Annotated in this window: 209 protein-coding genes, 3 tRNA genes, 4 pseudogenes and 1 riboswitch (1 of these 217 only partly in view); of the genes and pseudogenes, 90 read left to right on the top strand and 126 right to left on the bottom strand. The window is 70.0% G+C overall.

What is annotated here, in order from left to right; translation table 11 throughout:
* Positions 1–635: the 5' portion of a Bax inhibitor-1/YccA family protein gene (locus INP57_RS07555; RefSeq protein WP_200069294.1), read on the bottom strand. The gene continues 166 nt to the left of window position 1, outside the view; the window shows 635 of its 801 coding nt (coding positions 1–635); its start codon is at positions 633–635; the stop codon falls past the left edge of the window.
* 456 nt (positions 636–1,091) lie between these two features.
* On the opposite strand from INP57_RS07555, the gene INP57_RS07550 reads away from it, so the two are divergent.
* Together INP57_RS07550 and INP57_RS07545 are read left to right on the top strand one after the other, a co-directional pair.
* Positions 1,092–2,519, top strand: coding sequence for a collagen binding domain-containing protein (locus tag INP57_RS07550; protein WP_200069293.1), 1,428 nt, complete (start codon positions 1,092–1,094; stop codon positions 2,517–2,519).
* On the top strand, positions 2,516–3,166 hold the full coding sequence (locus INP57_RS07545; protein WP_200069292.1) for a class F sortase: 651 nt from the start codon (positions 2,516–2,518) through the stop codon (positions 3,164–3,166). The genes INP57_RS07550 and INP57_RS07545 overlap by 4 nt, the downstream gene beginning before the upstream one ends.
* Positions 3,167–3,220: 54 nt before the next feature.
* Here INP57_RS07545 and yidC read toward each other — a convergent pair whose 3' ends face one another.
* Together yidC and recQ are read right to left on the bottom strand one after the other, a co-directional pair.
* On the bottom strand, positions 3,221–4,273 hold the full coding sequence (gene yidC, locus INP57_RS07540) for a membrane protein insertase YidC (protein ID WP_374220918.1): 1,053 nt from the start codon (positions 4,271–4,273) through the stop codon (positions 3,221–3,223).
* 232 nt (positions 4,274–4,505) lie between these two features.
* Positions 4,506–6,368, bottom strand: a complete 1,863-nt coding sequence (recQ, locus tag INP57_RS07535) for a DNA helicase RecQ (protein ID WP_200069290.1) — start codon at positions 6,366–6,368, stop codon at positions 4,506–4,508.
* Positions 6,369–6,646: 278 nt separating this feature from the next.
* Here recQ and INP57_RS07530 point away from each other — a divergent pair, with 278 nt between their 5' ends.
* Positions 6,647–7,660 (top strand): sigma-70 family RNA polymerase sigma factor, encoded by a 1,014-nt coding sequence (locus tag INP57_RS07530; RefSeq protein WP_374220925.1) that lies wholly within the window; start codon positions 6,647–6,649, stop codon positions 7,658–7,660.
* A gap of 84 nt (positions 7,661–7,744) precedes the next feature.
* Here the strand turns inward: INP57_RS07530 and INP57_RS07525 are convergent, their stop codons facing one another.
* Together INP57_RS07525 and INP57_RS07520 are read right to left on the bottom strand one after the other, a co-directional pair.
* Positions 7,745–8,875 (bottom strand): glycosyltransferase, encoded by a 1,131-nt coding sequence (locus tag INP57_RS07525; RefSeq protein WP_200069288.1) that lies wholly within the window; start codon positions 8,873–8,875, stop codon positions 7,745–7,747.
* A 153-nt stretch (positions 8,876–9,028) separates the two neighbouring features.
* A complete protein-coding gene (locus INP57_RS07520) occupies positions 9,029–9,541 on the bottom strand; it encodes a DUF2165 domain-containing protein (protein ID WP_200069287.1) in 513 nt (170 codons plus the stop codon).
* Between the two features lie 102 nt (positions 9,542–9,643).
* Here INP57_RS07520 and INP57_RS07515 point away from each other — a divergent pair, with 102 nt between their 5' ends.
* On the top strand, positions 9,644–10,741 hold the full coding sequence (locus INP57_RS07515) for a glycosyltransferase (protein ID WP_200069286.1): 1,098 nt from the start codon (positions 9,644–9,646) through the stop codon (positions 10,739–10,741).
* A 9-nt stretch (positions 10,742–10,750) separates the two neighbouring features.
* Here the strand turns inward: INP57_RS07515 and INP57_RS07510 are convergent, their stop codons facing one another.
* Entirely contained in the window at positions 10,751–14,815 is a 4,065-nt protein-coding gene (locus INP57_RS07510; protein WP_200069285.1) for an nSTAND1 domain-containing NTPase, read from the bottom strand.
* A gap of 452 nt (positions 14,816–15,267) precedes the next feature.
* Here INP57_RS07510 and INP57_RS07505 point away from each other — a divergent pair, with 452 nt between their 5' ends.
* Positions 15,268–16,239: a hypothetical protein gene (locus tag INP57_RS07505; protein ID WP_200069284.1), complete on the top strand. Its 972-nt coding sequence runs from the start codon at positions 15,268–15,270 to the stop codon at positions 16,237–16,239.
* Positions 16,240–16,374: 135 nt separating this feature from the next.
* Here INP57_RS07505 and INP57_RS07500 read toward each other — a convergent pair.
* The 3 genes from INP57_RS07500 to INP57_RS07490 all read right to left on the bottom strand — a co-directional run bounded on the left by INP57_RS07500 (position 16,375) and on the right by INP57_RS07490 (position 19,394).
* A tRNA-Leu gene (locus INP57_RS07500) sits at positions 16,375–16,448 on the bottom strand.
* 139 nt (positions 16,449–16,587) lie between these two features.
* Positions 16,588–17,712, bottom strand: coding sequence for an ATP-grasp domain-containing protein (locus INP57_RS07495; protein WP_200069283.1), 1,125 nt, complete (start codon positions 17,710–17,712; stop codon positions 16,588–16,590).
* Between the two features lie 359 nt (positions 17,713–18,071).
* A complete protein-coding gene (locus INP57_RS07490; RefSeq protein ID WP_200069282.1) occupies positions 18,072–19,394 on the bottom strand; it encodes an NAD(P)/FAD-dependent oxidoreductase in 1,323 nt (440 codons plus the stop codon).
* Between the two features lie 780 nt (positions 19,395–20,174).
* Between INP57_RS07490 and INP57_RS07485 the strand changes: the two genes are divergently transcribed.
* From INP57_RS07485 to INP57_RS07470, 4 genes are all read left to right on the top strand, one after another.
* Complete coding sequence (locus INP57_RS07485; protein WP_200069281.1) at positions 20,175–20,501, top strand: hypothetical protein; 327 nt, start codon at positions 20,175–20,177, stop codon at positions 20,499–20,501.
* A 13-nt stretch (positions 20,502–20,514) separates the two neighbouring features.
* Positions 20,515–21,372: a WXG100 family type VII secretion target gene (locus tag INP57_RS07480; protein WP_200069280.1), complete on the top strand. Its 858-nt coding sequence runs from the start codon at positions 20,515–20,517 to the stop codon at positions 21,370–21,372.
* Positions 21,373–22,034: 662 nt separating this feature from the next.
* Positions 22,035–22,478: a YbaB/EbfC family nucleoid-associated protein gene (locus INP57_RS07475; RefSeq protein ID WP_200069279.1), complete on the top strand. Its 444-nt coding sequence runs from the start codon at positions 22,035–22,037 to the stop codon at positions 22,476–22,478.
* A 229-nt stretch (positions 22,479–22,707) separates the two neighbouring features.
* The gene (locus INP57_RS07470; RefSeq protein ID WP_233626981.1) at positions 22,708–23,250 is read left to right on the top strand and encodes a DinB family protein; all 543 of its coding nucleotides are present in this window, start codon (positions 22,708–22,710) and stop codon (positions 23,248–23,250) included.
* 184 nt (positions 23,251–23,434) lie between these two features.
* Here INP57_RS07470 and INP57_RS07465 read toward each other — a convergent pair whose 3' ends face one another.
* On the bottom strand, positions 23,435–24,130 hold the full coding sequence (locus INP57_RS07465; protein WP_374220924.1) for a uracil-DNA glycosylase: 696 nt from the start codon (positions 24,128–24,130) through the stop codon (positions 23,435–23,437).
* Positions 24,131–24,254: 124 nt separating this feature from the next.
* Between INP57_RS07465 and INP57_RS07460 the strand changes: the two genes are divergently transcribed.
* Positions 24,255–25,730: a S10 family peptidase gene (locus INP57_RS07460; RefSeq protein WP_200069278.1), complete on the top strand. Its 1,476-nt coding sequence runs from the start codon at positions 24,255–24,257 to the stop codon at positions 25,728–25,730.
* A gap of 149 nt (positions 25,731–25,879) precedes the next feature.
* On the top strand, positions 25,880–26,701 hold the full coding sequence (locus INP57_RS07455; protein ID WP_200069277.1) for an SAM-dependent methyltransferase: 822 nt from the start codon (positions 25,880–25,882) through the stop codon (positions 26,699–26,701).
* Positions 26,702–26,736: 35 nt separating this feature from the next.
* On the opposite strand, the gene INP57_RS07450 is transcribed toward INP57_RS07455, so the two are convergent.
* The 7 genes from INP57_RS07450 to INP57_RS07420 all read right to left on the bottom strand — a co-directional run bounded on the left by INP57_RS07450 (position 26,737) and on the right by INP57_RS07420 (position 35,556).
* Entirely contained in the window at positions 26,737–27,738 is a 1,002-nt protein-coding gene (locus INP57_RS07450; RefSeq protein WP_200069276.1) for an ABC transporter ATP-binding protein, read from the bottom strand.
* Positions 27,731–28,729: an ABC transporter ATP-binding protein gene (locus tag INP57_RS07445; protein ID WP_295146404.1), complete on the bottom strand. Its 999-nt coding sequence runs from the start codon at positions 28,727–28,729 to the stop codon at positions 27,731–27,733. Before INP57_RS07445 ends, INP57_RS07450 begins: the two co-directional genes overlap by 8 nt.
* A gap of 19 nt (positions 28,730–28,748) precedes the next feature.
* The gene (locus tag INP57_RS07440) at positions 28,749–29,687 is read right to left on the bottom strand and encodes an ABC transporter permease (protein WP_374220923.1); all 939 of its coding nucleotides are present in this window, start codon (positions 29,685–29,687) and stop codon (positions 28,749–28,751) included.
* 64 nt (positions 29,688–29,751) lie between these two features.
* Positions 29,752–30,678 (bottom strand): ABC transporter permease, encoded by a 927-nt coding sequence (locus INP57_RS07435; RefSeq protein WP_200069273.1) that lies wholly within the window; start codon positions 30,676–30,678, stop codon positions 29,752–29,754.
* 74 nt (positions 30,679–30,752) lie between these two features.
* Positions 30,753–32,369, bottom strand: coding sequence for a peptide ABC transporter substrate-binding protein (locus INP57_RS07430; protein ID WP_200069272.1), 1,617 nt, complete (start codon positions 32,367–32,369; stop codon positions 30,753–30,755).
* A 199-nt stretch (positions 32,370–32,568) separates the two neighbouring features.
* On the bottom strand, positions 32,569–33,522 hold the full coding sequence (locus INP57_RS07425) for a Ppx/GppA phosphatase family protein (protein ID WP_200069271.1): 954 nt from the start codon (positions 33,520–33,522) through the stop codon (positions 32,569–32,571).
* 219 nt (positions 33,523–33,741) lie between these two features.
* Complete coding sequence (locus tag INP57_RS07420) at positions 33,742–35,556, bottom strand: lytic transglycosylase domain-containing protein (protein ID WP_200069270.1); 1,815 nt, start codon at positions 35,554–35,556, stop codon at positions 33,742–33,744.
* 153 nt (positions 35,557–35,709) lie between these two features.
* On the opposite strand from INP57_RS07420, the gene INP57_RS07415 reads away from it, so the two are divergent.
* Positions 35,710–37,374, top strand: coding sequence for an isovaleryl-CoA dehydrogenase (locus INP57_RS07415; RefSeq protein ID WP_200069269.1), 1,665 nt, complete (start codon positions 35,710–35,712; stop codon positions 37,372–37,374).
* 4 nt (positions 37,375–37,378) lie between these two features.
* On the opposite strand, the gene INP57_RS07410 is transcribed toward INP57_RS07415, so the two are convergent.
* From INP57_RS07410 to eno, 3 genes are all read right to left on the bottom strand, one after another.
* Entirely contained in the window at positions 37,379–37,867 is a 489-nt protein-coding gene (locus INP57_RS07410; RefSeq protein ID WP_200069268.1) for a DUF501 domain-containing protein, read from the bottom strand.
* Positions 37,864–38,319, bottom strand: coding sequence for an FtsB family cell division protein (locus tag INP57_RS07405; RefSeq protein ID WP_307849950.1), 456 nt, complete (start codon positions 38,317–38,319; stop codon positions 37,864–37,866). Before INP57_RS07405 ends, INP57_RS07410 begins: the two co-directional genes overlap by 4 nt.
* Positions 38,320–38,471: 152 nt before the next feature.
* Positions 38,472–39,758 carry a phosphopyruvate hydratase gene (gene eno / locus INP57_RS07400; RefSeq protein ID WP_200069266.1) on the bottom strand — a complete coding sequence of 429 codons (1,287 nt, stop codon included), beginning with the start codon at positions 39,756–39,758 and terminating at the stop codon, positions 38,472–38,474.
* A 269-nt stretch (positions 39,759–40,027) separates the two neighbouring features.
* Between eno and INP57_RS07395 the strand changes: the two genes are divergently transcribed.
* A complete protein-coding gene (locus INP57_RS07395; RefSeq protein WP_200069265.1) occupies positions 40,028–40,405 on the top strand; it encodes a tetratricopeptide repeat protein in 378 nt (125 codons plus the stop codon).
* Positions 40,406–40,459: 54 nt separating this feature from the next.
* On the opposite strand, the gene INP57_RS07390 is transcribed toward INP57_RS07395, so the two are convergent.
* The 6 genes from INP57_RS07390 to mfd form a co-directional block, all read right to left on the bottom strand.
* The gene (locus INP57_RS07390) at positions 40,460–41,275 is read right to left on the bottom strand and encodes a lytic murein transglycosylase (protein WP_200069264.1); all 816 of its coding nucleotides are present in this window, start codon (positions 41,273–41,275) and stop codon (positions 40,460–40,462) included.
* A gap of 198 nt (positions 41,276–41,473) precedes the next feature.
* Positions 41,474–42,283 carry a lytic murein transglycosylase gene (locus INP57_RS07385; RefSeq protein WP_295149575.1) on the bottom strand — a complete coding sequence of 270 codons (810 nt, stop codon included), beginning with the start codon at positions 42,281–42,283 and terminating at the stop codon, positions 41,474–41,476.
* A 291-nt stretch (positions 42,284–42,574) separates the two neighbouring features.
* A complete protein-coding gene (locus INP57_RS07380) occupies positions 42,575–43,618 on the bottom strand; it encodes a nucleoside triphosphate pyrophosphohydrolase (protein ID WP_200069263.1) in 1,044 nt (347 codons plus the stop codon).
* 163 nt (positions 43,619–43,781) lie between these two features.
* Positions 43,782–44,708 carry a SurA N-terminal domain-containing protein gene (locus tag INP57_RS07375; RefSeq protein WP_307849949.1) on the bottom strand — a complete coding sequence of 309 codons (927 nt, stop codon included), beginning with the start codon at positions 44,706–44,708 and terminating at the stop codon, positions 43,782–43,784.
* Positions 44,709–44,787: 79 nt separating this feature from the next.
* Positions 44,788–46,329 carry an LCP family protein gene (locus INP57_RS07370; RefSeq protein ID WP_307849948.1) on the bottom strand — a complete coding sequence of 514 codons (1,542 nt, stop codon included), beginning with the start codon at positions 46,327–46,329 and terminating at the stop codon, positions 44,788–44,790.
* A gap of 298 nt (positions 46,330–46,627) precedes the next feature.
* Complete coding sequence (gene mfd, locus INP57_RS07365; protein WP_200069262.1) at positions 46,628–50,242, bottom strand: transcription-repair coupling factor; 3,615 nt, start codon at positions 50,240–50,242, stop codon at positions 46,628–46,630.
* 351 nt (positions 50,243–50,593) lie between these two features.
* Between mfd and INP57_RS07360 the strand changes: the two genes are divergently transcribed.
* Positions 50,594–51,775, top strand: a complete 1,182-nt coding sequence (locus tag INP57_RS07360; protein ID WP_200069261.1) for a PQQ-dependent sugar dehydrogenase — start codon at positions 50,594–50,596, stop codon at positions 51,773–51,775.
* Here INP57_RS07360 and INP57_RS07355 read toward each other — a convergent pair.
* From INP57_RS07355 to INP57_RS07345, 3 genes are all read right to left on the bottom strand, one after another.
* Positions 51,767–52,369, bottom strand: a complete 603-nt coding sequence (locus INP57_RS07355) for a Uma2 family endonuclease (RefSeq protein WP_200069260.1) — start codon at positions 52,367–52,369, stop codon at positions 51,767–51,769. The two genes, INP57_RS07360 and INP57_RS07355, sit on opposite strands and share 9 nt — an antisense overlap.
* 142 nt (positions 52,370–52,511) lie before the next feature.
* Complete coding sequence (locus INP57_RS07350; RefSeq protein WP_200069410.1) at positions 52,512–53,108, bottom strand: TetR/AcrR family transcriptional regulator; 597 nt, start codon at positions 53,106–53,108, stop codon at positions 52,512–52,514.
* A gap of 172 nt (positions 53,109–53,280) precedes the next feature.
* Positions 53,281–54,246 carry an acyl-CoA desaturase gene (locus INP57_RS07345; protein ID WP_200069259.1) on the bottom strand — a complete coding sequence of 322 codons (966 nt, stop codon included), beginning with the start codon at positions 54,244–54,246 and terminating at the stop codon, positions 53,281–53,283.
* A gap of 333 nt (positions 54,247–54,579) precedes the next feature.
* Here INP57_RS07345 and INP57_RS07340 point away from each other — a divergent pair.
* The 4 genes from INP57_RS07340 to INP57_RS07325 all read left to right on the top strand — a co-directional run bounded on the left by INP57_RS07340 (position 54,580) and on the right by INP57_RS07325 (position 59,547).
* Positions 54,580–54,650, top strand: a tRNA-Gln gene (locus INP57_RS07340).
* A 61-nt stretch (positions 54,651–54,711) separates the two neighbouring features.
* Entirely contained in the window at positions 54,712–56,550 is a 1,839-nt protein-coding gene (locus INP57_RS07335) for a GGDEF domain-containing protein (RefSeq protein WP_200069258.1), read from the top strand.
* A 425-nt stretch (positions 56,551–56,975) separates the two neighbouring features.
* On the top strand, positions 56,976–58,538 hold the full coding sequence (gene glmU / locus INP57_RS07330; RefSeq protein WP_200069257.1) for a bifunctional UDP-N-acetylglucosamine diphosphorylase/glucosamine-1-phosphate N-acetyltransferase GlmU: 1,563 nt from the start codon (positions 56,976–56,978) through the stop codon (positions 58,536–58,538).
* A 28-nt stretch (positions 58,539–58,566) separates the two neighbouring features.
* Complete coding sequence (locus INP57_RS07325; RefSeq protein ID WP_200069409.1) at positions 58,567–59,547, top strand: ribose-phosphate diphosphokinase; 981 nt, start codon at positions 58,567–58,569, stop codon at positions 59,545–59,547.
* An 82-nt stretch (positions 59,548–59,629) separates the two neighbouring features.
* Here the strand turns inward: INP57_RS07325 and INP57_RS07320 are convergent, their stop codons facing one another.
* Entirely contained in the window at positions 59,630–60,244 is a 615-nt protein-coding gene (locus INP57_RS07320) for a malonic semialdehyde reductase (RefSeq protein WP_200069256.1), read from the bottom strand.
* Positions 60,245–60,320: 76 nt separating this feature from the next.
* Positions 60,321–61,640, bottom strand: a complete 1,320-nt coding sequence (locus INP57_RS07315) for an Nramp family divalent metal transporter (protein ID WP_200069255.1) — start codon at positions 61,638–61,640, stop codon at positions 60,321–60,323.
* Positions 61,641–62,193: 553 nt separating this feature from the next.
* Here INP57_RS07315 and INP57_RS07310 point away from each other — a divergent pair.
* Positions 62,194–62,823 carry a 50S ribosomal protein L25/general stress protein Ctc gene (locus INP57_RS07310; protein WP_200069254.1) on the top strand — a complete coding sequence of 210 codons (630 nt, stop codon included), beginning with the start codon at positions 62,194–62,196 and terminating at the stop codon, positions 62,821–62,823.
* Between the two features lie 110 nt (positions 62,824–62,933).
* Positions 62,934–63,509, top strand: a complete 576-nt coding sequence (gene pth / locus INP57_RS07305) for an aminoacyl-tRNA hydrolase (RefSeq protein ID WP_200069253.1) — start codon at positions 62,934–62,936, stop codon at positions 63,507–63,509.
* Between the two features lie 15 nt (positions 63,510–63,524).
* Here the strand turns inward: pth and INP57_RS07300 are convergent, their stop codons facing one another.
* Positions 63,525–65,174 carry a fatty acyl-AMP ligase gene (locus INP57_RS07300; RefSeq protein ID WP_200069252.1) on the bottom strand — a complete coding sequence of 550 codons (1,650 nt, stop codon included), beginning with the start codon at positions 65,172–65,174 and terminating at the stop codon, positions 63,525–63,527.
* Between the two features lie 183 nt (positions 65,175–65,357).
* The gene (locus INP57_RS07295; RefSeq protein WP_200069251.1) at positions 65,358–65,924 is read right to left on the bottom strand and encodes a TetR/AcrR family transcriptional regulator; all 567 of its coding nucleotides are present in this window, start codon (positions 65,922–65,924) and stop codon (positions 65,358–65,360) included.
* Between the two features lie 87 nt (positions 65,925–66,011).
* On the opposite strand from INP57_RS07295, the gene INP57_RS07290 reads away from it, so the two are divergent.
* Entirely contained in the window at positions 66,012–66,473 is a 462-nt protein-coding gene (locus INP57_RS07290) for a nuclear transport factor 2 family protein (protein WP_200069250.1), read from the top strand.
* A gap of 212 nt (positions 66,474–66,685) precedes the next feature.
* Here INP57_RS07290 and INP57_RS07285 read toward each other — a convergent pair whose 3' ends face one another.
* The 9 genes and pseudogenes from INP57_RS07285 to INP57_RS07245 all read right to left on the bottom strand — a co-directional run bounded on the left by INP57_RS07285 (position 66,686) and on the right by INP57_RS07245 (position 77,120).
* On the bottom strand, positions 66,686–68,473 hold the full coding sequence (locus INP57_RS07285) for an ABC-F family ATP-binding cassette domain-containing protein (RefSeq protein ID WP_200069249.1): 1,788 nt from the start codon (positions 68,471–68,473) through the stop codon (positions 66,686–66,688).
* Positions 68,474–68,507: 34 nt separating this feature from the next.
* The gene (locus INP57_RS07280; protein ID WP_508620963.1) at positions 68,508–69,473 is read right to left on the bottom strand and encodes a 4-(cytidine 5'-diphospho)-2-C-methyl-D-erythritol kinase; all 966 of its coding nucleotides are present in this window, start codon (positions 69,471–69,473) and stop codon (positions 68,508–68,510) included.
* Between the two features lie 201 nt (positions 69,474–69,674).
* Complete coding sequence (locus tag INP57_RS07275; RefSeq protein ID WP_200069247.1) at positions 69,675–70,676, bottom strand: methionine ABC transporter ATP-binding protein; 1,002 nt, start codon at positions 70,674–70,676, stop codon at positions 69,675–69,677.
* 120 nt (positions 70,677–70,796) lie between these two features.
* Entirely contained in the window at positions 70,797–71,066 is a 270-nt protein-coding gene (locus tag INP57_RS07270) for a hypothetical protein (protein WP_200069246.1), read from the bottom strand.
* Between the two features lie 4 nt (positions 71,067–71,070).
* Positions 71,071–71,158, bottom strand: a riboswitch (SAM riboswitch).
* Positions 71,159–71,360: 202 nt separating this feature from the next.
* Complete coding sequence (gene rsmA, locus INP57_RS07265; RefSeq protein ID WP_307849947.1) at positions 71,361–72,236, bottom strand: 16S rRNA (adenine(1518)-N(6)/adenine(1519)-N(6))-dimethyltransferase RsmA; 876 nt, start codon at positions 72,234–72,236, stop codon at positions 71,361–71,363.
* A gap of 181 nt (positions 72,237–72,417) precedes the next feature.
* Positions 72,418–73,986 (bottom strand): resuscitation-promoting factor, encoded by a 1,569-nt coding sequence (locus INP57_RS07260; RefSeq protein WP_295141469.1) that lies wholly within the window; start codon positions 73,984–73,986, stop codon positions 72,418–72,420.
* Between the two features lie 676 nt (positions 73,987–74,662).
* Positions 74,663–74,914, bottom strand: a pseudogene (locus INP57_RS07255) (transglycosylase family protein); the annotation flags it as partial.
* A 268-nt stretch (positions 74,915–75,182) separates the two neighbouring features.
* A complete protein-coding gene (locus tag INP57_RS07250) occupies positions 75,183–76,022 on the bottom strand; it encodes a TatD family hydrolase (RefSeq protein WP_200069243.1) in 840 nt (279 codons plus the stop codon).
* Positions 76,023–76,097: 75 nt separating this feature from the next.
* Entirely contained in the window at positions 76,098–77,120 is a 1,023-nt protein-coding gene (locus INP57_RS07245) for a glycoside hydrolase family 183 protein (protein WP_200069242.1), read from the bottom strand.
* A gap of 136 nt (positions 77,121–77,256) precedes the next feature.
* On the opposite strand from INP57_RS07245, the gene INP57_RS07240 reads away from it, so the two are divergent.
* Both INP57_RS07240 and INP57_RS07235 read left to right on the top strand, forming a co-directional pair.
* Positions 77,257–78,144: a helix-turn-helix domain-containing protein gene (locus tag INP57_RS07240; RefSeq protein WP_307849946.1), complete on the top strand. Its 888-nt coding sequence runs from the start codon at positions 77,257–77,259 to the stop codon at positions 78,142–78,144.
* Entirely contained in the window at positions 78,107–78,292 is a 186-nt protein-coding gene (locus INP57_RS07235) for a DUF397 domain-containing protein (RefSeq protein WP_200069241.1), read from the top strand. Before INP57_RS07240 ends, INP57_RS07235 begins: the two co-directional genes overlap by 38 nt.
* Before the next feature lie 6 nt (positions 78,293–78,298).
* On the opposite strand, the gene rsmI is transcribed toward INP57_RS07235, so the two are convergent.
* Positions 78,299–79,144, bottom strand: a complete 846-nt coding sequence (gene rsmI / locus INP57_RS07230) for a 16S rRNA (cytidine(1402)-2'-O)-methyltransferase (RefSeq protein ID WP_200069240.1) — start codon at positions 79,142–79,144, stop codon at positions 78,299–78,301.
* Positions 79,145–79,173: 29 nt separating this feature from the next.
* Between rsmI and INP57_RS07225 the strand changes: the two genes are divergently transcribed.
* Positions 79,174–80,736 carry a dolichyl-phosphate-mannose--protein mannosyltransferase gene (locus INP57_RS07225; RefSeq protein ID WP_374220921.1) on the top strand — a complete coding sequence of 521 codons (1,563 nt, stop codon included), beginning with the start codon at positions 79,174–79,176 and terminating at the stop codon, positions 80,734–80,736.
* A gap of 100 nt (positions 80,737–80,836) precedes the next feature.
* Here INP57_RS07225 and lat read toward each other — a convergent pair whose 3' ends face one another.
* Positions 80,837–82,195 (bottom strand): L-lysine 6-transaminase, encoded by a 1,359-nt coding sequence (gene lat / locus INP57_RS07220; RefSeq protein ID WP_200069238.1) that lies wholly within the window; start codon positions 82,193–82,195, stop codon positions 80,837–80,839.
* Between the two features lie 169 nt (positions 82,196–82,364).
* Complete coding sequence (locus tag INP57_RS07215; protein WP_200069237.1) at positions 82,365–82,859, bottom strand: MarR family winged helix-turn-helix transcriptional regulator; 495 nt, start codon at positions 82,857–82,859, stop codon at positions 82,365–82,367.
* 45 nt (positions 82,860–82,904) lie between these two features.
* Here INP57_RS07215 and INP57_RS07210 point away from each other — a divergent pair, with 45 nt between their 5' ends.
* The 3 genes from INP57_RS07210 (at position 82,905) to INP57_RS07200 (ending at position 85,441) form a co-directional block, all read left to right on the top strand.
* Positions 82,905–84,494: an FUSC family protein gene (locus INP57_RS07210; protein ID WP_200069236.1), complete on the top strand. Its 1,590-nt coding sequence runs from the start codon at positions 82,905–82,907 to the stop codon at positions 84,492–84,494.
* A gap of 104 nt (positions 84,495–84,598) precedes the next feature.
* Complete coding sequence (locus INP57_RS07205) at positions 84,599–84,979, top strand: DUF2267 domain-containing protein (RefSeq protein WP_200069235.1); 381 nt, start codon at positions 84,599–84,601, stop codon at positions 84,977–84,979.
* A gap of 60 nt (positions 84,980–85,039) precedes the next feature.
* Positions 85,040–85,441, top strand: a complete 402-nt coding sequence (locus INP57_RS07200; RefSeq protein WP_200069234.1) for a DUF2267 domain-containing protein — start codon at positions 85,040–85,042, stop codon at positions 85,439–85,441.
* A gap of 98 nt (positions 85,442–85,539) precedes the next feature.
* Here the strand turns inward: INP57_RS07200 and INP57_RS07195 are convergent, their stop codons facing one another.
* From INP57_RS07195 to INP57_RS07180, 4 genes are all read right to left on the bottom strand, one after another.
* A complete protein-coding gene (locus tag INP57_RS07195; protein ID WP_200069233.1) occupies positions 85,540–86,337 on the bottom strand; it encodes an enoyl-CoA hydratase/isomerase family protein in 798 nt (265 codons plus the stop codon).
* Positions 86,338–86,360: 23 nt separating this feature from the next.
* On the bottom strand, positions 86,361–88,001 hold the full coding sequence (locus tag INP57_RS07190; protein ID WP_200069232.1) for a class I adenylate-forming enzyme family protein: 1,641 nt from the start codon (positions 87,999–88,001) through the stop codon (positions 86,361–86,363).
* 67 nt (positions 88,002–88,068) lie between these two features.
* The gene (locus tag INP57_RS07185; RefSeq protein ID WP_200069231.1) at positions 88,069–88,809 is read right to left on the bottom strand and encodes an SDR family NAD(P)-dependent oxidoreductase; all 741 of its coding nucleotides are present in this window, start codon (positions 88,807–88,809) and stop codon (positions 88,069–88,071) included.
* Positions 88,810–88,827: 18 nt separating this feature from the next.
* Positions 88,828–89,976, bottom strand: coding sequence for an acyl-CoA dehydrogenase family protein (locus tag INP57_RS07180; RefSeq protein ID WP_200069230.1), 1,149 nt, complete (start codon positions 89,974–89,976; stop codon positions 88,828–88,830).
* Between the two features lie 214 nt (positions 89,977–90,190).
* On the opposite strand from INP57_RS07180, the gene INP57_RS07175 reads away from it, so the two are divergent.
* Positions 90,191–90,865, top strand: coding sequence for a TetR/AcrR family transcriptional regulator (locus INP57_RS07175; RefSeq protein WP_200069229.1), 675 nt, complete (start codon positions 90,191–90,193; stop codon positions 90,863–90,865).
* 80 nt (positions 90,866–90,945) lie between these two features.
* Positions 90,946–91,905, top strand: a complete 960-nt coding sequence (locus INP57_RS07170) for an NADPH:quinone oxidoreductase family protein (RefSeq protein WP_200069228.1) — start codon at positions 90,946–90,948, stop codon at positions 91,903–91,905.
* A 5-nt stretch (positions 91,906–91,910) separates the two neighbouring features.
* On the opposite strand, the gene INP57_RS07165 is transcribed toward INP57_RS07170, so the two are convergent.
* The gene (locus tag INP57_RS07165; protein ID WP_233626979.1) at positions 91,911–92,861 is read right to left on the bottom strand and encodes a LysR family transcriptional regulator; all 951 of its coding nucleotides are present in this window, start codon (positions 92,859–92,861) and stop codon (positions 91,911–91,913) included.
* Positions 92,862–92,996: 135 nt separating this feature from the next.
* Between INP57_RS07165 and INP57_RS07160 the strand changes: the two genes are divergently transcribed.
* The 5 genes from INP57_RS07160 (at position 92,997) to INP57_RS07140 (ending at position 101,067) form a co-directional block, all read left to right on the top strand.
* Positions 92,997–94,061 carry a PrpF domain-containing protein gene (locus INP57_RS07160; protein WP_200069227.1) on the top strand — a complete coding sequence of 355 codons (1,065 nt, stop codon included), beginning with the start codon at positions 92,997–92,999 and terminating at the stop codon, positions 94,059–94,061.
* Positions 94,062–94,075: 14 nt separating this feature from the next.
* Positions 94,076–95,545 carry an FAD-dependent tricarballylate dehydrogenase TcuA gene (gene tcuA / locus INP57_RS07155; RefSeq protein ID WP_200069226.1) on the top strand — a complete coding sequence of 490 codons (1,470 nt, stop codon included), beginning with the start codon at positions 94,076–94,078 and terminating at the stop codon, positions 95,543–95,545.
* 66 nt (positions 95,546–95,611) lie between these two features.
* On the top strand, positions 95,612–96,859 hold the full coding sequence (locus tag INP57_RS07150) for an SLC13 family permease (protein WP_200069225.1): 1,248 nt from the start codon (positions 95,612–95,614) through the stop codon (positions 96,857–96,859).
* Positions 96,860–97,166: 307 nt separating this feature from the next.
* Positions 97,167–100,391 carry an isoleucine--tRNA ligase gene (gene ileS, locus INP57_RS07145; RefSeq protein ID WP_200069224.1) on the top strand — a complete coding sequence of 1,075 codons (3,225 nt, stop codon included), beginning with the start codon at positions 97,167–97,169 and terminating at the stop codon, positions 100,389–100,391.
* A 70-nt stretch (positions 100,392–100,461) separates the two neighbouring features.
* Positions 100,462–101,067, top strand: coding sequence for a TetR/AcrR family transcriptional regulator (locus INP57_RS07140; protein WP_200069223.1), 606 nt, complete (start codon positions 100,462–100,464; stop codon positions 101,065–101,067).
* A 177-nt stretch (positions 101,068–101,244) separates the two neighbouring features.
* Here INP57_RS07140 and INP57_RS07135 read toward each other — a convergent pair whose 3' ends face one another.
* The 6 genes from INP57_RS07135 to INP57_RS07110 form a co-directional block, all read right to left on the bottom strand.
* A complete protein-coding gene (locus tag INP57_RS07135; RefSeq protein WP_200069222.1) occupies positions 101,245–102,414 on the bottom strand; it encodes a lipid-transfer protein in 1,170 nt (389 codons plus the stop codon).
* The gene (locus INP57_RS07130; protein ID WP_200069221.1) at positions 102,411–102,851 is read right to left on the bottom strand and encodes a hotdog family protein; all 441 of its coding nucleotides are present in this window, start codon (positions 102,849–102,851) and stop codon (positions 102,411–102,413) included. The genes INP57_RS07135 and INP57_RS07130 overlap by 4 nt, the downstream gene beginning before the upstream one ends.
* Complete coding sequence (locus tag INP57_RS07125) at positions 102,848–103,843, bottom strand: bifunctional MaoC family dehydratase N-terminal/OB-fold nucleic acid binding domain-containing protein (protein ID WP_200069220.1); 996 nt, start codon at positions 103,841–103,843, stop codon at positions 102,848–102,850. The genes INP57_RS07130 and INP57_RS07125 overlap by 4 nt, the downstream gene beginning before the upstream one ends.
* A gap of 16 nt (positions 103,844–103,859) precedes the next feature.
* Positions 103,860–105,032 carry an acyl-CoA dehydrogenase family protein gene (locus INP57_RS07120; RefSeq protein ID WP_200069219.1) on the bottom strand — a complete coding sequence of 391 codons (1,173 nt, stop codon included), beginning with the start codon at positions 105,030–105,032 and terminating at the stop codon, positions 103,860–103,862.
* Positions 105,032–106,111: an acyl-CoA dehydrogenase family protein gene (locus INP57_RS07115; protein WP_200069218.1), complete on the bottom strand. Its 1,080-nt coding sequence runs from the start codon at positions 106,109–106,111 to the stop codon at positions 105,032–105,034. The genes INP57_RS07120 and INP57_RS07115 overlap by 1 nt, the downstream gene beginning before the upstream one ends.
* Before the next feature lie 83 nt (positions 106,112–106,194).
* Positions 106,195–108,339, bottom strand: a complete 2,145-nt coding sequence (locus INP57_RS07110) for an acyl-CoA dehydrogenase family protein (RefSeq protein ID WP_200069217.1) — start codon at positions 108,337–108,339, stop codon at positions 106,195–106,197.
* 105 nt (positions 108,340–108,444) lie between these two features.
* Between INP57_RS07110 and INP57_RS07105 the strand changes: the two genes are divergently transcribed.
* Positions 108,445–109,134 carry a class I SAM-dependent methyltransferase gene (locus INP57_RS07105; protein ID WP_307849944.1) on the top strand — a complete coding sequence of 230 codons (690 nt, stop codon included), beginning with the start codon at positions 108,445–108,447 and terminating at the stop codon, positions 109,132–109,134.
* Between the two features lie 16 nt (positions 109,135–109,150).
* Here the strand turns inward: INP57_RS07105 and INP57_RS07100 are convergent, their stop codons facing one another.
* The 5 genes from INP57_RS07100 to INP57_RS07080 form a co-directional block, all read right to left on the bottom strand.
* A complete protein-coding gene (locus INP57_RS07100; protein WP_200069216.1) occupies positions 109,151–109,498 on the bottom strand; it encodes a hypothetical protein in 348 nt (115 codons plus the stop codon).
* A gap of 495 nt (positions 109,499–109,993) precedes the next feature.
* Positions 109,994–110,461 carry a uroporphyrinogen decarboxylase/cobalamine-independent methonine synthase family protein gene (locus INP57_RS07095; RefSeq protein WP_200069215.1) on the bottom strand — a complete coding sequence of 156 codons (468 nt, stop codon included), beginning with the start codon at positions 110,459–110,461 and terminating at the stop codon, positions 109,994–109,996.
* A 315-nt stretch (positions 110,462–110,776) separates the two neighbouring features.
* Positions 110,777–111,853, bottom strand: coding sequence for a prenyltransferase (locus INP57_RS07090; protein WP_200069214.1), 1,077 nt, complete (start codon positions 111,851–111,853; stop codon positions 110,777–110,779).
* Positions 111,846–112,574, bottom strand: coding sequence for a class I SAM-dependent methyltransferase (locus INP57_RS07085; protein ID WP_307849943.1), 729 nt, complete (start codon positions 112,572–112,574; stop codon positions 111,846–111,848). Before INP57_RS07085 ends, INP57_RS07090 begins: the two co-directional genes overlap by 8 nt.
* A 2-nt stretch (positions 112,575–112,576) precedes the next feature.
* A complete protein-coding gene (locus INP57_RS07080; protein ID WP_200069212.1) occupies positions 112,577–113,827 on the bottom strand; it encodes a glycosyltransferase family 4 protein in 1,251 nt (416 codons plus the stop codon).
* Positions 113,828–114,207: 380 nt separating this feature from the next.
* On the opposite strand from INP57_RS07080, the gene kstR reads away from it, so the two are divergent.
* The gene (gene kstR, locus INP57_RS07075; protein WP_200069211.1) at positions 114,208–114,837 is read left to right on the top strand and encodes a cholesterol catabolism transcriptional regulator KstR; all 630 of its coding nucleotides are present in this window, start codon (positions 114,208–114,210) and stop codon (positions 114,835–114,837) included.
* A 38-nt stretch (positions 114,838–114,875) separates the two neighbouring features.
* Here the strand turns inward: kstR and INP57_RS07070 are convergent, their stop codons facing one another.
* Positions 114,876–115,907, bottom strand: coding sequence for an MBL fold metallo-hydrolase (locus INP57_RS07070; RefSeq protein WP_233626978.1), 1,032 nt, complete (start codon positions 115,905–115,907; stop codon positions 114,876–114,878).
* Between the two features lie 233 nt (positions 115,908–116,140).
* Positions 116,141–117,301 (bottom strand): acetyl-CoA C-acetyltransferase, encoded by a 1,161-nt coding sequence (locus INP57_RS07065; RefSeq protein WP_200069210.1) that lies wholly within the window; start codon positions 117,299–117,301, stop codon positions 116,141–116,143.
* 186 nt (positions 117,302–117,487) lie between these two features.
* On the opposite strand from INP57_RS07065, the gene INP57_RS07060 reads away from it, so the two are divergent.
* Positions 117,488–118,279, top strand: coding sequence for an SDR family oxidoreductase (locus INP57_RS07060; protein WP_200069209.1), 792 nt, complete (start codon positions 117,488–117,490; stop codon positions 118,277–118,279).
* Positions 118,280–118,460: 181 nt separating this feature from the next.
* Here INP57_RS07060 and INP57_RS07055 read toward each other — a convergent pair whose 3' ends face one another.
* Together INP57_RS07055 and INP57_RS07050 are read right to left on the bottom strand one after the other, a co-directional pair.
* Positions 118,461–119,372, bottom strand: coding sequence for an SDR family oxidoreductase (locus INP57_RS07055; protein ID WP_200069208.1), 912 nt, complete (start codon positions 119,370–119,372; stop codon positions 118,461–118,463).
* Positions 119,373–119,472: 100 nt separating this feature from the next.
* Positions 119,473–120,252 (bottom strand): SDR family oxidoreductase, encoded by a 780-nt coding sequence (locus INP57_RS07050; RefSeq protein ID WP_200069207.1) that lies wholly within the window; start codon positions 120,250–120,252, stop codon positions 119,473–119,475.
* A 92-nt stretch (positions 120,253–120,344) separates the two neighbouring features.
* On the opposite strand from INP57_RS07050, the gene INP57_RS07045 reads away from it, so the two are divergent.
* From INP57_RS07045 to INP57_RS07030, 4 genes are read left to right on the top strand one after another with little or no spacing between them, the layout of a single operon-like run.
* A complete protein-coding gene (locus tag INP57_RS07045) occupies positions 120,345–121,103 on the top strand; it encodes an enoyl-CoA hydratase family protein (protein ID WP_200069206.1) in 759 nt (252 codons plus the stop codon).
* 11 nt (positions 121,104–121,114) lie between these two features.
* Positions 121,115–121,975, top strand: coding sequence for a CoA transferase subunit A (locus tag INP57_RS07040; protein ID WP_200069205.1), 861 nt, complete (start codon positions 121,115–121,117; stop codon positions 121,973–121,975).
* Positions 121,972–122,709, top strand: coding sequence for a CoA-transferase subunit beta (locus INP57_RS07035; RefSeq protein ID WP_200069204.1), 738 nt, complete (start codon positions 121,972–121,974; stop codon positions 122,707–122,709). Before INP57_RS07040 ends, INP57_RS07035 begins: the two co-directional genes overlap by 4 nt.
* Positions 122,706–123,779, top strand: coding sequence for an NAD(P)H-dependent flavin oxidoreductase (locus tag INP57_RS07030; RefSeq protein WP_200069203.1), 1,074 nt, complete (start codon positions 122,706–122,708; stop codon positions 123,777–123,779). Before INP57_RS07035 ends, INP57_RS07030 begins: the two co-directional genes overlap by 4 nt.
* Positions 123,780–123,819: 40 nt before the next feature.
* Here INP57_RS07030 and INP57_RS07025 read toward each other — a convergent pair whose 3' ends face one another.
* From INP57_RS07025 to INP57_RS07015, 3 genes are all read right to left on the bottom strand, one after another.
* Entirely contained in the window at positions 123,820–124,461 is a 642-nt protein-coding gene (locus INP57_RS07025; protein ID WP_200069202.1) for a TetR/AcrR family transcriptional regulator, read from the bottom strand.
* Positions 124,462–124,617: 156 nt separating this feature from the next.
* Positions 124,618–125,397 carry an SDR family oxidoreductase gene (locus INP57_RS07020; protein WP_200069201.1) on the bottom strand — a complete coding sequence of 260 codons (780 nt, stop codon included), beginning with the start codon at positions 125,395–125,397 and terminating at the stop codon, positions 124,618–124,620.
* Positions 125,394–126,569 carry an acyl-CoA dehydrogenase family protein gene (locus tag INP57_RS07015; protein WP_200069200.1) on the bottom strand — a complete coding sequence of 392 codons (1,176 nt, stop codon included), beginning with the start codon at positions 126,567–126,569 and terminating at the stop codon, positions 125,394–125,396. Before INP57_RS07015 ends, INP57_RS07020 begins: the two co-directional genes overlap by 4 nt.
* Positions 126,570–126,723: 154 nt before the next feature.
* Between INP57_RS07015 and INP57_RS07010 the strand changes: the two genes are divergently transcribed.
* The 4 genes from INP57_RS07010 to INP57_RS06995 all read left to right on the top strand — a co-directional run bounded on the left by INP57_RS07010 (position 126,724) and on the right by INP57_RS06995 (position 130,951).
* Entirely contained in the window at positions 126,724–127,569 is an 846-nt protein-coding gene (locus tag INP57_RS07010; RefSeq protein WP_200069199.1) for an enoyl-CoA hydratase, read from the top strand.
* A gap of 16 nt (positions 127,570–127,585) precedes the next feature.
* The gene (locus INP57_RS07005; protein WP_200069198.1) at positions 127,586–128,737 is read left to right on the top strand and encodes an acyl-CoA dehydrogenase family protein; all 1,152 of its coding nucleotides are present in this window, start codon (positions 127,586–127,588) and stop codon (positions 128,735–128,737) included.
* Positions 128,734–129,729, top strand: a complete 996-nt coding sequence (locus tag INP57_RS07000; protein WP_200069197.1) for an acyl-CoA dehydrogenase family protein — start codon at positions 128,734–128,736, stop codon at positions 129,727–129,729. The genes INP57_RS07005 and INP57_RS07000 overlap by 4 nt, the downstream gene beginning before the upstream one ends.
* 103 nt (positions 129,730–129,832) lie before the next feature.
* Positions 129,833–130,951 carry an acyl-CoA dehydrogenase family protein gene (locus INP57_RS06995; RefSeq protein ID WP_200069196.1) on the top strand — a complete coding sequence of 373 codons (1,119 nt, stop codon included), beginning with the start codon at positions 129,833–129,835 and terminating at the stop codon, positions 130,949–130,951.
* 6 nt (positions 130,952–130,957) lie between these two features.
* Here the strand turns inward: INP57_RS06995 and INP57_RS06990 are convergent, their stop codons facing one another.
* The 6 genes from INP57_RS06990 to INP57_RS06965 all read right to left on the bottom strand — a co-directional run bounded on the left by INP57_RS06990 (position 130,958) and on the right by INP57_RS06965 (position 134,102).
* Positions 130,958–131,614, bottom strand: coding sequence for a hypothetical protein (locus tag INP57_RS06990; RefSeq protein WP_200069195.1), 657 nt, complete (start codon positions 131,612–131,614; stop codon positions 130,958–130,960).
* A gap of 226 nt (positions 131,615–131,840) precedes the next feature.
* Positions 131,841–132,332 carry a mycothiol transferase gene (locus tag INP57_RS06985; protein ID WP_200069403.1) on the bottom strand — a complete coding sequence of 164 codons (492 nt, stop codon included), beginning with the start codon at positions 132,330–132,332 and terminating at the stop codon, positions 131,841–131,843.
* Positions 132,333–132,334: 2 nt separating this feature from the next.
* A complete protein-coding gene (locus INP57_RS06980; RefSeq protein WP_200069194.1) occupies positions 132,335–132,745 on the bottom strand; it encodes a Scr1 family TA system antitoxin-like transcriptional regulator in 411 nt (136 codons plus the stop codon).
* Between the two features lie 23 nt (positions 132,746–132,768).
* Positions 132,769–132,966 (bottom strand): DUF397 domain-containing protein, encoded by a 198-nt coding sequence (locus tag INP57_RS06975; protein ID WP_200069193.1) that lies wholly within the window; start codon positions 132,964–132,966, stop codon positions 132,769–132,771.
* A 96-nt stretch (positions 132,967–133,062) separates the two neighbouring features.
* The gene (locus INP57_RS06970) at positions 133,063–133,260 is read right to left on the bottom strand and encodes a DUF397 domain-containing protein (protein WP_200069192.1); all 198 of its coding nucleotides are present in this window, start codon (positions 133,258–133,260) and stop codon (positions 133,063–133,065) included.
* Between the two features lie 17 nt (positions 133,261–133,277).
* Positions 133,278–134,102: a helix-turn-helix domain-containing protein gene (locus INP57_RS06965; RefSeq protein WP_200069191.1), complete on the bottom strand. Its 825-nt coding sequence runs from the start codon at positions 134,100–134,102 to the stop codon at positions 133,278–133,280.
* A gap of 366 nt (positions 134,103–134,468) precedes the next feature.
* On the opposite strand from INP57_RS06965, the gene INP57_RS06960 reads away from it, so the two are divergent.
* Together INP57_RS06960 and INP57_RS06955 are read left to right on the top strand one after the other, a co-directional pair.
* Positions 134,469–134,699 (top strand): hypothetical protein, encoded by a 231-nt coding sequence (locus tag INP57_RS06960; protein ID WP_200069190.1) that lies wholly within the window; start codon positions 134,469–134,471, stop codon positions 134,697–134,699.
* A gap of 484 nt (positions 134,700–135,183) precedes the next feature.
* Positions 135,184–135,546 carry a hypothetical protein gene (locus INP57_RS06955; RefSeq protein ID WP_200069189.1) on the top strand — a complete coding sequence of 121 codons (363 nt, stop codon included), beginning with the start codon at positions 135,184–135,186 and terminating at the stop codon, positions 135,544–135,546.
* 133 nt (positions 135,547–135,679) lie between these two features.
* Here INP57_RS06955 and INP57_RS06950 read toward each other — a convergent pair whose 3' ends face one another.
* The 14 genes from INP57_RS06950 to INP57_RS06885 all read right to left on the bottom strand — a co-directional run bounded on the left by INP57_RS06950 (position 135,680) and on the right by INP57_RS06885 (position 150,359).
* Positions 135,680–136,849, bottom strand: coding sequence for an MCE family protein (locus INP57_RS06950; protein ID WP_200069188.1), 1,170 nt, complete (start codon positions 136,847–136,849; stop codon positions 135,680–135,682).
* The gene (locus INP57_RS06945) at positions 136,849–138,009 is read right to left on the bottom strand and encodes an MCE family protein (protein WP_200069187.1); all 1,161 of its coding nucleotides are present in this window, start codon (positions 138,007–138,009) and stop codon (positions 136,849–136,851) included. Before INP57_RS06945 ends, INP57_RS06950 begins: the two co-directional genes overlap by 1 nt.
* Positions 138,009–139,220, bottom strand: a complete 1,212-nt coding sequence (locus INP57_RS06940; protein ID WP_200069186.1) for an MCE family protein — start codon at positions 139,218–139,220, stop codon at positions 138,009–138,011. Before INP57_RS06940 ends, INP57_RS06945 begins: the two co-directional genes overlap by 1 nt.
* Complete coding sequence (locus tag INP57_RS06935) at positions 139,217–140,245, bottom strand: MCE family protein (RefSeq protein WP_200069185.1); 1,029 nt, start codon at positions 140,243–140,245, stop codon at positions 139,217–139,219. The genes INP57_RS06940 and INP57_RS06935 overlap by 4 nt, the downstream gene beginning before the upstream one ends.
* Positions 140,242–141,276, bottom strand: coding sequence for an MCE family protein (locus INP57_RS06930; RefSeq protein WP_200069184.1), 1,035 nt, complete (start codon positions 141,274–141,276; stop codon positions 140,242–140,244). The genes INP57_RS06935 and INP57_RS06930 overlap by 4 nt, the downstream gene beginning before the upstream one ends.
* Complete coding sequence (locus INP57_RS06925) at positions 141,273–142,637, bottom strand: MCE family protein (protein WP_200069183.1); 1,365 nt, start codon at positions 142,635–142,637, stop codon at positions 141,273–141,275. The genes INP57_RS06930 and INP57_RS06925 overlap by 4 nt, the downstream gene beginning before the upstream one ends.
* A 21-nt stretch (positions 142,638–142,658) precedes the next feature.
* A complete protein-coding gene (locus INP57_RS06920; RefSeq protein WP_200069182.1) occupies positions 142,659–143,528 on the bottom strand; it encodes an ABC transporter permease in 870 nt (289 codons plus the stop codon).
* A gap of 3 nt (positions 143,529–143,531) precedes the next feature.
* On the bottom strand, positions 143,532–144,326 hold the full coding sequence (locus INP57_RS06915) for an MlaE family ABC transporter permease (protein ID WP_200069181.1): 795 nt from the start codon (positions 144,324–144,326) through the stop codon (positions 143,532–143,534).
* Entirely contained in the window at positions 144,323–145,342 is a 1,020-nt protein-coding gene (locus INP57_RS06910; RefSeq protein ID WP_200069180.1) for an ABC transporter ATP-binding protein, read from the bottom strand. Before INP57_RS06910 ends, INP57_RS06915 begins: the two co-directional genes overlap by 4 nt.
* Positions 145,343–145,658: 316 nt before the next feature.
* Complete coding sequence (locus tag INP57_RS06905) at positions 145,659–146,408, bottom strand: glucose 1-dehydrogenase (RefSeq protein WP_200069179.1); 750 nt, start codon at positions 146,406–146,408, stop codon at positions 145,659–145,661.
* Between the two features lie 8 nt (positions 146,409–146,416).
* Positions 146,417–147,925, bottom strand: a complete 1,509-nt coding sequence (locus INP57_RS06900; protein WP_200069178.1) for an aldehyde dehydrogenase family protein — start codon at positions 147,923–147,925, stop codon at positions 146,417–146,419.
* 95 nt (positions 147,926–148,020) lie between these two features.
* Entirely contained in the window at positions 148,021–148,917 is an 897-nt protein-coding gene (locus INP57_RS06895) for a 3-oxoacyl-ACP reductase (protein WP_307849942.1), read from the bottom strand.
* A 61-nt stretch (positions 148,918–148,978) separates the two neighbouring features.
* Positions 148,979–150,067: a Zn-dependent alcohol dehydrogenase gene (locus tag INP57_RS06890; RefSeq protein ID WP_295144348.1), complete on the bottom strand. Its 1,089-nt coding sequence runs from the start codon at positions 150,065–150,067 to the stop codon at positions 148,979–148,981.
* Between the two features lie 82 nt (positions 150,068–150,149).
* Complete coding sequence (locus tag INP57_RS06885; protein WP_200069175.1) at positions 150,150–150,359, bottom strand: ferredoxin; 210 nt, start codon at positions 150,357–150,359, stop codon at positions 150,150–150,152.
* Between the two features lie 329 nt (positions 150,360–150,688).
* Between INP57_RS06885 and INP57_RS06880 the strand changes: the two genes are divergently transcribed.
* The 3 genes from INP57_RS06880 to INP57_RS06870 all read left to right on the top strand — a co-directional run bounded on the left by INP57_RS06880 (position 150,689) and on the right by INP57_RS06870 (position 154,768).
* Entirely contained in the window at positions 150,689–151,867 is a 1,179-nt protein-coding gene (locus tag INP57_RS06880) for an acyl-CoA dehydrogenase family protein (RefSeq protein ID WP_200069174.1), read from the top strand.
* A gap of 80 nt (positions 151,868–151,947) precedes the next feature.
* Positions 151,948–153,069, top strand: a complete 1,122-nt coding sequence (locus tag INP57_RS06875; protein ID WP_200069173.1) for an acyl-CoA dehydrogenase family protein — start codon at positions 151,948–151,950, stop codon at positions 153,067–153,069.
* A 79-nt stretch (positions 153,070–153,148) separates the two neighbouring features.
* Positions 153,149–154,768, top strand: a complete 1,620-nt coding sequence (locus tag INP57_RS06870; RefSeq protein ID WP_200069172.1) for a long-chain-fatty-acid--CoA ligase — start codon at positions 153,149–153,151, stop codon at positions 154,766–154,768.
* Between the two features lie 39 nt (positions 154,769–154,807).
* Here the strand turns inward: INP57_RS06870 and INP57_RS06865 are convergent, their stop codons facing one another.
* The 3 genes from INP57_RS06865 to INP57_RS06855 form a co-directional block, all read right to left on the bottom strand.
* Entirely contained in the window at positions 154,808–156,010 is a 1,203-nt protein-coding gene (locus INP57_RS06865) for a methyltransferase domain-containing protein (RefSeq protein WP_307849941.1), read from the bottom strand.
* Positions 156,011–156,340: 330 nt separating this feature from the next.
* Positions 156,341–157,444, bottom strand: coding sequence for an NAD(P)H-dependent flavin oxidoreductase (locus INP57_RS06860; protein ID WP_200069171.1), 1,104 nt, complete (start codon positions 157,442–157,444; stop codon positions 156,341–156,343).
* Positions 157,444–159,096: an acyl-CoA synthetase gene (locus INP57_RS06855; protein ID WP_200069170.1), complete on the bottom strand. Its 1,653-nt coding sequence runs from the start codon at positions 159,094–159,096 to the stop codon at positions 157,444–157,446. Before INP57_RS06855 ends, INP57_RS06860 begins: the two co-directional genes overlap by 1 nt.
* Before the next feature lie 70 nt (positions 159,097–159,166).
* Here INP57_RS06855 and INP57_RS06850 point away from each other — a divergent pair, with 70 nt between their 5' ends.
* Positions 159,167–159,982 carry a crotonase/enoyl-CoA hydratase family protein gene (locus INP57_RS06850; RefSeq protein WP_200069169.1) on the top strand — a complete coding sequence of 272 codons (816 nt, stop codon included), beginning with the start codon at positions 159,167–159,169 and terminating at the stop codon, positions 159,980–159,982.
* A gap of 243 nt (positions 159,983–160,225) precedes the next feature.
* Here the strand turns inward: INP57_RS06850 and INP57_RS06845 are convergent, their stop codons facing one another.
* The 3 genes from INP57_RS06845 to INP57_RS06835 form a co-directional block, all read right to left on the bottom strand.
* Entirely contained in the window at positions 160,226–161,158 is a 933-nt protein-coding gene (locus INP57_RS06845; RefSeq protein WP_307849939.1) for a hypothetical protein, read from the bottom strand.
* Positions 161,159–161,338: 180 nt separating this feature from the next.
* Positions 161,339–162,889 carry an acyl-CoA synthetase gene (locus INP57_RS06840; protein WP_307849938.1) on the bottom strand — a complete coding sequence of 517 codons (1,551 nt, stop codon included), beginning with the start codon at positions 162,887–162,889 and terminating at the stop codon, positions 161,339–161,341.
* Positions 162,890–162,941: 52 nt separating this feature from the next.
* Positions 162,942–163,997 carry an LLM class F420-dependent oxidoreductase gene (locus INP57_RS06835; protein ID WP_200069167.1) on the bottom strand — a complete coding sequence of 352 codons (1,056 nt, stop codon included), beginning with the start codon at positions 163,995–163,997 and terminating at the stop codon, positions 162,942–162,944.
* A gap of 107 nt (positions 163,998–164,104) precedes the next feature.
* Here INP57_RS06835 and INP57_RS06830 point away from each other — a divergent pair, with 107 nt between their 5' ends.
* The 5 genes from INP57_RS06830 to INP57_RS06810 all read left to right on the top strand — a co-directional run bounded on the left by INP57_RS06830 (position 164,105) and on the right by INP57_RS06810 (position 169,185).
* Positions 164,105–165,076: a Zn-ribbon domain-containing OB-fold protein gene (locus INP57_RS06830; RefSeq protein ID WP_374220920.1), complete on the top strand. Its 972-nt coding sequence runs from the start codon at positions 164,105–164,107 to the stop codon at positions 165,074–165,076.
* Between the two features lie 308 nt (positions 165,077–165,384).
* Positions 165,385–166,449, top strand: a complete 1,065-nt coding sequence (locus INP57_RS06825) for a thiolase family protein (RefSeq protein ID WP_200069165.1) — start codon at positions 165,385–165,387, stop codon at positions 166,447–166,449.
* Positions 166,446–167,615 (top strand): thiolase family protein, encoded by a 1,170-nt coding sequence (locus INP57_RS06820; protein ID WP_200069164.1) that lies wholly within the window; start codon positions 166,446–166,448, stop codon positions 167,613–167,615. Before INP57_RS06825 ends, INP57_RS06820 begins: the two co-directional genes overlap by 4 nt.
* The gene (locus tag INP57_RS06815) at positions 167,615–168,484 is read left to right on the top strand and encodes a TIGR03619 family F420-dependent LLM class oxidoreductase (RefSeq protein WP_200069163.1); all 870 of its coding nucleotides are present in this window, start codon (positions 167,615–167,617) and stop codon (positions 168,482–168,484) included. The genes INP57_RS06820 and INP57_RS06815 overlap by 1 nt, the downstream gene beginning before the upstream one ends.
* A gap of 260 nt (positions 168,485–168,744) precedes the next feature.
* A complete protein-coding gene (locus tag INP57_RS06810; RefSeq protein ID WP_200069162.1) occupies positions 168,745–169,185 on the top strand; it encodes a nuclear transport factor 2 family protein in 441 nt (146 codons plus the stop codon).
* A 66-nt stretch (positions 169,186–169,251) separates the two neighbouring features.
* Here the strand turns inward: INP57_RS06810 and INP57_RS06805 are convergent, their stop codons facing one another.
* Positions 169,252–170,478: a cytochrome P450 gene (locus INP57_RS06805; RefSeq protein WP_200069161.1), complete on the bottom strand. Its 1,227-nt coding sequence runs from the start codon at positions 170,476–170,478 to the stop codon at positions 169,252–169,254.
* 233 nt (positions 170,479–170,711) lie between these two features.
* On the opposite strand from INP57_RS06805, the gene INP57_RS06800 reads away from it, so the two are divergent.
* Both INP57_RS06800 and INP57_RS06795 read left to right on the top strand, forming a co-directional pair.
* A complete protein-coding gene (locus INP57_RS06800) occupies positions 170,712–171,872 on the top strand; it encodes a steroid 3-ketoacyl-CoA thiolase (protein WP_200069160.1) in 1,161 nt (386 codons plus the stop codon).
* Between the two features lie 3 nt (positions 171,873–171,875).
* Positions 171,876–173,465 (top strand): FadD3 family acyl-CoA ligase, encoded by a 1,590-nt coding sequence (locus INP57_RS06795; protein WP_307849937.1) that lies wholly within the window; start codon positions 171,876–171,878, stop codon positions 173,463–173,465.
* Positions 173,466–173,532: 67 nt separating this feature from the next.
* Here INP57_RS06795 and INP57_RS06790 read toward each other — a convergent pair whose 3' ends face one another.
* Positions 173,533–173,730, bottom strand: coding sequence for a hypothetical protein (locus INP57_RS06790; RefSeq protein WP_200069159.1), 198 nt, complete (start codon positions 173,728–173,730; stop codon positions 173,533–173,535).
* A 75-nt stretch (positions 173,731–173,805) separates the two neighbouring features.
* On the opposite strand from INP57_RS06790, the gene INP57_RS06785 reads away from it, so the two are divergent.
* The 6 genes from INP57_RS06785 to INP57_RS06760 all read left to right on the top strand — a co-directional run bounded on the left by INP57_RS06785 (position 173,806) and on the right by INP57_RS06760 (position 177,116).
* Positions 173,806–174,396: a DUF5753 domain-containing protein gene (locus INP57_RS06785; RefSeq protein ID WP_200069158.1), complete on the top strand. Its 591-nt coding sequence runs from the start codon at positions 173,806–173,808 to the stop codon at positions 174,394–174,396.
* The gene (locus INP57_RS06780) at positions 174,389–174,565 is read left to right on the top strand and encodes a DUF397 domain-containing protein (protein WP_200069157.1); all 177 of its coding nucleotides are present in this window, start codon (positions 174,389–174,391) and stop codon (positions 174,563–174,565) included. Before INP57_RS06785 ends, INP57_RS06780 begins: the two co-directional genes overlap by 8 nt.
* Positions 174,566–174,758: 193 nt before the next feature.
* Positions 174,759–174,911, top strand: coding sequence for a hypothetical protein (locus tag INP57_RS06775; protein WP_200069156.1), 153 nt, complete (start codon positions 174,759–174,761; stop codon positions 174,909–174,911).
* Positions 174,911–175,543, top strand: coding sequence for a scabin-related ADP-ribosyltransferase (locus INP57_RS06770; RefSeq protein WP_233626977.1), 633 nt, complete (start codon positions 174,911–174,913; stop codon positions 175,541–175,543). Before INP57_RS06775 ends, INP57_RS06770 begins: the two co-directional genes overlap by 1 nt.
* Positions 175,540–176,214, top strand: coding sequence for a hypothetical protein (locus INP57_RS06765; RefSeq protein WP_233626976.1), 675 nt, complete (start codon positions 175,540–175,542; stop codon positions 176,212–176,214). Before INP57_RS06770 ends, INP57_RS06765 begins: the two co-directional genes overlap by 4 nt.
* A gap of 164 nt (positions 176,215–176,378) precedes the next feature.
* A complete protein-coding gene (locus INP57_RS06760; protein WP_200069154.1) occupies positions 176,379–177,116 on the top strand; it encodes a class I SAM-dependent methyltransferase in 738 nt (245 codons plus the stop codon).
* A 123-nt stretch (positions 177,117–177,239) separates the two neighbouring features.
* Here the strand turns inward: INP57_RS06760 and hsaB are convergent, their stop codons facing one another.
* The 7 genes from hsaB to INP57_RS06725 form a co-directional block, all read right to left on the bottom strand.
* Positions 177,240–177,791, bottom strand: coding sequence for a 3-hydroxy-9,10-secoandrosta-1,3,5(10)-triene-9,17-dione monooxygenase reductase subunit (gene hsaB, locus INP57_RS06755; protein ID WP_374220917.1), 552 nt, complete (start codon positions 177,789–177,791; stop codon positions 177,240–177,242).
* A gap of 5 nt (positions 177,792–177,796) precedes the next feature.
* Positions 177,797–178,699: an iron-dependent extradiol dioxygenase HsaC gene (hsaC, locus tag INP57_RS06750; protein WP_200069152.1), complete on the bottom strand. Its 903-nt coding sequence runs from the start codon at positions 178,697–178,699 to the stop codon at positions 177,797–177,799.
* Between the two features lie 10 nt (positions 178,700–178,709).
* The gene (gene hsaD / locus INP57_RS06745) at positions 178,710–179,558 is read right to left on the bottom strand and encodes a 4,5:9,10-diseco-3-hydroxy-5,9,17-trioxoandrosta-1(10),2-diene-4-oate hydrolase (protein ID WP_200069398.1); all 849 of its coding nucleotides are present in this window, start codon (positions 179,556–179,558) and stop codon (positions 178,710–178,712) included.
* A 258-nt stretch (positions 179,559–179,816) separates the two neighbouring features.
* Positions 179,817–180,995, bottom strand: a complete 1,179-nt coding sequence (hsaA, locus tag INP57_RS06740; protein ID WP_200069151.1) for a 3-hydroxy-9,10-secoandrosta-1,3,5(10)-triene-9,17-dione monooxygenase oxygenase subunit — start codon at positions 180,993–180,995, stop codon at positions 179,817–179,819.
* A gap of 257 nt (positions 180,996–181,252) precedes the next feature.
* On the bottom strand, positions 181,253–182,290 hold the full coding sequence (gene dmpG / locus INP57_RS06735; protein WP_200069150.1) for a 4-hydroxy-2-oxovalerate aldolase: 1,038 nt from the start codon (positions 182,288–182,290) through the stop codon (positions 181,253–181,255).
* Positions 182,287–183,198, bottom strand: a complete 912-nt coding sequence (locus INP57_RS06730; RefSeq protein ID WP_200069149.1) for an acetaldehyde dehydrogenase (acetylating) — start codon at positions 183,196–183,198, stop codon at positions 182,287–182,289. Before INP57_RS06730 ends, dmpG begins: the two co-directional genes overlap by 4 nt.
* Positions 183,199–183,269: 71 nt before the next feature.
* Positions 183,270–184,064, bottom strand: coding sequence for a 2-keto-4-pentenoate hydratase (locus INP57_RS06725; protein ID WP_200069148.1), 795 nt, complete (start codon positions 184,062–184,064; stop codon positions 183,270–183,272).
* 184 nt (positions 184,065–184,248) lie between these two features.
* On the opposite strand from INP57_RS06725, the gene kstD reads away from it, so the two are divergent.
* From kstD to INP57_RS06695, 6 genes are all read left to right on the top strand, one after another.
* Positions 184,249–185,946: a 3-oxosteroid 1-dehydrogenase gene (kstD, locus tag INP57_RS06720; protein ID WP_200069147.1), complete on the top strand. Its 1,698-nt coding sequence runs from the start codon at positions 184,249–184,251 to the stop codon at positions 185,944–185,946.
* 56 nt (positions 185,947–186,002) lie between these two features.
* Positions 186,003–187,166, top strand: coding sequence for a 3-ketosteroid-9-alpha-monooxygenase, oxygenase component (locus tag INP57_RS06715; protein ID WP_200069146.1), 1,164 nt, complete (start codon positions 186,003–186,005; stop codon positions 187,164–187,166).
* Complete coding sequence (locus tag INP57_RS06710; RefSeq protein WP_295144635.1) at positions 187,163–187,498, top strand: hypothetical protein; 336 nt, start codon at positions 187,163–187,165, stop codon at positions 187,496–187,498. Before INP57_RS06715 ends, INP57_RS06710 begins: the two co-directional genes overlap by 4 nt.
* 118 nt (positions 187,499–187,616) lie before the next feature.
* Positions 187,617–188,654, top strand: coding sequence for a ferredoxin--NADP reductase (locus INP57_RS06705; protein WP_200069145.1), 1,038 nt, complete (start codon positions 187,617–187,619; stop codon positions 188,652–188,654).
* Between the two features lie 90 nt (positions 188,655–188,744).
* A complete protein-coding gene (gene chsH3, locus INP57_RS06700) occupies positions 188,745–189,599 on the top strand; it encodes an enoyl-CoA hydratase ChsH3 (protein ID WP_200069144.1) in 855 nt (284 codons plus the stop codon).
* Between the two features lie 157 nt (positions 189,600–189,756).
* Positions 189,757–190,959: a homogentisate 1,2-dioxygenase gene (locus INP57_RS06695; RefSeq protein WP_200069143.1), complete on the top strand. Its 1,203-nt coding sequence runs from the start codon at positions 189,757–189,759 to the stop codon at positions 190,957–190,959.
* Between the two features lie 118 nt (positions 190,960–191,077).
* Here the strand turns inward: INP57_RS06695 and INP57_RS06690 are convergent, their stop codons facing one another.
* Positions 191,078–192,052 carry an amidohydrolase family protein gene (locus INP57_RS06690; protein WP_200069142.1) on the bottom strand — a complete coding sequence of 325 codons (975 nt, stop codon included), beginning with the start codon at positions 192,050–192,052 and terminating at the stop codon, positions 191,078–191,080.
* 985 nt (positions 192,053–193,037) lie between these two features.
* Here INP57_RS06690 and INP57_RS06685 point away from each other — a divergent pair.
* Both INP57_RS06685 and INP57_RS06680 read left to right on the top strand, forming a co-directional pair.
* Positions 193,038–193,427, top strand: a complete 390-nt coding sequence (locus tag INP57_RS06685; RefSeq protein ID WP_233626975.1) for a helix-turn-helix domain containing protein — start codon at positions 193,038–193,040, stop codon at positions 193,425–193,427.
* On the top strand, positions 193,424–194,221 hold the full coding sequence (locus tag INP57_RS06680) for a DUF2637 domain-containing protein (RefSeq protein ID WP_200069140.1): 798 nt from the start codon (positions 193,424–193,426) through the stop codon (positions 194,219–194,221). Before INP57_RS06685 ends, INP57_RS06680 begins: the two co-directional genes overlap by 4 nt.
* Before the next feature lie 225 nt (positions 194,222–194,446).
* Here INP57_RS06680 and INP57_RS06675 read toward each other — a convergent pair whose 3' ends face one another.
* From INP57_RS06675 to INP57_RS06660, 4 genes are read right to left on the bottom strand one after another with little or no spacing between them, the layout of a single operon-like run.
* Positions 194,447–195,736, bottom strand: coding sequence for an alkaline phosphatase family protein (locus INP57_RS06675; RefSeq protein WP_307849956.1), 1,290 nt, complete (start codon positions 195,734–195,736; stop codon positions 194,447–194,449).
* A gap of 59 nt (positions 195,737–195,795) precedes the next feature.
* Positions 195,796–196,347 (bottom strand): adenylyltransferase/cytidyltransferase family protein, encoded by a 552-nt coding sequence (locus tag INP57_RS06670; RefSeq protein ID WP_200069138.1) that lies wholly within the window; start codon positions 196,345–196,347, stop codon positions 195,796–195,798.
* Complete coding sequence (selD, locus tag INP57_RS06665) at positions 196,335–197,465, bottom strand: selenide, water dikinase SelD (RefSeq protein ID WP_200069137.1); 1,131 nt, start codon at positions 197,463–197,465, stop codon at positions 196,335–196,337. Before selD ends, INP57_RS06670 begins: the two co-directional genes overlap by 13 nt.
* Positions 197,462–198,706: an acyl-CoA dehydrogenase family protein gene (locus tag INP57_RS06660; RefSeq protein WP_200069136.1), complete on the bottom strand. Its 1,245-nt coding sequence runs from the start codon at positions 198,704–198,706 to the stop codon at positions 197,462–197,464. Before INP57_RS06660 ends, selD begins: the two co-directional genes overlap by 4 nt.
* 133 nt (positions 198,707–198,839) lie before the next feature.
* Here INP57_RS06660 and INP57_RS06655 point away from each other — a divergent pair, with 133 nt between their 5' ends.
* Entirely contained in the window at positions 198,840–199,439 is a 600-nt protein-coding gene (locus INP57_RS06655) for a TetR/AcrR family transcriptional regulator (RefSeq protein WP_200069135.1), read from the top strand.
* Positions 199,440–200,174: 735 nt separating this feature from the next.
* Here INP57_RS06655 and INP57_RS06650 read toward each other — a convergent pair.
* Positions 200,175–200,660 carry an Lrp/AsnC family transcriptional regulator gene (locus INP57_RS06650; protein ID WP_200069134.1) on the bottom strand — a complete coding sequence of 162 codons (486 nt, stop codon included), beginning with the start codon at positions 200,658–200,660 and terminating at the stop codon, positions 200,175–200,177.
* 151 nt (positions 200,661–200,811) lie between these two features.
* Here INP57_RS06650 and INP57_RS06645 point away from each other — a divergent pair, with 151 nt between their 5' ends.
* Entirely contained in the window at positions 200,812–203,151 is a 2,340-nt protein-coding gene (locus INP57_RS06645; RefSeq protein ID WP_200069133.1) for a transketolase-like TK C-terminal-containing protein, read from the top strand.
* 752 nt (positions 203,152–203,903) lie between these two features.
* Here INP57_RS06645 and INP57_RS06640 read toward each other — a convergent pair.
* A complete protein-coding gene (locus INP57_RS06640) occupies positions 203,904–204,383 on the bottom strand; it encodes a hypothetical protein (RefSeq protein ID WP_233626969.1) in 480 nt (159 codons plus the stop codon).
* Between the two features lie 1,326 nt (positions 204,384–205,709).
* Between INP57_RS06640 and INP57_RS06635 the strand changes: the two genes are divergently transcribed.
* The 5 genes and pseudogenes from INP57_RS06635 to INP57_RS29395 all read left to right on the top strand — a co-directional run.
* Positions 205,710–206,492: a TRM11 family methyltransferase gene (locus tag INP57_RS06635; RefSeq protein WP_200069132.1), complete on the top strand. Its 783-nt coding sequence runs from the start codon at positions 205,710–205,712 to the stop codon at positions 206,490–206,492.
* Positions 206,489–207,541: a DNA-methyltransferase gene (locus tag INP57_RS06630; RefSeq protein ID WP_200069131.1), complete on the top strand. Its 1,053-nt coding sequence runs from the start codon at positions 206,489–206,491 to the stop codon at positions 207,539–207,541. The genes INP57_RS06635 and INP57_RS06630 overlap by 4 nt, the downstream gene beginning before the upstream one ends.
* Before the next feature lie 474 nt (positions 207,542–208,015).
* On the top strand, positions 208,016–208,396 hold the full coding sequence (locus tag INP57_RS06625) for a hypothetical protein (RefSeq protein WP_200069130.1): 381 nt from the start codon (positions 208,016–208,018) through the stop codon (positions 208,394–208,396).
* Between the two features lie 77 nt (positions 208,397–208,473).
* Positions 208,474–209,040: a recombinase family protein gene (locus INP57_RS06620; protein WP_200069129.1), complete on the top strand. Its 567-nt coding sequence runs from the start codon at positions 208,474–208,476 to the stop codon at positions 209,038–209,040.
* A pseudogene (locus INP57_RS29395) lies at positions 208,979–210,175 on the top strand (recombinase family protein); the annotation flags it as partial. The gene INP57_RS06620 and the pseudogene INP57_RS29395, both read left to right, overlap by 62 nt.
* Before the next feature lie 685 nt (positions 210,176–210,860).
* Here INP57_RS29395 and INP57_RS06610 read toward each other — a convergent pair.
* From INP57_RS06610 to INP57_RS06590, 5 genes are all read right to left on the bottom strand, one after another.
* Positions 210,861–210,933: transfer RNA gene (locus INP57_RS06610), tRNA-Ala, on the bottom strand.
* A 76-nt stretch (positions 210,934–211,009) separates the two neighbouring features.
* Positions 211,010–211,795 carry a divisome protein SepX/GlpR gene (sepX, locus tag INP57_RS06605; RefSeq protein WP_200069128.1) on the bottom strand — a complete coding sequence of 262 codons (786 nt, stop codon included), beginning with the start codon at positions 211,793–211,795 and terminating at the stop codon, positions 211,010–211,012.
* Positions 211,796–212,047: 252 nt separating this feature from the next.
* Positions 212,048–212,707 (bottom strand): GNAT family N-acetyltransferase, encoded by a 660-nt coding sequence (locus tag INP57_RS06600; protein ID WP_200069127.1) that lies wholly within the window; start codon positions 212,705–212,707, stop codon positions 212,048–212,050.
* 12 nt (positions 212,708–212,719) lie between these two features.
* Complete coding sequence (gene glp / locus INP57_RS06595) at positions 212,720–213,943, bottom strand: molybdotransferase-like divisome protein Glp (protein ID WP_200069126.1); 1,224 nt, start codon at positions 213,941–213,943, stop codon at positions 212,720–212,722.
* Positions 213,944–213,984: 41 nt separating this feature from the next.
* A complete protein-coding gene (locus INP57_RS06590) occupies positions 213,985–214,893 on the bottom strand; it encodes a UTP--glucose-1-phosphate uridylyltransferase (protein WP_200069125.1) in 909 nt (302 codons plus the stop codon).
* A gap of 37 nt (positions 214,894–214,930) precedes the next feature.
* On the opposite strand from INP57_RS06590, the gene INP57_RS06585 reads away from it, so the two are divergent.
* Together INP57_RS06585 and INP57_RS30490 are read left to right on the top strand one after the other, a co-directional pair.
* The gene (locus INP57_RS06585; RefSeq protein ID WP_307849936.1) at positions 214,931–215,554 is read left to right on the top strand and encodes a 5-formyltetrahydrofolate cyclo-ligase; all 624 of its coding nucleotides are present in this window, start codon (positions 214,931–214,933) and stop codon (positions 215,552–215,554) included.
* Between the two features lie 71 nt (positions 215,555–215,625).
* Positions 215,626–215,790, top strand: a pseudogene (locus tag INP57_RS30490) (FmdB family zinc ribbon protein); the annotation flags it as partial.
* A 14-nt stretch (positions 215,791–215,804) separates the two neighbouring features.
* Here the strand turns inward: INP57_RS30490 and INP57_RS30485 are convergent.
* The gene (locus tag INP57_RS30485; RefSeq protein WP_374220927.1) at positions 215,805–215,996 is read right to left on the bottom strand and encodes a hypothetical protein; all 192 of its coding nucleotides are present in this window, start codon (positions 215,994–215,996) and stop codon (positions 215,805–215,807) included.
* Between the two features lie 266 nt (positions 215,997–216,262).
* On the opposite strand from INP57_RS30485, the gene cpaB reads away from it, so the two are divergent.
* Both cpaB and mscL read left to right on the top strand, forming a co-directional pair.
* The gene (gene cpaB / locus INP57_RS06575; RefSeq protein ID WP_233626966.1) at positions 216,263–217,033 is read left to right on the top strand and encodes a Flp pilus assembly protein CpaB; all 771 of its coding nucleotides are present in this window, start codon (positions 216,263–216,265) and stop codon (positions 217,031–217,033) included.
* Positions 217,034–217,123: 90 nt separating this feature from the next.
* Entirely contained in the window at positions 217,124–217,633 is a 510-nt protein-coding gene (gene mscL / locus INP57_RS06570) for a large conductance mechanosensitive channel protein MscL (RefSeq protein ID WP_200069122.1), read from the top strand.
* Positions 217,634–217,754: 121 nt separating this feature from the next.
* Here mscL and INP57_RS06565 read toward each other — a convergent pair whose 3' ends face one another.
* Positions 217,755–217,922, bottom strand: a complete 168-nt coding sequence (locus INP57_RS06565; RefSeq protein ID WP_233627172.1) for a hypothetical protein — start codon at positions 217,920–217,922, stop codon at positions 217,755–217,757.
* Between the two features lie 192 nt (positions 217,923–218,114).
* Between INP57_RS06565 and INP57_RS06560 the strand changes: the two genes are divergently transcribed.
* Positions 218,115–218,411, top strand: coding sequence for an antitoxin (locus INP57_RS06560; protein ID WP_200069120.1), 297 nt, complete (start codon positions 218,115–218,117; stop codon positions 218,409–218,411).
* A gap of 86 nt (positions 218,412–218,497) precedes the next feature.
* Here the strand turns inward: INP57_RS06560 and INP57_RS06555 are convergent, their stop codons facing one another.
* From INP57_RS06555 to mrf, 9 genes and pseudogenes are all read right to left on the bottom strand, one after another.
* Entirely contained in the window at positions 218,498–218,998 is a 501-nt protein-coding gene (locus INP57_RS06555; protein ID WP_200069395.1) for a MogA/MoaB family molybdenum cofactor biosynthesis protein, read from the bottom strand.
* 189 nt (positions 218,999–219,187) lie between these two features.
* Positions 219,188–220,849 carry a S1C family serine protease gene (locus INP57_RS06550; protein WP_233626965.1) on the bottom strand — a complete coding sequence of 554 codons (1,662 nt, stop codon included), beginning with the start codon at positions 220,847–220,849 and terminating at the stop codon, positions 219,188–219,190.
* 167 nt (positions 220,850–221,016) lie between these two features.
* Positions 221,017–222,093, bottom strand: a complete 1,077-nt coding sequence (galT, locus tag INP57_RS06545) for a galactose-1-phosphate uridylyltransferase (protein WP_200069119.1) — start codon at positions 222,091–222,093, stop codon at positions 221,017–221,019.
* Positions 222,094–222,308: 215 nt separating this feature from the next.
* Positions 222,309–223,103 (bottom strand): annotated as a pseudogene (locus INP57_RS06540) (DeoR/GlpR family DNA-binding transcription regulator); the annotation flags it as partial.
* 189 nt (positions 223,104–223,292) lie between these two features.
* Positions 223,293–224,699, bottom strand: a complete 1,407-nt coding sequence (locus tag INP57_RS06535; RefSeq protein WP_200069118.1) for a sensor histidine kinase — start codon at positions 224,697–224,699, stop codon at positions 223,293–223,295.
* Positions 224,696–225,391, bottom strand: coding sequence for a response regulator transcription factor (locus INP57_RS06530; RefSeq protein ID WP_200069117.1), 696 nt, complete (start codon positions 225,389–225,391; stop codon positions 224,696–224,698). The genes INP57_RS06535 and INP57_RS06530 overlap by 4 nt, the downstream gene beginning before the upstream one ends.
* A gap of 143 nt (positions 225,392–225,534) precedes the next feature.
* Positions 225,535–225,687, bottom strand: coding sequence for a 50S ribosomal protein L32 (gene rpmF / locus INP57_RS06525; protein ID WP_200069116.1), 153 nt, complete (start codon positions 225,685–225,687; stop codon positions 225,535–225,537).
* A gap of 10 nt (positions 225,688–225,697) precedes the next feature.
* Positions 225,698–225,949 carry a type B 50S ribosomal protein L31 gene (locus INP57_RS06520; protein ID WP_200069115.1) on the bottom strand — a complete coding sequence of 84 codons (252 nt, stop codon included), beginning with the start codon at positions 225,947–225,949 and terminating at the stop codon, positions 225,698–225,700.
* Positions 225,950–225,983: 34 nt separating this feature from the next.
* The gene (gene mrf / locus INP57_RS06515; RefSeq protein ID WP_233626964.1) at positions 225,984–227,246 is read right to left on the bottom strand and encodes a ribosome hibernation factor-recruiting GTPase MRF; all 1,263 of its coding nucleotides are present in this window, start codon (positions 227,244–227,246) and stop codon (positions 225,984–225,986) included.
* Between the two features lie 75 nt (positions 227,247–227,321).
* Here mrf and rpmB point away from each other — a divergent pair, with 75 nt between their 5' ends.
* The 6 genes from rpmB to INP57_RS06485 all read left to right on the top strand — a co-directional run bounded on the left by rpmB (position 227,322) and on the right by INP57_RS06485 (position 230,600).
* Complete coding sequence (gene rpmB, locus INP57_RS06510; protein ID WP_200069114.1) at positions 227,322–227,558, top strand: 50S ribosomal protein L28; 237 nt, start codon at positions 227,322–227,324, stop codon at positions 227,556–227,558.
* Positions 227,558–227,722 (top strand): 50S ribosomal protein L33, encoded by a 165-nt coding sequence (gene rpmG / locus INP57_RS06505; protein WP_200069113.1) that lies wholly within the window; start codon positions 227,558–227,560, stop codon positions 227,720–227,722. The genes rpmB and rpmG overlap by 1 nt, the downstream gene beginning before the upstream one ends.
* A gap of 12 nt (positions 227,723–227,734) precedes the next feature.
* Positions 227,735–228,040, top strand: a complete 306-nt coding sequence (gene rpsN / locus INP57_RS06500) for a 30S ribosomal protein S14 (RefSeq protein ID WP_200069112.1) — start codon at positions 227,735–227,737, stop codon at positions 228,038–228,040.
* 2 nt (positions 228,041–228,042) lie between these two features.
* Complete coding sequence (gene rpsR / locus INP57_RS06495; RefSeq protein WP_200069111.1) at positions 228,043–228,282, top strand: 30S ribosomal protein S18; 240 nt, start codon at positions 228,043–228,045, stop codon at positions 228,280–228,282.
* A gap of 86 nt (positions 228,283–228,368) precedes the next feature.
* A complete protein-coding gene (gene bluB, locus INP57_RS06490) occupies positions 228,369–229,034 on the top strand; it encodes a 5,6-dimethylbenzimidazole synthase (protein WP_200069110.1) in 666 nt (221 codons plus the stop codon).
* A gap of 84 nt (positions 229,035–229,118) precedes the next feature.
* The gene (locus INP57_RS06485; RefSeq protein ID WP_200069109.1) at positions 229,119–230,600 is read left to right on the top strand and encodes a GGDEF domain-containing protein; all 1,482 of its coding nucleotides are present in this window, start codon (positions 229,119–229,121) and stop codon (positions 230,598–230,600) included.
* Positions 230,601–230,686 lie beyond the last annotated feature (86 nt).

Raw genomic sequence — 230,686 nt, 5'->3', positions numbered from 1 at the left:
CCGATGCACAGCAGGCTGAACCCGATGGCCATCGGGCTGCCGTCGCGCAGGCCGAGCCCGCCGGGCACGAAGAACCCGACGACCAGGTTGACCAGCATCGCGACCGCGGCACCGGCGACCAGGCCGATGATCCACTTGGTGAGCTTCGGCGTCACCCGGATCGCGCCGGTCTTGTAGACCACCAGCATCGCGGCGAACACGCCCATGGTGCCCGCGATCGCCTGCATGATCATGCCGGGGCCGCCGACGCCGGTCCGGCTCAGCAGTTCGCCGAAGACGTAGCTGATGCCGCCGAGGAACACGCCCTCGACCGCGGCGTAAGTGACGACCAGCCAGGGGCGCACCTTCTTGGTGAAGATGATGACCAGCGACACCACCAGGCCCACGATCGCAGCGGGCAGCGCCAGCATGGCCATCCCGCTGACGTAAGTCGCAGCACCGGTGATCAGCGTGATGGCGAGCGTGATGGCCGTCTTGGTGACCACGTCGTCGATGGTCATCGGACGCGCGGTCTGCGGCGGAGCAGCCGGCGCGCGGCCGGGCGCTGCGGTGCCGCCCCGGCCGTAGTCGAAGTTCGCGTACCCGCCGCTGTGTCCCGGCAGGTTCTTGAACGCTGGGTTGCTCGTTGTGCGCAACTCGTCCTCCTGGCGTGCTTTGCGCCGTCACCGTGCTAACGACCGAACCCGCCGGTTGGTTCCCGACTAGGTAAAGCCGACATTACCTGCCTGGCGGTGATCAGTGCCCGCCCCGTCGGAAACTACTCCGCATCGCAATGTCCGGGAATAACGGTCACGTTCCGGCGGCAACCTTTCCACCGGGCTGCGGCCGGTACTGCTGGAACTCCTCGGAAGGCCGCTGCGCTGGGCCGGAAGAGTGCCGATCTCGGCCGAGCCCGCCGCCGATGTCGCTTTCGGTGACCGCGCCGATTACCCGGATGTCCGCTTGTAACCACATTCCGTGACCGGAAGTATCCGCTGCGGGCGTCCGCGTGCCACGTCGGGGGGTTTGCGCCGGTCAGCGGCTCACGAAAGTGAGCCGCTGATCGCGAGGACGTCGGCGCCCCGCTCTCCCAGACCGAGACTGGAGCATGGATGCGCACGTTCAAGAAATTGCTCACAGCGGTGGCCGGATCCGCTGTGCTCGCCGGCGGCGTGCTGCTGGCGACGCCCGGCGCCGCCGTCGCCGCACCGGAAGAAGGGATCGGCCACGAAACCAAACCAGGACAGCCCTACGCAGGCGTGCAACGGGACCGCGACTGGCTCGGCTCGTACATCGTCGGCGACAAGCAGGTGTGGTGCGTCCAGTTCGCGCTGAAGGCGCCGGACACCGGTGAGCAGTACCAGCCCGGCGACGAACTGCTGACCAAGTGGGGCACCCCGCTGCCCGACGACGTCGCGGCGAACATCTCCTACCTGCTGCTGCGCTACGGCAGCACGCAGAACCCGGACGAGGCGGCGGCGCTCGCGCACCTGCTGCACTCGTGGACCTCGCCGCCGCGCACCCCGGACGACCTCGACCCGGGCAAACCGTTCGAGCAGATCGCCTACGACGTCGACTTCCAGTTCGGCAAGCTGCCGCAGAGCACCAAGGACGCGGTCGAACGGCTGCGCGCCGACGCGGAACGCAACCGCGGGCCGTGGCAGGCGTCGCTGGCCGCGCCGGAGCAGGAACAGGTCATCGGGCAGCAGGCCGACTGGACGTTCACGGTCGAGCACCCGGACGGCCGCGGCGTCACCGGCGTCCCGGTCCGGATCAACGCCACCGACGCCGAGGTCGAAGGGCTCGACGAGAACGGGACCATCACCACTCCGGAAAGCGGTGAGCCGCTGCAGCTGAAGGTGACCCCCACCGGCCCGAACCCGAAGGTCTCCGGTGAGCTGGCCACCCCGGCCGAGCGGCCGCACGTGCAGGAGGCGGTGCAGAACCCGGACGGCGTGCAGCGGGTGGTCTCCACCGGCGGCGAGAAACAGCTCGCCGTGGACGACACCGTCCCCGCGGTGACCGCGCCAGGGACGGTCTCCGTCGGCAAGGTCGACGAGCAGAGCAAAGCAGGCATCGCCGGGGTCGCGCTGCGCGTGAGCCTGCCCGACGACCAGCCCGCACTGCGCCAGGACGGCACCCCGCTGACCGGGCAGGACGGACAGCCTGCCGTGATCACCACCGGTCCGGAGGGCACCGCGGAGATCCCCGACCTGCGCACGCCGCAGGAGATCAAGATCACCGAGGTGGCTCCGGCGGAGGGCTACGAGGAAGCGTTCGACCCGCAGCAACCGCCCTCGGTCACCGGCACCTTGGAACCCGGCGCGACGCTGGCGCTGAACCTGAGCAACAAGGCGAACACCCCGACCGTGCCGATCCGCATCCCCGCGGGCGACCCAGGTGCGGGCGGAGTCGTGGAGTTGCCGGGTGACGGGACGCCCGCCGGGCTGCTCGGTCTCGGCGCACTTGCGCTGACCAGCGCGGCCGTGACCGGTGGCGTCGCGTACCGCAAGCGGCTCGTCTCGGCGGGCAGGCGTTGACCGCCCCCAAGCGGCGGCGGTGGCTGATCGCGCTGGTCGTGGCCGGTGCGCTCGCGATCGCCGGGGCCTTCGGGGTGGTCGCCGGGACGCTGGGCGGTGGGCGCGAGGTCGCCGCCTCGGCGCCGCGGGGCACCACCGGAGCGCAACCGGCGCCAGGACCCGTGCAGGCCGCTGACCTGCCGCCGCAGCCGGTGCAGATCCCCGCCGGGCAGCCACCGGGCACCGTCAAACTGCCGCAGGGCGGCACGGCGGAACTGGTGCGCAAGGAAGTCGACCGCTCCGGCACCCTCCCGGTGCCGGACGGGGTGGACGAGGCCACCTGGTGGGGCGCCGGGCTGGACGCCCCGGACGGGGCGACGGTGCTGGCCGGGCACGTGAACTGGAAGGGCTCGGTAGGCCCGTTCGAGGAGCTGTGGGAGTCCGCGGCGGACCAGCCGGTCACCGTGGTCGACGACGGCGGCCGCGAATACCGCTACCGGGTCTCCGAAGTCGTCACGGTCTCCAAGGAAGAACTGCCCGCCCGGGCGGCCGAGCTGTTCGGCCAGGGCGGGCCGCACCGGCTGGTGCTGGTCACCTGCGGCGGCCGGTACGTGGGCGGCGGGCTCGGCTACGACGAGAACCGCATCGTGGTCGCCACACCGGCCTGACGAACGCGAAAAAGCGGGATCCCCACCCGGGGATCCCGCTTTTTTGCTGCTGCGCTAACGGCGCTTCTTGCTCTTCTTGGCGGAAGCGGCCTGCTTGCCGGGGCGCTTCTTCTGCTGCGGGCGCCGGTTGCCCGGACTTGATTGCTGCGCGGGTTTCGCACCGGGCGCGGGTTTGCTGCCGGTCACCGCGGTGGCGCCGTCCTCGGACGACGGGGCCTGGCCGTTCTCGGACTGCTCGGCGGTCTCGGTCGCCTCGCCGTCGCCGGAGTCGTTGTTCTTGGTCTGCGAAGGCTTCTGCCCCGGCTTCGGACGCGGCGCGTCCTTCTTCGCGGCGAGTTCCTTCTCCTTCTCCCGCTCCTGCTCGCGGTCGATCTTGTTGCTGATGAAGTGCTGCTGGCCCAGCGTCCAGATGTTGTTCGCCATGAAGTACAGCACCACGGCGATCGGCAGCACCCAGCCGGAGAACAAGGTGCCGACCGGCGCCACGTACATCATGAACTTCCCCATCATCGCGGTCTGGGGATTCGTCATGGAGGCGTCGGTCTGGCGCTTCTGCGACATCCGCATCGTGAAGAACGTCGCGATCGAGGCGATCACCATCAGCGGAATGCCGACCGCCATCATGTTCGCCCGCGTGGTGTCGAACTGGGCGAGCTCCGCGGCGGGCTGGGTGAGCCAGTTGCCGAGCTTCGCGCCGAAGATGTCGGCCTTGGTGAACGACACCACTTCGGCGCGGTTGAAGATGTAGTTGCTCTGCGCCTGCGGGGTGAACCCGCGCAGCACGTGGAACAGGCTCAGGAACACCGGGATCTGCAGCAGCGCGGGCAGGCAGCCGCCGACCGGGTTCACCCCGTGCTCGGACTGCAGCTTCTGCATCTCCTGCGCCATGCGCTGGCGATCGTTCTTGTACTTCTCCCGCAGCTTCTGGATCTGCGGGGAGAACTTCGCCATCTTCCGGCCGGCGCGCATCTGGCTGATCGCGGGCTTGAGCAGCAACACGCGCAAGCTGAACACCAGGAAGAACACCGCCAACGCCCAGGCGAAGCCGTTGTCCGGCCCCAGCACGGTGCCGAAAACCTTGTGCCAGAACCACAAGATGGCCGACACCGGATAGAGGATAAAGTCGAACACTCAACCACTCCTGGTCATCGCCCGGTTCGCCCCGGGCAGCTTGCACGGGCGCTCCGCACACCGCCCTCAGCTCTACCAGGGTGCCATGTCCGGCCATCCGAACGAGTAAGGGGCGTGAACTCGGCACGGAGAGTAACCCGGCGGCGACCGCGCTCGAAGGCGGTGCGCTCCGGACTCCGAGTGGCCGACGCACTTCGTGGCGGGCCGCTCACTCCTCGGCCAGCGCCGTGAGAACCGCTTCGCCGTACTTGCTCAGCTTGTTCTGGCCGATGCCGCTGATCGTGCCCAGCTCGTCCAAGCTCGCGGGTGCCCGCGCGGCGATCTGGCGCAGCGTTGCGTCGTGGAAGATGACGTAGGCGGGCACGCCCTGCTCCTTGGCGGTGGCCGCGCGCCACGCGCGCAGGCGCTCGAAGACCGGGGCGGCCTCGGCGGGGAGTTCGACCGCCTCGGCACGGCCCGACTTGGCCGGTTTCGCGGCCTTGGCGGGCTTTTCCGGCTCCCGGCGCAGCCGCACGGAACGTTCGCGGCGCAGCACTTCACCGCTGGTCTCGGTCAGCACCAGAGTCCCGTAATCGCCCTCCACCGCCAGCAGTCCCTGCGCGAGCAGCTGGCGCACCACGCCGCGCCAATCGTCGTCGCGCAGGTCGGTGCCGACGCCGAAGACGGTGAGCTCGTCGTGGCCGTGCTGCTGGATCTTCGCGTTCGACTTGCCGAGCAGGACGTCGATCACGTGGCCCGCGCCGAACTTCTGCCGCCGCTCGTGCAGCAACCGGTACACCGCCGAGAGCAGCTTCTGCGCGGCGACCGTGCCGTCCCAGGACTCCGGCGGATGCAGGCAGGTGTCGCAGTTCCCGCACGGCTGCCCGGGCTGGCCGAAGTAGGCCAGCAGCTGCACCCGGCGGCACTCCACCGTCTCGCACAGCGCGAGCATCGCGTCCAGGTGCGTGGCCTGCCTGCGGCGATGCGCCTCGTCGCCCTCGGAGTTGTTGATCATCTTGCGCTGCTGCACCACGTCCTGCAGCCCGTAGGCCAGCCACGCCGTCGACGGCGCGCCGTCCCGCCCGGCGCGGCCGGTCTCCTGGTAGTAACCCTCCACCGACTTCGGCAGGTCGAGGTGCGCGACGAAGCGCACGTCGGGCTTGTCGATGCCCATGCCGAACGCGATCGTGGCCACCACCACGAGCCCGTCCTCGCGCAGGAACCGGGACTGGTGCGCCGCACGGGTGCTCGCGTCCAGGCCCGCGTGGTACGGCACCGCCGGAATCCCGTGCTGCGAGAGGAACTCCGCCGTCTTCTCCACCGACGAGCGGGACAGGCAGTAGACGATGCCCGCGTCGCCGGCGTGCTCGGTGCGCAGCAGCTCCAGCAACTGCTTCTTCGGGTCGTTCTTGGGCACGATCCGGTACTGGATGTTCGGGCGGTCGAAGCTGGCCACGAACCGGCCCGCCTGCTCCAGCTGCAGCCTGGTCGCGATCTCGCCGCGGGTCGCCTGAGTGGCCGTGGCGGTCAGCGCGATGCGCGGTACGTCCGGCCAGCGCTCGTGCAGCATCGACAGCGCCAGGTAGTCCGGCCGGAAGTCGTGGCCCCACTGCGCGACGCAGTGCGCCTCGTCGATCGCGAACAGCGACACCTTGCCGTCGTCCAGCAGCGAGACGGTCGAATCCAGGCGCAGCCGTTCCGGCGCGAGGTAGAGCAGGTCCAGCTCCCCGTTGCGGAACGCGGCCTCCACCGCGCGCCGCTGGTCCGGGTCCTGGGTCGAATTGAGGAAACCGGCGCGGACCCCGAGCTCGGTGAGCGCGTCGACCTGGTCCTGCATCAGCGCGATCAGCGGCGAGACGACCACCCCGGTCCCGGCTCGCACCAGCGCAGGAACCTGGTAGCACAGCGACTTCCCGCCCCCGGTCGGCATCAGCACCAGCGCGTCCCCACCGGCGCCGACGTGCTCGACGATCTGCTGCTGCTGCCCGCGGAACGAGTCGTAGCCGAAGACGCGGCGCAGCACTCCGAGCGCGGCGGAGTCGGAGTCGCCGTACTCGGCAGGGTCGCTGAGGCTGCTCTGCGCGGAAGTCACCCGGGGATTCTACGAAGCCGGGAACCACCCGAAGCCGGACATCATGCATCGGCGAGTCGGCTTGCTTACCGGCTGGGCTCGCCCCTGCCCGGGCACGCCCCGGCGGTGCGAATCACGGCCGTTCGGCTCTGCACCCGCAACGGCCGAAGCCGGATTTTGGGAGCGCCGACGTTTCGTCGCCGGGGAGGGATTGTCGGTGCGGCGACTTACCGTGGCGACACACGCGGGAAGGCGGCCGGCCACGAGCCGGCCCTGGCAGGAGGCGGACCGCCATGACCATGACCAACAGCCTCGTGGACGACGAATTCCTGCAGCAGGCGAACCCGTTCCGGCGGGAGCTGCTGGCGCACTGCTACCGGATGCTCGGCTCGGTGCACGACGCCGAAGACCTGGTGCAGGAGACCTACCTGCGGGCCTGGCGGGCCTACGACCGGTTCGAAGGCCGCAGCTCGCTGCGCACCTGGCTGCACCGGATCGCGACCACGGTGTGCCTGACCGCGCTGGAGAACCGGGGCAAGCGGCCGCTGCCGACCGGGCTCGGCGCGCCCGACTCGGCGCCGCAGGACGCGCTGGACGAACAGCGCGAAGTGCCGTGGTTGGAGCCGGTGCCGGACGCGATGCTGCCCGAGCGCGCAGACCCCGCCGCGATCGTGGCCGAGCGGGAGAGCACCCGGCTGGCGTTCGTCGCGGCGCTGCAACACCTGCAACCGAAGCAGCGGGCGGTGCTGCTGCTCCGGGAGGTGCTGAAGTGGCGGGCCGCGGAGGTCGCCGACCTGCTCGGCACGACGACGGCGGCGGTCAACAGCAGCCTGCAACGCGCCCGGGCGCAGCTCGAACAGGCAGTGCCCGCGCAGGACGACGTGATCGAACCGCTCGAACCGCGCCAGCGGGCGATGCTGCAGGAGTGGGTCGCGGCGTTCGAGGCGAAGGACGTCTCGGCGATCGTCGCGCTGTTCACCTCCGACGCGGTGTGGGAGATGCCGCCGTTCACCGGCTGGTACACGGGTCCGGCCACGATCGGCGAACTGATCGCGCAGCGCTGCCCCGCGGGCCCCGGGGACATGCGCCTGGTGGGCACCGCCGCGAACGGGCAGCCCGCGTTCGGGGTCTACATGCGTGGTCCGCACGGGGAGTTCGAGCCGTTCCAGCTCCAGGTCCTCACGCTGGCGGGCGGCCGGGTGCGGCACGTGGTCGCGTTCGGCGATCCGGGGCTGTTCGAGACGTTCGGGCTGCCCGCCGCGCTGCTCGCGGAGTCGCCCGCGGACAAGCGCGAAGTCACACCCGCGCGATGAGTTTCCGGCACGTGCGCGGTCCGAACGGGTGCGGCCGCACATCTGCTGGGGGTGATGTGCGGCCGTCCCGCACCGGGCGGACCCTCACCGGGCGAACTCGGGGAGCCACTCGGCAACGGATTCCGGGGACGGCATCGCGGCGATCTCGGCGGCGAGTTCGCGCGCGACGCGCCGGTGCTGCGCGCCGCCCAGCAGGGCTTCCGCGGCGTCCTGCACGTTCGCGGTGGTGACGTCGGCTCCCAGCAGTTCCGTGCCGGCACCGAGTTCCGCCACGGCAGCGGCGTTGCGGAACTGGTCCGCGCCCCGCGGCAGGAGCAGCTGCGGCAACCCCGCTGCCGCGGCGGCGAGCATGGTGCCGCTGCCGCCGTGGTGCACGATCAGGTCGACCCGGCCGAGCAACTCGGCCTGCGGCAGCCAGCTGTGCACCGAGACGTTGGCGGGCAGCTCGCCCAGCGCCGCCGGTTCGACCGTCGGCCCGGCGCTGACCAGCACGTCGGCGTCCAGCTCGGCGAGCCCGCCGATCGCTCGGCCGAGCACTTCCGCATCGCCGAACGCGGTGCCGAGGGTCAGGTAGATCAGCGGTCGCGTCCCGCCGAGCGGCGGCAGCTCGCCGGGCTCGGCGAACGGCACCGGGCGCAGCGGAATCCGCTGGACGGCCAATTCGGATTCCTGCAACGATTTCGGGGCGACGTCCAGGAACGGGTTGCCGAGCGCGCGCAACTCGCCTGCGGGCAGTTCCACGTCGAATTCCGCGGCGACCGCGCGCAACGTCGGTCCGAAATCGCCGAAATCGTCCGGTGCGACCAGTCCGAATCCGTGGCAGACGCCCGGAATACCGGCGCGCGCCGCGGCGATTCCGGCACCGTGGTTGCCCGCTTCGTGCACCACCAGGTCCGGTTCGGTCGCCGCCAGCACCGGCTGGAGATCGACAGCGAACCGCCGGGGCAACTCGCCCGCGAAGACCTGCGTCATGAGCTTCTTCCACGCCTCGCTGCCCGGTTCCGGACGGCGCTCGCCCGCGCCCGCCGCGGCGTACCCCTCCGGGATGGACATGCCCACCGCAGCAGTGCCCAATCCGAGCTCGCGCAGCGCGGGCAGGAATTGCGCACCGGTTGTGAAAACGACTTCGTGGCCCTGCGCGAGCGCGGCGCGGGCCAACGGGACCATCGGATAGGTGTGGCCGTAGCTGGCCAGGCTGGAGAAGAGGACTCGCACGCGGCCGAATGCTACGGGCGGTTTCACGAGCGGCGCCAGCCGCTTGCGGGATCCCGCGGACTCGGCCGGAACACCGGCAAAACACTTCCCAGTCGGCTCGGGGCTGGTGGCGCTCGCGGATTTCCCCACCAATCAGCGAACGCCCCAACACCTTCACCGCTCGGCGGACTCCCGCATCGGAAGGTGCACCAGAACGAGCCCGATCCCGGCGATGACCAGGTTCTGCAACGCCGGCTGCAAACCGTTCCACTTGTCCGACTGCCACATCTGGAACCACTCGCCGCCGATGGTGATGAATCCGCCGCCGAACAGCAGCAGTTCCAGCAGCCAACCGAGGCTGGCCAGCCTCCGCGCGGTCTCGATGCCCTGCGAACCGGGGCGCACCCAGAAGACGAACGCGGCCACGAGCACGACCGCGGTCAGCACCTCCCACACGATCACCGCGAGGTAGCCGGCCTGGGCCAGCCCCGGCGTGGTGATCGCCCGCCACATCGTGCCGTTGGTTTGGAACGTGGTGTCCATCGCGAACACGTGCTGCACGAATTCCGCGTTGGTCCCGTAGTCGGTGATGTTGCCGAACGCGATCAGCCCGATCTGCACCGCGGTGATCGCCACCAAAGCGGTGATCACCGCGCGCAAGCTGCCCAAAGATCTCAGAAGACGCATGGCGCGGACCTTACGCAACGCCGCAGGACCGCAACGGCGTTCGCGCCGAAACGGTTCGATCACGGCGAACTGGCAGGATGCGGCCGCGGGAAGGAGGTGGCGATGCGGGTGTGCCTGGTGTCGCACCGGTTGGGCGGGTTCGACGGGGTCAGCGTGGAGGCCGCCAAGTGGGTGAGCGGGTTCCGCTCGCTCGGCGCGACGGTGACCCGTGCGGCGGGCCATTTCGCCGCCGACGAACCCGGTGACGTGCTGGTCCGGGGAATGTGGGCGGACCGGCCCGGTGGTGCACCGCCCGCCGTCGACCACGGCACGATCCGCGAGCTGTGCCGCGGGCACGACCTGCTGGTGCTGGACAACGCCGGTTCGCTGTGGAGCGCGCCGGACGCTTCCGCGGCCTGGCAGCGGCACGCCCTGGAAGCAGGCATCCCGACCGTGCTGCGCCACCACGATCCGGCATGGCAAGGGCCCGCGCTGCGCCGGGTCGAAGGGGACACCGTGCCGCTGCACCACCCCGCCCACCTGCACGTGCTGATCAACGAGCACACCGCGCGGGAGTTCGCCGGGCGCTGGCCCGAGCTGGCCCGCGCGGACGCGCTGCGCGTGTTGCACAACCGGGTGCACGTCGACGCGCTGAGCAGCGGAGATCGCGCCGGGACCCGCGACCGGTTCGGCGTCCGGCCTGCGGAGACGCTGATCGCGCACCCGGCGCGGGTGGAGAGCGCGAACAAGAACATCCCCGGCGCGGTACGGCTCGCGTTGGATCTGGAGGAGGAACTGGGCGCTCCGGTGCGCTACTGGCTCACCGACGACGAGCCCGCAGGCGGCGAAGTCGCCGAAGCGCTCGCCCGCGCACCCGGGCTGGTGCGCGGGCGCGTGGCCGAACAGGCCGATCTCTACGCCGCCGCGGACCTGGTCGTGCTGCCATCGACCTGGGAAGGCTGGGGCCTGCCCGTCGTCGAGGCCGCCGCGGCCGGTCGGCTCGTGGCCGCCGGGCCGTACCCGGTGCTGCGCGAGATCCGCGCCGCGGGCTTGATCGTGCCCGGCCCGGACGAGGTGCGGCGCATCGCCGAGCTGCTGACCGGCGGTGCCGAAGTGCGGGCCGCGAACCGGGCCGTGGTCCGCCGCCGGTTCGACGCGCAGGAACTCCCGCGGGAACTCACCGCCATCGCGACCCGGGCCCGCGAGCTGTCCCGCGGCTGACGGCCGCGGTCAGGACGAGCACACGTCCCGGTAAGCGACCTGCGGGATGGTCCGCTCCCACTGCGGCTTCGGCAGCACCCCGCTGGTCGACTCGCAGATGCGCCGGATCGCGTGTTCCACGTCGAGGTCCCACAGCCGCACGGTGTTGTCCTCGCTGGTGGAGACCAGCACCCGCCCGTCCGGGCTGAACCGCACCGCGTTCACCGCGGCCCCGTGCTCGGACAGGCTCTGCCCGATCGCCCGCGGCTCGTCCGGGTCCGACACGTCCCACAGCCGCACGGAGCGGTCCACGCTGCCGGTCGCCAACGTGCGCCCGTCCGGGCTGAACGCCACCGAGATCACCGACTGCGAGTGCCCGGCCAGCGGCCCGCCCACGGGTTTCGGTGCCGCCGGGTCGGTGATGTCCCAGAGCCGCGCGACCTTGTCGTTGCCCGCGCTGACCATCGTCTTGCCGTCCGGGCTGAACGCCACGGCTTTCACCGCCGAGCCGTGCGCGGTCAGCGGCGGCCCGAGCAGGTGTGCGCGCGCCGGGTCGTGCACGTCCCACAGCCGCAGCGTGCCGTCGTCGCCCGCGGTCGCCAAGGTGCGCCCATCCGGGCTGTAGGCGATCAGGTTCAGGAAACCGGTGTGCCCGGACAGCGGCGTGCCGAGCCGCTTCGGGTGCAGCGGATCCCGCACGTCCCACAGCTGCACGGTGGTGTCGGTGTCGCCTGCGGCGAGGACGGTGCCGTCCGGGCTGAACGCGACGTCGCCGACGTAGCGGGTGTCCACGGCCAGCGGCGCGCCCAACGGTTTCGGACGCGCCGGATCGCTGAAGTCCCACAACCGGACCTGGCCGTCACCGCCGCCGGTGGCCAGCGTCCGGCCGTCCGGGCTGAACGCCAGGTGCACCGAGCCGGACTGACCGTCGTGCACCTCCAGCGGCGGCCGCAGCTTCCGCGGGTGCAGCGGGTCGGTGGTGTCCCACAGCTGCAGCGTGCGGTCTTCGGCCGCGTTGACCATGGTCCGGCCGTCCGGGCTGAACTCCGCCGAGTTGACCGCCGCGGAGTGCCCGGACAGGACGCGTTCGGGCAGCGACCACAACCGGACGACGCCGTCGTCGCTGCCGGTGGCCAGCGTGCGCCCGTCCGGGCTGAACCCGACCGCGTAGACGGTGCTGCTGCCTGCGGCGAGGTTCTGCCCGAGCTGGGCGGGGTTGCGCGGATCGCTGATGTTCCACAGCCGGGCCGTGCTGTCCTCGCTGCTGGAGGCGAGCTTGTTGCCGTCCGGGCTGAACTTCACCGACCACACCGGGGCCGCGTGCCCGGTCAGCACCGGCCCGAGCGATCCCGCCCCGGCCGGGTCCCGGGTGTCCCAGAGCCGGATCGTCTTGTCCACGCTGCCGGAGGCCAGCTTGCTGCCGTCCGGGCTGAACGCCACCGAGTGCAACCCTCCGGTGTGCCCGCGCAGCACCGGGCCGACCGGAGACGCGCGGGCCGGGTCCGCGACGTTCCACAGCCGCACCGTCGAGTCGTCGCCACCAGTGGCCAGCGTGCGCCCGTCCGGGCTGAAGTCCAGCGTCCGGACCCGCGCGGTGTGCCCGCGCAGCGGCTCACCGAGCTCGGCCGGGCGCGCCGGGTCGGAGACGTTCCACAGCCGCGCCGTCGAGTTCTCGTTCGCGGTCGCCAACGTGCGCCCGTCCGGGCTGAACGTGAGCAGGTAGACCGTGCCGTCGCCGCCGGTGATGGGCGGGCCCAGCGGACGCGGGTGCGCCGGGTCGGCAACGTCGTAGAGCCGCACCAGGCCGTCGTCGGCCGCGGCGGCCAGCGTCCGGCCGTCGGGGCTGAACACCGCCGAGGTCGCCCAGCTGCCGAACCCGGTCAGCGGCGGCCCGAGCGGTTTCGGCGCACCTCGATCGGACACGTCCCACAACCGCACAGTGCGGTCGTAGCCGGCGGTGACCAAGGTTTTCCCGTCCGGGCTGAACGTGGTCAGGTACACCGCGCCGTGGTGGCCGGTCATCGGGGTGGCCAGCGGGGTGCTCTGGGTGGACAGCAGCCTGGTGTGCACGTCGGGATCGTCCGGGCGCATCCGCTTGGCCAGCAGGTTCAGCCGGGCCGCCGCGGACGGATCGGTGGCCTGCACCTGGTCGGCCTGCGCGAGCACCTGGCGGAACCGGGCGTCGTAGCGTTGCTGCACCGCCAGCATCCCGGCGACGGCGGCGATCACCGCGAACAGGCACACCGCGGCGACACCCGTGCGGCGGGACCAGCCGGCCCGGCGGCGGTGCCGCAGCGAGGCTTCGAGGAACTCGCGGCCTGCCGTGCTCAGCTCCGCGCCCGGCTCCTGCTGCGCCCAGCTCCGCGCGGTCTTCAGCCGCGCGCCGCGGTAGAGCAGCGAGGGGTCCTGGTTCTCCGCGTACCAGGCTTCGGCGTCCCGTTCCAGCCGTTGCCGCGCGAGGTTGCCCGCGCGGTCCTGGTCGATCCACCCGCGTAACCGCGGCCAGGCGTACAGCAGCGCCTCGTGGCTGATCTCGACGGCTTCGGACTCCAACGTCACCAGCCGCGCCGAAGCCAGCACGTCCAGCGCGCGCCGCGCGGCCTCGCGGTGCTCGGCGCGGTCGATAATCTCCTGGCGGGTGGCGCGCCGGCGGGTGTCCTGGGTGTCGTCGCCGACGTGCACCAGCCGCAGCAGCACTTGCCGAGCGGCGGTCTGCCCGCTTTCGTCCAGCTCGGCCCAGGCGCGTTCGGCGCTGCCCGCCACCGCGGTCTGGATGCCGCCCGCCGCGCGGTAGCCGGCGATCGTGAGCCGGCCGCTCTGCCTGCGCTGCCAGGTCACCAGCAGCGCGTGCGAAAGCAGCGGCAGCGCACCCGCGTCGTAGGCCCGCTGCCCCGGCTTGCCGTAGGAACGGCCGATGCCCGCCCCCAGGTCCCGCAGCAGCACGTCCACCAGGCCGGACTCGATCTGCAGCCCGGTGGCCTTGGCCGGACCGGTGATCGCTTTGCGCAACTCGGCCAGCGTCATCGCGCTGAGCACCATCTGCCGGTTCTGCAGCGCCTCGGCCAGCTCCGGGAAGTCCAGGCACCGCCCGTAGAAGTCCGCGCGCAGTCCGAGCACCACCAGGCCCGGCGCGTTCCCGGTGGTGCACATGGCGTGCAGGGCCTGCACGAACAACGCTCGGGTGGCGTCGTCCGGGCACATCGTGAAGGTTTCCTCGAACTGGTCCACGACCAGCACGAGCCGCGCCTCGTCGCCCTGCTGGGCGCGCAGGTGTCCGGACACGGCGTCGCGGACCGCCTCGGCGAAGCGGAACTCCTCGTCGGCGCCCGCCGGCACCTGCTCGACTTCGCCGAGCAGCGCACCCAGCTCCGGAACCAGGCTGATCAGCACTTTCAGCGGATCGTCGCCCGGTGTCACGGTGCGCACCGGCCAGGACGCCGAGCCCTGCTCCGGCAGCGCGCCCGCGGCGATCGCCGGGATCAGCCCGGCGCGCAGCAACGACGACTTCCCCGCCCCGGAGGCGCCGACGAGCATGGTGATGCCGCCTTCCTCGGCGGCCATCCCGAGCCGGTCGACCAGCGTTCCGGTGCTGCGCTCGCGGCCGAAGAACCACGCGGAGTCGGCCTCCTGGAAGGCGGCCAGCCCGCGGTACGGGCACAGCCCGGAGTCTTCCGCGGGCGGCTCGGCGGAGCTCGGTGCCTCGTCCGCGGGCGGCTGGTCCGCGGACGGCTCGGACGAGGTGGGGGTGGCCAGCGCCTCTTCCCAGAGCCGCCGCCACGCCTGCACGTCGTAGAGGCCCTCCACCGGCGGCTGCGCCCGCTGCTTGCGGGCTTCGCCGATCAGGATCTCCAGCACGACCGACAATGCGGCGAACCGGGCGGGCACGTTGCGGCCGCGGCGCCAGTCGCTGATCCGCTGCGCCATCGCGCGGATCGGGCGGCCCCGCTCGTCCAGCTTGCGGGTGCGTTCGACGGCTTTGGCGACCCGCTTCAACGGCGGATCACCGGCGGTTACGTAAAGCAGCGCGAACCGTTCCGCGAACAGCGCTCGCGATCCCGCACCCGATGCCGAAGAACCCGTCCGCCGGTCCGTCATCTCCGTCCTCCTCCGGTCCGGATCCGGACCGGAAAATCCGATGCGCCATGTTGCGCAGGCATTTCCGCGTTCACCGGTGCCGGGCAGACCCAACCGGGCGCCGATGACTGCCATGCTTTCGCACACGGGCTGCGCCGGGAGGAGCCAGGCGCACATTCCTCCGCGGTGACTCCGGGCAGCAGCCGGCTGGCGGGCGGTGTGCCGCTGACGTGACTGGGGGTTTCGTCAGCGGCACGCCACACCACGTGGCCTCGCCGGGCGCCCGGCGCCGGTCCGCCCCGAGCGGGCACGCGCGCCGACTTCCGGCGATCACGAGACTACGCGGATCGCACCCGCACCGTGGCGTTGGTCGGAAACGGATCGGTTCCGCGCGGCCGAGCCCCGCGATCGGCATCTAATCACCAGGCTTACGGTGGATCACACCGCGTGATCGATCCGCCAAACTTGATCGAATGTCAGACCTGCTCGACGCCTGGGACAAGATCGCGTCGGTCGTTTCGGCGTTCATCGGCATCGCGTCGTTGCTGTTGTCCATCCGGCAGTTCCGCAGGGTCAAAGCCACAGTCCATACCCGCCTCCCGCTGCACGACGAGAGTCGGGACATCGCCGCCCACGAGGAACCGGCCGCGCGCCCGCGGGAGCAGGCCCTGATTCCGCTGAGTGCGACATTGCTGCTGGCCACGCTGCTGCTGATCTATTCAGATGCCGCCGGTTCGCACGGCTGGCGACTCGTCGGCCTGGTGCTGATGGGCGCCATCGTCGTGCTGGGCATGGTCGCCGAGGCGCTCACCGACCACCGGCAAGTCCCGGCCCGGCCGGAGTCGGTGCCGAAGACGCCGAAGCGCTCGATCTTGCGCGCCGCGACGGTGCTGCCGCTGGTCCTCGTCGGCTACCTGTTCGTGAACATCCCGGCCGACGGCTTCGGCCTGCTGGTCACCCGCATCCTGCCCGTGCCGGCCACCGGGCTGTTCGCCGCCGTCATCCTCACCCGCAGCGCGGGGCGACGGGCCGCGTCCGCACGCCGCACGATGCGCCCGCTCGGTGCGTTCCTGCTCGGGTTGATCATCGGGGCCATCGCGCTGCTGGTCCAGCGCGGCCCGGCGGCCGGCTGGTCGACCAGTGAGAACGTCGACGGCGCCTACGCCGAAGGCACCATCACCCGCACCACGGACGGCGAGCTGGAAGTGTCCGGGGACGTCTTCGACAACGTCGCGAACTACCTCGGCACCCGGCTCTACGTCGATGCCCGGCAACCCGGCGGTTCGGTCACGCACCGGTCCTTCCACAACGGCGGGGGCGAAGGAAGCGCGGAGCCGATCGACGGGACACGGGCATCGGCGTCGCGAGATACACCGTGCCCGGAGACACCGAGTCGATCGACGTGCTCATCTGCTCCACCAAAACCGACGAGGACGAGGAAGTGATCTTCGACGTCCAGTGCGCCGCCACCCCTACCCGGATCTGGCCCCGCTGAGCGGAATCCGGCGTCCGGCGCCTTGGTGATCCCCGCTGCGCAGCGGGAACGATGCGAATTCCGCGCGCCTGCGGGACAGGGAGGGTGCCCCCGGTCGGGGTCGAACCGACACTCGGACGAGTTTAAGTCGTCTGCCTCTGCCAATTGGGCTACGGGGGCTCGGCCGCGCGCTGCCGTCAGGTGAACGGCGGGGCCGCCGGGTGGGACGCATCGAGCGTGCCCGCGGTTCCGGCTGATCGAAAACCGCCGTGCAGAGCAACCGGTGGCTGCACGATCAACGAGCGACGGGCGGGTGGGCTCACCGGCTCCACCCCGGTAACGGTGCCGCGGCGGAGAGGTGCTCGAACCGCTCGGCGACCCACGAGTGCACCGCCGCGGAGACCGACCCGTCCTGCGCCCGGTGCTCGAACCAGCGCCAGTCGCAGTTGACGTTGACCTCCAGGAACACGTGCTCACCGCGCACCGCGAGCAAGTCGACCGCGGCCACGTCCAGCCGCCAGTAGCGGCACAGCGCCAGCAGCTTGGTGATCAGATCGCTGGGCAGCTCGACCCGCTCCACCACCACGGAATCCGGATCGACCCACAGCTGCGCGGGATCGAGCTTGTCCACCCGGTAGGCGATCACCCGCTCGCCGACGACGAACGCGCGGATCTCGTGGTCCGCCTCGAGGTACTGCTGGACCAGCACCGGCGCGGGTTCGCGCCCCTCGGTGGAGCGGCGGATGTCCAGCGGTCGCGGGAAAAGCCCGCGCAACGCACCGGGTTCCGGCTCCAGCAGGTGATGCCCGGCGGTTTTGACGATGCAGTTGTCCCCGCCGGGCCGGTTGCGGCCGGGCAGCGTCGTCACGGTCGTCCGCGGCACCCGCAAGCCGAACGCCGCCGCGTCCCGCAGCTGCGTCAGCCGGTCCAGGTGCGAGCTGGAGCGCACCGGGTTGATCTGCTCCCAGTCGGTGCGCCCGGACAACCAGCCGGACACCGCGCGCCACTGCTCGCGGACGTAGGCGCCGTGCACGGTGGTCGGGTCGACCGGCAGCGCGGTGATGTCGAAGTGCCTGCGCCACACCAGGATCGGGCGCAGCAGCCAGCGCTCGAACTCGATCAGCGGGTTGTCGGTGTAGACGGTGAGCGCGACCTCCAGGCACCGGTCCGCGTCGATCCGCACCATCCGGATGTCCCGTTCGGCCAGCGCCAGCGACAGCTCGTTCATCTCCATGTCCGCCGCGCGCGCCAGCACCAGCACGCACGGGGTGGGGTCGCCGTCGCCCTCGTCGACGAGGTCGGCGCGGTGCATCCGCTCCTGGAAGTCGAGGCTCGCGTCGTCGGAGCGGAAGAAGTAGTCCTGGCCCTGCAGCAGCAACGGGCCCGGCCGGAAGTCGTGCGCGGGCGGAAAGGGGCGCGCGAGATCGTCCGCCCCCTCGCTCATCAACCCCAGCCTCCTGCGATACCGCGAATCAGCGAGTGCGCCCGGCGCCCGCGCGGCGGGCATCCGGACTCAGTCGTCCTTCTTGCGGAACACCTCGGACGCGGCGCGGTATTCGGCCGCGAAGTCGGCCAGCGGACCGTCCTGGACCTCTCCGCTGCGCAGCAGAGCGGCAAGCTCCTGGAGCGTCAAAGGTTTCAACCCCTTCCGGGACCGCGGCATCCTTTCAGGTGACGATGCCCGTACAGTTTTCGGTTCCCCGCTACTCAATGTCAAGAGTAGCGGGTCACCTGATCGCCTGCGCGGAGCAGTCCCATCACGAGAGCGCCAATGCCGCTACCCAGCGAACACTCGCCGGTAACTTAGCTCGCCGCGGCGCGCTCGAAATCGGCCTTCGGGTCCTGGATCTGGCCCATCGACACGGCCTCCCTGCGGAACAGGAACGCCAGCGTCCAGTCCACGATGATCCGCAGCTTGCGGTTGAACGTGGGCATCCGGCTCACGTGGTACGTGCGGTGCATGAACCACGCGACGAACCCCTTGGCCTTGAAGCCGTAGACGTCGGCCACACCCTTGTACAGCCCCAGCCCGGCGACCGAACCGGCGTACTTGTGGTGGTACTCCTTCGTCCGCTTGCCGCGCAGGCTGGCCAGCAGGTTCTTGCCGAGCTGATCGGCCTGGCGCACCGCGTGCTGCGCGGACGGCGCGCAGGTCGCGGACGGGTCGTCGTCGGTCTTGGACAGGTCCGGCACCGCCGAGCAGTCACCGGCGACCCACACGTCCGGCAGTCCTTCCGCCTGCAGGTGCGCGGTCGCCTTGACCCGGCCCCGTTCGTCCAGCGGCAGGTCGGAGTCCTTCAGCACCGGGTTCGCCTTCACACCCGCGTTCCACACCAGCGTGTCGGTGTCGAACTCGGTGCCGTCGGACAGCACCGCGTGCCCGTTCTCGACGGTCTTCAGGAAGGTGTTCAGGTAGACCTGGATGCCGCGCTCTTCCAGCGCCTTGACGACGTAGACGCCCATCTTCTCGCTGACCTCGGGCATCACCCGGCCTGCGGCTTCGACGAGGATCCACCGCATGTCGTCGCGCGAGATGTTCTCGTAGTAGCGCGTCGCGTACCGGGCCATGTCCTCCAGCTCGGCGAGCGCTTCCGCGCCCGCGAAGCCGCCGCCGACGAACGTGAACGTCAGCAGCCGGGAACGCATCTCCTCGTCGGAGGTGTTGGCCGCGGCGTCCATCTTCGCCAGCACGTGGTTGCGCAGGTAGATGGCTTCGCCGACGGTTTTCAGGCTGATGCCCTGCTCGGCCAGGCCGGGGATGGGCAACAGCCGGGGCACCGAGCCGAGCGCGACGACCAGCTGGTCGTAGTGCAGCGTTTCGGCACCGGTCTGCGGGTTCTCGATCGTCACGGCCTTGTCGGCGTGGTTGATCTCGGTGACGCCTGCGGTGATCACGTGGCACCGCTTCAGGACTCGTCGCAGTGGCGCTACCACGTGGCGAGGCTCGACCGAGCCCGCGGCCGCTTCCGGCAGGAAGGGCTGGTAGGTCATGTGCGGCTGAGGGTCGACCACGGTGACGGAAGCTTCCCGGCGCCCGAGCTTCGACTGAAGCTGCAGCGCCGTGTACATGCCGACATAGCCGCCGCCGAGGATGAGAATCCGGGTGGGTTCGGATTTACCAGCCATGCCGCTATGGTCGCACCACTGAAGCGCGACATGGCTCGCACACCCCCTTAATGTGACGCCAGTCGCGCGTGGCGGTGATCACGCATCACGGATCGTGCGCGCGCGCATGCGCTCGGTGCTCATCGAAAGGCGAGCCGCAACGCTGCTCGAGGGGTGTCGGTGCGGCCACCCTACCGACTTTTGCGGCTGCCGTGCCAACTCACCGCAGCATCTTCGGCCGAACCGCCGCTATGACGACTTTCCGCCGCTGCTCGACACGATTCAGCAACGCTGCGGAACAGGAACTCGATGCGCACTCGGACAATCGCGACGGGGTTACCGCCCGGCGATCACCGGCGGTCCGTGTGCCGGACGAGCCCGGCGCCCGGGACATTTCAAACGGATTCCGCGAACCGCCGAGGAGATTTGCTGTTCGTCACATCCCCAACTCCGGCAATGCGCGAATCTCGATGCGTCGATCAGCGAAGATTTCCACCGACCGCCTCCCGGCATCCCCTCGCGGATATCCCGCGCAGCACGATCCTACTGATCTTGCAATCGCGACTGGCCTGTTCGCGGCCGACACGCACCGTCGCCGACGAGCCGGAAAGCGTTTACACCGCCGCGTCGCCGCTGCTGTTTCGCTTGCTCACGCCGCTACCTGAAGCCGATCGAGACCAGCTCGGGAGGTAACCGAAGAGCCGAACTCGTGGAAGGCCGGACGTCCGGTGCAAGGCCGCCCTAGACTGCAACATCACTCGCACGGGTGATTGTTACGCGGCTGACGGACAAGGGGGATCCATGGAAGGTCAGCAGATCGACGTCGACTTGGGAGCGCTTACCGAGTTCGACCGCGCCTCGCAGCGGCATGCCGCGGACTTCGACAAGATCGTGCAGAAGCTCGAGCAAGCCAGCGTCGGCCGCGAGAGCTTCGGTTTGATGCCGGGCAGCGGTGAGATCTTCGACGGCTACGAACAGCGAGTTCAGTCCAGTTTGGAGAGCCTGGGCGCCTGCGCCGACGCGATGCGCGACCTCGGCGGTCTAGTCGCCGGCTGCCGCGAGGTGTACGAGCAGATCGACACCATGCTCGTCGCCGAGTTCGCCCAGCTCATCGACGAGCTGGACTAGGGGGCCGGCTGCGATGACCGCTCCAGGCAAGATCGAGGTCAATAACCAGCTGGAGAGCCTGCTCAACGGACTTCCCGGCGAGGTCCGATCAATCGTGCGGCCCTTGGCGGATCCGTTCATCGAGGTCATCGAGATGGTCTCCGGAGATCCGGACGATCTGGTGCGGGCGGCCGAAGTTTGGCGCGACGCCGCCTCGCGCACCCGCGAGATCACCTCGCAGCAGCGGTCGGACGGCGCGCAGACCCGGCAGCACTGGAAGGGTGCGGCGTCCGACGCCTTCGGCGCCAAGCTCGAACAGATCGGCACGACCCTCGACGAAGTCGCCAAGAACCTCGACGACACCTCCGAGCTGCTCGTGCAGGCCGCCCAAGGGTGCGCCGAAGCCGCGAACCTGATCCTGGACATCCTCGTCGACCTGCTCATGTTCCTGATCGCGGACCTGCTGATCAGCCTGGCTCTGGCCGTGATCAGCGCAGGGGCGTCGATGGCAGCGGGGGCAGCCGCGGCAGCTGCCAACGCGGCGCGCGCGTTCTCCCGGGTCATGAAGATCGTCGAAAAGCTGGCAAAGCTGATGGACCGGCTGCATGACCTGATGAAGCAGCTCAAGCGGGGCCTGGACACCTACAAGCGGGGCTTCGAGGAACTCAAGGACCTGAAGAAGTCGACCAGTCTGTTCAGCCGCGAAGGTCTCCTGGCGCGCGGTGGGAAATCCGCCTACACGGCGCCGGCCCGGATACCGCTCGGGCAGGCGATCGGCGAGCCGGTTCCGGGCGGCGCGGCCGGGCTCGGAGCGAACATCGGCAAGGACGTCTACAAGTACGCTCAATCCAGTTCCGGCGAGATCAATCCGCAACCGAACCAAGGTCAGTGACCATGCCGCTGTTGAACGCATTTAAGATCCACGGTGACGCCGCTCAGCGAGCGCTGCAGAACCAGGAAACGCTGCTGGCATTGAGCCCGGCGACGGTGGCTTACGGAGTAACCCGCGGGTCTCGCGGCGCGGAACCGGATGCCGACCGGGTGCACGACAAGCTCGGCGAGGTCGCGGGCCGGGCGGGTGCAGCCGTCAAGCGCGCGGAGGGGAGAAGCCGCCCGCGGCGCGGAGTGGTCCGAGCACTGCTCGCTCCGTTCGCACTCTTCGGCGCCGGCCCCGCGGGTCCGAGGGACTTCCCCGAATCGTGGTTCGGCGGGCGCACCTGCGAAGGACGGGGTGGATCCGCCGCTCGCGCCGTTCAACAGAGCACCAAAGAGGTCCGGGAATCATACCTGGCCGTTTCCGACCGACGTCTCCTGCTGCTGGGGCAACGGGAGTCAGGCGGTCCGATGAGCGTGTTGTGGACGGCGTCTCGGGATGCGGTCGCGATGGCTCGCCGCCGTCCTCGGCTCTTGGCGCGAGCACGGTTGGAAATCCGTTTCACGGATGGTTCGTGGGTCGTCTTGAGCGCATGGCCGCCGAACATCGGGAGCTGGCACGCCAAGCAAATCGTCGACGCTCTCGCTCGGTGATTCGAGAAGAACGGGGGAAGATCATCGATGTCCGAGATCTCCGAGCGCATGGAACAGCTGATGCGCAACGTGCAAGAACAGGCCGCGAAGGCCGACGAGCTGCAATCCGCCGTGGAGAACGTGCGCGGCACGGCGACCAGCGCGGATCGCTCGGTAACTGTCACCGCGGCATCCTCGGGTGCAGTGCTGGACCTCCAGTTGGACGCACAAGCGGCTCGCCAGTCGCACGTGGTGCTCCAGAAGACGATCTTGTCGACGATTCGGGAAGCGACCCGCAACGCCGCCGAGCAGCTCGACGAGGTCGCCGAACCGCTGCTGGGTGACCAGTTCGGGCAGTTCCAGCACCTGATGAAGGCCGGAACCGGACACGTGGCGACTCCGGGGGAAGACGCCAAGACTGGCCCACCACCTCGGTTTCAGGCGGACGACACCGGGGATGACGACTTCCAGGACCGGACCTACCTGCGGTAACCGGTCGCGGTCGGTCTCATCGGGTTGTGCAAGCCGACCGACAGCGCAAGCGGCATTCGACATCCTCGCGCAAGCTCGACCGCCACCACCTCCAGCACCGTCCCGGCGCTAGGGGTCCGGCGTCACCTCAGCCCCGCCGGCTCCTTCGCCTGCCGCAGCACGCTTCGCAGCATGCAGTTCCGATGTTGTGTCGGCTCGGCTGTCTGCCGCTCTAGCTAAGTTCACGAACATGGAGGCAACCAACCAACCCGATCCCCCGGCCCTTCTCGGCGAGATGGGCGATCCTCCCGCCACGACGCGGAACACTCATCACCTGCTCATCGGCTACCTCGACTGGTATCGCGACCGGCTCCTTCGCAAGATTTCCGGGCTGTCAGAAGCACAAATGAGAACCCCTGTGGAACCGCTGGGGTGGTCGCCACTGCAACTCATCAAGCATCTCGGCATGGTCGAACGGCGCTGGCTCAGGTGGGGGTTCGCAGCCGAAGACGTGCCCCCCTACCTTCCCGGCGGCGACGAGTCGGGGTGGGCGGCAACGTCGGAGTCCACGACTGCGGTCCTGACCGCGTACCGCGACGAAGTCGAACGCTCGCGGACACTGGTCTCTGAGGCGACTCTCGACGATCGGGCCGACATCGGCGGCCGGTTCCACGATCCAGAGCAAGCCCCATCTCTGGGGAGAATCTTGTTCCACCTTCTCCAGGAGTACGCGCGTCACGTAGGGCAACTGGACGTGGCGCGAGAACTCATCGACGGCACGACCGGTGAGTAAGTCAGGAACGCGGCTGACCGTCAAAGGACGGCGAGCTTACGCATAGCCCGCTGGACGTTCGAGGCAAGAACCTACGAACGACGCCGTTGCCATCCCGCGCTCGGTCTCCTTGTCGGCGACGGATGGCACACGACTTGGTAAACGTTCGGCGTTCATAACGGCAAGCGTTATGCCCGAGCGAAGGTCACTTCACGCCTGCCAGGCCCTTCGCCTGCTCCAGGACCTCCCGCAGCATCGCCGGAGTGAGCTTGCCGGTGAAGGTGTTCTGCTGGCTGACGTGGTAGCAGCCGAGCAGGTGCAGGTCCGCTCCGCCGTCGGTGGCGGGTAGTTCGGCGTGCGCGGCGTGGCCGAACTTCGGCTGCGGCGAGGGCACCTGCCACACCGCGTCGCGCAGTACCGGCAGCAGGGCCTGCCAGCCGAAACCGCCCAGCACCACGACGACTCGCAGCGTGTTCCGCAGCAGCACGAACTCGTGGGAAAGCCAGCTGCGGCACGTGTCGCGCTCACCGGTGGTGGGCTTGTTCGCGGGCGGCGCGCAGTGCACCGGCGACGTGATTCTGGTGCCGTACAACGTCAAACCGTCGCCGAGGCCGTAGGCGTGCGGCTGCGATGCGAGGCCGACGTCGTACATCGCCTGGTAGAGCACATCGCCGGAACGGTCACCGGTGAACATCCGGCCGGTGCGGTTCGCGCCGTGCGCGGCGGGGGCGAGACCGACGATCGAGATCGCCGCGTCCGGCGGTCCGAAACCCGGAACCGGACGGCCCCAGTAGGTCTCGTCGCGGAACGCCGCCCGCTTCTCCCGCGCGACCCGTTCGCGCCACTCGACCAGCCGCGGGCAGGCCGTGCAGCGGGCGACCCGCTCGTCCAGCTCGCCGATCGCGGTGGTGCCTGCGGCCGCGGTGGCGGGGTCTTCGACGGGATGCTCGATCAGTTCGGAGATCACCAGCCCACGGTGGCAGAAACACCGCGGAGCTGCGGTACGCGGCACGTAGGGTGCGGATATGGCAGCCAGCGAAACGAAACCCGGCGACTCCGAACAGGCCCCCGCGAACACCCCGGCCGAGCCGGTCGACGACCTCGTCAGCACGCACCACACGATCACCGCCAACGGCGCGGAGCTGCCCTACACGGCCACCACCGGCCGCATCGTGCTGCGCGAAGAGGTCTACACCGACGGCAAGTTCGAAGGGCACAAGCCGAAGGCCGAGGTCTTCCTGACCTCCTACGTCGCCGACAGCGCCGAACCGCGCCCGGTGACGTTCGCGTTCAACGGCGGGCCCGGATCGGCCAGCGTGTGGCTGCACCTCGGGGTGCTCGGACCGCGCCGGGTGCTCTCCGGCGATGCGGGCTCGCCCGCAGCCCCGCCGTACGGGCTGGCCGACAACGAGCAGACGCTGCTGGCGCACAGCGACCTGGTGTTCATCGACCCGGTCTCCACCGGTTTCTCCCGCGCCGTCGAAGGCGGCGACCCCGGCGGTTTCCACGGCTACAAGGCCGACATCGAATCCGTCGGCGAGATCATCCGGTTGTGGACCTCGCGCAACGGGCGGTGGATGTCGCCGAAGTACCTCGCCGGTGAGTCCTACGGCACGCTGCGCGCCGCGGCGCTCGCCGAGCACCTGCAGGACCGGCACGGGCTGTACCTCAACGGGCTGCTGCTGATCTCGTCGGTGCTGGACATGGGCACTATCCGGTTCACAGAAGGCAACGATCTGCCGTACTGGCTGTACCTGCCGACCTACGCCGCCATCGCGCACCACCACGGCAAGCACGGCGACCGCCCGCTTCGCGAAGTGCTGGACGAAGCGGAGAAGTTCGCCTCCGGCGACTACGCGTGGGCGCTGGCGCGGGGCGCGCGGCTGTCCGCGGCCGAACGCGCGGACATCGTGCGGCGCACCGCGGAACTCACCGGCCTGTCCGAGGACTACGTGGACCGCGTCGACCTGCGCATCGAGCACCTGCGGTTCTTCACCGAGCTGCTGCGCGACCAGCGCCGCACGGTCGGCCGAATGGACGGGCGCTTCCTCGGGTGGGAAGCCGACGCGGCGGGCGAACGGTTCACCGACGACCCGAGCGTGTCCGGCATCATCGGTGCCTACTCGGCGGCGATCAACCACTACGTGCGCGAAGAGCTGGAGTACGTCAACGACCTGCCGTACGAGCTGCTCACCAGCCGCGTGCAGCCGTGGTCGTACAAGGAGTTCGAGGGCGCCGCAGTATCGGTCGTGGACAGGCTGGGTTCGGCGATGCGCGCCAACCCGCACCTGCGGGTGCACGTCGGTGCCGGCTACACCGATGGCGCCACGCCGTACTTCGCGGCCGAGCACGTGCTCGCGCGGCTGCCGATTCCGGAAGAGCTGCGGGAGAACATCGAGGTCCGCTACTACGACGCGGGCCACATGATGTACGTGCACGAGCCGTCGCGGGTGCAGCAATCCGCCGACCTCGCCGAATTCGTCCGCAACGACCGTCCCTAGTGGACGCGGGACCGCAGTTCGACCAGGGGTGAACGGGCCGTTCGGCCAACCGGAGTGGAACCGGCGGTCCGTTCACCAGCGCACGGCGGGCGGGCGGCGGGCGCGAATACCCATGGTCATCGACCGCCCGTTGTTGCACCATCAACAGCATGGTCGAGAGTGATCGAGAGCGGTTCACCACGCTGCCGGAGGTGCCGGACACCGACCGGCCCAACTCCGCGCGGATGTACGACTACTACCTGGGCGGTTCGGCGCACTTCGCGGTCGATCGGGATGCCGCCGACGACGCGCTGCGCGTGCTGCCGCAGTCGGCGACCTACGCGCAGGCGAACCGGGCCTTCCTGGGGCGGGCGGTGCGGTTCCTGCTCGCGCAGGGCATCGACCAGTTCCTCGACCTCGGTTCGGGCATCCCCACCGTCGGCAACGTGCACGAGATCGCGCACTGGTCGAACCCGCGCGCTCGCGTCGCCTACGTCGACCACGAACCGGTCGCGGTGGCGCACGCCAGGCGGATGCTCGAAGGCAAGCCGAACGTGACGATCACGCAGGCCGACGTGCGCGACGTGGACAGCGTGCTGGCCGCGCCCGGCGTCGCGGACATGCTGGACTTCGGCCGCCCGCTGGCGGTGCTGGCGATCGCCATCCTGCCGTTCGTGCCGGACGACGCCGAGGCCAGGCAGCTGGTGGCCCGCTACCGGGCCGCGAGCCCAGCGGGCAGCTGGCTGGCGATCTCGCACATCTCGCAGGTCTCGGCCACCGACGAGCAGGTGCGGGTCGCGCACGAGGTGATGGCCCGGACCCCGACCCCGGTGGCGTGGCGCAACCGCGTGGACATCGAGTCGCTGTTCGACGGGTACCGGCTGGCCGATCCGGGCCTGACGTTGTCGCCGCTGTGGCGGCCGGACCGGACGATCGACGAGGACGAGGCGGCGCTGGCCAACGCCTACGGCGGCGTCGGCTACCTGGTCTGACCGTGGGCGGGCCGCGCGGCCCGCCCACGCCCGGCTCACGCGAGCACCTGCGGCCGCTCCTCCGCGAAGTGGCAGGCCGCGGGGTGCTCGCCCAGCCGGACCTTCAGTTCCGGCGCCTGTTCGGCGCAGATGTCCTGCGCCTTCCAGCACCGGGTGCGGAACCGGCAGCCCGACGGCGGATCGGCCGGGCTCGGCACGTCCCCGCTGAGCCGGATGACCTCCCGCTTGCCCCGCAGCTGCGGATCCGGGACCGGCACCGACGAAAGCAGCGCCTGGGTGTACGGGTGCTGCGGGTGCTCGTAGATCTGCTCCTCGGTGCCGACCTCGACCATCTGCCCCAGGTACATCACCCCGACCCGGTCCGACAGGTGCCGCACCACGCCCAGGTCGTGCGCGATGAAGATGTAGGACAGCCCGAACTCCTGCTGCAGCTCGCCGAGCAGGTTCATCACCTGCGCCTGGATCGAGACGTCCAGCGCGGAGACCGGCTCGTCGCACACGATCACCTTCGGCCGCAGGGCCAGCGCCCGCGCGATGCCGATGCGCTGGCGCTGACCGCCGGAGAACTGGTGCGGGTAGCGGTTGATGTGCTCGGGGTTGAGCCCCACCACGTCCAGCAGCTCCTGCACCTTGCGGTTGCGCTCGCCTTTCGGCGCGACCTCCGGGTGGATCTCGAACGGTTCGCCGACGATGTCGCCGACGGTGCGCCGCGGGTTCAGCGAGGTGTACGGGTCCTGCAGCACGATCTGCATGTCCCGGCGCAGTTTGCGCAGTTGCGCCCCGCTCATCCCGAACATGTCCCGGCCTTCGAAGGTGGCCGTGCCGCTGGTCGGCTTCTCCAGCCGCATCAGCACCTGGGCGAGGGTGGACTTGCCGCAGCCGGACTCGCCGACGATGCCCAGCGTCTCGCCCTTGTACAGGTCGAACGACACCCCGTCGACGGCCCGCACGTGGCCGACGGTGCGTTGGAACACCACTCCCCGGTTGATCGGGAAGTGCTTGACCAGGTCGCGGACCTGCAGGATCGGCTCAGTCACTCTTGATCAACTCCTCCGCGAAGTGGCAAGCGCTGGTGCGGCCGAGCCCCAGGTCGTGGTGCTCGGGCAACTCCTGACGGCACAGGTCCTCGGCCCGCGTGCAGCGGGGGTGGAACGGGCAGCCCGCCGGGATGTCCATCAGGTTCGGCGGCAAGCCGCGGATCGTCTCCAGGTCCTGGCCTTTGAGGTCCAGCCGCGGGATGGACCGCATCAGGCCCTCGGTGTAGGGGTGGCCCGGCTGCCGGTAGAGGCCGAGGGCGTCCGAGGACTCCACGATCCGGCCCGCGTACATCACCACGATCCGGTCGGCGACCTCGGCGACCACGCCGAGGTCGTGGGTGATCAGGATCAGCCCCATGCCGCGCTCCCTGCGCAGCTCGTCGAGCAGGTCCATGATCTGCGCCTGCACCGTCACGTCCAGCGCCGTCGTCGGCTCGTCCGCGATGAGCAGGTCCGGGTCCAGCGCCAGCGACATCGCGATCATCGCCCGCTGCCGCATGCCGCCGGAGAACTGGTGCGGGAACTCCTTCACGCGCTGCGCGGCGTTCGGGATCTTGACCATGTCCAGCAACTCCACCGCGCGGGCGGTGGCGTCCTTGCGGGACATGCCGCGGCGCGTGCGCAGCTGCTCGGAGATCTGAAAACCCACGGTGTAAACGGGATTCAACGCGGAAAGCGCGTCTTGGAAGATCATCGCCATCGAGTCGCCGCGCAGTTGACGCCGCCGATCTTCGCTGGCGGTGAGCATCTCCTCACCGGCGTAGCGGATCGCCCCGCCGGTGACGAACCCGGGCGGGGTGTCCAGGATGCCCATCACGGTCTGCGCCGTGACGCTCTTGCCGGAGCCGGATTCGCCCAGCACCGCCAGGGTCTCCCCCGGATCGACGTGGTAGCTCACGCCGTTGAGCACCTTCGCCACGCCGTCGCGGGTGCGGAACTCCACGTGCAGGTCCTCGACGTCGAGCAGCCGCCCGCCCGCCTTTTCGTCCACTTCGGACACAGCGGTCCTCCTACTTCTGCTTCGGGTCGAGGGCGTCGCGGACCGCATCGCCGAGCATCACGAACGCCAGCACGGTCATCACCAGGAATCCTGCCGGGAACAGCAGCAGGTGCGGCGATGCCTGGATGAATTCGCGCGAGTCGGAGATCATCACGCCCCAGGACACGACCGGGAACTTCAGCCCGAGCCCCAGGTAGGACAGCGTGGCCTCGGCTCCGATGAACCCGCCCAGCGCGATCGTGGCGTACACCAGCACCGGCGCCAGGCAGTTCGGCAGCATGTGCCGCAGGATGACCCGCGACGGCTTCGCTCCGAGCGCCCGCGCGGCCTTGACGTAGTCCTGCTGCTTGGCCGAGATCGCCGCCGACCGCATGATGCGCATCGCGATCGGCCAGGACAGCACCGCGATCGAGATGACCACCTGCATGATCACCCGGGTACCGCTGGGAATCTCGTCCGGCGAGTTGAAGGTGGTCAGGATGACGATCGCGCCGAGCACGAACGGCAGTCCAAGGAAGATCTCCGAGAGCCGGGACAGCAGGTTGTCCACCCAGCCGCCGTAGTACCCGGACAGGATTCCGACCACCGAGCCGATCAGCACCGTGCCCAAGGTCGCCAGCAGACCGACCGTGATCGAGGCCCGGGCTCCGTGCACGGCGCGGGCGAAGATGTCCCGGCCCTGCAGGTCGTAGCCGAACCAGGCTTCCGCGGACGGTCCCTCGCGGGATTTCAGCAGGTCCGAGTGGTTCGGATCGACCGAGGTGAATAGTTGCGGGAAGGCCACCATGGCCAGCAGCACCAGGATGATCGCCGAGGCGATCAGGAACATCGGCCGCCGCAGCAGGTCGTGCCAGGCATCGCCCCACAGCCCGCGTGGCTTCTCCTGCTTCGCCGCGGCGTGCGATGCCTGCGCCGCGAGCAGACCTGCGCTGTTCTGCCCGGTGGCCACGGCGTGCTTGGTCGCGGCCGAATCCTGGGTGTCCTCGGGAGTGGTGGGAGAGGAGGCAGTCGGTTCAGTCATATCGAATCCTCGGGTCCAGGACCGCGTAGAGAACATCCACGAGGAGGTTCATCAGCAGGTACACCAGCACCAGCAGGGTGACGATCCCGGTGACCGTCATGCCTTCCTTGGTCAGGATGGCCTTGTAGACCAGCCCGCCGATGCCGCGGATGTTGAACACGCCCTCGGTGACGATGGCACCGCCCATCAGCGCGCCCAGGTCGGTGCCCAGGAACGTGATGACCGGAATCAGCGAGTTGCGCAGCAGGTGCACTCCCACGACCCGGTTCGGCTTGAGCCCCTTCGCCGTGGCGGTGCGCACGTAGTCGGCGCGCTTGTTCTCCATCATGCTCGTGCGGGTCAGCCTGGCCACGTAGGCCATCGACAGGCTGCCCAGCACGAAACCGGGCACCAGCAGCTCGCCGATGCTCGGATCGCTGCCGACCGAGGTCTTGATCAGACCGAGCTCGGTGCCCAGCCAGACCTTGAGCAGGAAACCGGTCACGAACACCGGCAGCGAGATCAGGAACAGCGTGGAGATCAGCACCAGGCTGTCCAGGAATCCCTTGCCGCGCAGGCCGGTGAGGATGCCTGCCAGCACGCCGATCACGGCCTCGATCAGCAGCGCCACGATGGCGAGCCGCACCGTGGTCGGGTAGGCGTTGGCGATCAGGTCGCTGATCTGCACACCGGCGTAGGTCTCGCCGAAGTTCCCGGTGAACAGCTGTCCCAGGTACTTGAAGTACTGCACGATCAGCGGATCGTCGAGGTTGTACCTGGCCGTCATCTCGGCGACGTACGACGGCGGGCAGGCCCGCTCACCGCACTTGCCCGCGAACGGGTCGCCCGGCACCGCCCACACCAACGCATAGATGATGAACGTGGTGCCGATGAACACCGGGATCAACTGCAACAGGCGTCGCAGCACATAACGTCCCACCGGTCCTCCTGATTCACACCGAGCGCGGCCCGGGTCCGCGCAGTTGCGCAGCGGCCCGGGTGCGGTGCGCTGCTTCATGGCTGCTGGGGTTTGAGCGTCACCGACGTGAGGTCGAGCTTGCGGAACGGCGTCGCCTTCGCGTCGGCCAGCCGGTCGGACAGGCCCGCCTGCACCGGCTGGCTCCACAGCGGGATCACCGGCATGTCCTGGGCCAGGATCCGCTCGGCGGCCGCGTAGCGCCGCTCCGCTTCGGGAATGGTCGGTGCCGCGTTCGCCCGGTCCAGTGCGGCGTCGAACTCCGGGTTGGAGTACTCGTAATCGTTCGAGGACGCGCCGGTGCGGTAGAGCTGCGTCAGGAAGGACTCGATGCTCGGGTAGTCGGCGATCCAGCCGGTGCGGAACATCCCGGAGAACTCCCGGGCGCTCGCCTGCCTGCGAAACTCGCTGAACGTCGGGGTCGGGGTGAACCGCACGTCGATCCCGAGGGTCTGGCGGATGCTGGAGGCCACCGCCTCGGACCATTCGGAGTGCCCGCCGTCGCCGTTGCTGATGATCTGCAGCGTGCCCTGGAATCCACCGGCCTTGGCCAGCAGCTCCTTCGCCTTCTGCGGGTCGTAGGTGCAGTATTCGCCGCACTGGTTCGGCACGTAGCCCTGGACCGACGGGGCGACCCAGCCGTCCGCGGGCGTTCGGCTACCGGCGAAGATCTGCCGGGTGATCGTCTCGCGGTCGATGGCCATCGAGATCGCTTTGCGCAGATCCGGGTTCTGGAACCGCTGGTCGTAGAGCGGGAAGGCGATGTTCTGCGTGAGCAGACCCGGCTTCTCCTGCGCCCCGTCGCCGAGGTCGGTGCGCCAGATGTCCCCGGCCAGCGCCGAGACCGGCACCTGCCGGACGAAGTCGAGGTTGCCCGAGACCAGATCCTCGTAGGCGGTGTCCAGCTCGTCGTAGACCTTGAACTGCACCTTTCCGATCTTGGCCTTGTCCTCGCCCTGGAACCCGTCGTAGCGCGAGACGGTCAGGCTCTCGTTCGGCACCCGCGACTCGAACTTGAACGGCCCGTTGCCGATCGGGTGCTGCTCGAACCCCTCGGGATCGGCGAAGAACCGTTCCGGCAGCGGGTAGAACGCGCCGTATCCCAGCATGGTCGGGAAGATCGTCAGCGGTGCTTTGAGCTCCACGGTGAACGTGGTCGGGTCGACGACCTTGAGCCCGGACAGCTGGTCGGTCGGCGGCGTCGCGCCCTCCTCCTCCGGGTTGAGCTCGTCGTAGCCCTTGATCTGCTCGAAGAAACTTCCGCCCTGCTGGCCGTTCGGGCCATAGGCGGTGTAGTTCCACGCCTTGACGAAGCTCTCGGCGGTGACCGGGCTCCCGTCGTGGAAGGTCCAGCCCGGTTTGATCTTGATGGTGTAGAACCGGTGGTCCGGCGAGGGCTGGATGGACTCGGCCATCTCGTTGTGCACCGAGGAGTCGTCCGGCGAGTACTTCACCAGCCCGGCGAACAGCGCGTCCATCACGTTGCTGCCGTTGGTCTCGGTCGTGTTGCCCGGGACCAGCGGGTTCTCCGGCTCGCCCCATTCGACGGTCACCGTGTCCCTGGGCGCCCCGCTGTCCCCGCCGCCGCAGGCCGTGGCGAGCATGGCCACCGCCAGCGGGACCGCCAAGCAGGCGGCCAGACGTCGCTTGCGCATGTTGCGTCCTCCCACTTCCACGCGCCCCCTCAGCGGAATTCCGGGGCACCAAGCACAGTGGTGATGAGCACCACCGCGACAGCGTAAACATAATTGAGGGCGGGCCACCCCCAGAACGCTGTCACGAATTCGAAACTTTCTGGTTCGATGCAGAAACCGGCCACCCACCACCCGGATAGTCCGGCCCACATCGTGGGAACTAGCTGATGGAAAGCGCTATGCCGTCCAGGATGTCGTGCTCGGACACCGAGATCGCCTCGATGCCGGCGCGTTCCCTCAGCTCGTCGGCGAGAACCTGCACGACGAGCGCGCCGCCGCCGATCACATCGACCCGTCCGGGATGCATTGAACCGATCGCGGCTCGTTCTTCGTGAGTCATCGTCAACAGCTCCGACGTCGTTTCTCGAAGCTGTTTCTGGGATAAACGGGAAAGGTGAATTGCGGCCGGATCGTAATCCGGCAGGTTCTGCGCGACCGCGGACAACGTGGTGACGGTGCCCGCGACGCCGACCCAGGTCCGCGCGCCGGAGGCGTCCACCGCGGCGAAAGCGTCGTCGAGCACGCCACGGGCGACCTGCTCGGCATCCCGGACCTCCTGCTCGGACGGCGGGTCGTCGTGCAGGCAGCGCTCGGTCAGCCGCACGCACCCGATGTCGGCGGAGTAGGCGGCCGTGATCTCGGCGCATGCACCGTCCCAGCGGCCGACGACGACCTCCGTGGAACCACCGCCGACGTCGGTGACCACGAACGGACCGGCCGCCGGGTCGAAGTCGCCCACCGCGCCGATGAACGACAGGCGGGCCTCCTCCGCACCGGTGATCACCTCGGCGTCCACGCCGAGCGTTTCCCGCACCATGGCGAAGAAGTCCTCGCGGTTGGCCGCGTCGCGGGTCGCCGAGGTCGCCACCATGCGGACCGCTTCGGCACCGTTCTCGCGCGCCGCCGCCGCGTAGTCGACCAGCGCGTCGCGGGTGCGCCGCAACGCCTCGTCGGCGAGTCTGCCGGTGGCGTCCACGCCCTGCCCGAGCCGCACCACCCGCATCTCGCGGTGCACGTCGCGCAGCTCCGGCGAACCATCCGGCCGGGCGGTCACGTCGGCCACCAGGAGCCGGATCGAGTTGGTCCCGCAGTCGATCGCCGCCACCCGTGACATCGCTGGTCTCCTCGTGCTCGTATGCATCGCCAACACTCGGCGCGTTCCTCGGTCGGCAACGCTATCGGCCGGGTGGAAAAGGCGAATGTGGACACACCGTCGGCGTGTCGGCGTGGACATCGACAGGGCCCGCGGGTAGAGCCGCTGCGGCCCCGCGCGCTGGGCGAACGTCGTGATGACGCCGTTGGAGGCTCTCCTCGGCTCCGCCTGATCGAGTGATCATGGGGCGAAGTCGGCGGGCACCTCGCACGGGTCGAGCGGACCCGAGCCGCCCGACTGCACGTAGACGATGTCGCCGGGCGATGCTTCGCCCGCGTCGGTCGTGCCCGCGGGCAACGCGCGGCCCGTCGCGGAGAGCTGCTCGGCCGGGACGAACCGGCCTTCGCGCAGCGTGGCCGCATCGCACTCGCGATCGGCGGGGTCAGCTGACGTGGACGGTGCGCTCGCCTCGGAACCACCGGTCGGTTCGGAGGTTTCGGGCCGCTGCGGGCCGGCGGTCGAACTCGGTGCGACCGGTCCGTCCGTGGTGGGCGTGGCCGACGGAGTCGGGGGCTGCGAACCCTGCGAAGACGGGAGCTGCGCAGACGGGCGCTGCGGGACCGTCGAGGTCTCCGATGGCGCAGCCGGATCCGAAGACGGGCCAACCGAACTCGGCGGCACGGGACCCGTCGAGCTCGGGGCGGGCGGGACGTCCGTCGCGGACGGCTCACCGCTCGGCGCCGGCGTCGCCGGTTCGCTCGGACCACTCGGCGTCGCCGGTTCGCTCGGGACCGACGGGTCGCTCGGCGTCTCCGGATCGCCGGTGAGAGCAGGCATCGACGGCTCGCTCGGGAACCCCGGCAACGGTTGCTCGCTCGAAATGCCCGGTGCTGCGGGCTCTTCCGGCCAACCCGGCACCGACGAGCCGGTGCCCGGTACCGGCTCACCCGATGGCTCGGGCGCCGGTGGCGTGTTCGCGGACGGCGGCACCGCGGGATTCGACGCGTGCGGGGCGCTCGGCTGCACCGGTTCACCAGCCGCAGAACCCGGCCGCGGCCCAGGAATCGGTTCACCGGAAAGCCCGCCGGGCGAGCCGGGCGGCGGAGTCACCGCCGACCAACCGGGCCGCGCCGGCGCCACCGGCTCACTCGCGGATTGCGGCAGCGCCACCGCGTGCGGCCGCTCGTTCGGCAGCCGGCTGCCCGCCAGCACGTCCTGGTCCCCGACGTCGGGCAACGGCTCCAGCGGCGACGGGGTCACGCCGCTGTCGTAGGCATCGGCCCACCGCAGCACGGTGCGCACGTATTCGTCGGAGTGGTTGTAGCGGAACACCGCCTCGGCCAGCTGCCGCGGATCGCGCAGATCGGCATCGCCATCGCAGAGGTAAGCACCGGCGCTGGCCACCGCGTCGTGCACGTTGTGCGGGCTGAGCACGCCGTCGTCGTTGCCGTCCATCGCGTGCTTGTTCCAGGTCGACGGGATCAGCTGCATGGACCCGACCGCGCGGTCCCACACCGGATCACCGTCCAGGCTGCCTTGGTCGGTGTCCGGGATCGCGGCCACACCGGGACCGCCGCTGAGCCGTGGCCCGAGGATGGCGGGCACCGTGGTGCCGTTGACGTCGATCCGCCCGTCCCGCGCGTGGCCGGACTCGATCCGGCCGATGGCGGCGAGCACCGACCAGCGCACTCCGCAGGCCGGGTAGCTCTGCCCGAGCCGGTCGGCCGCGCCGACGTAGGCCGCGAGCATCGGTTCCGGGATGTCGAGCGAACCGCGCGGCAGGTCCGCGGCCGGACCGGGCAACTTGCGCGGTTCGCCCGCGAGGTCGAGCAGGTTCTCGCTGGGTTCGAGGTTGCGCGGCAGATGCCCGGTGGCTCCGTAGCGGCTACCGCCGGGCGCCCCGTCGGCGCGACCGTCGCGCAGGGTCGGTGGCGGCATCGACAGCAGGGCGCTGGACGCCGCCACCATCAGGACGGTCGGAGTGAGGAACGTGGCGGCGCGCCACCTGCGCCGGTTGCGGCGACGAGCGGTTTGCCGGGTGGTGCGAGCTGCCACGGCGCCTCCAGCCCCAAAGTGTTCTCGCCTGCGGCGAACTCCACCGTGGCACGTACTCGCTGGTCACGAAGTTCGTCGACACCATCGAGTGAAACGGTGCAGCCGACGTCGAGGGCTACTGCGCGGTAGCCGCTTTGGCCTACCCTGCTGCGCATGACGCTCACCGGCGAGCCGCACGTGCACGGCAGGACGGAACCCTGGTCGACCCACGACGTGACCAACCAGCCTCCGCTGCTGGACGGCTTCGACCCGTTGTCCTGCGATCCCGCGCTGCGCGAAGCCGTCAGCCGCTACGCGCCGACCGCACTGCCCGACCTGCGCGAACTAGCGCTCGAGTCGGGTTCGGCCGAAGCGCGCGAGCACGGCAGGCTCGCCAATGACAATCCGCCCGAGCTGCGCACCCACGACCGCTACGGCAACCGCGTCGACGAGGTCGAGTTCCACCCCTCCTGGCACTGGCTGATGAACCGCGCGGTCCGGCACGGCCTGCACGCCGCGCCGTGGCGGCCGGACGCGGAACCCGGTGCGCACGCGCGCCGCGCCGCCGGTTTCTACCTGTGGTCGCAGGCCGAGGCGGGACACGGTTGCCCGATCTCGATGACCTTCGCCGCCGTGCCCGCGCTGCGGCACTCCCCCGAGCTGGCCCGCCAGTACGAGCCGGGGCTGTCCTCGCCCGACTACGACTTCGGCCTGCGTCCCGCCGCCGCGAAGACCGGGCTGCTGGCCGGGATGTCGATGACCGAGAAGCAGGGCGGTTCGGACGTGCGGGCGAACACCAGCACCGCCGAGCCGCTGGCCGACGGGACCTACCGGATCACCGGGCACAAGTGGTTCACCTCGGCGCCGATGAACGACCTGTTCCTCACGCTGGCGCAGACACCGGACGGGTTGAGCTGCTTCCTCGTGCCGCGAGTGCTGCCGGACGGCAGCCGCAACGAGATCCGGCTGCAGCGGCTCAAGGACAAGCTCGGCAACAAGTCCAACGCTTCCGCGGAGTTGGAGTACACCGGCGCGCTCGGGCACCTGGTCGGCGAAGCGGGCCGCGGAGTGCGCTGCATCATCGAGATGGTGTCGATGACCAGGTTGGACTGCGTGCTCGGTGCGGCGGCGAACATGCGGGTCGCACTGTCCGAGGCGGCGCACCACGTGCAGCACCGCAGCGCGTTCGGCGAACGGCTGGCCGATGCGCCGCTGATGCGGACCGTGCTGGCGGATCTCGCGTTGGAGACCGAGGCGGCGACCGCGTTGGCGATGCGGCTCGCGGCGGCCGTGGACGGGCAGGGCAGCGACACCGAGCGGGGATTGCTGCGGCTCGCGCTGCCTGCGGCGAAGTTCCACGTGTGCAAGCGGGCCGCCACGGCGGTGGCCGAAGCGCTCGAATGCCTCGGCGGCAACGGCTACGTCGAGGAGTCCGGGCTGCCGCGGCTGTACCGGGAGGCGCCGCTGATGTCGATCTGGGAAGGCTCCGGCAACGTGACCTCGCTCGACGTGCTGCGTGCGCTGCACAAGCAGCCCGCGTCGGCGGAAGCGCTGCTGGGCGAGCTGGACGCCGCGGCAGGCGCGGACCGCCGCTACGACGACAGCGTCCGGCAGCTGCGCGAGGAGATCGCAGCGCCCCGCCCGGAACGGGCGCGCAAGCTGGCCGAACTGCTGGCGTTGACCTTGCAGGCTTCGCTGCTGATCCGGCACGCGCCGACCGCGGTCTCGGAGGCTTTCGTGGCGACCCGGCTGGTACCGGACACCGGCCGGTCGTTCGGCACGATCCCGGACGGGCTCGCCGCCACCGCGCTGCTCGAGCGGGTCACGCCGGGACGCTGAACGATCAGGAAGGCGCGTTCTCCGGCCAGCGGCGAGTGATCTCGTCCAGCACCTCGTCGCCGAACGGATTCACCCCCGGGCCCTTCGCGAGCGCGTGCGCGAGGTGCACGTGCAGGCACTTCACGCGGTCCGGCATACCGCCCGCGGTGACCTGAGTGCCCAGCGGTTCGATCGCGTCCCGCTCGGCCAGGTAGGACTCGTGCGCGCGGCGGTAGGCGGCCGCCAGCTCCGGATCCTCGGCGAGCCGGTCCTGCATCTGCCGCATCCGGCCCTCCGCCTCCAGCGTGGAGCACAGCGCGCTCAGCCGGGGCGAGGTCAAGTAGTACAACGTCGGGAACGGCGTGCCGTCCTCGAGCCGCGGATTCGTCCGCACCACGCTCGGCTCGCCCGCCGCGTCCCGCGCCGCCACCGCCCGCAGCCCGCGCGGCGGCCTGCCGAGCTGGTCGGCGATGCTTTCCCGATCGTGCTCGGTGACCGTCGAAATGTCGTTCACTGCCCGTTCCCCGTCAGCGACTTCCACAGGTTCTCGTACCACGGCCCGTCATCCGCGGGCGTCGGCGCCGGCGGCGGCTGGGCCTGCTGGTGCGGGAGTTCCACGATGTACGGCGTCTCCCCGGGGCGCACGTAGCCGAGCCTGGCGCGCGCCTCGGTCTCGACGTGCTGCGGATCGGAAAGCTGCGCCTTGCGCTCCTGCAATTCCTGGACCTGCTGGGAGAGTTCGACCCGCTTGTCGTCCTGCGCGGCCAGCTCGCCGCGCTGGCTCAAGTAGGTGCGCAGCGGCACGGACACGCTCAGCGCCATCGTGCACAGCAGCAGCGCCAACAACGCCGCCCGGCGCGTCGACGAGAGCTTGAACGCGCCACCGGTCGGCGACTTGCGCTGCGATTTGGACCGCGGCGCCGCCGCGCGCGGCCGGGAACCGCTCTTGGTTCCCGACCGCTTCACCGGCTCCCGCGAACGACCGGTACGGCGCGCCGCGGGGGTCTCGCCCCCGCGGCGGCGTTGCTGTCGATCAGAGGACCGCCCGCTCGGCATCGCCCGCACCCGTCGTCGTCGAAGTCACCCCGGCCGTGTTCAGACCGCTGGTGACCAGGATGTCACGCCTCCGGATTGAGCCGCGGGAACGCCAGCTCACCCGCGTAGCGCGCCGCGTCGCCGAGCGCTTCCTCGATGCGCAGCAGCTGGTTGTACTTGGCGATCCGCTCGCTGCGCGCCGGGGCACCGGTCTTGATCTGGCCGCAGCCGGTGGCCACCGCGAGGTCGGCGATCGTGGTGTCCTCGGTCTCGCCGGAGCGGTGGCTCATCATGCTCTTGTAGCCGCAGGAGTTGGCCAGGTTCACCGCGTCCAGCGTTTCCGAGAGCGTGCCGATCTGGTTGACCTTGACCAGCAGCGCGTTGCCCGCGCGGCGGTTGATGCCCTCCTCCAGCCGCTCCGGGTTGGTCACGAACAGGTCGTCGCCGACCAGCTGCACGCGGTGGCCGATCTCCTTGGTCAGCTGCACCCAGCCGTCCCAGTCGTCCTCGGACAGCGGGTCCTCAATGGACACCAGCGGGTAGGAGTCGAGCAGCTCGTTGTAGTAACCGGCCATCTGCTCGGGACTGCGCTTGGCCTTCTCGAAGGTGTAGACGCCGTCCGAGTAGAACTCGGTGGCGGCCACGTCCAGCGCCAGCACGATGTCGGTGCCCAGCTTGTAGCCGGCCTTCTCGACAGCGGTGGCGATCAGGTCCAGCGCCTCGCGGTTGTTCGGCAGGTCGGGGGCGAAGCCGCCCTCGTCGCCGAGGCCGGTGGGCAGGCCCTTGGACTTCAGCACCGACTTCAGCGCGTGGTAGGTCTCCGCGCCCCAGCGCAGCGCGTCCGAGAAGGAGTCGGCACCGACCGGGGCGATCATGAACTCCTGCACGTCCACACCGGTGTCGGCGTGCGCACCGCCGTTGAGGATGTTCATCATCGGCACCGGCAGCACGTGCGCGTTCGGCCCGCCGACGTAGCGGAACAGCTCCAGCCCGGCCGAGTCCGCGGCGGACTTCGCCACCGCCAGCGAGACGCCGAGGATCGCGTTCGCGCCCAGCCGGGACTTGCCGGGCGTGCCGTCGAGGTCCACCAGCTTCTGGTCGACCACGCGCTGCTCGGTGGCGTCCAGCCCGGCCAGTTCCGGGCCGATCTCGTCCAGCACGCCCTCGACGGCCTTCTCCACGCCCTTGCCGCCGTAGCGCTCGGCGTCGCCGTCGCGCAGCTCGACCGCCTCGTGCTCACCGGTGGAAGCGCCCGAGGGGACCGCGGCGCGGCCCAGCGTGCCGTCCTCCAGTGCCACCTCGACCTCGACGGTGGGGTTCCCGCGCGAGTCCAGGATCTCGCGGGCGCCGACCTGCTCGATGATCGCCACGTGTGCTCCTAACCAGGGTTTGAGGTATGGGCGGCCCCGGCTCGCCGCACCGCTGGACGCGCGCGGCGGGCCGAACCCCCGAGGACCGCCCCTGAGCCTATCGGGGCCCGGTGCGGCGACGTCGCCGACTTGAGCGGGAGCACATCGTCGCCCGATCAGGATCGATCACGTTGCACGGCGCGTGATCGAACGGCGGCCGCGGACGTGCCGATTACCATCCGCTCGGCAGTCGAGGAACAGCGGGGTCGGCACGTAGTGTTGTCCGCGTCATGAGGGACGAAGAGACCGTGGAAGCGTTCCGCCGGGCGGAGAACCTGGTCTCCCAGCGACGGCCGTGGGAGGCCCTCCGCGCGCTGCAACCCGTGCTCGCCATCGCCGAGGACAAGCCCAGTGTGCAACTGGTTCTCGGCCGGGCGTACCTGTTCTCGGCCCAGTTCCGCCGGGCGGAGCTGGCGTTCCTGCGGGTGCTGGAGCTCGACCCGTCCGACCATTACGCGCGGCTGGTGCTGGGACGCACCCTGCAGCGGCAGGGACGGTTGCTGGAGGCCCGCAGCCAAGTGCAGATGGCCGCGACGATGAATCCCGATCCCGCTTACCAGGAAGCGCTGGGCGAGATCAACGCCCGGCTGGCCATGCAGAACGACTGAGCCGCTGCGACGTTGCGTCGCGGCCGTTCCGGTCGCGGGTCGGTCGCGTGCGGTTCAGTCGCGGCGGTTCGCCGCACCGGCGTAGGTCTCGGCGATCGCGAAGACCTTCTGCCCGTACTCCACCGAGTTGTTGTACGACATCACCGATCCCCACCAGCCCTGGCCGGTGGTGAGATCGCGGCCGCTGGAGCAGAGGTACCGGGCGGCGGCCATCGAGGCGTCGTCCAGGTTCTGCGGATCGCCGACCCCGTCGCCGCTGCCGTCGGTGGCCCACTTGCGCCAGGTCGACGGGATGAACTGCATCGGGCCGACCGCGCGGTCGTGCATCGCGTCGCCGTCCAGCACACCGCCGTCGGTGTCTCCGATCGCGCGCACGCCGGGAGTCCCGTCCAGCGGGACACCGATGATCGGCTTCGACGGGCGGGCGTCGTCGCCGAGCAGCCGGTTGCCGTACCGGCCGTGGTTCGACTCGATCCGGGCGATCCCGGCGATCGTGGACCACGAGATCCGGCACTCGGGCTGGTACTCGCGCATCGCGAGATCGGCGTTGACGTAGGACAGCAGCGCCCTGGAAGGCACGTCGACCACCGAGGCGATCCCGTCGGCCCACTCGCGCACCGGATCGCCGCCTTCCGGTGCAGGTTGTTGCACCGGCTCCTGCACCGGCGGCGCGGCGGAACCCGGCAGCACCGGGGCGGGTTCGACGGTCTGCTCCGGTGGCGGCCCGGCTTCCGGGGCGGCGGCCGGACGGCCGAGCACCGCGGTCAGGCCGACGCCGACCCCGGCGGACGCCACCAAGGTGAGCGCGACGGCGAGTCGTCCGAGGACGGCGAACACGGCGCGCAGCCGCGAAGGAGTGGGGTCGGTCACGCGAACAGGTTACTTGGCGGTATCAAGCAGAACCAGGGAGCGTTTAGGGAGCGGTTCGCACAGCGGGGTCGTTCAGCGGAACATCAGGCGCCTGCTCGCTGCGGAATCTCAGCGGAGAAGTCGCCGCACGGCTCGGTTTCCCGCCGCACCGGAGCGTTCGCCGATCGACCGGCCACCCGTGCGAACCCGTAGCTGCGCTCAGTTCTCCGTCGCCAGGGTGCGGCTGATCCTGCCGTACTGATCGGCGTGGTCGATCACGTCCTGGCCGTAGTCGTGGCTCTCGTTGTAGTCCAGCAGAGCCCTCCAGAACCCGTCCGGATTGCGCAGATCGCCGCCGACCGTGCACAGGTATCCGGCCGCGGCCAACGCCGCATCATCGATGTCGTTCGGGTCGGCGACCCCGTCGCCGTCGGCATCCGCCGCCCAGCGGTTCCAGGTGATCGGGATGAACTGGAGCGGGCCGATCGCCCGGTCGAACACCAAGTCTCCGTCCATGGCACCGCGGTCGGTGTCCTCGATCCGCTTGACCCCGTTGCTGCCGTCCAGCGGCAGACCGCGGATCGCCACGCTGGGCCGTCCGGTCTCGTCCAGCTTGGCGCCGCCGTAGCGGCCGTGGCTGGATTCGATGGCGCCGATCCCGGCCAGGGTGGACCAGCCGATGCCGCAACCGGGGTGCTCCTGCTCGGCCGCGCGCGCCGCGTAGCCGTACGCCTGCAGCGCGGCGAGGGGAATGTTCAGCTCGTCGGACATCGACTCCGCCCAGCCGGTGAGTTGCTGCTGCGGCCGGTCCTGCACGGACATCGGAGGATTGCCGGAGTGCGCCAGCTGCACCCGCGGCGGTTCCACTCCCGGGTCCGGTGGCGCCACGGCAGGCGGCGGGTCGGCGGCGACCCTGGGCTCGTTCTCCGCGCGGTCTTCCTCGGGCGGAGCGCACGAGACGAGCACGGCGAGCACCGGTACCACTCCGGTGAACAACCACGGTCTGCGCGCACCCTGTTGCTGCGACACCAAATGCCTCCCTCTCCCACCTCAGTGTGCACGTGCCCGTCGTGCGCCCGGAGACGAACCGGACAAGTCACGCGCTCCCGGAGCACTTGTCGTCGGCAACGCGAGTTCTGTGACGGTGCCGGTCGGATTCGCCGGGCAGCGCGAGCGGACCGGGACCTCCGGGGGTTCGTGGCCGACCGCCGTTCCGCGTGGCGTTCCCACTTTCGCGGATGCGGACCTGCTCGCCGCGAGCGGGTCCGCGAGCGGCGAACCGGATTCGCACCGGCGGCGGGAATCCACTCCGGTGCCCGCTCATTCCCCGCTCGCCGCCCAGTACCGCCGCCAGTCCGCGCCGTTGCAGGTGGCCGGGTCCTGACCGGCCGCACGTGCCGCGGCTTCGGCCGCGCGGACGCGCGAGGCGAACGCCAGCGCGCTGGCGCGCAGCTCGTCCTCCGGATCCGCGCCTTCCAGGCGAGCACGCGCCACCAGCCCGAACAACCTGTCGCCCACCGACGTGCCGGTGGGCAGCAGGTCTTCCGGCAGGTCCGCGCGCCCGGCGCGCTGCGCGAGCTTGGCCGCCAGCGCCGCGGCCGGCTGCCCGGTCGCCACTCCGTCCACGATGGACTCGCGCTGCTTCTCGCGTTGCTTGAGCTCGTCCCAGCGCAGGTGCTGCGACTCCGCGTCGTGCACGGTGTCGTCCTCGGCGAACACGTGCGGATGCCGGGAGACCATCTTGCTCACCAGCTCGGCGGCCACCTCGTCCACCCCGAACGGGTCCGCGGCGTGCTCGGCCGCCACCCGCGAGTGGAACAGCACCTGCAACAGCACGTCGCCCAGCTCCTCGCGCAACGACGCCCGGTCCCGCTGCTGGATCGCGTCCAGCAGCTCGTAGGTCTCCTCCACCAGGTAGCGCCGCAGCGAGTCGTGGTCCTGCTCCGCGTCCCACGGGCAACCACCCGGAGAACGCAACCGGTCCATGACGGTGACGGCGTCCAGCAACTCCACGCCGACCGGTGCCGCGGCGCCGATCAGCGACGCACCGGCCGCGCGCAATTCCCGCGCCTGCGCGGAAAGCAGGTCGGGCACGATCAGCACGACGGGCTCCCGGCGGGCCTGCGCGAGCAGCGCCTCGGCCGCCGGTGCCGCCGGGAGCTGCAACGCCGAACGGGTCGCCGCGGACAGCCCTTCGGCGGCATAAACCGCCGAGGCCCGGCGCACCGCGGGCATCGCCGCAGCCGGGAGCACGTCGCCGAGCCGGTCGTCGACGAGCACGACCGCCGAGCCGGTCGCGGTCCCATCCGACGTGCTGCTCGGTCCCTCGGAATGTTCGCCGGTCACCGGGTGCGCGGAAGACATGCGGCGATTGTCGCAAGCACGGGTTCGTGCCTTGCCGGAGCGCTTGATCCATGCCGTCGAGATTGCCCGCGGCGGCGGCCGGACCCCCGCCCGACACACCGGCGCGTCACCTCGTCCGGGTGATCTCGAAACCGGCGAATCCCGAGGGCGCGGCCTCGCACCATCAGGCCCGCCGCGGCTGGAAGGCGATACCGATCGTCTCCCCCGCGCTCGGCGCGGCCGAAAGCGCGATCTCGTCCCACACGCCGTATCGCGGGCTGAGCTGCACACCGATCCGCTGCGCGGTGACCCGCAGCAGTTGCGCGCCCACCGCCTGCATCTTCGCCTCGTCCGCACCGGCCCCGCTCGGCGCCGCCCGCTCCTCGGTGCTGCGCTGCTTGATCCGCACCACGGTCCACTGCCCGGACTGCGGCTGGAGCTCGAACGCCATCGTCGTACCCGGCAGCGCGCCGAACAGCGGCGTCGCGGCCACCAACTCCGGCACCTCGGCCGAACGCAGGTGCTCACCGGTGGCCGCGCCAACGCCCGCTTGCCGGTCGGCGGCCACCACTGCCGCGGATTCCTGCTCGCCGCGGGACATCCGGCGCGCCTTGTCCTCGGCCTCGCGCCGATTGGTGGCGGAGGTGACGTCGTAGGTCACCCCGAGCCGATCGATGTACTTGCGGCCGAGCTCGCCGGTCAGCAGCCGCGAACGCATCGCGTCCCGGAAGTCGGCCGGGGTGTAGATCTGGCCCGCGCTGGCCTTCTCCGGACCACCCGCCGCGTTGATCAGCTCGGTGAGCTGCCGCTCGTCCACCCGCAATCCCTCGTCGCGGGTCGCCTGCTCCACCAGGCGCCTGCGGACCAGGTCGGTGGCCAGCCGCCGCCCGAACTCGCCGAGCTGGCCCTGCTGGTCCATCTGCTGCTTGGCCGCGGGTTCCTTGTCCAGCACGGTGCGGAAGCGGCCCTGCACCTCGTTGACCGGTATCCGCGAGTCGCCGACGAAGGCCGCGGCACCGACGGACGCGGGTCCGTTTCCGCAGCCCGCGAGCAGGATCGCGGCCAGCACCAAGGAACCGAGCAGGCGGGAGCGGGTGATCGCGGAACGCACGGCGGCCACCTTCTCACGAGATCATCCCGGGGTGAAGGCGCACCACCTGGCACGACCCTCGATCGTCCGCTGTGGACGGTCAATGCACGCAGGGCACGCCGTCGGCGGTGATCGGTTTTTCCGGATCGGGAGACTGCGCCGGACGCGGCGCGGCCCGCTGCAACCCGTCGAGCCGCAGGCTCGGCGCACCGGCGAAGTTCTGCGCACCCGGCCCGTCGTAGTCGCTGCCCAGGTACACCTGCACCGAACCGGCGGAAACGGACCCGCTCTCGGCCACCGGCAGCCCCCCGAGCGCCGCCGCGACCTGCTCGCCCGAAGCGCTCTCACCGGGCGCGACCCGCACCACCGACGAGCTCATCGACTTCGCGTTGGCCGTCTCGCCCGAGACGAACCCTTGTCCCGCAAGGTTTTCCTGCACCGAGGCCGCGAGACCGGTGACGCCCGTCGTGTTGTAGACGTGCGCGGTGATCTCCGGCCGCGCGGTGCTCTCCGACGGTTGCGCGGCCTCGGACCGCTCGGCCTCGGATCGGTCGGCCTGCTGCCGGACGAGTCGTTCCTGCGGAGGCAGCAGCAGGTCCGCGACGAACTGCCGCACCTCGGACTCGTCGATGGTCACGTCCTCCTTCCCGGATTCACCGACGAGTTCCACCGGGATGGTCTGGAAATCGATGTCGCCACCGGCGATGCCGCGCATCTGCTGGGCGAAGCTGAGCACGTCCCAGCCCTTGTCCAGCACCACGGACTGCCGCACCGCCGAGACCAGCTCGGACAGCTTCGCCGGATTCGCCAGCGTCCCCGCGGACAGCACCTCCTGCGCCAGCCCGGACATGAACACCTGCTGCCTGCGCACCCGATCCAGGTCGTTGCGCGGAAGTCCGTACCGCTGCCGCACGAACGCGAGCGCGTCACCGCCGGAGACCCGCTGCGGACCCGCGTCGAAGTCCGCACCGGAATCGGGCTCATCGACCGGTTCCAGCAGGCACACCGGAACCCCGCCGACGGCCTTGGTGATGTCGTAGAAGCCGAGCAGGTTCACCTCGGCGTAGTGGTCGATGCTCACCCCGGAGAGGTCTTCCAGGGTCTTGATCAGGAACTTCTGGCCTTCGGCCTTGGACTGCAGTTCGAGCTGCTTCGGGTCGGTGACCCCGCTGGACTGGAGCCGGTGCTCGGCGGCGCCCTTGGCCCGGGCCATCGCGGAGTTGAGCTTGTTCTTCCCGAACCCGTTGCCCATCCGGACCATCGTGTCGCGCGGGAACGACACGGCGCTGGCGCGCCCGCCACCGTTCGGGATCCGGGTCAGGATCATCGTGTCGGTGAGGTCGCCGCCCCCGTCATCGGTGGTCCGCAGCGTTTTCAGGACTTCGTCCGGCAGCGGGTTGCCGTCGGCGTCGGTGCGGCTGTCGTTGCCGATCAGCAGGATGTCGGTGGCGCCGTCCGGCTCGCTGAAGCCGCCGATCACATCGCTACCCGCCAGCCCGCCGTTGAGGCCGCGCAACGTCGCCCACGCGTAGCCGGTGGTGGCCAGCACCGCGACCGACAGCAGCGCGACCATCGTCCGCGCGAACACCCGGGCAGGTCTGCGCCGCCTCGGCGGCTCGGCCCAGGTGTCGCTGCGTGGCACTGGGCGGCGCACCGTGGTGGCTTCCCCGGGCCGCGAAGGTCCCGGGCGCGGGCTGGGACCCGGACGGGATCCGGGGTGCTGCGGTCCTCGCGAGCGACCTTCCACCGCTGGTCCTTTCGTCCACCGCACGGCGCGCGTCGGTCAGGATGTTCCTGCACATTGACAGACGCCGGACGGCGCACGAGGTTGCCTCGCGGCGATTTTCCCGTTCTCCGCGGGAAAAAATACGGCAGAGTGAACGCGGTCGTCGCAACGAGCTCGGCGGAACGGTCGATCGCCGAGCAGCGCGAACGGCGGATCAGCCCACCGCGGCGGGCTTTCCGGCCAGCGACGCGAGCAGCTGCGTGCACCACTCCAGCAGCGCAACGTCGCGCAACGGCGGTGCGCCGATCCGCCCGCCCGCGGCACCCTCGGTCGGACGCGGCACCGACACCGTGCGCACCGCCGCCTTGTACACCGCCTTCGGGTACAGCCGCTTGAGCCGCATCTGCTGCGAGTCCGCCAGCTCCATCGGCGCCACCCGCAGCGACGAGCCCTGCAAGGTCACCTCGGTGACCCCGTACTCGCGGCAGACCTGGCGGAACCGCGCGACCTTCAGCAACCGTTCCACCGGCTCCGGCAGCTGCCCGTAGCGGTCGCCGAGCTCGGCGCGCACCGCGTCCAGCGACTCCTGGTCCACGGCCGCGGCGATCTTGCGGTACGCCTCCAGCCGCAACCGCTCCCCCGGCACGTAGTCGTGCGGGATGTGCGCGTCCACCGGCAGGTCCACCCGGACCTCGGACAGCTCCTCGTCGGCCGAACCGGGTTCCGCGCCCGCGTGCTGCTTGAACGCCTCCACGGCCTCCCCGACCAGCCGCACGTACAGGTCGAACCCGACGCCCGCGATGTGCCCGGACTGCTCGGCGCCGAGGATGTTGCCCGCGCCGCGGATCTCCAGGTCCTTCATCGCCACCGCCATGCCCGCGCCCAGCTCGGAGTTCTGCGCGATCGTGGCGAGCCGGTCGTGCGCGGTGTCGGTGAGCGGCTTCTCGCCCGGGTACAGGAAGTACGCGTACCCGCGCTCGCGCGCCCGCCCGACGCGCCCGCGCAGCTGGTGCAGCTGGGACAGCCCGAGCATGTCCGAGCGCTCCACGATCAGCGTGTTCGCGTTCGAGATGTCCAGCCCGGTCTCGACGATCGTGGTGCACACCAGCACGTCGTGCTCGCGCTCCCAGAACCCCTGGATGATCTTCTCCAGCCGGTCCTCGTTCATCTGCCCGTGCGCGGTGACGATCCGCGCCTCCGGCACGAGCTCGCGCAGGTGCCGGGCCGCCTTCTCGATCGTCGACACCCGGTTGTGCACGAAGAACACCTGGCCGTCGCGCAGCAGCTCGCGGCGGATCGCGGCGGCGACCTGCTTCTCGTCGTAGGCGCCGACGTAGGTCAGCACCGGGTGCCGCTCCTCCGGCGGGGTCAGGATCGTGGACATCTCGCGGATCCCGGCCATGCTCATCTCCAGCGTCCGCGGGATCGGCGTCGCCGACATCGTCAGCACGTCCACGTGCGTGCGCAGCGCCTTGATGTGCTCCTTGTGCTCGACGCCGAAGCGCTGCTCCTCGTCCACGATCACCAGGCCGAGGTCCTTGTAGCGCACGCCGGTCTGCAGCAGCCGGTGCGTGCCGATCACGATGTCCACCGAGCCGTCCGCGAGGCCCGCGGTGGTCTGCTCCGACTCCCGCGCATCGGTGAACCTGGACATCCCCTTGATGGTCACCGGGAAGGAGCGCATCCGGTCGGTGAAGGTGTTCAGGTGCTGCTGGGCCAGCAGCGTCGTCGGCACCAGCACCGCGACCTGCTTGCCGTCCTGCACCGCCTTGAACGCCGCGCGCACCGCGATCTCGGTCTTGCCGTAGCCGACGTCGCCGCAGACCACCCGGTCCATCGGCACCGCGCGCTCCATGTCGGACTTGGCCTCGTCGATCGCGGCGAGCTGGTCGCCGGTCTCGGTGTAGGGGAAGGCGTCCTCCAGCTCGCGCTGCCACGGGGAGTCCGCGCCGAAGGCGTGCCCGGTCGAGGACTGGCGGGCGGCGTAGAGCTGCACCAGCTCCGCGGCGATCTCCTTGACCGCCTTGCGCGCCTTGGCCTTGGTGTTCTTCCAGTCCGAGCCGCCGAGCTTGTTCAGCGTCGGCAGCTCACCGCCCACGTAGCGGGAGACCTCGTCGAGCTGGTCGGTGGGCACGAACAGCTTGTCGCCCGGCTGGCCGCGCTTGCTGGAGGCGTACTCCAGCACCAGGTACTCGCGGGTCGCACCGCCGACAGTTCGCTGCACCATCTCGACGTACTTGCCGATGCCGTGCTGCTCGTGCACCACGAAATCGCCCTGCTTGAGCGCCAGCGGATCCACGGCGTTGCGCCGCTTGGACGGCATCCGCCGCATGTCCTTGGTCGAGGTGCCGCCGCGGCCGCCGGTCAGGTCGGCTTCGGTGAGCACCACCAGGCCCGCGTCCGGAGCCGCGAAACCGTCCTCCAGGCCGCCGCGGACCACGGTGATCACACCGGGCTGCGGCGCCTCGACCAGGCCCTCCTTGGCGGGCTGCACCGGCAGTTCGGCCTCGCGGAACTGCTGCACCGCCCGCTGCGCCGTGCCCTGCCCGGGGACGACCAGCACGGCCGCGCCTCCGGAAGCGGTGTGCGCGCGCAGGTCCGCGTACGCGCGCTCGACCTCGCCGCGGTACGCCTCGACCTGCTTCAGCGGCAGCTGCAGCGCGCCTTGCTCGCCGTCGCCGGACAGCTGCGTCAACGTCCACCACGGCAGTCCGAGCTCGCGGGTGTGCTCGGCGACGTCGCTCAACCCGCGGTAGGCCGAGGCCCCCAGGTCGATCGGGGCGCGGCCGCCGTCGGCGGCGACCATCCAGGACGCCTCCAGGAACTCCTGGCCGGTGCGCACCAAATCCGCCGCCCGCGCCCGCACCTTCTCCGGATCGGCCAGCACGACGTGCGTACCCGCAGGGACGAGGTCGGTCAGCAGCCGCATCTCCCCTTCGCACAGCGCGGGGATCAGCGCCTCCATGCCCTCCACCGCGGCGCCGCCGGCGATCTTGCCGAGCATCTCGGACAGGTGCCCGTCGGCGGAGTGCTGCTCGGCGAGCTTCCCGGCGCGCTCGGCGACCTGGTCGGTGATCAGCAGTTCCCGGCAGGCGGGCGCGTACAGGTCGGTGTCGGTGGCTTCCGGCAGCGAACGCTGGTCGGCGACGGAGAACGGGCGGATCTCGGTGACCTCGTCGCCCCAGAACTCCACGCGCAGCGGGTGTTCCTCGGTGGGCGGGAAAACGTCGACGATGCCGCCGCGCACGGCGAACTCACCGCGCTTCTCCACCATGTCGACCCGGGTGTAGGCCAGGCCGGTCAGCCGCTGCACGAGTTCCTCGAAGTCGTGCTCCTGCTCCAGTTCGAGCCGCACCGGGGGCAGCTCGCCGAGGCCGGGCGCGATCGGCTGGATCAGGCTGCGCACCGTCGAGACCAGCACCCGCACCGGGCCTTCGGCGTGCTCCTCGGGATGCGCGAGCCTGCGCAGGACCGCCAGCCTGCGGCCCACGGTGTCCGCACGCGGGGAGAGCCGCTCGTGCGGCAGCGTCTCCCACGACGGGAAAACCGCGACACCGTCGGCGCCGATCAGGTCACCGACCGCTGTCGCGGTCTCCTCGGCTTCCCGGCCGGTCGCGGTGACCAGCAGCACCGGCGCCGAAGCCCCTTCGGCCAGCGCGGCGGCCGTGAGCGGGCGGGCCGCCACGGGACCTTCCAGCACCACGTGCGGACTGCCCGCGGACTCGATCAGCCGCTGGAAAGCGGCATCGTCCAGCAGCGGGCCGAGCAGCCCGCGCAGCGCGGCTGCCGGCGCCGCTTCCGTAGCCGTGGCAGGACCAGCCTGGGTCATGGAGCATCCCTCGCACCGAGAATCACCGGAAACGCGCACAGACCCGTCCCCGGGAACGACTTTGCCTCCGGCCCATCGGCGTACCCGGTTGCTGGCCGAGTCGTGCGGCCGCACCCGGCGTGGATCGGCGATCCGGGGGCGGCACCACCAGGGCCGGTAGCTCCGGGAACCGTGCTGATCTCGCGCGGGAATCGGGCACGTCCCGGCAGGTCCGGGCGGCGGGAGTCACCGTCCAGCCTACGACTCCGCACCGACACTTCCGGGCCGCCCCGGATCGATGGCTTGCGTTCGCTGGACCGGCGGCTGCTGCTTGCTGGACCGGCGGCTATGCCTTGCTGACATACTGTGACCATGCGCACAGTCCGGTTCGCCGTTTTCGCCGTGACCCTGCTGCTCGCTGCGTGCAGCGCTCCGGACGGCACGCCATCGGAGGCCGCCGCGAGGGCGCCGGAACCGGCCGCGCTCGGCGTCGAAGTGGTCGCGGGCGGGCTGACGCACCCTTGGGACATCGGCTTCCTGCCGGATGGCACCGCACTGATCCCGCAGCGCTCCGGCAAGCTCGGACTGCTCACCGGCAACCGCCCGGGAGCGCAGGTCCGGCCGGTGCGGGCCGACTTCTCCGACGTGTTCGCGCGCGGCGAGGGCGGGCTGATGGGCCTGCTGGTGCATCCGGATTTCGCCAGCACGCGGCAGTTCCTGACGTGCCAGACGTACCAGGAGAACGGGCGGCCGGTGGACGTCCGGCTGATCAACTGGCGGCTCTCCGAAGACGGCAGCAGCGCGCAGCGGGTCGGGCCGCCGCTGCTCACCGGGCTGCCGGTGAACCAGGGCGGCAGGCACTCCGGTTGCCGCCCCGCGCTGGCCGAGGACGGTTCGCTGCTGGTGACCACCGGTGATGCCGCGGACCCCGGAGCCGCGCAGGACCGCAGCGGCCTGGGCGGGAAGGTGCTGCGAATGGACTTGCGCACCGGAGAACCGCTGCCGGACAACCCGTTCGCGAACTCGCCGGACCCGGCCGAGCGGCTGATCTACACCTACGGGCACCGGAACGCGCAAGGCATCGCGCCGCGCCCTGGTGGTCAGGTGGTCGTCGCCGAGCACGGTCCGGATCGCGACGACGAGCTCAACGTGCTGGTCCCGGGCCGAAACTACGGCTGGGACCCGTCGCGCGGCGGCAGCTCGGACTCCTACGACGAGTCGGTGCCGATGACCGACCTGCGGCGGTTCCCGGACGCGGTACCCGCGGTGTGGTCGTCCGACGACGCGACCGAGGCGGTATCCGGAGCCACGTTCCTCACCGGCCCGCAGTGGGGCGAGCTCGACGGGATGCTCGCAGTGCCCGCGCTCAAGGGCTCGAAGCTGCTGCTGTACCGGCTGGAACCCAACGGCGCAGTGCAGGAAGTCCTGATCCCATCGGAGCTCGACGGCACGCACGGCCGTCTCCGCGCCGCACGCCAAGGCCCTGACGGTGCCCTCTATGTCACGACGTCCAACGGCGAGAACGACCAGGTGCTGCGCATCTCGTCAACGTGACCAGGCACCGAAGATCTGCTCGTACAGCACGTCGACGTCGAGATCGACGTCCACCGGAGCGGCCTTGACCGTGGCGGGCCGACCGGACTCCACCACTGCGGACTCGGCGTACTCTCCCTTGTCGAGCTGAAAACAGAAGATCGCGGGCGGCGCCCCGGGCATCGGCTCGACCCGCCAGTAGAACGGAACTCCGGCCTGCGCGTACGCCTCGGGCTTGACCATGCGGTCGTCCTTGCGCGTCCGCGGCGAGACGACTTCCACCGCGAGCAGCACTTCGGACGCCGCCACCTTGATCGTGCCGTCGCTCTGCGCGGGAACAACGCTGATGTCCGGAACGAACCCCATGCCCTCGACGACGCTGATTCCCAACGCGCTCACCGCCACGAGGTCCGAACGTTCCTCGCGGCGCAACGCCTGCCGCAGGAGCAGCCGGAGTTCGTCACTGATCGCCTGATGGGCGTAGCTGGGCGCAGGAGTCACCTTGAAATGTCCGCCAATCAGCTCCACCCGGTTGCCGCCCGGGTCCTCGTCGAGCGACTCCCAATCGGCCAGCGCGTAAGGCGGACCGCCGGTGTACGCGAGTGCACTACTCATAGTGTTCAGATCATCGCACACCGTGATCACCTCAGTTTCAGCGGACCTCTCGTCCCATTATTGCCCAGTCGTAAAGCGAAGTTCCGGAAGTGAACGGACCGTGCGCCCGGTCGGTCCAGCGGACCGTTCACTCGGGGAGGATTCACCGCCAGTTGCCCAGCTTGGGCTTGTGCTCCAGGTGGGACAGCCCGTTCCAGGCCATGTTGACCAGGTGCGCGGCGACCTCTTCCTTCTTCGGCTTGCGCACCTCCAGCCACCACTGGCCGGTCAGCGCGACCATGCCCACCAGCGCCTGGCTGTAGAGCGGCGCCAGCTTCGCGTCGTAGCCCTTCGCGCTGAACTGCAGCCCGAGGATGTGCTCGACCTGGCTGGCGATGTCGTTGAGCAGCGACGAGAAGGTGCCCGTCGTGCTGGCCACCGGCGAGTCGCGCACCAGGATGCGGAACCCGTCGGTGGAGTTGTCGATGTACTCCAGCAACGCCGTGGCCGCCTGTTCCAGCAGCGCACGGGGGTGACCGGCGGACAGCGCGGAGACGACCAGGTCCAGCAGGTTGCGCATCTCGCGGTCCACCACGACCGCGTAGACGCCTTCCTTGCCGCCGAAGTGCTCGTAGACGACCGGCTTGGAGACCCCGGCCCGGTGCGCGATCTCCTCGATGGAGGCCGCCTCGAACCCCTTCTCCGCGAACAGGGCCCGCGCCACGTCGAGCAGTTGCTGGCGCCGTTCCTCACCGGTCATCCGGACCCGGGCCGTGCGCGCCGAACGGCGTCTGGTCTCCGAGTCCGGGGAGTTCCGCTTCCGCCGTCCCGCCACGCGGCAACCCTAGCCGCCGCTGCCGGGCACGATGCGGACCTCCCCGGACGCGTGCCGAGTTCGCGCCGCCCGCTGCGTTCCGGTCGTGCCGCCCGGTTCAGCCCTTGTGCTCGGTGACCGCGATCCGGGCCAGCCGCTTCTCGTTCGGCCAGCGCACCTTCCACGCCCAGCCCAGCTTCTCGAACGCCCAGATCGTCCGCGCCGAGATGTCCAACTGCCCGCGCAGCACCCCGTGCCGGGCGCAGGTCGGATCGGCGTGGTGCGAGTTGTGCCAGGACTCACCGAACGACACGATCGCCAGCGGCCAGAAGTTCGCCGCCTTGTCCCGGCTCTTGAACGGCCGCTCGCCGATCATGTGGCAGATCGAGTTCACCGACCACGTGATGTGGTGCAGCAGCGCGACCCGCACCAGACCGGCCCAGAAGAACGCGGTCAGCGCGCCCCACCAGGACCAGGTCAGCAGCCCGCCGAGCACCGCGGGCAGCACCAGGCTCAGCGCCGTCCACAGCACGAACAGGCTGTTGAGCCGCACCAGCGCGGAGTCCTTGCGCAGGTCCGGGGCGAACCGGTCCTCGTTGGTGAACGCGCGCTCGAACAACCAGCCCATGTGCGCGTACCAGAAGCCCTTGGCCAGCGCCGCGGGCGAGCTGCCGAACCGCCACGGCGAATGCGGATCGCCGTCCCGGTCCGAGTAGGCGTGGTGCCTGCGGTGGTCGGCGACCCAGGTGATCACCGGGCCCTGCAGCGAGGTCATGCCCGCGATCGCCAGCGCAGCGCGCAGCCCGCGCTTGGCCTTGAACGAGCCGTGCGTGAAGTGCCGGTGGAAGCCGACGGTCACCCCGACCCCGCTGATCACGTAGAAGACCGCGGCGAGCCCCACGTCGACCCAGCCCAGTCCCCAGCCCCAGGCGAACGGCACGGCAGCGATCACGGCCAGCGTCGGCACGGTGACGAACAGGTACACGAAGAACTGTGCGACTCTCGGCCGATCGCCCGCGGTCAGCGGTTTCGGTCCGGTGTCGGCGCTGGGCGCCTCGGGCGCAACGCTCGTTGCTGCTGTCATGCTCACTACCTCAACTGGTCAGGTGGTGGGAAGGACGGTCTGCCTGCGCCGGGTGCGCGGCCGTCGACCCCGAATCCTACGGGACCGTAACCTACGGCAGCGTAAGTTCGTGGATGCACGATCGTCACCCCCCGGCGATGATATTGCGGCGTGTCGCACCAGCTCGGGCGTGTCCGGAATTGATCTGCCGGGCAGGCGCGCTGGACGAACGTGCCACCATGTCGACTGGGCTGACACGGCCTGCAGGCGTGCCGGTAAGCTCTGCCGCCGAACCGGTCCGTGCGCAGGCCGGCCGAAGCGGCGGGCTCGCGAGCGGGACCGCCCACCGACCGATCCGCCGTGGTGTAAAGGCAGCACCTCAGATTTTGGTTCTGATGGTCCAGGTTCGAGTCCTGGCGGCGGAGCAGCGGTCGCAGGCGGTGCGGCCGGGCCGGTAAGGCGGTTGCCGGTCCTGCCGGGTGCGCGATGCCCGGCGCAGCCGTGACGATCGCCGACCTCCCGGCCCCGGCCGGGCTGATTCCCAGCAGGGGGTGTGCGCCGCTGCACGAGGACGCGACGGACGTGCGCGACGACGCGACAACCGCGCTGAGCGAAGTCAGCGACGCGTGGTTGGTGGGTCGCGCGCGCGAACTGAGCGCCGTCGGGCAGAACAGCGACGCACTCGGCCAGCGCGGCACCATCCGCGAAGCCGACGGCCTGCTCGCCGAGGCGCAGCGCCGCGGCGAACCGCGCATCGTCGCCCAGCTGCTCCGGCACTGCGCCGCGATGCGGCTGTCCACCCCCGGCCTCGCGCACGGCGCGGACCCGCTGCTGGACGAACTGCTCACGCACAGCCGCAGGCACGGCCTGCTGGTGCTGGAGGCGGACGCGCGGGCGCTGCGCGGCAGGCGGCAGCTGCTGGCCAGCGGTGAGGACAACGCGATCAGCGAGGTCGCGTGGGGCCTGGCGATGCTGGAGGACGAACTCGTACCGGACACCGCGCTGGGGCGGCGGTCCTGGGACCGGCTGCTGGCGACCGCGCTGATCGACCTCGGTTACGTGCTCACCCAGCTCGGCGTCTACGAGATGGCCGAGGTCGTCATGGGCCGCGCGCACCACCGCATCCGGGAGAGCGGCGGGCCGCACGAGATCGCGGTGCACATGATGAACCGCTGCCGGATGCTGCTGGGCTGGGGACTGCGGCTGGAGCGCATCGGCGAGGACGACGAGGCCGGTGAGCGGTTCGCCACCGCCTCCGCGCTGGCCTACGCGGTGGAAGGCCCGTGGCAGGAGTCGTTGTTCCCGCGGCTGCCGGACCGCACCGCGTGGGACCAGATCCCGCTGCTCGGCGCCGCGCACGCGCTCGCGCAGCCCGGTCCGGAGCACATCGAGCGGTTGCAGCGGTTGCGCTCGCTGGACCGCGCGATCCACCCGCGGGAGAAGATCATCGTGGCGATCGCGCTGTCCCGCTGCCTGATGTCGGCCGATCGGCGCGCGGAGGCCGTGTCGGTGCTCGCCCCGTCCAGGGCGGCGGGGCAGGACTCCCGCTCGCACGTCACGACCGACACCTCCGACCCGACGCTGCGGATCTCGCTGGCCAGGGAGTACGCCCGGCTGGTCGAGATCGACGAGCCGATCAGCGACGCGCTGGGCGAGTACGTGCTCGAGCTGGAGACCGAGCTGTGGACGATGCGGGAGGCGCGGTACTCGACGCTTTCCAGCCGGTTGGAGAACGCGCGGCTGAACCTGCGCCACGACGCGATCACGCAGCAGGCGCTGCAGGACCCGCTGACCGGGTTGTCCAACCGCCGGGCGCTGGACGACCGGCTGGACTCGCTGCTGGGCAGCGCGGAGGCGCAGCCGCTGTCGATCGCGCTGGTCGACCTGGACGGGTTCAAGGAGGTCAACGACCGCTGCTCGCACGCCGAAGGCGACGACGTGCTGCGCGTCGTCGCGACCACGTTGCGGGACACGCTGCGGGTGGACGACTTCGTGTCCCGCTACGGCGGCGACGAGTTCGTAGTGCTGCTGCCCGTCGTGGCGCTCACGGACGCGGAATCCGCGTTGCAGCGCACGGTCGAGGCGATCGCCCGGTTGCCGAAGGCCCTTTCGCGCGGGGTGACGTTGTCGATCGGCGTGGTCGCGATGCGCGCGCAGGAGTCCGGCGCCCAGGTGCTGGCCCGCGCGGACGCGGCGATGTACCAGGCCAAGCGCGGCGGCGGGAACCAGGTCGCGACGTTCGCGGCGGCCGAGGAGGCGCAGTACCCGGCGGGGCCGAGCGGCCCGCGCGAGCAGGAGACCTGGATCCCTCCGCAACCGCACTGAGCGCGGGTGCGTCCCAGCCGCCACACGGCGGCTTCGTCGGAAATCACCCCGATCGCGCTATTGCGTCCGCGGCTCGCACGCTCGGTGATCAACCTGATGCCTTCTCCGCACATTTACCGCTATTCCGGCGCCGCCATCCGCCTGCGGTGGCCGCGCGCCGCAGCAGCTACGCGTCCGATCACGAATACCCAGTTGAGACGGGCCATGGCGACGGGGCCGGACCTTGCGGGGGAGGTATCATCGGCTTCCGCCGGAACGAGCGGACGGGGCACCCGGCCCGACCCGGAGTCGATCCGGTTACCCTTCACCCGCTTGGACGCCATCAGCAGTCGGCCAGCGGCGCCATAGCGCACCGTGGCCGCACCGAACAGGGCGACTCCGGCGTATCGGCGTCGAACCCGCTTGAGACCCGAGGGAGTGCGTTGATGCCCCAGGGCGCGAACGCCCGGCCCGCCCCCGACAGCACGTCCGGCGCGGCTGCTTCCGGCTCCCCCGGTGGCTGGTCCCCGGACGACGCCCGGGTGCACGCGATCGTGCTGGCCGCGGGCGAAGGCACCCGGATGCGTTCGGCCACGCCGAAGGTCCTGCACCGGCTCGCCGGCCGCCCGCTGGTGGAACACGCGGTGCGCGCCGCGGCGGGCACCGATCCCGAGGACCTCGTCGTCGTGATCGGGCACGGCAAGGACGCGGTCGGCGAGCACCTCGCCGACGTCGCGGGCGAGCTGGACCGCGACGTCCGCACCGCCGTGCAGGACCAACAGCTCGGGACCGGTCACGCGGTGGCCTGCGGGCTCGACGCGCTCGCGGACCGCACGTCCGGCACGGTCCTGGTCAGCTACGGCGACGTGCCGCTGCTGGACGCGACGACGCTGAGCGCGTTGCTGCGCGAGCACCACGACAACGGCAACGCGGCCACCGTGCTCTCCGCGGTCGTCGCGGACCCCACCGGCTACGGGCGCCTCGTGCGCGACGGGTCCGGGCAGGTCACCGGGATCGTCGAGCAGAAGGACGCGACCGCCGAGCAGGCGGCCATCGACGAGATCAACTCCGGGGTCTACGCCTTCGACGCCGCGGTGCTGTCCGAAGCGCTGGCCCGGCTCTCCACCGACAACGCGCAAGGCGAGCTGTACCTGACCGATGTGCTCTCCATCGCCCGCGGCGACGGGAAGTCCGTGGGCGCGCTGGTGTGCGCGGACACGTGGCTGGTCGAGGGCGTGAACGACCGGGTGCAGCTGGCGCGGCTCGGCGCGGAGTTCAACCGCAGGCTCGTGCTGGACTGGATGCGCGCGGGTGTCACGGTCACCGACCCGGCCTCGGTGTGGCTGGACTGCGACGTGACCTTGGACCGGGACGTGCTGCTCGAACCGGGCGTGCAGCTGCGCGCGGGCACCAGCGTCGGCGAAGGCGCGGTGATCGGGCCGGACACCACGCTCACCGGCTGCGCGGTGCGGCCCGGCGCGTCCGTGGTGCGGTCGCACGGCGAGGGAGCCGAGGTCGGCCCCGGCGCCTCCGCGGGCCCGTTCGCCTACCTGCGCCCCGGCACCCGGCTCGGCGCCGACGGCAAGATAGGCACCTTCGTGGAGACCAAGAACGCCGAGATCGGCGCGGGCAGCAAGGTGCCGCACCTGACCTACGTCGGCGACGCCGAGGTCGGCGAGAACAGCAACATCGGCGCGGCCACCGTGTTCGTCAACTACGACGGAGTGGCCAAGCACCGCACCGTGATCGGATCGCACGCCCGCACCGGCGCGGACAACATGTTCGTCGCCCCGGTCGAGGTGGGCGACGGCGCCTACACCGCCGCCGGTTCGGTCATCACCCAGAACGTCCCCCCGGGCGCCATGGCGGTCGCCCGCGGGAGGCAGCGCAACATCGAAGGCTGGGTGGCTCGCCGCCGCCCGGACACCGCCGCCGACCAGGCCGCTCAGCGGGCGCTGGAGCGGTCGGGATCTGACCTGACCACCAATCCGATCAGTGACTCCCGATGATGGGCGTCAACGGGGAGGGACGATGACCGTGAGTGCCATGTCTGCGACCCCGAAGAAGAGCTTGAAGCTCTTCTCCGGGAGCAGTCACCCGGAACTTGCCGAGGAGGTGGCCAAGCAGCTCGACGTGACGGTCACGCCCCAGGCGGCCTACAAGTTCGCCAACGGCGAGATCTTCGTCCGCTACGACGAGTCGGTCCGCGGCTGCGACGCCTTCGTAATCCAGTCGCACTGCACGCCGCTGAACGACGCCATCATGGAACAGCTGATCATGGTGGACGCGCTCAAGCGGGCCAGCGCGAAGCGGATCACCGTGGTCATGCCGTTCTACGGCTACGCACGGCAGGACAAGAAGCACAAGGGCCGCGAGCCGATCTCGGCGCGGCTGATGGCGGACCTGTTCAAGACCGCCGGTGCGGACCGGATCATGACGGTGGACCTGCACACCGACCAGATCCAGGGCTACTTCGACGGGCCGGTGGACCACCTGCTGGCGCAGACGGTGCTGTCGGACTACGTGCGCGAGACCTACTCCGAAGAGAAGATCACCGTGGTCTCGCCGGACTCCGGCCGGGTGCGCGTGGCCGAGAAGTGGGCGGACAACCTCGGCGGGACTCCGCTGGCGTTCATCCACAAGACCCGGGACCCCACGAAGCCGAACCAGGTGGTCGCCAACCGCGTCGTCGGTGACGTCGAGGGCAGGCTGTGCGTGCTGGTCGACGACATGATCGACACCGGCGGCACGATCACCAAGGCCACCGAGCAGCTGCTGGAGGCGGGCGCCAAGGCCGTGATCATCGCGGCGACGCACGGCGTGCTGTCCGGCCCGGCGGTGGAGCGGCTGTCCTCCTGCGGAGCGAAGGAGGTCGTGCTGACCAACACGCTGCCGATCCCGGAGGACCACCACTTCCCCACGCTGCGGGTGCTGTCCATCGCCCCGCTGGTGGCCGAAGCGATCCACCAGGTCTTCGAGGACGGCTCGGTGACGAGCCTGTTCAACGGCCACGCTTGAGCGTCCCCAGAACGCCGAAAAGCCCGGTCCCCCCGCTTCGGGGGCCGGGCTTTTCGGTGTCGTGCCGGGTGTTTCCGGGCCGTCAGATCGTGGTGACGACCTCGTCGTAGTCGAGCCGGGGCAGGCGGTCGAACCAGGGGTTCTCGCCGGGCTTGCCGATGTTGACCACGACGAGGACCTTCTCGCGGCCGTCCGGGAAGAACTCGGCGTTGATGCCCGCGGCGTCGAAACCGGTCATCGGGCCCGCGGCCAGCCCCGCGGCGCGCACGCCGAGGATGAAGTAGCCGACTTGCAGGGTGCCGTTGAGCTTGGCGTGCTCGGCGCGGAACCCGTCGTCGCCCGCCCACATGTCCTTGGCGTCCGGCTTGTGCGGGAAGACCTTGGGCAGGTTCTCGTGGAAGTCGGTGTCCGCGGACAGGACCGCGACCAGCGGCGCCGACTCGGTCTTGGCCCGGTTGCCTTCGGACAGGTGCGGCAGCAGCCGCTGCTTGCCCTCGTCCGAGCGCACCAGCGCGATCCGCAGCGGCTGCTGGTTCATCGAGGTCGGGCCCCACTTGACCAGGTCGTAGATCGCGCGGATCTGCTCGTCGTCGACCGGTTCGGAGCTGAAGGAGTTCGCGGTGCGGGCGGCGCGGAACAGCAGGTCCTGCGCGTCCTCGGAGAGCTGGAAGGCTGCGGCGCGGTCGGTCGAGGTCATGATCACTTCCTGTCCGGGCGGTGTTTGCCCGCCAGAACATCCGGCGCACCGGCCGGAATTCCAGCCGCGACGGAGATCACATCACCGCGCCGACGAGTTCGTTGACCGCCACCCCGACGAACAGCACCAGGCACAGCCCCAGCAGCACGTTCGAGACCCAGCGGGAGCGGTGCTCGGGCGGCATCATCGAGCGCGAGTTCAGCAGCACCAGCAGCGTGCCCGCCAAGAACGGCATGAACAACGCACCCAGCACGCCGTAGACCAGGGTGAGCTGGAACGGCTTGCCGAACAGCAGCAGGATCATCGGCGGGAACGTCAGCCACAGCAGGTAGAGCCGGTACGGAGTGCTGTGCATCCCCGCCTTGTGGTCGTAGGTCTCGGCGGTCTCGGCCGGGGCTTCCTTGGGCAGCCGCCAGGTCCGCCACCAGTCGGCGAACAGCAGGCTCACCCCGTTCCACACCCCGATCACCGAGCTGAACGCGACCGCGAAGAACCCGACCAGGAACGGGATCCGCGCCCATTGGCCGTAGTCCGCGGCGAGCACGTCGCTGAGGTTGAGCAGCCCCTTGTCGCTGTCGGTGAGGTCCTGGCCGAGCAGGATCTCCGCGCCGACGACCAGCATCGCGACCACGAAGATCCCGGTGGTGACGTAGCCGACCGCGTTGTCGGTGCGCATGATCGGCAGCCACTTCGGCCCGCGCCAGCCCTTCGCGAAGGTCCAGTAGCCGTAGGCGGCCATGGTGATCGTGCCGCCGACGCCGCCCATCAGGCCCAGCACGTAGGCGACCGAGCCGTCCGGCAGCGTCGGCACCAGCCCCTTGCCGAGTTCGAGCAGGTTCGGCCCGACCAGGATCGCGGTGCCCACGACGGTCACGAACATGACGCCGACCAGCACCGTCATGAGCTTTTCCAGCACCGCGTAGCGGCCGAACCACACCAGTCCCAGCCCCAGCAGGCCGCAGACGATCGCCCATCCGCTGACCGGCAGCACCGGGAACAGCGCGTTCAGCGGCAGCGCCGATGCCGACATCGCGGTGGCGCCGTAGACGAAGCCCCACACCACGATGTAGGCGCCGAAGTAGCCGGTGGCCCAGGAGCCGAGCGTGCGCCAGCCGGAGAGCATGGTGCGTTCGGAAGCGAGGTGCCAGCGGCCGACGGCCTCGCCCAGCGCGAGCTTGAACACCGTGCCGAGCACGACCGCCCAGAACAGGGCGTAGCCGTAGCGCGCACCGGCGATCATCGTCGCGACCAGGTCGCCCGCGCCGACTCCGGTGGCGGCGGCCATGATGCCGGGGCCGACTTGCCGGAGCCGGTCGGCCCAGCCGGTGGCCGGTTCGGCCCCGGCTTGCGCGCTCCCGTGGTCCTCGGTGGAACCGGAGCTGGTGTCAGCGGACATGAGCGTCAAACTAACGCCGGGCGGTGCCGCGGTCATCCGCAAGCGACCAAACCGTGACGGTCGCTGAATCGAGGGACGAACGAACACCCACCGCACGCGGACGAGCGGGCGGGCGCGAACTCGGCTGACCCGATCGGGAAGCAGCTGCGCGAACCCGGCGGCACGTCGCCCGCCGCGACCCGCCGGTGAACACGGCACGGGTCGAGTGCACCCGGTTCTCGCAGGCACAGCGGATCATCCGGTTAGACCGGCCGAGGCCGGATCGGTACCCCAGCAAGCAGCTGCCGCGCGGCGGCTCCTAAACTGTTCGGGTTGCCTCGGCGAGGCCGGGTACGCGACCCGGCGTGATCGACGCGGCGGCACGGTGTTCGCCCCTGTGGCCGCGAGAGACGCCGGTGCCGCCCACATCGCGGCCGTTGTCCGGCCGCGAGCGGCACCGACCCCCGCAGGGCCGGTGTTCGCGAGCACGGCGTCGGCCACGTCATCGGTCGCACCCGCCGCCGCAGGCCGCCGACATTTCGATTCCGCCCGACTTCACGAGGAGTGCAGCACCGTGTCCGAGGTACGTCTTTCCGTCGAGCCGCGCACCGAGTTCGGCAAGGGTGCCGCCCGCCGCACCCGCCGCGCGGGCAAGATCCCCGCGGTGCTCTACGGGCACGGCTCCGACCCCAAGCACCTGTCGCTGCCCGCCATCGACTTCGCCCGCGCCGTGCGCGAGAACGGGCAGAACGCGGTGCTGACGCTGGAGGTCGCCGGGTCGGCCAGCGAGCTCGCGCTGACCAAGACCGTGACCGCGCACCCGATCAAGAACTACATCGAGCACGTGGACCTGCTGCTGGTCCGGCGCGGCGAGAAGGTCACCGTGAACGTGCCGGTCGTGCTCTCCGGCGACCCGGCCCCTGGTGTCCTGGTCACCCAGGACGCCAACGAGGTCGAGGTCGAGGCCGAGGCGCTGCACATCCCCGAGCAGATCGAGCTGTCGGTGCAGGACGCCGAGGACGGCACCCAGGTGCACGCCTCCGACCTGCAGCTGCCGCGCGGCGTGACGCTGCAGGCCGACCCGGAGACGCTGATCGTCAGCGTCTCCGAGGCGCCGACCGCCGCCGACATGGAGTCCGAGCTGGACACCGAGGGCGCGGGCGTCGTCGAGGAAGCCTCCGACGAGGAGACCGCGAGCGAGTGAGCTCCGACCCGCCGGTGACCGGGACGCGGCGAGCACCGCGCCCCGGTCCCGGCCGGGCCATCGCATTCATCCGCCGCCGCTTCGGCGGTGCGTCCGAGGGAAACGATCAGGTGAGCACTCCCGAACCGCCCGCGCTGATCGTCGGGCTCGGCAATCCCGGCCCGCGCTACGCGGGCAACCGGCACAACGCCGGTTTCCTGGTCGCCGACGAGCTCGCCGACCGGATCGGCGGGAAGTTCAAGGCGCACAAGGCGAACGCCGAGGTGGTGGAGGGCAGGCTCGGGCAGCGCCGGGTGGTGCTGGCCAAGCCGCGGACGTTGATGAACCTCTCCGGCGGCCCGGTCGCCGGGCTGGTGAAGTTCTTCAAGCTCCCGCCCGAGTCGCTGATCGTGATCCACGACGAGCTGGACCTGCCGCACGGCGCCGTGCGGCTCAAGCGCGGCGGCGGGGAGAACGGGCACAACGGGCTCCGTTCGATCACCAAGTCGTTGGGCACGAAGGAGTACCTGCGGGTGCGCTTCGGCGTGGACCGGCCGCCGGGGCGGATGGATCCGGCGGACTACGTGCTCAAGGACTTCTCCGGGGCCCAGCGCAAGGAATTGGCGTACTTCGTCGACCTGTGCGCGGACGCCACCGAGGCGCTCGCCGCGCACGGCTTGGAACCGGCGCAGAACCAGTTCCACTGAGCGGCCGCGTCGTCCTCAACAGGCGGGCACGAGCTCGGCTGTGGCGGCGCGGCGGAGCTTGCCGGACGGGGTTTTCGGCAGCGAGCCCGGTGCGAGCACGACCACGGCGGCCGGTCGCACCCCGACTGCGTCCACGACCCGCGCGGCGACCGCCTTGCGCAGGTCCTTTTCCGCTTCGCCGGTTCCGGCGGACTTCGATTCCAGCACCACGGCGAACCGTTCCCGCCGATCGCCCGCGTCCAGCCGGACGGCCGCGGCGTTGCCCGCGCGCACTCCGTCCACTTCGCACGCCGCGCGTTCCACGTCCACCGGGAAGATGTTCCGGCCGCCCATGATGATCACGTCCTTGCGCCGTCCGCAGATCACCACCTGCCCGCCGACCAGGTAGCCCTCGTCGCCGGTGTGCAGCCAGCCGGCGATGTCCTGCGCGGGCAGCGGGCCGTTCGAGGTGAGGTACCCGGGCGTCACCGCGGCGCCGCGGATGCGCAGCTCGCCGACCGCCCGCTCCCCCAGCGCCTCGCCCGTGTCGTCGACCGCCTTCACTTCCAGTCCCGGCAACGGTTCCCCGAGCAGCGCGAACGAGCGGCTGCGGCCGGTGCCCGCGGGCTCCGCGCGCCGCTCGCGCTCCAGCGCATCGGCGTCCACCTCGTCGACTTCCACGCCGCGGTCCAGCGGCGCGAAGGACACCGCCAGCGTCGATTCCGCCATCCCGTAGGCGCACACCATGCACGTCCCGGACAGACCGAACCGGGCGCCCGCGCCGGTGAACGCGCGCACCGCCTCCGGGTCCACGGGTTCGGCTCCGTTGAGCGCGAACCGGAGGCTGGAGAGGTCGAATTCGCCGTCCTCGGCCCGCGCCATCCGGCGTCCGGTCACGGCGTAGGCGAAGTTCGGCGCGGCCGTGACGGTGCCGCCGTAGCGGCTGATCAGCTCCGGCCACAGCAGCGGGCGAGCCAGGAAGTCCGCGGGAGTGACCTTGACCGCCTCCATGCCGATCGACATCGGCACCGTCAGGCAGCCGACCATGCCCATGTCGTGGAACAGCGGCAGCCAGGAGACCGCCACGTCGCGTTCGGCGTCCAGCCGGGCGGTGGCCACCATCGCGGCCGCGTTGGCGTCCAGGTTGCCGTGCGTGATCCGCACGGCTTTCGGTTCAGCGGTGGAACCGCTGGTGAGCTGCAGCAGCGCGGTGGCGTCTTCACCGACCGGCACGGGCTCGTCCAGCCGCCGGTCGTAGGCGGCCCATTGGGTGAGGTCACGATGCTCGACGCCGTTCTCGTCCAGCACCCCGGCCAACTGCTCGAACGGCGGGCCGAGCAGCACCAGCCGCGCGTCGATCATGGCCAGCACCCGCAGCGTGTCCTGCGCCCACTCGGCCAGGTCGGTACGAGGGGTCGGTTGGTGCAGCATGGTCACGCTGCAACCGGCCAACCACCCGCCCTGCACCGCCGGGGCGATCAGCCCGGGGTCGGCGGCCAGCACGGCCACCGCCGAGCCGGGGGCGAGTTCGGCGCTGAGGGCGGCGGCGACCCGCGTGGCCTCGTCGTGCACCTGGTTCCAGGTGCGCCGCCGCGGGCGGTCCGGCTCGCCGGTGACCAGCCCCCGCGCGCCCGGTCCGGCGTTCTCCCGCGCCGCGGCCACGATCCCGTCCACGAACCGGCTCATGTGACGAAGCCTACGTCGAACGGGCGAACACCGGAACAGCTCGGTTCCGGCCACCGAAGCCACATCGGGACGTCCGAGACAGCACGGCCGCAAACCACTCCTGGAGAAATCGCCCGGCTCGCGAGGCCGCAGCACGATCCCTAGTTGTTGCGGGCAAAGAGGTTGTTGACGGCGTGGCTGTAATCAAGGGGTTCCGAGCAACGTCGCGACGGCTGCGTGTGCGTGGCGGGCTGGGGCGGGGTCGCCACTGATGCCGGCCGTCACGATGGCTCCTTCAGCGAGCAGGAAAACCGGTTCAACCACCGACAGCCCGGTGGCATGGACCCACACCGCGACCTGGTCGTGGAATGCCCGCTTGTGCGACCGGACTTCGGCTCGCACCGCCTCGGATGCGGGGCCCAGTTCGCCGTAGGCATTGATCCAGGCGCATCCGCGGAAGCCGGGTTCTGCGAACCACTCGGCAAGCCAGTCGAAGATCGCGAGTACGCGCTCGTAGGGATCTACGACCGCCTCCACGCGGGCGGCCAGGCTTGCTCTCCATCGCTGATCGCGACGCCTGAGCACCGCCACCACGAGGTCTTCCTTCGCCGCGAAGGATCGGTAGATCCGCTTCAGAGGCAGACCGGATGCAGCACGGACCTCATCCATGCCGACCGCCTGGATCCCTTGCTCGTAGAACAGCCGTTCTGCTGCGTCGAGCAGGGCATCGCGGTCCAAACGGCTCTGCTCCTCAGTGATCGGGGCTGGCATCCGAAGCTCCTTGGCGTTGAGAACGTACGTTCCCTATCGTAGACTCCGCCGATAGAGAACGATCGTTCTCAACGAGAGGAGACTGCAATGCCGGAAGATCGTCCGCCGTACCCGCCGTTCACGCAGGAGGCGGCCCTGCAGAAGGTCCAGGCAGCTGAAGATGCATGGAACACCCGTGACCCGCACCAGGTGGCCATGGCCTACACGCCGGACTCGACGTGGCGGAACCGTGACATCTTCGTCCGCGGCCGCGAGGAGATCATCGCGTTCCTGACCCGGAAGTGGGAGCGCGAACTGGACTACGCGCTGCGTAAGAGCCTCTGGGGCTTCCGCGAAAATCGAATCGCTGTCCGCTTCCAGTACGAGTGTCACGACGCAGAAGGCCAGCGATGGCGCAGCTACGGCAACGAACTGTGGGAGTTCGACGAGCACGGACTCATGCGGCGCCGCGAGGCGAGCATCAACGACGTCGCTATCACTGAAGCCGATCGGCGCATCCACGGCCCCCGGCCCACGGGCGAGTACGGCGTCGACATCCCACTCCGGTAGTGCCGATACCACGTCCCTTAGTCGGTGGGCTCAGGCAACACGACCGTCTGAGCCCACCGAACTCGTGTCGTCTATAGGAAACGCTGTGCTCCACGCCAATGCGCCCCTGTCCATCGAGGGACGACGCCGCCCCGCCCGCACAGCGGAGCAGGTGAGAGGCCGCCAGCATCTCGCCTCCGAGACGGCGTCACCAACGTCCAGCCCTCACGCACCTAGTCGAGCTGATCGGCCAGTTCGAGCCAGCGGGCTTCCACGTCGTCCTTCTCCTGCTGCAGCGCCTGCAGATCGGCGCCCAGCGATTGCAGCTTGTCCGGCTCGGTAGCGGCCTCGGCCAGCCGCGCGTGCAGCTCCTGCTCCCGCTTGCCCAGCTTGTCCAGCTGCCGTTCCAGCTTCGCCAGGTCCTTGCGCGCGGCCCGCTCCTCGGCGCCGGAGAGCTTGTCCGGCTTCGCCTCGACCACGTCCGCGGCCTGCTTGCCGACGTCGCCACCACCCGCGGCCAGCAGCGAATGCCGCCGCTGCAGGTACTCCTCGATGCCGCCGGGCAGGTGGGTGAGCCTGCCGTCGCCGAACAGCGCCAGCACCGTGTCGCACACCCGCTCCACCAGGTAGCGGTCGTGCGAGACCACGACGAGCGTGCCCGGCCAGCCGTCCAGCAGGTCTTCGAGCTGCTGCAGGGTGTCGATGTCGAGGTCGTTGGTGGGCTCGTCGAGCACCAGCACGTTCGGTTCGGACATCAGCAGCCGCGCCAGCTGCAACCGCCGCCGCTCACCGCCGGAGAGGTCGCCGACCGGGGTCCACTGCCTGCCCTTGCCGAACCCGAACCGTTCGCCGAGCTGGGAGGCGGTGAGCTCGTACTTGCCCAGCTGCACCCGTTCGGCGACGTCCTCGATCGCCTCCAGCACCCGCCAGTTGCCCGGCAGGTCGTGCAGCTCCTGGGTCAGGTGCGCCAGCCGCACCGTCTTGCCCTCGATGCGCCTGCCCGCGTCCGGCTCCCGCTCACCTGCGATCAGCCGCAGCAACGTGGTCTTGCCGGAGCCGTTGACGCCGACCAGCCCGATCCGGTCACCCGGCCCGATCCGCCAGGTCACGTCGTCGAGCAGGGTGCGATCGGCGATCCGCAGGTCCACGTCCTCCAGCTCGATCACGGTCTTGCCGAGCCGGCGTTTGGCGAAGGTGACCAGCTCAACGGTGTCGCGCGGCGGCGGGACATCCGCGATGAGCGCTTCGGCTGCCTCCACCCGGAACCGCGGTTTCGAGGTGCGGGCCTTCGCGCCGCGCTGCAGCCAGGCGAGTTCCTTGCGCGCCAGGTTCTGCCGCTTCTCCTCGGCCTGCTGGGCCAGCCGCGCGCGTTCCGCGCGGGCGTAGACCCAGTCCGCGTAGCCGCCTTCGTACTGCTCGACCCTGCCCTGGGTGACCTCCCAGGTGCGGTTGCACACGGTGTCCAGGAACCAGCGGTCGTGCGTGACGATCACCAGTGCGCAGCGGCGTTCCATCAGGTGGTCGGCCAGCCAGCGCACGCCCTCCACGTCGAGGTGGTTGGTGGGCTCGTCGAGCACCAGCACGTCCAGGTCGCGCACCAGCGCGGCCGCCAGCGCGACGCGGCGGCGCTCACCACCGGAGAAGTCGGCGACCGGGGTGTCCAGCCCGAGCCGGGTCATGCCGAGCCCGGTCAGCACCGAACGCACCCGGGCGTCGGCGGCCCACTCGTGCTCGGCGGTGAAGCCGTGCGGATCCAGCACCGCGTGGCGCACCGTCGAGCCCGGCGGCAGTTCGGTGCGCTGGGTGACCACCGCCAGCCGCAGGTCGCGCTGGTGGCTGACCCGGCCGGAGTCCGGTTCCTCGCTGCCGGAGACCACTTCCAGCAGCGTCGTCTTGCCGCCGCCGTTGAGGCCGACGACGCCGATCCGCTCCCCGGCGCCGATGCCGATCGAGACGCCGTCCAGCAGCGGGCGCTCTCCGTAGCTCTTGCGCACCGATTCGAGGTTGATCAGATTGGCCATCGGGGTTGCGGTACTCCAGGAAAACGAGGGGTGATCAGGCGTGCACCTGCGGCGGCGTGGGCCGGTCGGCCCGGTCGTCGCCGATGATCCGGGCTCCCGGCACCGGCCCCTGCGCGACCCGGACGGTGCGGCACACGCCCGCGCCGGACAGTTCCGCGGCGACCCGGACCGCGGAGTCGTTGTCGGTGCACAGGAACGCGCAGGTCGGTCCGGAGCCGGACACGATCCCGGCCAGCGCGCCCGCCTCCACGCCGGCGCGCAGCGTGCGGCGCAGGTTCGGGCGCAGCGAGACCGCCGCGGACTGCAGGTCGTTGCCCAGCAGCAGGGCCAGCTGGTTCGGATCGCCGGAGGCCAGCGCCTCCAGCAGCGGCTCGACCTCGCCGACCCGGTTCGGCCCGGTGTCGGCGCGCAACCGGTCCAGCTCGCCGTACACACCGGGGGTTTCCAGGCCGCGGCGGTCCAGCGCGATCACCCAGTGGAAGGTGTGCCTGGCGAGAACCGGCACGAGCCGCTCGCCGCGGCCGGTGCCCAGCGCGGTGCCGCCCTGCAACGCGAACGGCACATCGCTGCCGATCTTGGCGGCGATGTCGCTGAGCTCGTCGCGCCCGATCTCCAGGCGCCACAGCGTGTTCAGCGCCAGCAGCGCGGCCGCGGCGTCGGCGCTGCCGCCCGCCATTCCGCCGGCCACCGGGATGCCCTTGCGGATCGAGACCTGCACGCCCGGCTCTTCCGGGTCGCGGCCGGAGTGCTCGGCCAGCAGCCGCACCGCCGTCCACGCCAGGTTGCTCTGCCCGGTCGGCACCGAGTCGGCGCCGTCGCCGCGGACGTCGATGCCCGGCTCGTCGGCGCTGTGCACGGTGACCTCGTCGGTCAGCGACAAGGCCTGGAAGACGGTGACCAGCTCGTGGTAACCGTCCGGGCGAGCGTCGCCGACCGCCAGGTGCAGGTTCACCTTGGCCGGAACACGCACGGTGATGGGGGTGGGTACCACGGAGAGCACTCCTAGAGCGTACGTGTCCGCGCGATCCGGGTGCCGCCCCAGCACCGACTTCGCAGCACGCGGCCGCCGGTCGAGCCCGGTGCACGGGCTCGGCCGGCGGCCGGTCGGTTCTTGTGCCGCTGCTGCGCGCTTCGGAGGATTCCGAGTGCAGCGGCACCGCAAGGGACGCCGTCTGCTATTTCCGCGATCCCAGTTCGGGGATCAGGCGGCCACGCCTTCGACGCTGACCGGAGTGCGGCGCACCTGCGCGTCCCGGTCGACCATCCACTTCAGCGCGGCCTCGGAGCGCTCACCGGTGAGCCCGATGCGGAACTTCGCCACCGGCGTGTCCCCGAGCCGCGTCATGCCGCCGCCCAGCACGGCCAGGTCCACGCCGAACCGCCCGGCCGCTTCCGGCAGCAGCGCGCCGACGGCGGCGAAACCGACCAGCACCACCTCGGCGACCACGTCGTGCCTGCGGCCGGATCCGGCGTCCGGCAGCAAGCTGGTGCCGAGGCGGCTGCCCGGCTCGGAGACCAGGTCGAGCACCTTGCCCTGCTCGACGACCCGGCCGCCGTCGAGGACCACCGCCTCGTCGGCGATGCGCCGCACCACGGCGGTGTCCGCAGTGGTCAACAGCACCGTGGCACCCAGCTCGGAGCGCGCGCGGTCGAGCACCGTCAGCACCGCCTCCGCGGTCGACGAGTCCAACCCGGCGGTCGGCTCGTCGGCCACCAGGACCGAGGGCTTGGCCGCGAGCGCGCGGGCGACCGCGACCCGCCGCCGCTGGCCGTCGGTCAGCTGTTCCGGGTGCAGCGGCGCCTTGTCGGTCATGCCGACCAGGTCGAGCAGTTCGGCGACGCGGGCGCGGCGTTGCGGCCCGGGCATCTCGGCGGCTTCCAGCGGCAGCGCCACGTTGCCCGCGGCGGTGCGCTGGCGCAGCAGCGAGTCGCCGTCCGGGACCACGCCGATGTGTCTGCGGGCGGCGCGCAGCGCGGCGCCGTCCAGCGCGGAGAGGTTCGTCCCGTCGATCTTCACGGCACCGCGGTCCGGCTTGTCCAGCAACCCGACGCAGCGGGCGAGGGCGGACTTGCCCGCATCGCTGGGACCGACCACGCCGCACACCGACCCGGCGGGGACCTCCAGGGACACGTCGTCGAGCGCGACGGCGCCTGCGCGGGATTCGCCGCGGAAGGATTTGCTCAGGTTCTCGACAGTGATCATGTTCGGCTCCACATCAGCTCACTCCGGGAGCGCAGGCTGCTGCGCATCGACCGGCCGGAAGGAAACGCTGGTTCGCTGGCCCGAACCGGCCCGGCGGACCGGATTCGGTGGCTCGGGCAGCTAGCCGCGACAGGCCGTGGTCGTGCGCCGTCCTTGATCGATGATGCGGCGCTGGGTGAGCGCGAGCCCGTGCGGCGCGGAGCGCGCGCGGGCGCGGCCGCCGCGGGCGGTTCGCCGGAGCTTGTCGTGCTGCGCGCCCGTGCTGCCGGGCAGCGCGATCTTGAGCTGGGCGATCTCGAGCTGGGCGCTCCCGAGCTGGGCGGACCCGGACTGAGCGAACGCGGACTGGGCGAACCCGGGCCGGGCGCCGGTCAGCGGAGTTTCAAACACGTCGACTCCATCGGCCCTGGCGTTAGCACCTGCCCACGGGGTGGTTGCTGCGGCGTCGTCGAGCCAGGTCTCTCGGCCGCTCGGGATGGATTTCCCGGATAGTAGAACCCAGTCGTGTCCGCGAACGCAAGGCGACACTGGTCACTATGTGGAATCGTTCGGCAGATCACACCACCTGGCCGAGTCGCTGACCTTGATCAACAGATCCAGCCCGGACACACTGGGTAGTCAGACTGCGCGCTCGCCACTCGCCTGGAGTGATCGGCGGAAGCGCCCTGCCGCGTCGCCGGGAACTCAGCGCACGGATTCGGCGCCCGCTGCGGCCACCCGGGCGAAATCTTCGACCGTGAGCTGCTCGCCGCGAGCCGTCGGATCGACCCCGGCCGCGCGCAACAACTCCTCGGCACGCGCCGCCGAACCGGCCCATCCGGACAGCGCCGCCCGCAACGTCTTGCGCCGCTGCGCGAACGCGGCGTCCAGCACGCGGAACACCTCGGCGCGGTCCGCGCTCGACGGCGGATCGGTGCGGGAGAACGAAACCAGGCCCGAATCCACGTTCGGCACCGGCCAGAACACGGTCCGCGGCACCGGGCCCGCGCGGCGCACCTCGGCGAACCACGCCGCTTTCGCGCTCGGGAGCCCGTAAGTGCGGCCGCCGGGTTTCGCCGCGAGCCGGTCGGCGACCTCGGACTGCACCATCACCAGGCCCTTGCGCAGCGACGGCAGCTCCGCCAGCAGGTGCAGCACCACCGGCACGGCGACGTTGTACGGCAGGTTCGCCACCAGCGCGGTCGGCGGGTCTGCTGCGAAGTCGTCGGCGTGCACCCGCAACGCGTCGGCGCTGAGCACTCGGAGGCGGTCCGCGAGGCCCGGGGCGAACTCGGCCGCCGTGCGCGGCAGCCGCTCCGCGAGCGCGGGATCGACCTCCACCGCGACGACCCCGCGCGCCGCCGACAGCAGCGCCAGCGTGAGCGAGCCCAATCCGGGGCCGATCTCCAGGACCACGTCGTCGGCCGTGAGCCCGGCGGCGCCGACGATGCGGCGCACGGTGTTCGGGTCGTGCACGAAGTTCTGGCCGAGCTTCTTGGTGGGGCGGATCCCCAGGTCCTCCGCCAGCCGGCGAACATCGGCGGGCCCCAGCAACCGCGCCCTGTCCGCGTCACTTTCCACGCACCAGAACCTACCCGCGCCCGCACCCGGCCCTGCGCGCGGCCCGCCGCACTACCCGCCGACTCCGAGCGAACGGACCGTTCTTCCGATCGGGAGTGGTTAGTGCCGGGAGAACGAAGTGAGCGGACCGCTCGGCCGGGCATGCCGGGCGAACGGTCCGCTCACTTGGTGATCGTGCGGGTCAGCTCAGACCGAGCTTGGAGGAGCAGCCCGGCCAAGCGCCGTAGCCGCCGCCGCGCGAGTCGCGAACCTTGGTCGCGACCTGGATCTGCTGCTCCCGGCTGGCCTGGTGCGGATAGGCCGCGAACTGGTCGCCGCCGAAGGCGCTCCAGGTCTGCTTGTCGAACTGCAGGCCGCCGTAGTAGCCGTTGCCGCTGTTGATGGCCCAGTTCCCGCCGGCCTCGCACTGCACCAGCTTGTCCCAGATGGCGCTGTTCGGCGGTTCCTTGCCACCGACGCGCTTGACCGTCGGCGTGGCTTCCTTCGTGATCTTCTCGCCGACCGCCTCGCGCCCGGTCTCCTCACCGTTCTTGGTGGTGATGCGGGTGAAGACGATCTTCTCGCCGGGCGTGCCCTGCTTCTCGACCTTCTCCTCGCCCTGGAACATCGAGTCGTCGACGATCTCCTGCACGGGCGGCTGCACCGGCTGCGTCAGGTTGACCACCTTGCTGCCGGTGCGGTTGATCTGCACCTGCGCGCCGTCGGTGATCTTCTGGTCGCCGCCGGGGGTGATGTGGTCCTCCGGCCCGAGCTGGAGCTTCTGCTCCTTGACCAGGTCGTCGACGGTGACCGCGGTGGTGGTCAGCTGGCGCGGCGCCTCGCCGCCGTCGGTGACGGTGATGTCCTTGGCGGTGTTGACCGTGAGGTCCATGCCCTGCTCGGGCACTTCCATGTTCCGGTCGGCCGAGACGAACGCGCCGTCGGCGGGCACGCCGAGCTGGCGCAGCGCCTGGTCGACGGTCACCGACCGCACCCACTCCTCGCGGGGCTGGCCGTCCACGGTCATCTTCACCAGCCGGCCGCGGTCCAGCGTGATCGTGTCGTTGTGCCCGACCTGGGCCTGCGGGGACGGGCTCAGCGCGTCGTGCGGGCCGACGTTGATGCCCTCTTCCTGCAGGACTTCACCCACGGTGGAGTCGTAGGTGTTGACCTGGCGCTCCTGGCCGTCCACCTCGACGGTCACGGACTTGTCCATGGCCGCGGCGGCACCGCCGGAGCCGGCCAGGGTGACGATCACCGCGGCGACCGCGCCCTTGAGGAAGCGCTGCTTCCAGTCGGTGACGGCTTCGACGAACTCCGGTGCCGGGTTGCCCTCGGCGTCGGTCTCCGGCACGTCGTCCGGCAGCACCAGCGGCGGCAGCACGACGGTTTCGGCGTTGACCAGCCGGATCAGCTCGTCCACGTCGATGTCGGCGGTGGCGAGCATCTCGTCGGCCTGCGGCCCGAGCGCCTCGAAGACGTCGTCCGGGGTGATGTCCAGTGTTCCCGGCGGGAAGCTGGGGTGGTCGGCGGCGGGGTAGTTCCCGCCGCTGATGGGGGCGAAGCCGTGGTCGGCGGTGATCTCCAGATCGCTCTCGCGATCGAGTTCGACCGGCCGGTCCAGCACGCCGACCGCGGTGGGCTGCTCCTTGCTCACCGGGGTGAACCAGTCCGTAACCGGTTCAAGCGAATCGGCCCAGTAGCCGTGGTCCCGGCCGGTATTGCCGCGGGAATTGCTGGCATGGGCACCGGGAATGCCGCGTCCGTTCACAGGGTCGCTACCTCTCGAAAGCGGAAGCTCTCCGCAGCGTCGATGATCCCGTGGAGTTCGCCGGCCATGCTTGGTGAACTCCTTCATCCGCCGCTGCGCGACTTCGTGCTTCGTCTCCGTATCCGACTCCCGTAGCCAAGCGCCGTCATAGCCGTTGCCACGTGCGGAACCGGTCCTGTCCCGGTCCGCCCGCTCGGCACCGACTTCCCCGACGAAACCCGGCGGCGACTAGCGGGTGTTCCCCATGACTTCGTTGTCATCGGTTACGAGGCCGAGACTCTAGCGTGATGCGACCAGTGCGCCAAGAGCCCGATCGAGCACTGTGACTTGGGTTACGCCGTTTTGCCGGGCAACCCAGCACCCTGGGTGATCATCTAGTTGTTCGGCCCGGAGGATTTTCCCATCCCCGCAAGGAGTTCCCGCACCCCGCCCGTAAGTCCAATAAGGACGGACGTCGCTGCTGGTGAGGAGATCGAAAGGGCCGTCGGAGCCGGTGCGCGCGGGCGCTCGGCGACGGCCTCCAGGCCAAGCGGCGGGAGAGCGGACACATCTCCCGCCGCCGGCGTTCTGCGGCCCCGCGGATGCGTTGGGTGATCGCGATGGGTGTTCGCTCACACGCTCGGGGGCACTTTTGGGATCAAGATTCTGCTGCTGAGATGCGGCGAAGCCGCACCGCTCAGCGCGGCAGGCCGAGCTGGCGGGCGCAGGCGGGCCAAGCGCCGTATCCACCGCGGGCGTCGCGCAGCGAGGTGGCGACGGAGATCTGCTCTTCGCGGGAGGCGCGGTGCGGGTAGGCGGCGAAGTCCCTGCCGCCGTGCGAAACCCAGGTGCCGCGGTTGAACTGCAAACCGCCGTAGTAGCCGTTGCCGCTGTTGATGGCCCAGTTCCCACCGGATTCACATTGGGCCAGCCGGTCCCAGACGGAGCCGGCGCGAGTGTCCGGCGCGGGCTGGGCCTGGGCGGTGGGGGCGCCGCAGAGCATGATCGCTGCGGCGATGCCGATCCGGGATAGACCGCTGGTGCGCATACGAGTCCTGACTGCCGTTCCTCCGGGCAGCGGGCCCGCAGTCCACTGTGGTCGATCGTCGCGGGCGGGCCCCTCCCGGCTTCCACAGTGGACGCTAGGAGTCCGGGCGGCGGTCGCAACTCCAGCGCGGCGCAGCGTGCAATACCACAGAACGCGGAGTAAGCGCTGGTCAGGCGGCGATCACCGGATCGAGAGCGAAGACCCGCTCGGCGGTGGCAGTCGTAGCCACGATCAGTTCCGCCAGATCGACTCCGCGTAGCTCGGCAAGATCCCGAAGGGTGTAATTGACGCAGTAAGGCTCGTTCGGCCGCCCGCGGAACGGGTGCGGGGTGAGGAACGGCGCGTCGGTCTCCACCAGCAGCTGCTCGACCGGCACCAGGGCGGCGGCCTCGCGCAGGTCCTTCGCGTTGCGGAACGTCGCGGTGCCCGCGAACGAGAGCACGAACCCGCGGTCGACGCAGGCGCGGGCGAACTCGGCGTCGCCGGAGAAGCAGTGGAAGATCACCGTCTCCGGGGCGCCTTCCTCGGTGAGGATGCGCAGGATGTCCTGGTGCGCTTCCCGGTCGTGGATCATCAGCGGCTTCCCGCAGCGCTTGGCCAGGTCGATGTGCCAGCGGAAGGCTTCCTGCTGCGGCTGCGGCGGGGAGAAGTCCCAGTAGTAGTCCAGGCCGGTCTCGCCGACCGCGACGACGCGGTCGCGGGTGACCAGGTCCTCCAGCACCCGCTGGTCGGCTTCGGTGAAGTCCTTCGCGCGGGTGGGGTGCAGCGCGGCCGCGGCGAACACCCGGCTGTCCCAAGTGGACGCTTCGGCGGCCCAGCGGGCGGCGTCGATGTCGTCGGCGACGGTCACGACCCGGCCGATGCCCGCGGACTCGGCGCGGTCCAGCACCGCTCGCACGTCCTCGGCGCTCGTCGCGCCGCAGGCGTCCAGGTGGGTGTGCGCGTCGACCGCGGGGGCGGGCAACGCCTCCGGAACCGGCGGCCGCTGGCTTCTGTCCTTCTTGCTCACCGTCACTCCCGCGATCTGCTGCTCACCGCTGTGGCCTGCCGGTTTCCACCCTATCCGGGCAGGTGAGCCCGGGGTTCAGGCGAGGTCGGCGCGGAACAGGTCGACGTTGTAGGGGCGCCACTGCGTCATCGTGCAGTAGATCGCGGGTCGGTCCGCGGCCCACGGGTGCTGGAAACCGCCGTAGAGCGCCGGATACTCGGAGCCCGTGGTCAGCACCTCGCCTTTCGACCAGGGGCCGGTGAGTTCTTCGGCGGTGCGCAGCACGATCGCTGCGCGGTGTTCGTCCAGGTGCACCGCGAACCAGCGGCCGAAGTGGGAGTTGTACTGCACGGACAGTTCGGCGACCGGAGCGCTGAGCACGGGCGCCGCGGCGAACGGGTCGGTGCCCCAGCCGCTACCGGTCCAGTACTCGTAGCCGGCCGGGTCGAGCAGGTCGCCTTCGGGCGCGCGGGCGAGGTGGCCGGAGCCGAAGCGGCCGCTGGGCGTGCCCAGCAGGTGCACGTACCCGTCGAGCACGCCCGCGAAGGCGATCAGCTGGAACGGGTGGCCGCCCTGGTCGCGGCGGCGGAATCGGCGCAGCGCGCGTTGCCCGCGATTCGGCCAGATCGCCGCGTCCGACTTGGTCCAGGTGCGGCCGCCGTCGTCAGAGTAGGCCAGTGCGCCGTAGTTGGTGTGCCACACGCCGGGCACTCCCCAGCGCCGCACGGACATGTAGTGCAGGTAGTTGCGTCCGCCGGCGCAGATCCCCGCGGTCGGGATGATCGTGTTCTCGCGCGCCTTCGGATCGCGGGGCAGGAATTGCCCGGCCGCGCCGTCTTCGCGCTGCACGACCCAGTCGAATTCGAGCCCGGTGTCGAGATCTTCGCTGGTCGAGCGGGCCAGCACGTTGCACCGCCAGTCCGCGTGCTTCGGCCCCGCGCCGTTGCCGCCCCACTCCGCGCCGTAGGTGTCGCCGAACGCGATCAGCACGCCGCCGCGCCCGTCGTCCCACATGATCCCAAGATCGGTCGCGGTGAACCCGAACCTGCTGCTCGTGGCGTTGCAGGAATCTTCACCGGTGATCCGGCCGATCCGCGTCACGCCCTGCACCCGCGCCATCTCCCCACGGTAGTGCACCCTTTCGGCTTAACCGCAAGGGAAAACCGGTTCGCCGATGATCGGAGTCGCTACCGTGCGCATCCCAAGTGATCACGCACCGGAATCGCCGGACGGTGGTGATCACGGATCGAGTCGGGTGAATCCGGAGGAGAACATGAAGCGTTCGGAGCGGCTGCGCCAGCTCGGAGTCGGCGCGCAGCTCAAGGAGATGCGGCACAACAGCGGTATGAGCACCCGGAAGGTCGCGGCCGCGCTGGGAATCTCGCCCGCGTCGGTCAATCGCAACGAGATCGGGCAGCGGGTGCCAGGGCAGAACGAGATCACGGCGCTGTGCGCGCTGTACGGCGTGACCGGTGATCTCAAGAAAGCGCTGCTGGATCATGCGGCGGAGTCCGTGGACACGGCGGCCTGGGTGGAGCGCGGCCGGATCACCGACGAACTGGCGAGTCTCGTCGTGCTGGAGAGCAAGGCAACCGAGATCACTTGCGTCGCAACCTCGTTGGTACCTGGTCTCGCCCAGACCGCGGAATACTCCCGTTTGATCATCGACGGTTCGCCGGTCGAGCCGGACGACATCGAACGCAGGGTCAAGACCCGGCTCGGCCGCCAGGCGGTCTTGTCCCGGCCGGACGGACCGCGCATCAAGATGGTTCTGGAAGAAGGCGTCCTGCATCGAACGCTGGGCGACTCGCGCGTCTGGCGTGACCAGCTGTTTCAGTTGATCAGGTTGCAAGGTCAGGCGAACGTGAGCATCCGGGTGCTTGCCTCCGGGGTTGCCGCGCGGCCCGCGAACAACGCGTTCTCGATGTACCAGCTGGGCGACGGTGCACCTTATGTCTTCGTGGAAACGGAGGGAGCAGGCGTGTTCGTGACAGATCCTTCTGAGGTCACGCCCTTTGTGACAACCTCTCAGGTGCTCGATCGGGCAGCGCTGAGCGAAGACGCGTCCGGCGAGCTCATCAGGAACGTCGCCGAAGGGTTCCATCTTGAGTCAGCTCATCTGGCGCACCAGCAACCGCTCTAATCAGGTCGAATGCGTTGAGGTCGCGCTCTCCGACGAAGTGGTCGCCGTCCGCGACTCGAAGGATCGCGGTGGCGGCCACTTCGCCGTCTCCGGCGGCAAGTGGCAGAACTTCCTGCGCGGCTTGAAGAACGGCCGCTACGACGGCTGAGCCCGTTCAGCGCCGCGCGGCCAGCACCGCGTTGTAGAGGTCGTTCTTGCGCAGGCCGGAGAGTTCGGCGACCTCGGCGACGGCGTCTTTGAGGCGCATCCCGTCGGCGGCGCGTTCCTCTACCTGCGGGACCAGCTCGTCGGGGGCTTGGGAGGCCGGGGCGGCGCCCGCGAGCACCACGGTGATCTCGCCGCGGACGCCCTCGGCGGCCCACGACGCCAGTTCGCCGAGATCGGCCCGCTTCACCTCTTCGTAGGTCTTGGTCAGCTCCCGGCACACCGCCGCCGCGCGGTCGGCGCCGAGCACCGACGCCGCGTCGGCGAGCGTGTCGGCGAGGCGGTGCGGGGCCTCGAAGAACACGCAGGTGCGCTGCTCGGCGACCAGGCGGCCGAAGAAGCGCCGCCGCTCCCCCGGCTTGCGCGGTGGGAATCCCTCGAAGCAGAACCGATCGGACGGCAGCCCGGACACCGCCAGCGCGGTCGTCACGGCGGACGGGCCGGGCAGGCACGTCACCGGCAGCCCCTCGGCGGCGCACGCGGACACCAGCCGATAGCCCGGATCGGACACGCTCGGCATCCCGGCGTCGGTGACCAGCAGCACGTTCTTGCCGTCCCGCAACGCATCGAGCAGCTGCGGAGCGCGCGCTGCTTCCACCGCCTCGTAATAGCTGATGACCTTCCCGGCCGGGTGCACGCCGAGCGAACTCGCCAGCGCACGCACGCGGCGGGTGTCCTCGGCCGCCACCACTCCCGCCGAGGACAGCGCCTCCACCAGCCGCGCCGAGGCGTCCCGCGCATCACCGAGCGGAGTCGCGGCGAGCACCAACGTGCCCGATCCGGATTCGAGGTCCATGAGCACAACCCTACGATTCAGGTGTGAGCGTGCTCGTGCCGAACTCCGCCAAAGCCGACGACCTCGTCGGCCCCGGACAAACGCCGCCGGCGGCCGCACCCGGGACGTCCGACACCGCGCATCCGCTCACCGCGAAGCTGCCCACCGACCGGCTGCGCGGGTGGATCGTCACGCTGGTGATCACGCTGGTGGCCGCGGTCGTGCGGATCTGGGACCTCGGGCACGCCACCGACAAGGGCACGCCGGTCTTCGACGAGAAGTACTACGCGATCCAGGCGTGGCAGATGCTGCGCAACGGCGGGTACGAGGACAACCCCGGCTACGAGGTCGTCGCGCATCCGCCGGTCGGCAAGCAGCTGATCGCGATCGGCGAGTGGATCTTCGGCTACGGGCCGTTCAGCTGGCGGATCGCCGCGGCCCTCTCGGGTGTCGTGATGGTGCTGCTCGTCGTGCGGATCGGGCGGCGGCTCACCCGGTCCACGCTGCTCGGCGCGATCGCCGGGATCCTGCTGATCTGCGACGGGGTCAGCCACGTGCAGTCGCGCATCGGGATGCTGGACATCTTCCAGGCGCTGTTCGTGCTCGCCGCGTTCGCCTGCCTGCTCGCCGACCGCGACCAGATGCGGCAGCGGCTCGCGGTCGTGGTCCGCGAGGGCCGCATCGCCGAGAGCGTCTGGGGACCGCGGATCGGGTTCCGCTGGTGGCGGTTCGCGGCCGGGGTGTCGCTGGGGCTGACCTGCGGGGTGAAGTGGAACGGGATCTACTACATCGCGGCGTTCGGGCTGCTCAGCGTGCTGTGGGACGCGCTTTCCCGGCGCACCGCCGGAGTTCGCCGCCCGTGGGCGGGGGCGCTGCTGCGGGACACGGTGCCCGCGCTGGGTTCGCTGCTGGTGCTGCCGATCGCGATCTACTTCGCGGTGTGGTTCAACTGGTTCGCCAGCGAAACCGCCACCGACCGGCACGCTTCGCTGGTCGCCGACGACGTCGGGTTCGGCTGGGTGCCGGAGCCGTTCCGGTCGCTGCTGTACTACCAGGCCAACGTGCTGGACTTCCACACCCACCTGACCACCGGCAACAGCCCGCACCCGTGGGAGTCGAAGCCGTGGGCGTGGCCGATGGGCATGCGGCCGATGCTCTACTACTACGAGTCCGGACTGCCCGGCTGCGGCGAATCGGACTGCGTGCAGGCCACGATGCTGCTGGGCACTCCGGCGATGTGGTGGCTGGCGCTGCCGGTCGCGGCGTGGACGGTGTGGCGCGCGGTGACCCGGCTGGACTGGCGCTACACCGCGGTGCTGGTCGGCTACTGCGCCGGGTTCCTGCCGTGGTTCGTCAACCTCGACCGGCAGATGTACTACTTCTACGCCACGCCGATGGCGCCGTTCCTGGTGCTCGGGATCGTGCTGGTGCTCGGCGAGATCCTCGGTGCGGCGCAGGAGCACACCGAGCGCCGCAAGACGGGACTGCTGGTGGTGGCGCTCTACGTCGGGCTCGTGGTGGCGAACTTCGTGTGGTTGTGGCCGGTGCTCAACGGCGCCTCGATCACGCAGGAGCACTGGCAGGCCGAGATGTGGCTGCCGTCCTGGCGGTGACCCGGTTTCCCTTGGGTGCTCCGCCCAAGTTCGTCCGGAGTGAACGGACCGTTCGTCCCAATAGACTGGGCGAACAGTCCGTTCACTCCTGGTGAAAGCGTCAGGGCAAGCTGGTGAGGGTGGCGCGGAGCGCGGCTACGGCGGCGGTGAGTTCGGACGGGTCCGCCGACAGCGGCGGGCGGAACCGCAGGGAATCCGGGCCGGACGGCAGGAAAAGCGTGCGGTGATCGGTTCGGGCCGCGGCGATCGCCCTGTTCCGGAGCTCGGGGTCGCGGAAGGTCACCGCGCACATCAGCCCGCGCCCGCGCGGGGCGGTGAGCAGGCTCGGGAACTCGGCGGCCAGCTCGCGCAGCTCGGTCAGCAGCAGCGCACCGATTTCGCGGCTGCGCTCGAACAGCCCGTCCCGCTCGATGATCTCCAGGATGCGCGTGGCACGCACCATGTCCACCAGCGAACCGCCCCAGGTGGAGCTGATCCGGCTGGCTTCCCGGAAGGCGTTGTCGGCGACCTCCAGCACCCGGCGCCCGCCGAGCACCCCGCACACCTGCATCCGCTTGCCGAACGCGACCAGGTCCGGCTCGAGCCCGAGCGCCTCGTGCGCCCACGCCCCGCCGGTCAACGCGCCGGTCTGCACCTCGTCGGCGACGGTGAGCACGTCGTGTTCGCGGCACAGCTCCTGCATCGCCCGCAGGAACCGGGGCCGCAGGTGCCGGTCGCCGCCTTCGCCCTGGATCGGCTCGTAGACGAAGCACGCGACCTCCGCCCCGTACCGGCGCAGCGCGGATTCCGCGGCGTCCAGCGCGACCTTCTCCTCGGGCAGCAGTTCCGGGCTGTCCCAGCGCGGACCGGGATCGACGGCGGGGCTGGGAATCCGCGGCCAGTCGAACATCGGGTAGTCGCGGATCTTGGCCGGGTCGGTGTTGGTCAGCGACAGCGTGTACCCGCTGCGGCCGTGGAAGGCGCGCTCCAGGTGCAGCACCCGGCTGCCGCGCACGGCGAGTCCGGTGCGGGCGTTGCGCTTGGTCTTCCAGTCGAAGGCCACCTTCAGCGCGTTCTCCACCGCCAGCGTTCCGCCGTCGATGAGGAACAGCAGCGGCAGCTCCGGCACGCCCGCCACGCGGCGGAACGTCTCGGCGAACCGCGCCTGCTCGACGGTGGCGAAGTCCGGGTTGGACGGCTTGATCCGGGCCGCGCGCAGCAGCTCGGCCTCGAACTCCGCCGCGCGCAGGCCGGGGTGGCCGTGCCCGAGCGGGGCGGAGCTGAAGAACATCGTCATGTCCAGGTACTCGGTGCCGTCGCGCAGGTCGCGCAGCCGGCAGCCGTCGCCCGAGTCGAGGTCCACCACGATGTCCAGCAGGTCGCCGGTCACCTGCGCCCGCAGCGCGGGCACGGCTCCGGTCGCAGCGGTCGTCGGGGTGGTCGGGGTGGGAGTGAGAACGGCTTCCTGCTGGGTCGTCATGTCAGCCTCCTCGTTCTGCAGCCGCGGTAGCGGTCGCATCAACTACGGAAAACTATGACAACTAACGTGCTATCGACGCAATATTCCCCGTAACATCAGCTTATCGCCGAAAGATTTTCTTCTGCTGAGCAATGGGAGCGCCGCTCGCAGCATCACGGGAGGCCCCCGCTCAAGGCCCTTCGACGGCGTGCAGCAGCTCCGCCAAGTTGCCCGCCAGGGCCTTCTGCTGCCGAGTGGTCAAGCCCGTCAGCAGCGACCGCTCCGCGGCGATCGCACGCGGGAAGATCCCGTCGATCACCTCCTGCCCGTGCTCGGTCAGCTGCACCCGCGCGCTGCGCCGATCCCGGGCATCGGTGGAGCGCTGCACGAGGCCGCGGTCCGCGAGCTGCTGGAGGCGTTTCGTGGTCGCCGCACCGGACGAGACGGTGAGCTCGTTCAGCCGCCCCGGCGTGACCGGCCCACCGCTGCGCCGCAGCGCGCACAGCAGGTCGAACTCGGCGCGGTTGAGCCCGTCCTCGGCGATCGTGCTGTCGAGCTTGCGCCGCAGCACCGCGGCCGCGCGCAGCACCCGGCCGATCACTTCGATGCTGGCGGTGTCGACATCGGGGTGGATCCCGCTCCATTGCTCCCGGGCCGCGTCGATGAGATCCGGTGTTCGGTTCATCTCACCATCGTTTCACTAGTGAACTTTTTTGGCTAGCTTGGCAGGGTGCCGACAACCGTGCTGACCCGCAACGTCTCCGACGCCTTCCGGCTGCGCCCCGGCGGCCCGCTGGCCTGGCCCGCCGGACGCGCGTTGCTGTCGATGGCGGTCCCGCTCGGCGTGCTGCTGGCCATCGGGCGGCTGGACCTGCTGCCCGGCGCGGTGTTCGGCGCGCTCACCAGCGTGCACTGCCGCAACGAGGCGCATCCGCGGCAAGCCCGCACGTTGGGCGTGGTGGCGATCGGCATGGTGGCGGCGGTGACCACCGGCGACCTGATCGCGGTGTTCGCGGGCGGGCAGCCGTGGCACGAGCCGATCGCGATGCTGGCCACCGCCTTGGCCGGAGCGATCGGCACGGTCGCGGCCACCGCGGTCAAGATCGGACCGCCCGGTGGATTGATCTTCACGTTCGCCGTCGGCGCCTGTTCGCACCTGCCGCTGCAGGCCGCCGGGCTCGGTGCCCACTTCCTGACGATCGTCGCGTCCACGGCGTTCGCGTGGACGGTGACCGTGCTGGGCACGGCGGCGAGCGGGCTGAATCCGCAGCGGCGCGCGGTGGCCGCGGCGCTGGACGCGACGGCGGACGCGCTCGCCGACCGCGCCGACCTCGCGCTGCGGCACCGCGCCGCGGTCGCGGTGGAGACCGCCTGGAACGGCGTCGCACTCGTCGGCAGGCGGCAGCGCGACACCGGGCCGCACCGCGACCTCGTGCGCGCGGTCGAAAACTGCGAGGCGCTGCTGAGCCCGGACGCCCCCGCGGTGCAGGTGCACGAGGTCAGAACCGCCGCGCGCGAAGTCCGCGCCGGTCGTCCCTTCGCCGAGCCGCACGGACGGGAGTCCGCGCCGGCGGTCCCGCCGACGCCGGTGTCGCGCTGGTGGATCATCCGGGACGTGCTGCGGGCTGCGCTGCTGCCGCACCGGGTGAAGTCGTGGTTGATGCCGTACGCGGCCCGGGTCGTCCTGGCCGCCCTGCTGGCCGGTGTCGCGGCCGGTCTGCTCGGCATCGAGCAGACCTACTGGGCGGCGGTGTCCGCGGTCTCGATCCTGCAGGCGACCAGCACCGCTGGTTCGGTTCCGCGGATGCTGCAACGGGTCTGCGGCACGGTCCTCGGAGTGCTGGTCGCGGTGGCCGTGCTGCACGCCGGGCCGCCGGCATGGGTGCTGGTGGTGCTGCTGGCCGTGCTGCAGTGGGGTGCGGAGATGACGGTCACCGTCAACTACGCGTTCGGCCTGCTGTTCGCGACACCGGTGGCGCTGCTGGTCAGCGCGCTGGGAACCGCCTCCGACCCGGGCGTGCTCGGCTGGAACCGGTTCTGGGCGACGCTGCTGGGCGCCGCGATCGCGGTGGCCGTGGCCTGGGCGCTGCCGAACCGCGCGTGGTTGTCGCGGGTGCAGGCCGCGCTGACGCGGGTGCGCAGGTTGAGCGAGTCCCGGCCGCTGCAGCCTGCGCGGCTGCGCTCGGCGCTGGTCGAACTGCACGAGGCCCACGACGTCGCCGCCGGTGAGGTGCGCCCGTCCGAGCTGCCGACCGAGGAGCTGCTGGAGCTCTCGCACCGGGCCTACGCACTGCTCGACGCCACGCCCGCCCGCCGGTAGCCGGGCGAGTTTGCGCCCGCCGGGCTCCGGGCACACCGGGCCCGGAACCGCCCGACCGGATCGCGACCCGGAAGTCGCGGGCCGATCCAGGAAGCGGAGGCGACATGAACTACGACGAGTTCCTCGCAACGGTGCGCCGGCGGACCGCGCTGCCGGACAACGCCGAAGCCGAGCAGACCACCCGCATCGTGCTGTCCACGCTCGGCCAGCGGCTGGCCGGGCAGGAACCGCGCGACCTGGCCGACCAGCTTCCCGAACAGCTCAAGGACCCGCTGCTGGAACGCACCGGCTCGGCCGAGAACCGGGACGACTTCGACGACTTCCTGGAACGGATCGCCGATCAGGAAGGCCCGAACTCGAACCCGGATCTCGCGCGGGAGCACGCGCACGCGGTGGTGGGCACGATGGCGCAGTTCGTGAGCCGCGGTGAACTCGAAGACCTGCGCTCGCAGCTGCCGTCTTCGTACGCGCCGCTGTTCGGCTGAACGGCGCCCGGCGAGCAGTACCCCGGCAGGCAGTATCCCGGCAGGCAGGAAGGAATGGCGATGACCGAAAGCGTGCAGAGCAGTCCGCAGTGGCAATCGTTCGTCGGCGAGGTCCGCCGCGCCTCCGGCGTCGAGTCGACGGCCGAGGCCGAGACGCTGGTGCGCGCCACGCTGCGCACCCTCGGCGAGAGCATCACCGCCGGTGAGCTGGACGAACTCGTGGAACCGCTGCCGAAGGAGGCCCGCGACGCGGTGCACGACCGCAGCGGCCAGGCCCGCCAGGTGGACAAGAACGGGTTCCTGGACCGGGTCAGCGCGGACATCTACACCACCGACCTCGACACCACCGAGCAGCAGGTCCGAGCAGTGCTCTCGACGGTGCGCTCCTGGACGGAGCCGGGGGAAGTCGACGACACGGTGGCCCAGCTACCGAGCAGCATCGCCGCGCTGTTCCGCGGCTGAGCCCGAGGCCCGGGCCGAGCTGCGAGGACGGCCCGACCGCGTGCCGCCGATCCGATCCGGCGGCACGCGCTGCTGTGCGCAGCCGGTGATCTCGCGGATCAGCGGGCGGACGGGAAATCGGGCTGCCGCTTCTCGGCCAGCGCGGCGGCGCCCTCGGGCACGTCCGGCCCCATGAAGCAGAGCATTTCGTAGGCAGCGGACTGGTCGAAGATCGGCCCGGCCGTCTTGAGCCAGTTGCTCAACGCCCGCTTGGTCCACCGGATCGCCGGTTGCGATCCGGTGGCCAGCCCGTCCGCGACCCGCAGCGACTCCTCGAGCACCTGCTCGCGGGGCAGCGCGCGGCTGACCATGCCGATCCGCTCGGCTTCCGCACCGCTGAGCATTTCGCCGGTGAGCAGGTAGTACCGGGCCTTGGCCATGCCGCACAGCAGCGGCCACAGGATCGCGGCGTGGTCCCCGGCGGCGACGCCTAGCTTCACGTGGCCGTCGCCGAGCTTGGCGTCCTCGGCGCAGATCGAGATGTCGGCCAGCAGCGCCACGACCGTTCCGGCGCCGACCGCGACGCCGTTGATCGCCGAGACGACCGGCTTCTCGCAGTTGATGATGTTGTAGACCATGTCGCTCATCTCGGAGAGCATCCGCGAGACGCGGTCGTGGTCCCCGGCCATCCGCTGCACCATGTCCAGGTCGCCACCGGCGGAGAACGCCTTGCCCGCGCCGGTCACCACCGCCACCCGCGTTTCCGGGTCGGCCGAGACATCGGCCCACACCCGGGCGAGTTCGTTGTGCATCTCCTCGTCGGTGGCGTTGTACTTCTGCGGCTGATCCAGCGTGATCAGCAGAACTCCGTTGTCGCGGCGCTCGAAGCGGAGTTGCCGGTAAGCGGAGAAATCCATGGCGGTCCTTCCCTGGGTGCGGATCAAGCGGGCGTGCCGAGGCGGGTGAACAAGCCGCGGGAGAATTCGTCGGCGGCCTGCTCGCGGGCCTTGTAGTGGATCTTCTTGCCGGTGGCGGTCACCGGCAGCGAATCGACGAGCCGGTAGGCGCGGGGGCGCTTGTAATCGGCCAGCATCGGATGCTCGCGGCAATGCCGCTCGCACTCTTCGGCCGTGAGGGAGCCGTCGGCGGGGACCACGTAGGCGACGACGAGGCGGCCCCAGTGCTCGTGCGGGATGCCGACGACCATCGAGTCCTCGACCGCGGCGTGCTCGTTGAGCACCTCCTCCACCTGCACCGGGTGCACGTTCTCGCCGCCGGAGACGATCATGTCGTCCTTGCGGCCGACGATCGTGACGAACTCGTCGGCGTCCCAGGTGGCCAGATCGCCGATGTAGAGCCAGCCGCGGTGGAACTTGCCCGCCTCCTGCTCCGGCGCGTTCGCGTAGGCGTAGCCGCACTTCGGGGAGCGGACGATGACCTCGCCGACCTCGGTTCCGTCGCGGGCGACGGTCTCGTGCGGTTCGGCGAGCCGGTCGCCGAGCACCCGGACCACGGCCATGTCGTCGTCGGTGCAGGCCCGGCCAGCGCTGCCCGCGTGCTCCGGCAGGTCGGCGGGCCGCAGGAAGCTGTTCCAGAACGCTTCCGTGGTGCCGTAGCCGTTGAAGATCCGCGGGCACAGGACCTGCTGGTAGCGCAGCGCGGCTTCCGCCTCCAGCGGCGCTCCCATCGTGACGATGCCGCGCAGGCTGGAGAGCTCGCGCGGGCGCGCGGACTGCTCCGCGGCCAGCATCGCCAGGTTCGTCGGCGCCCCGATGAGGAAGGTGATGCCGTGCCGCTGCACCTGGTCCAGGCACTCCGCCGCGTCGAACGTGCGCATCGGAACTACCTGCGCACCCAGGTAGAACGCCGGGTTCGGGCCGCCGGCGTAGAGCCCGCCGCGGTGGAACCACGGCGTCATGTTCAGCGTGCGGTCCTCCGGCGAGAGCAGGAAGTGCATGATCACGTCGTGCGCGCTGAAGATCTCGATCATGCTGTTCAGCGGCACGCCCTTGGGCATCCCGGTGGTGCCGGAGGTGTAGAGCCGGGTGGTCTCGTCGTAGACCGTGCGGGAGGGCGCAGGCGGCTCGGCCCGGTCGCTGATCAGCGCCTCGAACGGTGTCGCGCCGGGTGTTCGCCCGCCTGCGGCCACCACGAGATCGGGCCGGTGCTCGGCGTGCTCGAGCGCGGCGGCGACGGTTTCGGCGAGCGCGGCATCGTGCACGAACACGCGCGGGCGGCTGTCGTCGAGGATGAACGCGACCTCGCCCGCCGAAAGCCGGAAGTTGATCGGCGCGCCGACCGCGCCCGCCGCCTGCGTGGCCAGGTAGAGCTGCGCGAACTCCGGGCCGTTGTGGAGCTGGTAGACCACCACGTCACCGGGTTCGACACCGGCCGCTGCCAAGCCGGATGCCAGCCGGTCGACCCGATCACCGAGTTCGGCGTAGGTGAATTCGGCGCCTGTCGACGGGCAGTGCAAGGCGATCCGGTTCGCGTACCGGTGGGTGTTGCGCCGGAATCCGTTGAGGTAGGTGAAATCGCGCTCGATGAACTCGCGGTACGCCGCGGGGTCGTAAGTGGTCATGCTGATTCCCTCCGCATCGAGGTGCACGGCTGCTGACTCGGCCGTTCCGGTGGCGCCGCGGCCCGGATCAGCTCATCGTGAGGCCGCCGCTGACGCTGATGGTCTGCCCGGTGAGGTATCCGGCCTCGTCCGAGGCGAAGAACGCCACGGTGTTGGCGAGATCGGCCGGATCCGCCAGCCGCCGGAACGGGATGGCCTTGATCAGCGATTCGCGCAGCTTGGGGTCGTCCCCGCCGATCGAGGCGAACAGCTCGGTGTCGGCAGGGCCGGGGCACACGCAGTTCACGTTGATCTTGTTGCGGGCCATTTCGCGGGCGAGGGTCTTGGTGAACGACACGACACCGCCCTTGGCCGCCGAGTACACCGCCTCCCCGGAGGAGCCGACCCTGGCCGCGTCCGATCCGAGGTTCACGATCGACCCGGACTGCTGCTCGATCATCATCGGCAGCGCCGCCTTGGTGGTGTGCAAGGTGCCGAACAGGTTGATCCCGACGATCTTGTGCCAGTCGGCGGCGTCGGTGTCGACGAACGGTTCGGCCTTGTCCCAGCCCGCGTTGTTGACCAGCACGTCCAACCGGCCGAACCGTTCCCGGACCTGCGCGAGCATCGCCTCGACCGAGTCCGCGTCGGCGACGTCGGTGCGCAGCCCCACCCCGCCGACGGCTTCCGCGGTGGCGTTGGCGGACTCCCCGTCGATGTCCGAGACCACGACGGTGGCGCCTTCGGCGGCCAGCTTCTCGGCGATGGCCCGGCCGATGCCGCGGCCCGCGCCGGTCACCGCGGCGATCTTGTGCTCCAGTCGTCCCATTTCGTCTCCCAACCCGGCTCAGGGAGCCAGCTGCCGCCCGAGCCGCTCCCGGGCGATGATCAACTTCATGACCTGCGCGGTGCCGTCGCCGATCTGCAGGCCGAGCACGTCGCGCAACCGCTGCTCCAGCGGCAACTCGGTCCGGTAGCCGTACTGGCCGTGCAGCAGCAGGCAGTTCTGGATGGCCTCGAACGAATCCTTCGGCGCGAGCCACTTGCACATCGCGGCCTCCGCGGTGTGCGGCATCCCCCGGTCCCGCAGCGAAAGCGTCCGGTAGCACAGCAGCCGCGCCGCGGTGAGCCGCGTGTCCGCCTCGGCCAGCGGGAACGAGACCCCTTGGAACTTGCTCAACGGCTGGTCGAACGCTTCGCGCTCGCTGACGTAGCGCCAGGTCTCGGTGACGCTGGCCTGCGCGGCTCCGACGCACTGCAGGCCGATCAGCGCGCGGCTGAAGTCGAAACCCCGGAGCACCTCGGAGAATCCCTTGCCCTCCGCACCGAGGAGGTGCTCCGCAGGAACCCGCACGCCGTCGAAGTGCACCGCGCCGCGGCCGACCGCCCGCGTGCCCATGTCCGAATAGGACTCGCGGGTCACCCCGGGCAGGTCCAGCGGCACCAGGAACGCGCTGATGCCCTTGCCGCGCACCTGCTGCTCGCCGGCGCGGGCGAACACGACCGCGGCGGCCGCGTCGCCGCCGAACGACAGCGACTTGGTGCCGGTGAGCAGGTAGTCGTCGCCGTCGCGCCGTGCGGTCAGCCGCGGCATCCCGGCGTCCGAACCGGCGTGCGGCTCGGTCAGGCCGATGCCGACGATGTGCTCTCCGCGGCAGATGCCCGGCACCCAGCGGGCGGCGACCTCGGAAGCGACGTCGCTCGCGAGGATCTGGCCGACCAGCGAGCCCACCACCTGCAGGTAGGCCACCGAGAAGTCACCGCGGGCGATCTCTTCGGTGAGGATTCCGGAGGTGACCCGGTCCAGGCCGCGCCCGCCGATCTCGACGGGCAGTTCCGGCGCGATGAAGCCGCGATCGCCCATCTCCCGGCGCACCTGCGGCTCGACGGATCCGCGCTGTTCCCGCTCCCGGTAGTGCGGCGCGAGCCGTTCGGCGGCGAACCGGCCGGCTTCGTCGCGCAGGCGCAGCTGGTCTTCGGTCAGCGTGACGTCCATCGGCTACTCGATGTCCTCGCGGGTGGTCATGGCCCTCCTCGGTGAGCGGATCTTCAGCTAAGGTGAATGCATGTTCAGAGGAACTGAAGATTGATTCATCCGGCCTGCGGTGTCAAGGACGCCGGCGCGACCGGTGCCGGACACCCGCCCGGCCGGTGCGCACCAGCGCCCGGGAAGATGAACTCGGCGTTCACCGATGTGCAGGGAGAACCGCGTGCCCACGCCCACCAGGTCGGAACCGCAAGATCCGAACGAGGCCGCCCGCGCCGCGCGCTCCGAGTGGCGCCACCGGCAGCTGCTGGACGCGGCGGCCCGGCTGATGGAGCGCGACGGCTTCCACGGGGTGTCCATGCAGGCGCTCGCCGCGGAGGCCGAAGTCAGCGTCGGCCTCATCTACCGCTACTTCGGCGGCAAGGACGACCTGCTGCTGGCGGTGATCGTCGACGTGCTGGACGCCTTCGCGGCACAGGTGCCGCCTGCCGTGCGGGCGGGGACCGATCCGGTGGAGCGGATCGCCGGTGCCTTCCGCGCCTACTGCGAGGTGATCAACGCGCATCGGCACGCCGCGGTGCTGACCTACCGGGAGAGCAAGTCGCTCGGCACCGAGGGCCGCGCGAAGATCAAGCGGCTGGAGATCGAGACGAGCGAGCCGCTGCGGGAAGCGCTGCGCGCGGGCGTCGCCGGTGGCCTGCTCACCGACGTGGACGTGGAACTGGTCTCGCAGGACTTCCTGCTGCTGGCCCACGGTTGGGCGTTGAAGCGCTGGTACCTCGGGCAAACGATGGATTTCGAGGAGTACGTCGTCAAGCAGACCGCGTTGCTGCTGGGCGCGATCGTGCGCACGCAGCACCGGGATGACTACCCGCACCTGCTGCGACCGGCGGGCTGACGAACCGCGAACCGGTTTACGGCTGATCGCGCGGATGATCGGCTGCGGACGGCGAACGCCGACGTGCAGGGAGGAACGACATGCGAGCGGTGCAGATCACCGAGCTGACCGGCCCCGATTCGGTGCGGGTCGCCGACGCCGAAGACCCGGCGCCAGGTCCGGGCCAGGTGCTGATCGAGGTGCGCGCGGCCGGGGTGACCTTCCCGGACGTGCTGATGACCCGCGGCGAGTACCAGATCAAACCGGACCCGCCGTTCGTGCCGGGCTCGGAAGTCGCAGGTGTGGTGCGCGAAGCGGCCGAGGGCTTCGAGCAGGGCCAGCGGGTCGCCGCCTTCCCCGGCATCGGCGGTTTCGCGGAGCTGGCCGCGGTCGACGCCGAGCGCGTGTTCCCGCTGCCGGAGCAGGTGCCGTTCGACGCCGCGGCCGGGATGCCGATGAACTACCTGACGGTGCACTTCGCGCTCGCCCGCCGCGGCCGGTTGCGCGCCGGTGAGACCGTGCTGGTGCACGGGGCTTCCGGTGGCGTGGGCACGGCCGCGGTGCAGCTGGCGAGCGTGCTGGGCGCGCGGGTGATCGCCGTGGTCTCCCAGGAGTCCAAAGTGGAGGCTGCGCGTTCCGCGGGCGCGCAGCACGTGGTGCTCGCCGAAGGATTCCGCGACGCGGTGGCGGAACTGGTCGGCAAGCGCGGCGTGGACCTGGTGGTCGACCCGGTGGGCGGCGACCGGTTCACCGACTCGCTGCGCACCCTGCGCGACGAGGGACGGCTGCTGGTCATCGGCTTCACCGCGGGCGAGATCCCCACGGTGAAGGTGAACCGCCTGCTGCTGAACAACCTCGACGTCGTGGGCGTCGGCTGGGGCGCGTTCTGCGGTTCCCGACCGGAATATCCGCGGCAGCAGTGGCAGGAGCTGTTGCCGCACGTGGAATCCGGCGGGTTGCGCACGCTGGTCGGTTCCACCCACCCGTTCCAGGACGCCGCGCACGCGCTTCGGGAACTCGATCAGCGCCGAGCGGCCGGGAAAGTGCTGCTGCGGCCCTGACCGACTCAACGCGCGCGGACGGTTCCCAGCTGCGCCAGGTGCAGGTTGGTGGCGGCGAACTTCGGCGCCACCGCGCGCAACGTCTCGATCATGACCTCGGTGGCGGGCGTCGGAGTCCGGTTCACCGGCCGGGCCAGCAGGATCCGCCGGGCCGGCGCCGGTCGTCCCCGGGATTCGAACGCGATCAGCCGCACGTCGTGGCGGCGGTTGGTCAGCGCGAGCCGCGGCGCGATGGCGATGCCGAGTCCGGCGGCCACCATCGCCTGCGCTTCGTGGTAGTCGTGCGACTCGTAGGAGATGTCCGGTTCGAAGCCCGCCAGCCGGCAGCTGCGGTGCAGCACCTCGGCGACCGGGTTCTCCGTCCGCGTGATCCACTTCTGGTCGGCCAGCTCGGCCAGGTCCACGCCGGAGCGCTCCAGCAGCTCCGAGTTCGCGGGCACCACCAGCACCATCGGATCGTCCAGCAGGTGCGTGACCCGCAGCGCCTCGTCCTCGACGCGGTTCCACTCGTAGTCCCACAGGATCGCCAGCTCCACCTCTCCCGCGTGCAGGAACTCCTGCAGTCCGGCCAGCAGCGACGAGCGCACGGTGACCCGCACGCCCGGGTGCTTGCGGGAGAAGCGGGTCAGCGCCAGCGGCAGCAGCGAGGAGCTGGCGGTGGGGAACGAACCCATCCGCAGCGAACCTTCGGTCAACCGCGCGAACGAATCCAGGTCGGCCTGCGCGCCGCGCAGTTCGCTGCGGATGCGGCGCCCGCGCGCGGCCATCGCCTCGCCCGCGCCGGTGAGCCGCACCCCGCGCGGCAACCGTTCCACCAGCGGCTGGCCGGACTCCGCCTCCAGCCGCGAGAGCTGCTGCGAGGCGGCCGACGGGGTGATCGCGAGCGCGTCCGCGGCCGCGCTGATCGAGCCGCGATCGGCCGCTTCGGTCAGCAGCAACATGCGGCGCACGTCCATGATCTCTCCTCCTGACTTTAGTGTCGCTTAAGTCAGGGTAAGCGACGGGACATTGTGGTAACAGCTCGCCGTTGTCAAAGTCGTCGGCACTCGAGCGCGGCGATCGGCGCCGCTGCGGCAGGAAGGGGAGCCACCGTGCGGGTACCGGCGAGCCTGGTGCGGGGCGGCACCAGCAAGTGCTGGCTGTTCGACGCCACCGCGTTGCGCAACCGGATGGAGCTGGACCGGCCGAATCTGGACCGGCTGCTGGTCGACGCCTACGACGCCGGCGATCCGGCGCACGTGGACGGTGTCGGCGGTGCCACCCCGACCACCTCGAAGGCCGCGTTCGTGCGGCCCGGCGCGGGCGTCGACGTCGAATACCTCTTCGGGCAGGTCGGGATCGGTGTCGCCGGCGTCGAATGGGGCAGCAACTGCGGAAATTGCGCCACCGCGATCGCGTTGTGGGCGCTCGCCCGCGGTCTCGTCGCGCCCACCGGGGACACGACCCGGGTGGTGCTGCGCAACGTCAACACCGGTGCCGTGCTGGAGGCCGATGTGGACACCGGCGGCGGCCGGGTGCACGAGTTCGGCACCGAGACCGTGCCGGGCACCCGGGCGGGCGGCGTCGGCGTCGGGCTGGCCTTCGTCGATCCAGCGGGCGGGACCACGGGCAGCACGCTGCCCACCGGTCGCGCGGTGGACGACCTGTCCGTCGACGGAACGCCGGTGCGGGTGAGCATGATCGACGCGGGTGCGCCGATGGTGCTCGTGGACGCGGTTTCGCTCGGGCTGACCGGGCAGGAGCCGATCACGCGCGAGCGCACCGAGCAGTTGCGCCGGATCCGCCGGGCCGCCGGGGAACGGATGGGCCTGCCCGGCGGTGACGCGATCCCCAAGGTCGGCGTCGTCGGCGGGCCGGAGCACGGCGCCGACGTCTCGGTGCGCATGTTGTCGATGAACTCTCCGCACCCCGCGATCGGCCTGACCTCGGCGGTCGGGGTGGCCGTGGCGAACTCGCTGGACGGGACGGTCGTCGCCGCGCGCTCGGACGCTCCAGGGGCCGCACGGCTGCGCATCGGCACGCCCGCCGGTGCCGTGGCGGTCGACTGCGCCGATTTCCACGACGGACCGCCGCGCCGAGTCACCGTCCGGCGCGCGGCCCGAATCCTCTGCGACGCCGAGATCCGGGTGCCGGAGACGACCGCAACCCGCCACTGACCCTGGGAGCAACGATGCAGACCGAGAAGTTCGACGTCGTCGTGGTCGGCGGCGGCAACGCCGGCTTCAGCGCCGCGCACGCCGCGGCCGAACGCGGCAGGCGGGTCCTGCTGCTGGAGAAGGGAACACCCGCAGAGGCCGGCGGGAACAGCTACTACACCGCGGGCGCGTTCCGCATCGCGCACCACGGCCTCGACGAGCTCGCCGATCTGCTCGACGGCGACGACCGGCACACCGCGTCCGTCCTGAACCCCTACACCGCGCGGGATTTCACCGCCGACATGGCGAAGGTGACCGGCGGGCACAACGATCCGGCGCTGACCGGGGTCCTGGTCGGCGACAGCCAGGACGCGCTGCGCTGGCTGCACGGCAAGGGATTGCGCTTCCGGCTGATGTACGAGCGGCAGGCGTACCCGGACGAGCAGGGGCGGCAGGTGTTCTGGGGCGGCCTGGCGGTCGGCTCCACCGGCGGCGGGACCGGGCTGATCGAGCAGCACACCGCAGCCGCCGAGCGGGCCGGGGTCGAGATCCGCTACGGCGTTCGCGCGCAGCGACTCGTGCTGCGCGCCGGGGCGATCGAAGGTCTCAAGTGGACGGATGCGACGGGCGGATCCGGCGTGCTGCAAGCGGATTCCGTGGTGCTCGCGGCCGGTGGCTTCGAGGCCGACGCCGGACTCCGCGCGCGGCACCTCGGCGAGAGCTGGCGCAGGGCCAAGGTCCGCGGCACCCCGCACAACACCGGTGACATGCTGACCGCGGCGATCGAGGCCGGCGCGGCTACCCACGGCGACTGGAACAGCTGCCACAGCGTCGCGTGGGACGCCTGGTACCCGGACAACGAAGGCAACCGCGCGGTCACCAACCAGCTCACCCGCGGCGGCTATCCGCTCGGCATCGTGGTCAACTCGCGCGGCGAGCGGTTCCTCGACGAAGGCGCCGACTTCCGCAACCTCACCTACGCCAAGTACGGCGCCGAAATCCTGGCGCAGCCCGGCGGCGTCGCGTTCCAGCTGTTCGACGCGAGCACCCGGCCGCGGCTGCGCGCCGAGGAGTACGACCTGCCCGGCGCTTCCGTCGTCGTGGCGGACACGCTGGAAGAACTGGCCGCGGGCACGGGCGTGGATCCGGCCTCGCTGAACCGCACCGTGACCGAGTTCAACGCCTCGATCGACCGCAGCGCGGCGCTGGACATCGCGGCGCTGGACGGGCGCGCCGCCCGCGTGCGCCCGCCGAAGTCGAACTGGGCGATCCCGCTGGAAACCCCGCCGTACTACGGGTTCCCGGTGACCTGCGGGATCACCTTCACCTTCGGCGGATTGCGCGCGGACACCAGCGGGCGGGTGCTCGACGACGAAGGTGCGCAGCTGCCGGGCCTGCTCGTCTGCGGGGAAATGCTCGGTGGCCTGTTCAGCGGCAACTACCCCGGCGGAACCGGACTGACCTCGGGCGCGGTGTTCGGGCGCCGCGCAGGCGCACTGGCCTGAGCACCACCGGCGCACCAGCCCGCGCTCCGTCGGTTCCGCACAACAGAGATTCGAGCTAGGACAACGATGTCTGAGAGCCTTCCGCTTCTAGCGCTCGCGGTCATGTTCGTGGTCGCGACGTTGTTCCCCATCAACATCGGCATTCTCGCGTTCGTCGGCGCGTTCTTCGTCGGCACCGCGTCGCTGCACCTGTCCGAGGACGAAATCCTCGAAAGCTTCCCGGCTTCGCTGTTCGTCACGATCCTCGGCGTCACCTACCTGTTCGCGGTGGCGCAGCGCAACGGCACCGTCGACCTGCTCGTGCGGGGCGGGGTGAAGCTCGTGCGCGGCAAGGTGGCGCTGATCCCGTGGGTGCTGTTCGCGGTGTGCGGGCTGCTCTCGGCGCTCGGCACCTTCCCCACCGCGGCGATCGCGCTGCTGGCGCCCGTGGGGTTGAAGTTCGCGCAACGCCACGGCATGAGCCAGCTGCTCATCGGCGCCGTGCTGGTGGCGGGCGCGCACGCGGGGTCGTTCTCCCCGATCGCGGTCTCCGGCGCGATCGTGCTCGGCATGATCGAGCAGACGCCGCTGCAACTCGCGCCGCACGCGCTGTTCCTGGCCAGCCTCGCGTTCAACGTGCTGATCGCAGCGGTGAGCTTCGTGGTGCTGCGCGGGCACCGGCGCGCCGATCCCGCGGCCGCGGTGGAGCAGGAAGCGGACGACGACGCGTCCGCGGGGGTCGACTGGCGGCAGGTGCTGACGCTGGCGATGTTGGTCGTGCTGGTCGGCGTGGCGCTGGTGTTCCGGCTGGAGATCGGGTTCCTCGCGCTGGGCGCCGGTGCGCTGCTGGCGCTGGTCGATCTCAACCGGCAGTCCAAGGCGATCGAGGGAGTCAGCTGGTCCACGATCGTGCTGATCGGCGGCATGATCACCTACGTGGGGATCCTGGAGGAGGCGGGCACCATCGACGCGATCTCGCACGGTGCCTCGCAGCTGGGCAGCCCGCTGCTGGTCGCGTTGCTGCTGTGCGTCGTCGTCGCGGTGGTCTCCGCGTTCGCGTCCTCGACCGCGATCCTCACGGCGATCATCCCGATCGCCGTTCCGCTGCTGCTCTCCAGCGATCTCAGCGCCGCCGGCCTGGTGGCCGCGCTGGCCGTGTCCGCGACGATCGTCGACACCTCCCCGTTCTCCAGCAACGGCGCGCTCGTGCTGAGCAACGCCCGCGGCTCGGACCGGACGATGATCTACCGGCAGCTGCTCGGCTACACCGGCGCCGTCGTCGCGGTCGGCCCGCTGTTCGCCTGGGGGCTGCTGGTGCTGCCGGGGGCGTTGTGACCTGCGGCGGGTGCGCTGTGAGACCGGGATGCGCGGTTGGCTATAGTCGGAGGCAGCAGGCGTTGATCCGGCCATCACCGGGGAGCCTCCGGAAGAACGGGCGTCGCGGCGGCCCCGGCAGCAGCCGGAGCAGCAGCGGCCCTCAGTAGAACCGGACGGGAGCCGCCCGTCACAGCCGGCACGAAGGAGAGGTGCCCGCGCCGCGGGCACAAGCGGGGTGGTACCGCGGGTCGTTCGCGACTTCGTCCCCGCGTGGGCAGCGATCAGCTGCCCGTGCGAGCGAAGCGAACCAGCCCGAGGAGCCCCGATGGCGCAGCCCCGATCCGGTGCAGCCCCCCACTCCGGCGCAGCCCAGCCCGGTGCAGCCCAGCCCGGTGCAGCCCAGCCCGGTGCGGCACAGCCCGGCGCGTCCCCGTTCGACGCGCTGCCCGCCAAGATCGACCTGCCGGAGATGGAGCACCGGATCTCCCGCTGGTGGCAGGACGAGCGGATCTTCGGCCGCGCCCTGGAGCAGACCGCCGACGGTGAGCCGTGGGTGTTCTACGAAGGGCCGCCGACCGCGAACGGTCACCCGGGCACGCACCACGTCGAGGCCCGCGTCTTCAAGGACCTCTTCCCCCGGTTCAAGACGATGAAGGGCCACTCGGTGCCGCGCCGCGCGGGCTGGGACTGCCACGGGCTGCCGGTGGAGCTGGCGGTGGAGAAGGAACTCGGGCTGTCCGGGAAACCGGACATCGAGAAGTACGGCGTGGCCGAGTTCAACGCCCGCTGCCGCGAATCGGTGCAGCGCTACGTCGGCGAGTTCGAGGCCGTGACCGAGCGGATGGGCTACTGGATCGACCTGGAGCACCCGTACCGCACGATGTCGCCGGAATACGTGGACAGCGTGTGGTGGGCGTTGCAGCGGATCTTCCGCAACGGGCACCTGTTCCAGGACTACCGGGTAGCGCCGTACTGCCCGCGCTGCGGGACGACGCTGTCCGATCACGAGCTCGCGCAGGGCTACGAGACCGTCACCGACCCGTCGATCTACGTCCGGTTCCCGCTGCGCGACGAACTCGCCGGGTACGCCGGCGCCGAACTGCTGGTGTGGACGACGACCCCGTGGACGCTGGTGTCGAACACCGCGGTCGCCGTGCACCCCGAGGCGACCTACGCGGTGGTGCGTTCCGAGCAGGGCACGTTCGTGGTGGCCGAGTCGCTGATCGAGGCGGTGTTCGGGGAGCAGGCGCCGGAGAAGCTGGCCACGATGCCCGGCAGCGAGCTGGTCGGGCTGCACTACCGGCGCCCGTTCGAGCTGGTGGACATCCCCGGCGCGCACTTCGTGGTGCCCGCCGATTACGTGACCATGGACGACGGCACCGGGCTGGTGCACCAGGCTCCGGCGTTCGGCGCGGACGACCTCGCGGTGTGCAAGGCGAACGGGTTGCCGGTGGTGAACCCGATCGAGCCGGACGGGCACTTCGCCGGCTCGATCGAGCTGGTCGGCGGGAAGTTCTTCAAGGACGCCGATCCGCTGCTGACCGAGGACCTCAAGCAGCGCGGGCTGCTGTTCCACGCGATGCAGTACGAGCACTCCTACCCGCACTGCTGGCGCTGCCACACGCCGCTGATGTACTACGCGCAGCTGGCCTGGTACATCCGCACGACCGCGATGCGCGACGCGCTCAAGCGGGAGAACGACGCGACGAACTGGTACCCGGAGCACGTCAAGCACGGCCGCTACGGGGACTGGCTGGACAACAACGTCGACTGGGCGCTGTCGCGCACCCGCTACTGGGGCACGCCGCTGCCGATCTGGCGCTGCGCCGCGGAGCACGTCACGGTGCCCGGTTCCCGCGCCGAACTGGGCGAACTGGCCGGTTCGGACCTGTCCGAGCTGGACCCGCACCGGCCGTACATCGACGAGATCACCTTCCCGTGCCCGGACTGCGGCGGTACTGCCGAGCGGGTGCCGGAGGTGATCGACGCCTGGTTCGACTCCGGCTCGATGCCGTTCGCGCAGCTCGGCTACCCGCACGTGCCGGGCAGCGTGGAGCGGTTCGAGCGCAGCTACCCGGCGGACTACATCTGCGAGGCGATCGACCAGACCCGCGGCTGGTTCTACACGCTGATGGCGATCGGCACGCTGGTCTTCGACCGCTCGTCGTACCGCAACGTGGTCTGCCTCGGGCACATCCTGGCCGAGGACGGCCGGAAGATGAGCAAGCACCTCGGCAACATCCTCGAACCGCTGCCGCTGATGGACCGGCACGGCGCGGACACCGTGCGGTGGTTCATGGCCTGCTCCGGGTCGCCGTGGTCGCCGCGGCGGATCGGGCACGGACCGCTGGAGGAGATCACCCGCAAGATCCTCATGACGTACTGGAACGTCGCGTCGTTCTTCACCCTCTACGCCAGTCACGCGGAATGGTCGCCGAGCAGCGCTTCGCCGCCGCCGGAGCGCCCGATCATGGACCGGTGGGCGCTGGCCGAGGTGCACGCGCTGGCGCAGGAAACCGACCGGCGGCTGGAGGAGTACGACACCGCGGGTGCCGGCCGGTTGCTGATGGACTTCATCGACGACCTGTCCAACTGGTACGTGCGCCGCTCCCGCCAGCGGTTCTGGGCCGCGGATCAGAACGCGCTGGTCACGCTCTACGAATGCCTGGACGTGGTGACGCGGCTGCTGGCTCCGGTGGTGCCGTTCATCACCGAGGAGGTCTGGCAGCGCGTCGTGCGGCTCGGCGATCCGGACGCGCCGGAGTCGGTGCACTTGGCGGCGTGGCCGCAGCCCGGTCCGACCGACCCGGTGCTGTCCGAGCAGATGCACTCCGCCCGCGCGCTGGTGGAAGCGGGCCGGGCCGCGCGCAAGGCCAGTGACGTGCGGATCCGGCAACCGCTCGAGCGCGCGCTGATCGGGCTGCCGGAGGGCACCGAGCTGCCGCCGGAGCTGCTGGACGACGTGGCCGCCGAGCTCAACATCAAGAGCCTGCAGCCGCTGTCCTCGGCCGGGGACGTCGTGGACGTCTCGGTGAAGCCGAACTTCCGCGCGCTGGGCAAGCGCTTCGGCAAGCAGACCCAGCAGGTGGCGAACGCGATCAACGCGGCCGACCCGCGGGAGATCGCCGACGGCGTCCGCAACGCCGGGCAGGCCGCGATCACCTTCGACGGCGAGCCGCTGGTGCTGTCCCCGGACGAGGTCGCGTTGACCGAGGTGCCGCGCACCGGCTGGACCGTGGAGTCCCAGCGGGGCACGACGATCGCGCTGGACACCGAGATCAGCGAGGAGCTGGCCGCCGAGGGCGTGGCCCGCGACGCCGTCCGCGTGGTGCAGCAGGCGCGGCGGGACGCCGGGTTGGACGTCTCCGACCGGATCGCGCTGACGATCTCCGGGCCCGCGGAGACGCTCGCGTCGGTGCGGGCGTTCCGGGACTCGCTGGCGACCGAAACGCTCGCGGACTCGGTGCAGTTCACCGACGCGGAACTGGACGGATTCGCAGGCACTGTCGGCGCGGGCGAGAAGATCGAGGTCGCGGTCGCGAAGGTCTGAGCCGATGGCGGGCGGGCCGTTCCCGCGCTGCACGAACGGTCCGCCCAGCGGCGAAACGGAGGGTCCACGCATGGCAGGGGATCGAGCGCCTTCCTCGGGAACCAAGCGGCGGCTGATCGCCGGGGCGCAGCGCTGCATCACCGCGCGGGGTTTCGGTGCGACGACCGCGCGCGACATCGCCGCCGAGACCGGCGCGAACCTGGCCGCGGTCAACTACCACTTCGGTTCCAAGGACGCGCTGCTGACCATCGCCATGCTGGACGCGATCGGCGCCTGGACGTCGCAGCTGGACCAGGCCGTGCTGGAGGTGGATTCGGACGCACCGCTGCAACGGCTCGAGCGGTTCCTGCGCGGAATCCACCGGACGCTCACCGAGCAGCGCGAGATGGTGGTCGCGAGCGTGCAGGCGTTCGCCCAGGCCGAGTACTCCGAAGAGATCCGCGGTGCGCTCATCGACGTTTACGAGCAGGCGCGGGCCAACCTGCCCAAGCTGATCTTCGGCGACTCCGGCGAAGTGACCGCGCAGCAGCGCGGTGTCGGCTCGGCGGTGCTGGCGATGATCAACGGTTTCGTCCTGCAATGGCTCATCGACCCGGACACCGCCCCGGACCCGGCCGACCTCGCCGCCGGGATCGCCGCGCTCGCTCCGAGCCCGCCCACCGCGGGAACCGATTGACCGGCTTCGGAACCGAGTGAACGGACTGTTCGCCCAATCTATTGGGACGAAAGTTCCGTTCACTCCGCACGCTGGGCCGATATCGGGCGGGCGTGTCGGCAGCCCGCCCGAGGGAGTGAAGGGGCCCATCGCCCCGATCCGTTCGGGCGAAGCGGTCCCGCGCTCGTTGCCAGGGAGTCAGGCCGCGGACAGGACCAGTGCGCTGGTGGGTACTCCGGTCCCGGCGGTGACCAGGGCGTTGTGCACCTCGGGCAGCTGGTTGGCCGCGGTGCCGCGGATCTGCCGGACACCTTCGGCGATGCCGTTCATGCCGTGGATGTACGCCTCGCCGAGCTGCCCGCCGTGCGGGTTGACCGGCAGCGCGCCGTCCAGGCCGATGCCGCCGTCGGCGATGAAGTGCCGCGCCTGCCCGCGCCCGCAGAACCCGAGTTCTTCCAGCTGCACCAGCACGAACGGCGTGAAGTGGTCGTAGAGCACGGCGACCTGCATGTCCTCCGGCCCGGCCCCGGCCTGCCGCCACAGCTGCCGCGCGACCAGCCCCATCTCCGGCAGGCCGGTGAGGTCGTCGCGGTAGTAGCTGGTCATCGTGAACTGGTCGGTGCTGCTGCCCTGCGCGGCGGCGCGGACCAGCGCCGGAGGATTCGGCAGGTCCTTGGCGCGTTCGGCGGAGACGACCACCAGCGCGACGCCGCCGTCGCTTTCCTGGCAGCAGTCCAGCAGGTGCAGCGGCTCGGTGACCCACCGCGAGCCCTGGTGCTCGGCCAGGGTGATCGGGCGCTGGTAGAACCAGGCGTTCGGGTTCGTCGCGGCGTGCTGCCGGTCCACGACCGCGACGCGGCCGAAATCCTCGCTCGTGGCGCCGAATTCGTGCATGTAGCGGCGGGCGAACATGGCCACCTGCCCGCCCGGCGTGCCCAGGCCGACCGGGTAGCTCCACCCGGCGTCGATGCCGGTCGAGGTCGGCGCGGCGGCCAGCCCGGACTGCACCTGCCCGAACCGCTGCCCGGAGCGCTCGTTGAACGCCCGGTAGCACACGACGACCTCGGCCATGCCGGTCGCGACGGCCATGGCGGCCTGCTGCACCGTCGCGCAAGCCGCTCCGCCGCCGTAGTGCACCCGGCTGAAGAAGCTCAGCTCCGGCACCCCGAGTTCCCGCGCGACGGCGACCTCGGTGTTGTTGTCCATCGTGAACGTCACCATGCCGTCCACATCGGACGGTTCGAGGCCCGCGTCGGCCAGCGCTGCGCGGGTGGCCTCGGCGGCGAGCTGGAGCTCGGTGCGGCCGGAGTCCTTGGAGAACTCCGTCGCGCCGATCCCCGCGATGGCGGTCTGTTCCGAAATGCTCACGCCGACACCTCCGGCAGGGCCACCCGCACCGTTCCGCGCACGTGCTCACCGGTTCCGTTGCGCCCGAGCACTTCCACCGAGAACCGCGTCTCGCCGTCCTCGACGACGCGATCGAGGACCTGCCCGAACAACGTCAACGTGTCGTAGGCGTAGCAAGGCACCCCGAGCTTCACCGACACACCGCGCACCAGCGCCTCCGGTCCCGCCCAGTCGGTCACGTACCGCTGCGCGATTCCGGTGGTGGTGAGGATGTTGACGAAGATGTCCTGCGATCCCTTGGCATGGGCCAGGTCGCGGTCGTGGTGCACGTCCTGGAAGTCCCTGGTGGCCAGTGCGGTGCTGACCACGAACGTGGGCGTGACCTCGATGCTCTCCTCCGGCAGGGCCGCACCCACCTGCACCTCTGCGGCCGTCCGGGTCCTGGGCAACGTGCTCATGCCGCACCCCCGTCCTGCCGCGGCCGCCAGAACGGCATGGTGACCTCCTCGGTCAAGCGCTGGAATCCGACTTCGACGCGCAGCCCCACCGCCACCTCGCCGGGATCGATGCCGTGCAGCTCGCCCAGCATCCGCACCCCCTCGTCCAGTTCGACGAGCGCGATCACGATCGGCAGTTCTTTGCCGGGGATCGGCGGGTGGTGGTGAACCACGTAGCTGTAGACCTCGCCGTGCCCGCAGGCGACGAAGTGCTTGCGGGCGGTGGAGCCGCATTCCGGGCACATCGGGCCGGGCGGGTGCCGCAGCAGCCCGCACTGGCCGCAGCGCTGGATGCGCAGTTCGCCTTCGGCGGCGCCTTCCCAGAAGTACGCGGTGTCGCGGTTGATGGGCGGCAGGATCTGCGCGCCCGGCGCGGGCTGCGACTGCGGCTTCGGCGGTTCCTGTTCCTGTTCCTGCTGCGGTGGGCGGAATTTCAGCACCCGGAACAGCATCTCGGCCACCGGCTCCGAGCCGACGTACCAGACGTTGCGGGTCGTGACGAACCAGCCTTCGCCCAGTCCGGTGCGTTTCGGGCCGACGACCGATTCGAGCCGCGCGGTCACCGCGACCTGCTCACCGTGGCGCAGGTAGCGGTGGTAGGTCTGCTCGCAGTTCGTCGCGACCACGGAGGTGTAGCCGAGCTCGTCGAGCGCGCCCATCATGGCGTAGAGCGGATCGTCGGTGTCCCGGACCGGCCGCAGTCCCGGCATCGTCCACACCTGCGCCATCGCGGGCGGCGCGACGAGTCCACCGTGGACGGACGCGGCGGCCTGCTCCGCCGAGGTGTACACCGGGTTCCCGTCGCCCAGCGCCTCCACCCAGTTGTTGATCATCGGCAGGTTCACCGGGTCGCGCGCGGCCCGGCTGCTGGACTCCCCGGCTTGCTTGATCCGGTCCGCGATCGCCGGAATGGCGTCCTCGCCCAGCGCTTCTCGCGGTGTGTCGACGGTCATCGCGTGCTCCCTCCGGTCAACGCGGCGATCGGGGCAGCCCGAGCCCGGCCGTGGCGATCAGTTCCCGCTGGACCTCGTTGACGCCGCCGCCGAAGGTGAGCACCAGGTTCCGCTTGGCCTGCACGTCCAGCCAGCGCAGCAGGTCCGCGGTCGCGGGCTCGGCGGCGTCGCCGTGGCGGGCGACGACCTCTTCGAGCGAGCGGCCGAGGACCTGGATGCGCTCGGAGGTGAACACCTTCGTCGCCGAGGCGTCCGCCACCTGCACCGGACCTGCCGCCGACGAGGCCGCGACCTGCCAGTTCAGCAACTCGTTGACCCGCGTGCAGGCGTGCGCGCGGGCGAGCGCGCGACGCACGTCCGGCAGGTCCAGCAGCGGAGTCCCGTCCGGGTCGCTGCGCCGGCCGGCCCAATCCCGCACCCGGGCGCACATCCCGTCGATCCGCCCGGCCGGGCCGAGCATGACCCGCTCGTGGTTGAGCTGCGTGGTGATCAGCTTCCAGCCGCGGTCCTGCTCGCCCACCAGCATCGACGCGGGCACCCGCACGTCGCTGAAGTACGTCGCGTTCACGTGGTGCGCCCCGTCGCAGGTGATGATCGGCGTCCACGAGTAGCCGGGGTCCGAGGTGTCCACGATGAGGATGGAGATGCCCTTGTGCTTCGGCGCCTCCGGATCCGTGCGGCAGGCCAGCCAGATGTAGTCGGCGTCGTGCGCGCCGGTGGTGAAGATCTTCTGGCCGTTGACCAGGTAACCGTCCCCGTCGCGCACTGCCGAGGTGCGCAGCGCCGCGAGGTCGGTGCCCGCTTCGGGTTCGGTGTAGCCGATCGCGAAGTGCACTTCACCGGCGAGGATCTTCGGCAGGAACAGGTCCTTCTGCTGCTGCGTGCCGTAGGCCAGCAGCGTCGGCCCGACCGTTTGCAGCGTGACCGACGGGAGCTGGATGTCGGCGCGCGCCGCCTCGCTGGCGAAGATGTGCTGGGCCACGTCGCCGAACCCGTGCCCGCCGTACTCGACGGGCCAGCCGACGCCGAGCCAGCCGTCCCGGCCCATCCGCCGCACGACCTCGCGGTACACCGCGTTGTGCCGGTCGGCGGCCATCTCCGCGCGCTCTTCCGGCGACATCAAGCCCGCGAAGTACTCGCGCAGCTGCGCGCGCAGCGCCTCCTGCTGTTCGGTGCATTCGATGAACATCAGCACTCCATCGCGAGCTGGTCGGCGAGCGCGTCGACGCGGTGGCCGGCGCCGCCCACCAGCCGCGCCAAGTCTTTGACCAGCGAATAATGCCGGTGCAACGGGTAGGTCGAATCCACCCCGACGCCGCCGTGCAGGTGTTGGGCCACGTGCATGGCCGCCGGTGCCTCCTCGGCGAGCCACAGGGCCGCGACGGCCAGGTCGTCGTCGGCATCGCGGCCTTCGGCCAGTCGCCAGCACGCGGACAGCGCCGCCAGGTGCAGCGTGCGCGCGGTGACGTAGATGTCGGCGGTTTGCCCCGCCACGGCTTGGAAAGTGGCCAGCGGGCGGCCGAACTGGGTGCGGGTGCGCACGTGCTCGGTGGTCAGGTCGAGCGCGCCGCCCACCGCGCCGTCGCCGAGCGCGCACATGCCCGCTAGTGCGCAGCGGTACAGGTCCGCCACGGCCCCGGGATCTTCGCCGAGCCGTTCGGCCCGCACTTGCTCGAACCGCAACGTCGAGGCTCGCCCGCCGGACATCGGGCCGGTTTCCCGCGAAAGCCCGGCCGCATCCGGCCGCACGACGGCGATCGCTGTGCCGCCACCGTCCACTGTGACCGGAACGAGGATTTCCCGCGCCGAATCGGCGTGCAGCACGTCCGTCTTCGTACCGGACACCACGAGTGAGTCCTTTTCCTGCCGTGCCAACGTTTTCGGCGCGCGCGGCAGCGGGGCGGAGGGCTCGTTCACGGCGGCGGTGAGGATCTGCCCGGAGTCCGCTTCGCGCAGCAGGCGATCCTGCTGCTGTTCCGTGCCGTGCCGTGCGATCGGCAGCACGCCGAGAGCCAGCGTGGCCAGCGCGGGGACTTGCGCCGCATACCGGCCCACTTCGGTGAGCAGCACGCCGGTGGCCATCGGACCGAGGCCCGCGCCGCCGAGCCGTTCCGGCACCGCCAGCGAGAGCAGGCCCGCCGCCGCCATCGCCTTCCACAGCGAACCGGCTTCAGCATCGGCGGGCTGCTCGCGGTCCCGCTCCCGGCTCAGCACCTCGGTCGCCAGGTCCCGCACGGATTGCTGCGTGTCGTCGAGCGCGAACTCCACACCGGCTCCTCGCCTCGTCCAGCCATCCCAAATGAAACTTGTTCTAGTTCTAGCGGTCGAGCGGGATGTTCCGCAAGCACGGCTCAGGCCCGCGGGAGACCGAGGATTCGTTCGGCGGCCACCGTGCGCAGGACCTGGGTGGTGCCGCCCGCGATGCTCAGGCACCGGGTGAGCAGGAATTCGTGCGCGGATTCCGCGGCGGCGCCGTCGGTCGCGGCACCGTCGGTCCCGAGGAGTTCGAGCGCGGTCTCGGCGGCTTCCTGCCGGTGCCGGACACCGACGAGCTTCTCCACACTGGACTGAACACCCGGATCCTGGCCGTTGAGGCTGCGCAACGTCCCCCGCAGCCGCAACAGCGACACCGAGAGCCCTTCGGCCACCCGCGCCCCGACCCGCTCCTGCGCGGTTTCCGCCAGCGCGAGCAGCCGCTCGACCTCCTGCCCAAGCGACGAGCCGCCGCTCATCGCGACGCGCTCGTTGGACAGCGTCGTGCGCGCCAGCCGCCAGCCGCCGCCCGGCGCGCCCACGACCAGCTCGCCCGGCACGAACACCCCGTCCAGGAAGACCTCGTTGAACCGCTCTTCGCCGGTGATCTCCCGCAGCGGACGCACTTCGAGGCCCGCGGCGGCCATGTCGACCAGGAAGTAGGTGATCCCCTTGTGCTTCGGCGCGTCCGGATCCGTGCGGGCCAGGCAGATCGCCCAGTGCGCCTGCTGCGCCATCGACGTCCAGACCTTCTGGCCGTGCAGCCGCCACCCGCCGGAGACCCGCTCGGCGCGGGTGCGCAGCGCGGCCAGGTCGGAACCGGCGCCCGGCTCGCTGAACAGCTGGCACCAGGTGATCTCGCCGCGCATCGTCGGCCGGACGAACCGCTCCTGCTGCTCGGCGGTGCCGTGTTCGAGCAGGGTCGGCACCGCCCATGCGCCGATGACGAGGTCGGGCCGGTGCACTCCGGCCCGGTGCAGCTCCTCGTCGATGAGCAGTTGCAGCGGCGGCTCAGCACCGAGGCCGTACGGCTCGGGCCAGTGCGGGGCGAGGTAGCCGGACTCGCTGAGCCGCTCCCGCTGCCGATCCGGCGGCAACGCGGCCAATTCCGCGGCGATTCCGCGAACTTCGGGCCGCATGGCCTGCACGTCGTCCGGGATGTCGCCGCTGATGCTCAGGTTCCGCCTGGCCCCGTCCAGCGCCAGCTCGGCCGTGCGCTCGCGCCACGCGGCGCCGCCACCGAGCCATTGCCGCAGCGCAACGGCTCTGCGCAAGTACAGGTGCGCGTCGTGTTCCCAGGTGAATCCGATGCCGCCGAGCACCTGCACGCAGTCCTTCGCGGTGTCCACCGCCGCGTCCAGCGCCACCGCACCGGCCGCCGCCGCGGCAAGCGGATGCTCGTCCGGGCTCTCGTCGAGCGTGCGCGCGGCGTCCCAGGCGAGCGCGGCGGCCTGCTCGGCGCGGCACAGCATCTCCGCGCAGAGGTGCTTGATCGCCTGGAAGGTGCCGATGACCTGCCCGAACTGCTCCCTGGTCCGAGCGTGCTCCACGGCTGTGCGCAGGCACCACCCGGCGATTCCCGAGGCTTCGGCCGCGGACAGCGCCACCAGCGCGTCGCGCACCTGGGCCGTATCGAGCCCGTGAACCACGGCATCCGGCGCGACCTCGAGGTCTTCGCACCCGACGTCGCCCAGCGACCGCGACAGGTCGAGCGCACGCCGCTCGTCCACGCGCACCGCACCGGATTCGACGAGGAACCACACCTCGCCGGAGTCCGGCGTCCGAGCCACCAGCAGCAGATGCGATACCTCCGGCGCGGACAGCACGGGACCGGCCGTGCCGGAAACGACCCAGCCGCCGCCCTGCCGCACAGCCGTCAGCTGCCCCGAATCCGCCGCCACTGCAACGGAAATCTCGCCTTCGGCCAATTGCCGCAACAATTCGGCCGGAACGTCCGCGCGGCCGAGCAGCACGCTCGCCGCGCAGGTGCTCAGCACCGGCCCGGGTACCAGCGCCTCGGCCGCCGCTTCCAGCGCTGCCGCGAGATCGGCGACTCCCGCACCGGCGCCGCCGACCGCCTCGGGCAACGCGATCGAGAACACGCCGATCTCGGCGAGCCCCTTCCACCCGGGGCCCGGCGCCGGACACCCGCCCTCCCTGATCCCGGCGGTGTCGAGCTCCTGCGACCAAGCCCGGACCGACTCCCGCACGTCCTGCTGCACCTCGGTGATCGCGATCGCCATAGCGCCTCCTATCCGAGGAACAGCAGCGTAATAGAACAAGTTCTACCTAGACCAGAGCATTCCTGCGTAGGCTCGTCGGCGACAGCGACCGTGGAGAGGAAAACCGTGAGCAGCACCGCACCGACCCCGGGCGACCGATCGAACGCGGAGCCGGCGATGCCGCCGGACCTGCTGGCCGTCGCCGAGCAGGCAACCGGCTTCATGCCCGCGGACGAGGGGCTGGCGCTGCACCGGGCGGCCACCGAGTTCCTGGGCACCGGGCTCGCGGCGGAAATCGGTTCGTACTGCGGGAAATCGACGGTCTACCTCGGCGCGGCGGCCCGCGCCACCGGCGGTCGCGTCGTCACGGTCGATCACCACCGGGGGTCCGAGGAGCACCAGCCCGGCTGGGAGTACCACGATCCGAACCTGGTGGACCCGCAGGTCGGGCGGCTGGACACCTTGGGCGAGTTCCGATCCACCATCGCCCGCGCCGGGCTGGAGGACGAAGTCGTCGCGATCGTCGGCAGCTCCCCCGTCACCGCCGCCTTCTGGCGCAGCCCGCTGAACCTGGTGTTCATCGACGGCGGGCACACCGACGCCGCCGCGAACGCCGACTACGAGGGCTGGGCGCCGTGGATCAACCCCGGCGGCGCGCTGGTGATCCACGACGTGTTCCCCGACCCGGACGACGGCGGCCAAGCGCCGTACCGCATCTACCGCCGCGCCCTGGACGGCGGGAACTACCGCGAACACAGCGCGACCGGCTCGCTGCGGGTGCTGGAACGGGTCGGCGGGAGACTCGGCGAGCTCTGAAGCGAACGCGGCGCCGCTACCCGGAGCAGTTCAAGGTGAGTCCGGTCCCCCAGCACTTCGGGCACGTGCGGGGGCGGGAATCGAATTGCGGCGCCGCGGCGCCATCGGTGTAGCGCGCTTGGAGCGCCTCGACTTCGCGTTGTCCTGTGCAATGTTCGCACTTGGCGCGCGGCCAGACGGCGCTCGGCAGCGCTTCGGCCCGGCGGATCACGATCGATCGCAGTTCGTGCAGGCGCTCGTCATCGGCGTCCGGGCTCGCGTGCCGCTGCCCGTCCGGGGCGATCTCGGCCAATCTGGCTTCGAACACGCGCAGCGCCTGTTCCAGGTCCTTGCTGTGCGGATTCGGGGTGTCGGTGTCGCTCACGTGCTACTCCCTTCGCCTGGCCAGACATTCCGGACGTGGACTCCCGCCCGTGAAAACGCGCTGCGGCAGGCCACGTCGACATGCTCTGACGGACCGCGCTGCGCTGCGGCGCGGAACGGCTGGATTCAGTTTCAGGACCCCGACCATGCGAAGGGCAATCCTGACAACGGAAGCGGCGGAGAAATAGGGCGAGACACACATCGCCGAAAACGATTCGATAACTTCTGCGAATCAATGCCGACAGTACGGTGAGTTGCTTGTAGTTACCAAACACGAGCCGAGCCGTCGATTTCGAAAAGCTCGCACGTTCATTTGTGGCAGTGCTCTCACAAAGTAACGCTCAATACGACTTGTAAATCGCCGAGCCGGACTCGCACGATCCCGGCGACGAGCTACCGCCCGCGAGATCCGTACGTTGATCAACCTGGGCAGGCCGCCCAGGAGAGCACCGCCGCGATCCCCACAGCCGCTCACTGGCCAACGCGGCACCTTCGGTCAGCTGTAGTACTCGTTGCGCTGCCCGACCGCCGCGCTCGCGGGCGCGACCACCGGGAGGAACGCCTCCACCGCGTCGCTGCCCTGCAGCGCGCTGCGCAGGTTCTCGATATCACGGCGCACCTGCGTGGGGTCGTACTCGATCGGACCGGTGCACACCGGCGTCTGCGCACGGGCCGTGGCCACGAGGCTGTTCGTGTTGCCGTACCAAAGCCCGTTCTCGATGGCGTCCGCGTAGTAGCCGGGGAAATCGCGCTGGTCCTGACCGTTCAGCGCCTCGGTGCGCTCGGCGGGCCGATGTTCGAAACCGGACAAGCGGCTCGTCACGTACCAGGACCACTCGGGCTTTCCCATCTCGCCGTCGTTGACCACGTCGAGACCGGCGGCGCGCTGCTGCTCGACGACGCCCGCCACGCTCCGCGGCAGGAGATCGGCGAAGGACTCCGGCTGGTGCGGCCGGTCGACCATGGTCTCTTCCACAGGGCTCCGGCGTGGGTGGTCAGCAGCCGATTCGTGCTGTGCTCCACGAACTTCCTCCATACCTCGACTCGCCCGTGGCACGAGACGGCCGCGAAACCACAGCACGGATCAGCTCGTGCACCTGTTGTCACTAGACAACCGATCACACGATGTCAAAGGAACCGGGTCGGCGGACAGCTTCACGAACTCGCCGGGATCACGACCCCGTCAAGCGCGCACCGTCCTGTTGCGACTCGGACGCAGCCGCGCCGGAGTGGGCGACGGAACTGGACGACCCGGTGCAACGGCCGCACGAAGTCGCGGCTACTCGCCGACCGGGACCGGTGCCGAGCAGCCGCAGCCGTCGTCGACCGGTAAGCCCGCGCGCGGCACGCCGGTGCGGAAGATGTCGCCGCCGGGTGTGGCCCCGGACAGCGCGTCGGCGGCGAGGATCACCGCCGCGCCCGTCCACGTGGTGCGCTCATCGGGCCAGCGCTTGCCGTCGGCGTGCACGTACCCGGTCCAGTAAGAACCGTCTTGCTCGCGCAGGTGCTGCATGGAAGCGAGCACCTCGACCGCGTGCTCGCGCCAGCCGAGCAGGTCCAGGCTCAGCACCAGCTCGCACGTCTCCGCGCCGGTGACCCACGGGTGGTCGTCCACGCACAGCACGCCGAGCCCGTCGACCACGAAATCCGGCCACCGCCGGACGATCCGGTCCCGCCCGGCGTCGTCGCGCAGCGGGCCCGCCAGCACCGGGTAGTACCAGTCCATGGCGTAGCGGTCCTTCTCCGCGAACGCCTCCGGGTGGTGCCGCAGCGCGTGCGCGAGCCGGTCCAGCGCCACCTCCCAGTCCGGTTGCGCGCACCCGAAGTGCACGGCCAGCTCGAGGGCGCACACCAGGCTGTGATGAATGCTGGAGGAACCCGCCAGCAGCGCCTCACCAATCGCGGAACCGCCCGCGCCGCGCGCCCAGTCGATCTCGCCGCGGTCGCGTTGCAAGCCGAGCACGAAATCGATCGCCCGGCGCACCACCGGCCACATGCGCTCGGCGAACCGCTCGTCGCGGGTGATCCGGAAGTGGTGCCACACCCCCACCGCCGGGTACGCGCAGAAGTTCGTGTCGGCGGCGGCGTCCTCGACCACACCGGCCCGCACCCGCAGCGGCCAGGAACCGTCCCGGCGCTGCGTGCGGCGCAGCCAGTCGTAGGCGCGTTCGGCCTCGGACAGCAGACCCGCCGCGGACAGCGCCATCGCCGACTCGACGTGGTCCCACGGGTCCACGTGCCCGCCGTGGAACCACGGCACCGCACCGGAGCGCTCCTGCACCGCGGCGATGGACCGGGCGGTCGCCAGCGCATCCGCCGCCGAGAGCACCCCGTCGACCGCGGGCGGCTCAGACACCGCCGAGGTCCGATTCGTGCCGGGGTTTGTACAGGTAGACCGCGAGGCTCTTGCCGAGGAACGGGTCCAGCGCCTGCTCGGCCGCCCGCGTCACCCACGGCTTGCTCATCAGGTCCCACACCAGCAGCTTGTGGTAGAGCTTCGGCAGCGGGTGATCTTCGCGATCCACCCCGACCGCGCACTTCAACCACCAGAACGGCGCGTGCAGCGCGTGCGCGTAGTGGTGGTGCACCGGTTTCAGACCGGCGATCCGCAGCCGCTCGACCAGCTGCTCGCGCCGGTAGATCCGCACGTGGCCGCCTTCGGCCTGGTGGTAGTCGTCGGACAGCGCCCAGCACACCCGCTCCGGGAACCAGCGCGGCACGGTCACCACGACCCGGCCGCCGGGCTTGACCACCCGCACCAGTTCGCTCATCACCCGCCAGTCCTGCGGGATGTGCTCCAGGATCTCGGAGGCGATCACGTGGTCGAAGTGGTCGTCCGGGAACTGCAGGGCGAGCGCGTCGCCGGTGACGGTGGTCGCGGTCGCGCCCTCGGGCGCTTCACCGCCCGCTTCCATCGCCCCGAACATCGTCTTGACCTCGGTCAGCGCCTCGGCGTCCTGGTCGAACGCCACCACGTCCGCACCGCGCCGGTAGCACTCGAAAGCGTGCCTGCCCGCACCGCACCCGAGGTCGAGCACCCGCTGCCCCGCACGCACCCCGAGCAGTTCGAAATTCACCGTCAGCACTGGTCAGCCGCCATTTCCGTTCCCGCTTCAACCGCTTCTGCGTAACACTCCGCGGTGGCCGCGGCCACCGAAGCCCAGCTATACCGGCTCAGCACCCGGCGCCTGCCGGAGGCCCCCAGCCGCCGCCTGCGCGCCGGATCGTCGAACTGCGCGCCGAGCGCCCCTGCCAGCGCTTCCGCGTCGCCGGGCGGTACCAGGTCGGCGCACTCCCCGTCCGGTCCGACCACCTCCGGGATCGCGCCCGCGCGGCTGACCACCAGCGGTGTCGCGCAGGCCATGGATTCCACGGTGGGCAGCGAAAAGCCCTCGTACAGCGACGGAACGCACGCGATCTCCGCCGAACCGAGCAGCGCGGCGAGCTCCTCGTCGCTGATGCCGCTGACCGTGCGCACCGCGTCCTGGATGCCGAGTTCGTCGATCAGCCGATCGGTCGGGCCGCCCGGCGTCGGGTCGGCCACCAGCACCAGCTCCACTTCCCGCTCGGTGCGCAGCTTCGCCACCGCTTCCAGCAGCGTGCCGATGCCCTTCAGCGGGGTGTCCGCGCTGGCCATCGCCACGATCCGGCCCGGAACCCGCGGCGTCTGCGGCGGCTCGAACACCTCGTGATCGACGCCGAGCGGCACCACCCGCAGCCGGTCCGGGCGCACGCGGAAGTCCTCGACGATGTCGCGGGCCGAGGATTCGGAGACGGTCAGCAGCTCGGGAATGCGCTGCACGACCCGGCGCTGCATCCGCAGGAAGCCGTACCACCGGCGGACGCCGAGCTTGCGCCAGCCCTTGGTGGCGGCCAGCTCCAGCCGCCGATCGTGCGTGATCGGGTGGTGCACCGTCGCCACCAGCGGCAATCCCGCCTTGCGCAGGGCGAGCAGGCCGTAGCCGAGGGACTGGTTGTCGTGCACCACGTCGAACTCCGACGCCCGCTCGCGCAGCAGCTTCGCCGCGCGCAGCGTGAACGTCAGCGGCTCCGGGAAGCCCGCCGACCACATGGTCGCGAGTTCGAGCACGTCGGTGGAGTCCCGGAACTCGCGCCAGTGCGGGGTGCGGAACGGGTCCGGATCCCGGTACAGGTCCAGGCTGGGCACCTTGGTGAGCTCGACGCCCGGATCCAGCTCCGGGTACGGCGGGCCGGAGAAGACCTCGACGCGGTGCCCGAGCCCGGCCAGTTCCCGGCTCAGGTTCCGGACGTAGACGCCCTGCCCGCCGACGTGCGGCTTGCTCCGATAGGACAAAAGAGCTATTCGCACGAGCTCACCTCCTGAGTCACAGTCCCGGTGCTCGCTTTGCGTAGCTGGTCGCTTGGCGGAACCTCAGGCGCCTGTTCGCTGCGGGATCTCCTCCTGAAGTAGCGCCCTACTAGGCGTCGGAGCTGTCCTCGCGAGCAGACACCTGAGAACCCGCGGCGGTGCCGGTTGCATAGGTGGTGCAAGCGGCTTCGCCGCTTCGAGACATGCAACGACCACACCGAACAAGGGTTCCGAGACAGGTGTTGCAGCCGCCGCGGCACGCAACGGGTAGAGTGGAACATGTTCTCTTTTGAACATGAGGTCAGCGCAGACCCGCCGAGCCAGGCAGTACTTGAACAGTCGGGCGCACACCGACTCCGACGCACGAGAGGACCGACCTCATGGGTACGACGCCGCGACGCGGCTCCGCTGCGGCGCAACCGGTCAGTCTGCTGGCCGACCAGGGCGGGTCCGCGGCGCAGAACGCGCGCCGCAAACGCATCATCGACGCCACGATCGCCCTGGCAGGAAAGGGCGGGTACGAGGCGGTGCAGATGCGCGCCGTGGCCGAACGCGCCGACGTGGCGCTGGGCACGCTCTACCGCTACTTCCCGTCCAAGATCCACCTGCTGGTGACCGGCCTGGCGCGCGAGTTCGAGCGTTCCCAGGAACGGCTGGACCGCGCCAAGATCCCCGGTGAGACCCCGTACGACCGGGTGCTGTACGTACTCGGCCGCACGACCCGCACCATGCAGCGCAACCCGCAGCTGACCGAGGCGATGACCCGGGCGTTCATGTTCGCCGACACCTCGGCGGCGAACGAGGTGGACGCCGTCGGCTCGCTGACCGAGACGCTGTTCAGCGGCGCCATGGTCACCGGCGAGGACGAGCCGACCGAAGAGCAGCGCGCGATCGCCCGGGTGATCGCGGACGTCTGGCTGTCCAACCTGGTCGCCTGGGTGACCAGGCGCGCTTCGGCGACCGACGTGTCGAACCGGCTGGAGCTGACCGTTCGGCTGCTGCTGCGCTGAGCCGGGCGCGGGTTCGGGAGCTTTCCTGCGCGCCGCCATCAGATCGCCCGGTACCTCGCCACCCCGTCCACGACCCGGTGCAGCCGGTCGCGCGCGACGAGTACGTCCAGGTGCGCCGCGGTTTCACCCACGGCCAGGACCTGGTTGAACGGGTCGAGGTCGGTGAAGGACCGCTCGCGCCGGGTCCACCCGAGTTCACCCGCGACTTCGCGGGCCGTCGCCGCCCCGGTGCGGACGGCCCGCTCGGTCCGGTCGAGCCGGTCCTCGTGGTGCGCGAGCAGTTCGTCCACCCGGGAGTGCGCGCTGCCGGTCACCGGCCCGTGCGCGGGCAGCAGCCGCAGGTCCGGGAGTTCGCGCACGCGCCGCAGCGAGTCGAGGTAGTCACCCAGCGGCAGCTCCGTCCGCGCGGCTTCGAGCCCGATGGACGGCGTGATGTGCGGCAGCACGTGGTCCCCGGCGAACAGCAGCGAGTTCCGCTCGTCGACGAACACGACGTGCCCGCGGGTGTGGCCGGGAGTGTCGACGACTCGCAGGGTGCGGTCGGTGAGTTCGATCTCGGCACCGCCCTCGAGCCATTCGTCGGGGTGCTCGAAACCTTCCTCGGGCCGCTCGGTCTCCGGGCCCTGCGCGGAGCGGATGAGTTCGGCGAGCTCGCTCGCGCCGCCCCGGTCCAGCTGGGACAGCTGCTGATCGTGCGTGCCCGCCAGCAGAACCTCCAGGGACGGCCGCTCTCCGGCGCCCACCGCCACGGGGGTGCCGAACGTGCTGCGCAGCTCGATGCCCAGGGTGTAGTGGTCCCGGTGCAGGTGCGTGATCAGGTAGCGGCGCACGTCACCGAGGCCGCAGCCCAGCTCGCCCAGCGCGGTTTCGAGCGCGGCGCGGGCTTGCGGGATGGCCCAGCCGGAGTCCACCAGCACGAGCCCGTCGCCGTCCCGGATCGCGTACACGTTGACCGCGCGCAGCCCGTCGCCCGGCATCGGCAGCGGGATGCGGTGCACCCCCGGCGCCACCTCGAACGCGCCGGCGCGCAGCCAGTCGTGCCGCCCGTGCGCCACGTCGACGCTTGCCAAGTGCACCTCCCGAGTCGTGACAGTCGCCCTGACAAGGTAAACGTGAAATGCCCTCAGGTGGTCACGTGCGTGCTAGAACACAATCCGCCCGCGATCATCGCGAGCCGCTCCGGGCGGTGATCCCGCAGCGAGGCGGCCGCCACCCGCGCGAACGCGAGTAGCGGCGCCGGCCGCGTGCGGTGCCCGAAACCCGGCCCGGCCAGAGCACCTGCGCAAACCGCTCCCCGAACAACTTAGAGCCGCTCGAGGATGGTGACGTTGGCGGTGCCGCCGCCCTCGCACATCGTCTGCAGCCCGTACCGGCCGCCGCTGCGCTCCAGTTCGGAAAGCAGCGTCGCCATCAGCTTCGTGCCGGTCGCGCCGAGCGGGTGGCCGAGCGCGATGGCGCCGCCGTTGGGGTTGACCTTGGCCGGGTCGATGCCGATCTCCTGCTGCCAGGCCAGCACGACGCTGGCGAACGCCTCGTTGATCTCCACCACGTCGATGTCCGCGGCCGAAAGCCCGGACTTCTCCAGCGCGTGCCGGGTGGCCGCGATGGGTGCGCTGAGCATGAACACGGGATCGTCGCCGCGAACGCTGAGGTGGTGCACCCGCGCCCGCGGCGTCAGGCCGTGCTCGGCGACCGCCCGCTCCGACGCGATCAGCAGCGCCGATGCCCCGTCGGAGATCTGGCTGGACACGCCCGCCGTGAGCCGTCCGCCCGGACGCAGCTCCTTGAGCCCGGCGAGCTTTTCCGGGCTGGTGTCGCGCCGCGGCCCTTCATCGCTGGTGACGCCCTCGATCGGCGCGAGCTCCGCGTCGAAGTGCCCCGCGTCGGCCGCTTCGACCGCCCGCCGGTGGCTGGTCAGGGCGAACTCCTCCATGTCGGCGCGGGAGATGCCCCACTTCTCCGCGATGAGCTCGGCGCCCTGGAACTGGGTGACCTCCTCGTCGCCGTAGCGGCGTTGCCAGCCGGTGGAACCGGAACCGGGACCGTAGGCGATCGGGAAGTCCAGGCCGTCGGCCGCGCGCAGCGCGCTGCCGATCGGGATGCCGCTCATGTTCGCCACACCGCCCGCGATGACCAGGTCGTCCGTGCCGCTGAGCACCGCCTGCGCACCGAAGTGCACCGCCTGCTGCGAGGACCCGCACTGCCGGTCGATGGTGACGCCGGGGACGTGCTCGGGATAACCGGCCGCGAGCCAGCCGGTGCGGCCGATGTTGCCCGCCTGCGCGCCCACGGCGTCCACGCAACCCCAGAGCACGTCGTCCACCCGTCCCGGGTCGATGCCGGTACGTTCGACGACGGCCCGGATCACGTGCGCGGACAGGTCCGCGGGATGCACGCCGCTGAGCCCGCCGCCGCGCTTGCCGACCGGTGTCCGCAGGGCCTCCACGATGTACGCCTCGGTCATGCTCGATCCCTCCCGGGTTGCGCTGAACGAGCGATCACTGAGCAAGCGCCCGCTTGGTAAATGTAACATGTTATTGTTGGGCTCAACCAGTTTCCGCCGGTCACCGGAACTCGCTACGGCCGCGGAGCGCAACCCTTCGGCCGTTCGGGGCCGGGCCCCGGTACCTGTACGGCCGAGCGGAGGAACATGGGCACCATCGCGATCACCGGTTCGGCATCGGGCATCGGTGCGGCGACCCGCGAACGGCTCGAACAGCAGGGCCACCGGGTGCTCGGCGTCGACATGCACGGAGCCGAGGTCGCGTGCGACCTCGGGACGGGCGAAGGGCGCGCGGAGGCCGTGAACCGGATCACCGCGGAGTGCGATGGCCGCCTCGACGGCCTGGTGACCTGCGCGGGCATTCCCGGCGTTCCGACGCGGCAGGGGTCAGCGCTGGTGTCGGTGAACTACTTCGGCACCGTCGCCCTGCTGCGCGGGCTGCGTCCGGCGCTGGCCGCCGCCGAGCGACCGGCCGCGGTGTGCCTGAGCTCGAATTCCGCGACGTGCCAACCGAATTGGCCGGTACCGGTCGCCGAAGCCTGCTTCGCCGACGAAGAGGAGCGGGCGCGGGAACTGGCCGACGAGCACGGAGCCGTCGGCGCATACCCGGCGACGAAGGCCGCGATCGCCTGGTACGTGCGCAGCCACGCGCCCGCGGCGGAGTGGACCGGCGCCGGGATCCGCCTCAACGCCGTCGCGCCCGGGCACATCGAGACGGGCATGACCGCCGAGGTGCGGCGCGATCCGGCGCTGGGTGAAGCGCTCGAAGCCTTCCCCACTCCGCGCGGAGCTCCCGGCCGTCCGGCGGAGGTGGCCGCGCTGATCGACTTCTTGCTCGGCGCGGAAGGCGCGCTGCTGTGCGGCTCGGTCGTCTACGCCGACGGCGGCACCGACGCCGCACTGCGCCCGAAGGACTGGCCTGCGGTCTGGTCGCTGTAGCCCGGCCTCACGAACGCCCACCCGTTGCGGACGGCTGTCCCCTCCATCCGTCTCCGCGGTCCCGGCCCCGTCGCCCGACACGCCCGTGCGTCCCCCGCACCGCGGAACCCCGCCCGGAGTGAACGGAACTTTCGTCCGAATAGATTGGGCGAAGAGGCCGTTCACTCGGAAAGTTCGGAGATCAGGTGGTGCCGTAGACGGGTTCCGGGCGCGGATCCCGGTCGAGCAGGTCGCGGACGACGGGACCGAGTTCGGTAGGGGACCAGCGGCGGCCCGCGTCGTGCTCGGCGCCGTGGCGCCAGCCGGTGGCGACGCGGACCGCGCCGCCCTCCACCTCGAAGACCCGCCCGGTGACGTCGGCGGATTCCGCGCTGCCCAGCCAAGCCACCAGCGGTGAGACGTTCTCCGGCGCCATCGCGTCGAAACTCCCGTCGGTCGGCTGCGACATGGCTTCGGTGAACACGTCCTCGGTCATGCGGGTGCGCGCGGACGGCGCGATCGCGTTGACGGTGACGCCGTAGCGGCCGAGTTCGGCGGCGGTGTTCACGGTGAGCGCGGCGATCCCGGCTTTCGCCGCGGCGTAGTTGCTCTGGCCGATGCTGCCCTGCAGACCGGCACCGGAGCAGGTGTTGATGATCCGCGCGTCGACGGCCTCCCCGGCCTTCGCCAGGTCCCGCCAGTGCGCCGCGGCGTGCCGAATGGTCGCAGCGTGGCCTTTGAGGTGCACCCGCAGCACGTCGTCCCACTCCTGCTCGGAGAGGTTCACGAACATCCGGTCCCGCACGACGCCGGCGTTGTTGACCAGCACGTCGAGCCTGCCGAAGCTGTCCACGGCCCGCGCCACGAGCTGCCGGGCCTGATCCCAGTCGGCCACGTCCGCCCCGTCGACGACCGCTTTCCCGCCGAGCGAACGGATTTCCGCGGCGACTTCGGCAGCGGGCTGCTCGTCACCGCCGGTGCCGTCGAGCTGCACGCCGACGTCGTTGACCACCACCGAAGCTCCGTGGCGAGCGAACTCCAGCGCGTGCGCGCGGCCCAAACCCCGGGCCGCGCCGGTCACGACGACGACCCTGCCTTCGCAGATGCCGGGCACTGTGGACTCCCTTCGGAATGATTTGCCTAGCGGATCCTCGGCGGCTTCCCCGCTCCGGAAGCAGCCCCCGCTGAACCGGCCCGCTACTTCCTGCGCCCGATCAGTCCCGGGAGAATTCCCGGGCGAGCTGCTTGAGGTGCGGGTGCGGTTCGCCGCCGCCGTCCACGGCCAGCACCGCGCCGGTGAGGTATTCGGCCAGCGGCGAGGCCAGGAACGCGCAGGCGTTGCCGACCTCGACCGGCTCGGCGGGCCTGCCCATCGGGATGGTCTCGGCGAAGCCGGACTGCTCGGCCTCCGCGCCGAAGTGCTCCCGGAAGTTGTCGGTGCGGGCCACCCCGACGGACACCGCGTTGACCCGCACGCTCGGCGCGAACTCCAGCGCGAGCGTGCGGGTGAGGCTTTCCACCCCGGCCTTGGCCGCGGCGTAAGCGGCGATGGTGGGCGCGGCGCGCTGCGCGGCGACGCTGCTGATCATGGTCATCGAGCCGCCGCTGTCCCGCATCACCGGCCAGGCCCGCTGGCACACCAGCAGCGGTGCCAGCAGGTTCAGCTCGACGATCTTGGAGTGGAACCGGGGCGACGCGGTCGCGGTGTCCGCAGGTGGCGCCCCACCGGCGTTGTTCACCACCGAGTCGAGCCTGCCGTCGCGGCGCACGACCTCGTCGATCAACCCGTCCACCTGCTCGGGATCGCGCACGTCCGCCTGCACGAACTCGGCGCGGACGCCGTCGTGCTCGGGCAACCGCTCGGGTTCGCCGCGCGAGCAGACGTGCACCCGCGCGCCCGCCCGCAGCAGGACTTCGGAGATTCCGGCGCCGATGCCGCGCGTTCCGCCGGTCACCAGCACCACTCGGCCGGAAAGGTCGATCTCGACGCCCACGAGTTCCTCCGGGGTTCGCCCCTGGCGGGGCCTTCGCCTCGGTTGCTAACGTACCAACCCAACCTAACAAGTGCTAGGTTTGGTAGGTGCGGATGAGCACGAGAATCCGGCGCCACGACAACGGGATCGTGGTGCTGACCATGGACAACCCACCGGTGAACGCGCTGCCCGCGCACGGCTGGCAGGAACTCGCGGAGTCGCTGCGGCAGGCCGGTGCGGACGAGCGGACCCGCGTCGTGGTGCTGCAGGCCGAAGGCCGCGGCTTCAACGCGGGCGTGGACATCAAGGAACTCACCGCGGATCCCGGGCACAGCAAGCTCGTCGCCGTGAACCACGGCTGCTACGAGGCGTTCAAGAGCGTCTACGAGTGCCCGGTCCCGGTGATCAGCGCGGTGCACGGGTTCTGCCTCGGCGGCGGGATCGGCCTGGTGGGCAACTCGGACATCATCATCGCCTCCGCGGACGCGACGTTCGGACTGCCCGAAGTGGACCGCGGTGCGCTCGGCGCGGCCACGCACCTGCAACGGCTCGTGCCGCAGCACTACGCGCGGGCGATGTTCTACACCGGCCGCACCGCAACCGCGCACGACTTGGCGCGGTTCGGCTCGGTGTGGGAGGTCGTCGAACCGGAGCGGCTGCACGACGCCGCGCTGGAGCTGGCCGGCTCGATCGCGGACAAGGAACCGCTGGTCGTGCGCCGGGCCAAGGAAGCGCTCAACGGCATCGACCCGGTCGACGTGAACCGCAGCTATCGGTTCGAGCAGGGCTTCACCTTCGAACTCAACCTCAGCGGTGTCTCCGACCGGGCGCGGGAGGCGTTCGTCGACGGCGAGCGCCCGGCGGACGGGTGAAAGGCGGGCAGGTGCGGGACAAGCAGGTCAACGTCGACGAGATCGTCGGATCGTTGCGGGACGGCATGACCATCGGCATCGGCGGCTGGGGATCGCGGCGCAAACCGATGGCGCTGGTGCGCGCCATTCTGCGCTCGCAGCTTCGCGATCTGACGCTGGTGTCCTACGGCGGTCCGGACGTGGGATTGCTGGCGGCGGCGGGCAAGTTGCGCAAGGTCGTCTACGGGTTCGTCTCGCTGGATTCGATCCCGCTGGACCCGCACTTCCGGGCGGCGCGCCAGCGCGGGGAGCTCGAAGTCGCCGAGTACGACGAGGGGATGATCCTCGCCGGGCTGCGCGCGGCGGCGGCGCGGGTGCCGTTCCACCCGACGCGGGCCGGGATCGGCTCCGACGTGCCCGCGTTGAACCCGGGGCTGCGGACCGTGCTCTCTCCCTACGACGACGGCGAAGAGCTGATGGCGATGCCCGCGCTGCGGCTGGATGCCGCGCTGGTGCATCTCAACCGAGCCGACCGGCACGGCAACGCGCAATACCTCGGGCCGGACCCCTACTTCGACGATCTGATGTGCGCGGCGGCCGATCGCGGCTACGTCACCTGCGAGCAGGTGGTGCCCACCGAGGAGCTGCTGCAGAAGGCCCCGGTGCAGTCGTTGCTGCTGAACCGGACGCACACCGACGCCGTGGCCGAGACGCCGAACGGCGCGCACTTCACCAGCTGCGTCCCCGACTACGAGCGGGACGAGGCTTTCCAGCGGCGGTACGCGGCCAGCGCCTCCGACGAGGAGAGCTGGCGGGCGTTCCGCGACGAGTTCCTCAGCGGCGACGAGCAGGCCTACCAGGCCGCCGTCCGGGCACCGGAGGTGGCGCAGTGAACGCAGAAGTGACCCGCGCGGAGATCTGCGCCGTCGCCTGCGCCGACACCTGGCGCGACGCGGGCGAAGTGCTGGCATCGCCGATCGGGCTGATCCCCTCGCTCGGCGCCCGGCTCGCCCGGATGACCACCGCGCCGGACCTGCTGCTTACCGACGGCGAGGCGCTGCTGACCGCCGAACCACCGCCGCTCGGCAGGGAAGGCGGCGTCGTCGAGGGCTGGATGCCCTACCGGCAGGTGCTCGACCTGCTCGCCGGCGGCCGCAGGCGGGTGATGATGGGCGCCACCCAGATCGACCGCTACGGCAACCAGAACATCTCCCGGATCGGTCCATGGGACCGGCCGAAGGTGCAGCTGATCGGGGTGCGCGGCGCGCCGGGCAACTCGGTCAACCACACCACGAACTACTGGGTTCCCAAGCACGGCAAGCGGATCTTCGTGGGGTCGGTGGACCTGGTCTCCGGTGTCGGGCACGACCGGGACGGCGGGCCCTTCCACGACGTGCAGGTGGTCGTCACCGATCTCGGCGTGCTCGACTTCGCCGGGCCGGATTCCGCGATGCGGCTGCGTTCGGTGCATCCCGGGGTCACGGTCGAGCAGGTGCAGGACAGCACCGGGTTCGAGCTGGACACCGGCTCGGTGGAGCAGACCCGGATGCCGTCCGATGTGGAATTGGAGCTGATCCGCACGGTCCTCGACCCGGACGGTCTGCGGCACCAGGAGGTTCCGGCGTGAGCGGGCTCGGCACGGCGCTGACCCGGCTCGTCGGCGTGCGGCATCCCGTGGTGCAGACCGGAATGGGCTGGGTGGCCGGTCCGCGGCTCGTGTCGGCCACCGCCGAAGCGGGCGGGCTCGGCGTGCTCGCCTCCGCGACGATGACCATGGATCAGTTGCGCTCGGCGGTCCGGGAAGTGCGCGAGCGCACCGAGGAACCGTTCGGCGTGAACCTGCGGGCCGACGCGGGCGACGCGGAGGAGCGCGTGGACCTGCTGATCCGGGAAGGCGTGCGAGTCGCCTCGTTCGCCCTGGCGCCGGACAAGCGGCTGATCGGCAAGCTCAAGGACGCGGGCATCGTCGTGATCCCCTCGGTCGGTGCCAAGCGGCACGCGGAGAAGGTCGCCTCGTGGGGCGCCGACGCCGTGCTCGTGCAGGGCGGCGAAGGCGGCGGGCACACCGGCTCGGTCGCCACCACGCTGCTGTTGCCGCAGGTCGTCGACGCCGTGGACATTCCGGTGATCGCCGCGGGCGGGTTCTTCGACGGCCGCGGGCTGGCCGCCGCGCTGTGCTACGGCGCCGCGGGCATCGGGATGGGCACGCGGTTCCTGCTGACCAGCGACAGCGCCGTGCCGGACGAGGTGAAGCAGCGGTACCTGGCGGCAGCGTCCGGGGACACCCTGGTCACTTCGCGGGTCGACGGGCTGCCGCACCGGATGCTGCGCACCGGGCTCACCGACGCGGCCGAGTCCGCGAGCCGGTTGCGCCGCCTGCCGGGCGCGCTGCGGCAAGCGGCCGCGTTCAAGGCGATGAGCGGCATGTCCTGGAAGCAGCTGATCAGCGACGGAATCGCGATGCGCCGCAACAGCGAACTGCCGTGGAGCGCGGTGCTGCTGGCCGCGAACACGCCGATGCTGATCAAGGCCGGTCTGGTGGACGGTCACGCCGACGCGGGCGTGCTGCCCGCCGGGCAATCCGTGGGAATGATCGGCGAACTGCCCAGCTGCGCCGAACTCATCGAGCGGATCGTGGACGAGGCCGTGCGCGCACTCGAATCCGCTTCCCGCGGCCCGCGGGAATCCGCTTCGTGACCACCGATCGCGCGCCGCGGGCGAACGCGGCCGGGCAGGCTCACCCCTGCCCGGTCATGATCCCTTCGCACAGGATCGTGATGTGCTGCTCGGCGATCACGTCGGCGTTCAACCGGCCGCGCGGGTTGTACCAGTGCACCGTGGTCCAAACGGTGTCCCGGATGAACCGGTAGGCGATCTTCACGTTGAGGTCGCTGCGGAAGATCCCGGCCTGCTGGCCCTGCTGCAGCACCTTCATCCAGGTGCGCTCGAAGTCGTTCGCGGCGCGGCGCAGGTAGCTGAAGCGCTCGAACTGCTGGAGGTACTTCGCCTCGTTCTGGTAGATCGTGACCGCCGAGCGGTACTCGTTCATCGCGCGGAACGACTGCCGGACCAGCTCGGTGATGGTGCCGCGCGGGTCGGTCTTCTCGTGCAGCACCTCGTCGTAGAGCCGCTGCTGGAAGTCCAGGAACTCGCGCAGGATCTCGTCGACCATCGATTCCTTGGAATCGAAGTGGTAGTAGAGGCTGCCGGAGAGGATGCCCGCGGCGTCGGCGATCTCGCGCACGGTGGTGACCACGAAACCGCGCTCGGCGAACAGGTCGGCGGCGATCGCCAGCAGCTCCGCGCGCCGCTGCGAACCGCCCGCCTCAGCCGCCGCCGGGCGCTGCGCGCGACCGGTCGAGCGCTTGGTCTCCGCCATGTCCTCATCCTCTCACTGGCCGTTGCCGACCCCGCGCACCCGCTCGTTCCGCCGGCAGTGCCCGTGTTCTCGGAGTGCTCTGGTTTTCGGAGCGAACGGCCCGTTGGCCCAATCTATTGGGACGAGCGGTCCGTTCGCTCCGGGGGCGCGCGGGTGTCACGGATGCTGGTTGCTGGCGGAGATGACCTCGCCGGTGAGGTAGGACGAGTAGTCACCGGCCAGGTAGACGATCACGTTGGCGATCTCCCAAGGTTCGGCGGAGCGGCCGAACGCCTCTTTGGACTCCAGCTCGGTCAGCAGCTCGTCGGAGGTCACCTTCGCCAGGTTCTCGTGCATCACCAGGCTCGGCGCCACCGCGTTCACCCGCACCCCGAACTCCGCGGCGTCCACCGCCGCGCACCTGGTCAGCGCCATCACGCCCGCTTTCGCCGCGGCGTAGTGTGCCTGCCCGGCCTGCGCGCGCCAGCCGACCACCGAGGCGTTGTTGACGACCACGCCCCCGCCGCCCTGATCTCGGAAGCGCTGGATCGCGGCCCGCGTGCACCGGAACGTGCCGTTCAGCGTCACGTCCAGCACGCGGCTCCACTGCTGGTCGGTCATGTCCTGAATCGGCGCCGTCCCGCCAAGCCCGGCGTTGTTGACCAGCACGTCGAGCCGCCCGAACGCCTCGGCCGCGGCGTCCAGCAGGTGCTCGACCTGCTCGACGTCGGTGACGTCGCAGGGCACCGCGATGACTTCGGCACCGAACAGTTCGGCCAGCTCGGCGCGGGTGGCCTCCAGCCGCCGCTGGTGCGAGTCGCTGATCACGACGCGTGCGCCTTCCCGGATCATCCGGCGCGCGGCCGCGGAGCCGATGCCGGTCCCGGCGGCCGCGGTCACCACCGCGGTCCTGCCCGCCAGCAGGCCGTGCGGTTCCGGTTCGGTCGGTGTTCTCAAGGCCGGGCCTCCTTCGGCAACCCGAGCACCCGCTCGGCGATGATGTTGCGCTGGATCTCGTCGGAACCGCCGTAGATCGTGTCGGCGCGGGTGAACAGGAACAGCCGCTGCCGCTCGTCGAGCTCGCCGTCCGGCGCGACCAGGCCGCACGCACCGGCGACCTCGACGGCCAGCTCACCGAGCCCGCGGTGGAAGTTCGCCCAGTACAGCTTCGCGATGGACGCCTCCGGTCCCGCGGTCCCCTCGGCGACCCCGGTCAGCGTGCGCAGCGCGTTGAACCGCATGATCTCCAGGCCGATCCAGGCCCGGCTGATCTTGTCCCGCAGCACCGGGTCGTCCAGCGCACCGCCGGAACGGGCGAGCTCGGTGATGCTTTCCAGCTCGCGGCGGAACACCACCTGCTGGTCGACGGTGCCGATGCCGCGTTCGAAACCGAGCGTGCCCATCGCGACCCGCCAGCCGTCGCCGGGCTCGCCGACGACGTTGGCCGCGTCGGTGCGCGCGCCGTCGAAGAACACCTCGTTGAACTCGGAAGTGCCGGTGAGCTGCACGATCGGCCGCACCTCGATGCCCGCGGAATCCATCGGCACCAGCAGGTAGGACAGCCCGCGGTGCCTGCGCTCGGCGGGATCGGTGCGCGCGAGCAGGAAGCACCAGTCGGCCACGTGCGCGTGCGAGGTCCAGATCTTCTGGCCGTGCACCACCCAGTCCGAGCCGTCGCGGTGCGCCGCGGTGGACAGGTTCGCCAGGTCGGACCCTGCGCCGGGCTCGGAGTAGCCCTGGCACCACAGCTCCCGCACGCCCACGATCGGCGGCAGGAACCGCCGCTGCTGCTGCTCGGTGCCGAACGCGATGATCGTGGGACCGATCAGCTCCTCGCCGATGTGCCCGACCCGAACCGGCGCGCCCGCCTTGGCGTACTCCTCGTGGAAGATCACCTGCTGGGCGATGGACGCGCCGCGGCCGCCGAACTCCTCCGGCCAGCCCAGGCAGGTCCAGCCCGCCGCGGCCAGGTGCCGATCCCAGGCGAGCCGCACGTCGAACGCTTCGTGCTCGCGCCCCGGTCCGCCGAGCCCCCGCGCCCGGGCGAACTCGCCGGTGAGGTTGTCGCCGAGCCATTCCCGCACTTCCCGGCGGAACGCCGCTTCCTGCGCGCTGTCGGTGAGATCCATCCGAAGCACCTCCGGCCGATCGCGGTCTGAGCCCGCTGGAAAGCGGTTCTGAGCCCGCTGGACACCCCCGCTGGAAAACGAAGCCTACCAAGCACTTGCTAGTTTCGCTAACCTCGGAGCACGACGGCGCGACTCCCGGAAGAGGAGGGTGACGATGGCCGAAGAGGAACCGGTCGTGCGCTACGAGCGCAACGGTCCGACCGCGGTCGTGACGATGAACCGGCCGAACTACCGCAACGCGCAGAACTCCGCGATGACCTATGCACTGGACGACGCCTTCTACCGCGCCTGCGCCGATGACGAGGTCCAGGTCATCGTGCTGGCCGGAGCGGGTGAGCACTTCTCCGCCGGGCACGACATCGGCTCACCGGGCCGCGATGTCGACGTGGACTACGAGCGCCGCGCGGGCCTGTGGTGGGGCCACACCGACAAGGCGGGCGGCGAGTCCAGGTTCGCCCGCGAGCAGGAGGTCTACCTGGGAATGTGCCGCCGGTGGCGGGACATGCCGAAACCCGTCGTCGCGAGCGTGCACGGCGCGTGCGTGGCCGGTGGCCTGATGCTGGCGTGGGTGTGCGACGTGATCGTGGCCGCCGAGGACGCGTTCTTCGCCGATCCCGTGGTGCGGATGGGCATTCCGGGCGTGGAGTACTTCGTGCACCCGTGGGTGCTCGGGCCGCGAATCGCGAAGGAGTTCCTGTTCACCGGCAAGCGGATGAGCGCGCAGCGGGCCTACGAGGTGGGGATGGTCAACCGGGTCGTCCCGCGCGAGCAGTTGACCGATACCTCGCTGGAACTGGCCGGCGAGATCGCCGCGATGCCGCGGTTCGGGCTGGCGCTGGCGAAGAAGGCCGTCAACCAGGCCGAAGACCTCATGGGGCGGCACAGCGGGCTCGATTCCGCGTTCGGGCTGCACCACCTGGCGCACGCGCACAACGCCGAGGTCGAGCAGGACTCGCTCAGCGGCATGGACGCCAAGAGCATGAAGCGCGCCGCCGAGTGAGCGCGGGGAGGCTGCCGTGGATCTGACGTTCTCCGCCGAAGACCTCGCCTTCCGCGACGAGGTGCGCACCTGGCTGCGGGCGAACGTGCCCGCCGAACCGCTGCCGTCGCTGGAGACCGAAACCGGTTTCGCCGCGCACCGGCAGTGGGAGAAGACCCTGCACGCGGCCGGTTTCTCGGTCGTGTCCTGGCCCGTCGAGTTCGGCGGCCGGGACGTCTCGCTGGTGCAGTGGTTGCTGTTCGAGGAGGAGTACTACGCCGCGGGCGCGCCCGGCCGGGTCGGGCAGAACGGGATCTTCCTGCTCGCGCCGACGCTGTTCGAGCACGGCACGGCCGAGCAGCGGGAACGCTTCCTGCCGCGGATGGCTTCCGGCGAGGACGTCTGGGCGCAGGCTTGGTCGGAGCCGGAAGCGGGCAGCGACCTGGCCGGAATCCGCAGCCGAGCGCGCCGGGTGCCGGGCGGCTGGCGGTTGTCCGGGCAGAAGACGTGGAGTTCGCGGGCCGCGTTCGCGGACCGGGCGTTCGGGCTGTTCCGCAGCGATCCCGATGCCGAGCGGCACCGCGGGCTGACGTACTTCCTGTTCCCGCTCGACGCCGCGGGCGTGACGGTGCGGCCGATCGGGCGGATCGACGGCAAGCCGGCGTTCGCGGAGATCTTCCTCAACGACGTCTTCGTGCCGGACTCCGACGTGCTGGGCGAGGTCGGCGAAGGCTGGCGGGTCGCGATGAGCACCACCGGCAGCGAGCGCGGGTTGTCGCTGCGCAGCCCGGGCAGGTTCCTCGCCGCGGCGCAGCGGCTCGTCGAGTCGTGGAACGGTGCCGCGCAGCTGCAGGACCGGGTGGTCGACGCTTGGATCGGCGCGAGCGCCTACCGGCTGGCGACCTTCGAGACCGTCACGAAGGTCCTCGCGGGCAGCCCGGTCGGGCCGGAGTCCAGCATGAACAAGGTCTTCTGGTCCGAATTGGACATCGCGCTGCACGAGGCGGCGATGGACCTGCTGGGGCCGGACGCCGAACTCACCGCCGGATCGCCCGCCGCACCGGAGGGCGGCGCCTGGCCGGACGGCTACCTGTTCGCGCTGGCCGGGCCGATCTACGCGGGCACCAACGAGATCCAGCGCAACGTCATCGCCGAGCGCGTGCTCGGCCTGCCCAGGGAGCCGCGTTGAGGTTCACCCGCACCACCGAACAGCAGGACATGGCCGAGGCGTTGCGCGCGTTGTTCGACGCAGGCGACGGCGCGGCGATCGCGCGCAGCTGGGCCGCGGGCGACGCGGCTCCGTGGCGCCGGATTTGGGCGCAGCTCGGCGAGATGGGGTTGTGCGGGGTCGCCGTTCCGGAGCGGTTCGGCGGTCTCGGCCTCGGGCCGGTCGAGTTGGTGACCTGCCTGGAAGAGCTCGGGCGCGCCGGACTTCCCGGGCCGTGCGTCGAGTCGATCGCCGTCGTGCCTGCGCTGCTCGCGGACACCGCCGCGGCCGAGCGGTGGCTGCCCGGGATCGCTTCCGGCAACGCGGTCGGCACCGCGACGTTCACCGAGCACGTGCCGCGGGCGCTGGACGCCGACGCCGCCGACGCGGTGTTCCAGTGCGACGGGGAGCGCGCCACGGTCGCGGAACGGCCGGATGCGGTGGCGCAGCACTCCATCGACCCGGCCCGTCGCTTGTGGACGATCGAATCCGCTGGTGAGCCGGTTCCGGGCGCGCAGGTCGCCGAGGCGTTCGACCTCGGCGCGCTCGGCTGCGCGGCGCAGCTGCTCGGCATCGGGCAGCGGCTGCTCGACATGTCCACCCGGTACGTGCAGGAACGCCACCAGTTCGGCCGGCCGGTCGGGCGGTTCCAGGCGGTCAAGCACCACTTGGCGAACGTGGCGGTGCGGCTCGAATTCGCCCGGCCGCTGGTGCACGGAGCTTGCCTCGCCGAGCCCCGGCACCGTTCCCGGGACATTTCGGCAGCGAAGATCGCCGCCTCGGACGCCGCGTACTTCGCGGGCCGCATCGCGCTGCAGGTGCACGGCGCCATCGGCTACACCGCCGAGCACGATCTGCACCTGTGGTCGACCAAGGCCACGGCGCTGCACGCGGCGTGGGGCACCACGACCTGGCACCGGCGACGGGTCGCCGCTGCGTTGGCCGCGGGTGAAACCGCGCCGGTCGGGGCGTAGGTGCGGCGTCGGCCGCTTGCTAACGGCCACCCGGCACCGCCGCGAGCCCAGGCGACCACCTGCGCAAACCACCTCCCAAATCCCGAGTTCGAAGAGGAATCCGATGCGTTTCGCGTTCACCGAGGAGCAGGAAGACCTGCGGCGGGCAGTCCGCGCGCTGGTGGACCGCGGCGGCGGGCCGCACATCCCGGATCCGGAGGCGTCGATCGCCGAGCACGACACGGAGTTGTGGCGGCGGCTGGCCGGTGAGATCGGCGCGGCCGGGCTCAGCGTGCCCGAGGAGTTCGGCGGGATCGGTTGCGGCCTGGTGGAAAGCGGCATCGTCGCCGAAGAACTCGGCAGGCGGCTCGTCGCCGGTCCGTTCCTGGGCAGCGCGGTGATCAGCGCGGAACTGCTGCTGGCCACCGACGACGCGGACGCGCGCTCCCGGCTGCTGCCCGGGATCGCCTCGGGTGAGCGGGTGGTCGCGCTCGCGTGGGCCGAGCCGCAGAGCTGGTGGAGCACTTCGACGTGCGCCACGAAAGCGCGCCGTGACGGCAAAAACTGGCACCTGACCGGTGAGAAGAGCTTCGTGCTGGACGGGGCGCAGGCGGATGCCGTCCTGGTCGTAGCGGCGACGGAGAACGGGCTGTCACTGTTCGAAGTGGACGCCGCGGAGCCGGCCGCTTCCGCCCCGATGGACCTGACCCGGCCGATGGCCGAGCTGCACCTGCACGAAACGTCCGCTCGGCTGATCGGAGCCGAGGGCCAGGCCGCACCGGCGCTCACCCGCTGCCTGGACGTCGCCGCCGCCGCGCTCGCCGCCGAGAACGTCGGTGCCGCCACGCGATGGCTGGAGGAGACGGTCGCCTACGTTCAGGTGCGCGAGCAGTTCGGCCGCGCGATCGGCTCGTTCCAGGCCGTCAAACACCGGCTCGCGGACCTGTTCGTGGCGGTCGAATCGGCCCGGTCGCTGTCCCAAGCTGCCGGTTGGGCCGTGGCCACCCGCGACGACCGCGCCGCGGAATTCGCGGCGATGGCGAAGTCCTTCTGCTGCGAGACCTACGCCGACGTGGCCGCCGAAGGAATCCAGCTGCACGGCGGCATCGGCATCACCTGGGAGCACGAGGCCCACCTGCACCTCAAACGTGCGCACTCCGCGACCCACCTGTTCGGCACGCCGCGACGGCACCGGGAGCGGCTGGAGGATCTGCTCGGGTTGGCCGGTTCCGCCGCGGGCTGAACCGGCTCAGCTGCCGGTGCTCTCCCAGACTCTCGCGAATGCGGTGACGGTGTTCTTGGCCGGATCGAACGAAACCTCGTCGATGTAGGCGATCCGGTTGCCGGCGGTGCGCACGCAGAACCGGCTGGAGTCGGTGAGCGTCAACTTCGCGGCACCCTGCTTGCCGATCCGGTCCGCGCACTGCTGGCGGTTCGGGTCGTCAGGACCGTTCCACGCAGCGATGGTGGGTGGGGTGTTGGAGGTTCCCGGGCCGAGTCCGTGCAATTCGGGCTCCCCCGCCTCGCCGTGGGGATCGATGCCGCTGGCCCACACGCTGCGTTGGGACCCGTCGGACTGGATGTTCGGCGGTTTCAGGTCGAGGTTCACGTTGCGGAGATCGACCCTGCCTTCGGAACGGACCGCGGCGATTCCCGAGTTGGCGGTGCCCGAGCTCGGCTGCCCGGCGGCCGGGACACCGTCCTCGCCACGACCGAACCGATCGACCGCGGCCAGGACGATGACGACGGCCAAGGCGCAGGCCAGGATGATGCCGATCCACTTCACCGGGCCGCTCGGCCTGCCGAAGTAGATGTCGCGCGCCGAGCCGGTTTGCACCGTCGGTCCCCTGGACTCGGCGGAGATCGAGTTGTGCGTTTTGGCTCGGTCCTCATCCGATTCCCGCATGCGCCGAGTATGCCGCCCGAGAAGCCCTCCACGGCGCACAAGACGGAGTGATCAACCGAACGCAGCAGCCGGTGAGTGATCGGATGACGCCGCCGCAGCGCCGACCGGATCGGGCTTAACGGGCCGATCAGCTCATCAACGGTCGCAGTGACCGGCCTTGATCGCTTGCGAAACCTGCGCCAACGTCGCTGTCACCAATACGGCAGCCGCACCTTGTGATCTTGGGTCACTCGCCGACTTCGCCGTCAGCGAGTTCACGCAGGAGGTCGAGGTGGCCGACGTGTCGGCCGGTTTCTTGGTTGACGTGAGCCATGATCCACCGGATGGTTCGTTGGCCGTCCGCCGCCAGGTCATCCGGTCCTTTGTCGACAACCGCGTCGGCGGAATGGGTCCACTCCGCCTGATAGGCGGCGATGACCGTCTGGGGTGTGTCGGTGTCGGAGAGGTTCCACGAGGGGTCCGGGCTGCCTTTCCACAGGGAGGGCAGGTCGGCGCCCGCAGCGGTGATCGAGATCCAGTACCGTTCCACGGCGGTGAGGTGCTTGATCACACCGAGCGCGGTCGTGTGGGGTGAAGTGGCGAGCGGTGCCGCGGCGGCGAGTGTGTGAGTGAGCCCGGCGACTTTGCCGACCGCAGTCTGCCGTAGGAATTGAAGAAAATCTAGCTGGAGCCGCAGTTCGCCGGTCGCGAGTTCGTCTGGCCAGCGTCGATCGGGCATGGTCAAGCAGAGCCCCCTGCTTGCACAGCGCCAGCAGCCGGTCGATCTGCGCCAACATCGTGGGCCGGGCACGCGAAGTAGCGCAGGGCCGATTCCGCGATCAGCAGCTCCACATGTTTCGCCGAGTCGTACAGCGCGTGCTGCCGTTCGAGGCGTACTTGGACGGCGGCATCGGTGTCCTGTGGTACTTGCTGGAGTTCAGCAGACGTACTGAACACGTGACGAGCGTAGTGCGCCGTCTGCACGAGGCCGGGCACGACTACAAGCTCGAAGGCGCGGATCGCGTCGGCTTGCTCTTCGGCCTCGCGACTTTGATCTTGCCGTTGCTGATGCCCGGTCCGCAGTTGCCGCTTCCAGCTCGCCACTTCGAGGTCGCCGGGCTTCTGCGAACCGATGCGGTACGGCTCCCCCACTGCACCTCCTGCGAACGAAACTCTCAGTATTCGTATCTACCGGACTTGATCGCGCTGATGAAGTCGCTCCATCGTGGTGACGTGATGCGGAGGGCGCCGCCGTCGCGGTCCTTGGTGTCCCGCACTCCCGCGATGCCCGGAGCGCCGCCGACTTCGACGCAGGTTTGGGTCGCGCTTGTGCGGCTGCTGGTACGCCACCCGGTGATCTTGCTTGATGTCATGCTCTCTCCCCTTCCAACTTCTGCGCGTAGCTGCCCAGCAGCTCGACGGAGTCGCCAGTGCTGAGCGCTGACGTGAGGCTGGAACTGCCGGTTCACCTAGCTGTCGAACCGGTCGGCCTTCACTGACCGGATGAGGTCGCCGAACCTGGCTGCGTCTAACACCAGGGCTTGTCCACCAGGTTCCTTGCTGTCCCGGATGCCGCAGACTCCCGGGATGTTCGTCGCAACTTCGACGCACTGGCCTTGTGCTGAGCTGCGGCTGGATTTGCGCCATTGGGCGTGTGTGAGGTCCATGCTCGTTCGCTTTCGGATCAACGTGTGTACTGCGCGAGCAAGTGCGCCGTGTCGTGCTCCGACAGCGCGCGTTCTTGCAGCCCGTCGAACAGCGTAGCGAGCGATTGCACCGCCTCGTGGTCGTCCACCAGGTGGCCGCCGACGTTGTACTCCTGGTGTCCGGTTTCCGGCCAGGTATCCGCAGGGAAGTTCAACAGCACGAAACCACCGGCCATGGCCTGGTGAATCCCCGAATCCATTGGCATGACGCGGATCGACACGTGCGGCAGGTTCGCGGCGTTGATCAAGTGGGCCAACTGGTCGTCCGCGAGGTCGCGCTCTGCTGCGCACCGTTGAATAGCCGATTCGGATACCACCGCCACGAGATTCAGAGGGTCGTCCTTCGCTGTGAGCCGATCCTGGCGACGCATCCGGGCCGCGACCCGTTTGTCCACTTCGGCATCCGATGCGGACGGATCGCCCATGGCCACCCGACGCGCGTACGCCTCGGTTTGCAGCAGGCCGGGGATCAGCTCGGCTTCCCAGTTGCGGACCCGTGTCGCCTCGGACTCCAAGGTCACGTAGTTCGCGAGCCACTTGGGCAGGCGGTGGGTCTGCCACCAGCCTGGTTTCTGAGCCTCCGACCGGGTCGTGAGCAGAACTTCGCGTTCATCTTCCGGAACGCCGTAGACCGAGCACATCACGATCAGGTCCGGTCGGGACGGCGTATTGCGGCCGCTCTCCAAGTGGCGCACCCGGTCAGGGGTGCAGCCGAGTTCGGCCGCGATGTCGGCGCGCGTGACCCCGGCACTCTCGCGCCACCTTTCCAGGCTCTTGCCCAGCATCAACCGTCGCAGCGTCATGTGATCAGCCTAAGACGCAGTACGCGGACACCTCGAATCACCTGATCGTGATCATCTATGACAGTACCCGTACTTGGTTAAGTATGTGACAGTACGTGTACTGGATAATCCGGTTTCTGAGTGCGGAACCGCGGCGATACGGGCCGCGACAAGAGGAGGTCTGCGTGGTGGAAGCAGCGGTCAAAGTGTGGGCGGCGTCGTGTGGGCCGGTGGATTCGTTCTGGCACGCGGTGCGGCGGACGGATGGGGGCGTTTTGCCGGCGGTGTGCGGGGTTTTCGTGTACGGGCCGCTGCATCTGCGGCGTGGCGAGTGTCCGGACGGGGAGTTCGACCGCGATGCGTGCCGGAAGTGCCTGGATGCCTGCGATGTCTGAGGAGTCCGCGCGGCATTTCTGGCGTCCGAGCGGTGATGTGGTGCGACACGCCTTCCGCGGGCGCCGCTGGTGCGGGCAGACCGAGGCGACCGCGGTGTGCGGAACCGAAGTAGAGCTGGCCGCCGAGGTGCCCGAACTGGACTGGGTCCGGGCTCCCACCTGCGAAGCCTGCAACGCGGTGCTGCGCAGCGAACTCCCGAAGATCACCGGATTCTTCGGCTGATCCCTGAACTTCCTCGGGCCCGAGCGGCTCTCCCGCCCCTCCGCCGCCGGGCCCCGAGGACGGCCTCCTGCCCGCCGCGACGCCCAGCCCCGACACGGCGCCGCGCGACGGAGGCCCGCGGGGGCACGCCACTCCTCCCCGGCGCGCCCCCGCACCCTTCCTTCCCGAGCGAACGGACCGTTCGTCCGAATGGATTGGACGAACAGGCTGTTCACTCAGAACGGGACGTGCGCGAACCCGGGCGGGGTTTCCGAGTGAAGGGCTCCTTCGACCGATCTCTCGGGGCGAAGAGGTCCGTCCCTCCCACCGAATCTGATTCGCGCGGGAAATCCCGCACGGCACCCCCGGAATTTTCCCGGATGTTCCCGGAGGTGGGCTGTGACCTGGGGAAACGGCCGTGCTTCGGCGGTGCGGGTGGTCGCGGTGAGGTTCTACGGTCGCGACCGCATTTTCCTGGATGTATCGAGTTCAAGGAGGCGTGATCATGAAGATGTCCGCTGCGAAGCGCGGGATCATCGGCGGCCTGCTGGCCGTCACCGGTGTCGTCGGAGCCACCGGTATGGCGGCCGCGAGCCCGGGGTCGCCGAGCCAGGTGCTGATCGACAACCAGGGCGACTACACCCTGACCTACAAGCTCATCGACGACAACGGCGAAGTCCGGCGCGCTGAGGTGGCGGCCGGTCAGCAGGACCAATTCGAGCCCGTCACCGGCGAAACCATCGAGTTCTGGATCGGCGACGAGCGCCTCCGCGAGTACGGCCCGCTGGACAACGCGACCTCGGTCAAGTGCAATACGGCCGGCTCCGCCGCGGCTCCCGAGGCCGCCTGCCGCGACCTCAACAACTGAGCCGATCTCGGCGCGTTCGGCCGGGCAGCCACCCATGCTGCCCGGCCGTTCCGCATCGGCTTCACCCCGAGTGAGCGGGCCGTTCTGGCCGAACGGTTCCGTTCTGAACCGGCGCAGGTTCCCGGCAAGCCGGTCAGTTGAGCGGGAACGGTAGTGGCGGCTGGCCCTGTTGGGGAGGTGCTACCGCGTCGGGGATCGGGGCGCGCGGCACGTTGGCGGAGCCGCGGACGTTCGTGGGGCTGCCCGGAGGTTCCTGGCACTCGATGTCGCGGTTGGTCGGGGCCGGTGTGGTGTCGCTGCCGGGACGGCGCTGGGTTCCCTCGTAGCCCTTCTCGCACGCGAGCGGGTTGAAGAAGTTCAGCACCACGCCCAGATGTCCCCGCCCATCGCCGTCCTGCGCGCTGTGGCTGGCCGCCGACATGATCGGCAGCGCGACGAGCATGTTCTCCAGCGCGGGCGTGCGAACCTCCAGCAGCTGCATGGTGGTCAGCAGGTTCGCCGTGCTCTTCTCGAAACCGGAACGGCTGGTGCGCAGCAACTCGTCCACCTCCTGCGCGGCAGGCGGCGCTGCGTTGATCAGCCGCCGCAGGTCCGGGTCGGAGCTCTTGAGCTGCCCGGAGATGTCCCGCAAACCCTTGCTGAAACCGGTGATCCGGTCCGCTTCCTGCTGCTGGGTCCGCAGCACCACATCGGAGTTGTCCAGCAGCCCTGTCGTCTGCGGCAGGTTCCGATCGGCCGCTTTGACCAGCGAACTGGTGCTGTCCAGCATCTGCTGCAAGTGCGGGCCGGTGCCTTGGAAAGCCTTCCCCGTCTCGTCCACGACGGTGCGCAACGAGTCGAGCGGCACGCTGGTCACCAGGTTGTCCAGGTTCACCAGCAGGGACTCCGGCGGTGGCGGCAACTCGGTGCGCTCGACCGGGATCACCGAACCCTCCGCCAGCATCGGCCCGCGGTTGTCGTCCGGGCGCAGGTCGATGTACTGCTCGCCCACCGCCGAGCGGTTCGCCACCGCGGCCCGCGCGTCCGCGGGAATCGGCGGTGTTCCGTTCTCGATGTGCAGGTCGGCGGCCATTCCGCGGTCGGTGAGCCGCAGCGCGGTGACACGGCCGACCGCCACGCCGCGGTACGTCACCTCGGAATTGACGAAAACCCCGCCGGAATCGGGCATGTTCACGGTGACGGCGTAACCGTTGCCGCCGAACAACCGGTCCACGCCCGCGTACCGGGCACCGGTGAAACCGATCCCGATGACCGCGATGGCCAGGAACAACCCCAGCCGGATCTTGGTGCCTCGGCTGAACATCACTTCCCCCCGAGCAGGTGGTCGAGCAATCCGCCGGACTGACCGGGCGGCGGAGCCTGTCCCGGCCGAGCCGAGTCCGGAGGCAGGCCGGGAACCGGGGACCGGCCGGGCCCCTGCGGTGCCTGCGGCGCCGCGTCGTTGAGCCCGGGCAGCGGCAGCAGCGGCCCGGAACTGTTGGAGAGATTCCCGAGCACGCTGGTCAAGTCGAGATCCAGGTCCACGTCCACGTTCACGAAATCGCCCTTGAGCGGGTGCATCGCCTCCTCCGGGAACGGGTAGGTGGCCAGGTAGCCGATCGCCTTCGGCAATCCCTCGCCGGCCTTGGCGAGCTCGCGCAGCGTCGGCTCCAACGCGCGCAGATCCGCGACGAGATCTTCCTGGCTGGCATCGATGGTGTGCGTCGCAACCCCGGAGAACCGGTCCAGCGACTGGAGCATCGCCACCAGCTGGTCGCGTTGCTGCTCGATCGTGCGCAATCCCGGCGACAGCCCGTCCAGCCCGGCGACCAGGTCACCGGTCTGCGCGCGCAGGTCGGCCGAGAGCCGGTTGAGCCCGTCCAGGGCGCGGGTGATGTCCTGCTTCTGCCCGTCCAACCGGGTGACCGCTTCGTCCACTCTGGACAGCATGGAGCGGATTCTGGGCTCGTTGCCGGACATCGCGGTGTTCAGCTCGTCGACGATGCCGCGCAGTTCGCCGACTCCGCCGCCGTTGAGCAGCAGCGACAGCGCGCCCAGCACCTCCTCCACCTGCGGGTTGCGGTTCGTGCGCTCCAGCGGGATCACCGCGCCGTCGCGCAGCGAACCGCGCGCCGGTTCGTTCGCCGACGGAGCGAGTTCGACGAACTTCTCGCCCAGCAGGCTGGATTGGCGCAGCCGCGCCTCGGCATTGCCGGGAAGCCGCATGTCGCCGTTGACCGCCAGGGTGGCGACCGCGGTCGTGTTGTCCGGGGCCAGCCCGATCTTCTCGACCTTGCCGACGGTCACGTCGTTGACCTTCACCCCGGCCTGCGGCACCAGATCCAGCACGTCGGCGAAGTGCACGCGCACCCGGTACGGCTCATCGCCCAGATCGGCACCGCCGGGCAGCGGGGCCTCGTACAGCGAGGTCCCGCAGCCGGACAGCAGCAGCGTCACCAGCGCGCAGACCAGCAGGCGTCGCATCACGGCCCCCCGTTCGGCGGCGCGGCCGGGGCGCCCCCGGTGGGCGTGTTCGCGGCCAGCGGCAACGGCAGCGGCGGCAGTTGGCCCTGGCCGAGGTGGTGCACCGTCTCGCCCACCGACGGCAGCTTGAGCGTGCCGTCCAGCACCGGCGCCAACTCACCGCACGCCTTGCGCAGATCCTCCGGGACCTGCTGCGGCGTGGAGTGCTCCAGCAGCTTGCAGACCATCAGCACCGGCGGATTGGTCAGCTCGTTGATGTTCGCCCGCACCGCGACGGAACCGGACGCGGCGTCGTAGGCGTTGATGAAGTTGCTGGCCCCGGTCGGCGCGATGTCCAGCACCTCACCGAGCGCTTCGCGCTGATCCACCAGCGCCTGGGTGACCCCGGCCAGGTTGTGCACGTTCGCCGAAGCGGATTCCCGGTTGTCCCGGACGAAGCCCTCCAGGTCGCCGAGCGCGGTGGCCAGCGAACTCAGCGAAGCCGCGGTCTGCTGCCGCTCGTCGGCGAGGAAACCGGAAACATCGGCGATCCGGCCGTAGAACTCCTGCACCTGCGCGTCGCTGGAAGCCAGCGTCGCGGTGAACTCGTTCAAGTTGTCCACCGTGGCGAACAGGTCGCCCTGCGAATGCTCCAGCGTGCCGGACAGTTCGCCGAGCCGCTGGATCGTGCCGTTCAGCTTCTCCCCGTTGCCGTCGAGGTTGGCTGAGGCCGTGTCCAGCAGGTTCGACAGGTCCCCGCGCTTGTTCGCGCCATTCGGCCCGAGCGCCTGGGACAGCGCGTTCGCGCTGCGGTAGAGGTCGTCGAGGTCCGCGGGCGTCATGGTGCGGTCCTTCGGCACCACCGCACCGGAAGCCATCGTCGGCCCGTCGGTGTAGGCCGGGGTCAGCTGCACGTAGCGGTCGCTGACCAGGCTCGGCGCGACCATCACGGCCTTCGCCCCGGCCGGGACGGCCACGCCCTCGTCGACGGTCATGTCGACCCGCACTTGACCGCCTGCCGGGACGACCGAATCCACCTGGCCCACTTCGACGCCCAGCACGCGCACCGACGAGTGCTCGTAGAGCCCCACCGCCCGGTCGAAGTAGGCGGTGATGCGCAGGTCCGGGTTCCGGAACGCCCACCACAGCCCGCCGCTGATCAGCAGCGCGAGCACGCAGCCGAACGCGATCAGCGCCGTGGCCGCGGGATGCCGCGCGGTCGCGGTGTTCATCGTCCGCCCCCCGATCCTTGCTGTTGCGCGAGATCGCAGCCCTCGGGATTGACCTGCAGCGGACCGGCGCTGACCGAAGGCGGCAGCAGCCCGCAGAGGTAGCCGTCGAACCAGCGCCCGTTGCCGACGGTGTTGTTGAAGCCGGTCACGTACGGCTTGAGCGAGGCGATCGTGTTCGCGAGGTTGTCCTGGTTGCGCTGCAACATCGAGGTGACGTTCTCGAGCTCGCGCAGCGCGGGGTTCAGGTCCGCCTGGTTGTCCGCGATCATGCCGCGGATCTGGGTGGAGACCGCCTGCGTGCCGCGCAGCAGCGAACTGATCGACTCCTTGCGGTGCTGCAGTTCCGCGAGCAGCAGGTTGCCGTCCTCGACGAGCTTGCGGACCTGCTCGTTGCGGTCCGCGGCGACCTTGCTGACCCCGGCGGTGTTGTGCAGCAGCTCGGAAAGCTGCTGGTCGCGGGAAGCGATCGTGCGCGACAGCGCGGAGAGCCCGTCGACCGCGCCGCCCAAGTGCTGCGGGGTGTCGCGCAAGGTCTCGGAAAGCACCTGGAAGCTGCGGCCGAGCTGGTCGGTGTCGATCCGCTCGGTGGTGCGGGTCAGCTCGTCCAGCGCGTCCGGGATGTCGAACGGCACCTCGGTCCGCGAGGCCGGGATCGTCTCGTCCGGGTCCTGCTCGGCGCTGCCCTGCGGCTGCAACGCGAGGTTCTTCGCCCCCAGCAGCGTTTTGATCTGCAACGACACCCGGCTGCGGTCGCCGACCCGCGCGTCGTCGACGGTGAAGTGCACCAGCACTCGATCACGTTCCAGCCGCACGTCGCTGACCTCGCCGACCTTCACGCCCGCGAGCTGGACCTCGTCGCCCGCGGTGAGCCCGGCCGACTCGGTGAACCGCGCCGAGTAGGTGGTGCCCCCGCCGATCAGCGGGAGGTCCTTGGCGAAGAACGCCACCAGGCAGGCGGTGATCAGCAGCCCGAGGGCGACGATCCCGACGGTCGCCTGGTCGCGGTCCCGCAGTGGTGTGCTCATGACTGGCACCTCGTCGCCGTCTCGGTCAGGGGCAGCGGCAGCACCTGCGCGGTGACGTCCAGACCGGCGATGCCGACCGTCCCGTTCATCTGGCACAGGTAGAAGTTGAACCAGCTTCCGTAGCTGACCGTGCGGGTCAGCGAATCCAGCCGGTTCGGCAGCGTTTGCAGGTCGTGCTCCAGGCCGGGCAGTCCGGCGTTGAGGCCCTTCGAGAGGTCCTTGAGCGCGGAGACGTCCTGCTTCAGCGGCGGCCGCGCCTGCTCGAGCAGGCCGGCCGTGGTGTTGGTGAGCTCGTCCAGCGCGCCGACCGCCTCACCGATCGGTTCGCGCTGCTCGGCGAACCCGCTGACCAGCCGTTGCAGCGAGGTGATCAGTTCGGACAGCTGCGGGCCGCGGGAGTTGACCTGCCCGAGCACCGCGTTCAGGTTGTCGATGACCTGCCCGATCACCTGGTCCTTCTGCGCCATCGTGGCGGTCAGCGATGCGGTGTGCTGCAGGATGCTGTCGATCGTGCCGCCCTGGCCCTGCAACACCTGGATCAGCTCGCCGGAGAGCTTGTTGACGTCCTGCGGCTGCAGCGCCTGGAACAGCGGGCGGAACCCGTTGAACAGCGCCGTGAGGTTCAGCGCGGGCCGGGTCTGGCTCACCGGCAGCGTGCCGCCCGCCGGCAGCACCGGCTTGCCCGGCGACATCGCCGCGTCCAGCGCGAGGTAACGCTGTCCGGCGAGGTTGCGGTACTTGACGGTGGCGACCGTGCTCGTCGGCAGCTTGCGCGCGGAGTCGACCTCGAAGCGCACGAGTGCGCGGGTGCCGTCGACGACCTCCAGCGAGGACACCTGCCCGACGCGGACTCCGGCCATGCGGACCTCGTCGCCCTCGCCGATTCCGGACGCGTCGGCGAACTTCGCGCCGTAGGAGGAAGTTCCGCCGACGTTGGAGGCGGCCACGGTCATCGCCAGCAGCGCCGTGAGCACGACCGTGACGACGGTGAACGCGATCAGCTTCAGCAGCGGCCCGGTCAGTCCCCTCATCGCAGCTGCACCTCCGTTCCGCGGTAGACGGGGCCGACGAGCAAGCTGCTCCACTCCGGCACCTCGCTCGGCTGCCGGTGCAGCGACGGTGCCTGCAGCGCGGCGATCAGGTCGCGTTCCGCGGGTGAGTTGGGTTCCAGCGGGCCGCCCGCGCTCCCTCCGGCCGACTGCGGGCTGGTGGACGCGGGAGCCGCGGCCTCGCCTCCGGCAGGCAGCTGCTCACCGGGACCGTGCGGCGGAGGCGGATGCGTCGAACCGTCCTTCAGCGCCCCGCCCGGCGGGTATTGCGGGAAGCGGGCGGGCGGCTCGACCCACGGGTAGCACCGCGGGCCGCGGCTGTCGTTGTACTCCGGGGAGTCGGTGCCCGGCAGGTACTTCCCGCGGCTGCCGGTGACCTCGATGGTCACCTTCTGCATCGGCACCGGATCGCCCTTGCCGAACGCCTTCTCCGCCAGCGGGATGCTGTCGTTGACCTGGTCGAGCACGCATTTGTACTGCGGCGCGTAGCGGCCGAACAGCTCCAGCGTCTGCCGGGAGTCGGAGGCGAGCCGGATCATGTTGTCCTGGTTGGCTTCCAGGAACCGGGTCGCGTTCACCGCGGTGACGTTGGTGGCCTGCCACAGGTGCTGGAGCTGATCCTGGTGCTGTGCAACGGTTTTGCTCGTCGTGGTGAAGTCGTTCATCGCGCGCAGCAGGTCCGGGGCCGCTTCGTGGTAGGTCCGCGCGACGTCGTCGACCCGGTCGATGACCGATTCCAGGCGCGGCAGCTGCGGGTTGAACTTCGCCAGGTAGGTGTCCAGGTCCCGCACGGTCTGGCCGAGCTGCTCACCGCGCCCGTCCAGCGCCTGCGACACCGCGTTCAACGTCGCCGCGAGGTCCTGCGGTTGCACGGCCTGCAGCAGCGGCAGCAGGTCGCCGAGCACCTTCTCGATCTCCATCGCGGCCTCGCTGCGGTCCTGGCCGATCACGTCACCGCTGGCCAGATGCGCACCGGAGTTCTTCTCGGGCATCTGCAGCGAGACGTAGCGCTCGCCGAACAGCGTCTTCGGCAGCAGTCGCGCCGAGACGCCGGCCGGGATCTCGGCGGCCATTCCCGGTTGCAGCGCCAGGTTCAGCACCGCGTTGCCCTGCCCGGAGGTCACCGAACGCACCTCGCCGACCACCACGCCGCGCACCTTCACGTCGGCGCCTTCGCGCATCTGGTTGCCGACGCGGTCGGTGTGCAGCGCGACGGGCACGACCGGCGTGAACGCCTTCTGGTAAACGCCGACCATGGCGGCGAAGAACAACGCCGAGACCAGCAGGAAGACCAGCCCGTAGAGCTGGTAGCGGCGCCGGCCGCGGTGTTCACGAGTCCTCATCGGACACTCCTCGTTCCCCGGTCAACCCGCGATCCGGACCGTGGTCGTAGAACCCCAGATCGCGAGGCTCAGGAAGAAATCGAGCACGGCCACCAGCACGATCGAGGTGCGCACCGCCCGGCCGACCGCGGTCCCCACACCCGCCGGCCCGCCGCTGGCGGTGTAGCCGTAATAGCAGTGCGTCAGAATCACCACGAGGCTGAACACCAGCACCTTGCCGAACGACCACAGCACGTCCTGCGGCGGCAGGAACAAGTGGAAGTAGTGGTCGTAAGTACCGGCCGACTGCCCGTAGAACAGCACCGTGATCTCGCGGGACGCGAAGTACGAGCCGAGCAGCCCCACCACGTACAGCGGGATCACCGCGGCCAGCCCGGCCAGCACCCGGCTGGTCACCAGGTACGGCACCGTGCGCACCCCCATCACTTCGAGCGCGTCGATCTCGTCGGAGATCCGCATCGCGCCCAGCTGCGCGGTGAAGCCGCACCCGACCGTCGCCGACAGCGCCAGGCCCGCGGCCATCGGCGCGACCTCGCGGGTGTCGAAGTAGGCGGCGATGAACCCGGTCAGCGCGGACGTGCCGAGCTGGTCCAGCGAGGAATAGCCCTGCAACCCGACGATCGCGCCGGTGCACACCGTCATGCCGATCATCACGCCGAGCGTTCCGCCGATGACGGCCAGCGCGCCGCTGCCGAACATCACCTCGGTCAGCAGCCTGCCCGTCTCCCGCGGGTACTTGCGCAACGTCAACGGGAACAACGCCAGTGCGCGCAGGTAGAACGACAGCTGCCAGCCCAGCCCGGCCATCGCGTCACCGGGTTTGGACACCAGCAGGGAAAGCCGGCGGCGCCAGGCCGTCGGCGGCGGCAGGTACTGCTCGGTCGCGGCCATCGCTCACAATTCCTTCGGCGGGACCAGCTGCAGGTAGATGCCGGTGATCACGAGGTTGATCGCGAACAGCAGCAGGAAGGTGATCACCACGGCCTGGTTGACCGCGTCGCCGACGCCCTTCGGGCCGCCGGCGGGGTTCAGCCCGCGGTAGGCGGCGACCACACCGGCCACGAACCCGTAGATCAGCGCCTTGAGCTCGCTGACGTAGATGTCCGGCAACTGCGCCAGCGCGTTGAAGCTGGCCAGGTACGCGCCGGGCGTGCCGCCCTGCAGCACCACGTTGAAGAAGTAGCCGCCGACCACGCCGACCACGCTGACCAGGCCGTTGAGCAGCACCGACACGAAGATCGCGCCGAGCACCCGCGGCACCACCAGCCGCTGGATCGCGGAGATGCCGAGCACTTCCATCGCGTCGATCTCGTCGCGGATCTTGCGCGCGCCGATGTCCGCGCACACCGCGGAACCACCGGCGCCCGCCACCAGCAGCGCGGTGATCAGCGGACTCGCCTGCTGCAGGATGGACAGCGCGCTGGCCGCACCGGTGAACGACTGGGCGCCGATCTGCTGGGTCAGCGATCCCAGCTGCATCGCGATCACCGCGCCGAACGGGATCGCGACCATCGCGGTCGGCAGGATCGTCACGCTGGCGAAGAACCAGGCCTGCTGCACCCATTCGCGCACCTGGAACGGCCGCCGCGGCATCGCGCGCAGCACCTCCCAGGACAGCGTCGCCAACCGGCCCACTTCGACGAAGGCGGCGCGCAGCGGGACGCGGTGGCTGGCACCGGGAGAACTCATGGGCGATCACCGGGGCCAGGCCGCGGCGGGGCGCCCCACTCGCGGCGTTCGGCGTCGGACAACCCGGCGAGCACCTGCTCGCGCACCGCGGGCGGGTAGGCGTTCAGGTCGCGCATCATGCGCTGCTTGCGGCGGCGCACCGCGATCCGCTCCGGCAACCCGGGGCCGGGGGTCAGCTGCGGGACGACGGTGCGCGGGGCCGGCGCGCTCGTGGCGTCCAGCCCGGCCAGCTCGGCGGCCACGGTCCCCGAGTCCTTCTCCTCGCTCATCCCGATCGGCCCCGCGCGGCGACCGTTGACGAACTGGTCGACCACCGGTTCTTCGCTGGTCAGCAGCACCTCGCGAGCGCCGAAGAGCACCAGCTTGCCGCGGAAGAACAGCCCGATGTTGTCCGGGACCGTGCGCGCCACGTCGATGTTGTGCGTGACCAGCAGGATCGTCGCGTCGATCTGCGCGTTCAGGTCGATCAGCAGCTGCGAGAGGTAAGCGGTGCGCACCGGGTCCAGCCCGGAATCCGGCTCGTCGCAGAGGATGATCTCCGGTTCGAGCACCAGCGCCCGCGCCAGCCCAGCGCGTTTGCGCATCCCGCCGGACAGTTCGCCGGGCAGCTTGTCCTCCGCCCCGGAAAGGCCGACCAGCTCCATCTTCTCCAACGCGACCCGGCGGATCTCCGCCTCGGACTTGCGGGTGTGCTCGCGCAGCGGGAAGGCGACGTTGTCGAACAGGCTCATCGAGCCGAACAGCGCACCGTCCTGGAACAGCACGCCGAAGCGCTTGCGGACGTCGTAGAGCTCCCGCTCGGAACACGAGCACATGTCGACGTCTTCGACCATGACCCGGCCGCGGTCCGGGCGCAGCAGCCCGATCAGCGACTTCAGGAACACCGACTTGCCGGTTCCGGACGGGCCGAGGATGGCGCTGACCTCCCCGTGCGGCAGCGTCAGCGACACGTCCGACCACACCTGGTGGGCGCCGAAGGACTTCGTGAGCCCCTGCACCCCGACTTCGACACCCAACTCGGGTCACCACCTAGAGGATTTCTAAGGAGTTCTTTCAGAATGATTTGCGTAGCGGGTCGGGTAGCGGAACCTCAGCGGCTCCCTCGCTGCGGGATCGATTTCTGACGTATGCCCATACGCGGCGAAATCGCTGTCCTCGCGAGGAAGCCGCTGAGAACCCGCCGCGGTGCCGGTTGCTTGCATGGTCACTGCTCAGCGGCTCCGCCGCTGACAAGACAAGACCGAAAATCATACTGAAACGACTCCTGCGAAGCGTCCGTTGCTACGGGTCGAGCGATGGCACTGATGCCTTTCGTCGCAGCGGGTTGCAGTGCTATCGGGACAGCGAGTGCGTGGCGGTGGCGCCGCCGTCGGCGACGAATTCGGCGCCGGTGGAGTACGAGCTTTCGTCGCTGGCGAGGAAAACCGCCAGCTGCGCGATCTCGTCCGGCTGGCCGACCCGCTTGAGCGCGACCCGGGCGCCGACGTGGTCGTTCATCTCGGGTCCGCCCAAGCTGCGCACCATGTCGGTGTCGATCATCCCGGGGTGCACCGAGTTCACCCGGATGCCGCGCTCGCCGAGTTCCATCGCGGCGACCTTGGTCATCCCGCGGATGGCGAACTTGCTGGCGGTGTAGGCGATCGTGAACGGCATCCCGCCCAGGCCCTCCACAGAGGACACGTTGATGATCGAGCCGCCCGCGGGCATCGAGCTCAGCACCGCGCGCATCCCGAGGAAGGTGCCGATCTGGTTGATCCGCACGACCCGCTCGTAGTCGGCCAGCGCGGTCTCGCCGAGTTCGGCGAAGTGCAGCACTCCGGCGTTGTTGAGCAGCACGTCGACCGGCCCGAACGCGGACTCGGCCGCCCGCACCGCGACCGGCCATTCGTCCTGTTCGGACACGTCGAGGTGCTCGAAGCGCGCGTTCTCGCCGAGTTCGTCGGCCAGCGCCTTGCCCGGCTCGTCGGCCACGTCGGCGAGCAGCACGCTCGCGCCCTCCGCGACGAAGCGCCGCGCCGCAGCCGCGCCCTGACCCCTCGCCGCGCCGGTGATGATCGCGGTCTTTCCTTGCAAACGCGCCATAACGGGACTCACATCATCTCGTCGGTCAACGGCATGAGCACCGTTTTGACTTCGGTGTAGGACTCGAAGGAGCTGCGGCCGCCTTCCCGGCCCAGCCCGGACTGCTTGTATCCGCCGAACGGCAGGTGCGGCTCGACCTGGAACCCGTTGATGCCGACCGTCCCGGCGCGCAACCTGCGCGAGACCCGGAACGCGCGCTGCGCGTCCGCGGTGAAAACGCCCGCGCCGAGGCCGTATTCGGTGTCGTTGGCCAGCCGCACGGCTTCGTCCTCGTCCGAGAACGGCACGACCGAGAGCACCGGCCCGAAGATCTCCTGCTGGGCGATGCTCATCTTGTTGTCCACGTCCGCGAAGATCGCCGGGTTCACGAAGTTCCCGGCACCGAGTTCGCCGTCCGGCCGATCGCCGCCGCTGATCAGCCGGGCGCCGTCCTGCTTGCCGGATTCGACGAAGCTCAGCACCCGGTTCAGCTGCTTGTCGTTGATCAGCGGGCTGGAGAGCACGGCCGGGTCGAACGGGTCGCCGTAGGTGACCGAACCCGCGATCATCTCGGCCGCGGTCAGGAACTCGTCGTAGACGTCGCGGTGCACCAGCGCCCTGCTGCACACCACGCATCCCTGCCCGGACAACCCGAGCGTCACCATGCCCATCGCGGTCATCCCGGCCAGCGAGGCGTCGGTGTCCGGGAAGACGATGGCGGGGCTTTTCCCGCCGAGTTCCAGCGAAACCCGCTTCAGCGTGGCCGCGGAGACCTCGACGATGCGCTTGCCGACCTCGCGGCTGCCGGTGAAGCTGATCTTGTCCACCAGCTCGTGGCCGATCAGCGCTCCGCCGGTGGGTTCGCCGGTGCCGGTGACGACGTTGACCACGCCGTCCGGCACACCGGCATCGGCCAGCAGTTCCACCATCCGCAGCACGACGAACGTCGCGTACTCGGACGGTTTGAGCACGACCGTGCAGCCCGCCGCCAGCGCGGGAGCGAGTTTCTGGGCGTAGAGCAGGAAAGGCGCGTTCCACGGCAGGATCGCGGCGGCCACGCCGATCGGTTCCCGCAGCGTCATCGCGAGGTGCTCGCCGCCCTGATAACCGGGCAGCGTCTCGCCACCGGCCTTGTCGATCCAGCCCGCGTGGTGGTCGAAGACGTCCGCGGCGGCGTCCACCGAAGCCGCGTAGACGTTGCCGAACGACAGCGGAACTCCGTTGTCGAGCGCTTGCAGCCCGCGCAGCTCGTCGGCGTTCTCGCGCAGCAGATCCGCGTAGCGGTGCAGGATTTTCACGCGCTGCCCGGCTGGCAGGTTCGGCCAAGGCCCTTCGTCGAAGGCGCGGCGCGCGGCGCGGACCGCTTCGTCGACGTCCTCGGCATCGGCGACCGGGAACGTACCCACCGGTTCCTGCGTCGCCGGGTGCAGATGCGTCCACGTCTTGCCGGAGCGGGCCTGCCGCCACTGGCCGTCCACGAACAACGAGCCGTCCTGCAGCCCCACCTGTGCGCGATGCTGTTGCACGGTCAGCGACATCGTTGTCACTCCTGTCGGTCGTCCGGCGCGGGTTGCCCGTGGCGCGGGATCCGCGGCACCGCCGGAAGTTCTCCGCCGCGCGCCTGCCTGCTGCGCTAGCCCAGCGAGAGCAGGTCGGTGCTGGAGAACATGCCGTCTCCGCGGTCAGCGAAGTAGCCGCCGACCACCTCCGCGAGTTCCGCGGTGCTCCAGGTATCGCCTGCCGCGTCGAACCGCTGCTCGATCTTCGGCGGCGCCATCAGCGCGACTTTCCCGCCGTGCACGACGAAAACCTGCCCGTTGATGGCATCGGCCGCGGGTGCGGCCAGGTAGCTGACGAACGGCGCCACGTGCTCGGTGGACAGCGGATCGACCCCGGTTTCCGGAGCGGGGCCGAAGATCTGGTCGGTCATCGCCGTCCGCGCACGCGGGCAGATCGCGTTCGCGCGCACGCCGTAGCGCGCCAGCGCGCGAGCGGTGGAAACCGTCAGCGAGGCGATGCCCGCCTTCGCCGCGGCGTAGTTCGGCTGGCCTTCGGCGCCGAACAGGAACGCCTCCGACGCGGTGTTCACGATCCGCCCGTACACCGCCGACCCGTTGTCCTTGGACTGCTGGCGCCAGTGCGCCGCGGCCCCGCGGCAGACCAGGAAGTGCCCGCGCAGGTGCACCCGGATGACGTCGTCCCACTCCTGGTCGCTCATCTTGAAGACCATGCGGTCGCGCAGCAGGCCGGCGTTGTTCACCACGACGTGCAGTCCGCCGAAGCGCTGCACCGCGGTCGAGAGCAGCTCGTCGGCCACGGCCTGTTCGCTGATGTCGCCGCGCACGGCGGCGGCTTTGCCGCCTGCCTCCTCGATCTCGCCGACCACCGCGTCCGCGGCCGCCGAGACGTCGTTGACCACCACGTCCGCACCGGCGCCCGCCAGCGCGAGCGCTTCCGAACGGCCGAGCCCGGCGCCCGCGCCGGTCACCACGGCGACCTTGCCGCGCAGGTCCAACGCCTGACTGTCCACAGTAGAACTCCTTCGTCGCGGGTTTCGCGGTTGCGCACCGCCGCGGCGGTTCGTGACTCCACTAGTCGAAAGTGACGATCTGGCGGACCAAGGCGGCATCACCGCTGCTCAGCGCGCTCAGCCCGTCGTTGATGTCGGAAAGGGCGATCCGCCTGCTCACCATGCCTTCGAGGTCGAGCAGTCCGGCCCGCCAGAAGTCCAGCAGCCGCGGGATGTCCCGGCGCGGGTCGGCCGAGCCGTAGAACGACGGCAGGATGTTCCGCTCGTTGACGAACAATTCCTGCGCGGAGAACTCGACCTTCTCGTCCGGCCCACCGGCACCGACGAGCACCACGTCACCGCCGCGCCGCGCCGCGTCGTAGGCGGCGCGGATCGTGGCGGAGCGCCCGACGACCTCGATGGCGTAGTCGAACCCGGCACCGCCGGTCAGTTCCTGCTTGAGATCGTCCAAGCCCTCCGGCGTGGTCGCGTGCGTCGCACCGAACCGCTTCGCCCCGGCGTGCTTGGCGGTCACCGGGTCCACGGCCACGATCTGCCGCGCACCGGCGATCCGGGCGCCCTGGATGACCGAGATCCCGACGCCGCCCGCGCCGATCACGACCACTGTGGACCCCGGCTCGACCCGCGCGGTGTTGAGCACCGCGCCGACCCCGGTCAGCACTCCGCAGCTGAGCAGCGCGGCGACCTCGAACGGCACGTCCGGTTCGACCTTGACCACGCCGTCCCGGGGCACGACCAGCTCCTCCGCGAACGTGCCGGTGCCGGTGAATCCGAAGGCGGGCGCGGCACCGACCTCGAACCTGGGCGAGGTGAACGACGCGACCACGTGCACCTGGCACAGGTGCGGCTGCGCGTTGAGGCAGTCCCGGCAGTTGCCGCACGGCGGGACGAACGCGATGGTGACGCGGTCGCCCGGCGCCAGGTCGGTCACCTGCTCGCCCACCGCGAGCACTTCGCCCGCCCCTTCGTGGCCCAGCACTCCGGGAGCGAGCGCGGGAAGGCCACCGTTCATCGCCGAGAGATCGCTGTGGCAGATCCCCGCGGCGCGGACGCGCAGGTGCACCTCGCCCGGCCCCGGCGGCACGACCCGGACGTCCGTGCGGACGTCCAGCGCGTCGTCGCCGATCTGGTTGAGCACCGCTGCCTTCACCGGCCCGTCTCCCCACCAAGTCCGAGAACGCCGCATAGCGGCTGTTATGTGCGACACACACTAGAACTTGTTTTCAGGATGTTCAAGAGTCGTCGTCAGCTTCACTTCCTGCAATGAACAGTGCACCTTTCGGACAAAGATGCACGGCTTTCGCAACACGTTCTACATCTTCGTCCGGTACCGGGTGCCGGATCTGCAACAGCTCGTCGTCGTCCAGCTCGAACACCGCCGGGGCCAGCCCGACGCAGACTCCGTTCGCCTCGCACAGCTCGGTCCGCACGCCGATCTCCATCGCTTCCTCCGCGTTCGTAGGGCTCGGCTCATCGGGCGCTCGACGCGGGCGGACCTAGAAGGGCAACGAGACGGTGCCGCGGGATTCACTACTCCATTCGGAGGCCATCGGAACTTGACCGCTCATGCGACACCGGCGCGCACCGCTCCGGCCTGCCCGCTCATCGCCGGCACACGATGTAGAACAAGTTGCATATTAGCGACCCAGGGAAGCCTGCGCGGAAAAAGACGTTGTCACCACGCTGGTCGACTCCGGGGCACCCGGCGGTCTAAAGTAACTGAAACTTGTTGCACACAGCGCCCGGCCGGGTCGCTCGCCCAGGAGGCCCCATGCGCATCGGCTTCAACTCCGACCAGGAACGGCTGCGCAAGCGCCTGCGCGACTACTTCGCGCAGCTGATGACCGACGAGCTCCGGGAGGAGCTCGCGACCGGGGGTGATTACGGCGACGGCGAGGCGTACAAGCGGATCGTCCGCCAGCTCGGCTCCGACGGCTGGCTCGCGCTCGGCTGGCCCCGGGAGCACGGCGGGCACGGCGGCACGATGCTGGAGCAGCTCATCTTCACCGACGAGGCCGCCATCGCCGGAGTGCCGGTTCCGTTCCTGACGCTCAACAGCGTCGCGCCCACGATCATGCGCTACGGCAGCGCCGAGCAGCGGGCGCACTTCCTGCCCGGCATCGCCGCCGGTGAGATCCACTTCTCCATCGGCTACTCCGAGCCGGAAGCGGGCACCGACCTCGCTTCGCTGCGCACCACCGCGGTCCGCGACGGCGACGAGTACGTGATCAACGGCCAGAAGATGTGGACCAGCCTGGTGCAGTACGCCGACTACGTGTGGCTGGCCTGCCGGACCGATCCGGAAGCCCGCAAGCACAAGGGCCTGAGCATGCTGATCGTCCCGACGGACGCACCGGGTTTCTCCTGGACACCGGTGCACACCGTCGCCGGGCCGACCACCAGCGCCACCTACTACGAGGACGTGCGGGTTCCGGCCACGGCGCTGGTCGGCGGCGAGAACGAGGGCTGGCCGCTGATCACCAACCAGCTCAACCACGAGCGGGTCGCGCTGACCTCGGCCGCGCCGATCCGCTCCGCCCTGGCGCAGGTCCGCGAATGGGCGCGGGAGACCGAGCTGCCGGACGGCCGCCGGGTCATCGACCAGGAGTGGGTGCGCACGCACCTCGCGCGGGTGCACGCGGGTGCCGAGGTGTTGAAGCTGATGAACTGGAAGATCGCCTGGACCGCGGAGCAGCAGCCTGCTCCCGCGGCCGCCTCGGCGACCAAGGTCTACGGCACCGAGCTGGCCACCGAGGCCTACCGGCTGCTGATGGAGGTGCTCGGGCCCGCCGCGCACGTCCGCGGAGGTTCGCCCGGCGCCGCGCTGCACGGCCGAGTCGAGCGGATGCACCGCTCGGCGCTGATCCTCACCTTCGGCGGCGGCACCAACGAAGTCCAGCGCGACATCGTCTCGACCGTTGGGCTCGGACTGCCCCCTGCGCGGCGCTGACCCCCTGCGCCGACCCCTGCCGAACACGTTCACCGCCGAGGTTCCGCCCGGCAGTTCCTTCCCGAAGGAGTCCGCAGCCGATGGATTTCGCACCTACCGAGGCTCAGCAAGATCTGACCGAGTTGACCCGCAGCATCCTCACCGACCGGGTGACGACGGCTCGGCTGCGCGAGGTCGAGTCCCAGCCCGACCGCTTCGACCGTGCACTGTGGACGGACCTGGCGAAGGCCGGGGTGCTCGGCGCGGCGCTGCCGGAATCCCTCGGCGGCGGTGGCTGCGGACTGCTCGAGCAGTGCAGCGTGCTGGTGGAGCTGGGCCGGGCGGTGGCGCCGGTGCCGTACCTGACCTCGATCGCGGCGGGCGCCTCCGCGGTGGCCCGCTTCGGCGACGAGCAGCAGCTGGAACGGTTCGCGCGCCCGGCGGGTGACGGCGAGATCGTGCTGACCGCCGCGCTCGCCGAAGATGCCGACCCGCTGCCGGAAACCCCCGCGACCCGCGCGGATCGCTCCGGCGGCGAGTGGTTCCTCAGCGGCCGGAAGGTCGCCGTGCCCGCCGGTTGCGCCGCCGACTTCTTCCTGGTGCCCGCGGCCACCGAGCGCGGTCCGCTGGTGTTCGTGGTCGGGGCGTCCGACGAGGGCGTGTCCGTGCGGCGGCAGGAAGTGGTCGACTCCGACAGCGAAGCGCTGCTCGACCTCACCGAGGTCCGGCTGGGCGATGATCGGGTGCTGGGCGGCGAGGACGCCGCGAGCTGGCTCGCCGCGCGCAGCACGCTCGGCCTGTGCGCCGAACAGCTCGGCGTGCTGGAACGCGCGCTGGAGCTGACCGCCGAGTACGCCCGGGAACGGACCCAGTTCGAGCGTCCGATCGGGAGTTTCCAGGCCGTTTCGCAGCGCCTCGCGGACGCCTTCGTCGACGTCGAAGCGGTCCGGTTGACCACCTGGCAGGCCGCTTGGCGCGCGACCGAGGGCCTGCCCTGCCACAGCGAGGTGGCGACCGCGAAGTTCTGGGCCGCCGAGGCAGGTCACCGCGTGGCGCACACCGCCGTGCACGTGCACGGGGGCGTGGGCATCGACCTCGAACACCACCTGCACCGGTATTTCGTCGCCGCCAAGCGCCGCGAGTTCGCCCTCGGTGCCGCCTCCGCCAACCTGCGCCGGATCGGCGCCGCGCTGGCCGGTGCGGACGGACCCGACCTGGACTGAGCGGCGACATCGTTCGCGCAGTCACCCGGCGGGCGTCCGCGAGTGCATTCGGCCGCCCGGCATCTGACGAGGGAGTCGCATGTCCGAGCACGTTCCGACGGTCACCGAACTGCTCGTCGCGCGCGCCGCCGACGAGCGCCCGGGACTCAAGTTCGAGCAGCAGGAATGGTCGTGGTCCGAGCACGTGCAGTGCTGCGCCGACCGCGCCGCCCTGCTGCAGGCGCTGCACCGCGGCGATCGCCCGTTCCACGTCGGCGTGCTGCTGGACAACGTTCCCGAGTTCTCGTTCCTGCTGGGTGCGGCCGCGCTGTCCGGCTCTGTCCTGGTCGGACTCAACACCGGGCGGCGCGGCGAGTCGCTGGGCCGCGACGTGCGGTTGGCCGACTGCGAACTGGTCGTGACCGAGAGCAAGCACTCGGCGCTGCTCGCGGGAGTGGACTTGGATTCCGCGCGGGTGCTGGTCATCGACGATGCCGAATGGGCGGGCCTGCTCGCCGAGCATCGCGGCTCGCCGCTGGACCCGGTGGCGGCCGAACCGGACGACCTGCTCGCGCTGCTGTTCACCTCCGGCACCGGGGGTGAGCCGAAAGCCGTCCGCTGCACCCACGAGAAGATCGCCTTTCCCGGGCGGATGCTGGCCAACCGGTTCGGTCTCGCGCCCAGCGACGGGGTTTACCTGTCGATGCCGATGTTCCACTCGAACGCGCTGTTCGCGGGGTGGGCGGTCGGATTGGCCGCCGGTGCCGCGCTCGGGCTGCGCCGGCGCTTCTCCGCGTCCGGGTTCCTGGCCGACGTGCGGCGATTCGGCTCGACCTACGCGAACTACGTCGGCAAACCGCTCTCCTACATCCTCGCGACCCCGGCGCGGGACGACGACGCCGACAACCCGCTGCGGATCGTTTACGGCAACGAGGGCGCCGAAAACGACCTGGACCGGTTCGCCGAGCGCTTCGGCTGCCAGGTCGTGGACGGTTTCGGCTCCACCGAAGGCGGCGTGGTCGTGCAGCGCACCCCCGACACACCGACCGGCGCGCTCGGCCGTCCCGGGCCGGGAGTGGCAGTGCTCGACCCGGCGACCGAGCAGCGCTGCCCCGCCGCCGAATTCGACCGCGACGGCCGGGTCACGAACCCGGATCAAGCGGTCGGCGAACTGGTCAACACCGCGGGCGCGGGCTCGTTCGCCGGCTACTACAAGGCGCCGGAGGAGAACGCGCAGCGGATGCGCGGCGGCATGTACTGGAGCGGGGACCTCGCCTACCTGGACAGGGACGGGTTCTGCTACTTCGTCGGCCGCTCCGGCGACTGGTTGCGGGTGGACGGCGAGAACCTGGGCACCGCCCCGGTCGAACGGATCCTGCTGCGCCACCCCGGCATCGCGCAGGCAGCGGTCTACGCCGTGCCCGACGCCGAGGTCGGCGACCAGGTGATGGCCGCGATCGTGCTCGCGGACGCACCGCTTACCGCCGCCGAGCTCGGCGATTTCCTCGCCGCGCAGCCGGACCTGGCCCCCAAGCAGCTCCCCCGCTTCGTCCGCATCGCCGCCGACCTGCCGCGCACCGCCACGCACAAGGTCCTCAAACGCCCGCTGGCGGCGGAACGCTGGAACTGCACCGACCCGGTGTGGTGGCGCCCGGGCCAGGACCCGTCGTTCGAGCTGCTGACCCCCGAGCGCGCCGCCGAGCTCACCGCCTCTGAGTGAACGACCTGTTCGTCCCACTAGATTGGTCAAACGGTCCGTTCACTCCGAAAGTTCGGCTCGCGGGGACCTCCCGGAATCGGACGGCAGCGCGGAATCGGGCGGCAGCGCAACGCTCTGCCGGTCCGGGGTGATGGTCCACTGCCACGCCGACAGCGGCGGTTCGCCGCGTTGCTGCCACCAGCGGTAGGCCGCCTCGGCCGCGTCCCACAACCGGCGCGGACCGAACTGGCGGACCACATACCGATCGTTGCCCTCCGGGACGATGCTGGCCCACGATCCGGACAGCGGATCGCGCAACCACGCCACTCCGGGCCGATCCTCGGTGCGGTCCCACACGTTCACCCGGCACGACGGCACCGCGACCGCGATCGGCCAGCGGTGATCATCGGCCAGTAGTGGCACCCACGGCGCGAGATCGGTGAAGCCGAGGTCCGCCGCCGGATCGTCGAAGCGTTCCGCCCCGACAGGATCGGACGCGACCCGGTGCGAACGCAGCTCCATGAAACCGACTCGCAGGGCGGTGGCGCGCCCGGTCGCCGTCCCGTCCTCGCCGACGACGAACCGCACCAGCGGGCCGGAAGCGAGATCGGTCCGCATCGGCGCGAGAATCACCCCGCCCGGACGGGTGTTCACCACCCACGGGAACGGCAACTGTCCTACGTGGACACCTGCGGTCGAGATCACGCGATCCACCCGGTCCGGCAGAACGTCGGCCACCCCATCGGCCAACCTGGCGTCCACCGCTGCGAAACCCGCCGTCTCCAGGCGCTTCCGCGCGTCCGCCGCCAACACCGGGTCGATCTCCACCGTGGTGACGCTCCCCCGCGCACCGACGATGTGAGCGAGCAGCGCAGCACTCCACCCGGTACCTGTGCCGACCTCGAAAACCACGTGCCCCGGACGCACGTCCGACTCGGCCAGCATGCCGAGCACCACCGACGGCATGGACGCCGAGCAGGTAGGCCGATCGCCGACCACCGGCCAGGCGGTCGCCCCACCGTCGAACTGGGTCACGATGACGCGGTTGGAGTAGACCGCCGCGAGCCAGCGGTCCGGTTCCGCGGCCCGATCCAGCGCCAGGTACGGCCCGTCCTCGGCCTCTCGCACCCACATGCGATCGGGGATGAACCACTCGCGCGGGACCGCGGTCAGCACCGAACGGAAATCGGCCGGGAGGCCCCCGGCCGATTCCAATTCGTCGATCAGCGTACGCACGCCGTCATCATCGGCGGCGAGGGTCACGCGTCGTCCTCGTATTTTTTCGGGTCCACGTCTCCGCTGGTCTTGCCGGTCTGCTTGTCGTCCTCGACCGAGTGGTCGTTCTTTTCTTCGCCCACTGCCGTGACCTCCTTCGACCTCGCCAAGATTAGGAAACGCGCCCGGTAGCGCGGAACCCTACTCGCTCGCCCGGACCAACGGCCCCGGCAAACGACTTCCGGCAACTGAATAATTGCCAGAAGCGCAAGGCGAGATCTACGAAATCACGGAGGACGGCGAGTCCCTTCCGGACCCTCGGCCTGCGCAACGGAAACGCGGGAACGCCATGCGCAATGGCATCCCCGCTCCCGCGCTTCAGCGGATCTTGTCCAGCCGGTCGAAGGTTTCGCCCGCCTCGCGCAGCAGGCTCTCCATCACGTCGGCGACCGGGCGGACCTCGTTCATCCGGCCGACGATCTGGCCGACCGGCATGGACACCACCTCCGGATCGCCGGAGCGGGTGATCCGCTGGTGGGCCTCGCTGACCAGGATGTTCTGCAGCGGCATCGGCAGCGGGTCCGGTGCGTCCGGCTCGGCCCAAGCGTCGGTCCAGCGGGTTTTCAGCAATCGCGCGGGTTTTCCGGTGTAGATCCGGGTGCGGACCGTGTCGCTGGAGTCCGCGCCGACCAGCGCGCGCTGCATCGCCTCGCCACCGAGGGCGATGCCGTACTCCTTGGTGGCCAGCCAGCACGAGCCCATCCACGCGCCGCTGGCACCCAGCGCGAGCGCAGCCGCGACCTGACGCCCCGAGCCGATTCCGCCCGCGGCCAGCACGGGTACCTCCTCCCCCACCGCGTCGACGATCTCCGGCACGAGCACCATCGTGGCGATTTCCCCGGTGTGCCCACCGGCTTCGTGGCCCTGCGCCACCACGACGTCCACGCCCTTGTCCACGTGGCGGCGAGCGTGCTCGGCCTTGCCCGCGAGGGCCGCGACCAGCACGCCGTCCTCGTGCGCGCGCCCGATGACGTCCGGCGGCGGCGATCCGAGTGCGTTCGCGATCAGCTTCACCGGGTGCTTCAGCGCCACGTCGACGTGCGAGCGCGCCACCGAGTGCAGCCAGCCCAGCACCGCGTCCCCGCTCCGCTCGCCCTCCGGGAGTTCGGGCAACCCGAGCCGGGTCATCGTCTGCTGCACGAATTCCCGGTGCTGATCCGGAATCATCGACTCGATGTCCACATCGGACACTTCGGTCGGCACGGTGGACGGCATCACGACGTCCACCCCGTAGGGGCGGCCGCCGGTGTTCTCGTCCATCCAGTCCAGCACCGAATCCAGCTCGTCGGCGTCGTTGAACCGCACGCAGCCGAGCACGCCGAGCCCGCCGGCGCGGCTGATCGCGGCGGCGACGTGCTCGGACGGGGTGAACCCGACGATCGGCTGCTCGATGCCGAGTCGGTCGCAGAGGGCGGTGCGCATCACGGCTTCCTTTCGACTGCGTCGGCCACCGCTGCGGTGCCCGGCTGCTTGGTGCTGCTGGGTTCGTGCTGCTCGGCGTGCTGCTGCGCCCAGCGGTAGTCCGGTTTGCCGCTGGGTGAGCGCTGCACCTGGTCGACCAGCCACAACTTGCGCGGCACCTTGTAGCCCGCGATCCGCTCACGGTTGTGCGCTTCGAGCTCCGGCCAGGCCAGGTCCGCGCCCGGCCGGGGCTGCACGACGGCGGCGACGCACTGGCCGAGCCGCTCGTCGGGCGCGCCGAACACCAGCGCGTCGAACACGTCGGGGTGCGCTTTCAGCACGGCCTCGACTTCCTCGGGGTAGACCTTCTCGCCGCCGGTGTTGATGGACATCGAGCCGCGGCCCAGCATCGTCACCGTGCCGTCGGCCTCGTAGCGGGCGTAGTCACCGGGCACGACGTAGCGGGTGCCGTCGATCTCGACGAACACCTTCGCCGTCTTCTCCGGGTCGTTGTAGTAGCCCAGCGGCACGTGCCCGGCGCGGGCGAGCAGGCCGACCTCGCTGGAGTCGGCGGGCAGCACGTTGCCGTCCGAGCCGATGATCGCGGTCGACGAGTCCGCGTTGACCCGCGGGCCGCCGGTCTGCGCACCGCCCTTGGACAGCACGCCGATCCCGCTGAACCCGGTCTCCGAGCTGCCGATCGAGTCGGTGAGCACCACGTTCGGCAGCGCCTCCAGGTACTGCTCCTGCACCGACGGCGAGAAAAGCGCCGCACTGCTGGAAATCGCGACCACCGACGACGCGTCGTAGCCGCCCGAGTGATACGCCTCGATCAACGGCCGGGCCATCGCGTCACCGGTGATGGCCAGGACGTTCACCGAGTGCTGCTCGACGGCCCGCCAGATCTCGTCCGCGTCGAACTCGGGCAGCAGCACGACCGTGCTGCACGCGAACAGGTTCCCGAACGTGGCCCACTGCGCCGCGCCGTGGATGAACGGTGCGGCCGGTAACCGGACGAGGCCACCGCTGTCGGCGCCCTCGCGCGCCTGCTGCCACTCGTCGGCGACCGGCTCGCCGGTCATGAAGTCGATCCCGCCGCCGAGGGTGCGCCAGACGTCCTCGTGGCGCCACATCACGCCCTTCGGATTTCCCGTCGTGCCACCGGTGTAGAGCAGGAACAGGTCGCCGTCCGAGCGCGGCTCGAAGTCCCGCTCCGGTGCGGCGCCCTGCAGCGCCGACTCGTAGGAAACCCCGCCGTAGCGGGCGAAATCGAGGTCGCTGCCGTCCTCGATGACCAGCACGTGCCGCAAGCCGTCGGGCAGCGACTCGGCGACCCGGTCGGCGTAGCGGCGCTCGTGCACCAGCGCGGACAGGTCCGCGTCGTCGAAGATGTAGCGCAGTTCGTTGGGCACGTAGCGGTAGTTCACGTTGACCGCGACGGCCCGCAACTTGTAGGCGGCGAGCATGGCTTCCAGCGCCTCGATGCCGTTGCGCGCGTAAACCCCGATGTGCGAACCCCGGCCGAGGCCGCGTTCGGCGAGGTGGTGCGCGAGCCGGTTCGCCCGCTGCTCCAGTTCGAGGAAGGTGACCCGGCGTTCGCCGCAGATCACGGCGACGCGGTTCGGTGTCAGGTCGACGGCGTGCTCGAAGAGATCTGCGATGTTGTGTGCCACCCGATCGAAACTAGAACATGTTATCGTGCGTGGCAACGGGCCGCCGCACGACATCCTCCGGAGGACGCCCATGACCGCCACGCCGGCGCAAGAGAACCGAGAAGTCTCCGAGCAAGCGCACTGCCTGGTGCAGCGGCACGGCCCGGTGCTGGTCGTGACGCTGAACCGGCCCGAAGCGCGAAACGCGCTCTCCGCCGAGATGATGTCGATCATGCGCGAGGCGTGGGACGAGGTCGACGCCAACGACGAGATCCGGGCCTGCGTGCTCACCGGCGCGGGCGGGGCGTTCTGCGCCGGTGCGGACCTCAAGGCGATGAGCAGCGCGCATCCCGGGGACAACGACAACGGCGACCTCTCGGTGATCGAGCCGCTGCTGAAGGGCCGCAGGCTCAGCAAGCCGCTCATCGCCGCCGTGGAAGGCCCGGCGGTCGCCGGTGGCACGGAGATCCTGCAGGCCACCGACATCCGCGTCGCGGGCAGCAGTGCGCGCTTCGGGGTTTCCGAATGCCGGTGGGGACTGTTCCCGCTGGGCGGTTCGGCCGTGCGGCTGCCGCGCCAGATCCCGTACACGCTGGCGGCGGAAATCCTGCTCACCGGCAGGCACCTGACCGCAGAAGAAGCACGCGAGATCGGCCTGATCGGCCGGGTCGTGCCGGACGGCGAGGCGTTGAACACCGCGCTCGAACTGGCCGAGGCGGTGGCCGCCAACGGGCCGCTGGCGGTGCGGGCGATCCTGCGCACGATGCGGGAAACCGAAGGCATGCCGGAGAACGAGGCGTTCGCGGTGGACACCCGCCTCGGCCTCGACGTCTTCCGCAGCGCCGACGCCAAGGAGGGCCCGCGCGCCTTCGCCGAAAAGCGCAAACCCGAATTCCGCGGCGAATGACTTTCAACTTCCGGAGCCGAGCACCCCGAACTTCCGGAGTGAACGGCCTGTTCGCCCAATCTATTCGGACGAACGGTCCGTTCGCTCACGGACCACCGCGCATAGGCCCCCCGTGCTGACACCCCGACGCGCCACCCCAGCCGGGCAGATTGAGCCGAGTGAACGGCCTGTTCGTCCCACTAGATTGGTCAAACGGTCCGTTCGCTCGGTATCGTCCCGCGCGAGCAAGCAAGATTTCCGCGTTTAGCTGCGGGTGACGCCCGGAATCGCTGTGACAGCTGGGCGCGGGCGTTGCCGTGCCGCCTGGTACGAGCGCCTGAGTTCGTCGAGCACGGCATCGGGTTCGGTACGTATGCGCGCAGGCAAGCTGTGCACGACCACGATCCCCGCAGCGGTCATCATCGTGTGCCGCCGGACGGTGTTCTCGTAATCAGCGGGCGATAGGTGGTAGGCGCGAGAGTCGATCTGCCAAGCGAGGCCGACCTCGTCGATCCATCCATCAGGGACGCCGAGCAGGGTTCCGTCCGCAGCCAGCAGTCGCGCGTTCCACCACATCGCGGGCAGGTCGGAGCCCCGCACCAACCGGTAAGCCCATCCCTCAGCAGCGGAATGGACGTTGACCGACATCTCGCCCAGCGCCACTCTGCACCGGGACGAACCACGTTGTGAGCCGGCAGCGAGCTCCGCGGCTAACGAGGCCGGGGTCACCATGCCCCGTTGCACGGCCTCCGCGAGCAATGCGCGCACCTCGTCCAGCGAGGTCAGCTGACGTGCCGCGTCGAGCAGTGCGCGGACCAGCGGCGCCACCCTGAAGCCGCTCCGGATTACGGCTGTCGGCAAGCGCTCGGTTCGCTCGACCTCCACGAATCCCTTGCTGGCGCGCTTGCGAGCCACCGGTATCAACACGTGGACAACGTCGGTCTCGGGCCGCCGTCGAATCCCGTGCAACGCGCATCCAGCCAAACCGGTGATCATCGAACCGTCACCTGCATAGCGCAGCGCCGCTGCATAACGTTGTTCGGTTGTCGCTTCGCCCGAGCGAAGCAGCATTACGCCGGGCAGCAGTCTGGTCCACGATCCGGCGTCCGATGCCCGGTAAAAGACCGTCTGGCGCGGTACGCCGAGCTGATCAAGCTCGCGGACCGTGATGACATCACGATCCGCCGCAGTGACCACTGCGTCCCAATCTGCACGCGCTCGAATCGGCATCCTTCCAAGTTGCTCCGATGCCGCTCCGTGAGCAAGTGTGGTTTCGCGGATCTGTGGACAAATCCGCTCCCTGTGGACAGCTCTCGCCGATGTCGGTGAGCGAACGGACCGTTTGACCAATCTATTCGGACGAACAGTCCGTTCGCTCTAATGCTTGGCGGTGGAGTCGGCCCAGTACGGCTCCTTCAGCTTGCGCTTGTAGAGCTTGCCGTTGGGGTCGCGGGGGAGTTCGGCGGTGAACTCGACACTGCGGGGGAGCTTGAACTTAGCGAGCTTGCCGCGGGCGAAATCCAGGAGTTCGGCGGCGAGTTCGGCGCCGGCGGCGGCATCCTCGGCGGGCTGGACCACGGCTTTGACCTCTTCGCCCCAGTCCTGGTGCGGCACGCCAAAAACGGCGATGTCCGCGACCTTCGGATGCACCGACAACACGTTCTCGATCTCGGCCGGGTAGATGTTCACGCCACCGGAAATGATCATGTCGCTCTTCCGGTCGCACAGGTACAGGTACCCGTCGTCGTCCAGATACCCCATGTCCCCGAGCGTGAACATGTCGCGGACGCGGGCTTTCCGCGTCTTCTCCGGATCCTGGTGGTACTCGAAGGTGGACGCGCCCATCCGCATGTAGACCGTGCCGACCTCGCCCACGGGCAGCTCCCCGCCCTCGTCGTCGAGGATCTGCACCACCGAACCGGGCCACGGCAACCCGACCGAACCCGGTTTGCGCAGCCACTCCTCGGCCGGAATCACCGTGCCGCCGCCTTCGGTCGCGGCGTAGTACTCGATCACCACCGGACCCCACCAATCGAGCATCTGCCGCTTCACCTCGATCGGGCAGGGCGCGGCACCGTGGATCGCGGCCCGCATCGACGAGACGTCGTAGTGCTGCCGCGTTTCCTCCGGCAGCGCCAGCAAGCGGTGGAACTGCGTGGGAACCATGTGGGTGTGGGTCACCCGGTGCTGCTCGATGAGTTTCAGCATCCGCTCCGGATCCCAGCGATCCATCAGCACCGCCGTGTGCCCGAGCTGGATCGAAATGCTCACGAAGTTCAGCACCGCCGTGTGGTACAGCGGCGAACCGCACAGGTGCACATGATCGTCGAACGCCTGCAGGCCGAAGATCCCGAAGAATCCCTGCGACTGCGCCGGAACCTCGTCCGGGTCGGCACCGCTGAGCGCGCGGCGCACGCCCTTCGGCCGCCCCGTGGTCCCGGACGTGTAGAGCATCGGCGAACCGGCGGTGCGCACGTCCGGCCGCGCCACGGGTTCCTTCTCGCCGAGTTCCGACAGCGGGCGGAAACCCGCCACCTCGCCGACGGCGAAGCAACGTTCTTCGGCAAGACCGGCCTCCGCCGCGGCCTCCCCCGCCGCCTCGGCGAACCGCTCGTGCGCGAGGAACGCCTTGGCGCCGCTGTCCCCGACGATGTAGGCGATCTCCGCGCCGACCAGGTGCCAGTTCACCGTGACCACGTACAGCCCGGTCTGCATCGCCGCGAAGTACGCCGCGACCAGGTCGAATCCGTTCGGCAGCAGCAGCACGATGCTGTCGCCGGGCGAGAGGCCCATGCGCTGCAACCCGCGCCCGATCCGGTCGGCTTCGGCGGCGAGTTCGCCGTAGCCGGCCTCCCGCCCGTCCGGAGTGACCAGTGCGGTCCGGCTGGGCTGTTCCGCGGCGATGTTCCACAGTCCGATAGCGGTCACGGTGCACTCCTGTTCCCGGACGCCGACAATGCCCACAAAGCTAGAACGTGTTTCACGATTGCGGCAAGTCCGGGCCGAGTACCGCATCGGCGACCGCGCGCAGCTGCGCCGCGTCCCGGCAACCGACCAGCAGCGTGTCCACACCGGACTCCTCCCAGCGCCGGACGCCGGCGCGCACCTGCTCGCGGTCGCCGATGATGGAGACGTCGTCGACCAGCTCGTCCGGCACCGCGGCTGCGGCCTCAGCGCGCTGACCGGCGCGGAAAAGCCCGGTGATGTCCTCGACCACCTCGCCGTAGCCCATCCGGCGGAACAGGTCGGCGTGGAAGTTCACCTGCTCCGAGCCCATGCCGCCGATGTAGAGCGCCAGGTAGGGCTTCACCTTCGCCTTCTCCGCAACGGGATCGTCGGTTACGACGACCGGGCAGGTGGCGGCCACCTCGAACCCGGAGCGGTCGTTGCGCGCGCCGGGACGCGCGAAACCGTCCGCGAGCCACTGCTGGTAGACCTCGGCGATGCGCGGCGAGAAGTACACCGCGATCCAGCCGTCCGCGATCTCCGCGGTCTGCGCGACGTTCCGCGGACCTTCGGCGCCGAGCCAGATCGGCAGGTCGGCGCGCAGCGGATGGGTGATCGGGCGCAGCGGCTTGCCGAGCCCGAGCGAGCCGGGACCGTCGAACGGCAGCGGATAGTGCGGACCGTCGTTGCGCACCGGCGCTTCCCGCGCCAGCACCTGGCGGATGATCGAAACGTATTCCCTGGTGCGCGCCAACGGTTTTCCGAACGGCTCGCCGTACCAGCCCTCCACCACCTGCGGGCCCGAGACGCCGAGCCCGAGCACGCAACGGCCTCCGGAAAGGTGGTCCAGCGTCAGCGCGTGCATGGCGCAGGACGTCGGCGAGCGCGCGGACAACTGGGCCACCGAAGTGCCCAGCCGGACCCGGTCGGTTCCCGAGCCCCACCAGGACAGCGGCGTGAACGCGTCGGAACCCCAGGACTCGGCGGCGAAAACGCCGTCGAAGCCGGCGCGTTCGGCTTCCGCGACGAGTTCCGCGGCGTTGTCCGGCGGTGCGGCACCCCAATATCCGAGCTGCAGACCGAGACGCACGATGGACCTCCTGACGTGGCGGGCGGCCGGTCCGGCCGCGGTCCTCCCATCCTGCGCCAGCGTTGCCCGATTTACGAGAACATGTTTCACTAATCGACGTGACTGAGATCTCCGAACCGCTCAGCGCACCGCTGGAAGTCGGTTTCGACTACACCCGTTCACTGGGATCCGTGCTCGGCCGCTTCGCCACCGCGCTGCGGCAGCGTCGGATCACCGGAGTGCGCGGATCGGACGGCCGGGTGCACGTGCCCGCGATCGAGTACGACCCGAGCACCTTCCAACCCCTCGACGAACTCGTCGACGTCGGCCCGGAGGGCACGGTGCTGAGCTGGTCCTGGGCACCGGACCCGCTGGAGGGCCAGCCGTTGCAGCACGCCTTCGCCTGGGCGCTGGTGCGCCTGGACGGCGCGGACACCCCGCTGCTGCACGCGGTCGACGCCGGTTCCGCCGACGGGATGCGCACCGGGATGCGGGTGCGTCCACGTTGGACGGACGAGCCCTGCGGGAGCATCCGGGACATCACCTGCTTCGAGCCCGCCACCGGCAACGCGCCGCAGCCGCCCGAGGCACAGCCGCCCGAGGCGCCGGAATCCGATGAACCGGTCACCATGCTGACCACCCCGATCCACCTGCACTACCAGCACTCCGCCTCACCGGAGGAGAGCCGCTACCTGCGCGGGCTCGCGGAAGGCAGGCTGCTCGGCCAGCGCTGCCCCGTCTGCGAGAAGGTCTACATCCCGCCGCGCGGCTCCTGCCCGATCGACGCGGTGCCCACCGAAGAAGAGGTCGAACTCCCGGACACCGGGATCGTGACCACTTTCTGCATCGTCAACGTGCCGTTCCTCGGCCAGCGCATCGACCCGCCCTACGTCGCCGCTTACGTGCTACTGGACGGCGCGGATATCCCGTTCCTGCACCTGGTTCTCGGCTGCGCGGCCGAGGACGTGCGGATGGGGATGCGGGTGCGCGCGGCGTGGAAACCGCGCGAGGAGTGGGACACGACGTTGCAGAACATCGACCACTTCGAGCCGTCCGGGCAGCCGGACGCGCCCTTCGAGTCCTACTCCCACCACCTCTGAGGAGTCCTTTCGGAATGATTTGCGTAGCGGTGCCGGTAGCGGAACCTCAGCGGCTCCCTCGCTCCGGGATCGATTTCTGACGTAGCACCCTACGCGGCGAAATCGCTGTCCTCGCGAGGAAGCCGCTGAGAACCCGCCGCGGTGCCGGTTGCTTGCATGGTCACTGCTCAGCGGCTCCGCCGCTGACAAGACAAAGATCCGGACACCACACTCAAACGCCCCCTAAGAGCACCCCACCGCGTTCCCGACGGGGCGTGAAACCCCACCGCTGCGCGGGAAAACTCAACCGACATCGGGAAGGAGCGCGCATGGCCGACAACGATGTCGCCGTCGTCGGATTCGCCCAGGCGCCGAACGTCCGCGCCACCGACGGCACCACCAACGGCGTCGAGATGCTGGTGCCGGTGTTCGAGCAGGTTCTCGCGGACACCGGAATGTCCAACAAGGACGTCGGGTTCTGGTGCTCCGGCTCGTCGGACTACATGGCCGGTCGCGCGTTCTCGTTCCTCGCGGCCATCGACGCGATCGGCGCCTTCCCACCGATCAACGAGTCGCACGTGGAGATGGACGCCGCGTGGGCGCTCTACGAGGCGTGGGTGAAGATCCGCACCGGCGAGGTGGACACCGCGCTGGTGTACGGCTTCGGCAAGGCCTCGGCGGGTGACCTGCGGCGCACGCTCGCGATGCAGCTGGACCCGTACTTCGTCGCGCCGCTGTGGCCGGATTCGGTCGGTGTCGCGGGATTGCAGGCCCGGCTCGGCCTGGAATCCGGGCGGTTCACCGAACGGCAAATGGCCGAAGTGGCGGCCCGATCCCGGGCCGATGCCAGGAAGAACCCCAACGCGCAGTTGTCGGGCGAGGTCGAAACCGCCGACCTGCTCCGCGAGCCGTACCTGGCGGATCCGCTGCGCAAGCACGACTGCGCCCCGATCACCGACGGAGCCTCCGCGATCGTGCTGGCCGGCGCGCGCCGCGCCCGCGACCTCTGCGACCGTCCCGCGTGGATCACCGGCCTGGAACACCGCATCGAATCCGCTCACCTGGGCATTCGCGACCTCACCACCTCGGAGTCGACCGCAGGCGCGGCGCGCGCGGCCGGTACGGCGGAGGTCGAGGTCGCCGAGCTGCACGCACCGTTCACCCACCAGGAACTCCTGCTGCGGGAGGCGATCGGGCTCGGCGACGACGTGCGCGTGAACCCCTCCGGTGGCGCGTTGTGCGGCAACCCGATGTTCTCGGCCGGACTCTCCCGGATCGGCGAAGCCGCGAGCCGGGTTTGGGACGGCGCGGCTCGGAAAGTGCTCGGACACGCCACCAGCGGCCCCGCGCTGCAGCAGAACCTCGTGTGCGTGATGGAAGGCGGGAATCGATGAGCAAGCAGCACACCGCCGTACTCGGCACCGGGCAGACCAAGCACGCCAGCCGCCGCACCGACGTCTCGATGGCCGGGCTCTGCCGCGAAGCGGTGGACCGCGCCATGGCCGACGCGGGCGTGGACTGGCAGGACATCGACGTGGTCGTGGTCGGCAAGGCCCCGGATCTGTTCGAGGGCGTCATGATGCCCGAGCTGATGCTCGCCGATGCGTTGGGCGCCAACGGAAAACCGCTGATGCGGGTGCACACCGCCGGTTCCGTCGGCGGCTCCACCGCGAACGTCGCGGCGAGCCTGGTGCAGGGCGGCGTGCACCGCCGGGTGCTGGCGGTCTCGTTCGAGAAGCAGTCCGAGTCGAACGCGATGTGGGCGCTGTCGATCTCACCGCCGTTCAACATGCCGGTCGGCGCGGGCGCGGGCGGCTACTTCGCGCCGCACGTGCGCTCCTACATCCGCCGTTCCGGCGCGCCGGAGCACGTCGGGGCGATGGTCGCGGTGAAGGATCGGCTCAACGGCAGCAAGAATCCCTACGCGCACGTGCGCAAATCGGATCTGACGGTCGAGTCGGTGATGGGTTCGCAGATGCTGTGGGACCCGATCCGCTACGACGAGACCTGTCCGTCCTCGGACGGCGCCTGCGCGATCGTGCTCGGCGACGAGACCGCCGCCCGCGACGCGGCGGCACCGGTCGCGTGGGTGCACGCGACCTCGATGCGCACCGAGCCCATCACCTTCTCCGGCCGCGACCAGGTGAGTCCGCAGGCGGGCAAGGACGCCGCCACCGCGCTGTGGAAGGAGGCGGGAATCACCGACCCGCTGTCCGAAGTGGATGTCGCGGAGATCTACGTGCCGTTCTCCTGGTTCGAGCCGATGTGGCTGGAGAACCTGGGGTTCGCCGCGGAAGGCGACGGCTGGCGGCTGACCGAGTCCGGTGCCACCGCGATCGACGGTCGGCTGCCGGTGAATCCTTCCGGCGGCGTGCTCTCCTCGAATCCGATCGGCGCCTCCGGCATGCTGCGCTTCGCCGAAGCCGCCAAGCAAGTAATGAAGCGCGCCGGGGACAACCAGGTCGACGGCGCGCGCACCGCGGTGGGGCACGCCTACGGCGGCGGTTCGCAGTACTTCTCGATGTGGGTCGTCGGTTCGGATCGGCCGGGTGAGCGCTGATGAAGTTCACGTTGTCGGTGGCCATGTGCCCGCTGGAAGAGCTCACCGAACTCGCCCGAACCGCCGAGCAGGCCGGATTCTCGGCCATCGCGCTGCCGGATTCCCTGTTCTACTCCGAAGATGTCGCTGCCGACTACCCGTACACCGCGGACGGCAAGCGGATGTGGAACGCGGAGACCCCGTGGGTCGATCCGCTCGTGGCCGCGGGCGCGATGGGCGCGGTGACCGAGCGGATCCGGTTCTACACCTCGGTGCTCAAGCTCGGTCCGCGCAATCCGGTGCTGCTGTCCCGGCAGGTCGCCTCGGCCGCCCGGCTGACCGGCGACCGCTTCGGGCTCGGGATCGGCATCGGCTGGACCCCGGAGGAGTTCGAGTGGTGCGGTGCGCCGTTCGAGCACCGCGGGCCGCGGGTGGACGAGGCGATCGACGTGCTGCGGCTGATCCTCGGCGGCGGAATGGTGGAGCACCACGGGGAGTTCTTCGACTTCGACCGGCTTCAGATGTCGCCGGCACCGGCCGAGCGGGTGCCGATCTACATCGGCGGGCACAGCAAGCGGGCCTTGCGCCGCGCCGCGCTGCGCGGCGACGGGTGGGCTTCGGCGATGATGAGCCTGGATCAGCTGCGCGAGACGATCGACCGGCTCACCGAGCTGCGCACCGAATTCGGGCGCGCGGCGGAACCTTTCGAGATCCAGGCGGTGTGCGTAGACCGCTTCGGCTTGGACGGCTACCGGGAGCAGGCCGACATCGGCGTCACCGACGCCATCACGGTCCCGTGGCTGTTGGACGGCCACCCCTTCGACGCGGATCTCCAGGCCAAGAAGGACTCCATAGCCCGCTTCGGCGAAAAGATCATCGCCCAGCTCTGACCGCCGCTCCCATGGGAGTCCGGCGCGCGGCCGACACTCCCGGACGCCACCCGATCAGCGCATCTTCCCCCGGAGTGAACGGACCGTTCGACCAATCTAGTGGGACGAGCGGTCCGTTCACTCGGATCGATTCACCGGATCGGGCTAGGCGCAGGCATGTCGGCGCAGCGCGTCAGTTTCCGGAGTGAACGGACCGTTTGACCAATCTAGTCGGACGAGCGGTCCGTTCACTTGGATCAATCCGCGTACGAGGAGGAACCATGCACCCCGATGTCGTCTGGACCGCCACCAAGGACGCCCAACCCGCCAGGCAAGCCGCGCTCGCCTCGATGGATGCCGTGGTGCGCGGCGCGAAAGCCGAATGGCTCGAGCTGTTCGCGCCGGACGCGGTGATCCAGGACCCGGTCGGCAAGTCCCCGCTGGACCCGGAAGGCAACGGCCACCACGGCAGGCCCGGGATCGAAGGCTTCTGGGACAACACGATTTCCACGGCCGCACGCCTGGAATTCCACATCCACGAGTCCTTCGCGGCGGGCGACGAGGTCGCCAACGTCGGCTTCATCCGCACCCACCTGCCGGACGGCTCGATCATGGACGCCGAGGGCGTGTTCATCTACCAAGTGGACGGCGACGGCAAACTCCGCTCCATGCGGGCCTTCTGGGAGTTCGAGCGGGCGATGGCCACGCTGCGGCAGGGCTGACCCGGCGAAGCCGATCCAACGAAAAGCGCGGCACCGGAACTCCCGGTGCCGCGCTTTCGCTTCGCCTCAGCGGTACTTGACCTGGAACTCCTTGATCCCGTTGAGCCAGCCCGAACGCAGCCGCCGCGGCTCACCGGCCTTGGTGATGTCCGGCATCTGCTCCGCGATCGCCTGGAAGATCAGGTCGATCTCCAGCTTCGCCAGATTGGCCCCGAGGCAGTAATGCGCGCCAGTCCCACCGAACCCGACGTGCGGATTCGGGTCCCGGGTGATGTCGAACTTCTCCGGCGAGTCGAAGACCTCCGGGTCGAAGTTCGCCGAGCTGTAGAACATCGCGACCCGCTGGCCCTCCTTGATCGGCACCCCGCGCAGCTCGGTGTCCGCGAGCGCGGTGCGCTGGAAGGACATCACCGGAGTCGCCCACCGCACGATCTCGTCGGCGGCGGTCGATGGCCGTTCGGCCTTGTAGTGCTCCCACTGCTGCGGGTTCTCCAGCAAGGCGCGCATGCCGTGGGTGATCGCGTTGCGCGTGGTCTCGTTGCCCGCAACGGCCAGCAGCAGCACGAAGAACCCGAACTCGTCGTCGGTGAGCGCGTGCCCGTCGACGTCGGCCTGCACCAGTTTCGTGACGATGTCGTCCATCGGACAACCGCGGCGCTGCTCGGCCATGTTCATGCTGTAACCGAGCAGTTCGGTCGCCGCGGTGACCGGCTCGATCTCGTACTCCGGGTCGTCGTAGGACACCATCTGGTTGGACCAGTCGAAGATGTCCTTGCGGTGCTCCTGCGGGATGCCCAGCAGTTCCGCGATCGCCTGCAGCGGCAGCTCGCACGCGACGTCGGTGACGAAGTCCCCGGTCTCGCCGGCCAGCGCGGTGCTGACGACCTTCTCGGCCCGCTCGTTGAGCGCGTCCCGCAGGTTGTTGATCGCCCTCGGGGTGAAGCCGCGGGAGACGATGCCGCGCAGCTTGGTGTGCTCCGGCGGGTCCATGTTCAGCAGGATCAGCCGCTGCATCTCGATCTGATCGCGGCTCATCTCGTCGTTGAAGCGGGTGATCGCGGTGTTCTTCCAGGAGGAGAACACGTCGCTGCGGCGGGACACCTCCCGGACGTCCGCGTGCTTGCTGACCACCCAGTAGCCGTCGTCGTCGTACCCGGCCTTCCCGTGCGGCAGCGGGTTCCACCACACCGGGGCGGTCCGGCGGAGTTCGGCGAACTCCTCCATCGGCACTCGGTGGGCGTAGAGGTCTGGGTCGGTGAAGTCGAAGCCGGCGGGGATGCGGGGCGCGACCACGGCAACCTCCTGCGGTCGGATCCACGGGATCTCAGTGAGAACTTGTTCTATGTGAACGGAACCACAGTGATCTCGAAAAGTAAACCCGTGTAACCAGCGCCGAGCGTCGGCATATTGCCGCTGACAACGGAAGATCGTCCGCGGACGCGCAGGCACCCGCGCGGAGCCTTGCCGTCCGAGAGAACACGTTCTACATTCCTGGTCGAGTCCGTTCACACCGAGGGGAGACGACGGTGGGCTATCCGGTGATCGTGGACGCGGCGCGCACGCCGATCGGCAAGCGGCGGGGCGAGCTGTCCGGCTTGCATCCCGCGGAGATCCTCGGCGGCGCGCAGCGCGGCCTGCTGGAACGCGCCGGGCTCGGCGCCGAGAACGTCGAGCAGGTGATCGGCGGCTGCGTCACGCAGGCGAGCGAGCAGGCGGGCAACATCACCCGCACCGCGTGGCTGCACTCCGGCCTGCCCGAGCAGACCGGCTGCACCACGATCGACTCGCAGTGCGGTTCGGCGCAGCAGTCCACGCATCTGATCGCGGGGCTGATCAGCGCGGACGCCATCGACTTCGGCCTCGCCTGCGGCGTGGAGGCGATGAGCCGGGTGCCGCTGGGCGCCAACATCGGCGAATCCGGCCGGCCCAGGCCGGAATCCTGGGACATCGACATGCCGAACCAGTACTCGGCGGCCGACCGGATCGCCGGGCGCCGCGGGCTGAGCCGCGCCGACATCGACCGCTTCGGCCTGCGTTCGCAGCAACGCGCCCGCGCCGCCTGGGACGAAGGCAGGTTCGAGCGCGAAGTGCTGCCGACCCGCGCGCCGGTGCTGGACGCCGACGGGGCGCCCACCGGTGAAACCCGGCTGGTGACTCGGGATCAGGGGTTGCGCGACACCAGCGAAGAAAAGCTCGCCGCGCTCAAGCCGGTCCTCGACGACGGCCTGCACACCGCGGGCACGGCCTCGCAGATCTCGGACGGCGCGGCCGCGGTGCTGCTCGCTGATTCCGATCGTGCCAAGGCTTTCGGGCTGCGGCCGCGGGCGCGGATCGTCGCGCAGTGCCTCGTCGGGGCGGAGCCCTACTACCACCTGGACGGCCCGGTCCAGGCGACCAACCGGGTGCTGGAACGCAGCGGGATGAAGATCGGCGACATCGACGTGTTCGAGGTGAACGAGGCGTTCGCTTCGGTGGTGCTGTCCTGGGCCTCGGTGCACCAGCCCGACATGGACCGGGTCAACGTCAACGGCGGTGCGATCGCCCTCGGCCACCCGGTGGGCAGCACGGGTGCCCGGCTGATCACCACCGCACTGCACGAGCTGGAGCGCCGCGACGCCACGACCGCGCTGGTCACGATGTGCGCGGGTGGGGCGCTGTCCACCGGCACCATCATCGAGCGGATCTGAGGCGTGGCGGCCCCCGGCACGATCCCCGCCGCGCTCGCGCGCGCGGCCGAGCGGTTCCGCGACGAGGAGGCGCTGGTCGACCACTCGGGCGGCCGCGAAGTGCGGCTGACCTACCGCGAGCTGCACGAGCGGGTTCGCGGGCTGGCGCGGTTCTTCCTCGCCGAGGGTGTCTCGCCGGGTGATCGGGTGGCGCTCAACTCGCCCAACACGCATCACTGGGTCATCGCGGCATTGGCCGCGCTGCACATCGGCGCGGTCGTCACGCCGATCAACACCCGGTTCACCGCCGTGGAGACGCGGGACGTGCTGGCGCGCAGCGGTGCGCGAGTGCTGGTCGTGGCGGGGATCTTCCTCGGCCGCGACCGGCTCGCCGAACTGCGGGAGTCCGAAGAGGACGGTCTGCGAGGTCTGCCGTCGCTGCGCACCGTCCTGCGGTTACCGGTGGAATCGGCCGAGCCGTCGGTGGCGGATTGTCACGACTGGGCGGATTTCGCCGACCGCGCGAGTTCGGTGCCGATCGAGCGGGTGGACGAGGCCGCGGAATCGGTGGACGCGGGCGATGTGAGCGACATGCTCTACACATCAGGCACGACCGGCCGCAGCAAAGGAGTGCTCAGCACGCACCGGCAGGCGCTCGCGGTCGCCGACGCCTGGGCCACCTGCGGCGAACTGGACCGGACGGATCGCTACCTGGTGGTGAACCCGTTCTTCCACAGTTTCGGCTACAAGGCGGGGATCCTGGTGTGCCTGCTGCGCGGGGCGACGATCGTGCCGGTGCCGGTCTTCGACACGCACGCGGTGCTCGGCCTGGTGCATCGGGAGCGGATCACCGTGCTGCCGGGGCCTCCCACGATCTACCAGTCCATTTTGGACGAACCGGCGCGGAGTGCGCACGACCTTTCCAGCCTCCGCCTCGCGGTCACCGGTGCCGCGTCCGTGCCGGTGGTGCTGGTCGAGCGGATGCAGCGGGAGCTGAGCTTCGACACGGTGCTGACCGCCTACGGGCTCACCGAAGCCGTGGTCGCCACGATGTGCCGGCCCGATGACGACGACCAGACCGTGGCGAGCACGTGCGGACGCCCGACCTCGGACTTCGAGCTGCGCATCGCCGATCCTTCGGGCGCCTCGCTGCCTGCCGGGTCGGTGGGCGAGGTGCTGTTGCGCGGGCCGAACACGATGCTCGGCTACCGCGACGAGCCCGAGCAGACCCGCAGCGCCATCGACGCGGACGGCTGGCTGCACACCGGCGACCTCGGCCGGGTCGACGAGCACGGGCGGCTCACCATCACCGACCGGCTCAAGGACATGTACATCTGCGGCGGCTTCAACGTCTATCCGGCCGAGGTGGAGCAAGCAGTGGCCAGGCTCGACGGGGTCGCGGAGAACGCCGTGGTCGGCACCGGCGACGCGCGCCTCGGCGAGGTCGGCAAGGTCTACGTGGTGCCCCGGCCCGGCCACGAGCTGACCGAACGCGAGGTCCTGGAGTTCTGCCGCGAACGCCTGGCGAACTACAAGGTGCCCCGCCACGTCGAGTTCCGCGCGAGCCTCCCCCGCAACCCCAGCGGCAAGGTCCTCAAGCACGAGCTGCGCTGAGCCACGCACCCCCGCGCTTTCCGAGCGAACGGACCGTTCGACCAATCTAGCGGGACGAACAGGCCGTTCACCCGGGGAGAAGTGAGCGGAGCGCGAGTTCGCGGGTGCACGCCATGCAGGGCATTCCGAGCAGGTCTGAGATCAGTTCGGTATCAGCGCTTGGCAGCCGCAGGTCGCAGAGCGCGTGGAAGTCGCCGTTCGGCAACGGCATCGCGATGTGCACCACGCGTTTGGTTTCGCCGACGACGCCCGAGCGGTAGCGCACGCGTGCCGGATATTCCGGGGCGTTCGCGGGTGTGCAGCTCGGTTCTGCTCGCTGATCCGACCGAGCTGGCTCACCGTGGGCACGGCCGGAATCCCGCAACAGCTGGCGGGCGCGATCGAGTGTGAACGCGCGGCTTCGGCGATCACCGAGTGGTCGCCGATGGGCGTGCCGGGCTTGTTGCAGACGGCCGACTACACCCGCGCGATCTTGGAACAAGTCGACCTGCCCGGCCATGAGCTGGACGCACGGACCATGGCCCGCGCGGGTCGTGATGAGGTGCTGCTCAGACGAGAGCCCGCGTCGTTCGAGGCACTGATCAGCGAAGCCGTCGTGCACGAGCCGATCGGTTCCGCGCGCATCATGAGCGCTCAAATCACGCACCTAACCGAAATGGCCCGACAACCGAACATCACGGTCCGGGTTATCCCTCTGCAAGTGGGGTGGCACCCAGGATGGGCAGGCCCATTCGTCGTCTACGACTTCGCGAACGTACCCGCTGTCGTGCACTTCGAGCACTATAGTTCCGGAGCATTCGTCCCGGACCAACACGATGTTGGCGAATACCGCAAAGCACTGGTCAAGATGCGTGATTTCGCCTTGAGCTCGTCCGACTCGGTAGACTACTTCACGAAAGCCCGGAAGAAGTGGGAGACGGCAGATGAGTGAGATGCGCTGGCAGAAGTCTAGCTACACCAACCCGAACGGCAATTGCGTCGAGCTGTCCGACCCCCGCGGCCAGATCCGCGACTCCAAAGATCCGAACGGACCCACGCTGAACGTGCACATCCCTGAATTCCTCAACGCTGTGAAGAACGGCCGCTACGACCCGAAGTAGCCAGCCCGAACAGTTCTCCTGGACCACGCAGCGCGGGTGGCACCCGGCCACCCGCGCGGAGTGCGGCACGTCGAGTGCGCGGCGCCACCTGCTCGGCCGCCCACGTGATGCGTACTTCTACGCTCCCCGCTCCTTATCGGTGTTCGATACCGTCCGTCCTGATCCACACGCAAAGATCAGGGGAGGATCTCGCGTGAACGTCCGCATCGATCCGACGACGCTGGCGGCCTTGGCCGGAGACCTCGAAGGCCCTAACGACAACCTCGCGAACACCGAGCCCAGAAGCCGCTACCGGCAGCGCCGCGCTGCGCGCCGACCACGGCTCTCGCTGCGCCGGGGCCGATGATGGCCGTCGAGTCCCGGGTGCTGAGTTTCTCGGGAACGTTGGAACAGCAGCCCTCGCCCGACACTCCTGCCACGGCCGACGAACCGGCATCCGACCTGATCACCGCACTGACCCGATTCTTCCAAGGAATCGGCCGGATGGACGCGGTGCTGGATGTTTTCCGCGCCGACGCGAATGCGCTGTGGCGGGCGGTCGGCGAGCGGGACGTGCAGGAGTACTTCCAGGAGGGAATCCACCCGAGGAACCGGGACGCCGGTGCGGGTATCGAGAGCTTGGACGGACACGTGGCCGGCAACACCGCAGGCGGCCGCTTCGTGTCCACATCGGACAGCCTGGAGCACGTTCTCCAGCGAGGACAGAAGCATCCCGACACCTACGGCGTGATCCTCAAAATTCGCAGCGGCGGGGGTATCGACACGGACGCCACCCTGCACGAACACCTAGCCAATAGCCGGTATCCGTACCAAAGCCATGGCGAACGAGAAATCCTGCTCAAAGATGGGGCGCACAACTCGATCATCGAAGGTGCGCACCGACCCACCGCCTTCGACACCGCGGGCAAACCGACAGCTTACGAGTGGATTCCCAACCCGAACTTCAACCCGGACATGTTGCGAAAGGGTGCACGATGACTCTGGACCGAGACTCGCTCCTCGGCCCGTTTCCGTTGCCGGAGGTGGACGAAGCCATGCGCGAGCGCGCGCGGCGTCTGGCCGGCTCCGAGCGGTGGCTGACGATCGAGGACCCGGGCGCCCCACCTGAGCAGCCGGAGAAGACCAGGCTTCAAGGTGTCTACGAGATCGACGACGCGGGCGAGCTGACCGGCAACTTCAAAATCAACTACTTCTATCGGCCATCTGCGCAGGTCGCCGGAATGCCGATGGATATCATCGTGGAACACAAATTGTGGCTCGCCCTGAACGGCTACCACGTGGCGAGGTTTCTCGTGGACACGTTGGACCGGGCGGAACTGGCGCTCTACGCCGAGCACTCCGGAGACACCCGTCTCCTGGTCACGCGAGACAACTACGGTCAGCCGATACTGCCCGCGTTCACCAGCTCCCGACTCCTGCCGACGAGCTGGACGCACCACCATGTCGTCCCCGGCTGGACCATCATGGATCAGTTCGGCGACGGGCCGGTGTTCTTGGACCTCAACCCCGGAACACCGCTCGCGCTGAAAATTTTGATTCGCGACCTCGCGGGTCTGCTGACCGATCGCAACAAAGAGGGTCGCAAAATGGGTCCGATCGAATTCGACAGCGACTACGGGCCGATCTTGCCAGGCAGGGAAGGAGAATGACTGGTGCACCACGGCCTGAGCCTGCCGTCTTGAGTTGATCAGCCTGATGCTCGGGTAGCACCGGCAACCCGCGCGGTCGAGATCGTCAGGTGTCGAAGTGGTAGCCGAGACAGTGGCGCCCGGGAGTGTTTCGGGCCGCGAGCTTGGTCAGGCAGCCTGTCGGGATGAGTTCGACATCGCTTCCTGACGCCCTGAACCGCGCCCTCCCGCTGCTCACGGAGAAACCGGACTCCCCAGAGGCACCCCACGGCTACCTCGACCTGCTCGGAGAAGCCCAAGGCAGCCCGCAGGAGAAGAAGGCGGCGATCTGGTCCTCGCAGGCCGTTTCCGCGGTCTACGACTACGGCCAGTCGCTCGTCCGCACGGTCGCGACCACGCTTCCCGCCTCGGCGACCCGGCTTCCCGATGGCGCGCGGGTGCTCGACGTCGGATGCGGGCCCGGGAACATCACCGGCAAGCTCGGCCGCGTGGTGGGGCCGGACGGGCTCGCCCTCGGCGTGGACATCTCCGCTGCGATGCTGGAACGCGCCGTGCAAGCAGAAGACGCGCCGCAGGTCGGTTTCCTGCGTGCCGATGCTTGCCGGCTTCCGTTCCACGACGGCAGTTTCGACGCGGTGACCAGCATCGCCGCGGTGCACAACACTCCTGAGCCGCTGACCGTGCTGAGCGAGCTCGCCCGCGTGCTCGCACCGGGCGCACGCCTGACCGTCCTCGTGCTGGCCACGGGCGGCCTGTTCGATCAGGGAGCGAGCCTGATCGAGCACCTCACGAGTCGGTTCCCCAGGCCCAACGCGGTGCGCCCGGAACAGGTCGCCGAAGTGCTGCACGCATCAGGAGTGGCGACCGTGCACACGCACCGCAACGGCTCCCTGCTGTGGGTCGACGCGCTCAAGCAGCAGTAGCCCAACGGAGCTCGGAGGCGCGTTCACCGGCCCGCGGCCGGAAGTTCGGGCCTGACGGCCGGTGATCCGCTCCGCGGAGCGCTCGCCCTCGAGCGGGTCGCAAGGCAACCGCGCGCGGAAGGCTCACATCCAATCGTCGTGGCACGGCCACGTGAGGAAGTCCTCCAGGCCCTCAGCGCGCGTCAGACGTTCCACGTTCGCGTAGGAGCCCTGGTAGAACAGCAGCGGCGAGTCCTCATCGGACTCTCCCAAGGAGTTCACCCGGCCGATCACGACGTAGTGGTCCCCGGCCTCGTGCACGGTCTCGACCGTGCAGTCGATCCAGGCGAGAACGCCTTCCAGCACCGGAGAACCCGACGGCGCAGGCCGCCACGGCGCCTCGGCGAACTTGTCCGCGCCGCCGCGGCCGAACACCGAACTCACCGCTTGTTGGGGCTGCGCAAGGACATTGACGCAGAAGCTGCCGGAAGCGGCCAGCAGCGGCCAGGTGCGCGAGCTCTTGCCGGGGCAGAACAGCACCAGCGGCGGATCCAGCGACAACGCCGCGAACGACTGGCAGGTGAAGCCGACCGGCTGCGCGCCGTCCAGCCCGGCGATCACCGTGACGCCGGTGCAGAACCGCCCGAGCACCCGCCGGAAATCGTGCTGATCCACCTCGGCGGCTGGTGCGGACACCGCGCTCACCCCCGCATCCCGACGCTGAAGTCGTGGCCCCACAGGCTCACCGCGGTGCTCTCCCGCGCGATCCAGTCCTCGTCGTCGACCTGCCTGCCCTCGCAGCCGAACTCCACGTCGAAACCGCCGGGAGTCTTCATGTAGAACGACAGCATCAGGTCGTTGACGTGCCTGCCGAGCGTGGCCGACATCGGAACCTTCCGCCGCTGCGCGCGATCCAGCGTCAAACCCACGTCGTCGACGTTCTCGACCTCGATCATCAGGTGCACGATCCCGCTCGGAGTCGGCATCGGCAGGAACGCCAGGCTGTGGTGCCGCGGGTTGCAGCCGAAGAAGCGCAGCCACGCCGGATCGCCGTCCTTGGGCCGCCCGACCAGCTCCGGGGCCAGGCGCATCGAGTCGCGCAGCCGGAAACCCAGCACGTCCCGGTAGAAGCGCAGTGCAGCCTCGTCGTCGTGGGTGGACAGCACCACGTGCCCGAGGCCCTGCTCTTCGGTGACGAAACGGTGGCCGTAGGGGCTCACCACGCGGCGGTGCTGCAACACCGCGCCGTGGAAGACCTCCTGCGTGTTGCCGGACGGGTCCTCGAAGCGCAGCAGGCCGTTCACCCTGCGGTCGGCCAGGTCGTCCGCGCCGCCTTCCTTGTAGGGCACGCCCGCGGCTTCCAGATTCCGCGCCACCTCGCGCATTTCCGGCTCGTTGGCGACCTCCCAGCCGGTCTGCGCGAGCCGGTCGGTCTCGCCCGGCACGATCACCAGCCGCGCCGGGAAGTCGTCCATCCGGAAGTACACCGACTCCGGGTCCGGCCCGCTGCCCTCGACCATGCCGAGGACCTTGGTGCCGAACACGCGCCACGCCTCCACGTCGGTGGCCTCGATCCGCAAGTAGCCCAGCGAACGGATGCCCATCACGATCCCCTCAATCCAGCAAGAAGTCCTGCGTGATCCGGTTGAACTCGGTGGACTTCTCCACCTGCGCCCAATGCCCGCAGCGGCCGAACACGTGCAGTTGCGCCCGCGGAATCATCTTCAGCGCCAGCAGCGCCCCGTCCAGCGGGTTCACCCGGTCCTCCCGGCCCCACACGAGCAGCACCCGCTGGCGCAGGCGGTACGCCTCGCGCCACAGCAAGCCCTGCTCATAGGTCTCGGCGCGGGCGAAAGATGCGCCCATCGCGCGCATCGCCGCCAACGCCTCCGGGTCGGACGCGTTGGCGTAGCGCTCCTCGATGAGATCGTCGGTGATCAGCGACTGGTCGTACACCATCGTTCGCAGGAACTCGGCGAGCTTCTCCCTGCTCGGGTCCCCGCCGAACGCCGCGAGCCGCTGCACCCCTTCGGTCGGGTCGGGCGCGAACAGGTTCACGCTCAGCCCGCCCGGGCCCATCAGCACCAGCCTGCCCGCCCGTTCCGGGTGGTCCAGCGCGAACCGGACCGCCGTCCCGCCGCCGAGCGAATTTCCCAGCAGGTGAGCCTTTTCCACGCCCAGCGCGTCGAACAGCTCGTGCAGCGCCGATGCGCTGTGGGTGAAGTACTGGCCGTGCTCGGTGGGTTTGCCGGAGCTGCCGAAGCCCGGCTGGTCCGGCGCGAGCACGTGGAACCGCTGCGCGAACTCCGCGAAGTTGCGGCTGAAGTTGCTCCAGGCGGCGGCACCCGGGCCGCCGCCGTGCAGCATCACCACCGTCGTCGCGTGCTCGGTCCCGGCCTCGTGGTAGTGCAGCCGCAGCCCGGACGGCAGCTCGACCGAGCGGCTGGTGGACCGGTAATCGATGGCCGGTTCGTCGTGGACGGTCGCCACGGTTCCTCCTACCTGTTCGGGCGGAACTCAGTTCTGTTCAGGAAGCGGCGAAGCCGCTTGCGCCGACCACCTGAGCAACCGGCACCGCCGCGGGTTCTCAGGCGTCTGCTCGCGAGGACAGCTCCGACGCCGCGTAGGGCGCTACGTCAGGAGGAGATCCCGCAGCGAGCAGGCGTCTGAGGTTCCGCCACGCAACCAGCTACGCAAACCACTTTCCAATACTCATTAGGCTCACACCATGGAGTCCTTGACCGGCAAGCCGAATTCGCCGGTGCCGAACATCGTGTAGGCGCGTTCCGGATCGTTGGCCGCGTGCACCCGGCCGGCGTGCGCGTCCCGCCAGAACCGCTGGATCGGGGTGCCGTTGGCCAGCGCGCGGCCGCCGGAGTTCTCGAAGAGCCGGTCGATCGCCTCGATCGCCCTGGCGGTGCCGCGGACCTGGTCGCGGCGGGCGCGCAGGCGCAGCGCCATCGGCACTTCCTGCCCGTCCCGCAGCAGTTCCAGCTCCTCGGAGATGTTGCGGGTCAGCTGCAGCCAGGCGGCATCGATTTCGCTGGCCGCCTCGGCGATCCGCACCTTCGCGAACGGGTCCTCTTTGGACCGCTCGCCCGCGTAAGCCGCTCGCACCCGCTTGCCCTGGTGCTCCACGTGCGCGTCGTAGGCACCTTGGGCCATGCCGACGATCGGAGCCGTGATCGTCGTCGGATGCACCGTCCCCCAAGGGAGTTTGTAGAGCGGGGCGGTGTTCACCTCGTGCCCCGGGCACTGCGTCTTCGACATGGCCATGAAGCTCAGCGCCCGGTGCGCCGGGATGAACACGTCGTCCACGACGATGTCGTTGCTGCCGCTGCCGCGCAGGCCGACGGTGTCCCACACGTCGTCGATGCGGTAGTCGCCCAGCGGCAACAAGTAGGTGCAGAAGTCCACGGCCTCGCCCGCCGCGTTGTAGGCGGGCCCGCCGACGAACGCCCACCGCGCGTGGTCGCAGCCGGAGGAGAAGCTCCACCGCCCGGACAACCGGTACCCGCCGTCGACGAGCGTCGCCTTGCCCATCGGCGCGTACGACGAGGAGACCAGCGTGTCGGAGTCCGAGCCCCACACGTCGTCCTGCGCCTGCTGCGGGAACAGCGCGAGGTGCCAGGGGTGCACCCCGATGATGGAGGCGACCCAACCCGTCGAGCCGCACGCGCTGCCGATCAGCTTGACCGCGGTGTAGAAGTCGACCGGGTCGGCTTCGGCGCCGCCGTAGCGGGCCGGTTGCAGCAGCTTGAAGAAGCCGGTCTGCTGCAGCGCCTCGATCGACTCCTCGGGGACCTTGCGGGCGTCCTCCGCCTTCTGCGCGCGTTCGCGCAGATCCGGGAGCAACTGCCGCACCCGGTCGATGACCTGCCGGCCGTCCTGGTCACTCATCCATGCGCTCCCGTTTCCTCGTGCACGGCGCGAGCACGGCGTGCAACTCGTTCTGCCGATGAATCGATGGACCGAAGCGGAACCACCGTCGTCGAACCACTCCTCCGCGGATCACGACGCTGCTCCAACACTAGAACTTGTTCTCGTTTTTGTCGACAGCCGCGCCGCGCCACCGTCGCGAACTCGCGAGTGAAGGACTCCTGCGACCAACCTCGCGGGGCGAGCGGCCCCGCACTCCGAGGCGCCAGCGGGCAGCGTCAGGATTCGGCGCGCAGCTCCAGGGCCAGCTGGATGAGCTGGTCCTCCTGGCCGCCGACGAGGTTGCGCTCACCGGCGCGCACCAGCAGCGCCGCGGCATCGACGCCGTAGCGCTCGGCCTGCTGCTCGGCGTGCTTGAGGAAGCTCGAATACACGCCCGCATAGCCCATCATCAGCGCCGACCGGTCCAGCAGGCATTCCTGCGGCATCGCCGGACGCACCACCTGCTCGGCGGCCTCGGCCATCGCGAAGAAGTCCACACCGGTGCGGATGCCCAGCTTGTCGCAAACCCCGACGAACGCCTCGACCGGCGTATTTCCCGCGCCTGCGCCGAATCGGCGCGCGCTGCCGTCGATCTGCACGGCACCCGCCCGCGCCGCCGCGATCGAGTTCGCCACACCGACACCGAGGTTCTCGTGCCCGTGGAAGCCCACCTGCGCCTCGCCACCGACCTCGGCCACGATCGCCGAAACCCGGTCGGACACCTGCTCCAGCACCAGCGCACCAGCGGAGTCCACCGCGTACACGCACTGGCAGCCCGCGTCGACCATCACCCGGGCCTGCTTGGCCAGCACCTCCGGCGGCTGCGAGTGCGCCATCATCAGGAAGCCCACGGTTTCCAGGCCGCGCTCCCGGGCGAGCTGGAAGTGCTGCACCGACACATCGGCTTCCGTGCAGTGCGTGGCGATCCGGCACACCGAGGCGCCGTTGTCCTGCGCCGCGGCGATGTCGTCGAGCACGCCCACACCGGGCAGCATCAGGAACGCGATCTTCGCGTTGCGCGCGGTGCGCACTGCCAGCTCGATCAGCTCTTGTTCCGGCGTGCGCGAGAATCCGTAGTTGAACGACGAGCCGCCGAGCCCGTCGCCGTGCGTCACCTCGATCACCGGCACCCCGGCGCCGTCCAGCGCGGTGACGATGCCGCGGACCTCGTCGGCGGTGAACTGGTGGCGCTTGTGGTGCGAGCCGTCGCGCAGCGAAGTGTCGGTCACGCGCAGGTCGAGGGAATCGGAGTACGTCCTGGGCAGTTCGGTCACGGGACTCGCTCCCCTTCGGTGTCGAGCGCGCCCGCGCGGGCCAGTCCTTCGCCCACGCGCACGGCCGCGGCGGTCATGATGTCGAGATTTCCGGAGTACGGCGGCAAGAAGTCGCCCGCACCAGCGACTTCGACGAACGTGGCGACCCGGGTGTGGTCCGCGGCGGCGTCGAACTGGGGCTCCGCCAGCAACCGGTAGCCGGGCACGTACTCCGCGATCTCACCGGCCATCCGGGTGATCGACTCGCCGACCGCGTCGGTGTCCGAACCCGGCGGGATGGCGCAGAAGATGGTGTCGCGCATGATCATCGGCGGGTCGGCGGGGTTCAGCACGATGATCGCCTTGCCGCGCTGCGCACCGCCGATGGTCTCGATGCCGGCGCTGGTGGTCTTGGTGAACTCGTCGATGTTCGCGCGGGTGCCCGGACCGGCGGAGACCGACGCCACCGAGGCGACGATCTCGGCGTAGCTGACCGGTGCGACCCGGGAAACCGCGTGCACCATCGGAATCGTCGCCTGCCCGCCGCAGGTGATCAGGTTCAGGTTCGGCGCGTCCAGGTGCGCACCGATGTTCACCGGCGGGATCACCGACGGCCCCACCGACGCCGGAGTCAGGTCGATCGCCCGGATCCCGGCGGCGGCGTAGCGGGGCGCGTTCGCGCGGTGCACCGACGCCGACGTCGCCTCGAAGACCAGGTCGGGCCGCTCGTCCTGGTCGAGCAGCCAGTCCACCCCGGCGGCGCTGGTGTGCACGCCGAGCTCGGCTGCGCGGCGGAGCCCTTCGCTGGCCGGGTCGATGCCGATCATCCAACGCGGCTCGACCAGCCCGGACCGGTGCAGCTTGTAGAGCAGGTCGGTCCCGATGTTGCCGGATCCGACGATCGCCGCGGTCGCTTTCCTCGCACTCATCTGCGCTCCTCGAAACCTCGCTGAATCTCGCTGGTCCGGAACCTCGCTTGCCCGGAACCTCGCCGGCCCGGTCACACGAACGACACGGAAACCTCGCCCAACCGCCGACCGTCCGCGCTGAACTCCGCAGCGAACCGTTGGCCTGCGGAAACATCGACCGCGCGGGTGCACGAGCCGGGCAGCACGACGTTGCCCGCCCACAGCCGGACGCCGAAACTCGCGACCTTGCGCGCCAGCCACGCCACCGCGGTCGCCGGGTTGCCGAGCACGGCGTCCGAACTGCCCGCGGCGATCTGCTCGCCGTCCCGGCACAGCACCGCGTCGATCGCGCGCGGATCGACCTCGTCCGGACGAATCCGCTCCTGCCCCAGCACGAATCCGGCCGAGGACGCGTTGTCGGCGATGGTGTCGGGCAGGCTGATCCGCCAGTCCGCGATCCGGCTGTCGATGAGTTCGATGGCGGGGACGAGCGCCTCGGTCCGGTCCAGCACGTCCTGCTCGGTGCAGGACTCGCCCGGCAGGTCCGCGCCGAGCAGGAAGCCGACCTCGACCTCGACCCGCGGATGGCAGTAGCGGCCCGCGTCGACCGGCCGGTCCTCGGTTAGCCGCATGTCCGCGAGCAGGTGGCCGTAGTCGGGCTCGTCCACGCCCATCATCCGCTGCATCACCGGTGAGGACAGGCCGACCTTGTGCCCGACCACCTCGGTCGCCGACAGCCGGCGGCGGATGTTGCCGAGCTGGATCTCGTAGGCGTCCACCGCGGTCAGCTCGGGGTGCGCATCGATCAGCGGGGCGATCGGCGCCCGGTCGCGCTCGGCGCACCACAGCCGCTGCGCGAGCCCGTCGCGCTGTTCACTCGTGAGCACATCGCCTCCCGACTCCGTGCCGCAGCGGCCGGGGACGGCTGCGGCGGCGCCCCTCGTCAGCACCGATTGGAACAGGTTCTCATCGTCGTCCGACCGGGCCGAATCCAAGTTTCTGCGACACACCATAGCGCCATCCCGCCCAAGAACTATAACATGTTTCAATAACAACTGCGATGGAGGTGCCATGAGCGCAGCCGCCCCGGAGACGCCGGACCACCGGTTCGACGTCGTGGTCGTAGGCAGCGGCGCAGCCGGGCTGTCCGCGGCGATCACCGCCGCGCGGCAGGGCTTGCGCGCCGTGGTGGTGGAGAAGGCCGCCCGCTACGGCGGATCCACCGCCCGCTCCGGCGGCGGGCTGTGGGTGCCGAACAACCACGTGCTCGCGCGCGCAGGCATCGAGGACACCACCGACGACGCCACCGCCTACCTCGACCACATCGTGGGCAGCACCGCGCCCGCCGAGCTGCGCAGGGCTTTCCTGGAGCACGGACCGGAAATGCTCGCGACGGTGCTGCGGCGCACTCCGCTGCGGATGCGGTGGGTGCCGGGATACTCCGACTACTACCCGGAGGCGCCCGGCGGCCGTCCCGGCGGGAGGTCCATCGAGCCCGCTCCGCTGGACGGGCGCGTGCTCGGGCAGGATCTCGCCGAGCTGGAACCGGACTTCACCAAGGCACCACCGAACTTCGTGGTCACCCAGGCCGATTTCCGCTGGGTGAACCTGCTCGCCCGGCATCCGCGCGGCGTGCTGCGCGGTGTCCGGGTGGGACTGCGCTGGGCCTTCGCGCAGCTGATGCGGAAACGGCTGCTGGTGCGCGGGCAAGCGCTCGCCGCCGGGCTGCGCGTCGGACTGCGCAACGAGCAGGTGCCGCTGTGGCTGAACACCCCGCTGCTCGACCTGGTCCAGGACGACGAAGGCCGCGTGACCGGCGTCGTCGTGGACCGCGCGGGCGAACGCACCACACTGCACGCGCGCAGCGGCGTGGTGCTCGCGGCCGGCGGTTTCGAGCACAACGAGGTCATGCGCAAGCAGCACCAGCGCGAACCGATCGGTACCCAGTGGACGGTCGGCGCGAAGGCCAACACCGGCGACGCGATCCAGGCCGCGCAGGCGATCGGCGCCTCGATCGACCTGATGGATGACGCCTGGTGGGGACCGTCCATCCCGCTCACCGGCGGCCCGTGGTTCTGCCTGGCCGAACGCACCCTGCCGGGATGCATCCTGGTCAACGGCGACGGGCAGCGGTTCGTCAACGAAGCAGCGCCGTACGTGGACGCGGTGCACGCGATGTACGGCGACGGCGACGGGCCCGCGCGGAACATGCCGACCTGGCTGATCGCCGACCAGCGCTACCGCAACCGCTACGTGTTCGCCGGACTCGGGCCGCGGCAACCGCTGCCCCGGCGCTGGTACGACGCGGGAGCGGTGCGCCGGGCGGGCACTGTCGAAGAACTCGCCCGCAAGATCGACCTGCCCGCCGAGACCCTGCGCGGCACCGTGGACCGGTTCAACGGCTTCGCCCGCAGCGGCGAGGACACCGAGTTCCACCGCGGCCGCAGCGCCTACGACCACTACTACGGCGACCCGCGCAACCGCCCCAACCCGTGCCTGGCTCCGCTGGAAGTGCCGCCGTTCTACGCCGTGAAGATCGTTCCCGGAGACTTGGGCACCAAGGGCGGCCTGCGCATGGACGTGCACGCGCGGGTGCTGCGCGACGACGACACCCCGATCCCCGGTCTGTACGCGGCGGGCAACGCCAGCGCCGCGGTGATGGGCCGCACCTACGCGGGGCCGGGAGCCACGCTCGGCCCCGCCATGACCTTCGGCTACCTGGCCGCGCTGCACATGGCGGCGCAGCCGGCCGCACGGCAACCCGAATGACCGAGCTGACGAGAACCGCATCGAGCCCCGTTGGGGGGCGGACGGAGGAGACAGCGATGACTCAGCCGGAGCACAACGGCCACAGCGACGTGCGGACCATCGACGTCGGCACCCCGCCGACCAGGTTCGCCCGGGGCTGGCACTGCCTGGGGCTGTCCGAACCATTCAAGGACGGCAAACCGCACTCCGTCGAGGTGTTCGGCACGAAGCTGGTGGTCTTCCAATCCAGCGACGGCGAGCTGAACGTGCTCGACGCCTACTGCAGGCACATGGGCGGCGACCTCAGCCAGGGCACGATCAAGGACAACGCGGTGGCCTGCCCGTTCCACGACTGGCGCTGGTCGGGCGACGGCCGCTGCGCGGGCATCCCGTACGCCAAGCGGGTTCCGCTGCGCGCCCGCACCCAGGCGTGGACCTGCATGGAGCGCAACACGCAGCTGTTCGTGTGGAACGACCCGGAGGGCAATCCGCCGCCGCCGGAGATCACGATCCCGGAGCTGCCCGAGGTGTTCTCCGACGAGTGGAGCAATTGGAGCTGGAACTCCGAGCTCATCGAGGGCTCCAACTGCCGCGAGATCATCGACAACGTGGTGGACATGGCGCACTTCTTCTACGTGCACTACGCCTTCCCGACGTACTTCAAGAACGTCTTCGACGGCCACATCGCGACGCAGTACCTGAACACCAAGGGACGCCCGGACGTCGGCAACAACGAGTCGAACTACGCGGGTGAGGACAACCTCGGCCGCTCGGAGGCTTCCTACTACGGGCCGTCGTACATGATCGACCGGCTGTGGAACGAGCACAACGGCACCACGATCGAGACGATCCTGATCAACTGCCACTACCCGGTCACCTCGAACTCGTTCGTGCTGATGTGGGGCGTGCTGGCGAAGAAGCTGCCCGGGCTCAACGACCGGCAGGCGGACAAGATCGCGCACAAGATCTCGGAGAACACCAGCGTCGGCTTCCTGCAGGACGTCGAGATCTGGCGGCACAAGACGCGCATCGACAACCCGCTGCTGTGCGAGGAGGACGGCCCGGTCTACCAGCTGCGCCGCTGGTACGAGCAGTTCTACGTGGACGTCGCCGACGTCACCGAGGACATGACCGGCCGGTTCGAGTTCGAAGTGGACACCACGCGGGCGAACAAGGCGTGGGAGCAGGAGGTCGCCGACAACCTCGCCCGCCGCGCGGCGCAATCCACGGACGGGGCGTGAGCGTGGCTGCGGACAGCTGGGCCAAGGCGCCGTCCTTCGACGACCGGCCGGAGGTGCGGGCGCGGCTGCGGGAGCGCACCGCCGCGGACCGCCGCGAGCAGCTGGAAGGCGGGCTGCGCCCGGTGGAGTGCGCGCGGTGCGGCTCCTGCGTGCTGGCGAAGAAGAACAGCCCCGACCACACCAGCATCCAGTGGACCGCCGAAGCCGTCGAGAACTGCCCCGAACTGACCACCCACGCCCCCGGCGGCAACACCGCGCACGTCGACGGCTGTCCGGACCTGTCGGCCAGCGTCAACCAGTCGGCACACGCCCCCGACTCCGAAACGAGATGAGCGAACGGACCGTTCGACCAATCCAGCGGGACGAACGGTCCGTTCACCGACTGCGTGCCACCGGCGTCTCCCACCGCGAGCGGCTTGGCCGCTGATGAAACAGATCCTGGGAGTGTTCATGTCCGCACCACGGACCCCCGAATCCCATCGGCTGAAGGTCGACGAGGTCGTCGAGGAGACCGCGGACGCCCGTTCACTGGTGTTCGCGGTTCCCGAGGACGCCGACGAGGCGTTCAGCTACGCACCCGGCCAGTTCCTGACCCTGCGGGTCCCGGACGACCGGGGCGGGTCGGTGGCCCGCTGCTACTCGCTGTCGAGTTCCCCGCACACCGACGGCGCGCTGCGCGTCACGGTCAAGCGGGTCGACGGCGGGCACGGCTCCAACTGGTTGTGCGACAACATCACCGCTGGGTCCACTGTGGAGGTTCTGCCGCCCGCGGGGGTGTTCACGCCGAAGTCGCTGGACGGGGACTTCCTGCTGTTCGCGGGCGGCAGCGGGATCACGCCGATCATGTCCATCGTGCGGTCGGCGCTCGCGCGCGGCGACGGCCGGGTCGTGCTGGTCTACGCGAACCGGGACGAGAGGTCCGTGATCTTCGCGGATGCGTTGCGGGACCTGGCCGCGCGGCATCCCGGGCGGCTGACCGTCGTGCACTGGCTGGAGGCGGTGCAAGGGCTGCCGGAGGCGTCGGCGCTGCAAGCGCTCGCCGAGCCGTTCGCGGACTACGAGACGTTCGTGTGCGGACCGGCGGCCTTCATGGACATCGCTACCCAGGCGCTCAAAGCCGTGAGCACGAACAAGGTGCACGTCGAGAAATTCCTGTCCCTGGAGCAGAATCCGTTCGAGGACGCGCCGGAGCCGGTCGAAGCCTCCGGCGAGGACGCCGCGACCGTCGAGGTCGACATCGACGGGGAGCAGCACCGGATCACCTGGCCGCGGCAGCAGCGCCTGCTGGACCTGCTGCTGGAACGCGGCATCGACGCGCCGTTCTCGTGCAGGCAGGGCGCGTGCAGCGCGTGCGCGTGCCGGATCAACAGCGGCGAGGTCGCCATGCAGCAGAACGACATCCTCGAGCAGGAAGACCTCGACGAGGGCATCGTGCTCGCCTGCCAAGCGCTGCCCGTCACCGACGAGGTGCACGTCAGCTACGAATGAACGGGCTCAGGGTCGTCGGTTCTTCGGCTCGGCGACTCGGCGCGCGAATTCTCCCGCACCGCCGGAAAACGCACTGCGAAAGGACGCCAGATGCCGATCGATCCGGACGTCGCCATCGGGGCGACGGTGGCCACCCAGGACGTCGAGTGGGATTCCTCCGACGTGCTGCTCTACCACCTGGCCCTCGGAGCCGGAGATCCGCCGACCGACCCCGGCGAGCTGCGCTACGCCTACGAGCGGGACCTGCGGGTGCTGCCCACGTTCGCGGTCGTCGCGCCGAACCTGCGGCAGTCCGAGCCGCCCGCGGTCTCCTTCCCCGGTGTCGAGATCGACCTGGCGAAGGTGCTGCACGGCGGGCAGGAGATCACCGTGCACCGCCCCATCCCGACAGCCGGCCGCGGACGCTCGACCACCCGCATCGCGGATGTGCAGGACAAGGGCAAGGCCGCGGTGATCGTGCAGGAGAGCACGCTGACCGTGGACGGCGAAGCGCTGTGCACCACCCGCTCGTCGATCTTCGCCCACGGCGAAGGCGGATTCGGCGGTGAGCGCGGGCCGTCGCACCGCGTGCAGCCGCCGGAGCGCGAGCCGGACATCGTCGCGGACTCGGTCACCCAGCCGCAGCAGGCGTTGCTCTACCGCCTCTGCGGCGATCGGAATCCGCTGCACGCCGACCCCGCGTTCGCCGAGGCGGCGGGCTATCCGCAGCCGATCTTGCACGGCCTGTGCACCTACGGCGTGGTGTGCAAGGCCGTGGTGGACAACGCGCTGGGCGGCGAGGCGGAGCGGGTCTCGTCCTTCGCCGCGCGGTTCACCGGCGTGGTCTTCCCCGGCGAGACGATCCGGACCCGGATCTGGGACGAGGGCGGCAGCCTCGTCGCGGAGTCCTCCGTCGTGGAGCGCGACTCGCGGGTGCTTTCGGACGTGGTGCTCGCGGTCGGCTGATCGCGGTCGGCTGATCGCGGCTCGCTGCGGCGAATTGACAGTCGCCGCACGACCGCCGGATAGTCGGATTCGCGCATCGCGTTTCGAGATGTGCAACGCGGAGTCCGACTGGCTGCTCGTGCGAGTGTCGATTCGCAGGAACCGGAGGGAGCGCAGCATGGTGTACTACCGCCGAATCGGTGAGGTGCCACCGAAGCGGCACACCCAGCACCGCAGCGCCGAAGGCACGTTGTACTTCGAGGAACTGATGGGCGAGGAAGGCTTCTCCTCGGATTCATCGTTGCTGTACCACCGCGAAATCCCCTCGGCGATCGTCGACGCGACCCCGTGGGAACTGCCCGATCAGTCCACGGTGGCCAACCATCCGCTGAAGCCGCGGCACCTGAAGCTGCACGAGCTGTTCGACGATCGGGAGTGGAAGGCCCGCGACGTCGTGACCGGGCGGCGGCTCGTGCTCGGCAACGGCGACGTGCGGATCTCCTACGTGGCGGCCGGGGAGGCTTCGCCGCTGTACCGCAACGCCATCGGCGACGAGTGCGTTTACCTCGAGTCCGGCGATGCCGTCGTGGAAACCGTGTTCGGCGAGTTGCGGGCGGGTGGCGGCGACTACGTCCTGCTGCCGCGCGCGACGACGCACCGCTGGATCCCGCAGGGCGACGAGCCGCTGCGCGCCTACTGCATCGAGGCGAACAGCCACATCGCCCCGGCCGCGCGGTACCTGTCGCGGTACGGGCAGTTCCTGGAGCACTCGCCGTACTGCGAGCGCGACCTGCACGGCCCGACCGCCCCGCTGCTGGCAGCGGGCACCGACGTGGAAGTGCTGGTCAAGCACCGCGGCCGCGGTGACGCACCGATCGGAACCCGGTACGTGTACCCGCAGCACCCGTTCGACGTGGTCGGCTGGGACGGGTGCCTGTACCCGTACACGTTCAACGTCGCCGACTTCGAGCCGATCACCGGGCGGGTGCACCAGCCGCCGCCGGTGCACCAGGTGTTCGAGGGCGCGAACTTCGTGGTGTGCAACTTCGTCCCGCGCAAGGTGGACTACCACCCGCTTTCCATCCCGGTGCCGTACTACCACTCCAATGTGGACAGCGACGAGGTGATGTTCTACTGCGGTGGCGACTACGGCGCGCGCAAGGGTTCCGGGATCGGCCAAGGCTCGATATCGCTGCACCCCGGCGGGCATTCGCACGGCCCGCAGCCCGGAGCCTACGAACGCAGCATCGGCACCGAACGCTTCGACGAACTCGCCGTCATGGTCGACACCTTCCGCCCGCTGGAACTCGGCGAGGCCGGCCGTGCCGCCGACGACGGCGCCTACGCCTGGACCTGGGCCGGCCGGGGCCCGCTGTCGTGAACGCGCGGCGGCGGCTGCTGACGGCCCGCTCCGGCACGCCCTTTCCGCTGTTCAGCCACGACGAGATGCGGAACTGATCTCTCTTAGCGAGCGGCTGGTTCGCCGACTGCGAGGTCGGTCAGGCCGCGGTGTCGATGCCCAAGAGGGCGGCGGCGTTGGCCGAGCGAACTTTGTGCCGGTCGGTGGGGAGGTGGCCGAAGAAGGTGTCGATCTCCGCCCGGGTGGGCTGCTGGAAGGGGTAGTCAGTGGAGAAGATCAGCCGGTCGGTGGTCGTCACCGTCAGGGCGTGGTGCAGCAGAGCGGGGTTGAGCATTCCCGAGGCCGTGAGAAAGACGTTGGTCCGGACGTAGTCGGAGATCGGGCGATCGAGGCCGGCGAGGCGGGAAAGGCTGTCGGCGCGGTCGAGCCAGAAGGGCAGCAGTTCGCCCCAGTGACCCAGCACGATCTGCAGGTCGGGGTGGCGGTCGAAGGTGCCGCGCAGGATGAGCCGCAGCGCAGCGGTCGCCGCCTCCAGGTGCCAACCCCAGCCGAAGGTGGCCAGCCCCAGGTCGGTCATGGGGTCGAAGCCCCGGTAGGCGGCATCGCGCAATTCCTCGGAGGGGATCTGCGGGTGGATGAAGACCGGCTGGCGCAGGTCGGCTGCGGCGGCGAAGAAGTCCTCGTAGGCGGGATCGTCGAGGAACCGGTCGCCAGACCGCCCATAGACCATGGTTCCCACGTGGCCCTGGGCTGCGGCGCGTTCGAGTTCGGTGGCGACGTGGCCGGGGGAGGAGATCGGCAGGGTCGACAGCGACCGGAAGCGCGTCGGGCGGGTGCGGACGGCTTCGGTGGCGGTGTCGTTCGCCAAGCGGCTGAGCGCGACCGCCTCCGCCGGGGGCAGCGCCTGCGTTCCCGGAGGGGTGAGAGCGAGGACGGCCAGGTCGATGCCCTGGGCGTCCATGGTGGCGATCCGGCCGGCTCCGAGGTCTTCAAGCCGCTCGCCCACATCGCCCCGCTCGTTGAAGTGGAGACTCTCGTCCGGCTGCGGTACGGCCTTTAGGGCGGAGGTCAGTTCGGGCAGCATCCAGTGCTCTTCGATGCCGATGAGGGTCATGGTCGGCGTTCCTCCGGTCTCGCGACGCACGCCCCTGCGCGCTGGTGGACGGGGATCGGTGGGATTGCGGTTCCGCACCACACGTGGCGGAGCCGTGCGCGGCCAGCGCGCTGGCCCGGTAAGAGCGCACCTGAAGCAGGTCGTCGAGCGACTCCGGCCACCTGGCAAACGTAGACCCAGGGCCGGACCAAGTCGTCTCGGATGCCGCTGAGGCGGACGTGGTGATCGCCACGCGTCGCCGCATCGAGTCGGGGCTCTTCCGCATCCCCAACCCCGACACAACGAAGAAGCCGCTCCCGCCTCAGCCGCGGAAACGGCCTCGAAAGGAGCGGTTCGCACCATGACTAAATCGGTGGAGTTTGCACGAGCCCACTCGAACACAGAACCGCTATTCAGAGCCCAGGCCGGGAACACCACCCGCCGGGAGGAGCCGACAAAAGCAGCCACCGCACCGTAGGGGCCTGCGGGGGCTCGGCCCCCGCAACTAATACACGAAACGCAAAAAAGGCCCGCGCCCTCCGCGAGCACGAGCCTCCCACAGCGAGAAGATTGCAGGAGCCCACTCGAACACAGAACTGCTGGTCAGAACCCAGGCCGGGAACACCACCCGCCGGGAGGAGCCCGACAAAAGCAGCCACCGCACCGTGGGGGCCTGCGGGGGCTCGGCCCCCGCAACTAATACACGAAACGCAAAAAAGGCCCGCGCCCTCCGCGAGCACGAGCCTCCTACTGCGAGAAGCCCACCGAACCTCACGCGAACACCCAACCGCTAGTCCGCAACCAAGCCGACAACCACCCCAAAACACGGAGCCAACGGAGAGCGACCACCGCACCGTGGGGGACTGCGGGGGCTCGGCCCCCGCAACTAATACGCGGAACGCAAAAAGGCTCGCGCCCTCCGCGAGCACGAGCCTCCTACTGCGTGGAGGTTGGGGGAGCTTACTCGAACACAAAGGACCAGGTCAGCGCCTTGGAAACACTGCGAATGAAGCTGCCGGACCTGGCTACACCGTCCCAACCGATACCGAAGCGGGCAAAGCCCGGCCGCACCCGGCGACTCCCCGACGACCAAGTGCAGCGACTGATCGAGGGCTACAAGTCCGGCGCCACCGTCTACGAGCTGGGTGATCAGTTCGGCATCGAGCGCCGCACCGTCAGCACGATCCTCCACCGCCACGGCGTCCCGATGCGCCGCCGCGGCCTGTCCGAGAAGCAGATCGACGGCGCAATGCGGCTCTACAACCAGGGGTGGTCACTGGCCAGGATCGCCGCACGCATGGACGTCGCCGCCGGCACCGTCCGCCAACGCCTACACGAGCGCGACGTCCCGATCCGCAACACCCAGGGACAGCCTCGGGCGGGTGACGCCCGATGAACAACCGACCATCCCCGTCGAGTCCCGCCCCCGATCGATCACTGCATCTGCAGTGCGCTTGCACACTCCTTGTAGCTGTTGGCGCGGCCTATGTCTCCTACCGACACGGCCGCGAATTCGCCCTCCGGTTCGGCGCCGACGAGACGACCGCCACCCTCTGGCCGCTCATCGTCGACGGCTTGTTGACGATGGCGACCATCGAACTGTGGAAAACCGGCCACCACCGGACCACCGGGCAGTGGAAGGCATGGCTGTCATTCACCCTCGGCATCGGGCTGTCGCTGTGCGCCAACATCGCCTCCGCACCCGAACTGAACAACTTCGCCATCGCCGTAGCCGCCTGCCCACCCCTGGCACTGCTGCTCTCGGTGGAACTGCTCAATCAGGCACTCAAGCGGCACCGCACGGAGACAGTAAGGGAGGCCGTTCATGAATCCGACGAGAGCCCGTCAGCGCACCCGAACTCGACGGACTCGGGCGATGCCAGCCAGCCGCTGAAGGCTCCCGAGGAGGCCGAGGATGTGCCAGCGCTGCGCACAGTGGAGAACAACATGCCTGTTCACAGCGCCAACAGTGCGGGCGCCGTCCAGGAGACAGCGTCCGGTGAGGATGATGATCCGCTGCGCGAGGAGGCATACCGGCTCGACGCCGAACACTGGAACCTATATCAACGTCCGATCTCAGCCGACACCCTCCGCCGAAAGCTCAGCATCGGCTCAACACGAGCCCGCGCCCTGACCCGCCACATTCGCCAGCACCACCAGCCAGGAACAGTGTTGGCGGCGGTGGAATGAGCACCGGCCTGGCAATGGGTTGCCGAGCCTCAGGCAGCCCGCCGTGGCAGGTCCTTCATTGATCGAAAGCGTGCCCATGCTGCTCCGACCCCCCGCAACTGCGTTGTCACCGACTTCCGGTGTGAAGAAATGCGGTGATGGAACCGATCCGGCACCCGATGGTGACCAGGTGTGCCAGAGCGGGGGACCTGTGGCGGGCTTGCCACCGGGGTCGACGCCGGCTGGTCATGAGCCGTCCTCGGTGACTGGCATCGGGCGTGGTGCGTCGGCGAGTCCGATCACCGGTCGGGTGGTGATGCGGTGGCCGAGGAAGACCGGCCGGTTGGCCTGGCCCAGGAGCAGCGGTAGCAGTTCGTCTGCGCGGACGTTGCCCCACCAGCCGTGCCGGGCAGGCAGTTCTCCCCATTCGGTGACGGTGTCCGGTCGGACCGTTGGGCCGGCCACGAGCAACGGGGTCGGGTCGGCTGTGTGCATCACCCCGTGAGTGGAGGGTGTGGCGTGGTCGCCGGTCACCGCGACGATCGCCCGCTCGGCCAAGGAGGCCAGGCCGGCCAGGCCCCGGTCGAGCGCTTCCAGGACGTCACGTTTGGCATGGGGTTGTTTGGTGTGGCCGGCCTCATCGGTGGCCTTGGTATGGACGTGCACGAAGCGGGCACCGGACGCAACGAGGTCGTCAGCGGTTTCGAGCCGGGCCGCGATGTCGCAGGCTGGGTCGTCGGCCGAGGACAGGTGAACCGAGGCCATGTCCAGGGCTGTGGCGATCCCGCGGTACAGGCGCGTGCTGGTGACCGCGGCACCGGCGACGCCGACCTGCTCGACGAACGAGGGAATGTCGCCGTAGCGGCCGGACCACTTCGTCGTGAGCACGTCCAACGCGGGCAGCCCGCGGCGTTCCCGCGCGGCATTGATGTCGCTGGCGAGCAGGTAGCGGTGTGCTGCCTGTAATGCCGCGGTGAGCGCTTCAGCGAAGGCCGATCCCTCCGCGCTGGTCGGAATCGGCTGCATCCAGGGGTGGAAGTTCTCGAACAGCGGATCCGAGTCAGTCACCTGCGCACACCCGTGAGCGGGGGCGGTCAGCAGCGCTTCGCCGGTCTTGCCGTGGCGTTGCAGGCTCATCCCGTGCTCGGCGAGCACCGGCCCGAGGCCGCTCAACAGGGCCGCGATGTCGGCGTCGTCGTCGACCCGGGCTCGTCCGGTGATCCACAGGCGGTTGCCGTCGCGGCGCGAGGTGCGCAGCGCCGCGTGGGTGACCGCGCAGTCGCGGGCGATGTCGAGTCCGGCGCCGAGTGCTTCCAGCACGGCGCGACCGGGGAAGGGCACCGTGGCGTAGCCAAACATCGCCCAGTGGGCCAGTTCCGAGGCCGGCGCTCGCCCCCATCCGAAAGGCAAGTGCCATCCGGAAGCGCCGTCGTGGGCCAGGGCATCAAGGTGCGGGGTGTGGGCCGCCTCGGCGGGAGTGCGCCCCCCGAGTTCCGGGATGGGGCGATCGCCCAGCCCGTCGAAGATGACCAGCACGACCGGCAACCGGTCGTCGTCCAGCCGAGGCTGGGTTTCGCCGTATCCAGGTGGCGTCATCATCGACCTCCAGTGCGTGCTGCTGACCGCTCTTTCAGCAGCTCAGTCAGGATCGGTGCGATGGAGGCTGGCACCATGTCCGTCCACGTCGCCGTCTTGTCCTCCAGGCGTGCGCGGATGTCGGTGGCGGAGACCTTGGCAGCGGGATCACCGTCGAGCACCGTGAGCCAATAACCCGCATCAGCCAGCAGCCCCGCCTTGTAGCGCTCCCAGTCGCTGTAGACACGCACCACCTGCCGGGCGCGCAGCGGGACATAGTGCGGCCAGCACTCCGGCCGGGTGAGATCGAACGGCACAATGGTCGTCTTCTCCACCCAGCCCCGGTCGGCCAATGCCGCGTACAGGAGCCGGGCACGTTCGAAGTAGGTGAAGGGATTGGCCGCGGACAGATGCCGGTGCGCCGAAGTCGATTCCTCCTGCCGCGCACCGGGATCAGGGTTGGTGATCGCAATGATGAGATGGTCGGCATCACGCAGCGCGATTTCGAACAGCTCCAAGTGCTGCTCATGAACCGGTTGGAACCGGCCGGTCACACAACTCAAACGGTCCATCCCGACTCCCCTCCACCGGCGCCTGGCGGTGTCTCGATCGCGACGTGTCCAGGACGTCCGGCTACGAGCTCTCCGACCACGGCTGCATCCGCATCACCCCGCTCGTCCAAGGCCGCGACCGTCGAGCTCGCGATGGCCGGGGGGACGCACAGCAGCAGACCGCCGGACGTTTGGGCATCTGCCAGCAGCAGCTGCGTGGTCTGGTCGGCGGTGGAGGGGTCGAACCAGCCCGCGGCGAGCGCGTCGGTGAGAGTGCGACGGCTGCCATCAGGGGCACAACCCTGCCGCACGAGCTCAGCAACCGAGGGCAGTAGCGGCACGGCCTCCGGCCGGATTCGGGCCTCGAGACCGGCCGCAAGCGCGATCTCGTGCAGGTGGCCGATGAGGCCGTAGCCCGTGACATCGGTCCCACCGCGCAGCCCCGCGGTGGTCGCCACCCCGGCCGCGGACGCGTTGGAACGGCTCATCGTGGCGACCGCCTCGCTGACGGCCGAGCCCGGTGCCTGCCCCCGCTTCACCGCCGTGCCGATGACCCCAGCGCCGAGCCGCTTGGTCAACACGAGCAGGTCACCGGCACGACCTCCGCCCTTGCGCAGGATGGAGTTCTCGTCGACCTCGCCCACGACGGCCAGCCCGTATTTGGGGGCCGGGTCAACGATGCTGTGCCCGCCGGCCAGCACCGCGCCAGCATCGGCGACCGCGCCCGCGCCTCCCCGCATGACCTCCGCGAGCAGGGCACGGTCAAGGTTCTCCGGCCAAGCGAGCAGGTTCAGCGCCAACAGCGGGCGCCCACCCATCGCGTAGACGTCCGACAGGGCGTTGGTGGCCGCAATGCGTCCCCAATCGTAGGGATCATCCACCATCGGAGTCAGGAAATCGGTGGTCACCACCAAGGAACGGCCCTCAAGGCCAGGCACGTCAAGAACAGCCGCATCATCTGCGGGCGACAACCCGACCCTCAGAGCCGCACCAGCAGGACTGGTGCGGCCACTGCCCGCGGGGTCGCCATCGCCCGCATTCAACGACGCCAACACGTCGTCGAGCAGGCTCTGCGGCATCTTGCAAGCACACCCCCCGCCCGACGAGTACTGCGTGAGCGGGGTCGTCAAGGTCGTCATGCAGCTCGCCTCTTCAACAGGCCTCGCGCAATCCCGTTGCGCTGGATCTCAGACGTTCCTGCCGGGATGCGGAGGTTTCGCGCGACCCGGAACAGCTTTTCCTCCGGCGAGTCCTGCATGAGCCCCATCGCACCGCGCACCTGCACCGCGGTGTCTGCGACGCGGAAGAACGCCTCGTCGTTGATCACCTTGACCAGACTGATCAACCGGGGAGCATCGGAGTGCATCGGGATCGCGAACGGCCCTAGTTCATCGAGCTCGGCCTGCGCCACCAGAGAAGTCGCGCGGGCCTGGTAGATGTCGGCGTCCATGTTCGCCAACATGTGCTGCACCGCCTGCTGCGCGGCGATCGGCTCGCCACCCGAGGTGCGCTGCTGGGTGTAGTCCAGGGCCCGCTCGAGCAGCCAGGCGCCCCAGCCCGCGCACATGCCACCGCGGCAGAGCCGGCGCCAGTTGATCCACGACATCGCCAGCGCGAAACCGTCGCCGATCTCGCCGACGACGTTCTCGGCCGGAACCCGCACGTCGTTGAACTCCAGGGTGCCGGTCAGACCGTCGGCCATCATCGTGGGCAGATCACGCCCCCGGGTGACCCCGGGCGCGTTGGCGTCGACCAGGAACATCGACAGCGACCGGGTCCGGGCACCGGGCTCGGTGACGGCCACGACCTGCAGGACGTCGGCGAAGTGCGAGTTGGTGATCCACGCCTTTTTCCCGTTGATGATCCAGTCGTCGCCGTCCCGGGTCGCGTGCGTCGACATCGCCAGGACGTCGGAGCCGACGCTGGGTTCGGTGTTGCAGAACGCCGCCGTGATCTCCCCCGCGATCAGCGGCTGCAGATATTGCTCCCGCATGGTCGGCGAGCAGTGTTCGATCGCCGGGTTCGGCCCCTCCGTCCAGGCCAACGCGGCCAGGCCGAGCCCAAGCCCGGACCGGCGGTAGACGAACTCCTCCACGTGATGCATCTCAACCCGGTTGAAACCCCTGCCACCAGCAGAGACCGAGTTGTGCGGCGCGTAGAGGCCAAGCGCACCCGCGCGGCGCTGCACCTGCCGCCGCGCCTCCCACACCGCCGGATGCATCCGCCCCAGCTCGTCGAACTGCGGCCGGCTGGCCGTGCCAGCACCCTGCTGCGCCAGCTCTTCTTCGATCGGGGCGACCTCCTGGTCGAGGAAGGTCTGGAAGCGGTCGGTGCAGTCGGCGACTCGCTCGCTGGCACCGATGGCGGCGACGGCAGTCATGAACTGACTCTCCCTCTCGACGATTGAACAGTGTTCATTCGATTGAACGCTGTTCACAGGGTAGCGTCACCGTCAACACGAAGGAAGGGCAAAGGACATGTCTGAGGGTGCGCGCGCGGACCGACTCGACGCGGTGAGCGAGACCAAGCGAGCGCTGATACTCGAGGGAGCGCTGAGCGTTTTCGCACGTGACGGCCTGCGTGAGGCCAGTATGCGGGCGATCGCCAAAGAGGCCGGCTACACCCCGGGAGCGATCTACAGCTACTTCCCAAGCAAAGAGCACATCTACGCGGCGGCACTAAACGAATCGCTCAAGCGGCTACAGAACGCGACCGAAACCGCCGCGTCCCAAGCCGCCACCGCAGCGTCCCGCTACGTCGCCACCGGGTTGGCCTTCTTCGACTTCTACGACGAGAACCCCCGCGACCTGGACATGGGGTTCTACCTGTTCTCCGGCGGAATGGCACCGCACGGGCTCTCCGACGAGGAAACCAATCGCGATCTCAACGCGGCACTGCTCGCCACCCTGGAACCGGCCCGCCGTGCCGCGGAAGAGTTGTTCGGTGCAGCGGCGGCCACCCGCCTGACAGCGGAAGCGTTCGCGCACGCTTCCGGGTTGCTGCTGTTGCGGCACACCCGTCGGCTGAACCTCTTCCGGCTCGATGCTCGGGAGTTGATGCAGCGCTACCTCACTGAGCAGGTCAGCCGAGACGAGGTGTCCGGAACCGAATGACGCTTGCCGCGGGCGGGCCGCGCTCCCGCGGCACGCCGACCGCCTGGGCTCGAACCGCGGCGCTCGGAACAAGTCGTCGCGATACCGGCTCGCAAGGGCTGCGCGAGCCGCGCTCTACCGCATGCACAACGAGCTCCCCCCACGCTGCGTTCACTACGCCTCGTAGCTCTACGACCAGGTTGCGATCACTGAACTCGTCACCACCCGTTTGAAACAGGTCGGCGCGGCAACGCAACGGGCAGGTGCTCAGCCATGAACGGCGACCGGCCGTGACGACTCAGCTCCGGCAGTGACCGCACGTCACCATGAGCACACTCCTGCAAGCCAAGGACAAGCCGGACGAAGACAGCTACGACGAGCGTCATGCAGGAGAGCGCTATCGCCGCGTTCGTGGTCGGCCAGGATGCGCGTGCGATCGTCGGCTCCAAAGACGTGGGTGGCCACGAATTCAAAAAGCTTCACCATGAGCGACCTAGCTCTTGCCGCCAAGCAGACCGCCAACGGCCCTTCCCGGATCCACTCACCCGGCGGGAGCGTGCCGTCAGCAATGTTCTCGCGGATGCGCTCGTACACCGCGGCGCGCGCGCCACCGGACGTAGTTGGTGTTGCCGTGGTGGACAAGCAACCTCCTCAGAACGTAGTCAGTCACCATCGTCCCTTATGGCGCGTACGTGGCCGCGTTCTACGGGAAGAGACAGCAAGGCCGATTCAGATCGGCAGATGGTCGCAACGTAGTCACTGCTGCTCTCCGGCGATGCGTTCGAGCAGTGGAGCGAGGCGGTAGGTGACCATGTCCCGCATGACGAGCGCGGTGTTGGTGCGTTCGACTCCCGGGATGGCCAGCACCTTGCCTGCGATCCGGTACAGATCGTCCGCGTCCCTGGCGACTACGCGCACCAAGAGATCCGCCTCACCGCTAAGTCCGTGGACTTCGACCACCTCTGGAACGCAGCTCAGCGCGTCGGCGACGTCGTCGAGTTCCCGCTGCGTCACGACGGTCGTGACGAACGCCAGCAGAGGGTAGCCCAGGGCCTCGGGATCGATGCGACGCTCGAAGGCGGCCAGCGCTCCGCGCTGCTCCAGCTTGGTTAGACGCGCCTGCACGGTGTTGCGGGAGATGCCCAGGAACTCAGACAGGGCCAGGACGGTGGCTCGCGGCTGCGCAGCCATCGCCATAAGCAGCCGAGCATCGACGGCGTCGATGCCGCCGTCGTTTCTCATCGTGCTCGACCTCGCCGCAGACACAGAGGGGACTGTTGTGCATTATGCTCAACTTTTTCTCGACACATTGTACTTGTGTCGGTCTTCTGTTGGTCTGTGGATCGATCTGCACTTCCACCGCAGCTCGCATCCGCACGGAGGTGAACGACGGATGACCAGTGTCATTCCTGCGCACAACGACGTTCCCGCCCGCGGTGAGGGGCCCAGCCCCGATGTGCTCCGCGAGGTGGAGGAGCGCGTGCTGTGGCTGTCCACCGCGATCATCGACCACGCCAACCGGGTACGTCCGAATCCGTCAGGTCTGAAGGTGGGCGGACACCAGGCGTCGAGTGCCTCGATGGTCTCGATCATGACCTCGCTGTGGTTCACCCAGCTCACCGCGGACGACCGGGTCTCGGTGAAACCACACGCCTCCCCGGTGCTGCACGCGATCAACTACCTCCTGGGTGAGCTGGACGAGTCCTACCTGACCTCGTTGCGTTCTCTGGGCGGCCTGCAGAGTTATCCGAGCCGGTCGAAGGACCCTGATCCGGTCGATTACTCGACCGGATCCGTCGGGATCGGCGCCACTGCCCCCATCTGGGGCGCCGTGGCCCGCCGGTACATCGACAGCCACCTCGGCGGTGCAGGCTGGGGTCGGCAGTACTCGCTCCTGGGTGACGCGGAGCTGGACGAGGGCGCGGTATGGGAAGCGATCCTCGATCCGACGGTGGGCAAGCTGGGCGAAATCGTGTGGATCGTCGACCTCAACCGCCAATCCCTGGACCGGGTCGTCCCCGACATCGCGGCCAGACGCTTCGAAGGCATGTTCGCGTCCGCCGGCTGGCAGGTGCTCACCGCAAAGTACGGTCGCCAGCTGGAGGATCTGTTTACCGAACCCGGTGGCGACGCGCTGCGCGCTCGCATCGACGCGATGAGCAATCCCGAGTACCAGCGCATGCTCCGCTGCACGGCGAAGGAACTCCGCGAGCGCCTCCCCGGCACTGGCTCGGCGGCGGGCGAGATCGCGTCCCTGCTGCACCAGCTCGACGATGCCGCGCTACGCTCAGCGATCCACAACCTCGGCGGGCACGACTTCGACGCCCTGACCAACGCGTACGCCCTGATCGACGATACGCGCCCTACCGTGATCTTCGCGTACACGGTCAAGGGCTACGGGCTGCCCACCCGGGGCCACCCGCAGAACCACTCGTCCCTGCTTACCCGCGCGCAGATGCTCCAGCTGGCTACGGACACCGGCACAAACCTCGAGAACCCGTGGGTACGCTTCGCAGCCAAGAGCCCCGCAGGACGACTGTGCACGGCGACAGCTTCCCGCCTCCGGCGAGACGAGCCGCCCACGGCGCAGTCGTTCGCGCTGCCGAGTGACATCGGCCGGACTCCCGGCGGGACGGCGACGACCCAGGCGGCCCTGGGGCGGGCGCTGCTCGACCTGACGCGGGAATCACCGCAGGCGGCAGAACGCGTAGTGACGGTGAGCCCCGATGTATCGTCGACGACAAACCTCGCCGGCTGGTTGAACAAGGTGGGGACGTGGTCACCGGCCGAGGGCACGAACTGGTTCGCCGACGACCCGGAGACGATGCTGCACTGGAGGGAAAATCCGGAAGGGCAACACGTCGAGCTGGGCATCGCCGAGACCAATCTCGTCGGCCTGCTGGGAGAGCTGGGTGCCACATGGAGCCGGTGGAACCAACCATTGCTACCTATCGGCGTGCTCTACGACCCCTTCGTGGAGCGTGCCCTGGAACCGTGGTCGTTCGGCACCTACGCTGGTGGGCAGTCTATCCTCGTCGGAACGCCATCCGGAGTGACCCTCGCCGCCGAAGGCGGTGCTCACCAGTCCGTTACGACGCCGTCGATCGGTATCGAACAGCCCGGGTGCACGACCTACGAGCCGGCGTTCGCGATCGACGTCGAATGGTGCTTGCTGTCCGCGCTGGCACGGCTGGGGCAACCAAGTGGGAGCTCCACCTACCTGAGGCTCTCGACCAGACCGGTGAACCAGAAACTCGCGCGGGTTCCACAGGACTCCGCAGCGCGCGAACGCCGCCGCCAGCAAGTCGTCGCAGGCGCGTATTCGCTGCGCCGACCGCGCGAACCGACCGTGACGATCGCGGCGATGGGCGCCCTGCTGCCCGAGGCGCTGGCAGCAGCGGACCGCCTCGATGAACTCGAGTGCTCCGCGGACGTCGTGTGCGTCACCAGTCCAGGATTGCTCTTCCGCGCCCTACAAGCGCGGCGTGGAAACGGGGACGATTCCAGCTGGATCCTCGACCAAGTATTCCCCGCCAACCGCGCCGCACCGATAGTAACCATCCTTGATGGACACCCGCACACGCTCGCGTTCCTAGCCAACATCAACCAAGTGGCCAGCAACAACCTAGGCGTGACCCGGTTTGGGCAGTCCGGAGATCTCGAGGACGTCTATCGCCACCACGGCCTCGACACCGAGAGCATCATCCGAGCCGCCCTGGACCTCGTCCATTAATAGGTCTCACCCGTCTTGTCAAGCGGCATCTCTACGACCGCTACTTACAGTAAGTTGGCAAGTGGTCACAAATAGTCCCGGTGTCCCCAATGGTGCGGCGCCACTGAAGCGGCATAGCCGGACGATCGAAACTGCCCGTGTGTGATAGGCCGAGCGGAAAAACCACGTCACACAGGCCAACTCAGCGCTTAAACGACTGCTGAGCAGCAAAGATAGACCGAGTACAGCATCGAGTGATTGACAAGCTCGCCCGATGTCCAGTCCTGACGCATGTGCGGACGCTAATGCCCCGACCAGCGCCACGATCGAGTGATCACTACTTTGCGGTTGGTCGAGTAACCAGAGACCCGGGGCCCACTTGAGCTGGTCCTTGTCTGGATTTCGGGGATCAAGGGTTCTCGGGTGCCCACCGGTGTCGTGCGATCACGTGGAGGTTGCTGAGGGGACTCCAGTCGGGTTCGCGTGTGTGGGGTAGGTCGAAGCGCTTGCGGACTTCGCGGTCGAAATCGTCGCGATGGGGTAGGCCGGGCACGTGGTCGTCCCAGGTGGCGTTGGGGGCGCGGCCCTGGTGCTGGTCGTCGGGTGGGTATCGCCGTGCCGCGTGGCCCCAATAGGACGAGAGCAGAAGCGCGGCGCAGATCACGGTTTCGGGGTAGCGACTGATCAGGGTCCGTGTGGCTCGATGTAGGTCGGCGCCGAGCTGCTGTTCACGGTGCTGCCAGCGCTGGGTGAGCGGGTGGTGCGGGCCGGGATCACCGATGGTGACGTTCCGGGCGTCGCGGAATGCGCTGGCGACGGCGGCTGCGCAGCCGAACCGTGATCCGCCCCTCGGCGAGATCGACCGTGTGCAGCGCGTCCAGGAACCCCCGCAGGACCTCGGCGTGGATGTCGCTGGGGTCGTCGGCGTAGCGCTCGGTCAGCCGGGCCGCCAAGGGGGTCAACATGGGCAGCGCCAGCCCAACCGCGGTGATCGTCCAGGTGCTGCCTTCGATGCGGGCACGGCTGATCACGTGTGCCCAGACCTGGTCCCACACCCGGCGGGGGCAGCGCTGGTCCAGCAACAGGTCCCGGAGTTCGTCGACCGAGATGATCCGGGCCGGAAGGTGGTCGAACAGGCGGCCGTCCACAGCCACCGGGTGATCCCCCGCGGTCAGCCAGCCGAAGGCTTCACGGGCGGCATCCAGCGGATTGTGTGGCCACTCTTCGTGCTCGGAACGAGTGGGGAGAGCCATCGCTCGGCTCCTCTCGAACGGCGGTTGATGACGCCGCCGAGAGGGCCAGGAGAGGAACAGCGCAGCGCACGGTTCCGTACTAAGACGAAACTAAAATGATCTTCTTGTTCCGGAACAAGAAGATCATCTTCTGAGCAACTTCAAGATCGCGATCTAGACGAACAGCAATCCTGTGCGCTGCGGCGTTAGTCAGACGCTGTTCCGTTGCTGTCATCCCGAGCAGACGGAGAGACGGAACAAGAAAAAGGATCTTGAGAAATTTCCGGGACGATCTTGGACAAGCCCACCGCGGGCTCTACTGGCCCCCGCCAGCCGGAGCGGCCGTTGATCTTGCATAGGCCATCTCAAGATCAACTAAGCGGAGACGAAGCCAGTGACGCTAGGTGTCCACTCCGGCTGAGAACTCTTCAAAAAAATCTTGGAGGCCGGTGGCGAATCGAGGCCGTTTTCGCGGACTTCAGGGGTGTCCTTGGCAAGACCGACCGATCACCGGAGCACGCGATGTCTGCCCTCCCGCTCCCGGAGGTACCGCCTCCCGACACCCCCGACAGCCACGAACCGAGCCCTCGCATTGGGGTGGTCCGCGAACGCACAGGCCCGCCGGTGTCGGCGACGGTGCGGCTGTGCCTTGTCGACCCCGCCGCAGACGCCGACGAGATCGTCACCGCGGCGGTCTCGATGATCACCACCACCTACACCGCGCCCGGAGACCGGATCATGCTCGCAGCCCCCGAGTCCCCGACGACCGGTTCGAGCCGGACGCGTCGGGACCGACTCGTGGAGTCCGTCCTCCGACTCGGCCGCGGCGCGACCACCGATCCGGACTTCCGGTCTCACAGCGATCAGGAATTCGCCGCGGCGGGTGGGGAGCTGCCTGCCGCCCCGGGGTCCGGGTCCGGACTCGGACCCCGGGGCGGCGACACGACCGATCCCGTCGCGAACCCGACCGACCGGCAGTCCCCGGCGAGCAGTCCGGTCCGGGTTCCGACGGCTTCGAGTTGATCATTACGGGCTGGTCCGAGCAGCCCGCGGACCCGTTCGCGATGGCGGACTTCACGGCCGCGCTAGCTCCTGCCGGCACCGTCGTCGTACTCACGCACAGTAGCGATCACCGGGCGCGAGTGGGCCATTCGGGGCAGTTGTCGCGGGCCGCGGCATTGGCCGGATTGATCTTGAGCGACCGGCTGATCCTGGTTCACGAACCCCCGTCCTCCCCTCGGCCGGCGACCCGGCGCAGGCGCCGGGAGATCGCTCTCGGCGGCCACCGCCGCATCCACACCACCGCCTCCGTGTTCCGTCGTTCGACCCCGCTTCCGGAGGTCCGCCATGCCTAAGACCGCCCTGCGCCCCGGCAGCGTCTGGGACACCGGCCGCACCACCCCTGCCCAGCAGGTCGCGGACCGACACGTCGGGGCCACCCGCAGCGATACCGCACTGACCCCGGAGGTCGCGCGGCAGATCATCACTACCTACACCGCTCCCGGCGACACCATCTGCGACCCGAACCCGGGACCGGGACTGGTCCTGGCCGAAGCCCTCCGGGCGGGCCGGGACGCGCTCGGCCTGCCCGCCGATCCTCGGTGGGAATCCGCCTTGGAAGCCAACCTCGACCTCGCCCGCCTCGCCGGCCCGGTCGGCACCGCGACCCTGTTGGACAGCGTCGACGACCCCCGCGCCGCCGAGCTGCCCGGTGCCGTCGACCTCGTGTTCACGGGGCTACGGCACACCCCGCGCAGCGACCCCAGCCGGGTGCTGGTCGGGCTGTATGAGGACTTGGACGCCGTCGCCGACTGGGTCTGGCCCGGCGGGCACATCGTCATCATCTGCCGCCCGTGGCGCCGTCACGGCCGGCTGCTCGACCTGCCCGGCAAGATCCACGACGCCGCCGACGCGATCGGTCTCGTCCCCGCCGACCACTGCATCGCCCTGACCGCGCCCATTCGAGGAAACCGGGTGCGCCCGAGAATCGTCAGCCGCGCGGGGCGCCTCCCGGAAAGCACAGATATTCACGGCCCCACGACCGCCATCTCTGCTCATCTTGACGTGCTCGTTTTCCGCCTCCCCGCAACCGCACGTCGCGAAGAAACTCCCGAACGAGGTGTCGCGTGAACAGGCTCTACTATCGTAAGGACGCCATCGAATTGCATGTTGGCGATGCACTTCAGGTCATGGAATCGATGTCCAGTGCCTCGGTGGATTGTGTCGTCACCTCGCCGCCCCACTGGGGATTGCGTGATTACGGAACTGCGGTCTGGATCGGCGGAAACCCGGAATGCCGACATACCTTGGGAACAACACCCCATCAACGCCGGACTACCAAGAAACGTACATCCTCGTGGCTTCGTTCGAGCGTGAACAAGCGTTGCAGGAAGTGCGGCGCTCTTGCGCATGATAGGCAATATGGCCTGGAGCCGACGATCGATGATTACGTTGATCGGCTGCGGAAGGTGAGCGCGGAAGTCTGGCGCTTGCTGACCCCACGGGGAACGTACTGGCTCAATCTCCGAGATGGTTTTAGCTACCACAACAGCGGCACGGGAAGCACGCGCAAAATAACGAACGAAGAGACCACCTCGATCGTTCGTCACAAAAGCCTTATGGGAATTCCGTGGCGGGCTGCTCTCGCCTTGCAACACGACGGGTGGATTATTCGCAACGCGATGGTCTGGCACAAGCCCAACGGCATACCGGACCCGGCATCGGATCGATTCTCCGCGCGCTACGAGATGGTTTTCTTCTTGGTGAAGCAGCCGGATTACTACTTCGACGCAGCCCGCGCGCTCGAACCGTTGTCGCAGAGCCGTCCGGAGCATCGGAAGAACCATCGTGGGGGCAACAAGCCGCACACGGTCCGGTCCCCGTGGCAGCCGCGGGGAACCGGGAAGAATGTCGGCGACGTCTGGTCGCTCTCCACACGACCGTTGCCGGATGCGCACTGTGCTCCGTTTCCGGTCGACCTTCCGCAGCGGTGTATCGCGGTGGGCTGCCCGGAAAACGGCCGCATTCTCGACCCCTTCTCTGGCGCTGGCACGACGGGCCTCGCCGCGCGACAGTTGGGCCGATCCTTCCAAGGAATTGACCTGCGGCCGGATTATCACGACATATTCATTCGTCGGCTGCTCGGTGAACTACCCAGCGACGCCGGAGAGGCGGCCTGACCGAAAGCGGACGATCCGAAACGTCGCGTCCCCAACGCCATAACGCGCTATCGGGAAGGGAGTACGAGCTACGAGCTGAATCGTGATTGCGAATCAACAGAGTGAGACCGCCTGATCCCGCTTACTGAAATCTGGACCGCGCGTCGACCGTCCCGCGCCGCCCACCCAGTACCGAGCGCTTCCCGTACGGGTGTGCCCCGGGGCGCCGAGGTCCAGTCGGTCGGTGGAGTACTGGCCCCGATGAGTGCCCGAGAGCAGTCGGGGAGTCGAAGTCCCACTGATCGCCCACGCCGACACCCCCAGCCACCACAGCGCGCGTCATGGCGCGTGCCCGCGCCCGATCAAGCCCCCGTGGTAAGGGCCGCGGGTGACCCGGCTGGGGTGTGTCCGCTGCGTCGACGGTTGCCCAACCGGCCGACCAGCGCCCGCGACCTCCCGCTCGGCAGCGGGCTCGCGGGCTCGAAAGGTGCGCTCATGTGCCCCGACGAACCCCACGCCCAGCACGCCTCAACCGATGGAGGCGAACACGAACCCGGCAACGTCGCCAAGTTGCCCCACGTCGACGACAGCGCCGGCGTTACGGTTCCGACCGAACCCCAGCCGCGGGGCAACGCCAGCGCATCAGCCAGGAAGACGCGAAGGCGAGGCAACGCCCGCCGGACCGGCCAGAACCTGGTCGTTCGCGGTGTCCGCCGCGATCCACCAGATATCCACAAGCTCGCGCAAGTGGTCGCCAGCCTCGCGGCAGAGATGTTGGAGGACGAGACCGACGATGAGCAACCGGCCCTGGCCGACACCGACGCATCGGACAGCGCAACGACGGCTGACCAGCGACAACCTCGCCGGGCAGCGTAGGTCCGGGAGTTCCCTTCAACACGCACCGCCACCACACCGAGCACGCGGTTACGCAACACTCGCAAGGAGGTCTGACGATGTCCCACGCACCGCCTCAACTACACGACCTCAGCCGGGGAACAGCGAGCCTGAACTCCCCGGAATCGGTCCGGGTCGGGATCTACACCCGGTGGCCTTCGGCCGGAGAGGACGACTTCATCCAGTCCTATGTGGAGTCTCGACCCGGCTGGCACACGGTCATGCGATGTTCTGACCACGCGTCCGGGCGCACGTTGAACCGACCGGGTCTGCAACGGGCTCTGAATGCCGCCCGCGCCGGACTGCTCGACGTCCTGCTGGACCACGTCCACAGCCTGTCCCGCAGGGTGCGTCACTTGCACTTCCTGCTCGGAAAGCTGGACGCCTACGGCGTGGCCTTCCGCTCGGCTATCGACCAGTCCTTGGACACCTCGACGCCCGAGGGGCGGTTCCAGGTTCAGATGCTGGGCTCTTTTGCACAGTTCGAGGAAGAAGGAGTACTCGAAGATCGCCGTGCCGCACGCGCCTCCAGCACTGGACTGAGCGACGGTTGCTCCCCTAGCCATGACCTGGGCCGCGAGGTCAATGGCCGACAGGTGGGCCACAGCGCCGCTGTTGACCAGTGAGCCGTTGGACGAAAATCCCTTTGCTCACACCGAATCACGAAGGGCTGTCATGACCAGCGCATACGCTGACTCCAACGACGAGTTGCAGCAGGACATCGCTGTTCCTGTCGAGCACCCCGCGGATGACGTGGAACCAGGCGCGCGGGCGGTGATCTACCTGCGCGTGTCCTCTACTGGGCAGGTTAAGACCGACTACGACCCCGAGGGCATCTCCATCCCGGCCCAGCGGGAGGCGTGCCTGCGCAAGGCCAAGGACTTGGGCCTGACCGTCATCGATGAGTATGTCGAGCCCGGCCGCTCAGCGACGGAGATGACCAAACGGGAAGCATTCCAGCGGATGCTGGCACGCGTGCGCGCTCAGGGTGATGTCGACTACGTCATCGTCTACATGCTCTCCCGCATGGCGCGGAACCGCTACGACGACGCCATCGTCATGGCTGACCTCCGCAAGCGCGGCGTCACGCTCGTCTCCGCCACCGAAGCGGTCGATGACTCGCCCGTCGGACAGCTCATGCACGGCATCCTGGCCACCTTCAACGAGTACCAGTCCCGCCAGTCCGGCGCCGACATCGCCAACAAGATGGGGCAAAAAGCCCGCACTGGCGGCACTCTCGGCCGCGCCAAGATCGGGTATCTCAACCACATCGACCACTCCGACGGCCGGGTGATCCGCACCATCGTCCTCGACGACGAGCGGGCGCCTTTCGTACAGCTCGCCTTCGAGCTGTACGACACCGGCAACTACACACTCGATGAGCTGGCCGACGAACTCTACGACCGCGGCCTGCGCACCCGCCCTACCGCCAAGCACCCGGCGAAGAAGGTCTCGATCAACAAGCTCTCCCAGATGCTGCGGGACCGCTACTACATCGGCTACGTGACCTACAAAGGCGAAGAGGTCCGAGGCCGGCACGACCCGTTGATCGACGAAGACCTCTTCGACCGGGTTCAGGACCGGATCAACGCCCGGTCCGCCGCCAAGGAGCGGCGACGGGTGCACCACCACTACCTCAAGGGCTCGCTGTTCTGCGGGCGCTGCCGCCGAGCCAGAGTCACCCAACGGATGATCATCCAGCGCACCGTCAACTCCAAGGGCGCCGAATACCTGTACTTCTTCTGCCGCAACCGGCAGAACAGCACCTGCGACGCCCCACACGTCAACGCCGAACTCGTCGAGGACGCCATCGAACGGCACTACGCCACGATCCGCTTCAGCCAGGCGTTCATCAGCGACGTCCGAACCCAGATCGACACCGTCATCAGCGAACAGGAGAAATCCGCACGACTGCTGCATCAACAGCTCTCCACCCAGCTCGCCGAACTCGACACCCAGGAGGAAAACTTGATCGACCTCGCAGCCGACGGCACCCTGCCGCAAACCAAGGTCAAAGCCAAGCTCCGCGACATCGAACGCCAGCGGCGGCACCTCAACCAGCGCCTCGACACCGCCTCCGCCGACCTCACCGATGCCGCCCGCCTGATCGACGTGAGCCTGAAGCTGCTCGAACGCCCCGAGGAGCTGTACCGGCGGTGCAACGACGAGCAGCGGCGCCTGCTCAACCAGGCGATCTTCCACAACATCTACATCGAGGATGAGGAGGTCACCGACCACGACCTCCAGGAACCGTTCAGTCAGCTCCATGCCATCCAGCAGACGCAACGGTCAACGCGAGACGCACAGCACAACATGCCCGCCATTCCGGAGCCCCGAGACAGCAAAAGGGCCACTCGCCAAGCGGGTGGCCCGTCCTCGCCTTCCGGCGTCGCGGTACTACTCCAGGGCCTTCAATCAGGCACGTGTTCTAGTAATACCTCTAAGGTGGAGCTGAGGGGAATCGAACCCCTGACCTTCTCGATGCGAACGAGACGCGCTACCAACTGCGCTACAGCCCCTTTTTCCGAGTGCTGTTGCAGCTTAGCAGGCCGCCGACAGCACTCGGAGCACCCCCCTCGCTTGTGGGCGGGAGGTTCATTCGCCCACCGCACGGCGGTACGGCTGCCAGGTGCGCTCGTCGAGTTCGTCGAACATGGGGTCTTCGTCGTCGATCTCGACGACCACCGCGTCGGAGCCGCGCCGGTCGTCGCGGCGGGGCTCGTAGTCGTATCGGTCCTCCGCGGCGGGCTCGGCCGGTTCGTCGTAGTACGTCTCGCGGTAGTCCGCGTCGGGTTCGTCGCGGGACTCGGACATGCGGGCGAGCCGCCGATCCCGGATGTCCTGTTCGATCCGCACCTGCCGCCGCAGGTAGGTGAGGTAGCCGACGATGCCGAGGTCGATCATGCCGTGCAGCCACCAGGCCGCGGTCCAGGCGAAGGCGGCGAGCAGTGCGGTCGCGACGGCGGCGGCCACGATGAGCAGCAGGACGCGCTGCCTGCGGGCGTACTTGGTGCGCGCGGCCAGCGCCGCGGCTTCCGGGTCGTAGCCGCCGCGGCCGGGCCGGTAGCGGCGGCCGGCGCGGACGTCGTCGCCGTTGACCGGCCGCCCCTGCTCGTCCTGCTCGTCGGGTACGTCGTCGAGGTCGGGTTCGATGTCGTCGTCGTGCCGGTCGGTGTCGGCCATGCCGTACGCCTCCTGCGCCCTGTCGGTTTCCGCGTCGCCGGGTTCCGCGGGTGCCCGGTCGCCGCCTCTGCGCACCACTCGTGCCGCCAGCGCTGAGTCGGTGGTCCGGGACACCTCCTGCCGACGGCGGGCGAACATCGGAACCAGCACGACGAGCCACGCCGCCGCCAACGCCGCGAAGATCAAAGAACTGGGCACGCGCCGCCACCTCCCCCTGGCTGCCTGCCGCACACTTCTGCGATCGCCACGCTAGCCACTTCTGTCACATCTGTCTCTGAGCCACGCCGATTCGTTTCCGTTTCGCCTGCGCTCGAGAGAAACGCACGCGGGGTCGCACGGGCGGGAGATGATGTACCGGCGTGTCGGCTCGCGCACGCCTGTGAACAGCGGAAATGCACTCGATCGGGCGATGTGCGCGGACGGGCGCGGTGACGAAGCTCTCGCCGCGGTTCAGGCGCGTTCGGCCCAGCCGGCGCGAACCAACGCGCGCACCGCGCCGCCCGGCACGTCCTCGGTGGTCAGCCCGTAGACGTAGTGATCGCGCCAAGCGCCTTCGACGTCGAGGTAGCGCTCGAACAGGCCTTCCCGGCGGAACCCGGACTTCTCCAGCACCCGCACGCTCGCCGCGTTCTCCGGGCGCACCGTCGCCTCCAGCCGGTGCAGCCCCGCCGGGCCGAAGCACTGATCGACCGCCATCGCCACGGCGGCCGTCGCAACGCCCCCACCGGCGCACTCGGCCGCGACCCAGTAACCGACCCACGCGGAGCGCAACGCCCCGCGCACGATGTTGCCGACGGTGAGCTGCCCGGCGAACCGGCCGTCCACGGTGATCACGAACGGCAGCGCCTGACCGCGCCGCGCCAGCCCGCGCAGCGCGCTCCACTGGGCCGGCCAGGCCAGCAGCGCGTTGCGGTCTTGCCAATCACCGAACGTCGTCGGCTCCCAACGCTGCAGGTAGTCCCGGTCCTGCAACCGCAGCCCGCTCCACGCGGAGGCGTCCCGCAGCCGGGGCGGGCGCAGCGCCACCGCGCCCGCGCGCACCGCCAGCGGAGCGGGGCGGGCCGGCCAGCCGGGATGCCGCCCGGCGAAGATCTCGGAATCCGTGGCCATCGTCGCCGCGGGTCAGGCGCGCTGCGACAGGAAGCGGATCTGCACGTCCTCGCCCGCGGACACCTCGGAGACGTCTTCGTCGATCAGCACCAGGCAGTTCGCCTCGGCCAGCGAGGCCAGCAGGTGCGAGCCGGAGGTGCCCAGCGGTTGCACCAGGTAGGAGTCGGTCTCCGGGTCGCGCAGCAACTGCCCGCGCAGGAACCCGCGGCGCCCGGCCGTCGAGCTCACCGGGGACAGCAGGTTCGCGGTCACGGTGCGCCGGTGCGGATTCTCGCGCCCCAGCGCTGCGCGGATCAGCGGACGCACCAGGACCTCGAACAGCACGAGGGCGCTGACCGCGTTGCCCGGCATCAGGAACGTCGGCACCTCGTCCGGGCCGAGCCGGCCGAAGCCCTGCATCGAACCCGGGTGCATCGCGACCCGAGTGGTGTCGAGCTCGCCGAGATCGGACAGCGCCGCGCGCACCTCGGCACCCACCGCGCCGCCGATGCCGCCCGCGATCACGACGATCTCGGACAGCAGCAACCGGCCCTCGATCACCTCACGCAACCGCTTCGGGTCGATGCCGACGATGCCGACGCGGGTCACCTCGGCGCCGGCGTCGCGGGCCGCGGCGGCCAGCGCATACGAGTTGACGTCGTAGACCTGCCCCTGCCCCGGCGTGCGGTCGACGTCGACGAGCTCCTCGCCCAGCGAGATCACCGAGACGCGCGGGCGCGGGTGCACCAGCACCTTGTCCCTGCCGACCGCGGCGAGCAGCCCCACCTGCGCGGAGCCGATCGCCGAACCGCGGCGCACCGCCACGTCACCGGTCTGCACGTCCTCCCCGGTGCGGCGCACGAACGCCGCCGACGGCACGCCCTCGCGCACCGTGACCTTCGCCGGGTGCTCGTCGGTTTGCTCCAACGGGACGACCGCGTCCGCGAGCGTGGGCAGCGGGGCGCCGGTGGCGACCCGGACCGCTTGCCCCGGCTGCAGCCTGCGCGGCTGCCGCGAACCGGACGTTATCTCGCCGACCACGGGCAGCACCGGAGCTTCGCCGTCGTCGGTCCGCACGTCCACGCTGCGCACCGCGTAGCCGTCCACCGCGGCCTGGTCGAACCCGGGCAGCGCTTGCCCGGCCACGACTTCCTCGGCGCACAGCAGTCCCTGCGCCTCCGAGATCGCCACGCGGACCGGAGAGGGCCGCACGGCGGCGGCGAGGACTCGCGCGAGCTGTTCGTCCACTGACCTCATGGCACTCGACCTCTTCCGCGCGGAGCCGAGGCCGCGAGTCCTCAGCTCCTGTTCAACCTCTTGCCGAGCCAGTCCCGCAGGCCCGGCCCGTACTCGGAATCCTCCAGCGCGAAGTCCACCGCAGCTTTCAGGAAACCGCCAGGATTTCCCAAGTCGTGTCGGTCTCCGCGGTGCACCACGACGTGCACCGGATGACCCTCCGAGATCAGCAACGCTACGGCATCGGTGAGCTGCAACTCACCTCCGGCACCGGGTTCGATGCGCTTGAGCGCGTCGAACACCGCGCGATCCAGCAGGTACCGCCCGGCCGCGGCTAGGTTCGAGGGGGCTTGCTCCGGCGCGGGCTTCTCGACCATGCCGTGGACCTGCTTGACGTCCTCCTCGCCGGTGTCGGCCACCTGGAACACGCCGTAGGAGGCAACCTGCTCGGGCGGGACGTCGAACGCGCACAGCACGCTTCCGCCGTACCGCGCCCGGGCTTCGGCCATCTTGCTCAGGACCCCGTGGGGCAGGACCAGGTCATCGGGCAGCAGGACGGCGACCGCGTCATCGTCCGGGCCGAGCTTCGGTTCAGCGCATCCGACGGCGTGCCCGAGCCCGAGGGCGCTCTCCTGCAGCGCGGTTTCCGCGGTGATCAGGCCGGGGCCGCGCTGCACCTTCTGCAGCAGGGTGTCCTTTCCGCGGTCGCGCAACGTCCCCTCCAGCTCCGGGGCCGGCTGGAAGTAGTCGGCCACGGCCTGCTTGTCCGGTGAGGTGACGATCAGTAGCCGGTCCGCGCCCGCCTCGGCGGCCTCGGTGGCCACCAGTTCGATCCCCGGGGTGTCGACGATCGGCAGCAGTTCCTTGGGGACGGATTTCGTGGTCGGCAGGAACCTCGTGCCGAGGCCCGCAGCGGGCACGATCGCGGTGCGGAATGCAGCGGTCGCGGGGTTGCTGGCAGCGCTGTTCATGGTCCCGGAGCCTATCGGCCGGACCTACAGTGGAGCTGTGACCTCGCTGGGAGAACTACGGGAAGCCAAGACGCAGTGGCGGCGCGAGCTGGGCGAACTCCGGCGGTCCAGCGCCGAGACCACACGATCAGCGGAGGCGGAGGCGCTGCGGGCGGCGGTGCTGAGCTGGGCCGCCCGGCGCAAGCCCGGTGTGGTGGCCGGTTACGTGCCGGTGCGCGGCGAACCGGGATCGCTGGCGATGCTGGACGCCCTGCGGGAATCCGGTTGGCGCGTGCTGCTGCCGGTGGTCGTCGGCGCCGAGCCGCTGGAGTGGGCGGACTACACCGGCGCCGATTCGCTCCGGAGAGCCGAGTACGGCTTGCTGGAGCCGGTCGGCGCCCGGCTCGGCCAGGCGGCGATCTCCGCGGCGGATGCGGTGCTGGTACCGGCTCTGGGCGTGGACCTGCGCGGTGTCCGGCTGGGCCGGGGCGCTGGTCACTACGACCGGTCGTTGCCGTCGGCAGCGCCGGACGCGGTGCTGATCGGCGTGGTCCGGGACGAGGAATTCGTGGATTCGCTGCCGGGCGAGCCGCACGACGTGCGGCTGCACGCGGTCATGACGCCTGGTCGGGGCGTTGTGCAGCTGGCTGCCGACGCCGATCTCGGACGTCGTGTGACGTAGGAGTGTTTGCGCTGGGCACCCGATTTGGCGCATCATCGGGTTGGCACTCTGTCCGCTCGAGTGCCAATACCATGAACGCCCGGAGGTTGACCGCCGTGCCCACGTACCAGTACGCCTGCACCGAGTGCGAGCACCGCTTCGAGACGGTGCAGTCGTTCAGCGAGGATTCGCTGACGGAGTGCCCCGAGTGCGAGGGCAGGCTGCGGAAGCTGTTCAACGCCGTGGGCATCGTGTTCAAGGGCAGCGGGTTCTACCGCACGGACAACCGGTCGAACTCCGGCTCGACCGGTTCGTCGGATTCGTCGTCGTCCGGCTCGTCCGGCTCGTCGGATTCGTCTTCCGGATCGTCGTCTTCGGGTTCCGGCTCTTCGGAGTCGAAGAGCTCCGGTTCGGACTCGTCGGCGAGTTCCTCGTCGTCCTCGAGTTCTTCGAGCTCGTCCACCGCGACCGCGGCGTCCTGACTGGGGCCGCAGCTCGCGGCACCTGAGCTCGCCGCGTTCGAGCTCGCAACGCTGCAGTCGCAGCACTGAACTCGCAGCAGTTGCCGAATCGCCGATCGCTTGCAGCGGTCGGCGATTTTCGATGCTCACCCGCGGCCGAGTTGTCCACAGGCCGCCGGTTCATCCACAGATTCCGGATTTGACCCTGCCCGCCGGTTCCCGGCTCTTCTAGCGTCGATCACAGGTGGTCAACGACGCAGGGGGCGACATGAGCGGGCGAGGTAGCGGTGCGAGCGGGAACCCGGATCCCGGTGGCAAGGCGGGTCCCAGCGGGAAGGCGGGCTCCGGCGGGAACCGGCGACGCGGTATGCGCCGGAGACGGCGGAAGGAGCTCTCGCTCGAACCGACGTGGCGGGACCGGGTCTCGGCCCGGCTTCCCTGGCTGCACGGTGTTCGCGTGCTGTTCGCCCGCCGAGCGGCCGCGGGGATGCTGATCGTGCTCGCGTTGCTGCTCGCGGTGCGGCCGGAGTCCGCTCCGCCGGATGACCGGGTCCGGGTCGTGGTGGCCGCGCACGACCTCGCACCGGGGCACGTACTGACGGACTCGGACCTGGCGCAGCGGGCGCTGCCCGCAGATGCGGTGCCGCGCGGAGCGGTGCGCGAGGTCGCCGCGGCCCGCGGACGCACGCTCGGCGGAGCCTCGCGCGGCGGTGAGCCGTTGACCGACGTGCGCTTCACCGGGCCGGAGCTGACCAGGATCACCACCGGGCGGGAGGACCACGTCGCGGTGCCGATCAGGCTGGCCGACCCGGCCGTCGCCGACCTGCTGCGCTCCGGCACCCGGGTGGACATCGTCACGATCCCTACTCGGTCCGATACCGGATCAGTGCTGGCCGAGCGGGTACCGGTGCTCGCCGTCCGCCCTGCGGGCAGCGGCCCCGATCAGGGACGACTCGTGGTAGTCGGGCTGCCGGAGCAACGCGCCCCGGCAGTGGCAGGAGCGTCACTGACCCGATCGGTGACCGTTACGCTGCGCTGAGCAGACGTAGGGCCGAGCGGACGGACGGCTTCCGCCGCGCCTACCGGCCCGGGACGGCCCCGGGCATCTCGATCGAAGAAGGAGCGTGCCGTGCTCAAGGGCTTCAAGGACTTCCTCATGCGGGGCAACGTCATCGACCTCGCGGTGGCGGTCGTCGTCGGCAGTGCCTTCACGGCACTGGTCACCGCGGTCACGAACAGCATCATCCGGCCGGTGATCGCCTCCGCGGGCGGTGCCCAGGTGGACGGCCTGACGATCCAGCTGGTCAAGGGCAACGAGTCGTCGAAGATCGACTTCTCGCTCGTGATCAACGCGGTGATCACCTTCCTGATCACCGCCGCGGTGGTCTACTTCCTGTTCGTGCTGCCGATGCAGAAGATCCAGGAGCGGCGCAAGAAGGGCACGGAGGAGTCGGTCGACCCGACCGAGGCGGAGCTCCTGCTGGAGATCCGGGACCTGCTGCGCAAGGAGCAGGGCCTGCCTGCCATCAAGGGGCTGGCGGACGACGAGACGACCAAGGGCGGCGACGGCGAGGCGGCGACCGCGAGCACGTCCGCTTCGGCCTCCAAGAGCTCGAACGGGAACGGCAGCAAGAACTGAGGCTGCGATTCGAGTGGGCGCGGACGGCGTCCGGCAGCCTCGGCGGGCAGCACCGCGCCGTGGTCGACGGCCTTCGGCCCGATGCGGGCGGCACGCGGCGCGTCGGCCGTACGCGGGTAGCTCAGCCGCCGTGGTGGGGTGGGCGGTTCTCCGCGTACCAGCGGTCGGAGTCCCGCGCGGCGTCCGCGCCGGACTCGGAGGCGCTCTGCTCGTCGGAGGTCGTCTCCGGCAGCACCTCGCCGAAGATCTCCGCGAGTCGCCGCTGACGCCGCCGTTCGTCGTCGGTCACGCCACCATCGTCCCCCATCGCGGCGACCGCGGAAGCGCCGGGAGGCGGGTCGCTTCCTCCGCCAAGATCACGATGTCACCATGGGAATATCGGGAAACACCCGGTGACGGCACGGACACGCCGGGCCGCGACGAGCACCGGCTCGCGGCACCTGCTACCACCGGCCGGGCAGCGTCGAAGCGGAGGCAGCCGATGAGTTTCGTGGACAAGGCCAAGGACCTGGCCAACCAGGCCAAGGGCAAAGCAGGCGAGTTCGCCGAGAAGGCCGGGCCGAACGCCGCCAAGGGGCTGGACGCCGCCAAGTCGAGCGTGGACAAGGCCACCGGCGGCAAGTACCACGACCAGATCGAGAACGTCAGCGGCAAGGTCGAGGGCATGCTCAAGCGGGACGGGCAGGCCAAGCCGGACGGGCAGGACGGCAAGTCGTCCGGCGAATCCGGCTCCGGCCCTGACAAGCCTTCCGGGCCGGACAAGCCCTCCGGCAGCTGAGCCGGAACCGACCGCGAACAGCACGGTGGCGGCACCCGAGCGGGTGCCGCCACCGTTTTGTACGTCCCGCCCACCGCGGGCGGGGATCAGGCCGATTCGAGTCCGGACAGCTGCTCGATCACGTGCGTGACCAGCGGGGACAGCGTCGCCATCCCGTCGCGGACCGCGGCCCGCGAACCGGCCAAGTTGACCACCAGCGTGCTGCCGGAAACCCCGGCCAACCCGCGGGACACCCCGGCGTCGACCGCCCCGGCCGCCAGCCCGGATGCCCGCAGCGCCTCGGCGATGCCCGGCACCGGCATGTCCAGCACCCCGGAAGTCGCATCCGGTGTCACGTCCCGCGGCGACACTCCGGTGCCGCCGACCGTGATCACCACGTCCACCCCACCGATCACCGCGGTGTTCAGCGCGTTTCGGATGTCCACCGTCTCACCGGCCACCGCGACGCTGCCGTCCACGATGAATCCGGCCTCCTCCAGCAGTTCGGTCACCAGCAGACCGATGCTGTCCTCCTGCTCGCCCCGCGCGACCCGGTCGTCCACCACGACCACCAGGGCGCGTCCCAGCCGCTGCGCGCTGCGTTCCATGTCGTTCACCGTAGTGGCAAGGAATTCGTCGTTGAGATCGAGTGACCCTTCGGGTTCGACCAGGCGTATCCGGTCGCCGGGCAGAACGGTGCCGTTGCGTTCGGACATCGGACGGGTCCTCCTTGTTCAACCTGCCCCGGTGGGGGCACGGGTCGGGGCGGCCGCGGCTGGTGGCCGGGCCGGTTCGCGTCAGCGCTTCTCGCCGGTGAGCACGACCTCCACGGTCTGCTCACCGCCGCCGTTCGGGGAGACCGTGGTCATCGGGACCTTCTGGCCGGGCGTGTGCGAACGCACCGCGGCGATCAGCGAGTCGGCGTCCTCGATGGTGCGGCCGTCGAACTTGGTGATCAGCTGGCCCGGCTGGACACCGGCTCGCTGCGCGGCTCCGCCCGGGGCGACGGTGCGCACCAGGGCTCCGGGCTGGTTCGCCGAGACGATGCCGACGCCGAGCGTGGTGTGCGTGGCCGAGCCGGTGTTCTTCAGCTCGGTCGCGATGCGCTTGGCGTGATCGATCGGGATGGCGAAGCCGAGACCGACCGAGCCGCCCTGCTCCTGGCTGGACCCGGGGCTGTAGATCGCCGAGTTGATGCCCACGACGCGCCCGTCCATGTCGACCAGCGGCCCGCCCGAGTTGCCCGGGTTGATCGCGGCGTCGGTCTGCAGCGCGTTGAGCACGCTCGACTGGTCACCGCTCTGCCCGCCCGCGCGCACGGCCCGGTTCTTGGCGCTGATGATGCCGCTGGTCACGGTGCCGGAAAGGCCGAACGGCGAGCCGATGGCCACCACCGGAGCGCCGACCGGCAGATCGTCGGAACGGCCGAGATCGGCAGGCTGCAAGCCGTTGATGTCCGCCTTCACCACCGCCAGGTCCGAACTCGGGTCCGAGCCGATGACCCGCACCGACGCGGTTCGGCTGTCGCTGAACACCGCGGTCAGCCGTCCTTGCTGGGCGCTTTGCGCGACGTGCGAGTTGGTGAGGATGTAGCCGTCCGGGCTGAGCACGATGCCCGAGCCCTCACCGGATCCTTCGGCGCTCTGGATCTGCAGCTGCACAACGCTCGGCAGGACCTTCTGCGCCACGCCTTGCACGGAGCCCTGCGGGGCGTTGCTGGCGCTGCGCGCCGGTGGCTGCTGCTCGAGGCTCGTGACCGCGGAAGAGCCGTTGTTGCTGCCGAAGTGGTAGCCGACGTACCCGCCGATGCCACCACCGAGCAGGCCGATGAGCAGGGCGCCGCCGAGCGCCACCCCGACCGTCGAGCCCCGCCGCCTGCGGCGTTCCTGCTGCACCGGAACCGCACCCATCGGCGGGTGCGGTTGCTGCTGCCAACCTTGGTTCGGCGGTGTCCCCATATACGGGTAGTGCCCACTGGGAGCGCCGCCGATACCCGGTTCCTGCGCGCCGTAAGCAGCGGCGCCGGATTGAGTTCCGGGGTACTGCGGGTACTGGACGGTGCCGTACTGGCCGGCGCCGTATTCCCCGGTTCCGGCTTGGCCGACGCCGTGCTGCCCGGCGCCGTACGGCCCGCCCCCGTACTGCTCGGTGCCGTACGGCCCCGTACCGATCTGATCGGTGCCGGCCTGGCCCGCATCGGGCCTGTCCGGCCGCCCGGTTCCCTGCTGGGCCGCCCCGTACTGCTGGCCCTGCGCACCGGTGCCGGACCGCCCGCTCTGCTCGCCACCGGTTGCGCCGTAGGCGTCACCGGCCGAGGTCTGCGACTGCGTGGTGTGCTGCTCGGAAAACCCCGCCGGCGGAGTGTCGGCGGAGGCTTTCGGCGCGTCCGTTTCGCCTGCTGCCTGCTGCTGCGGCTCCTCGGGTTGCTCGCCCGAACCGCGCTGGGGCGTGTCGCTCATGTTTCCCACTTTGGGGCATCGAGCTGAGAGGCACCTGAGACCCCCCTGTGGACGAGCAACGGAAATTCAACACGATGCGCAAGCTCATCCGCCCAGTCGGGAACGAGGCAGTTCACGCAGCGTATCGACGCAGCAGTCGACTCGGCGGGCGACTCGGCGGGAGGCGCTCAGATCGCCTTGAGCCGGTCGGCGATCTGCTCCGGCGTCACGTCGTTGATCCACACCGCCATTCCGGACTCCGACCCGGCGAGGTACTTGAGCTTGTCCGCGGACCGCAGCACCGAGAACACCTCCAGGTGCAGCCACGACAGGTCCCGCCCGGTGCGGACCGGCGCCTGGTGCCAGGCGGCGATGTACGGCAGCGGCCGGTCGTAGAGGCCGTCCAGCCGACGCAGCAATTCGAGGTAGGTCACCGCGAAGTCGTCCCGCTCGGCATCGGTCAGGGCCACCAGGTCGGGCACCTGCCGCCGGGGCACGACGTGCACCTCCACCGGCCAGCGCGCCGCGGCGGGCACGAACGCGGTCCAGTGCTCGGAGTCGACCAGCACGCGCCGCCCGGAAGCGCGCTCACCGGCCAGCACATCGCCGAGCAGCGGCCTGCCGTGCTCGGCTCGGTACTGCTCGGCGACGCGCAACATCCGGTCCGTCTTCGGCGTGACGAACGGGTAGCCGTAGATCTGGCCGTGCGGGTGGTGCAGCGTCACGCCGATCTCTTCGCCCCGGTTCTCGAAGCAGAACACCTGCTCGACGCCGGGCACCGCGGACAGTTCGGCCGTGCGGTCCGCCCACGCCTCCACCACGGTGCGCACCTGCGCGGGCGTGAGCTGGCCGAACGAGGTGTGGTGATCGGAGGTGAAGCACACGACCTCGCAGCGCCCGCGCGCCGATCCGGTGGGCACCATCGGCATCTCCGGCACTTCGGACGTGTCGGCGGGTGCGGCGGCGAACGAGGGGAACTGGTTCTCGAAGACCGCGACGCCGTAGTCGGACTCCGGGATCTCGGTCGCGCGGCCCGGCGCGCTCGGGCACAGCGGGCACTGGTCGGCCGGCGGCTTGTAGGTGCGGCTCTGCCGGTGCGCGGCCATCGGGACCCACTCGCCGGTGAGCGGGTCGCGGCGCATCTCCGAAACCGGCGGTCGCGGTGGCAGCTCGCGGGTGTCCTCGGCCGCGCGGGGCGGCGCCTCGTCGGAGTCGAAGTAGATGATCTCCCTGCCGTCGGCCAGGTGCCGAAGCGTGCGCTTCACCGCGCGACCTCCTGTTCGGTGCCGGGGCCAGCCGGGCTCGCACCGGCCGAGCCGGAATCGGCCGGGACTGAATCGGCTCTGCCTGCATCAGCCGGGACGGAATCCGTCGAACCGGGTTCTGCTGAGCCGGATTCCGCTGCGCCGGATCCCGCGGGCCCGGATTCCGCGGACCCGGACCCCGCAGGCGAGGACTCACCCGCACCGGCCCCGGCGTGCTGATCGGCCTTGAGCCCGGCCGCGGGTTCGGCGATCACCAGCTCGTGCACCTGCTCGGACAGCACCTGCCTGGCGTCCGCGGGCAAGCCGTCGTCGCTGATCAGCACGTCGACCTCGGCGAAGTCGACGATCGTGGAGATGCCCACGGTCGACCACTTGGCGTGATCGGCGACCACGACCAGCCGGCTGGCGGCCTCGGCCAGCGCCCGGTTCGCCTCGCTCTCGTTCAGGTTCGGCGTGGTGAAGCCGGCCCGCGGCGCCATGCCGTGCACGCCGAGGAACACCAGGTCCAGGTGCAGCGAGCGCAGCGCCTGCACCGCGACCGGGCCGACCAGCGCGTCCGAAGGAGTGCGCACGCCGCCGGTGAGCACCACGGTCCGGTCGGCCCGGCCGCGCTGCTGGAGCACGTCGGCGACCCGCACCGAGTTCGTCACCACGGTCAGGTCCGGGATGTCGTCGAGGTGCCGGGCCAGCGTCCAGGTTGTGGTGCCCGCGGACAGCCCGATGGCGGTGCCGGGGCGGACCATGCCCGCCGCGACGCTCGCGATGGCCTCCTTCTCGGCGAGCTGGCGCACCGATTTGGCTTCGAAACCGGGTTCGTCGGTGCTGCGCCCCAGCGTGGAGGTAGCGCCGCCGTAGACCTTCTCCACCAGGCCCTGCCTGGCCAGCGCGTCCAGGTCCCGCCGGATGGTCATGTCCGACACGCCGAGCCGCAGCACGAGTTCGCTGACCTGCACGGCGCCGGTGCGGCGCACTTCGTCGAGGATCACTTCCTGGCGTTGCCGCGCGAGCACTCCACCCGTCCCATCCGGCCCGGCAGGAACCGGGCGCTGTGTCCTGAGCAGTGAGCTTGAGTCCATCAAGTCAACACGAAACAACACTACCCGCAACTACCCGAACGAAAAATCCGGGTGTTCGGCCGAACTGATCACCAACCGTGTTCGGTGCTGTTGGATTATCGGCCGAACCGGGCAACCGCTCGGTCAGCCGAGCCCACCGGGCAACATCATCCGCAGCAGCGCGCCGCCTTCCGGCGCGGGCCCGGCCCACACGCTGCCGCCGTGCCGCTCGGCGACCTGCTTGACGATCGAGAGCCCGAGCCCGGAACCGGGCAGCGTGCGCGCGTGCGACGAGCGGTAGAACCGCTCGAAGACGTGCGGCCGGTCGCCCTCGGCGATGCCCGGCCCGCTGTCGGCGACCTCCAGCGCCGCAGAGCCCTGCCCGTCCGGATGCAGCTCGACCCGCACCCGTCCGCCGTCCTGGCTCCACTTCGCGGCGTTGTCCAGCAAGTTCAGCACCGCGCGTTCCAGGGCGGTGGCATCGCCCGGCAAGGTCCACGGCTGCAGCCGCACGTCGAACTCCACCGAGCCCGCGCGCCGCCGCGCCCGGCTCAGCGCCCGTTCCACCACGTCGACCAGCTCGACCGGCTCGTGCACCGCCTGCGGAGCGTCCTCCCGCGCCAGCTCCACCAGGTCGCCGACCAGCGCGGACAGCTCGGTGATCTGGCCGCGCACGTCGGCGAACATCTCCTCGCGGTCCTCCTCGGACAACGTTGGCGCGCCCGGCTGGGCGGCGGCCATGAGCAGTTCGAGGTTGGTGCGCAGCGAGGTCAGCGGGGTGCGCAGCTCGTGCCCGGCGTCGGCGACGAGCCTGCGCTGGCGCTCCTGCGATTCGGCGAGGGCGCCGAGCATCCCGTTGAACGAAATGGTCAGCCGGGCGAGCTCGTCGTCCCCGGAGACCGGGATCGGCCGCAGGTCACCGGTCAGCGCCACCCGCTCGGTGGCCGCGGTGAGCCGCTGCACCGGCCGCAGCCCGGCGCTGGCCACCGCCGTTCCCGCCGCGGCGGCGAGCAGGATGCCCGCACCGCTGATCACCACCAGCACCAGGCTCAGCTGCGCCAGCGTCGCCTTCGTCGAAACCAGCGACTGCGACATCACCAGCGCGCCGTTGTCCGCGGGCACCGCCACGACGCGGCTGTTGCTGGCCTCGTCGGTGCGGACCGAGCGGGGCAGCTTGTCCTGCGCGACGGCCAGCTCCAGCACGCCGGTCGGCGGGCGTTTGCCCGGCGCGATGTCCGAGCCGTTCGGCGCGAGCAGGCTGATCTGCAGGTTCGCCGCGGAGTAGAAGGCCAGCGGCACGCTCTGCATCCCGGGGGCGCTGATCAGCGGCCCGGCGGCGGCTTCCGCGGCACGGCGGGTCAGGTTGTCGTCGAGCTGCTCGTACAGGCTGTCCCGCACCGTGTAGAAGGCGCCGAGCGACACCAGCGCGACCGCTCCGGCCACGCACAGCGCGGCGAGCAGCGTGACCCGGTTGCGCAGCGAAACGCCTTGCAGCGAGCCACCTTTGGGCTGGGCGTCGCCCTCCTCGGGCGGTGGTTCGGGCGCGGTCACGGCGGGGTCTCGCGCAGCACGTAACCGACGCCCCGCACGGTGTGGATCAAGCGGGGTTCACCTTCGGCTTCGGTCTTGCGGCGCAAGTATCCGACGTAGACCTCCAGCGCGTTGCCGGAGGTCGGGAAGTCGTAGCCCCACACGTCCTCCAGCAGCCGACTGCGGGTGAGCACCTGCTTGGGGTGCGCCATGAGCAGTTCCAGCAGCGCGAACTCGGTGCGGGTGAGGCTGATCGGCCGGTCGCCGCGGCGCACTTCGCGGGTGCCGGGATCGAGGTCCAGGTCGGCGAAGTGCAGCGCGGCGGGTCCTTCGCCGCCGTCGGCCTCCGGCGGAGATGCGCGCCGCAGCAGCGCGCGCACCCGCGCCAGCAGTTCCTCCAGCGCGAAGGGCTTGGGCAGGTAGTCGTCGGCGCCCGCGTCCAGCCCGGCGACCCGGTCGGAGACCGCGTCGCGCGCGGTGAGCACCAGGATCGGCAGGTCGTCGCCGGTGCTGCGCAGCCTGCGGGCGACCTCCAGGCCGTCCAGCCGCGGCATCATCACGTCCAGCACCATCGCGTCGGGTCGCTGGTCGGCCAACCAGTCGAGTGCCTGCTGACCATCCGCGGCGAGTTCCACCTGGTACCCGTTGAACTGCAACGAGCGGCGCAAGGACTCGCGCACGGCACGGTCGTCGTCGACGACGAGGATGCGCATACCGACAGTGTTCCTCGGAGCCCTGAGAGGGAGCTGAGAAGCACGCCGCGACCGCGGACCCGATGTGATCGATCCCGCGCTGGGCCTGCCGGACGCGGCCCCGCTCGCCCGGAAAGCCGTGACGAGCGGGGCCGTCGGCGGGTTCAGCGCTGCTGGAAATAGCGCACCAGGCGCCGCGGCACGAGCTTGCGCTCGCCGTCCACGACGACCGGCACCAGCTCGGGCGCGCTCGCCTTCCACTGCGAACGCCGCTGCCGGGTCTTGCTGCGGGGCTTCTTCTGCTTGGGGACCGCCATCGCTTCCTCCTCAGCGGGTTCGGCCGCCGTAGCGGCGGCGGAACTTCTCCACACGTCCCTCGGTGTCCAGAACCTGCTGGGTGCCGGTCCAGAACGGGTGCGAGTCCGCGGAGACGTCCACGACGACCAGCGGGTAGGTGCCGCCGTCCTCCCAGGTGGTGGTGTGCTCCGAGGTGGCGGTGGACTGCATCAGGAACTGCTTGCCGGTGTTGCGGTCCTGGTAGACCACCGGGCCGTAGTCGGGGTGGATGTTCGGTTTCACGCTTGCCTCCTCACTTCGGTTCCGCGTTCGCGGGTCATTGGTTGCGGCGCTCCTGCGAGGCCGGTTCTTGCTCGCCCTCGGCGGGGTCCTCGCACGGGTCCTCGTGCCATTCGCCGAACGGGTCCGGGTAGTGGCGCCACGCCGGTTGCCCCTCGGCGATCTCGTCGTCGGTGAGCACCGCGCCGAGCAGCGCCTGCCGGATCTCGCCGGGATCGGCCTCGTGCGCGATCACGACGAGTTCCTGCATCCGGTCGCCGTAGTCTTCGTCCCAGTTCAGCGAGGCTTTGAGCTGCTGCTCGGAGTCCAGCTCGGACCACTGCGGGCCAGCTTGCGAGGCCAGCCACGGCCCCGCGTGGCCCACCCGCATGCCGCCACCGGCGGATTCCAGCCACAGCGCGATGTCCGGCTGGCTCGCCACCCACGCGCGGCCGCGGGTGCGCACGACGCCTTGCAGCAGCACGTCCAGCGCCTGGTGCAGCCGCTCCGGGTGGAACGGGCGGCGTTCCTCGAACAGCAGCAGCGACACGCCCGCGTCGGTCTCCATGGACGGTTGCCCGCGCAGCAGCTGCCCGTGCGGGCCGTCGACCTCGCCGCGCCGCGCGTTGTCCGGGATGCGCCGCAGCAGCTCCGGCAGGTCCAGCCGGCCGAGAGCGGTGGTCGGCGCGAGCGGGGTGAGCCGGTCGACGACCGCCTCGGTGCGCACCTGCTGCCAACGGTCGGTCTCGCCGGCGAACACCACGGCATCGGCGAACTCGACCTGGCCGACCGCGACCTGCGCGACGGTTCGCTCGTCGTCCGGGCTGCCGCTGAGCCCGCGCTCGTGCAGCGGCTCGTCCCCACCGGCGTCGTCGAGCCAGCTCGGCAGGTCGACCGCCGCGACGACCGCGCGCAGCTCGACGTCCTCGACGACCGGGGACTCACCGACCAGGACGTGCTCCATCGCCCAGCAGATCGCCTCCGGCTCCACCGACGGGTCCAGCTGCACCACGATCCGTCGCACGTCGGGCGCCGCGGCCAGCCGCCGCAGCAGCGGCAGGAAGTCCTCGCGCAGCGTGCAGGACACGCAGCCGTGCGCCAGTTCCAGCGCGGTGACCTGGTCCGAGTCGCCCTGCCGGAGGTGGCGGCGGACCACGCCGTGGGCGATCTCGCGCAAGTCGTGGTGCACGAGCGCGGTGCCCTGCGGGTCGTCGTCGGCGGCGGCCCTGGCGATCCGCGCGAGGTGTTCGGCGTGCACCCCCGTGATCACGGTCAGCGGGACTCGGGACGGCTCGGCTTCGGTTCCCACGTGCGGCCCCAATCGGGAATGGTTTTCATCTGGTCCGGTGGACACGGTACTCTTGTTGAAAATGGATGTCGTTACCAGGAGGTCTCCGTGTCCGTCCGCTGCCAGGTGACCGGGAAGAAACCCGGCTACGGCAAGCAGGTTTCCCACTCGCACGTGCGAACCAACCGGCGCTGGCTGCCGAACGTGCAGCGACGCCGGTACTGGCTGCCCTCGGAAGGGCGCTGGGTGCGGCTGCAGGTGTCCACCAAGGGCGTCAAGACGATCGACAAGCGCGGCATCGAGTCGGTCGTCGCCGAGATGCGCGCCCGCGGGGAACGCGTCTGATGGCCGCCTCCGAGATCCGTCCGGTGATCAAGATGCGGTCCACCGCAGGAACCGGCTTCACGTACATGACCAGGAAGAACCGCCGCAACAACCCGGAACGGCTGCGGTTGCGCAAATACGACCCGGTGCTCGGCGAGCACGTCGAGTTCCGCGAAGAGCGCTGAGGAGGACCCGAGTTGGCCAAGAAGTCCAAGATCGCCCGCAACGAGCAGCGGCGGGCGGTGGTGGCGCGCTACGCACAACGGCGCGCCGAGCTCAAGAAGATCATCTCCGCGCCCGGCAGCAGCCCCGAGCAACGCTCCGCCGCGGTCACCGAACTGTCCCGCCAGCCGCGCGACGCCAGCGCCACGCGAGTCCGCAACCGCGACGCGATCGACGGGCGCCCGCGCGGCTACTTCCGCAAGTTCGGGCTCTCCCGGGTGCGGCTGCGCCAGGCCGCGCACAACGGCGAACTGCCCGGCGTGACGAAATCGAGTTGGTGAGCATGGCCCAGCACGACCGGCGCGCGCCGCGCCGCAAACCGAACCTGCTGCGCAGGGAAGGCGTGGTCGAAGTGGACTGGAAGGACACCGCGCTGCTGCGCAAGTTCATCTCCGACCGCGGCAAGATCCGTTCCCGCCGGGTCACCGGGCTGACCCGGCAGCAGCAGCACGAAGTCGCCCGCGCGATCAAGAACGCCCGGGAGGTGGCGCTGCTGCCCTACCCGAGCCCGGCCAGCCGCTGAGCCGCCGCGGGTGGGCGGTGCGGCCGCCCACCCGCCGCGCGCGGTCCCCTCGTTGTCACGCGCGGCAACACGGCAGGATGGCCGGGATGACCACCATGCGCAACGCGCCCGAACCTTCCGCCGATCTCTACGACGTGCTCCAGCGCCGCCGCGACGTGCGCAACGAGTTCACCGGGGAGCCGATTCCGGACGAGGTGCTGCACCGGGTGCTGACCGCCGCGCACAGCGCGCCGAGCGTCGGGCTCACGCAGCCGTGGGACTTCGTGCTGGTCCGCGACGACGCCACCCGCCGCGACTTCCGGGAGCACGTGCTGGCCGAGCGCAGCGTGTTCGCCGCCGAGCTCAGCGGAGAGCGCGCCGAGACGTTCTCCAAGATCAAGGTCGAGGGGATCGTGGAATCCAGCCTCGGCATCGCGGTCACCTACGACCCGGCCCGCGGCGCTCCCGACGTGCTGGGCAGGCACGCCATCGCCGACGCGGGCCTGTACTCGGTGTGCCTGGCCATCCAGAACCTGTGGCTGGCCGCGACGGCCGAGGGCATGGGCGTGGGCTGGGTCAGCTTCTACCGCGAGGAGTTCCTGCGCAGGCTGCTGGACATCCCCGGCGGCGTGCGGCCGGTGGCCTGGCTCTGCGTCGGCCCGGTGCGCGACCTGGCCGAAACGCCTGACCTGGAACGACACGGCTGGCGACAGCGGTCGCCGCTGGAAGATGTGGTTCATCACGACAAGTACCGCCGGGAACGCTGCCGGTAGCCTGAGTCGGGAACGCGAGCGGCGGGGATCCCGCCGCGGATGAATGCGATCCTCGGAGCAGCCGTGCGGCAGGACGATCCAGTGATGGCCGGGCACCTCCCGGCGCAGGATCGCCACGTCCGGCTGCTGGTGGAAGCGGGCAAGCTGCACGCCGCCGACGTCGCGTTCGACGAGCTCACCGCGGCCGGGCTGAACCTGGTCGGCGAGCAGTGGAACCGCGCGACGGTGCTGGTGCATCGGGCGTGGCTGGCGTGGCGGCTCAGCCGCATCCCGCAGGCGCTGGAGCTGGCCGCGGAGGGCTGGACGGAGCTGGACACCGACCGGCCGGCGGATCAGCCGACCGCGCAGACCGTGAGCATCCTCGGCTACCTGCTGGAGAGCATCGGGCACCGCGAGTCGGCGATGGACCTGATGTCGCTAGCGGTGCAGATCGCCCGCAAGGCGGGCGGCGGCGAGACGCTGGCGCACTGCCTGGTGCGGGAAGCGCACGCGCTGCTGTTCCGCGCGTTCGCCCGCGAAGTGGACGTGCACGAGCACTACCGCACCGCCCGCGACCTCTTCGACGAGGCTTTGCTGCTGGTGGACGAAGGTCCGACGCAGCGCATGGCGCTCGGCGGCGGTGCGCAGAGCATGGCCGGTCTCGGGCAGCCGCGGCAGGCGGAGCGGCTGGCGCAGGAGGCGCTGGTGCTGTCCCGGGACGCCGAGGACTGGTTCGCGGCCGCGGTGGCGAACTGGGTGCTGTCCACCATCCGCCGGGTGGACGGCGAGCTGGAGGACGCGCGCACGTTCGCCAGCCGCGCGCTCGACGGCGCGGAGTCCCTCGGCGACACCATGATGATGATGCGGTTCTCGCTGGACCTGGCCAAGATCTGCGATCTGATCGGAGACCCGGTCGGCGAGGCCGCGGCGCTGCGGCGCACGGTGCGCGCCAGCAGTACCGCGGCGGAGACCTTGCAGGAAGGGCTCGGGCAGGCGCTGGAGCAGCGGCGGGTCGCGGTGCAGGCACAGCGGATGGCCACCGCCGCGCAGGAGGCCGCGGTGCGGGACCCGCTGACCGGCCTGGTCAACCGCCTCGGCCTGCAACGGCGGGCGCCCGCGCTGCTGGAGGCGACCGCCGCGCAGGGCCGGGTTCCGTGGCTGGTGCTGCTGGACGTGGACTGGTTCAAGAACGTCAACGACCTCGCCGGGCACGCCGTCGGTGACGCCGCCTTGCAGGAGGTCGCGCACTTGCTGCGGCGGGAGTGCCGCGCACAGGACCTCATCTGCCGGTGGGCCGGCGACGAATTCGTCGTGCTGCTGGTGGACGAGTCGGAGGATTCGCGCAGCGCAGGGCCGGTGGTCGCGGAACGGATCCGGGCCGCGGTGGACGAGCACGACTGGCGGCTGGTGGTGGGCCGCACCCGGAAACCACCGACGGTGAGCATCGGCGTCGCGGGCGGACCGGCCAAGCTGGACCACCTTTTCGCGGCCGCGGACATCGCGCTGTACCGGGCGAAGCGCGCGGGCCGGAACCGGGTGGAGATCGACCGCACCGGACCGGAGCGGGACCGGCCGCAGATCAGCTGATTAGGATCGGCGGTCATGCCCGTGACCGACGCCCGGCCGCTGCCCGGTACGGCGATGCGCGATCAGCTGGGACAATTCCGGCCGGA

Source organism: Saccharopolyspora galaxeae (genome assembly GCF_016526145.1).
GTDB lineage: Bacteria > Actinomycetota > Actinomycetes > Mycobacteriales > Pseudonocardiaceae > Saccharopolyspora_C > Saccharopolyspora_C galaxeae.
This window is presented reverse-complemented; position numbering and strand designations above follow the sequence as displayed.

Coding starts and splice junctions, on each gene's coding strand:
- INP57_RS06730 (WP_200069149.1), bottom strand. CDS start 183,198: ATGAGTGCGAGGAAAGCGACCGCGGCGATCGTCGGATCCGGCAACATC.
- INP57_RS07350 (WP_200069410.1), bottom strand. CDS start 53,108: ATGACCGGTGAGGAACGGCGCCAGCAACTGCTCGACGTGGCGCGGGCC.
- selD (WP_200069137.1), bottom strand. CDS start 197,465: ATGACGACCTTGACGACCCCGCTCACGCAGTACTCGTCGGGCGGGGGG.
- INP57_RS06935 (WP_200069185.1), bottom strand. CDS start 140,245: ATGAGCACACCACTGCGGGACCGCGACCAGGCGACCGTCGGGATCGTC.
- INP57_RS07195 (WP_200069233.1), bottom strand. CDS start 86,337: ATGGATTTCTCCGCTTACCGGCAACTCCGCTTCGAGCGCCGCGACAAC.
- INP57_RS06760 (WP_200069154.1), top strand. CDS start 176,379: ATGAGTTCGACATCGCTTCCTGACGCCCTGAACCGCGCCCTCCCGCTG.
- INP57_RS06860 (WP_200069171.1), bottom strand. CDS start 157,444: ATGCGCACCGCCCTCTGCGACCGACTCGGCATCGAGCAGCCGATCGTC.
- INP57_RS06530 (WP_200069117.1), bottom strand. CDS start 225,391: ATGCGCATCCTCGTCGTCGACGACGACCGTGCCGTGCGCGAGTCCTTG.
- INP57_RS06995 (WP_200069196.1), top strand. CDS start 129,833: ATGCGTTTCGCGTTCACCGAGGAGCAGGAAGACCTGCGGCGGGCAGTC.
- rpsR (WP_200069111.1), top strand. CDS start 228,043: ATGGCCCAGCACGACCGGCGCGCGCCGCGCCGCAAACCGAACCTGCTG.
- INP57_RS06680 (WP_200069140.1), top strand. CDS start 193,424: ATGAACAACCGACCATCCCCGTCGAGTCCCGCCCCCGATCGATCACTG.
- INP57_RS06820 (WP_200069164.1), top strand. CDS start 166,446: ATGAGCAAGCAGCACACCGCCGTACTCGGCACCGGGCAGACCAAGCAC.
- INP57_RS07095 (WP_200069215.1), bottom strand. CDS start 110,461: ATGGTCGACCGGCCGCACCAGCCGGAGTCCTTCGCCGATCTCCTGCCG.
- hsaA (WP_200069151.1), bottom strand. CDS start 180,995: ATGAGTGACCAGGACGGCCGGCAGGTCATCGACCGGGTGCGGCAGTTG.
- INP57_RS06555 (WP_200069395.1), bottom strand. CDS start 218,998: ATGGAACGCAGCGCGCAGCGGCTGGGACGCGCCCTGGTGGTCGTGGTG.
- INP57_RS06905 (WP_200069179.1), bottom strand. CDS start 146,408: ATGGCGCGTTTGCAAGGAAAGACCGCGATCATCACCGGCGCGGCGAGG.
- INP57_RS06685 (WP_233626975.1), top strand. CDS start 193,038: ATGAAGCTGCCGGACCTGGCTACACCGTCCCAACCGATACCGAAGCGG.
- INP57_RS06635 (WP_200069132.1), top strand. CDS start 205,710: ATGCCTAAGACCGCCCTGCGCCCCGGCAGCGTCTGGGACACCGGCCGC.
- INP57_RS06925 (WP_200069183.1), bottom strand. CDS start 142,637: ATGAGGACTCGTGAACACCGCGGCCGGCGCCGCTACCAGCTCTACGGG.
- glmU (WP_200069257.1), top strand. CDS start 56,976: ATGCCCCAGGGCGCGAACGCCCGGCCCGCCCCCGACAGCACGTCCGGC.
- INP57_RS07360 (WP_200069261.1), top strand. CDS start 50,594: ATGCGCACAGTCCGGTTCGCCGTTTTCGCCGTGACCCTGCTGCTCGCT.
- INP57_RS07205 (WP_200069235.1), top strand. CDS start 84,599: ATGAACTACGACGAGTTCCTCGCAACGGTGCGCCGGCGGACCGCGCTG.
- INP57_RS06955 (WP_200069189.1), top strand. CDS start 135,184: ATGAAGATGTCCGCTGCGAAGCGCGGGATCATCGGCGGCCTGCTGGCC.
- INP57_RS06705 (WP_200069145.1), top strand. CDS start 187,617: ATGTCCGCACCACGGACCCCCGAATCCCATCGGCTGAAGGTCGACGAG.
- cpaB (WP_233626966.1), top strand. CDS start 216,263: ATGAGCGGGCGAGGTAGCGGTGCGAGCGGGAACCCGGATCCCGGTGGC.
- INP57_RS06825 (WP_200069165.1), top strand. CDS start 165,385: ATGGCCGACAACGATGTCGCCGTCGTCGGATTCGCCCAGGCGCCGAAC.
- INP57_RS06990 (WP_200069195.1), bottom strand. CDS start 131,614: ATGCGGGAATCGGATGAGGACCGAGCCAAAACGCACAACTCGATCTCC.
- INP57_RS07060 (WP_200069209.1), top strand. CDS start 117,488: ATGGGCACCATCGCGATCACCGGTTCGGCATCGGGCATCGGTGCGGCG.
- INP57_RS06810 (WP_200069162.1), top strand. CDS start 168,745: ATGCACCCCGATGTCGTCTGGACCGCCACCAAGGACGCCCAACCCGCC.
- INP57_RS07380 (WP_200069263.1), bottom strand. CDS start 43,618: ATGTCTTCCGCGCACCCGGTGACCGGCGAACATTCCGAGGGACCGAGC.
- INP57_RS06975 (WP_200069193.1), bottom strand. CDS start 132,966: ATGACATCAAGCAAGATCACCGGGTGGCGTACCAGCAGCCGCACAAGC.
- kstR (WP_200069211.1), top strand. CDS start 114,208: ATGGGTACGACGCCGCGACGCGGCTCCGCTGCGGCGCAACCGGTCAGT.
- INP57_RS06985 (WP_200069403.1), bottom strand. CDS start 132,332: ATGCCCGATCGACGCTGGCCAGACGAACTCGCGACCGGCGAACTGCGG.
- INP57_RS07110 (WP_200069217.1), bottom strand. CDS start 108,339: ATGGCGATCGCGATCACCGAGGTGCAGCAGGACGTGCGGGAGTCGGTC.
- INP57_RS06715 (WP_200069146.1), top strand. CDS start 186,003: ATGACTCAGCCGGAGCACAACGGCCACAGCGACGTGCGGACCATCGAC.
- INP57_RS07190 (WP_200069232.1), bottom strand. CDS start 88,001: ATGACCACTTACGACCCCGCGGCGTACCGCGAGTTCATCGAGCGCGAT.
- INP57_RS07120 (WP_200069219.1), bottom strand. CDS start 105,032: ATGTTCATCGAATGCACCGAACAGCAGGAGGCGCTGCGCGCGCAGCTG.
- INP57_RS07475 (WP_200069279.1), top strand. CDS start 22,035: ATGTCCGAGATCTCCGAGCGCATGGAACAGCTGATGCGCAACGTGCAA.
- INP57_RS07495 (WP_200069283.1), bottom strand. CDS start 17,712: ATGAGCGAGGGGGCGGACGATCTCGCGCGCCCCTTTCCGCCCGCGCAC.
- INP57_RS07505 (WP_200069284.1), top strand. CDS start 15,268: ATGTCAGACCTGCTCGACGCCTGGGACAAGATCGCGTCGGTCGTTTCG.
- INP57_RS06880 (WP_200069174.1), top strand. CDS start 150,689: ATGCGCATCGGCTTCAACTCCGACCAGGAACGGCTGCGCAAGCGCCTG.
- INP57_RS07315 (WP_200069255.1), bottom strand. CDS start 61,640: ATGTCCGCTGACACCAGCTCCGGTTCCACCGAGGACCACGGGAGCGCG.
- INP57_RS06600 (WP_200069127.1), bottom strand. CDS start 212,707: ATGGCCACGGATTCCGAGATCTTCGCCGGGCGGCATCCCGGCTGGCCG.
- INP57_RS07320 (WP_200069256.1), bottom strand. CDS start 60,244: ATGACCTCGACCGACCGCGCCGCAGCCTTCCAGCTCTCCGAGGACGCG.
- INP57_RS06640 (WP_233626969.1), bottom strand. CDS start 204,383: ATGGCTCTCCCCACTCGTTCCGAGCACGAAGAGTGGCCACACAATCCG.
- INP57_RS07470 (WP_233626981.1), top strand. CDS start 22,708: ATGGAGGCAACCAACCAACCCGATCCCCCGGCCCTTCTCGGCGAGATG.
- INP57_RS06695 (WP_200069143.1), top strand. CDS start 189,757: ATGGTGTACTACCGCCGAATCGGTGAGGTGCCACCGAAGCGGCACACC.
- INP57_RS06780 (WP_200069157.1), top strand. CDS start 174,389: ATGAGTGAGATGCGCTGGCAGAAGTCTAGCTACACCAACCCGAACGGC.
- INP57_RS06770 (WP_233626977.1), top strand. CDS start 174,911: ATGGCCGTCGAGTCCCGGGTGCTGAGTTTCTCGGGAACGTTGGAACAG.
- rpmG (WP_200069113.1), top strand. CDS start 227,558: ATGGCCGCCTCCGAGATCCGTCCGGTGATCAAGATGCGGTCCACCGCA.
- INP57_RS07245 (WP_200069242.1), bottom strand. CDS start 77,120: ATGGCGCGGGTGCAGGGCGTGACGCGGATCGGCCGGATCACCGGTGAA.
- INP57_RS06660 (WP_200069136.1), bottom strand. CDS start 198,706: ATGACTGCCGTCGCCGCCATCGGTGCCAGCGAGCGAGTCGCCGACTGC.
- INP57_RS06765 (WP_233626976.1), top strand. CDS start 175,540: ATGACTCTGGACCGAGACTCGCTCCTCGGCCCGTTTCCGTTGCCGGAG.
- INP57_RS07065 (WP_200069210.1), bottom strand. CDS start 117,301: ATGACCGAGGCGTACATCGTGGAGGCCCTGCGGACACCGGTCGGCAAG.
- INP57_RS07215 (WP_200069237.1), bottom strand. CDS start 82,859: ATGAACCGAACACCGGATCTCATCGACGCGGCCCGGGAGCAATGGAGC.
- INP57_RS06940 (WP_200069186.1), bottom strand. CDS start 139,220: ATGAACACCGCGACCGCGCGGCATCCCGCGGCCACGGCGCTGATCGCG.
- INP57_RS06485 (WP_200069109.1), top strand. CDS start 229,119: ATGGCCGGGCACCTCCCGGCGCAGGATCGCCACGTCCGGCTGCTGGTG.
- INP57_RS06650 (WP_200069134.1), bottom strand. CDS start 200,660: ATGAGAAACGACGGCGGCATCGACGCCGTCGATGCTCGGCTGCTTATG.
- INP57_RS06915 (WP_200069181.1), bottom strand. CDS start 144,326: ATGAGTTCTCCCGGTGCCAGCCACCGCGTCCCGCTGCGCGCCGCCTTC.
- INP57_RS07430 (WP_200069272.1), bottom strand. CDS start 32,369: ATGCGCAAGCGACGTCTGGCCGCCTGCTTGGCGGTCCCGCTGGCGGTG.
- INP57_RS07275 (WP_200069247.1), bottom strand. CDS start 70,676: ATGATCACTGTCGAGAACCTGAGCAAATCCTTCCGCGGCGAATCCCGC.
- rsmI (WP_200069240.1), bottom strand. CDS start 79,144: ATGGACCTCGAATCCGGATCGGGCACGTTGGTGCTCGCCGCGACTCCG.
- INP57_RS06965 (WP_200069191.1), bottom strand. CDS start 134,102: ATGACGCTGCGACGGTTGATGCTGGGCAAGAGCCTGGAAAGGTGGCGC.
- INP57_RS06920 (WP_200069182.1), bottom strand. CDS start 143,528: ATGGCCGCGACCGAGCAGTACCTGCCGCCGCCGACGGCCTGGCGCCGC.
- INP57_RS07425 (WP_200069271.1), bottom strand. CDS start 33,522: ATGTCACGGGTGGCGGCGATCGACTGCGGGACCAACTCGATCCGGCTC.
- INP57_RS07345 (WP_200069259.1), bottom strand. CDS start 54,246: ATGACAGCAGCAACGAGCGTTGCGCCCGAGGCGCCCAGCGCCGACACC.
- glp (WP_200069126.1), bottom strand. CDS start 213,943: ATGAGGTCAGTGGACGAACAGCTCGCGCGAGTCCTCGCCGCCGCCGTG.
- INP57_RS07455 (WP_200069277.1), top strand. CDS start 25,880: ATGGTCGAGAGTGATCGAGAGCGGTTCACCACGCTGCCGGAGGTGCCG.
- rpmF (WP_200069116.1), bottom strand. CDS start 225,687: ATGGCGGTCCCCAAGCAGAAGAAGCCCCGCAGCAAGACCCGGCAGCGG.
- hsaC (WP_200069152.1), bottom strand. CDS start 178,699: ATGGGCATCCGTTCGCTGGGCTACTTGCGGATCGAGGCCACCGACGTG.
- INP57_RS06950 (WP_200069188.1), bottom strand. CDS start 136,849: ATGTTCAGCCGAGGCACCAAGATCCGGCTGGGGTTGTTCCTGGCCATC.
- INP57_RS06815 (WP_200069163.1), top strand. CDS start 167,615: ATGAAGTTCACGTTGTCGGTGGCCATGTGCCCGCTGGAAGAGCTCACC.
- INP57_RS07165 (WP_233626979.1), bottom strand. CDS start 92,861: ATGGACGTGCGCCGCATGTTGCTGCTGACCGAAGCGGCCGATCGCGGC.
- INP57_RS07295 (WP_200069251.1), bottom strand. CDS start 65,924: ATGCCAGCCCCGATCACTGAGGAGCAGAGCCGTTTGGACCGCGATGCC.
- INP57_RS06850 (WP_200069169.1), top strand. CDS start 159,167: ATGACCGCCACGCCGGCGCAAGAGAACCGAGAAGTCTCCGAGCAAGCG.
- INP57_RS06970 (WP_200069192.1), bottom strand. CDS start 133,260: ATGGACCTCACACACGCCCAATGGCGCAAATCCAGCCGCAGCTCAGCA.
- INP57_RS06560 (WP_200069120.1), top strand. CDS start 218,115: ATGAGTTTCGTGGACAAGGCCAAGGACCTGGCCAACCAGGCCAAGGGC.
- INP57_RS06620 (WP_200069129.1), top strand. CDS start 208,474: ATGTCCCACGCACCGCCTCAACTACACGACCTCAGCCGGGGAACAGCG.
- INP57_RS07010 (WP_200069199.1), top strand. CDS start 126,724: ATGGCCGAAGAGGAACCGGTCGTGCGCTACGAGCGCAACGGTCCGACC.
- INP57_RS07130 (WP_200069221.1), bottom strand. CDS start 102,851: ATGAGCACGTTGCCCAGGACCCGGACGGCCGCAGAGGTGCAGGTGGGT.
- INP57_RS07490 (WP_200069282.1), bottom strand. CDS start 19,394: ATGGCTGGTAAATCCGAACCCACCCGGATTCTCATCCTCGGCGGCGGC.
- INP57_RS06930 (WP_200069184.1), bottom strand. CDS start 141,276: ATGAGGGGACTGACCGGGCCGCTGCTGAAGCTGATCGCGTTCACCGTC.
- INP57_RS07515 (WP_200069286.1), top strand. CDS start 9,644: ATGCGGGTGTGCCTGGTGTCGCACCGGTTGGGCGGGTTCGACGGGGTC.
- mfd (WP_200069262.1), bottom strand. CDS start 50,242: ATGACCCAGGCTGGTCCTGCCACGGCTACGGAAGCGGCGCCGGCAGCC.
- INP57_RS07285 (WP_200069249.1), bottom strand. CDS start 68,473: ATGGCCAATCTGATCAACCTCGAATCGGTGCGCAAGAGCTACGGAGAG.
- tcuA (WP_200069226.1), top strand. CDS start 94,076: ATGCAGACCGAGAAGTTCGACGTCGTCGTGGTCGGCGGCGGCAACGCC.
- kstD (WP_200069147.1), top strand. CDS start 184,249: ATGAGCGCAGCCGCCCCGGAGACGCCGGACCACCGGTTCGACGTCGTG.
- INP57_RS07015 (WP_200069200.1), bottom strand. CDS start 126,569: ATGGATCTCACCGACAGCGCGCAGGAAGCGGCGTTCCGCCGGGAAGTG.
- ileS (WP_200069224.1), top strand. CDS start 97,167: ATGGCGCAGCCCCGATCCGGTGCAGCCCCCCACTCCGGCGCAGCCCAG.
- INP57_RS07460 (WP_200069278.1), top strand. CDS start 24,255: ATGGCAGCCAGCGAAACGAAACCCGGCGACTCCGAACAGGCCCCCGCG.
- INP57_RS07185 (WP_200069231.1), bottom strand. CDS start 88,809: ATGGGACGACTGGAGCACAAGATCGCCGCGGTGACCGGCGCGGGCCGC.
- INP57_RS07200 (WP_200069234.1), top strand. CDS start 85,040: ATGACCGAAAGCGTGCAGAGCAGTCCGCAGTGGCAATCGTTCGTCGGC.
- INP57_RS07170 (WP_200069228.1), top strand. CDS start 90,946: ATGCGAGCGGTGCAGATCACCGAGCTGACCGGCCCCGATTCGGTGCGG.
- INP57_RS06550 (WP_233626965.1), bottom strand. CDS start 220,849: ATGAGCGACACGCCCCAGCGCGGTTCGGGCGAGCAACCCGAGGAGCCG.
- INP57_RS06590 (WP_200069125.1), bottom strand. CDS start 214,893: ATGAACAGCGCTGCCAGCAACCCCGCGACCGCTGCATTCCGCACCGCG.
- bluB (WP_200069110.1), top strand. CDS start 228,369: ATGACCACCATGCGCAACGCGCCCGAACCTTCCGCCGATCTCTACGAC.
- INP57_RS06690 (WP_200069142.1), bottom strand. CDS start 192,052: ATGACCCTCATCGGCATCGAAGAGCACTGGATGCTGCCCGAACTGACC.
- INP57_RS07125 (WP_200069220.1), bottom strand. CDS start 103,843: ATGACCGTCGACACACCGCGAGAAGCGCTGGGCGAGGACGCCATTCCG.
- INP57_RS06625 (WP_200069130.1), top strand. CDS start 208,016: ATGTGCCCCGACGAACCCCACGCCCAGCACGCCTCAACCGATGGAGGC.
- INP57_RS07415 (WP_200069269.1), top strand. CDS start 35,710: ATGACGCTCACCGGCGAGCCGCACGTGCACGGCAGGACGGAACCCTGG.
- INP57_RS07510 (WP_200069285.1), bottom strand. CDS start 14,815: ATGACGGACCGGCGGACGGGTTCTTCGGCATCGGGTGCGGGATCGCGA.
- INP57_RS06645 (WP_200069133.1), top strand. CDS start 200,812: ATGACCAGTGTCATTCCTGCGCACAACGACGTTCCCGCCCGCGGTGAG.
- INP57_RS06960 (WP_200069190.1), top strand. CDS start 134,469: ATGTCTGAGGAGTCCGCGCGGCATTTCTGGCGTCCGAGCGGTGATGTG.
- INP57_RS07300 (WP_200069252.1), bottom strand. CDS start 65,174: ATGAGCCGGTTCGTGGACGGGATCGTGGCCGCGGCGCGGGAGAACGCC.
- INP57_RS06875 (WP_200069173.1), top strand. CDS start 151,948: ATGGATTTCGCACCTACCGAGGCTCAGCAAGATCTGACCGAGTTGACC.
- INP57_RS06945 (WP_200069187.1), bottom strand. CDS start 138,009: ATGCGACGCCTGCTGGTCTGCGCGCTGGTGACGCTGCTGCTGTCCGGC.
- INP57_RS07140 (WP_200069223.1), top strand. CDS start 100,462: ATGGCAGGGGATCGAGCGCCTTCCTCGGGAACCAAGCGGCGGCTGATC.
- INP57_RS06885 (WP_200069175.1), bottom strand. CDS start 150,359: ATGGAGATCGGCGTGCGGACCGAGCTGTGCGAGGCGAACGGAGTCTGC.
- INP57_RS07485 (WP_200069281.1), top strand. CDS start 20,175: ATGGAAGGTCAGCAGATCGACGTCGACTTGGGAGCGCTTACCGAGTTC.
- INP57_RS07395 (WP_200069265.1), top strand. CDS start 40,028: ATGAGGGACGAAGAGACCGTGGAAGCGTTCCGCCGGGCGGAGAACCTG.
- INP57_RS07045 (WP_200069206.1), top strand. CDS start 120,345: ATGAGCACGAGAATCCGGCGCCACGACAACGGGATCGTGGTGCTGACC.
- INP57_RS07290 (WP_200069250.1), top strand. CDS start 66,012: ATGCCGGAAGATCGTCCGCCGTACCCGCCGTTCACGCAGGAGGCGGCC.
- INP57_RS07480 (WP_200069280.1), top strand. CDS start 20,515: ATGACCGCTCCAGGCAAGATCGAGGTCAATAACCAGCTGGAGAGCCTG.
- INP57_RS07550 (WP_200069293.1), top strand. CDS start 1,092: ATGCGCACGTTCAAGAAATTGCTCACAGCGGTGGCCGGATCCGCTGTG.
- INP57_RS07520 (WP_200069287.1), bottom strand. CDS start 9,541: ATGCGTCTTCTGAGATCTTTGGGCAGCTTGCGCGCGGTGATCACCGCT.
- INP57_RS07025 (WP_200069202.1), bottom strand. CDS start 124,461: ATGGCGGAGACCAAGCGCTCGACCGGTCGCGCGCAGCGCCCGGCGGCG.
- INP57_RS07530 (WP_374220925.1), top strand. CDS start 6,647: ATGACCAACAGCCTCGTGGACGACGAATTCCTGCAGCAGGCGAACCCG.
- INP57_RS07335 (WP_200069258.1), top strand. CDS start 54,712: ATGCCCGGCGCAGCCGTGACGATCGCCGACCTCCCGGCCCCGGCCGGG.
- INP57_RS06670 (WP_200069138.1), bottom strand. CDS start 196,347: ATGGACCGTTTGAGTTGTGTGACCGGCCGGTTCCAACCGGTTCATGAG.
- INP57_RS06870 (WP_200069172.1), top strand. CDS start 153,149: ATGTCCGAGCACGTTCCGACGGTCACCGAACTGCTCGTCGCGCGCGCC.
- INP57_RS07150 (WP_200069225.1), top strand. CDS start 95,612: ATGTCTGAGAGCCTTCCGCTTCTAGCGCTCGCGGTCATGTTCGTGGTC.
- INP57_RS07180 (WP_200069230.1), bottom strand. CDS start 89,976: ATGGACGTCACGCTGACCGAAGACCAGCTGCGCCTGCGCGACGAAGCC.
- lat (WP_200069238.1), bottom strand. CDS start 82,195: ATGACGACCCAGCAGGAAGCCGTTCTCACTCCCACCCCGACCACCCCG.
- INP57_RS06900 (WP_200069178.1), bottom strand. CDS start 147,925: ATGTCGCTGACCGTGCAACAGCATCGCGCACAGGTGGGGCTGCAGGAC.
- chsH3 (WP_200069144.1), top strand. CDS start 188,745: ATGCCGATCGATCCGGACGTCGCCATCGGGGCGACGGTGGCCACCCAG.
- INP57_RS07355 (WP_200069260.1), bottom strand. CDS start 52,369: ATGAGTAGTGCACTCGCGTACACCGGCGGTCCGCCTTACGCGCTGGCC.